This is a genomic window from Micromonospora echinaurantiaca (assembly GCF_900090235.1).
GTDB lineage: Bacteria > Actinomycetota > Actinomycetes > Mycobacteriales > Micromonosporaceae > Micromonospora > Micromonospora echinaurantiaca.
In genome coordinates, this window is record NZ_LT607750.1 from 3,126,337 (window position 1) to 3,357,022 (window position 230,686).

The window sequence follows — 230,686 nt, forward strand, 5'->3', positions numbered from 1 at the left end:
AACAGGTGGTCGTCCTTCGTCGCGTCCAGGGCGGTCACCAGCAGGTAGTTGTTGAGGGCCACGTCGAGCAGATTGGCGTAGGAGTCCAGTTGCGGTTCGTAGTCCCGCAGCACGGACAGGACGAGGTCGCGGCAGTCCCGGTCCTCGGAGGGGACCGCGGTCGGGGCCGCCTGGCGTCGGTACTCGGGGTGGTCGAGATCACCCAGTGGCCTGCTGCGTTCGGTCAGCAGCGCGAGCAGGGCCGCCTGGAGCAGCCACCGAGCCTGTTCCTCGCGCAGCAGCCGGCTGAGGGTGGAGGGTTGCCGCGACTCCGGCCGGCTGGACAGGATCCCTTTCAGCAGTCGGTAGAGACCGGAGGCGAGCAGCCGGGAGGTCTCGTACTGGGTCAGGCGCGGGAGTTTGCTACCGGCCGCGTCGACCACGTCGATCGGCGCGATGCTCAACCGCGAGATGCGGGTCACCGGCACCCAGATGGTGGGGCTGGCCGGCTGCTCCTGCTCTGGTTTCCGCTCGCTGCGGCTGCTCAGCCGCTGGAAGAGCTGGCTGGCCTCGCGCTGGCTGGCGTCCAGCAGGCTCAACCGTACGTCCACCTCGGTGGTCCTGCTCGCCACCCCATGCTCCACGAAGGAGAGTCGTTCGGTGAGGCGGCGGATGTGGTTCTGCCGTAGCGCCATGTCGAGGAAGGCCAGGCCGACGGCGGCCCCCTCGCGCGACAGCGGGGGCGGCGCCCCGGGGATCGGCACCGTCCGGATCGCCTCCTCAAGCGAGCGCATTCGCGACAACCTCCGTGGCTCGGTGTGGGAGTGGTCGGTGGCGCTGCGGGGTTGCGGGATACGAGAGGTCGACCCGGCGGGGACCACCACCTGGAATGCCCTTTTAGGTCGAAATAGATCCATCCTTCCTCCCCTGCTGTTTGTTCGTGAGGTCGGCCTGCCGACAGCTATTCCGGTGCCGCGAGCGTGGGCGATTCGGATCGGTGAACATCAACTCGGATACGGGCGAGGCTGGCTGTTCGGTCAGTCAAAGGTATGTTCCGTGCCACGTCGTAGCGACGCTGTTGCACTGCGCTGTCAGGCGTGCAATAAATGCGCTGTGGGGGGCGAGAATCGAGTCACGGGGCGTCGTGGCCGACCGCCGGCCTCACCCCGCCAGACAACTGGCCGCCCCGGCTGGCCACCCCATCAGGACAGAGCCGCCTGGCTGCTGCGCGTCAACCGGCTTTACGGCAAGCGGAACTGGACGTCGGCCACCGCGTTCGCGCAGGCGTTCCAGGGCGGCTGCTGGCCCGAGCGCACCAGCGTCTACCGCATCTCCCGCTGGGAAACCGCAGCCGTGCGCGTGCCCCACCTGGCGGTGCGGCGATACGAGCAATTGCTCGACCTGCCCGACGGCCATCTCGTCGCACTTCTCGACACCATCTACCGCTATTTCGCGCCGGTTGTCAGCGCCACTCCCCTGCTGACCAGGGACGCCGATACCCGAAACGGCGAGCGGGCCAGCCGAATTGAGCAGCTGCTGGAGATCGTCCTGTCCGACGGCATCGTCACCGGCGCGGAATGGGACGACCTGACCGCACATCTCGCGGTCGCGCCGCGCCAGGTCATCACTCCGCACTCGGCGTGGAACAGAATGGCCGAAAGACTGCTCGCAGAAATGATCATTTCTGACGGTCTGGCGTGGATGCAGCGCCATGAAGCGTTCAACCGGCTGCTCGCCCACCCCGTCGGTCAACAGGCCGCCGTCGCCGCCTGCGCCGCCCTCGCCGCCGACCGGGCCGGTCAGGCCTTCGTCGAGACGGTCTGCGCCCTCGACGGCAGTGCCCACCCGGACGCCAGCCGGCACCTGCTCGCGCAGCTCACCAGCCCCACCAACGACCGAGCCCAGTACGGCGCCCTGCTCGGCTGCATCCGCAAGCTGCGCTACGGGCACTTCACCCGACCGCAGATCCTGAAGCTGGTACCGGTCGTCCACGAACTGATGCTCGACCCGACCACCTACGAGCGCACCCAACCGCTCGCGGCCGAGCTGCTACGACGACTGCCCTCGGACATCTCCGCCCGCTACCGCACCCACCTGCGCCGGGCGGTGACCCGCGATCCGATCGCGCTGCACGGTGGGCACCCGGCACAGGCAGCGGGAGTGCTGGTGGCGCGGATCGCCGGCGCGACGTTGGCGCGCACCCCCGGCGAGGCGCCCACCTTCACCGACCGCCTGCTCCCGGTGCTGCTCGACGAGATGCTCTTCAGCCCGGTCTTCGATGTCCGGCTGTACGCCGCGATGCTGCTCGCCGGCACCCCGTACCGCCAGCCGCTCGCCGCGACACTCGCCGCCGAACTGGCCACCAGCGTCTCCGGTGGCCGCGTCGAGGAAGCCCTGACCCTCATCGAGGCACTGCGGATCGTCGGCACGCCGGAGCAGCGTCCCGTGATCGAGCGACTCACCACGGCAACCGGGCTGGCCCCGGCCATCACCCTCGCCGCCACCCAGGCCATCGGACACATCGGCGGCCGCAGCGGCGACCACTACTGGACTCGGGCGATCGAGCACCACGCCGGCGGCTGGCGGCAGCGCCGAAACAGCACGCACGTGACCGCCCTGCTCGGGCTGGTCTACGCCCTGGGCATCGCCCGCAACGAGCGGATGCTCCACCGCGTACGACACGACGCCACCATCCCACCCGAGCCCCGCGCGGCAGCGTCGTGGTGGCTGAACGTGCCCCGGCGCATCCTCGACAGCGCCCTCTGGTGACCCGGGTGCCGGTTCAGCGCGCTCGGCTGACCGACATCACCCGCGGGTCCGCGGAGTAGCGGCGTACGACGTCGGCGGCGTCGTCGGCGGTGGCACCGGGATCGAACAGCACCTCCAGGCAGGACGCCTGCGGCCCGTCGTGCCCGAAGCCGGCGATGACCCGATCCGGATCGAACCGCTGGCTGTCCCGCACCATGTCCCAGGCGGGCTCCCCCGGCCGCACGCACACCACCGCGTCCGGCTGCCCGCCACCCCACGCCAGCGCCGGAGCCGACACCCCGATGGTGAGCACGAAGGCCAACCCCAGGCCGATCACGGTCGGCCGGCCGAGCGCCGGCCGGCCGGACGGCAGGGCCACCGCCACGAGAGCCGCAACGGCGTACGCCCACAGGGCCCGCTTGTCGGCCGTGTCGTGCAGGGCCAGCGCGATGACGCCGACGCCGATGGTCTGGGTCACCACGGTGGCCAGCCGGAATCTCGGCGAGCCGACGAACGCCGCCGGTATCGCGGCAAGCGCACCGAGCGACAGGACGAGCATGACAAGCCCGATCGCGCTCCACTCCCGGCGCGCGTCCAAGGCGAGCAGCAGCCAGGCGAGCGCCTGCCCGCCCACGACGATCAGGGGACGGAGCCGCGCCAGGAACCGCAGTGCCATCGGGCGACCATACGTCACACGACCGATCTGGCGCAGACCCTCGTTTCTGCACGGCAAGACGGAGACGGCAATAACTCAGTTGCGGGACGACCGGTGGGCGTGAGTAGGGTGTGCGCCATGTCGAGCCCTGAGGCATCCACGGTGGGGGCTTTCGGTCACGCCGTCAGCCCCCAGCACCACTGAGTTCCTCGTTCGCTTCCCAGCAGCCTCCGCTGCATGGGAATACCTGCGTGCACCCTCGGGCGCTGGCCGCGGTGACGAGACGTCTCCTCGTTCTCTCTCACCTCGGAGTCACCGATGCCTCTGCCGCTCTACCTGCTTGCCGTGGCGGTCTTCGCCATGGGCACCTCGGAGTTCATGCTCGCCGGCCTGGTGCCGGACATCGCCACGAGCCTCGACGTGTCGGTCGGCGCCGCCGGGCTCCTGACCTCGGCGTTCGCTGTCGGGATGATCGTCGGCGCGCCACTGATGGCAGCACTGGCACGCTGGTGGCCTGCCCGGGCCAGCCTGCTGGGCTTCGTGCTGGCCTTCGCCGTGGCCCACGTCGTGGGCGCCCTCACGACGAGTTTCGCGGTCCTGCTCGTCACCCGGATGGTCGCCGCCCTGGCCAACGCCGGCTTCCTGGCGGTGGCGCTGAGCACGGCGGCCACGCTCGTCGCCACCGACCAGAAAGGGCGCGCGCTGGCGGTGCTGCTCTCGGGTACGACGGTGGCCACCATCGCAGGAGTTCCCGGCGGTGCGCTGCTCGGCACGGTGCTCAACTGGCGGGCAACCTTCTGGGCTGTCGCACTGCTCTGCCTTCCCGCCGCCATCGGCGTGGTGAGGGGCATCCCGGCACGTGCCCGGCAGACCCCTCGGGACGCTCCGGCCGGTTCGTCTCTCCGGAGCGAGATCGCTCAGCTCGTGATGCCGAGGCTGGCCCTGGTCATGCTGCTCGGCGCCCTCATCAACGCTGCCACCTTCGCCACGTTCACCTACCTGGCACCGATCGTGACCAACACCGCCGGCCTGGCCGAGCTGTGGGTCTCGGTCGCGCTGGTGCTCTTCGGGGCTGGATCCTTCGTCGGCGTCAGCGTCGCGGGACGGCTCTCCGATCAGCGTCCGGACATCGTGATCGCCGTCGGTGGTCCGTCGCTGCTGCTCGGCTGGGTCACGATGGCGACCCTGGCCGCCCAACCGGTGGCGGTTCTGCTCCTCGTCTTCGTGCAGGGCACGCTGTCCTTCGCGGTCGGCAGCACGCTGATCGCCAGGGTGCTCTACGAGGCAGCGGGCGCCCCCACCATGGGTGGGTCGTATGCGACCGCCGCGCTCAACATCGGTGCTGCCGGCGGCCCCGTCCTCGCAGCGGCGACCCTCGCGGCCGGCGCTGGCGATCTCGGCCCGGTGTGGGTCAGCGGCCTCCTGGTCGCGGTGGCCCTGCTCATCGCCCTGCCGCTCCGGCAACTCATCGCACCCCACGCCGGCCAGGCGCTTCGATGACCACGCGGACGTTCCGTCGAGTGACCCCTCGTGCGCTGAGTCGACGTCGAACGCCGACCGGCGGACCAGGCATGGTACCGGGCGCGGCCAGCGGATCGGGATTCGGCGGTTTCGCGCCCACCGCGAATTGTCCATGATCCTAAACGGCCGATCCGGCGGTACGGTCCTTACTACCGCGGCGCGCACGCGCCCGATGCGCGCCGCCACCAGTGGGGGCACTGTGCGGAGGACATCCATGACTCGACCACATCGCACACCAGGCTGGAGACGCCGTACGGTCGGCGCGGCGGCAGTGACCATGCTCCTCATCGCCACGCTGCCGGGCACGGCGGCGGGCCAGGAGCCGGGACCGGATCCACGGATCGATCTCGGCGCAGGCTGGCTGGACGCGCAGAGCGCGAGCAGCAACCTCGAACTGCTGGCGCACCACGACAAACCGGCAGGCTTCGTCAACCCGGCCAACCCCGGTGACTTCGGCTTCGCCGGATCGGATCTCGCCTTCGGCGGCACGCACGCCTTCATGGGCAACTTCAACGGCTTCAACATCTACGACATCTCGCAGCCGGCCAACCCGACCCTGGTCACCAGCGTGGTGTGCCCGGGCGGGCAGGGCGACCTGTCGGTCCACGGCACCCTGCTGTTCATGTCGGTCGAGGAGAGCCGCGGCCGGGTCGACTGCGGCACCAACCCCGCGGCCGGCACCCGCTTCCAAGGCGTACGCGTCTTCGACATCAGCGACGTGGCGAACCCGGTGCAGGTCGCGGCCGTGCAGACCTGCCGGGGCTCGCACACCCACACCCTGGTGACCGACCCGGACGATAGCGCGAACGTCTACGTGTACGTCTCCGGCACCGCCGGGGTCCGCCCGGCGAGCACGATGGCCGGCTGCAACAACGTCCCCGCCTCCGGTGAGGACCCGGCGCGGTGGCGGATCGACGTCATCAAGGTCCCGGTGGCGCACCCGGAGCAGGCCGCGATCGTCAGCGGTCCGCGCCTGTTCGCCGACCCCGACACCGGCGCCGTCGACGGCCTGCAGAACACCCCGCCCGCGCCGCGGCACCCGTCGGGCGGGTCGTGGAGCCCGTCGCCGGTCACCGACGCCTGCCACGACATCACCGCCTACCCCGAGCTCGGGTTGGCCGCGGGCGCCTGCGAGGGCAATGGCATCCTGATCGACATCTCCGACCCGGCGAACCCGGTGCGGATCGACGAGGTCGCCGACCCGAACTTCGCGTACTGGCACTCCGCGACGCTCAGCAACGACGGCAAGAAGGTCATCTTCACCGACGAGTGGGGCGGCGGCACCGGCGCCCGGTGCCGCACGACCGACCAGCCGCAGTGGGGCGCCAACGCGATCTTCGACATCGTCGACGGCAAGATGCGGTTCGCCAGCTACTACAAGCTGCCGGTGCCGCAGACGCTGCAGGAGAACTGCGTCGCCCACAACGGGTCGCTGATCCCGGTGCCCGGGCGGGACATCCTCGCCCAGGCCTGGTACCAGGGCGGCATCTCGCTGCTGGACTTCACCGACTCGGCCAACCCGCGCGAGATCGGCTACTTCGACCGGGGGCCGATCAGCCCCACCGCGCTGATGCTCGGCGGCTTCTGGTCCGCGTACTGGTACAACGGCCAGGTCTACGGCAGCGAGATCGCCCGCGGGTTCGACGTCTTCGGGCTGCGGCCCAGCGAGCACCTGACCGAGGCGGAGATCGCCGCGGCCCGCGAGGTGCAGTTGCCGCAGTTCAACGCCCAGTTGCAGACCAGGATCAGCTGGGCGCCGAGCTTCGCGGTGGCCCGGGCCCACTTCGACCAGTTGCTGCGGACCTGCACCACGACCGTCGCGAACCGGCACAACGGACCGCTGACGGTCACCGGCGTCACCTGCCTGACCGGGGCGACAGTCTCCGGGCCGGTCACCGTCCGCCCGGGTGCCACGCTGCTCGCCATCGACTCGTCGATCGCCGGCCCGGTGTCGGCGTCGAACGCGGCGGCGGTGCACCTCTACCACAGCACCGTGCGGGGGCCGGTGAGCGTCACCGGTACGACGGGCAGCGCCGCCATCGTGGACACCGAGATCCACGGGCCGGCCATGCTGACCGGCGGCACAGCAACGGTCGCGCCGATCATCGCCGACAGCACGGTGCGCGGCCCGCTCGCCTGCACCGGCAACGCGCCGGCGCCGATCAACCTCGGTGCGGCCAACACCGTGCACGGGCCGGCCACCGGCCAGTGCGCCGGTCTCGACTGACGCACTCTGAGGACCGCCAGCCGGGGGCGTGTCCTGCCACAGCTTCGGCAGGACATGCCCCCGGTGCTGGCCGACGGCGCGTGGTGGGCCGGCGCACGGACGTCAGGGCCGGCCCCCGGACGCGGACCGGCCCCGACCGGGCGCCGGTGGCGGCCGGTACCGCCAGCGCGGCCGGAGCACTGGCGTCGGTGGCGCGAGCGGTCGGCCGGCTCCGTGGACCCGGCCCGATCGCCGGGCAACGCCACGCGGACGGGCATGTATAGAGTGCGGTGATCGCAGAGCGCGATGAACGACTCCGGAATGGACGGTCCTTTTGGGAACCCTCACCGATCGACTGCGCCACAAGCTGAACCGGGCCGTCAAGCGCGGCGCGGTCCTGCTCGCGGCCGCCATGGTCGCCGTGTTCGCCCTGCCGTCCGCGGCCATGGCCGAAGACAACTACTACAAGACCTGCGAGTACGACTATGCGAGTTGCCAGACCGGCGTGAAGGTCGGGCTCCCGCAGGGCCAGTGCATGACGACGAGCCTCGCCTACGCGTATACGCAGATCTGCATCGACTACAACGGCGACTACGTCTACGTCAGGGATGGCAAGGCCGACGGCTACGCCGCGATCGGCTACGTCAACTCCACCAACGGCGTCGACAGCCGCTATTGCCGGAACAACCACGGCTACGGCACCTGGGCCAGGTGCAACTTCGACTGGGCCGAGGCGGGCAGGCACGCCGCGTCCGCCGGATACCTGGAACAGTTCTACGTCATGCACCTCGACTACCTCTGGACGTGGTACGACAATTAGCGGCCGGCTAGACCAGCGCCGGATCGGCCCGACGCCGCCGCATCCAGGCGGTGATCCGCGACAAGCAGGAGCAGCGGCACAACGGACGGCCGGGGGCCGCCCGCGCGGGTGGCCCCCGGCGTTCGGCTGGGCGGGCGCCCCACGTCCCGTGGCCACGGCGCTGCGACATGTCGCCCACACCCAGGCCCAGCGAATCCGGAAGCCGATCCCTACGGTCGGGTCATGAGCAGCGACGACGGCGGGTGGGCCCGGCTCCCCGCAGGGCGCTGAGCAGGTCCGCGATACGCAGCGGGCCTTGCGGCCGTGACACCCGAACCGGCGGCGGGGCCACGTTCGACAGCACGCACCCCCGCTCAGCCGGAGAGCTTCGCCAGCAACTCCCGCATGCTCCTGATCTCGATGGCCTGGTCGGCGTTGACCTCGCGGGCGAACCGGTCGCTGGCCGGCTCTAACCCGCCCCCTGCCGCGTAGAGCTGCTCCACCATGGTCAGTGCGCCGTTGTGGTGCCGGATCATCAGGTCGAGGAAGAGCCGGTCGAACTCCGCGCCGCGGGCCCGCCCCAGCTGGCTGAGTTGCTCCGGGGTGAGCATGCCCGGCATCGCCGCGTCGTGCCCGGCGTGGTGCGCGTGCGGGCCGGGGACCTGCTCGCCACGTTCGGTGAGCCACCGCTGCATCTGGGCGATCTCGTCGCGCTGCGACGTCTCGATTCGCCGGGCGAGCAGTGACACCTCCCGGCTGGCCGCGCGGTCCGGGACGAGCGCCGTCATCTCCAGCGCCTGCGCGTGGTGCGCGATCATCCGCTGCATGAACTGGGTGTCGGCGGCGGTGTGCGCCGACGGCGAGGCCAGCTCCGCCTGCTCGGCCGGGGAGAGCGTACGGCCGGCCTGACCCGGCGCGCCCGGCTGGACGACCCGGGTGGCGGCCGGCTCCTCGGGCCGGTCACCGGTGAGCTGGAGGACGGCGACCAGCGCCGCGACGACGGTGACGGCGGCGGCCGCCACGGTGGTCAGGACTCGGCGACGCGACGAGAACACGATGTGATCACCGTACCTAGGTTGTACACCTGCGCCCGGACCGCGGCGAGCCCGGTCAGGTAGGTGGTCAGCGTATCCCGACCCACCGCTGATCCGGAGCGGTGATCGTGGGCGATCCGGCGGGGCTTGCGCCGGCGGCGTCACCAGTGAGGGCGCGTGGGCGACCGGACCGGACGAGCGTCAGCTGTCCCGGTGCGGAGGGGGCGACGCGGAGCCGAACCCGGTGTCCAGGTCCCCCTCCGGGCCGGGCATCGCGGGGCCTTCCCCCCCACCCGTGGCCAGCCGGCTGTGGCGGCGGCTGTAGAGGAAGTAGACGACGAAGCCCAGCGCCATCCAGGCGAGGAACCGCAGCCAGGTCTCGACGGTGAGGAACGCCATCAGCACCACGCAGGCGACGATCGCGAGCACCGGGATCACCGGTCCCCAGGGGACGCGGAAGCCACGCGGCAGGTCCGGCCGGCGGCGGCGCAGCAGGATGACCGCGGCCGCGACGAGGACGAAGGCGAACAGGGTGCCGATGTTGACCAGCTCGGCGAGTTCCTCCAGCGGGATGAACCCGGCGAGCGCGGCCACCAGCAGGCCGATGATGATGGTGATCCGGTGCGGGGTGCCGTACCGCGGATGCACGCGGCTCAACCAGCGCGGCAGCAGCCCGTCGCGGCTCATGGCGAAGGCGACCCGGCTCTGGCCGAGCATCAGGATCATCACCACCGTGGTCAACCCGGCCAGCGCGCCGACGGTGATCAGGTTGGCGAACAGCGGCTGGTCGACGGCTTGGAACGCCGCGGCCAGCGGTGCCTCCGTGTCCAGGTCGGCGTAGTTCTGCATGCCCACCACCACCAGCGAGACGGCGACGTAGAGCGCGGTGCAGACCGCCAGCGAACCGAGGATTCCGCGCGGCACGTCGCGCTGCGGCACCCGGGTCTCCTCGGCCGCGGTGGCCACGATGTCGAAGCCGATGAACGCGAAGAACACCAGCGCCGCGGCGGCGAAGATGCCGCTGATCCCGAAGTTGGCCGGCGCCTGCCCGAAGATGGCCTCCATCAGGGTCGCCTCGGCGCCGGAACCACCGGCCGCGGGCTCGGCCGGCGGGACGAACGGCGTGTAGTTGTCCCGCTTGAGGAAGAACAGGCCGGCGATGATCACGAGGAGCACCACCGCCACCTTGATGGCGACCACCACGGCGTTCACCCGGGACGAGACCTTGATGCCGGCGACCAGGACCGCGGTGAGGATCAGCACGATGAGCGTGGCGGGCAGGTTGAACGCGCTGCCGTCGCCGCCGGTGATGGCGGCCGGCAGCGACACCCCGAGCGTCTCCAGCAGCACCGCCAGGTACTGCGACCACCCGACCGCCACCGTGGCGCCGGCCAGGATGAACTCCAGGATGAGATCCCATCCGATGATCCATGCGACCAGCTCGCCGAGCGCGGCGTACGAGTAGGTGTAGGCGCTGCCGGCGACCGGCACGGTGGAGGCGAACTCGGCGTAGCAGAGCGCGGCGAGCGCGCAGGCGATGCCGGCCACGACGAAGGAGAGCGCCACCGCGGGCCCGGCGGTCTGGTTCGCGGCCACTCCGGTCAGCACGAAGATGCCCGTGCCGATGATGACCCCGATGCCGAACACGGTGAGGTCCAGGCCGGACAGCACCTTGCGGAGCTGGTGCTCGGGTTGCTCCGTGTCGCGGATCGACTGCTCGACCGATTTCCTGCGCAAGAGGCTCACGACCGGATCACCTCACCGTCTCGGACCGCCCGGATAACGCCCATGGCATGACGACTGACCCAGAAACAGCGGCGGTAAACGTCGTCCGATCCGGCGTTGGAGGCACGATGCCGACAGGGAGCGGGAAAGTGGCGGCCGATCCCCGTCGCCGGCGCGGGTTTCCGCGAGCGCCGCCGCCGCGCGCACCGGCCCGGATTCGGCTCCGGTGCACCGGTCGCGGTCCTTCGAGCGGCAGCGGGTCGTTTGTCCGGTCAGCGGCTCGTCACGGGTGGTGGATCGGGGTGTCAAGGTCGGTGAGGGGCCGACCCGAGCCTCCCCACGCCTCGGCGATGATTTCGGCGGCGATCGCCACGGCGGTCTCCTCCGGTGTCCGCGCGCCGAGGTCCAGCCCGACCGGGGAGTGGAGGCGGGCCAGGGCGATAGGGTCCACGCCCTCCTCCCGCAGTCGACGGAGCCGGTCGGCGTGGGTGCGGCGGCTGCCCATCGCGCCGACGTAGCGGGCCGGGGTGCGCAGGGCGACCTTCAGCAGCGGGACGTCGAACTTCGGGTCGTGGGTCAGCACGCAGAGCACCGTGCGCTCGTCGACCGGCGTCGACTCCAGGTAGGTGTGCGGCCACTGGACGACGAGGTCGTCGGCGTCCGGGAAGCGCTTGCGGGTGGCGAACACCGGACGGGCGTCGCAGACCGTGACGTGGTAGCCGAGGAACTGACCGATCCGGGCGACCGCGGCGGCGTAGTCGATCGCCCCGAAGACGATCATCCGGGGCGGGGGCAGGTACGACTGGACGAAGACGCGGACGTCGTCGCGTCGCCGCTCTCCCCGCCTCCCGAGCCGGATCGTGCCGGTGCTGCCGGCCGCGAGCATGCCGGCGGCCTGCTGTGCCGCCGCGCGATCCAGGTCGGGGTCGCCGAGGCTGCCGGCGACCCGGTCGGGCCAGAGCACCAGCTGGGCGTCCTCGACCGAGGCGGTGGCGACCGGCCGGCCGTCCCGGATCGCGGCGAGCACCTCGTCGGGTTCGGTGGTGGCGACGTCCGGTTGGACCAGGACCTCGATGGTGCCGCCGCAGGTCAGACCAATGTCGAACGCGTCGTCGTCGCTGACGCCGTACGTCTGGGTGCGGGCCCGACCGGTCTCGATCGTCTCCAGGCACAGCTCGTAGACCGCGCCCTCGACACAGCCGCCCGAGACGCTGCCCAGCACCTCGCCGTGCGCGGAGACGGCCATGGCGGCGCCCGGCTGCCGGGGCGCCGACCGCCAGGTCCGGACGACGGTCGCCACGGCGTACCCGACGCCGGCGGCGCGCCAGGCCGTCAGCCCGTCGACGATGTCCCGCATGGCGGAACGATCCGTGAGCGGCGCGGCACCGTCAACGGCGACCTAAGGGATCGCTTAGGTCACCGTTGACGGCGCTACGCGGCGGGGCCAGATTGGGCCGGACTGCGGAGGTGCGACATGCAGGTCCCGGCACCGTTCGAGTACGAGCGAGCTACCAGTGTGGACCACGCCATCGGCCTGCTGGAACGGCTGGGCAGCGGGGCGCGGTTGATCGCCGGCGGGCACAGCCTGCTGCCAATGATGAAGCTGCGGCTGGCCAACTTCGACTATCTGATCGACATCAACGATCTGCACACCGAGCTCGGTTACATCCGGCCGGGCCCCGACGAGGTGCGGATCGGCGCGCTGACCCGGCACCGGGAGCTGCTCGAATCGGCCGAGCTGGCCGCCGCGTTCCCGATCTTCACCGACGCCGAGCGGGTGATCGCCGACCCGGTGGTACGCAACCGGGGCACGCTGGGCGGTTCGCTCTGCCAGGCCGACCCGTCGGAGGACCTGTCAGCGGTCTGCACGACGCTGGACGCGAGCTGCGTGATCCGCGGGTCGGGCGGCGCCGAGCGGGTGGTGTCCATGGAGGAGTTCCACGTCGGGCCGTACGAGACGGCGGTCGGTGACGCGGAGATCCTGGTGGAGATCCGGGTGCCGGTGCGGCCGGGCGGCGGCAGCGCGTACGAGAAGGTCGAGCGCCGGGCCGGCGACTGGGCCGTGGTGTCGGCCGGCGCGGCGGTCTGGCTCGACGGCGGCGTTATCGTCGACGCCCGGGTCGGGCTGGCCGCGGTGGGGCCGAACACCACCGGCATCCCGGGGATCTCGGCGCTGCTGCGCGGCCGGCGGCCCACCGCGGAGCTGCTGGAGCAGGCCGGGGCGATCGCGGCGCGCAGCTGCGACCCGGTCACCGACCAGCGCGGCAGCGCGGACTACAAGCGGCGTCTGGCCGCCGAGCTGACCAGACGGGCCCTGCGCCGGGCCGTCGAGCGGGCGAGGAGCTGAGCATGCAGGTCACGATGACCGTCAACGGCGTCGAGGTCACCCGGGAGATCGAGGGTCGGCTGCTGCTGGTGCACTTCCTGCGGGACGTGCTCGGCCTGACCGGTACCCACTGGGGCTGCGACACCAGTAACTGCGGCACCTGCGTGGTGTGGCTGGACGGCGAGCCGGTGAAGTCGTGCACGGTGCTCGCCGCGATGGCCGGCGGTCACCAGGTGCGTACGGTCGAGGACCTGGCCGACGGCGCCGAGCTGGACCCGGTCCAGCAGGGCTTCATGCAGTGTCACGGCCTGCAGTGCGGATTCTGCACGCCGGGGATGATGATGACGGCCCGGGCGTTGCTGGACCGGAACCCCGACCCGACCGAGGCGGAGATCCGCGAGGCGATCTCGGGCCAGATCTGCCGGTGCACAGGCTACGCCACGATCGTCCGGTCGGTGCGGTGGGCGGCCGTGCACGAGGCGGCCGCCGCGGCGCGGGTCACCGAGACCACGGAGTCGCCCGACGCCGGCGAGATCGCCGACGCCGGCCAGCCCGCCGGGAGTGTCGCATGACGAGCGTGCATGAGCGCGTGGACACCTTCCACGACAACGACCAGAAGCCGGTCGGGCACGGCCGGATGCTGCGCAAGGAGGACCCGCGGTTCCTGCGCGGCCGCGGCCGGTACGTCGACGACATCCAACTGCCCGGCATGCTGCACCTGGCCATCCTCCGATCGCCGGTCGCGCACGCCCGGATCGTGGGCATCGACACCAGCGCCGCCGAGGCGTCCCCCGGGGTCGCGGCGGTGGTGACCGGGGCGATGCTGGCCGAGCAGGGCCTGGCCTGGATGCCGACCCTCTCCAACGACGTGCAGGCCGTGCTCGCCACCGACAAGGTGCGCTTCCAGGGCCAGGAGGTGGCGTTCGTCGTCGCCGAGAACCGGTACGCGGCGCGGGACGCGCTCGAACTGATCGACGTCGAGTACGACGTCCTCGACCCGGTGGTCGACGCCCGCCGCGCGCTGGCGCCGGACGCCCCGGTGATCCGCGACGACCTCGAGGGCAAGACGAACAACCACTGCTTCGACTGGGAGACCGGCGACGAGGCGGCCACCGCGGCGGTGTTCGCCCGCGCCGACGTGGTGGTCAGCCAGGACATCGTCTACCCGCGGGTGCACCCGGCGCCGATGGAGACGTGCGGGGCGGTCGCCGACTTCGACCCGGTCGAGGGCAAGCTGCGGCTCTGGTCCACCACCCAGGCGCCGCACGCGCACCGCACGCTGTACGCGCTGGTGGCGGGCATCCCCGAGCACAAGATCCAGGTGATCTCGCCGGACATCGGTGGCGGGTTCGGCAACAAGGTGCCGATCTACCCCGGGTACGTCTGCGCGATCGTCGCCTCGATCGTCACCGGCAAGCCGGTGAAGTGGATGGAGGACCGGTCGGAGAACCTGGTCAGCACGGGCTTCGCCCGCGACTACATCATGCGCGGCGAGATCGCGGCGACCCGCGACGGCCGGATCCTGGCCATCCGCACCAACGTGCTCGCCGACCACGGTGCCTTCAACGGCACCGCCGCGCCGGTGAAGTACCCGGCCGGCTTCTTCGGCGTGTTCACCGGCAGCTACGACCTGGAGGCCGCGTACTGCAAGATGACAGCGGTCTACACCAACAAGGCGCCGGGCGGGGTGGCGTACGCCTGCTCGTTCCGGATCACCGAGGCGGTCTACCTGGTCGAGCGGATCGTCGACTGTCTCGCCGACGAGCTGGGCATGGACCCGGCCGAGCTGCGGCTGAAGAACTTCATCCGACCGGAGCAGTTCCCGTACACCACCAAGACCGGCTGGGTCTACGACTCCGGCAACTACGAGCCCACCATGCGGCTGGCGATGCAGATGGCCGGCTACGACGAGTTGCGCCGCGAACAGGCGGCGAAGCGGGCCCGGGGCGAGCTGATGGGCATCGGCATCGCGTTCTTCACCGAGGCCGTCGGCGCCGGGCCGCGCAAGGACATGGACATCCTCGGCCTCGGCATGGCCGACGGCTGCGAGTTGCGGGTGCACCCGACCGGCAAGGCCGTGGTACGGCTCAGCGTCCAGTCCCAGGGCCAGGGGCACGAGACGACGTTCGCGCAGATCGTCGCCGAGGAGATCGGCATCCCGCCGGCCGACATCGACGTGGTGCACGGCGACACCGACAACACCCCGTTCGGCCTCGGCACCTACGGCAGCCGCTCCACGCCGGTGTCGGGCGCGGCGGCGGCGCTGGTCGCCCGCAAGGTCCGGGACAAGGCGCGGATCATCGCCTCCGGGATGCTGGAGGTCTCCGTCGCCGACCTGGAGTGGGAGAAGGGCGCGTTCCGGGTCAAGGGCGACCCGGGCCGATCCGTCACGATCCAGGACGTCGCCATGCGGGCGCACGGCGCCGGTGACCTGCCCGAGGGTGTCGAGGGCGGGCTGGAGGCGCAGATCTGCTACAACCCGTCGAACCTGACCTACCCGCACGGCGCGTACATCTGCGTGGTGGACGTCGATCCCGGCACCGCGCAGGTGACGGTGCGGCGGTTCGTCGCGGTCGACGACTGCGGCACCCGGATCAACCCGATGATCATCGAGGGGCAGGTGCACGGCGGGCTGACCGACGGGGTCGGCATGGCGCTGATGGAGATGATCGCCTTCGACGAGGACGGCAACTGCCTCGGCGCGTCCCTGATGGACTACCTGATCCCGACGGCGCTCGAGGTGCCCGACTGGGAGACCGGCTTCACCGTCACCCCGTCACCGCACCACCCGATCGGCGCGAAGGGCGTGGGCGAGTCGGCCACCGTCGGCTCACCGCCCGCGATCGTCAACGCGGTCGTGGACGCCCTGAAACCCTTCGGCGTACGGCACGCCGACATGCCGCTGACGCCGTCGCGGGTGTGGGACGCGATGCGCGGCAACCCGCGGCCGCCGATCTGAGAGGAGCGGCCATGACGACCATCGCCGACCGGGTCCGTGAGCTGACCGTCGCCCGGGAGCCGTTCGTGCACGCCACCGTCGTCCGCGCCCAGGAACCGACGTCGGCGCGGCCCGGCGACGCCGCCGTGGTGCTGCCGGACGGCTCCATCGAGGGCTTCGTCGGCGGCGTCTGCGCCGAGAGTTCGGTACGGGCCGCCGCGCTGGACACCCTGCGCGACGGCGCCACGCTGCTGCTGCGGGTGCTGCCGGACGACACGGCCACCTTCCCCGACACCCCGGGCGCGCGGGTCGTGGTCAACCCGTGCCACTCCGGCGGTGCGATCGAGATCTTCCTGCGCCCGGTGCTGCCCGCGCCCGTGCTGGGGCTGGCCGGCGGCACCCCGATCAGCGTCGCGGTGGCCACGCTGGCCGAGTTCCTCGACTTCGAGGTCGCCGCGTCCGGCGACTACGCGGGCGCGACAGCTGTCGTGGTGGCCGGGCTCGGCAAGGGCGAGCAGGACGCGATCCGGGCCGCCCTGGACGCCGGGGTGGGCTTCGTCGCGCTGGTCGCCAGCCGCAAGCGCGGCGCCGCCCTGCTCGACGAGCTGGCGCTGACCGACGCCGAACGGGCCCGCGTGCACACCCCGGCCGGGCTGGAGATCGGGGCGCGCTCGCCGCAGGAGATCGCCCTGTCGATCATGGCCGAGGTGGTGCGGGCGATCCGGGTGGACGGGCTGGCCTCCTCCCCCGGCCCGGCGGCGGCCCGGCCGCAGCAGGCCGTCGACCCGGTGTGCGGGATGACCGTGCTGGTCGGGCCGGAGACCCCGCACGCCCGGGTCGACGGGCGGGACCACTGGTTCTGCTGCGCCGGCTGCCACGCGAGCTTCACGGCGGCCTAGCCGTGTTCGTCACCGGCCTGGTGCTCGCCGCCGGGGCGTCGGTGCGCCTCGGCGAGGCCAAGCAGCTGCTCCCCTACCGCGGGCGGACGCTGCTCGATGCCACCCTGGACCTGGCCCGCTCCTGCGGCTTCGACCAGTTGCTGGTGACGCTCGGCGGCGCGGCCGAGCGGATCCGCGAGCGGGCGGACCTGACCGGCGTCCAGGTCGTCGAGAACGCCGACTTCAGCACCGGCTGCGGGTCGTCGATCAGCACGGCGGTGCGGGTGGTGGACGCCCGCGCCGACGGGCTCGTCCTGCTGCTCGGCGACCAACCCGGCGTCCGCGCCGCCGACGTGCGGCGGGTCGCGGCGGCGACCACCCCGCTGGCGGTGTGCCGGTACGCCGACGGGCTGGGCCACCCGTTCTGGTTCGCCCGCGCGGTCCTTCCGCAGCTGCGCGTCCTGCACGGCGACAAGGCGGTGTGGAAGCTGATGCACTCCGGCCGCCATCCGGTGACCGAGGTGCCCGTGGACGGGCCGGTGCCGATCGACGTGGACACCCGCGCGGACTACCAGCGGCTGCTGGCGGGCGAGGCGCCGTGAAGGATCCCCTCGCCGTCCGGCGCCGTCTCGACGCCGTCGACTACCTGGCCGACGACGGCATGGCGATGGCCCTGTTCCTGGCGTTGAAGCTCGGCAAGCCGCTGCTGCTGGAGGGCGAGCCGGGCGTCGGCAAGACCGCGGCGGCCAAGGCCCTCGCGCGGGCGCTGGACACGACGCTGATCCGGTTGCAGTGCTACGAGGGACTGACCGCCGGCGAGGCGCTCTACGAATGGAACTACCAGCGGCAGCTGCTCGCGATCCGGCTCGCCGAGGCGCAGCACGCCACCCTCACCGACGCCGACCTGTTCCGCGCCGAGTTCCTCCAGGAACGGCCGATCCTGCGGGCCGTACGCCACCCGGGGCCGGTCCCGCCGGTGCTGCTGATCGACGAGATCGACCGCGCCGACGACGAGTTCGAGGCGCTGCTGTTCGAGTTCCTCGGCGAGGCCGGCATCACCGTCCCCGAACTCGGCACGTTCGCCGCGACCACCCCACCGATCGTGGTGCTCACCTCCAACCGCAGCCGGGAACTGCACGACGCGCTGCGCCGCCGCTGCCTGTACCACTGGATCGACTTCCCGGAGCCGGCCCGGGCCGCCGAGATCGTCCGCCGGGCCGTGCCCGGGGCGGCGGAGCCGCTCATCCGTACGGCGACCGAGTTCATCGGCGCCGTCCGCGACCTGGAGCTGGACAAGGCGCCCGGCATGGCCGAAGCCATCGACTGGGTCGCCGCGCTGTCCGTGCTCGGCGCCACCGACCTCGCCGCCGGCGACGTCCTGCGCACCGTCGGCGCCATCGCCAAGACCCCCGACGACCGCGCCGCCGTCGCCGCCGCGCTCGGCGCCCACCAGGAGAGCCAGCCATGAAGATCACCAACGAGTTCGCTGTCAACACGCCGATCGAGCGGGCCTGGGCGGTGCTCACCGACCTGGCAGGGATCGCGCCCTGCCTGCCGGGGGCGCAACTGACCGGCGTCGACGGCGACGTCTACCGCGGCAAGGTGAAGGTCAAGGTCGGGCCGGTCGTCTCCGAGTTCGCGGGCACCGCCCGGTTCGTCGAGAAGGACGAGGCGCGGTACCGGGGCGTGATCGACGCGAAGGGACGCGACGCCCGGTCGGCGGGCAACGCCTCCGCGCTGGTCACCGCGCAACTGCGGCCCGACGGCGGCCGGACGCTGGTCACCGTGGACACCGACCTGACGATCTCGGGAAAGCTCGCCCAGTTCGGCAGCGGCATGATCAAGGAGATCTCCGCCAAGCTGCTGGCCCAGTTCGTCGCCAACCTGGAGGCCATGTTGGCCGCCGAGGAGGCAGGTACCACCGCTCCGGCGGGCGGCCCACCTGCGTCCCCCACGCGAGCCGAACCCGAGTCCGCAGCCGCCGCGACCACCCCCGGCACCTCCCCAGCCACCGCGACCGCGCCCCCGGCCACCGTCGGGGCATCGCCCGGCAGCCCGACGGCCGTCGCGGCCCCGGCCGACACCGCTGCGGCCGTCGCCGCCCCGACCGACACCCCCGTCGCCGTCGCACCTTCACCCGGCACCCTGACGACCGGCGCGCCTACGCCCGACACCCCGACCACCGGCACACCTTCGCCCGACACCCACGCGGCCGCCGCGAGATCGGCCGGCGTCGGATCCACGCCCGCCCAGCGGCCGCCCGCCACCGCCCGTGCCGAGCCGGAGGCGCTCGACCTGCTCAGCATCGCCGGCGGCTCGATCACCAAGCGGCTCGTGCCGGTGCTGGTCGGCCTCGTCGTCGTCGGCGCGGTGATCGCCTGGCTGGTCGCGCGCGGGTGAGCGGCCTGCTGCGCGGGGTCGACCGGGCCGCGTTCGCGGTGGCCTTCGCCGACCGGCTGCGGCGCGCCGGCGTCCCGGCCGGCCTCACCGAGGTCGACGACTTCGTCCGGGCGCTCGCCACCAACCCACCCGCGCAGCTGTCCACGCTCTACTGGACCGCCCGGATCAGCCTGGTCCGGCGGCACACCCACCTCGCCGCGTTCGACCGGGTCTTCACCGCGGTCTTCGCCGACGCGCCGCCGCTGCCGCTGCCCCGGTCCGCGGCCCCGCCCGGTGCCCGCGACGACGTGCACGTGCCGGTGCCCGCGACCACCGACGACGTGGGTCCGGGCGGTGGGCTGCCCTGGGCGACGCTGCCACCGGCCGTCGCCGAGGCGGCGGAGTCCGAGACCGCGACCCGGCTGCCCGAACGGACACCCAGCGCCCTCGCCGGGCTCGCCGACCGACCGTTCGAGGACCTCGACGGCGCGCAGCTCGACCTGCTCGGCGACGCCCTGCGCGCGGCCGTCGCCCGCTGGCCGACCCGACGCACCCGACGCCACGCCGTCGCCCCGAGCGGACGGCGGATCGCGCTGCGGCCGACGATCGCGCGGGCCCGCCGCACCGCGTGGGAACCCGTCGAGGTGGTCCGCGAGCGGCCGGTACGGCGACCTCGCCGGGTGGTGCTGCTCTGCGACGTCAGCGAGTCGATGCGGGCGCAGGCGGCCGCGTACCTGCACCTGATGCGGGCGTTCGCGGTGGCCGCCGACGCCGAGGTGTTCGCGTTCGCGACGACGCTGACCCGGCTCACCGTCGCGCTGCGGCACACCTCGGCGACCGCCGCCGTCGCGCAGGCCAGCGCGGCCGTCACCGACCGGTTCGGCGGCACCCGGATCGCCACCAACCTGCGGACCCTGCTCGCCTCCCACCACGGTGACGCCGTGCGCGGGGCGGTGGTGGTGATCGGCTCGGACGGCTGGGACAGCGATCCGCCCGGCGACCTGGCCGCCGCGATGGCGCGGCTGCGCCGCCGCGCGTACCGGATCGTCTGGTTGAACCCGCGGGCCGGCGCTCCGGGCTTCGCGCCCCGGGTGGCGGGGATGGCCGCCGCGCTGCCCTACTGCGACCGGCTGCTGCCGGCCGGCACGTTCCGGGAGCTGGTGGCGGCCGCCGGTCAGCTCCAGAGCGTCACGTGCACCGACGGCTTGAAGTGGCCCACGCTGACGCCCGCGCCGCGCATCATCGCCTGAATCGCCCGCGGCGTGGACGCGAAGCGGGACAGCTCGGCCGCGGCCGACGGGGCGCCGGGGTTGGCGAGCACCAGCGAGTGCCAGACGGCCTCGACCGTCGCGTGTGGCCCGGCCAGTGGCCGGAGCTGGCCGGTGCGGATGTCCGGCGCGACGGTGAACGCCAGCGCCGGCGCGACGCCCTTGCCGCGCTTCGCCTCGCCGAGCGCGGCCGCGTGGCTCTGGAAGATCCGCTGCCGCTCCTCGGGCACGGCGAGCCGGCGCAGCATGGCCGGGATCGCGCCCAGGTCGCTGGCCGCCGACGGCCCGAGCAGCCAGGTCTGCTCGCGTAGCTGCCCGGGCGACGCCGGCACGCCGGCCAGCGGGTGGTCCGGACCGGCGACGGTCACGAGCCGGTAGTTCATCACCGGCCGGCAGGCGATCGCCGGGTCGACGACCGGCTGCGGGCCGATCGCGATGTCCGCGGCCCGGGTCAGCAGCAGCGACTCGAACGAACCCGGGTTGCACACGCTCAGCTCGACGTCGAGGTCGGCGGCGCGCTTGGCGAACAGCTCGATCAGGCCCGGCGCGGCGAGTTCGGCGAAGAGGCTGGACGCGGCGACCCGCAGCAGCCGGCGACCCCGTGCCGCCGCGCTCACCTCCAGCACCGTACGGTCCTGCAGGCCCAGCAGCTCGGCCGCGCGGCTGGCCAGCCGCAGCCCACCGGGGGTGAAGGCGAGCCCCGCGGCCGTCCGGGTGAACAGCTGGTCGCCGAACTCCTTGCGCAGTTGCCCGATCAGCAGCGAGACGGCCGACTCGGAGACCTCGAGCTGCGCGGCGGCCCGCTTGACCGACCCCAGCCGGACCACGGCGACGTACGCGCGCAGCTGCGTCGGGGTCATCGTCGTCGACCCACTCTCCCGATCGGGTGATCCGGACCGTCTCGTGATCTACCGCGATCATTCCCGGTCAGCCGCCCGGCCGCCAGAGTCACTTCACGTCCCGGCGCCCGGCCCGCCCGGGTCAGCGCCGTCCGGCCCTGGACAGGGCGTCCTCGGCCTGGCTGGCCAGGGCGGCGACGAGGTCGGCTGCGGAGGGGACGTCGGTGATGAGGTCGACGGCCTCGCCGGCCCAGACCGGCAGCCGAGGTATGACGCCGCGCGCCACGTCGTCCTGGTAGTCCTGTCTGGACCGGACGTCGCCGGCGAGCTCGGCCTCGCGGCCGCGCCACCGGTCGAGGTAGGGGTGGCCGAGGGTACGGGCGGTGTACGTCGACGGCCATCGGGAGCCGCGGACGACGTCCAGCATGCTGCTGCGCTCGGTGTCCTCACCCCGTCCCTCGACGATCGCCCTGGTGATCTCGGGATCGACCAGCGCCTCGGCGGTGGCCTGGAAGCGGGTGCCGATCAGGGCTCCGGCCGCGCCCAGGGCGAGGGCCGCGGCGAGGCCGCGGCCGTCGGCGATCCCGCCGGCCGCCAGCACCGGCACCGGCGCCGCGAGGTCCACCACGACGGGTACGAACGGCAGCGTGGACCGCCCGCGCCGGGCGCCATGTCCGCCGGCCTCGGTGCCCTGCGCCACGATGACATCGGCGCCCAGGTCCACGGCCCGCCGGGCCTCGTCCAGATCCGTGACCTGGATGATCAAGGCCGCCCCGGCGCGACGGACCCGGTCCACGAACGGGCCCGGGTCGCCGAAGGAGAACATCACCGCCCGGGGGCCGTAGCTCACCGCATGCTCGACCGCGCCTGCGTCGATCGCCCAGGTCAGGAAGCCGACACCCCACGGCTGGTCGGTGCCCGAAGCGACGATCGGTACCTCACGATCGAGCCACTCCCGCTGCCCGTCGGCTGCGCCGAGCATCCCGAGGCCCCCGCCGCGAGAGACGGCCGCCGCCAACGCGCCACCGGCCGACCCGCCCATCGGCGCCAGCACGATCGGATGCCGCACCCCGAGCAACTCGGTGAACTCCGTCGACAACGCCATCGCTCACCTCACCACGGTGCAGCGCCGTCCCAGCCCGTGCCCGGCCGCCACCAGCGGCCGAGGCGGCCTCACGGGATCGTCCGGTCCGGGCGGGAGGTCGCCACGCGGGCGGCGGCGGCGCGGAGCACCCCGGGTACCAGTCGGCGATGGACGGCGGACGACGGGGGCCACACCCCGCGACCGAGGCGCCGGTCGTAGCGCAGGAAGGTGCCGAGGGAGACCCGCCCGTCGGCGGTCTGCACCAGGAGGTTGGCGGTCAGGAACCAGGAGGCGGTCTGGAGCCGGATCCAGTCGTCGCCACGGCCGTCGATCCGCCATCCGGCCACGGTGTCCGGCGATCGTCCCCGGCTGAGTCGCAGTCCGAGGACACCGCGCCAGATCAGCAGTTCCGCGACGCTGGGGACGTCGCCGAACATCGCCCGGGCCCACTGCTCCGGTGTGGCGGTGGCCTCCGTGCGGAGGGTGAACAGGTCGGCGTAGTCGATGGTGGGCAGCGAGCTGAGCGCGCGGACGGCCGCGGGGATGTGGTGCGTCCCCACAGCACTGTCGACAAGGCCGATGGTCATCTCGCTGCCCCCGATCTGATATACGGTGCCGTATAAAACAAGGCTAACCCCTGTTGTACGGTGGCGTATATAGAAAGGTGGGGTGGGGCGGATCGTGGGCGCGACTCGTACGCCGCGGGACAGGTGGATCGAGGAAGGGCTGCGGGCGCTGGCAACCGGCGGCCCGGATGCCGTCCGCGTCGAGGCGCTGGCGAAGCGGCTCGGCGTCACCAAGGGCGGGTTCTACGGGTCCTTCGCCGACCGGGACGCGCTGCTGACAGCGATGCTGGACACCTGGGAGCGCGAGAGCATCGACGAGGTGATCGACCGCGTCGAGCGCGAGGGCGGTGACCCGAAGACCAGGATTCAACGCGCCGGTGTGCTCACCTTCTCCAGCGAGCGCCTGCTGCCGATCGACCTCGCCATCCGCGACTGGGCCCGGCGCGACGAGACGGTCGCCGAGCGCCTGCGCCGGGTGGACAACCGGCGGATGGCGCTGCTGCGCGAGATGATCGGCACCTTCCGCTCCGATGCCGACGAGATCGAGGCCCGCAGCCTGCTCGCCTTCTGCCTGGCGATCGGTGAGCACTTCCTCGCCGCCGACCACGACGACCGCAGCCGGGCCCAGGTCCTCGCCCGCGCCGCCGACCTGCTGCTCGACCGCCCCACAGAGGCCAGCCACTGACCCGGCCTCGTGCCGGCGGTCGCGGTACCCGCCGGCCGCGTGGACCAGCCGGCCAAGTCGCCGTCAGAAATGGAAGACGCCGACGAGCAGCGCCACCGGGTCGGCGCCGGTGTGCAGTTGGTCGAAGGCCCGGAAGGCCATGGTCAGCGCCGTGCCGCTGGCGGGGTCGACCATCGACACGGTGCTTCCGTCCGGGGTGCCGTCGCCGCGGACACCGGTGAGGATCCGCACGTGCGAGATCTGGTTGTTCTCGATCCCGTCGTCGCCGACGTCGAGCACCGGGCCGGCCGCCTCGATCAGCCGGGCGAGACCCTCCGGCGTGTAGCTCACCGGGCCGTCCTCGGTCAGCCCCACCGCGGTGAGGACGGCCCGCAGGTCGGCGACGCCGACCCCCTGGTTCAGGTCGTACCTGCTGCGCCACGAGCCGCCGAGTCCGTCGAGGACCTGTTCGACGGTCGCCGACCGGCCGGTCTTCCAGTTCGACATCATCGTTGCGCCGGCGGCCCAGCAGACCAGCGACGACTTCTGCGTGATCGGTACGACCGGCGGATCGACCGCGACGTCGAGTGCCGGCCGCCCGGCGGCGGCGCCGGTCTTGACCGACACCGTCCCCTCGGGCCGGGTGACCCGCAGCGAGCCCTGATCGGAGGTGGCCACCCGGTCGATCGCGCGTCGCACCGCGGCCGAGCGGGTCGCGGTCGGGGTCGCCGGCCGTACCTCGCCGATCGCTCCCCGCAGCGTGCTCCGGGTCAGGGTGCGCGCCTCGTCGTCGGTGAGGAGCCCCTTGTCGCGGGCGTCCTTGATGTGCGCGAGGGTGCGGTCGAGTTCCTTGTTCAGGAACCGCTGCTGGGCGAGGGCGCCCGCCTTGGTGGCGAAGCCCTGCGCCGCGGTCATCGACGTCTTGAGCGCCTCGGCGGCGTTCTGCTGGTTGACGGCCAGCCCGGTGAGGTCCTTGAAGATGGTCGCGCTGCCCAGCGCGGTCATCGCCGCCGCCAGGCCGGTCGGGTCGGGGGCGGTCGGCACCTGTTGCAGACCGACGACGGGGGTCGGCAACGCGTCGGGTGTCAGGTTGGGCGGGGTGCTCCGCCGGCTGGCCGTGCTGAGCGGGTCGATGCCCGGTGGGCGGTCCGGGATCGGTGCCTCCTCCCACCGCCAGAACTTCGTGTCGTCGATGACCTCGCAGCTGTTGCACCTGCTGAGCACGGCCTCGGCGAAGACGCCGGAGGTCGGCAGGCTGATCCGCATCGGTGGCGCCGGGTCGGCGGCGTAGAGGTGGCGCAGGTCCGCCGGGGTCGAGCGGCCGAACTCGTACGTCGCGTCGAGCTTCAGCCCGGGCGCGACCGGCATCACCAGGCTGTTGCCGACAACGCCGACGACCCGGTTCTCCACCACGGAGGCGACGCTGCGCCCGCCGGCGTCCGGCGCGACGAACCCGTCCAGCAGCAGGTAGCGGCGGTTCGGATCCATCATGAGCCAGATCGCCCGGTGGTAGTGCTCGACGTGTTCGTCGAGGTGGTCGAGGAGCCGCTCGGCCAGGCGGCGGTCCCGGTCGCGCGGGTTCCGCTTCTCGACAGCGTCCAGCGGCACCGCGATCTCGACGGCGTCGCCGAGGCTCAGGTCGTTGAGGATCCGCCGGTTGAGGAACAGGTGGTGGCTCAGGTGAGCGGTGCGGTAGCGCAGCGACCCCGAGTCGACCACCAGCCGGGCGCCCGGCGGCAGGTTGCTGATCGCCAGCGACAGCCGGACCCGGTCGATCTGGGCGCGCAGCACGGTCGGTAGCGGGATGCCGGCCTGCAACCCGACCAGCATGGGACGGTCCTGCCCGAACAGTCCGACCATCGCCGGGTCGACAGTCACCGTCCGGGTGGCCGCCCCGTCCTCGATCAGCGACATGGTCATGGTTTCGAGCAACCGTTGGGCCACCCCGGGCGCGATCCGGCTGTCCCAGATGGCGTCGCGGGACGCCGGCAGGGCGACTCCCAGATACCGCTGCCAGATGTTGGCCGGCGAGTCCCAGAGCAGGTCGGCGTAGCCGTCCCAGTTCGCCTCGACGAACTCGCCGGACTCGCCGTCCGCCGGCCGCGGCAGGGTGGCCCGCACCAGCAGCTCGCCGTCGAGGTCGACCAGCGCCTCGTCGGCGTACCGGGCGGGCGGCACGTCCGCGCCGGCCCAGTTCGCCCGGACCCGCGCCAGCGCGTCGAACGCGGCCCGCAGGTCGCGGCGGCGCAGCCCGCGTTCCAGTGGTTCCCGCCAGCGCAGCGCCTTGTCGGCGGTGAACGGCGAGATGGCGAACGGGATGAACAGGCACTCCTGCACCGCGGCGAGTTCCTGGCTGACCTGCAGGTGGCGCAGCACCTCGAAGTACTCGACGGTCAGCGCGTGGCAGTGGTTGTAGTTCGCCACCACCTCGGTCTGCGCGCGCACTGACTCACCTTGGCGGGCGGTCTGCACGAGGGTGGAGCGCTGGCCGCGGACGGCGCTGGCGGACTGCAGGGTGCGGTCGCGGACCTGGTTGAGGGCGGTGCCGGTGAGGGCGCGGGCGGAGGTCTGGTTGGCCGTCGAGCCGGCCGACGACACGCCGCCCGCGGCGCCGAAGACCAACGGCCCGATGAACCCGCCGATGGCGGCCGCCACGGACGACACGTCGGCCGAGGAGTTGCCGCGCATCGACTCGGTCAGGGTGGACCGGATGACGTCGCTGATGTCGCTGTCGTGGCTCAGGTCGGCGACGAGTTCCTCGGCCACGGTCCGTTCGGCCCGCCGGCTGGCGACCTCCGACCGGTTCCAGTCGAGCACGGAGACGAGTTTCTGCTGTCCGGGCGCGAGCGGCAGCGAGTAGAGCAGGTCGCCGAGGGAGTAGCCGTCGGCCCGCCACACCTGTTTGATCGTCAGCAGGTGTCCGTGCGCGATGGTGGTCGCCTGGTAGCCGTACGGGATCTGGTCCCAGTCGAGCTGGCGGTGCGGATCGAGGGTGAACCGGCCCGGCTCCGGCTGGGCGAGCAGCCCGACGGCGGCGCGGAAGCGGCGGACGACGCTGGTCTGTTCGGCGGCCACCAGCCGCAGTGGCGTGACGTCGTGCGGGTCCCGGGCCAGGTCCGCCAGCACGCTGGGGTCCAGCCGCAGGGGGTCGCCCGCCAGTGCCCGCTGTTCGAGGACCCGGCTGGCCAGGGTGTCGGGGGCGGTCGACGCCCACCGGCCGTCGAGTTCGATGCCGGGCACGAAGCGCTGCGCCGCGGTGAGGGCGCGCGGCACGACCTCGGGTTGCCGGGCGGCGGCGCGGGCTTCCGGCGCGCCGGACGCGAGGCCGGCGGCGGCGCGGGTGGCCGCGGCGCCGAGGGCGAACGGGCCGGTGCGCGGCAGGTTCGCCACGGGGTCGGCGGTCGGGGCCGGCGCGACCGGCGGGACCGGGTCCAGCACGACCGGGCGTACGCGGGCCAGCCGCACCAGTTCGTCGACCAGCGCGCCGGGGATGGCCGGCCGGCCGGTGGGCGTGACGCCCTTGAGCTGCGGCTGGGTCGTGCGGACGACGGCCTGGTAGGTCACCTCGTCGAGGGTGCGGTTGGGGACGGTGAAGTCGACGCAGCGAACCGCGTCACTCGCGTACGCCTCGACGTTGCCGGCGACGTCCACCTGGTCGGGTGAGCGGGGCGGGGAGGTCGGGTCCGGGCAGTCGCAGTCGTCGGGTTTCGGCGGCGGGGCCGGCAGCGCCGGCGCCTGCAGCACGATCCGCCGGGGCAGCAGCCCGTCCTCCAACGGGATCGGGATGGGCGGGCCGCCGGAGAGCACCGCGTACGCCTCGGCGAACCCGCGGCTCGGCCACGGCCCGGAGAAGTAGCCGCCTACCGCCGTCCGGGTCACCGACACCGGGGCGGCCGCCGGTTCGGCGTCGGCCCGCGCCCAGATCACCAGCAGCAGGTCGGCGGGCACGCCCCGACCGCGCGGGTCGATCGCCAGGCCGGTGTACTTCAGCTGCTGGCCGAGGGCGAGGTCCCCGCTCGGTGGCACCTCGGTGGCCGGCCGCGCCACGACGGTGACCTCGACCGGTTCGGTGGGCAGGTCGGCGGGGACGACCCGGTTTCCGGCCGGCAGCCCGTCGGGGGCGAATGCCGTCAGGGTCACCGGCCCGCGTCGGTCGGCAGGATCGGGCAGCTCCAGCGCGAAGGCGCCGTCGCGCTCGACAACCGCGTCGCGGCGTCCGGCCACGAACACCGCCTCGGCCGCGTCGACGGTGAGCCGCTCCTCGAACCGGGCGCTGACCGCGTAGCCGGTGAAGTCGTGCACGCCGGTCGCGTCGAGCGTGCCGCGCAGCAGGGTTGTCATCTTGTCCTCCTACGCGTCCGGAGCGCTGTATGTGACGCCGGTGGAGGCGAGGTCCTCGCCGTTGGCGTAGCCGATCCGCAGCTCGTCGCCGTCGTCCGGCACGGCGGTCAGGAAACCGAGCACGACCCCCTCCGCCAGGGTCGGCATCAGGCCCTGCACCGCCTGGGACCCCACCCTGGCGAGCATCGGGGTCGCGCCGAAGACGAGGCCGCTGCCGCGGATGACCACCCGCATCACCCAGTCCGTGGGCAGCGGTGTGGCGATGGTTTCGAAGTCGGCGCTGTCGACCTGCATGGCGTGCTCCTAGTGCCGCACGAGCTGAAGGGAGTCGAAGAACAGGTGCCGCAGCATGCCGGGCGCCGCTCTCAGGCCGACCTGCGCGACCCGGGCGGGGTTGATGCCGGTGAGCTTGTCCACCGGAAGGGTCATGGTCTCCAGGCGCAGAACGGTGGAGTTCCCGGTTGTCCAGTGCCAGACGGGCCGTCGGGGAACGAGCGGTCCGCTGAGGGCCGACGCGCTGATCGTCGTGCTAGCCCCGTCCGCGTCGGTGACGACCACGCTGAAGGCCGGTAGTTGGCCGGCGTCGATGGTGTCCTGGCTGGTGAGGTCGTAGTCGGCGCCGACACCGAAGGTCAGCGCGTCGAAGCTCGACCAGTCCGACTCCCCCGGTCGCAGGGCGACGGAGTAGGCCGAACCGCCCGGACCGGGTGGCTCCAGGACGAGGATCGTCGTCACGTGGTTCGTCGCCATGTCCAGTGACCGGGCGCCGATCAGGACGTCCGGGAACGGGTCGATGGAGCCACCGGTGAGAGTGCGGGGCCTGACCGGGTCCTCCATGTCGTCGAGGACCTGGATCTGGCTGCCGAACGACCACTGCAACGACACCCCCGCGCCGAGCGTGTTGGTGGCGGTGCCGTCGAAGAGCCCCTTCGGCTTCGCGTCGCCGAGCAGTCGCCACCGGAACAGCCCGCCGATGTACTCGTCGGCGAGCTTCTCGTGATCCGTGTCGGACAGGAGACGATCCGGGAACAGGCCCGCGTCGTCGGCGGCCTTGAACCATTCGGAGTTGAACCGGTTGTGGTTGCAGTTGTCGATGAAGACCATCGCCTTGTCGCAGGTGGCGCGGTCGTAGTGACGGAACCCGGTCCCCCCGTAGTACCTCGCACCTCGCCCGCCGGCCACGTCGCCGTCGCGCGCGCCGTAGACGACGGCGAAGAAGGGGGTGTCGGCCCTGCCGAGCGCCACCTCCTCCGGCTTGCCGAACGCGAGGTCGGTCGGGGCGAGTGCGCACACTGCCCGGATGCCGTACCGGGTGGCCGGCGGGCGGGCGCTGTTCCTTCGGGCGGCCCGGACCACGGCGTCGCCGCCGCGGGAATGCCCCATCAGCGCTACCCGGTCGAAATCCAACCGTTGGTGCAGCGACGACGACGGGTTCGCGTCCAGGGTCCGCAACGCGTCCAGCGCACCGAGCACCATCTGCGTCCGCATTTCGATCATCGAGTCGAAGAGGTTCGCGACATTGGTGTCGACCGATACCGAGACGATCCCGTGCCGGGCCAACTCCTCCTGCAGCTTCTGGTAGCCGTTGAAACTCGGGATGAGCCTGCCGGGCATCGACTGCCCGTGCAGGATCACCGCCACCGGCAGCCGGCCGGTTCCGGCGACCCGGGTCGGCGTGGCGGCGTCGGCCGGGTGCACGATCCGCAGCCGCCGCTCGACGAGGTACTTCGTCGGATCGAGCGGATCCTGCTCGATGAGCCCGGCCGCTTCCGGCTTCTCGAGGTGGTCGCCGAGGAGTGCCTTCAGGGTGTCGTACGTGTCGATCACGAAGGGGGTCAGGCTCGTCTCCCACAACGGCTCAATGACCACCACTTGCGGGATCTGGTGGAACAGCTCCAGGGGCGGCGACGGGGTGAGCCCGCCGCCGACGACTCCCCGCTCGTCGGCGAAGCTGACCTCGACCGTCTCGCTGGGGCTGCTCACCTTGATGTCGGCCTTCGCGCCCTGCGCCGCCTTGTCGATCACGCCGTCGACGATCGGATCCGTGGTGGGGCTCTGCGATCCCGACCGTGGCTCGCCGACCAGGCCGCGCAATGCGGACGAGGCCAGCTCCTGCGCCTCGCTCTGGGAGAGCAGGCCGTCGCCCCGCGCCTGGTTGATGCGGTCCAGCATCCGCTCGGCGTTGCGACCGAGCTCCTGCTGGCTGGCGAGCTTCGCCGCTTCGTCGCCGAGTGCCGAAGCGGCCGACAGCGACGCCTCGAACGCCGCCGCGGCGTTGCGTTGGGTGCCCTCCAGTCCGGTGACGTCCTGGAACAGGCCCGGCTTGGAGAGCAGCTCGAAGGCGGCCCGGAGGCCGACCGGATCGGGCACCGCGGGTGCGTTCTGGATCTGCACCAGCGGCGCCGGCAGCGGGGTCGGGGTGAGGTCCGGCTCGTCGCCGGCCCGACTCTCGGTGGAGACGGGGGAGATCTCCGGCAGCTCGAGCTGCCCGTCGGTGCTCCACCGCCAGTAGCGGGTGTCGTCGACGCTCTCGCAGGCGTTGCACGAACCGGCGACGGCTTCGGCGAAGACGCCACGGGTCGGCACGCTGACCCGCAGCGGCGGCGCCGGCGGGGCGGCGTACGCGTTGACCAGCGGCACCGGGGCCGCCTCGCCGCCGGCCTCGGTGAGCGTGGGGTCGAGCCGCAGCCCGGGTGCCGCCGGCAGCACCAGGCTGTTCCCGACGATGCCGATGAGCTGGTTGCTGCACAGGCTGGCCACGCTGCGGCCGCCCAGCCCCGGCACCTCGACCGCGTCGAGCAGCATGAACCGGCGCTGCGCGTCCAGGCTCATCCAGATCGCCTGGTGGTAGAACTCGAGGTGGTCGTTGAGGTGGGCGACCAGCAGGTCGGCCAGCTTCACGTCCTCCTGCCGGGGGTTGCGCAGCTCGCGCTGGGACAGCGGCGCGGCGACCACGACCGCGTCGCCGAGCTTGATGTCGTCGATGATCCGGGCGTCGTCGAAGAGCACGGCCGACAGGTGCGGCGTCCGGTAGCGCAACCGGCCGGAGTGCACGATCACCTGGGCGTCCGGCGGCAGCGGCGGGCCGTCGTACCAGATCTTGACGTGCGCGATGTCGTCGCGCGGGACGCCCGGCACCGCCCCGGCCTGGTTGACCGTGACGTACAGCGGCACGCTCTCGGCGTAGCGCGACACCAGGGTGGCGTCGACCGGCACCTCGGACTCGCCACCGTTCGGCCCGACGAACGCCAGCCGCAGCCGCTGCACCAGACGCTCGGCGATGCCGGGCGCGATTTCGGTACGGAAGATCCGGTCCCGCTCGCGCGCGGTCCGCTCGTTCAGCTTGGCGGTGAACAGTTCCAGGGTGTCGACGTTCAGGAACGGCGCCAGCGGCTGCCACATGTCGACCTGGTACTTGCCGTCGGCGGCGTCGCGCGGGCGGGGCAGCAGGAAACTGACCCGCAGCTCGCCCTCGATCGACTCGGGCGCCTCCTCGCTGTAGCGGGCCACCGGAAAGTCCCAGCCCACCCAGTTGTCGGCGATCCGCTCGATGGCGTCGAAGCCGCCGCGCAGCTCACCCCTGCGGAGGAAGCGTCCCAGCACCTCGCGCCAGCGCAGCGCCTTCGCCCGGTCGAAGGGCGCCAGCGGCAGCGGCACGAACAGGCACTCGCGCACGTCCGCCAGCTCATGGGTGACCAGGAAGTGCCGCAGCACCTCGAAGTACTCGACCGTCATCGCGTGGCACCGGTTGTAGTTGGCCACCACCTCGGTCTCGGCCCGCAGCGTCTCCCCCTGGCTGACGCTCTGCACCACCGACGAGCGCTGGCTGCGCAGCGCCGAACTGCGCTGGGCCACCCGGTCCCGCAACTGCTGCATGGAATCGGCGGCGAACGTCCGCGCGGCGTCCTGCCAGGACGAGGAACTGGACCCGCTGGTGCCGCCGGCGACGCCGCCGAAGATGCCGAAACCACTGCCGATGAAGCCCGCACCGAGCCCGCCGGCGACCCCCCAGGTGGTGTTGCGTGAGCCGGACGAGATCTCCTCGTGCAGGTCGGTACCGACCATCTCCAGCACGGCCCGGTCGCGGCTGAGCAGCGCGTCGAGGTGCTCCTCGTACTCCAGCCGCTCCTCCCGCGCCGACGACGTGCGCCGGTCCCAGTCGACCACCGCGACCTGGCGACGCTGCCCGGGCGCGAGCGGCAGCGAGTAGAGCAGGTCGCCGAGGGAGTACCCGTCGGCGCGCCAGACCTCTCGGAACTGCAGCAGGTGACCGTACGCGATGTCCAGCGCCGGGTGGATCCGCGGCGTGTGGTCCCAGTCGATGGCGTCCTCGGCGTCGAGGACCGTCCGATCCCACGCCGTCCGCAGCCCGGCGTCGATCATGTCCGTGGTGGCGGTCACCTCCGACAGCCACGCCGCGCGGGTGATCGCGGCGACGCTCGGCGGCCGGTCGGTACGGACCAGCGAACGCGCCGCGTGCACGTCGAGGGTGAGGTTCGTGGTCTGCAGGGCCACCGACGTCGGCCGGGTCAGGCCGAGTGCCTGCGACGCGATCGACACGCCGAGCAGGTCGGCGAGCAGATCCGACGGTACGGCCCGGCGCGGGTTCAGGGTCAGCCCGGCGACCCGCGGCTCCGAGGTCCGCACCACCTGGAAGTACGCGAACTCCTCGATGGCCCGGTTCGGCATCGTCAGATCGACACAGCCACCGCCCAGGTCCTGCGAGAACGCCTCCGGGCTGCCGGTCAGATCGGCCTGGTCCGGCAACCGGGGCGGCGTCGCGGAGCAGCCGCAATCGTCGTCCGGCAGCTCGTCGTCGTGAAGGTCGACGACCAGCAGGATCGCCCGCGGCAGCCGGCCGTCGGCGGCCAGTGACACGGGCTGCCGCGCTCCCCCGGCCACGCTGCCGGAGGCCGAGGCCAGCACGTCGTCGACCCAGTCCGCGCCGAACCGGCCGTCGGACCGGGTCGCGGTGATGACCAGGGGCCGGGCCGGTCGGCTGTCACCCTCGATGTCGGACCCGTCGGCCTGGTCGACGCCCCAGATCACCACCGGCAGGTCGGGCGGAACCCGCCGGCCCTGCTGGTCGACGACCTGGCCGGTGATCCGGGCACGGGCACCCAGGTTGGGCTCGTCGCTGGGCACGACCTCGACCCGGTCGACCGTCGGGACCCGCAACCGGAGTGGTTTGGTCAGCTGCTCGAGCGAGCGCCGCAGCCGGTGCACCTCGACACCGGTCGCGGCCGCCACGGAGATCTCCACCGGGTCGACCGGGACGCCGTCCGGCGTGACCTCGATCCGGAATTCGCCGTCGGCGGGTAGCCGCGCCGAGCCGACAACGGGAAACCGGAGCACCGCGTCCCCGAGCGTCCGTTCCGCCCGCAGGCTGACCTGCACGCGGTAGCCCTCCACCGACCCTCCGGTCGCCCGGGGCCGGACTGTGCCGTGCACGACGAGTATCTCGGCCATGGTGACCTCCGCGCAGCGTCGGTGGCGATCGCGTCAGGCCGACTCCGGTCGTGGCTCGCCCGCGGAGGTATCTGCCGGCTACCGCCGGCGCCATGCCGGGCAGACGAGGGATGAGCAGCGCATTCACGTCTCGCAAGGCTCATCGTCCGCCGCACCGACGGGTAGGTAAAGCCATCGGTCGAGTCAGATCACGGACCGCTGTCGCGCTTCTGCGCGGGTCCGGCCGGGCACAACGTCCCTCTCGGCCACGCGGCCACCGGCCGATCGCGGGAATGGCTCGGCCATCCGCTCACCGGGTGGCACGTCCCGGACGGTGCGACCCGGACGACGCCCGCCGGCCGTCCCGAATCGACGGCCGGCGGGCGGGCGTAGCTCAGCTGATCTCGGACGTCGTCCACCGGGCGGAGGAGTTGGTGACGGGCACGGTGTCGCCGACCAACGTGGTCAGCCCCTGGGCGTCCCGGCGCGCACTCGTACCGACCCAGACCTCGACGTCACCGGGCTCCACGACCCGGGTGAGCGTGCGGTCGGAGAAGGCCAGCCGCGTCGTGGGCACGGTGAACTCGACAGTGACCGACTGACCGGGCGCCAGGTGGACCCGCCGGTAGCCGAGCAGCTGCGCCACCGGCCGGGTCACCGACGCCACCAGGTCACGGCCGTAGAGCTGGACCACGTCGTCGCCGGCGACCGCGCCGGTGTTCGTCACGCGTACGGTCACCGGCAGCGCCCTGTCGGTCGGCACCGTGGCGGGCACGGTCAGGTCGGTGTACTCGAACGTGGTGTAGGACAGGCCGTGGCCGAACGGCGCCGCGGGCGTGGTGGGCAGGTTGGTCACCTCGCTGCCCTCGCCGAGCGTGGGGTGCAGGTACGAGTACGGCTGCGCCCCGGCCGACCGGGGCAGGCTGACCGGCAGCTTGCCCGACGGGTTGACCCGCCCGGAGAGCACCCCGGTGATCGCCCCGGCGCCCTCCTCGCCAGGAAAGAACGCCTGCACCACCGCCGCGCAGCGGGCCAGCGCCCAGTCGACCGCGTACGGGCGGCCGGTGAGCAGCACGAGGACGACCGGTGTGCCGGTCGCCAGCACCGCCTCGACGAGCTCGCGCTGGACGCCCGGCAGCTCCAGGTCGTCCCGGTCGCAGCCCTCGCCGACCGTGCCGCGCCCGAAGAGGCTGGCGTGGTCGCCGACGACCAGGACGGCGACGTCCGCGGCGGCCGCCGTGGCGACGGCCTCGTCGAAACCGGATCGGTCGTCGTCGTCCACATCGCAGCCGCGGGCGGCGGTGACGAGATCGGCGCCGAACTCGGTTCGCATCGCGTCGAGGACCGTCGGGACCTCGATGCCGGTCTCCACGTCGGAATGCTGGACGAGGACGTGGTTGAGGAAGGAGTAGCACCCGAACAGCGCACCCGGCCGGTCGGCGTTCGGGCCGATGACCGCGACGCGCCGGCCCGCGGGCAGCGGAAGCGCGTCCCGGTTGGCGACCAGGATGATCGACTCCTCGGCGAGGCGGCGGGCGATCGCCCGGTGCTCGGGCGAGTCGAGGTCGACCCCCTGGGGCGGTTCCTCCGTGAAGGTGGCGTCCAGCAGCCCGAGTTCCAGCTTCTGCCGCAGGACCCGCAGCACCGCCCGGTCGACGAGCGCCTCGCTCAGCTTGCCCGCCCGCACCGCCTCCGCCACGGCGAGGTAGGCGTCGCCCGTCGGCAGCTCGACGTCGACCCCGGCGGTCAACGCCTGCACGGCCGCCTCCGCGTGGTCGCCCGCCACGTGGTGCAGCAGGTTCAGGAACGCCACCCCGTAGTAGTCGGCCACCACCGTGCCGTCGAAGCCCCATCTGTCCCGCAGCACGCCGGTGAGCAACGTCGGGTCGGCGGCGACGGGCACGCCGTCGATCTCGGCGTAGGAGTGCATCACGGAGCGCGCGTTGCCGTCGAGAATCGCCATCTCGAACGGCGGCAGCAGCACGTCGGCGACCTCCCGCGGGCCGGCGTGCACCGGGGCGAAGTTGCGCCCGGCGCGCGAGGCGGAGTAGCCGACGAAGTGCTTCAAGGTGGCGTGCACCCCCTGCGACTGCAGGCCGCGCACGTACGACGTGCCGAGGGTGCCGACCAGGTAGGGGTCCTCGGCGATGCACTCGTCGACCCGACCCCAGCGCGGGTCACGGATCACGTCGAGCACCGGGGCGAGTCCCTGGTGGATGCCCAGGGACCGCATGGACGCCCCGATCGCCGCGGCCATCTCGGTGACCAGCTCGGGATCGAAGGCGGCCCCCCAGGCCAGCGGCGTGGGGAAGGTGGCGGCCTTCCACGCCGACAGCCCGGTGAGGCACTCCTCGTGGACGATCGCCGGTATGCCGAGCCGGGTGCCGGTCACCAGGTCCGACTGGAACTTCCACAGCCAGGACGCGCGGGCGGCGGCGTCGACGGGACGCGTGCCGTACGGCCGGGTGAGCTGGCCGAGCCCGTGCCGGGAGAAGTCCTCCAGCTTGCTGCTGTCGCCGAACTCGCCCTGCAGCGGTGCGACGGCCTCGCCGTCCTCCTTCTCCCAGAAGCCAACCAGCTGGGCGACCTTCTCCTCGATCGTCATCCGGCCGAGCAGCTCGCGAAGGCGCGCCTCGCCGTCGCGCCCGTCCCGCAGGTCGTGGTCCGGCTCCGCCTGGACCGGCACCGACACCGACCCACCCACCGCACCCCGAACCTCAGTCATGATGTGCTTCCCCTTCGTTGTGCTGGTACCGCTGTCGCTCATCCCTTGACCGCGCCCTGCAGGCCGCCGACGATCTGCTTCTCGGCCAGCGTGAAGAAGAGCAGGGCCGGCAGCATCGCCAGCGACGTGAAGGCGAGGATTCCCGCGGTGTCCGAGGTGTACTGACTCGAAAAGTTCTGGACACCCAGCGGCAGGGTGTGCAACTCGGCGTCGCCGAGGACGAGCAGCGGCAGGAGGAACGCGTTCCAGCTCGCCACGAACGCGAGGACCCCGACCGTGACCAGCGCCGGCCGCGACAGCGGCAGCATGATGCGCCAGAGGAACCCGAGCCGGCCGGCACCGTCGATCGCGGCGGCGTCCTCCAGCTCGCGGGGTACCGCGGAAAGGAAGGGACGCAGGATCACGATCGTGAGCGGCAACTGGAAGGCGACCTGCGGGAGGATCACCGCGTAATAGGAGTTGATCAGGTTCAGGTCACGCAGCATCAGGTAGAGCGGCAGGATCGCCGCCCCGGCCGGGAAGAGCAGGCCGAGGGTGAAGAAGGTGTAGAGCCCCTCCCGCCCGCGGAAGGTGTACCGGGCGAGCACGAACGCGGCGCAGACGCCGAGCACCACCACGCCGAGCGTCGTACCCAGGGCGATCACCGCGCTGTTGACCACCTGCTGCCAGAAGTCGCTCTGCGTCAGCACCCGGACGTAGTTGTCCGCGACCCACGGATCGGGCAGGCCGGCCGGGTCCGCGATGATCTGCGGGGTGGTGCGGAAGCCGCCGACGATCACGTAGACCACCGGGGTGATCGACACGGCCGCGACCGCGAGCGCCAGCACGTAGGTGAGCGGCGTGCCCCACGCCACCGGGCGGCGGCTCGAGGAGGGAACTGGATTGGCGACCACTGTCAGTTCACCCTCCCGGTGATGGCGCCCTCGATGTCCCGGCGGAGCAGGAAGCGCTGAAACAGCAGCGCCGCCACGAACGAGATGACGAACAGGATCACGGCCACCGCGTTGCCGTAGCCCCACAGCCGGGCGAAGAAGCCGTTGTCCACCATGTACGTGGCCATGGTGGCCGAGGCGCCGAGCGATCGCACCGCGGGCACCGAGGTCACCCAGATCACCTCGAAGGTCTGCAGCGAACCGATCATCGACAGGAACATCCAGATCCGGAACGTCGGGCCCAGCAGCGGGAGCGTGACGTGGCGCTGGGTCTGCCACCAGCTCGCGCCGTCGATCGCTGCGGCCTCGGTCAACTCCGGCGGGACGTTCGACAGGCCGGCGAGCAGCAGGATGATGGCGAAGCCGACGTACTTCCAGGTGAGGACGAACAGCATCGTCCAGATGACGATGTCGAGGTCGGCGAGCCACGCCTGCACCAGGCCGCCCAGCCCCAGTGACCGCAGCAGCGCGTCGACCGTCCCGTTGTCGGTCAGCAGCAGCTTCCACATGATGCCGACGGTGACCTCGGCGAGCACGTACGGCACGAACACCAGCAGGCGGAACACGGTGCGCCCGCGGAAGCGACGGTTGAGCAGCAGGGCGATGCCCAGTGCGAGGGGGCCCTGGACCACGAGCGACCCGATCACGATGATCGCGTTGTTGCGCAGCGCGTCGAGGAAGATCGGGTCCTGGAAGGCGAGGACGTAGTTGTCGTAACCGACGTACTCGGTGGGCGGCCCGACCCCGCGCCAGCGGAAGAGGCTGTAGTAGACCGCGAAGCCCATCGGCACCAGCACGAACATCACGTACACGACGATCGCCGGTGTGGTGAGCCCGATGATCTCGTACCACTTGCGTCTGGTCTCGGCCGCGCGGGACGAGCGTCGGGCGGCCGGGGGGCCCGCCGGCGGCGCGAGCGCGCCGCCGGCGGGGTTGAGGGTCGGGTTGGTGGAGGTCACTTCTTCGCGGCCGCCTTCATCGCCGAGACGACCTGCTCGGGGCTGCCGTTGCCGGCGAAGATGGCGACGATCGCGTCGTTCATCGCGTTGCCGACGGTGCTGCCGAAGGCCGTGTCCAGCCAGAGCTGCACGTAGGTCGCTCCGGAGGTGGCCTCCAGGATGGACTTCAGCGCCGGGTCCGCGATGCCGCCCTCCGCGCCCTTGGTGACGGGCAGGCCGGTGCCGGTCTCGGCGTAGCCCTTCTGCACCTCGGGGCTGACGATGTACTTGAGGAACTCGACGCACTCGGCCGGGGCGTTCTTGGCGCAGGCGAACCCGTCGCCGCCGCCGAGCGCCGCCTTCGGGTCACCGGCGGAACCGGAGATCGCCGGTACCGGGAACCAGCCGAGGAACTTCTTCAGTGCCTCCGGGTCCTCGGCGGCGGTCTCCAGGGTGCCCCGGTTCCAGTCCCCCATCAGCTCCATCGCGGCCTTGCCGTTGGCGAGCAGGCCGTTGGCGCTGGTCGGGTCGTTCTGCCCGGGGGTGGCGATGAAGTTGGCCTGGAACGGCTTGGTGTCGATGAAGGTCTTCAGGTCCTGGCCGGCCTTGACGAAGCACGGGTCGTCGAAGACCAGGTCGATGGACGCCTTCTTCAGCGTGTCGACCGAGCAGGCGCGCAGCGCGAAGTTGTACCACCAGTGCGCGGCGGGCCACTTGTCACCGGCACCCAGGGCGATCGGGACGACGTTGATCGCCTTGAGCTTCGTGACCGCCTCGTTGAGCTCCTCGAAGGTGGTCGGCGGGGCGGTGATGCCCGCCTTGGCGAACATGTCCTTGTTGTACCAGATGCCCTCGATGCCCATCCGGAACGGCAGGCCGTACTGCTTGCCGTCCACCTGCCAGATCTCGGTCGCGCTGCCGATGTTGGCGACCTCCGTCTTGACCTGGTCGGTGATGTCCTTCAGGTAGTCGGCCTCCACCTGCTCACGCATCTCGCCGCCGCCCCACGCGGCGAAGATGTCCGGCGGGTCACTGGTGAGCAGCGCGGCGGGGAGCCGGGTGCGCTGGAGCTGGTTGGTCTCGATCGCCTCGATCTGGATCGTGACGGTCGGGTGCAGGGCGGAGAAGTCCTTGGCGACCTTCTCCCAGTAGGTCTTGCCGGGCCCGTCCTGGGAGGCGTTGTGCCACCAGGTCAGGGTCACCGGGTTCTTGTAGAGCTCGCTCTCGGCGGGCGCTTCGTCGTCGCCGCCGTTGCAGGCGGTGACAAGGAGTGCGCTGGTCAGGAACAGCGCTAGGACGGCGCCCGCACGGCGCTTCATCGCCATCGGTGTCTCCTCGACTAATCAGTCGCGATACTCGGCTGGTGGCCGAGTTTTACAGCCGTGTAACCTCGTGTCAATCGTTATCGATAACGTTTTCGAATCTGCGGTGACGGGCTGCGGAGGGCGCTCGTATCATCGTCGGCGTGGCGTTTCCGCAGCGTGTGAAGATGTCGGACGTGGCCCGTACGGCCGGCGTCTCGGTGGCGACCGTGTCCAAGGTCGTGAACGGTCGGTACGGCGTGGCAGAAGCGACCGTGGAGCGGGTCCAGCAGGTGATCCGCCAGCTCGGCTACGAGGCCAGCCTGGGGGCGCAGAGCCTGCGCAGCCACCGCACGAACGTGCTGGGCATCCTGGTCGCCGAGTTCGAGCCGTTCTCCACCGAACTGCTCAAGGGGGCGTCGCGGGAGGTCGCCGGCACCGGCTACCAGCTGCTGGCCTACTCCGGCGGTGACGGCGGCGGCGCGGCGATCGGCTGGGAGCGCCGGTCGCTGGCCCGCCTGTCCGGCACCCTCATCGACGGGGCCGTGATCGTCACGCCGACCGTGGTCGAGACCAAGCCGGGCTTCCACGTCGTCGCCGTCGACCCGCACACGGGCCCGTCCGGCCTGCCGACGGTCGACTCCGACAACTTCGCCGGCGCCGTGCTCGCGACCGAATACCTCCTGTCGCTCGGCCACCGCCGCATCGGGCACATCAGCGGACGCCCCGACCTCGAGTCGGCGCGCCTGCGCGAGGCGGGCTTCCGCAAGGCCATGGCCGACGCCGGCGTGCCGGTCGACGAGCGGCTCGTACGCGTCGGCGGGTTCCGGATCGAGAGCACCGCCGGCACGGCCGCGGAGCTGCTGGCACTCCCCGACCGGCCGACCGCGATCTTCGCCGGCAACGACCTCTCGGCCATCTCCACGATGGACGTCGCCCGGAGCATGGGCCTCACGGTGCCCGACGACCTGTCGGTGATCGGCTTCGACAACATCCCGGAGTCGGCGCTGGTCGACCCGCCGCTGACGACGATCATGCAACCGCTGCAGCGCATGGGCGCCGAGGCGTTGCGTCTGCTCGTCGACCTGATCGCCGGCGTCGAGCGCGACACGCACATCCGGCTGCCCACCGAACTGGTCGTCCGCGCCTCGTGCGGCCCGTACCGCCCCGGCCCGGGGGTGCCGCTGTCCCGCGCCGCGACGGCGGGCGGCTGACCCGTCGGTCCCGGTCACGACCCGGCACCCCGTCGCCGCCCGCCGAGGTGGTCGAGGTGGCGGCGGGACCGCCCGGCCTGCCGTGCTACGACGAGCAGGATGGCCGTGCGGCCCCGCCTCCGCCAGTGATTCACCGGCGCGGCCTGTGCGGGACGCGCGGCAGTACGTACGGCGGGCCGGCGTAGATCAGGTCGGCCTTCATCTCGTGGTAGGCCCGCTTGGGTAGGTAGTTCTCGTCGTAGATGGTGGCCATGCCCTCCGGCGGGTCGCTGAACCAACCGGGCACCCAGGAGTGCTTGTCGGTGAAGCCCCAGACGGTGAACGACAGGCAGTGCCGGTCGGCCAGGCAGGCGCGCAGCAGCACGCTGAAGTTGGCCGCGGACGCCTGCAGCCGCGGGTTGATCTCGGCGGAGTCACCGGCCTGGACCCCCTCGGTCAGCTGGCTGCGCACGTCGACCTCGGTGAACGCGGTGGCCAGGCCCAGCCCGGAGAACTTCTTCAGCGCCGCCGCCACCTGCAGGGTGTCGTAGTTGCCGTACTGGGTGCCCAGGTGGCCCTGGCTGCCGATGCCGTCGATGGGCACGCCCTCGGCCCGCAGTTGCCGGGCCATGTCGTAGACGAACTGCGTCTTGTCGTTGGCCGGGTCACCCGAGCCGAACGCCTCGATGTTGTAGTCGTTGTAGAACAGCAGCGCCTTCGGGTCGGCGGCCCGCGCCCAGCGGAAGGCGTCGGCGATGTAGCCGGGCCCGAGGTGCTGGGCCCAGAAACCCTTGTAGTGCAGGGTCGGCGGGTTGTCCCACGGGTCGCTGACGGCCTCGTTGACGACGTCCCACTGCCAGATCTTGCCCTTGTACCGGCTCACCACCGTGGTGATGTGCTTCTTCAGCAGGGCGCGCAGCTCCTCCTTGCTGATGGAGCCGTCGGCGACGCCGCTGGTCAGCCAGCCGGGCAGCTGGTTGTGCCAGACCAGCACGTGACCGCGGATGCTCTGGTTGTTCTGGCGGGCGAAGGCCACGAGTTCGTCGGCCGGCCCCCAGTTGTAGCTGCCCCGGGTCGGCTCCAGGCTCTCCCACTTCATGGCGTTCTCGGCCGTCACGGAGGAGAACTCCGACGCAGCGAGCTGGCGGTACCGCGGGTCGGCGGGGTCGTTGAGGACGGCCAGATCGACAGCGGTGCCGATGTGAAGGCCGTGTCGCTGGCCGAGCGTACGCAGGCTCTGCTCGGCGGGGTCGTACTGGCGGCCTGCCGTGGCCGGCAGGGCGTTGAGCGTGGCGACGGTCGCGACCGCGACCACACCGGTGGCTATCCACCGTCTCAGCTTCATCTGCGTTCCTTTCGGGCTGACCATCGACCGCCGCCGACGAGCCGAGGCACGACGTCTGCCGCCGGCACCCGACGTGGCGATCAAGGATTGGTGGTGGCCGTGCGGCCAGGCTTCCGACCGGGGGCGCCGGAAGTTTCGGGGCTCTAACCGGAACTAGCTCGGAACGTTAGGAGTCGATACCTGCCGTGTCAATGGGCGCTTCCGGCAGGCTCAGACGTCGTCATCGAGTCGATGCCGGCCGGCGAGCTGCCGAAACTTTCGGGCCGGCGGGTCCAGGCGTGGGCGCCGGGCCGCACCGGCGGCCGGGCCCGACCAGCGGCCCGGCCTGGTCGGTGACCCGGCGGTTCAGTGTTCGAGGTACGTCGCGTGGTCGAAGTCGGCGGACACCCCGTCGCCGCCGAGGTCCTGCACCCACAGCCCCAGGAGCGCGCCGGTGAAACCCCACGCGGCCGGCTCGCCGTCGACGATCACGGCGGCGTGCTCGTCGGAGAGGATGGTGGCGTCCAACTCGACCGGGAGTTGGCGCCAGCCGTCGCCCAGGTCGTAGCCGAACCGCAACGCCGGCCCGTCGAACTCGACGCGCAACCCGACGCGGGCGGCGGTGCCGACGTCGACGGTGAGCTCCGGGTAGGCGGTCCGTCGGCCGCTGTCCGAGCTGAGCAGCTCCAGCACCACCCGGCCGTCGTCGGCCCGGGTCAGGTAGAGGTAGTACCAGTTCAGCGTGTTGTAGTAGCCGGTGATCCCGGCCAGGTGCCGGTGGTCGACCGGGTCGAACTCGACGACCGTTTCCAGCGAGCAACGCGCCGCCCCGACCCGCCGGGCGACCAGACTCGGCGTTTGCTTGCCGACCGGCGACTGACCACCGTGGACGCGCAGGTGTGAGGGGCGGGACCGCAGGTCGACCCAGTCGGCCGTCGCCGGGCGGCGCAGCGTGGACCACCAGGTGGCCAGCCGCGGCGCGTCGAAGTGGTCGGTCGCGGGCTCGTCGGGCCACGGGTGGGCGGGCAGGTCCGGGGCGGGGATCTCGGTGGCCGGCACGCCGCCGGGAACGCGGGGCCAGCCGCCGCGCGGCCAGTTGACCTCTTGGATGGCGGTCTCCCGCCCCAGCACGCAGTTGCCCAGCGGGGTGTAGGGACGTCCGACGAGGTGGGCGAGGTACCAGTCGCCCCGCTGGGTGCGTACCAGACTGCCGTGACCGGCCTTCTGCAGCGCGAGGTCCGGCCGGCCGACGGAAGTGAGCAGCGGCCCGGCCGGATCGACCTCGTAGGGGCCGAGCAGATCCCGCGAGCGGGCGACGGTGACCTGGTGCTCCCAGCTGGTGCCGCCCTCGGCCGTGACCAGCCAGTACCAGCCGTCGTGGCGGTAGATGTGCGGCGCCTCGGTCAGGCCGACGTCCGTACCGGTGAAGATGATCTTCGCGTCGCCGACCAGTTCCCGCCGGGCGCGGTCGTAACGCTGGATCTCGATGCCACCGAACCGGTCGCGTCCCGGCCGCCAGTCGGCGCTCATGGACAGCAGCCAGGTGGAGCCGTCCTCGTCGTGGAAGAGCGACGCGTCGAAGCCGTGCGCGTGCAGCGCGACCGGATCCGACCAGGGGCCGGTGATGTCGGGCGCGGTGGTGAGGAAGTTCTGGGCGTCCCAGTAGCCGCTGGCGAAGCTGGCCACGTCGCTGTAGACCAGGTGGAACAGGCCGTCGTGATAGGACAGGTCGGGTGCCCACACCCCGTTGGAGTCGCCGCACCCGCGCAGGTCCAGCAGGCGGCGCTCGGTGATGATGCCGCCCAGCGCCCGCCAGTGCACGAGGTCCCTGGAGTGGTGCACGCGCACCCCGGGGTACCACTCGAACGTCGAGGTGGCCAGGTAGTAGTCGTCGCCCACGCGGAGGATCGACGGGTCCGGGTGGAAGCCGGTAAGGACGGGGTTGCGGATCGACCGGGCGGTGGCTAACTCTGCGATCTCGGTCGACATGGTCGACTCCTCCAGATTCTCCTCCCGGCAGGTTTCCGGAAATCGCTGCCGGGTAGCGTCAAGATTTCGCCCACCGTAACGGCTCACGGCCAGCCCCGAACAGCCCCTTACCGCTGATGTCTCACCGGGAAGGCTCCGTCACCATGCCGGCACGGGCGCCGGCCGGAGCCTCGAAACTTTCGGGCCGACGGCTCCGCCAGGCGACCGCCGCAGAGATCAGGCAGATCACCGCCGCCGCGATCAGCGGCGGTCGCCCGCCGAGGTGGACGGCGGCGGAGCCGAGTGGGATCGCCACGGCGATCGGCCCGAACATCGCGGTGTTCGCCGTCCCGGCCACCCGGCCGAGCATCGCCGCCGGGGTGTGCGTCTGCACCGCGGTCACCGCCGCGACCAGCGTCCACGGCAGACCGACACCGGCGACCACCGACGCGACCACCGTGACCGGCCACCACGGCAGGCACCGCGCCAGGCAGCCGACCGCGAAGAGCACGGTGCCGGCGACGGCGACGGCGGCCGGGCCGCGCCGGGCGATGAGCCGGCCGACGATCAGACCGCCCACCAGCGACCCCGCTCCCTGGGCGCTGACCAGCACGCCGAGGAACGTCGCCGGCAGGTCCAGTTCGGTGACGACGATCGCGTACAGCGCCGCGGTGGTGAGGCCGGACATGGCGATCGACACCGCGGCCAGCGCCACCGGGACGCGGGTCGCCCGCTGCCCGGCCAGGACGGCGAGCCCGGCCCGGAGGCCACCCTGCCGTCGGGTCGGCGGGTCGGGTGGGGTGTGGACCAGTCGCACCGCCAGGTACAGGGCGGCGACCAGCACGGGCATGGCGGCGCTGAGTACGGCCACGGCGTGACCGCCGTGCCAGGCGTACAGGCCGGCGCCGGCCGCCGGGGCGACCAACTTCATGCCCTCCTGGGCGCTGGAGCGCCACCCGTTGACGTCGCCGAGTTCGGCGGGCGACAGGGCGGCCGGCAGCAGCGCCGTCTCGCCGGCGTCGATGAGGACGTAGCTGAGGCCGTAGGCGCACGACACGGCGAACAGCAGCCAGGTCTGCCCGGGCCCCCGGACGGCGAGGAGGCTCAGCAGGACGGCGGCCAACGCCAGGTTGACGGCGATGACGAGCGGACGCCGAGGCACCCGGTCGAGCAGGGCGCCCAGCCACGGGCCGGCGAGGACCGGGGCGTACACGCACAGGCCGGCGAGGGCGGCGAGGCTGGTGGAGCCGGTGAGGTCGAGGATCCAGATGCCGACCACCAGGGCCATCGCGGTGCTGCCGAAGCCGGACAACAGCGAGATCGCCACGAACAGGCCAGCGTTGCGGCGCATGAGCCCTCCAGAGTTGAGCCGGGACGACTCACATCCTCAGACTTGCGCGGACAACAGGCAATATGGGCGAGGAGCTGTCAATGCCCTGTTGACAGGGCGGCGTCCAGGATCGCCGCGACGTCCTGGACGGGTGCGGGCAGCCGCTCGGGCCCCGCCTGCGCGAGGTCGGCGGCGATCAGCAGCGCCAGCGCGTACAGCGACCCCGGCGGGGCGTCGAGGGCGGCCTCGGCGGTGCGGCGTACCAGCTCCGCCCGGCGGAACCGGCTGTCCCACCGGCGGTCCGTGTCGATCCATCGCCGCAGGTCCGCCACCGCGTTCCGGATCGCCGCGATGGTCGGCGGGTAGCGCAGGTCAAGGCTGCGCCGGCGCGCCGACCGGGCGGCGGCCAGGCGGTGCCGGCGCTGCTCGGCGGCCTGCCGGCTAATCAGGCCCAGCGCGGCGGCGACCTGCGCCCACGTCGCGCCGCCGTGGCGCGCCCGGTCGATCAGCTCCAGTTCCTGCTCGTCCAGCCGGGCGCGGGCGGCGCGCAGGTCGGCCAACTGGGCCAGCTCCGAGGTCACCCTGTCAACGCTACATTGACAACAGGCCAAGCTGCCGCGCGGTCGCCCCGCACCATCGGCGGTCGTGACCGAGGCCTACGGCGGGTCGGCGCGGAACCCGGCGGCGAGTTCCTCGTCGTACGTGGCGATCGGCTGGCCGTCGGCGGCGTAGGCGACCAGCCGCCCGTGCGCCATGGTCGCCGACCGGAACGAGAACGTCCGGGTTCCTGGGTAGGCGGCCAGCAGCGGGATCTCCCGGGGCGCGCCGCCCGGCGCCGAGTAGTAGGCCAGCCGCGCCACCCGCGGCGCGACCACCCCGTTGACCCGTACCTTCGTCTTCTCGACCCGGGTGCCGAAGGTGACCGGCGCGTCGGTGCCGAAGGCGGCGCACTCGGCCGGCCCGCGGCAGACGAAGAAGTACCGCGGGTTGACCACGTCGTCGAGGTCGTACGCCTTGAAGGTGGGATCGGCGCCGGCCGGTAGCGGCTGCACGGCGAAGAACGCCAGGGTGGCGGCGGCCGCGACGCCGACCCGCAGCCAGGCCCGGCGTGGCGCCGCCGTACGGGCGGTGCGGGTGGCGGCGACCGCCACCCCGCCGAACCCGGCCAGGCAGAGCAGGCACACGCCGAGCGTGCGCGCGTTCTCGAAGAGGAACTGCACGCCCGGCCGGGTCGAGATCGGGCTGAGCACGGCACCGAGCGACACCACCATGGTCGCCAGCAGCGCGACGCCGGCCACCCGGCGGGCGACGCCGGCGAGCCCGATCAGCAGCATGGCGGCGAGCACCGTCCAGATCTGGTGGTGGGTCCAGGACACCGGGGAGGCGGCCACTGTCGCGCAGCCGATGAGCACCGCCGCGTGCCCCGGCCGGCCGTGCGCGGCCAGGTGTCGGGCGCGCAGCAGCGCCACCGCGCAGATCGCGGCCACCAGGGCGGCCCACACCAGCGGCAGGGCGGCCTCGTCGACGCCGACGCGCAGCAGCATCCCGTGCACCGACTGGTTGCCCAGCGAGGCCAGGTTGCCGATCCGGGATGTCTCCAGCACGGTGCCGGCCCAGTAGGTCCAGCTCTCCCCCGGCAGCACGACGGCGGCGATGCCCGCGCAGGCGACGAAGGCGGCCATCGCCCGGGCGGCGTCGCGCCACCGGCCGGTGGCCAGGAAGTAGACCACGAACAGTAGCGGGGTCAGCTTGATCGCCGCGGCCACCCCGACCAGGATCCCGCGCAGCCGGGCCGGCACGACGCCCATCCCGTCGAGCAGCGCCGCCAGCACGATGAAGATGCTGACCTGCCCGAAGCGCAGGTTGCTCTGCACCGGCGCGGAGAGCAGCAGCCCGAGCGCCACCGCCGCGACCACCAGCGCCCGCCGGGACCGGCCGGCGGTCAGGGCGGCGCCGACCGGCACGGCGACGGCGACCACCGCGGCGTACGTGGCCAGCAGCCAGACCACCTGCGCCACGCCCTCTGGCACGACAGTGATCGGCCACAGCGCCAGCGCGGCGAACGGCGGGTAGGTGAACGGGCCGCCGTTCTCCGCCACGTAGCCGTAGAGCGGGCGGCCGGCCCGCAGGTCGGCCAGCGCCCCGTAGTAGATGTGCAGGTCGGAGAGGCGGTCCTCGCGGCGCAGCACGAGCAGCGTGGACACCAGCGCGGTCACCGCGAACCCGGCCCAGAGCAGCAGCACCCGCCGGTCTCGCATGACCCGAGGATAGGTGAGGACGCGACGGTGCGGGTACCACGGTGGACGGTCCGCCGCTGGCCTGGGACCGCGCGGAGCCGCGCCGGATCCGGCTCGACGATCTTCCCGCCGCCGGCTCCCCCTCCTACAGTGATGGCCACCCGTCCCTCGACCCCGGAAGGTGCCATGAGCATCCGCGTGTACCGCAACGCCGCGATCCACACCGGCGACCGCGCCAACCCGTCGGCCCAGGCCATGGCCGTCGACGGCGAGCGGCTGCTGGCCGTCGGCACCGAGGCGGAGGTACGCGCGGCCGCCGGAGCGGGCGCGGAGCTGGTCGACCTGGCCGGCGCCGCGGTGCTCCCCGGCCTCTACGACGCCCACATCCACACCGCGCAGTACGCGCAGAGCCTGGACGCCGTGGACCTGCGGGACGTCCGCTCGCTGGCCGAGGCACTGACCCGGGTGGCCGCGCACGCGGCGCGGCTGCGACCCGGCGGGTGGCTGTTCGGGGGCCGGTGGGACAGCAACACCTGGGATCCGCCGGTCCAGCCGGACCGGTACGCGCTGGACTCGGTCTGCCCCGAACTGCCGGTCGCGCTGCCCAGCGTGGACGGGCACACGGTGTGGGCCAACTCGGCCGCGCTGCGACTGGTCGGCATCGACGCCGACACCCCCGACCCGGTGGGCGGGGAGATCGTCCGGGACGAGCGTGGCGAACCGACCGGGATCCTGCGCGAGTCCGCCTGCCGGCCGCTGCGCGACCTGATGGTCTCCCCCGACCTGCGCGACCAGCTCCGCGCCGCACAGGAGGAGTTGCTGGCGCTCGGCCTGACCAGCGTGCACGACATCGACGGCGAGGACTGCCGGGCGGCCTACCTGGAGCTGCGCGCCGCCGGCGAGCTGAAGCTGCGGGTGCACAAGGCGATCCCGATGAGCCACCTGGACGCCGCGATCGCCGAGGGCCGCCGCACCGGGCAGGGCGACGACTGGTTCCGCACCGGGCCGGTGAAGATCTTCAGCGACGGCGCGCTGGGCTCGCACACCTGCCACATGAGCGAGCCGTTCGCCGGCGAGCACGACAACGTGGGCATCGCGGTCACCCCGTACGAGGATCTGGTCAAGCTCTTCGCCCGGGCCGCGGAAGCCGGCATCGCGGTGGCCACGCACGCCATCGGCGACCAGGCCAACCATCTGGTGATCGACGCCTACCAGGCCATCGGCCGTACGCCCGGGCTGCGGCACCGGATCGAACACGCCCAGCACCTGCGGGCCGCCGACCTGCCCCGGATGGCCCGGCTGGGCATCGTCGCCTCGATGCAGCCGGTGCACTGCACCAGCGACATCGACCTGGTGGACAGCCTGCTCGCCGGACACGACCTGGCCTCGTACGCCTGGCGGGGGATGCTGGACGCCGGCGTGCCGCTCGCCTTCGGCTCCGACGCCCCGGTGGAGCATCCCAACCCGTTCCCCGCGCTCTACGCGGCGGTGACCCGCAGCCGCCCGGACGGGACGCCGGCCGGCGGCTGGCAGCCTGAGCAGCGGCTCAGCATGGCCGAGGCGCTCGCCGCGCACACCCTCGGCGCGGCCCGGGCCGCCGGCGAGGAGGAGCGCAAGGGCGTCCTCGCGCCCGGCATGCTCGCCGACTTCATCGCGGTCGACACCGATCCCCTGCGGGAGTCACCGGAGGCGGTGCTGCGCACCCGGGTGCTGACCACCGTCGTCGGCGGCGAGATCCGCTGGCAGCGCGGCTGACGGACCAGCTAGTCACCCGCCTGGCGCGAGCGGTTCCCGGCGTAGCGCGGCGAGCTGGATCTGCAGCGCCAGCCGGGTACGCGCCGAGCCCAGGTCGACGGGGACGACCTCGGCGAGGCGGCGCATCCGGTACCGCAGCGTGTTGGGGTGCACGTGCAACCGTCGGGCCGCCCTCGTCGGGTCACCCTGCTCCTCGATCCAGGCGGCGACCGTGGCGACGTAGTCGGTGCCGTGCTGCCGGTCGTGCGCGACGAGGGCGGGCAGCGGCCCGCCGACCAGCAGGTCGGCCCGCGGCACCGTACTGACCACCCGGTGCACGACCACGTCCGCCCAGACGTCCTCGAACCGCAGCACCGGGCCGCGCCGGGCCGGCCCGTGCAGGGCGAGCAGTTCCGCCGCCTCGGCGCGGGAGCGCCGCAGGTCCGGCAGGGTGCGGGCGACACCGCCCGAGGCGGCGGACAGCCCCGGGTCGTGCCGGGCGATGTCGTGGATCAACCGCTCCAGCCACAGCCAGGAGCCGGGCGCCTCGCCGTCGGCGGCCACCACGGCGAACAGCACCTCACCGAGGTCCGCGATCAGCGGCTGGCGCCACCCGTGCCGGCGGGTGATCGACTCCCACAGGGCGAGGTTGTGCACCAGCTCCGGCGTACCGCCGTGGGCCCCGAGCGCGACCACCCGCCACGGACCGGCGGGCAGGCCCAGCTCCTCGCGGCCGAGCCGGCCGGGATCGCGCAGCGCGGCGCGTAGCCGGTCGGCCGCCGCGCGGCGGGCGACGTCGGCCTGCACCCGCAGCCGGAGCAGGTGCAGCGCCAGCTGGGACGCGGTGCCCTGGAGGTCGCGCAGCCGCTCGTCCGGCACCGGGCCGTCGACCACCGCCCAGATCGAGCCGAGCAGCTCGCCGCCGGCCCGGATCGGGATCACCAGCCGGGGCAGCGTCCCGTCCGGCCCCTGCGGTACGAAGATCAGGTCGCTGCCGGTGGCGAGCTTGCGGAACACCCCACGCGACCGGAAGTGCGCGATCACCTCGCCGGGCACCCGCCGCCCGACGATGGTCGAGACGCGGGCCGGGTCGGTGCGGTCCTGGCGTGAGGAGTAGGCGAGCACCCGGGACTGGGCGTCCTCGATGGTCACCGGCGCGTCGACGATGGCGGCGGTCGCGTCGGCCAGGGCGAACAGCTCGTCGTACACCCCGGCCTCGCCGGTCTCCGGCGGCCCCGGCGCGACCGCCCGGTCGATCACCCCGCGGAGCAGCCAGACGAGCTGGGCCCACGAGCCGTGGCTCTGCAGCTCGACCAGGGTCAGGTCGCGGCCGGCGGCGGCCGCCGTCACCTCGGGGTGGGTGGCCAGCGGCGGCTTCAGGACGAGGCCGGCCGCGGCCGTCTCCGCGCACCAGGCGACCACGCCGATCGCCTGCTCGGGCGTGGCGATGCCGGCGCCGAGGACGAGGTCGCCCCGCTCGCCGGTGGTCGCGTCGTCGGGGTCGGCGAAGGTGACGTCGCGGACCTCCGCCGTGGCGCCGCTGACGACGACCTGGAGCAGCGCGGCACCGACGGCGTCCACCACGCCACCCACGGTGATCATGATGATGATTATGCCTCGGTGTTGTCCGCTGCGGCCAATGGGCGGGGCGATCGTTGGCCGGGCCGGACAATGACGTTCCGGCCCGGCGCGGCCAGGATTGGGCCCGATCCCCCGCTGATCCGAAGGAGAACCGATGCCTGCCGCCCAGCCCGGGCCCGCTCCCCAGCACGTCGCCGTCATCGGCGCCGGGATGGTCGGGCTGGCCACCGCCTGGTTCCTGCAGGAGCGGGGGGTGCGGGTCACCGTGCTCGACCGCACCGGGGTGGCGGCGGGCGCGTCCTGGGGCAACGCCGGTTGGCTCACCCCCGGCATCACCACTCCCCTGCCCGAGCCCGCGGTGCTCCGCTACGGGCTGCGCGCCGTGCTCAGCCCGTCGTCGCCGGTCTACGTGCCGCCGCGCGCGGACGTCAAGCTGCTGCGCTTCCTGGCCGGCTTCACCCGGCACAGCACCGCCGCCAAGTGGCGCACCGCGATGCGGGCCTACATCCCGATGAACCGCCGCGCGCTGGAGACGTTCGAGGCGCTGGAGGCGGGCGGGGTCACCGCCCGGGCGAACGAGGCGAAGTCGTTCATCGCGGCGTACCGGACCGAGACCGAACGCTCGGTGCTGCTGGACGAGCTGGGGCACATCCACGCCGCCGGCCAGGAGATCGAGTTCGACGTGCTGACCGGGGCCGAGGCGCGCGAGGTGGAGCCCTCCCTCTCCGACCACGTCGGCGCCGCCATCCGCCTGCACGGCCAGCGCTTCGTCAACCCCGGCCAGTACGTGCACGCGCTCGCCGACTCCGTCCGCGCCCGCGGCGCCTCGATCGTGACGGGGGTGGACGTGGTGGACGTCCGCGACGAGGGCGCCGGGGTGCGGGTGGTGACCGCGGCCGGCGCCGACGACCGGTACGACGCGGTGGTGCTGGCCACCGGCACCTGGTTCGGTGAGCTGGCCCGGCGCTTCGGCGTCCGGACCGTCGTGCAGGCCGGCCGCGGCTACAGCTTCAGCGTCCCGATCGAGCACATGCCCGCCGGGCCGGTGTACTTCCCGGCGCAGCGGGTCGCCTGCACGCCGCTCGGCGACCGGCTGCGGGTCGCCGGGATGATGGAGTTCCGCCGCGCCGAGGCGCCGCTGGACCGCCGCCGGATCACCGCCATCGCCGAGGCCGCCCGGCCGCTGCTGCGCGGCGCCGACCTGGACGCCCGCACCGACGAGTGGGTGGGCTCGCGCCCCTGCACCCCGGACGGCCTGCCGCTGATCGGCCGGACCCGGTCGTCGCGGGTCTTCGCGGCCGGCGGCCACGGCATGTGGGGCATCACCCTCGGCCCGCTGACCGGCACGCTGCTCGCCGAGCAGATCACCACCGGCCGGCAGCCGGCGGAGCTGCGCCCCTTCGACCCGCTGCGCTGACCACCACTGAACGAGCGGGCGGAGCGCGGCGGCGCTCCGCCCGCTCTGCCATGTGCCCACCGGAGGGAAACCCGACGTGTACGCCGTGAGCAGGCAGGACGAGCTGGGGGTGCTGCGGATCGTCCTGGAGGAGCAGTACGAGCGGCACACCACCCAGCTCGCGCTGCTGGCCCGGCAGGCGAGTCAGCTGCCCGGCGCCGATCCGGCGGCCGCCGCCGCGTTGACGGCCGCGTCGCGCCGGGCCCTGGGCGACATCGCCCGCGCCCTGCACTACCTGGAACAGGACGGCTACGGCAGCTGCGAGCGGTGCGCCCGCGACATCCCGATCGAACAGCTCGCGCACCGCCCGTCGACCCGCTTCTGCACCGCCTGCCGGCCGCCACGAGGTGGATGAAGGGCCGGCAGGACAGCGCGGACGAGCGGGACGCGGCGACTCGTCAGCGGGCTGAGGGCGACACCACGGCGCGGGAACGCCACAGCAACCAGACGAAGTACGGCGTGCCGATCAACGCGGTGACCAGGCCCGCCGGGATCTGCGCCGGCGCGATGACCGTCCGACCCAGGGTGTCGGCGAGGCTGACCAGCAGCGCCCCGAGCAGCGCGGCGACCGGCAGCACCCGGCTGTGCCGGCCACCGACCAGCACGCGGGCCGCGTGCGGGGCGACCAGCCCGACGAAGCCGATCACGCCGACCGCCGACACGGCGGTGGAGGTGAGCAGCGCCGCCGCGACCAGCGCGACCAAGCGGGCGCGTTCCAACCGCACGCCGAGCACCCGCGGCGTGTCGTCGTCGAGGGCGAGCAGGTCCAGCTCCCGCCGGGCGGCCACGACCGCCGGGGTGAGCAGCACCAGCGCGATCGCCACCGGTAGCACCTGCGTCGCGGTCCGGCCGTAGGTGGAGCCGGAGAGCCAGGTCAACGCCTTGGCGGTGTTCCACGGGTCGAACGCGACGATCAGGAACGTGATCACCGCCATGCCGCCGTACCAGGCGCCGAACCCGATCAGCACCAGCCGGTCGGAACTCAACCCGCCGCGCCAGGCCGCGCCGTAGACCAGCGCGAAGGCGAGGATCGCGCCGAGACCCGCGACCCCGGAGACGGCCCACACCCCAGCCAGCGGCACGAAGGTGAGCAGCGAGACCGCGCCGAGGCCGGCGCCGGCGGTGATGCCGAGGATGCCGGGCTCGGCCAGCGGGTTGCGGCAGACCGCCTGCACGGTGGTGCCGGCGACCGCGAGCGCCGCGCCGGCCAGCACCGCCGCGGCGACCCGCGGCCACCGCTGGTCCAGCACGAAGGTGTACGCCGGCCCGGTGCGCCCCTGCACCCAGTTGACGATGTCGCCGAGCAGCACCCAGGTGTCGCCGGCGAGCATGCCGACGACGACCGCGGTGACGGCGAGCACGGCGCAGCAGGCGACCACGGCGCGGTGGAAGGTCGCCGACCGCACGGCCGCGTGGCCGCCGGGCGGGCGGCGGGTCGGCCCGGCGTCGCGGTGCCGGCGGGCCAGCCAGATCAGGATCGCCGCGCCGAACAGCGTGGTCACCACGCCGGTGGGGATGTCCACGCCGGCCTGCGCGCCCATCACGGCGCGCAGCAGCACGTCGGAGCCGAGCACGATGATGGTGCCGGCGATGCCGGACAGCGGCAGCAGCACGCGGTGCCGGTGCACGCCGGGCACCAGCGGCCCGAGCAGCCGGACGATGACCGGCGCGCAGAGCCCGACGAAGCCGACCGGGCCGGTCAGGGTGACCGCGGCGGCGGAGAGCAGCACGGCCAGCACGGTGACGATCAGCCGGGTACGCCGTACGTCGAGACCGAGCACGGTGGCGGTGTCGTCGCCGAGGGCCAGGATGTCGAGGCGGTGCCCGAGCAGCACCAGGGCGACCACGGCGACGCCGATGACCGGGGCGAGCTGGGTCAGCGCGTTCAGGTCGCTCTGCACGAGCGAGCCGTTGCCCCAGGCGAACAGGCCGATGGTGCCCTGCTCGAACAGGATCAGCAGCAGCATGGTGGCCGAGTTCAACGCCAACGCGGTGGCGGAGCCGGCCAGGATGAGCCGGGTGGTGTTCGACTGGCCGCCGGCGGACAACGCCATCACCAGGGCGGCCGCGGCCAGCCCGCCGAGCAGGGCGAGCCCGCCCGCCGGCAGCACGGGCAGCGAGATGCCGAACGCGGCGACCGTCACGATGGCCAGGTGCGCGCCGGCGTTGACGGCGAGGGTGTCCGGCGAGGCGAGCGGGTTGCGGGCGATGGACTGCAGGGCGGCGCCGGCGCACCCGAGGGCGACGCCGATGGCGAGCCCGGCGAGCAGCCGCGGGATCCGGGAGGCGACCAGGACCCGGGCCGCCTCGTCCTCGCCGCCGGTGACCAGTCGCAGCAGGTCGAGGGCGCCGACGGTCGAGGTGCCCTGGGTCAGGTGCACCGCCGCGACCACGAGCAGCAGCAGGGCCCCGGCGACGAACGCCCCGACCACCCGGGGCGCGGACAGCGGCCCGGCCGGAGCCGGCCGGGTGGCCGGCTCCGGGCGCGGGGGTGCGGTCAGCGTGGTCACACCGTGTAGGTCTTCACGAGCTGGTCGATGTACTGCTTGCCGGAGAGCGGCCCGCCGAAGGTCCAGATGCCGTCCGGCATCCGGTGCAGGTTGCCCTGCTTGACGAAGGGCAACGACTTCCAGATCGCGTTGCTGGCGAGCCCGTCGGCGAAGACGTCGTCGCCGTCGGAGGCGTTGTAGAAGAAGTGCAGGTTCGGGTCCTTGAGCCCGGTCAGGCCCTCGACGTCGGTCTGGCCCAGGCCCCACACCTCGTCGGTCTTGCCGGTCCAGGCGTTGGTCAGACCGAGCTGGATGCCGAGCTGAGAGACGAGCGCGCCCTGGCCGAACATCCGGATGCTGACCGTGCTGCCCTCCTTCCAGCCGTCTGCGATGGCGAACGGCCGGCCGGCGGCCCCGGCGTCGGCGATCTTCTTCTTGCCGTCGGCGATGGCGGCGTCGAAGTCGGCGAGCAGCTTCTCTGCCTCGGTGGTCTTGCCGACCGCCTGGGCGATCAGGTTGAGGTCCGACCGCATCCGGCCGAGGTTGTCCTTGGCGTCGCTGCCCTTGGTGACGATCACCGGGACGTACTTCTCCAGCTGGGTGACCAGGGCACCACCCCGGTCGTCCTCCATCACCACCAGGTCGGGCTGGAGGGCGACGATGGAGTCCACACTGGGCTCCGCCCGGGTGCCGACGTCCTTCACCCCGGCGTCGAGCTTGGCCGCGGTGACCCAGGTGCCGTAGCCCTTGGTGTCGGCGACGCCGACCGGCATCACGCCGAGACTGACGAGCATCTCGACCTCGCCCCACTCCAGGCCGACGACCTTGGTCGCCGGGGCCTTGAGGGTGACCTGCTTGCCCCGGCTGTCGGTGACGGTCACCGGGCCGCTGGCGGAAGAGCTGGACGCCGCCGGGGTGGCGGCGTTCTCGGTGGTGCCGCAGGCGCTGAGCAGCAGCGCGGCCGCCGCAGCGACCAGGGCGGTGACACGGGTACGGGTCATGGTGATCTTTCTCGGGTACGAACGGGAATGATGGGTCAGGCCGGCAGCCGGGTCAGGTGCCGGCCCACCGGGCGGGTCGTGACGATTCCGCTGACCGGATCGGTGGTCACCTCGATCCGGATGCCGTACGTCTCGGTGAGGGCGTCCTCGGTGAGGACGTCGACGGGGGCGCCGGCGGCGCGTACCCGACCGTTGTGCAGCAGGACCACCTCGTCGGCGACGGCGGCGGCCTGGTTGAGGTCGTGCAGGACGACACCCACGGCGACGTGGTGGTCGTCGGCGAGATCCCGCATCAGGTCGAGGATCTCCACCTGGTAGCGCAGGTCGAGGAAGGTGGTCGGCTCGTCCAGGAGCAGGACCGGGGTGTCCTGCGCCAGGCAGGTGGCGAGCCAGACCCGCTGGAGTTCGCCGCCGGAGAGCTCGTCGACCGGGCGGTCGGCCATCGCCGTGACGCCGGTGACCTCCATGGCGCGGCCGACCGCGGCCGGCCCGTCCGGGTCGTCGGCCCGCCAGCGCCCCCGGTACGGGTGTCGGCCGTAGCCGACCACGTCCCGGACGGTGACCCCGCTGGGCACCGGCCGGCTCTGGGCCAGCAGGGTGACCCGCCGGGCGAACTCCCGGGCCGGCAACCCGGCGGCGGCGCTGCCGTCGGCGAGCAGCACCGAGCCGCCGCCGATCGGGTGCAGTCGGGCCAGCGCCCGCAGCAGGGTGGACTTTCCGCTGCCGTTCGGACCGACCAGCGCGGTGACCGCTCCCGGCCGCAGCGCGATGGACGCGCCCCGGACCACGGTGGTGCCGTGGTACCCCAGGTGCAGGTCCACGCCACGCAGGCTCTCGTCACGGAGCAACACTCGGTCGTCGGACACGCGCTTAGGTTAGCCTAACCTTCTAGCGTGTCAAGCAGGCCCCACCGCCGCACTCCGGGCGGGTAATTGATGTGCGGTTGACGGCGCGGGCCTCTTAAGGTGCCGCGGTGACCATCGACATCATGAGCCTGGCAGACCGCCCGGACCTGGCCCCGCTGCTGGACGAGGACTTCCCCGGGGCGTGGCCGCCGTTCATGCTCTGGGACCCGATGGGCGCGGTGTACTACGGCGTCGCCCACCAGCTGTACCCCGAGTTCGTGTTCGCCGCCGTCGACTCGGACGAGCCGGAACGCGCCGTCGCCAAGGCGTACGCCGTGCCGCTGCGCTGGACCGAGGCGGAGCTTCCCGACGGCGGCTGGGACCGGGTGATCCAGCGGGCCACCCTCAACCGGCTCGGCGGCGCCACCCCGAACCTCGTGTCGGCCCTGGAGATCTGCATCCGGCCCGACCGGCGCGGCACCGGCCTGTCCGCGCGGATGCTCGCCGCCATGCGCGACGCGGTGCGGAAGCGGGGCTACGACACGTTGGTCGCGCCGGTCCGCCCGAACGGCAAGCACAGCCAGCCCGACGTGCCGATGACCGAGTACGCCGGACAGGTCCGCGCGGACGGCCTGCCGGTCGACCCGTGGCTGCGGGTGCACGTACGCGCGGGCGGCCGCATCGAGCGGGTGGCGCCCCGGTCGATGGTGATCAGCGGGACGCTGGACGACTGGCGCGGCTGGACCGGACTGCCGTTCGACGCCGACGGGCCGGTGCACGTGCCGGGTGCGCTCGTGCCGGTGCACTGCGACCTGACGCACGACCACGCCGTCTACGTCGAGCCGAACGTCTGGGTACGCCACCGGCTGTGACGCGGGAGGCACCGGCCAGCGGTCCACGCTGACCGCGTCCGGCCGATGCCTCCCCCGTGCCGGGCCGACGCGCTCCCCCGCGCTCGCCCCGGGCTGGCCCGGCGCGCTCCCCCGCGCCGGGCCGGGTGCGGACCCGCGGCGGTCAACCCGCCGGGCGGGCGCTCTCCCGCCGCCGGACCTGCTCGGCCGGAAGCCCCGCCGCGTCCCCGGTCCTCGGCCGCCAGCGGGCGCGTCCGGACCGGGTCAGCGGGCGCGCAGCGGCGCGAGCGCGCCGCTCCAGGCCACCACCTGGTCGAGGGTGGTGTTGAGCGCGCCGCGCTGGAACTCGTTGGGCGTGAAGACGCTGAAGTTCTGGAAGTCGGTGAAGAGCGACAGCGCGACCTGGGCGCGTACGTCGGCCATCTGGAGCTCGCCGGCGATCAGCCGCAGGTGCTCCACTGCCCGGGTGCCGCCGGCCGAGCCGTAGCTGACGAACCCGACCGCCTTGTTGTTCCACTCCGCGTAGAGGAAGTCGATGGCGTTCTTCAGCGCGCCGGAGGTGGAGTGGTTGTACTCGGGCGTGACCATCACGAAGCCGTCGAACGAGGCGATGGTGCTGGCCCAGCGCTGGGTGTGCGGCTGGGTGTACTGGCCCAGCGAGGGCGGGATGCTCTCGTCGAGGTGGGGCAGCTGGTAGTCGAGCAGGTCGACGAGCTCGAACTCGGCGTCGGTGCGCTGCTTGGCGACGTCGAGGACCCAGCGGGCCACGGCTTCGCCGTTACGCCCGGGGCGGGTGCTGCCGAGGATGATGCCGATCCTGGTCATCGTGGTGCCTTTCTGACGGTGGAGGTCGAGCCCTGGCTGGGCCCACGGTACAGAACTTGCTTCGTCAAGCAATATCTTCCCGGCATGGCCCCGGTCACAGACTGGTTGTTCGGTCAAGCAACTATGCTGGTGGCATGGCCGACGAGCGTCCGCAGCCGCTGAACCCCGAGGAGGAGGCGCTGGTCCGCGCCCTGCGCCGGGTGATGTACGTCCTCCCGCGCACCATCGACGCCGACATGGTGGGCGACGGGCAGCTTCCGCTCACCGAGTACACCGCCCTGATGCACCTCTCCGAGGCGCCGGACCGCCAGCTGCGGATGAACGAGCTGGCGACGGCCTGCGAACTCTCGCTCAGCGGGATGACCCGCACCATCAACCGCCTGGAGGGCCAGGGCCTGGTCGAGCGGGTCAAGTGCGCCGACGACGCCCGGGGCTGGAACGCCGTCCTCACCGACGCCGGCCTCGCGCGGCTGGAGCGCGCCTGGCCGAGCCACCTGGCCGCGGTACGACGACGGTTCCTCGACCACTTCCAGGGCTTCGACCTCGCTCGACTGGCCCGCGCGTTCGAGCGGGTCGGCACGGCCGACTGACCTCACGCCGGGCCCGACGGCCGGGAATCGCCCACCGCGGCACCGCGGAGACCTGGTCGGGCCGCCATAGAATCGATGACGATTCATGCCCAGCGGGCCGGGGGTCCCGGGCGGGTACGGCGGAGGGCGGTGCGGGGCATGGGGCCGGACGAACGGAAACGGCTGTTCGAGCAGGCGCGCGAGTACTCCACCCGCCAGCACAGGTGGACGGAGGCGGACCGCCTCTGGGTCAGGGTGATCGACGCCTACCGGGAGGCCACCCGCCGTCCCGGCCCGGTCGACTCGGAGGACCGGCGACAGCTGGCCCGGGCGCTGTGGCGGCGGGCGATGCTGCTGTCGGCGCTGGGCCGCCCCGGCCCCGGGATGGTGCCCGGGCGGGAGGCGGTGGCCATCTTCGAGCAGCTCAACGACGCGGCGCGGGGCACCGGCCAGGACCATGCCACGCCCCGCCGCGACGAGGCGTTGGCCGAGCTGGTCACCGCCGTGGTCGACGTCGCCGAGATCGCCTTCGCGGCCGGGCAACCCGCCGCCCGCGTCCAACTGCTGGAGCGGGCAATCGCCGCGGGACTGCTCACGGTCGGCACCCCGACGACCGCCGGCCCCCGTACCCGGGAGGCGCTCGGCACGGCGTACCACAACCAGGCGACCGCGCTGCTGCACCGCGCCCTGACCGGGTCGACCGGCGACCTGACGGAGGCGGCGCTGGCCGCCTCCCGGGCGTGCGAGCTGCGCCAGGGCCTGCTCGACCCGGCCCGCCCGCTCGCCTTCTGGGAGCTGGCCAACACCTACGGCGTGTACGCGCAGTGCCTGGTGCTGGTCAACGAGTTCGACCGGGCCGGCACCGTGCTGAAGCTGGGCAACAAGCTGGTCGACACGCTCGGGCCGGCCGGCGCCGAACCCGCGCTCAAGCTGCGCGTCGCCGCCGAGATGCTGGCCCAGCAGCGGGGCGGGGTGCCCCGGCCGCGCCGCTGGGGCTGGCGGCGCCGCTGAACCGAGACCTGACGCCCAACCCCGCCGTCCACGTCGAACCCGACGTCCGGGCCGGACGCCGGCTGTAGCCGTCGTCTCGTCGAGCACCAGCCCTTGGCCACCGATCAGCTCCGGCGGGCGTTGACATCGGAGGAAGGCTTCTCCGCCATCCGCGCGGACACGGCGATGACGAACACGAGCGGCACGATCAGCAGTGCCGGCGCCAAGGCCGGCAGGCGGAGGGCGACCAACGCACCGACAGCGGCTCCGCCCATCAGGGCCAGCAACACGTGTGTCTTCGGCCGAAGGCTCGGCCACGGCTTTCGGGCGGCGACGCCGGCGATCAGACTGGTGAGTGTGCCGGTCAGGTAGGTGGAGGAGAGGCCGGGCACGCCGAACCGCTGGACGGCGCTGCTCTGCACCCCCAGCGCCGCTGCCGACAGCATGAGGAGCGCGAGATCGACGTGCTCCGAGCGGTTGGCAAGGTTGACCTCCCAGACGACGAGGAACACGACGAACACCAGGAGCTCCAGCACGAGCGCTCCGGTGACCCGCCGTGGCCACACGGGATCGTCAGGCTGAGCCGCGCCGGCGAGCCGCGCGCCCGCGAGGACACCGGCGATGAAGCTGACGATGGCGCTGCCCGAGGTCAGGGCGAGTTCGGCTTCGCCGCGGCCCGCCGATAGCCCGAGCAGGACCATGTTGCCCGTCATGACGCTCGCGAAGGCCCCACCGAGGGAGAGGAAGCCGAGGGCGTCGGCGCTTCCGGTCAGGAAGGTGAGCACGACGACGAGGGCGTGCCGGCGTCGGAGCAGGTCCGGTTGCCCTCCCGGCATGACTCGTGCACGTATGACTCGTGGCACTGTTCTCAGCACTGTCAGCCATCCCTAGACCGATTGTTCTTCGTATACACTTCGCCATGGACGGTTCACGGAGAGGCGACCGGGTTGACTGAAGACCTGCGGGACAAGCTCGGCGCTCAACACCTGCCGCTACGCGACCAGGTCCTCGCCGCACTACGGACCGCCATCATCAACGGCGACTACCTTCCCGGAGAGCGGCTGACCGAAGACCGGTTGGCCGAGGACTTCGGTGTCTCCCGTAACCCGGTTCGGGAGGCGCTGCGCGTCGCGGAGGCGGAGGGTTTCGTCGTGATCCTGCCCCGCCGCGGGGCGGTCGTCGCCTCGCCGAGCAGCGGCACCATCGCCGACATGTTCGCCGTACGCGAGCGTTTGGAGGCGCTGGCCGCCCGGCTGGCGGCCGAGCGGGCCACCGCGGCGGACGTGGCCGCGCTGCGGAACCTGCTGGACCAGGGCCGCGAGGCGACGCAGCGGCAGGACCTGCGCCGGGTCGCCGAACTGAACAGCGCCCTGCACCTGCGAATCCTCCAGATCAGCGGAAACCCCTGGCTGTCGTCGATAGCCAAGGCGCTGTACCTCCATGTGCAGTGGGTCTTCCGGCTCGGGGCCGCGGAACGGGCGCCGCACTCGTGGGCCGAGCACATCCAGCTGGTCGACGCGATCGAGTCCGGCGACGGCGACCGGGCCGAACGGGCCGCACTCGCCCACCTCGACGCCGCGTCCGCGGCGGCGTACGAGAACGCCGAGGGCGGGTACGGGGCCCGCTGAGGGCTACCGGCCGCAGGCGTAGCCCTGCATGCCGCGGGGGTTCGCTCCGGCTGCGAGTACTCCGCTGGTCGGGTCGCGGGTCACGGCGCAGAGCCGGCCGAGGCTCCACGGGTCGGACAGCCGCACCTCGTGCCCGTATGCCCGCAGGGCCGCCAGCACCTCCGGGTCCAGGCGGTCCTCGATCACCAGGACGCCGGGTTCGAAGTCGCGCGGGTAGAACGACGCCGGCAGGCTGGCGGTGTGCCACATGGGCGCGTCGATGGCCTCCTGCAGGGACTGTCCCCCGGCGAGATGGCGGAGCAGGAACAGCAGCTGCCACTGGTCCTGCTGATCGCCGCCGGGCGTGCCGCACGCCAGTACGGGCTCCCCGTCGCGGTGCACCATCGTCGGGCTCAGGGTGGTACGCGGTCGGCGTCCCGGCGCGAGCGACGACGCGACTCCTTCCTCCAGCCAGAACATCTGCAGCCGGCTGCCGAGCGGGAAGCCGAGATCCGGAATGGTGGGAGAGCTCTGCAGCCAGCCGCCGCTCGGCGTCGCGGAGATCATGTTCCCCCAGCGGTCGACCACGTCGACGTGACAGGTGTCGCCGCGGGTCACGCCGTCCGCCTTCACCGTCGGCTCCCCCGTGGTGGGATCCGCCGGGTCGGCGTGACGTCCCGCACCGCGGCAGACCTGGCGCGGCAGGATGGGATCCGCCCCGTCGGGGCGCCCCGGCCGCAGCTCCGCCGACGCCCGTTCCCCGACCAGGGCTGCCCGCTCCCTGGCGTACTCCCGGGACAGCAGTGCCTTCGCGGGCACGTCACCATCGCCGTACCAGGCCTCGCGGTCGGCGAAGGCAAGTTTGAGCGCTTCGGCCTGGGCGTGGATGCCGGCCGCGGTCGCCGGGTCGTACACCCGGGGGTCGTCGAGCGCGTCGAGAACGGACAGCGTCTCGAGCAGTACCGGGCCCTGGCCCCAGAAGCCGGTCTTTGCCACCGAGTAGCCGTGCCAGTCGAGGGTGACCGGCTCCTCCCAGGTGGCGGAGTAGGCGGCCATGTCCGCGCCGGTGACGAGGCCGGCGTGGGACCGCCCGCTGGAGTCCTGGAACGGCTGCCGACTGAACCGGTCGATCGCCTCGGCGACGAAGCCTTCCCGCCAGGCGCGACGTGCGGCGTCGATCTGTGCCTCGCGGTCGGAGCCGACCGCCCGGCCGGCGTCGATCAGTCTCCGCAGGGTCCGCGCGTAGGCCGGGTTGGCGAACAACTCCCCCGCCGTCGGCGGCTTGCCGTTGCGCAGCCATAGCTGAGCGGAGGTGGGCCAGTGCTCCTCGAACAGCGACCGTACGGCGGCGACCGTGTCGCCGACCCTGCCGACCAGCGGGTGACCGGCGCCGGCGTAACCGATCGCCGGCCCCAGCACCTCCTCCAGGGAGGACGTGCCATGGTCTCGCAGCAGGAGCAACCAGGCGTCCACGGCGCCCGGCACCGCCGCCGCGAGCGGGCCGGCCCCGGGAATGAGCTCCATCCCGAGCGACCGGAAGTGCGCGATGGTGGCGCCGGCGGGCGCCGGCCCCTGCCCGCACAGCACCTTCGGCGCCGGGTCCTGGGCCGTCGCCACGATCGCCGGCACCTCACCGCCGGGCCCGTTGAGATGCGGTTCGACGACGTGCAGGACGAACCCCGCGGTGACGGCCGCGTCGAAGGCATTCCCACCGCGCTCAAGGATGCCCATGGCCGCCTGGCTGGCGAGCCAGTGCGTCGAGGAGACCATCCCGAAGGTTCCTTGCAACGTCGGCCTGGTGGTGAACGTCATGACAACACCTCATTCGGGTCGGCGGCCCGGACATCGGGCCGGCTGCCGTCCGCCTGGACCAGGTGGCAGGCGGCCATGCCGCCACCGACCTCCACCTGCTCCGGCACCTCAGCCGCACACCGTTCGAACGCGAGCGGGCACCGGGTACGGAAGCGGCAGCCGGACGGAGGATCCAGCGCCGACGGCAGGTCGTCGCCGAGCAGGACCGGCTGACGCTGGCGTTGGCGGACCGGATCGGCCACCGGTGCGGCCGCCAGCAGCGCCTGGGTGTAGGGGTGAGCGGGTCGCGTGAAGATCTGCTCGCGGGAACCTTTCTCGACGAGCTGGCCGAGGTACATGACGGCGATGTCGTCGGCCAGGTACTCCACCGCGGACAGGTCGTGGGTGATGAAGAGGCAGGCGAATCCGATGTCCCGCTGCAGGTCGGCGAGGAGGTTGAGCACCGACGCCTGCACGGACACATCGAGCGCGCTGGTGGGTTCGTCCGCGATGAGCAGCATGGGCTCGGAGATCAGTGCCCGGGCGATGCTGACGCGCTGGCGTTGCCCTCCGGAAAGCTCGTGGGGATATCGGCGGGCTACCTCGGCCCGGAGACCGACCCTGCCCAGTTCCGTGGCAACGCGAGCCTCCCGGTCACGTCGCGAGTACCGCCGACCTGACAGGCGTAGCGGCTCCGCCACGATGTCACCCACCAGCATCCGCGGGTCGAGCGAGCCGGCGGGGTCCTGGAAGACGATCGACACGCTGCTCCGGTACGGGCGCAGCTGTCGCCGGGACAGGTGCGTGACGTCCGTCCCGGCTATCCTGACCACGCCCGCGGTGGGCTCCACGAGCCGCACCACGCATCGACCCACGGTCGACTTGCCGGAGCCGCTCTCCCCCACCAACGCGGTGACTCGGCCCTTGGGGATGACGAGCGAGACGCCGTCCACGGCCCGCACCGGCCCGAAGTGCATCACCAGGTCCTCGAGTTCGAGGGCGTTCGGCTGCGGCGTCATGTGTTCCTCTCCTCAGGCTGCGTCCGAGGCGTCGGGCAGGGATGCCAGCAGGCCGCGAGGTGGTCCGTCGCCGCGGGCGTGGTTCCGGTCCGCACGACCTCGAGCGCCGGGGCATTGTTGCGGCACCGCGAGTCCGCGGTCGGGCAACGGTCCGCGAACGTGCAGGCATCGGGCTGGGCCGACAGCACCGGCACGAGACCGGGAATCTCCTGTAGGCGCTCGGTGCCGGCGTGCCTGCCCGGCGTCGGCGAAGCCGACAGGAGCCCGGCCGTGTACCGGTGGAACGGGTGCGCGAACAGGTCGGTGACCTGCGCTCGTTCGACCACCCGCCCGGCGTACATGACGACGACGCGGTCCGCGATGTCGGCGATCACGCCGAGGTCGTGCGTGATGAAGAGGATGGTCGTGCCCAGCCGGTCGCGCAGGTCTCGGAGCACCTGGAGAATGCCGGCCTGGACCGTGACGTCCAGGGCGGTGGTCGGCTCGTCGGCCACCAGCACCTTCGGGCCGCAGGCCACCGCCATCGCGATCATCACCCGCTGGCGCATGCCCCCGGAGAGCTGATGCGGATAGTTGTCGACTCGCGTCGGAGCTGAGGGGATACCGACAAGCGACAGCAGCTCGACGGCCCGGGCCCGGGCGGCCCGCCGGGACATCCGCTCGTGGACCTGGAGCACCTCTGCGATCTGACGCCCGACGGTGAGCACCGGATTCAACGACGTCATCGGTTCCTGGAAGATGTAGGCGATCTCCTTGCCACGCACCCGCCGCAGCACCGACTCCCGACTGCCGACAAGCTCGGTCCCGTTCAGCCGCACAGAGCCGGAGATTCGGGCGCTGTCCGGGAGCAGGCCCGCGATGCTCATCGCCGTGACGCTCTTTCCGCAACCCGACTCGCCCACCATTCCGACGATCTCTCCGGAGGCAAGATCCAGGTCCACCCGGTCCACCGCCGAGACGGTTCCGCCCTCGGTCGTAAACGAGATCGAGAGATCGCGTACCGCCAGCACGGGTGCGCCGACGACGGCGCCGGCACCGGCTCGTTCAACCGTCGTCATCACCGGTCTCCCTTCGGGTCGAGGGCGTCCCGCAGGGCGTCGCCGAAGACGTTGAACGCCAGCGCCAGACCCATGATCACGACACCGGGGAGGACCGCCGCCCACGGGGCGCGAGCCGCGAACTGCTGGGCGGTGGCCAGCATGGTTCCGAGACTGGGGGCCGGGGGTTGGATGCCGAGGCCGAGGAAGGACAGCACCGCCTCGCCCAGGATCGCGGCCGGGATCGCGACCGTGGCCTGCACCAGGATCACCGACGTCGCGTTGGGCATGATGTGCCGGGCGAGCACCCACAGGTCACTCGCGCCGTCCACGACGGCCGCCGCGACGAAGTCCAGCGACTTGAGCCGCAGGGTGTCCGAACGCACCACGCGGATCACACCCGGGATCTGGGCCACCCCGATGGCCACAGCGGCGTTGCCGAGGCTGGCGCCCCGGATGGCGGCCAGCCCCACCGCCATGATCAGAAACGGGAACGCGAGCAGCAGGTCGGTGAAGCGCGAGATCACGGCGTCCCAGACCCGGAAGTAGCCCGCCGCGAGGCCGAGCGGAACCCCGATGGCCAGGGAGGTGGCTACCGCCAGGAGTGCCACCTGCAGGGAGGCCCGAGCTCCGAGCATGATGCGAGACAGGACGTCACGACCCAGGTCGTCGGTCCCCAGCATGTGCCCCGGCGTGCCCGGGGGCGAGAACGTGTGGGCGAAGTCGGTCTGCTCGACCGAGTAGGGGGCGATCCAGGGCGACAGCAGGGCGATGACGGCCGCCACCGCGAGGACGACGAAGCTCACGACGGCGAGCGGGTTCCTTCGCAACCGCCGCAGGACCCGGGTCCGCCGGGTGATGCTGGCGGGGCCGGTCTCCGCCATCGGAACGGTGAGGACGCTCATGCCGGGTCCCCCGTCACCCTGATTCGTGGGTCGATGACCGAGTAGAGCAGATCCACCAGGAAATTGATCACGATGTAGGCCGTCGCGGTGAGCAGGACGACGGCCTGGATCACCGGGTAGTCCCGCTGAAAGACCGCGTCGATGGTCATCTTGCCGAAGCCCGGGAGCCCGAAGATCTGCTCGGTCACGACCGCGCCGGAGATCAGCCCTCCGAGTTGGAGGCCCACGATCGTCACCACCACGATCAGACTGTTCCGTAGGGCATGCCGGGTGATGACGGCCCGTGGTCGAAGCCCCTTCGCCTTCGCCGTACGCACGTAGTCGGAGGAGAGCGAGTCGAGCATCGCCGAGCGCGTCTGTCGCATGATGATGGCGGCGAGGCCCGTGCCGAGGATCACGGCCGGCAGGACGATGTGGTGCAGGTTGTCCAGCGGATCCTCTAGGAACGGCACGAATCCGGAGGCCGGGAAGAGCCCCGTGGCCACGGAGAGGTAGAGGATCGCGAGCAGACCGAGCCAGAAGTGCGGCACCGACAGGCCGACGAGGGCCAGCCCGTTGGCGAGCCACTCCGCCGGGTGCCCGCGGCGCACCGCCGCGAGCACCCCGGCGCCGACGCCCAGCGCCGCGGCGATGAGGATCGCCAGGACGGAGAGTTCGGCCGTGACGGGCAGGGCGGTGGTGAGCATCGACGAGACCGGGATGCCGGTTCGGATCGACTCGCCGAAGTCGCCCTGCGCGACGCGTTCGACGTACTGCGCGAACTGCAGTGGCAGCGGTTGGTCCAGGCCGTAGTGGTGACGGATGGCCGCCAGCGCCTCCGGGGACCGGTCCTCCCCCGCGAGGGCGAGGGCCGGGTCCCCGGGGAGGGCCCGCACACCGAGGAACACCACGACGGTCGACAGCAGCAGGGTCAGCGCTGAGTGCCAGGCGCGCGTGATCAGATACCGGGCCACGAGACCTACTTGGTGAACCCGGCGAAGGCCGCACGGATCACGCCGTCCGGGAAGACCTGCAGGCCCTGGACGGTCTTGGAGACGGCGGTCAGGTTCCGCTGCCGGTAGAGATAGATCAGCGCGTCATCCTGCTGGAGGATCGTCACCGCCTGGCCGTACAGCTTCTTGCGCTCCTCGAGGTCGTTGGACTGACGAGCCTGGGTCAGCACGGCGTCGAGCTGGGGGTTGCTGTAGCCGGAGACGTTCTGGCTCCCGCCGGTGCCCACGAAGTTCGTGATGTTAGCGTCCGGGTCGATCCGCCCGCTCCAGCCCAGTTGCAGCAGCTCGAAGTTGCCACGGTCCTGCTCGTCGAGGAGGGAGGAGTACTCCACCGGGTTTATCTTGAGGTCGAATCCGCCGTCCTTGACCATGGCCTGGAGCGCCTGCGCCAAGCGCAGCGTGTCGGGCGTGTTCGACGCGAGCATCGTCACCGGGTACGGCGTCTGGACGCCCGCTTCGGCGAGCAGTTGCTTGGCCTTCGCCGGGTCGTGCGCCGGGCAGGTCTGCGCCTCCGGTGACGAGAACGGGCTCGCGGGCGAGATCGGTGAGCAGGCGACGGCGGGGATGCCGTTGAAGACCGCCTGGACCAGCGCCTTCCGGTCGATCGCGTGCTCGAAGGCCTGCCGGACCTTGGCGTTCTGGGCGATCGGACGGTTGATGGGCTTCGGCGTCGTACCGACGCCGTCGACGTTGCCGATGTTGAAGGTGAGCCCCTGGTAGCCGAGGGACTGCGACTGCAGGACGGAGATCGAGCTGTCGGACTGCAACGCGGCGACGTCCTGGGTGGAGACGCTGTCGGCGACCTGGGCGTCGCCGGAGCGCAGGTTGGCCGCGCGGATGCTCGCGTCGCTGAGGATGCGCCACGAGATGGCGTCGAGGTGGACCTTGGCGGCGTCGTAGTAGTTCGGGTCCTTCACGACGTCGATGGAGTTCTGCGGCACCCGCTTGGCGAACTTGAAGGGCCCGACGCAGACCGGGGCCGAGGCGAAGTCGTCGCCCAGGCTCTGCAGCGCCTTCGGACTCATGATCATGCCGGCCCGGTCCGCCAGCGCGCCGAGCAACGGCGCGAACGGCTGCTTCAGGCGTACGACGACGGTCTGGGCGTCGGGCGTGTCCACGCTCTCGATCGGGCCGAGTTCGCTCTTGCGCGCCGACCGGGAGTTGGTCAGGTGTCGTTGCAGCGTGGCCTTGACCGCGGCGGAGTCGAACGGCGTGCCGTCCGCGAAACGCGCGCCCTGACGTAGCGGAATCGTCACTGACCGGCCGTCGCTGCTGGTGGTGGGTAGTGCCGTCGCCAGTTGCGGCACGACCTGCGCCCGCTCGTCGACGTCGTAGAGCTTCTGGCACATCGCCTGGAAGACGTAGCGCGAGTAGAGGCTCCGGGAGAGGGTCGGGTCCAGCGCGTCGGGTTCCGCCGAGAGCGCGATGACGAGCTTGCCGCCCTGCTTCACCGCGGCCGGGTCTGCCGGTGTACCGAAGAAGTCCTGGCCGGTCGGCTGACTGTCACCGGACTGCGTGCCACTCCCGCTGTTCGACACCGGCGAGCAGGCCGCGACGACACAGACGACAGCGACCGCCGCCACAGTGGCCCGGAATGGACGGAGCCGACGCGGGCTCGTTTCGCTGACGGAGAGGTTCGTCATTGGGAGCTCCTCGAGTGGGCGATTCGGGGAGCGTATGTTGTATACGAAGCCTGACGCAAGACCTTCGTCGATGGCTGCCGAGCCTCGCGTCCGTAGGGCGATGAGGGACGGGACACGACCGTAGAAGCCGCCGCTCGGCGGCTGCGGCGGCTCCTACGGTGGCTACTCGGCGCCGGACAGCGCGGCGGCGCGGCGTACGTCGTCCAGCAGGACTTCCATGTCGGACCGGGTGGTGCGGTAGTTGAGCACACAACCGCGCAGCGCGAAGCGGCCGTTGACGGTCGCGTTCGACAGGTACGAACTGCCGGCCTGTTGCAGCGACAGCATGATGCGCTCGTTGAGGCGGTCGAGTTCCTCCTCGTCGGCCTCGGATCGGGACCCGGTGCGCGCCGCTGGTGGCAGGTAGCGGAAGCAGAAGATGGAGAGCCCGACCGGGGCGAGCAGTTCGAGGTCGTCGCTCGCCGCGATGAGTTCCGCGACGTGCCGGGCACAGTCGAGGTTGCCCTCGATCGCCTCCCCGATCGCCCGGGAACCGGCGTGCCCCAGCAGCATCCACACCTTGAGGGCCCGGAAGCGCCGGGAGAGCTCCAGGCCGTAGTCCCAGAACGCGAAGGCCTCGGCGGGCTCGGTCTGCGTGACCCGGGTGTAGTCGGCGTCCAGGCTGAAGGCGGCGCGCGCCGCCTCGGGGTCGCGGTAGATCAGACAGCCGCAGTCGGCGGGCAGGTAGAGCCACTTGTGCGGGTCGAGGGCGATCGAGTCGGCCTCCGCCAAGCCGTCGAAGAGTGGGCGGGCCGAGGGGGCCAGTCGGGCGAAGCCGCCGTAGCACGCGTCGACGTGCATCCAGAGCCCGTACCGGCGGGCGACCGCCGCGATCTCCGGCAGCGGGTCGATCGCCCCGGTGACGACAGTGCCCGCGGTCGCCACCACGCAGAAGGGTTCCGCGCCCGCGGCCCGGTCCGCCTCGATGGCGCGGACGAGGTCGTCGACGTCCATCCGGCACCGGGCGTCGACCGCCACCTCTCGGACGTTCGCGCGGCCGATGCCGAGCAGCGCGGCCGCCTTGTGCACCGAGTGGTGAGTCTGCGTGGAGACGTAGACGCGCAGCGGTGCGGGGTGGGCGCTCGCGCCACGGGTGGCGACCTCGTCGCCGCAGTGACGATGCCGGGCGGCGGCGAGCGCAGTGAAGTTGGCCATCGAGCCGCCGCTGGTGAAGAGGCCGCCGGCGCTCGGACGACACCCGAGCGCTTCCTTGATCCAGTCGATCGTGACGTGCTCCAGCTCGGTGGGCGCGGGCGCCGATCGCCAGGCGGGCAGATTCGCGTTCAGCGTCGACGCGAGGAGGTCCGCGACCGACGCGACAGCGGTGCCCGGCGCCGAGACGTAGCCGAAGAAGCGCGGATGACCGTTGTGCCGGCTGCCCGGCACGATCACCTCGCGGAAGACCTCGAGCAGGTCGGCGAAGTCGCGGCCCTCGACGGGCAGCGGCTCGGCGAGGTGCTCCCGCACCGCGGCGGCCGTGGCGCGCGGAGCGATGGGCAGGTCGCGGAGCGAGGCGTGGTAGGCGGCCATCCACTCCACGGCCTGGCCGGCCAGGTCGCTGATCGTTGCCGGTGAGGGGTCCAACGCGGAGTCGACGCCACGCCGCTCGGGAGAGGTGGAACTCATGGCGGGGAGAGTAGTTCGACCAGGCGACATTCCTCCGTGCACGCCGGTGCCTCGACCGCCGTCCGGGCCCGTATCCTCGACGACCATGACGGCCGAACCCGAGGAGCCCGGGCGCTGCGCGCATTCCCTGCTGCGCGAGCGGGTCCGCCGGTTCGCCGAGGAACGCGACTGGCAGCCGTTCCACACGCCGAAGAACCTCGCCATGGCGCTCGCCGGTGAGGTGGGCGAGCTGCTCGCCGAGTTCCAGTGGCTCACCGCCGAACAGTCCGCCGAGGTGCTCGCCGACCCGGCGGCCGGCGCCCGGGTCCGGGCGGAGATCGGCGACGTGATGATCTACCTGACCCGCCTCGCCGACGTGCTCGGCGTCGACCTGGCCGAGACCGCCCTGGCCAAACTGGACGAGGCCGCCGCCCGCTACCCGGTCGAACAGGCGAAGGGTTCCGCCGCGAAACGGTGACTGTGGGCGGCCGGATTGACACCGGGCGCCGTCCGGGATTCCACTGGTGGGAGCGGCACCCGGGCGCCCGGTGCGCACCGGCGCCGCCTGCGACACCTGGGAGGCATCATGGACTCCTCGCCCGTCAGGCCACCGCAGGACGCCCAGACCATCCGCCGGCTACGCCTCGGCATCGGGGTGGTCGGTATCGCGCTGCCGTTCGTGCTGACCGTCGGCCACGCGCTGGTCACCGGCACACCGACCCTGCTCACCTCGATCAGCGCCTACTACTACACCGAGCTGCGGGACGTCTTCGTCGGCAGCATGTGCGCGGTCGGGGTCTTCCTCATCTCCTACCGGCAGCGCAAGGTCGACGACCTGCTCGGCACGATCGCCGGGGTGCTGGCCATCGCGGTCGCGCTGTTCCCGGCCGCGACGCACGACCCGGGCGGCCCGGTCACCGCCACCGACGTGCTGGTCGGTCGGGTGCACCAGGTCTCGGCGGCGGCGCTGTTCGTGATCCTCGCGATCTTCTGCCTCGTCCTGTTCCCGCGGACCGATCCGCGTATCGGTGAGGCGCGGACCCGGGTCCGCGTCGGCCTCTACCGCGCCTGCGGTGGAGTCATCCTGGCCGCCATCGCGCTCGCCGTGGCGAGCAACGCGCTCCCGGAATCCACTCGCGACACGCTGCGGCCACTGTTCTGGTGCGAGGCGGTCGCGGTGCTCGCCTTCGGGACCGCGTGGTTCGTCAAGGGCGAGGCGATGTTCCGGTACGCGCGGGAGGCCCGCCGCCGGGAGCACGACGGCCCGGCACGTGCCGCGGATCCGGCACCGAGCCCGGCACCCGGTGCGCCGTAGCGACGAGCGCGCCGGTCAGTCCGGCCGCGGGGCCGTGATGAGCCGCGCGAACAGGTCGGCGGCCGCGCCCAGCACCTCCCGGTCGCCGGTGACCAGCAGGTCCAGCAGTAGGCCACGGGTGGCGGCGAGGGCGAGCCGGGCCCGCTGGCGGGCCTGCGCCGCGTCGAAGCCGAGGCGCAGGAACAGGTCCTCGACGGGGCCGGCCCAGGCGGCGATGACGGTGGCCCGGAACGACTCGGTCCAGCTACGACCGAACAGTGCCTGGGCGTAGATCTCGAAGAACAGCCGTTCCGCCGGGGCCAGCTCGGGGTCCGCGAGGCGCCGCCAGAACCGCCGGCTCACCTCGACCGGGTCGTCCAGCCCGTCGGCGAGGGCGACGAGCGCCGCCCGCTGCTCGGCCTCGATACGCCGGACGACCTCGGCGAGCAGGCCCTCCCGGCTGCCGAAGTGGTAGATCAGCATGCGATGGCTGGTGCCCGTACCGGCGGCGATCTCGCGCAGACTGAGCTGGCTGAACCCGCCCTCGGTCAGGAAGGCGACGCAGCGGTCGAGCAGCGCCGCGCGGGCGTCACCGGCCACCGGTGGGCGCCGCGCCGTCGCCGGCCGCCGCAGCCGCCGGATCCTCGGCGGCCGCGGCCAGGCCGGCCGCCTCCATCCGCAGGTAGCGTCGGGTCTTCGCCGCGGTCAGCAGCGCGACCAGCCCGGCGAGGACACCGGTCTGCCGGATGCCCACGGTGATCCGGGTGGCTCCGTCCGGCTGGCGTTCGACCCGGTGGTACGCGACGGTGTGCACGCCCGGCGCCGTTGCCTCCCAGGCGAACGACGCGCCCTCGCGGAGGTCGCGGACCCGCCACACCGTGGTCGGGAGGCCGGGCTGCCGGACGCGGAACCGGCTGCCGACCGTGAGCGCCGGCCCGTCGAGCGGCTCCACCGCGGACATCGACGCCGTCCACCGTGGATACGCCGGCACGTTCCGCACCGCCGCCCACGCGCGGGCGGGGTCGGCGGCGGTGGTGGTTGTCTCCTCGTAGTCCATGTACCAAATGGTACATAGACCGGGGGTGGTCATTCGAAGCGGGACGGGTCCCCGGCGCCCCGGCGCAGGATCTCCGGCTCCGGCTGCGACAGGTCGACCACGGTCGTCGGCTCCTTGCCGCAGTCACCGGCGTCGAGCACGGCGTCGACCAGGTGATCGAGCCGTTCCTTGATCTCCCAGCCCTGGGTCAGCGGCTCGTCCTCCCCCGGCAGCACCAGGGTGCTCGACAGCAGCGGCTCACCCAGCTCGGCCAGCAGCGCCTGGGCGACCGTGTGGTCCGGAACCCGTACGCCGACGGTGCGCTTGCGGGGATGCAGCAACCGGCGCGGCACCTCCCGGGTCGCCGGCAGGATGAACGTGTAGCTGCCCGGGGTGCTCGCCTTCACCAGCCGGAAGGCGGCGTTGCTCACCTTGACGAGCTGGCCGAGCTGGGCGAAGTCCCGGCACACCAGCGTGAAGTGGTGCCGGTCGTCCAGGTGTCGGATCTCCCGGATCCGGTCCAGCCCGTCCCGGTTACCGAGCTGGCAGCCCAGCGCGTAGCAGGAGTCCGTGGGGTAGGCGACCAGCCCGCCGTCCCGGATCAGGTCGACGACCTGCCGCAACGCCCGGGGCTGGGGGTTGTCCGGGTGCACGTCGTAGTACCTCGCCATCCACTGAGACTAGGCGCTTCCCCGCGGCCCTGCCCCGGCAGGCTGGTGACCGCCGTGGTCGGCACCGGCACGGTCAGTACCGGCCACCACCGCCGACCCGCGCGGCCACCCGGTCGTGCAGCGCGGCCAGCGCCGGGCTCACCGCGGCGGTGAGCGGCGTTGGGTCGACCAGCCGCCGCGCCGCCTCCGGAAGCCAGGCGAGGTCGGCGTCGAAGCGGGCGCGGGCGGCGCGGACCTCGCCGGCCGGGTCGGCCGGCTCGAGGCGCCGGCCGCCGCGCATCACCGGCACCAGCAGCGGCTCCCGGTCGCCCGGCGGCGGCTCGTCGCGCAGCCCCACCACGTCGCCGCTGGCGCCGGTGGGATCGCGGAAGACCTGCTTCGGTCCGGGCAGGGTGGCCTTGCCCGGGGACAGCTTGAGCACCGGCCGGTCGCCGACCGCCACCAGCTTGTACGCGCTGTCCAGCGACGGCGCGTCGTAGGAGACGCCCATCCGGGTGCCTACGCCGTACCCGTCGATCGGTGCACCGGCGGCGACGAGCGCGGCGATGACGTCCTCGTCGAGGCTGCCACTGGCCACGATCTGCGCCCGGGTCAGCCCGGCGTCGTCCAGGATCGCCCGGGTCTGCTTGGCCAGCGCGGCCAGGTCGCCGGAGTCGAGCCGGACGCCGAGCGGCCCGGTCAGGCCGAGTTCGACGACCACGTCGACGGCCGCCCGCACGCCGGCCGGCGTGTCGTAGGTGTCGACCAGGAAGATCGGGTTGGTCGGGAAGTCGGTGGCGAACGCCCGGAACGCCGCCCGCTCGTCCGGGAACGCCTCGACGTACGAGTGGGCCATCGTGCCGGACGGCTTGAGCCCGTAGCACCGGGCGGCCTCGACGTGGCTGGTGGCGGCGAAGCCGGCGATGGCCGAGGCGCGGGCCACCCCCGCCCCCGCCTCGATGCCGTGGGTACGGCGGAAGGCGAAGTCGATCAGCTGGGCGCCGCCGGCGGCGAGCCGGCAGCGGGCGGCCTTGCTGGCGACGGTGGTCTGGAAGGTGATCAGGTTCAGCACGCCGGTCTCCACGAGCTGCGCCTCGGCAAGCGGCGCGGTGATCTCCAGCAACGGCTCGTCGGCGAAGACCACCCGCCCCTCCGGTACGGCCCGGACGTCGCCGGTGAACCGGATCCCGGCCAGCGCGGTCAGGGTCTGCTCGTCGAAGCCGCCGACGTCGCGCAGGTAGGCCAGGTCGTCGTCGTCGAACGCGAAGTTCTCCAGAAAGGTCAGCGCGTCGGCCAGCCCGGCCGCCACCAGGAAGCCGCGCCGCGCGGGCAGGCGGCGGGCGAACAGGCTGAACGTGGCGGGCTCGACCAGGCCACGGCGCAGGTAGCTGGCCGCCATCCGCAGCTCGTACAGGTCGGTCCGCAACCCGGTCATGCCGTCTCCTCGACCACGCCCCCACTGTGGCCGAGCGGGTGCGGCCACGTACCGCGAACGGAGGAACCGGCGGCCCGGGCGCCGGGCGGGGCGGGGTGGCCCGGCTCAGCGTGCGGCGGGATGGCGCCGCTCGGCGTGGGCGGCCGCGTCCTCGATCAGCCGGGCCAGCCGGACCGGGTCGGCCAGCACCGTGACGTGGCCGGTGCGCGGCAGCCGGATCAGCCGACCGTCGCGGCAGGCGGCCAGGTACTGCCGCTCGTCGGCGCGGAACGGGTCCCGGTCGCCGTTGACCAACCAGACCGGGCCGGGGTAGGCGGCCAGGGCGCCGAGCTGGTCGTGGCCGGCGACCGCCGCGACCACCGCCGGCATCACCTCGCTGGACAGGCCGCCGGCCACGACGGCGTCCGCCGCCGGACGCGGCAGGGCGCGGCGGAAGGCGTACGCGCTGAGCTGGTTGGCCTGCTCCGGGAAGCGCGCGGCGAGCGCGGCCGCCCCGCGGTAGAGCCCGACGAGCCGCGTCGGCCGCGCGGTGCAGCCGATGGCGACCAGCCCGGCCACCCGCTCGGAAAAGCGGCCGGCGGTGGCGATGCCGACGAAGCCGCCGAGCGACAGGCCGGCGACCAGCGCCCGGCCGCCGACGTGGTCGACCGCGGCGGCGACCGCCTCGATGGCGGCGGCCATGGTGAAGGTCTCGCCGCGGCGGGCGCCGTGGCCGGGCAGGTCGACCGCGTGGGCGGGCCGGTCGAGTTGGCTGACCACCGGCTCCCACATGGTGCGGCTGACCCGGATGCCGTGGACGAGGACGACGGGCAGGGCCATCTGCGCTCCTTTCCAACCGCAACGCAACGGTGCGTTGCGATTCCAGTAGAACACAACGCAACGGTGCGTTGCTATCCTGCTCGACGTGGCACCACGCAGACAGCAGGAGATCTTCGACAGCACGCTCACGCTGCTGGCCGAAAAGGGCTACGACGGCCTCACCATCGAGGCGGTGGCCGAGCGCGCCGGGGTGAACAAGACGACGATCTACCGGTGGTGGCCGTCCAAGGCCGCGCTGCTGGCCGACGCGCTCGTCGAAGCGCCGCTGCTCGACCTCCACACCCCGGACACCGGCACCCTGCGCGGTGACCTGACGGCGGTCGTCGGCGCCATCGTCGCGCTCCTCACCACGCCGCCCTCATCGGACGTGGCCGTCGCGGCGCTCGCCGCCTCCGCCCACCGGGCCGAGCTGGCGTCGGCCACCCAGCGGTTCTTCGCCGACCGGCTGGCCCGCGAGCGCCCCATCTTCGAACGGGCCGTCCGCCGGGGCGAGCTGGCCCCCGACGCCGACCCCATGACGATCATGGACGCGCTCGCCGGAGCCGTGTGGTGCCGCGCGGTGTTCCGGGGGCGGCCGGTCGACGACGCCTTCGTCGACCGCACGGTGGCGATGGTCCTGCACGGCGTGGCCGGCTGACCGGCGACACCAGCCTCTGGGCGGCACCCGGTCCGCGCGGCCCGCCCGCGACCGCCGGCCCACTTACACCGAACGGAGCAGCACAAACGGCGACAACCGGGGTAAGCAGCGCCACGCGCGGGGACCCCGCGACGCAGGATCGGTTGCCGGCAGGAGCTGCTTGACGTGCGTACGTCCGAGGGGGCCGCGGTGGCTCCACGGCGCGGGAGGACCCTCCCGCTGCTCACGCTGGCCGCCGTCCCGCCCGCGCTGGAGGCCGCCGTGCTGGCCGCGCTCAGCTTCTACTCCGCGAGCGGGCTCGCGCCGCAGGCCACCGCCGTCTGGCCGTACGACTCCTACCACGACCTACGCTGGCTGCTGGTCTACCACAACTCCTGGTCGATGTTCCTGCTCGGCCTGCTGGCGGTGACCGCGGTGCGCGGTCTGCTGTCGGCGTGGATGACCGGCCTCGCGTGGCCCGCGCACACGCCCCGCCCGTCGTACCGCTGGCTGATCCGGCGCAACATCGAGGTGGCCGCCCTCGCCACGGTGATCATCTCGCCGTGGGCCGCCCTCGCCGTGGCGTACTCGGCGGTCGCGCTGTCGTGGTATCTGCTCGCGTCGCTGCTGCCCATGCTCGTGCTGGCGCCGTTCCTGGCCCGCGGCGGCGTGGTCAGCCGGTGGTGGCGCGGCCTGCCCTCGGCGGCCCTGTTCGGCTGGTCGCTGCTCAACTTCCTGGTCCTCACCGCCGCCGGGGCGATCATGTCGGCCGTGCCGCTGTGGTGGGGCGTCCCGATCGCCGCGGCGGCCGGCACAGCCAACGGGCTGCTCTGGCGAAGCACGGTCGCCGCCGCGGCGTTCCAGGCGCCGGTGCGCCTGCGCCGGGTGCCCGTGGCGCCGCTGGCGATCGTCGTCACCATGGCCGGCTCCGTCTTCGCCGAGGCCGGCGTCGGCATCGCGGCCGGCGGGCCGGGCGACTGGCGGGCTCCGGTGCTCACCGAGCATCTCGAGGAGCGGATCCCGTACGCCGTGATCGCCATCGCCGGACACAACTCCAGCTACGACGGCCGCCCCGCGGTGGACGCTCGGGTGGAACGGTTCTCCTACCGGGGCCTGGACGACCGGGAGCGCCCGCTGCCCTACCAACCGCAGGACACGCACCAGTCGGTGGGCTCCAGCGCCGCGCTGCTCTCCCAGCACATCGACTCGCTGCAACGGCGGACCGGCCGGCCGGTGGCGCTGCTCGGCGAGAGCGAGGGCGCCATGGTGGCCCGGATGTACCTGGAACGGTGGCCGGAGTCACCGGTGGACGCGGTCATCATGTTCAGCCCGCTGACCCGCCCCGGCCGGGTGTACTACCCGCCGGCCGGGTACGACGGCTGGGGCGTGGTCGCCGGATGGGAACTGCGGCTGGTCGCGGCGCTGTCCAACCTCACCAAGGAGGTCGACAGCGACCCGGACGAGCCGTTCGTCCGGTCGGTGCTCGCGGATGCGCCCTTCTACCGCAACCGCACGCTGTGCCCGGTCGCCGGAGTGCGCATGATCGCCTTCCTGCCGACCGTCTCCGCCGTCGAGGCACCGCCGGGCGAGTACTCCCGGATCCCGACCGTCGAGGTGCCCGGGCTGCACGCGTTCCCGCTCGACCAGGCACTGGTGCAGGAGACCGTGATGGCCTTCCTGGCCGACGAGCCGGTCAACCGGCCCCGCCGGGAGTACCGGCTGTTCCAGCACCTCGGCGCCGCCTGGCAGGCGCCGCCCCTCGCCATCGGGCTCAACCCCATCTGGTCGGCGAACCGCGAGGCCGACCCGGCCTTCAGCGGGCGGATCTGCGAAGCCCAGTGACCGAGGGCGGTCAGCCGGGTTCGTGGGTGAGCAGGCTGTCGAGGGCGACGCCGGGGTCGGCCAGCCGGTCGGGGTCGACCGGCTGCCGGGAGCGGATCAGCTCCTTGATCGGGTCGGTCACGTCCCACACGTTGACGTTCATGCCCGCCAGCACCCGCCCCCGCGAGGTCCAGAACGCGATGAACGCGCCGCCGTCGAGGTCACCGCGGACGACCACCCGGTCGTACGAGCCCGGCGGGGCGTGGCCGGTGTACTCCATGCCCAGCTCGTACTGGTCGGTGTAGAAGTAGGGCAGCCGGTCGTAGCTGACCGGCCGGCCGACCATGCCGCGGGCGGCGGCCGGCCCGGAGTGCAGGGCGTTGGCCCAGTGCTCGACGCGGACCCGGGTGCCGAGCAGCGGGTGCTGGGCGTTGGCCAGGTCGCCGGCGGCCCAGACGTGCGGATCGTCGGTGCGCAGGGTGTGGTCGACGAGGACACCGTCGTCGACCGCGAGGCCGGCCCGCTCGGCGAGTTCGGTGGCGGGCCGCACCCCGACGCCGACGACCACGAGGTCGGCCGGGAGGGTGGTGCCGTCGGCCAGCCGGACGGCACTGACCCGACCCGTCCCCTGGAATTCCCGCACCTGCGCCCGGAAGTGGAAGGTGACCCCGTGGTCGCGGTGCAGGTCGGCGAAGACGGTGGCGAGTCGGTCGCCGAGCACCCGGTGCAGGGGCAGGTCGGCGACCTCGACGACGGTGACGGTGGCGCCGCGGGTGCGCGCGGCGGCCGCCACCTCCAGGCCGATCCACCCGGCGCCGACGACGACCACGTTCGCGCCGTCGACCAGCGCCTCGCCGATCCGGTCGCTGTCGGCGAGGGTACGCAGCCGCAGCACCCCGTCGAGGTCCGCGCCGGGTACCGGCAGGGTGCGCGCCCGCGCCCCGGTGGCCAGCAGCAGCCCGCCGTAGCGCAGGCGCTGCCCGTCGGCCGTCTCGACCGCACGCGACACCCGGTCCAGCGCGGTCACCCGGGTGCCGGTGCGCAGGTCGACGTCGTGTTCGGGGTACCAGCCGGCGTCGTGCACGTGGACGCTGTCCCGCTCGGCGGTGCCCAGCAGCAGGCCCTTGGACAGCGCCGGCCGTTCGTACGGGCGCTCGGCCTCCTCGCCGAGCAGGACGACGTCGCCGTCGTACCCCTCCTCGCGCAGCGTCTGGGCGGCCCGGGCGCCGGCCAGGCCGGCGCCCACGATCACGATCGGACCTTGCTCGGTCACTGTTCCTCCTCGTACGGATTCACGGGCGGGCGCCGACGCCGGTCAGCGCGAAGAACTCGGCGCGCGAGCGCGGGTCGTCGCGCAGCGTGCCGAGCAGCGTCGAGGTGACGGTGGTGGCGCCGACCGCGCGCACCCCGCGCAGGCTCATGCAGAGGTGCTCGGCCTCGACGACCACCCCGACCCCCTTCGGCCGCAGCTGCGCGGCGAGCCAGTCGGCGATCTGCCGGGTCAGCCGTTCCTGGACCTGCGGCCCGTGCGCGAAGAGCTCCACCACCCGGGCGAGCTTGGACAGCCCGAGGATCCGCCCGCCGGGCAGGTAGCCGACGTGGGCGACGCCGAGGAACGGCAGGAAGTGGTGCTCGCACACCGAGCGGATCGGGATGGAGCGGGCGACGACGAGCTCGTCGTAGCCCTCGTCGTTGTCGAAGGTGGTGAGCCGGAACTCGCGCGGGGTGAGCAGTTCGGCGTAGGCGCGGGCCATCCGGCCCGGCGTGTCGGCCAACCCGTCGGCGTCGATGTCGACGCCGAGTGCCGCGAGGAAGTCGGCCGCGGCCCGTTCGGCGGCGGCCAGGTCCCGGCCGGGCCGACGCCGCAGCACCCGCAGCGGGCCCGGTCCGGCCTCGTCCTCGGCGACCGACGCACCGTCGGTCGTGGACGCCGGGTCCATCAGGTCCATGTCGGCCACCCATCCGTTTTCGCCAACCACCGTTGTCGTTATTCATGCTGGACCCGGCGCGGCAGAATTTCAATAGCGGACGCTGGTGATAATCTCGGGGGGTGCCGGACCGGTGGACCGCCGTGGCCGCGCTCGCCGATCCGTCCCGGCGGGCGCTGTACGACCACGTCCGTCACCAGGACCACCCGGTCAGCCGCGAGGAGGCCGCCGACGCAACCGGGATCACCCGCGGGCTGGCCGCCTTCCACCTCGACAAGCTCGTCGACGCCGGCCTGCTGCGCGCCCACTACCAGGCGCCGGCGGACCAGCCCCGGGGCCGGGGCCGCAGCCCCAAGGTGTACGAGCCGGCCGGCGACGGGCTCGCCGTGACGATCCCGGAACGCCGCTACGAGCTGATCGCCGAGATCCTCGCCGACGCGGTCGCCGAGGACCCGACCCGCGCCGACGACGCCGCGCGTCGCCTCGCCGGGCAGCGGGGCCGCGACCTCGGTGCCGGCCTGGCCGCGGACGGGTGCGGGATCCTGTCCGCGCTGGACGGGCTCGGCTTCGAACCGCGGCCCGACGCGTCGCGCCGGGTGCTGCTGCACAACTGCCCGTTCCACGCCCTGGCCACCCGGCACACCGCGCTGGTCTGCGGGCTCAACCACGCCTTCCTCACCGGGTTGCTCGACGGGCTCGGCGCGGCGGGCGCCGAGGCCCGGCTGGCGCCCCGCCCCGGCGCCTGCTGCGTGCAGCTGGATCTGCCGTCCTGAGCCCCGGTTTCAGGACGGGGGCAGCGGCGGCAGGACGCTCTCCACGTGGTCCAGCTCGCGTTCCAGCACCCGCATGTCGGCGTCGGCGAGCCGGCCCGCGTCCCGCCAGGCGAGCAGTTCCTCCCGCTCGGCGTCGATCATCTCCCGCCGGGCCCGCAGCGCGGCCAGGTACTCCTCGTCGGTCGGCAGCATCTGGTCCTCGACCGCGGAGAGCAGCTCGACCCGGGTGGTGTAGCGCTGCTGGCGGACCTCGGCCGCGTGACGCAGCGGCGCCGCGATCTTCCCGACGGTGGGGTCGGCCGCGGCGAGCGAGTCCAGCCGCTGCAGGGCGGCCTGCACGGCGGCGGCGCGCGCCTGGTTGCGGGTCAGCGCCCGGCTGACCTCGGTGCCCGGCAGCCGCAGCCGGCGCAGCAGCGGGGCGAAGGTCAGCCCCTGGCCGATCAGGGTCACCAGCACCACCAGGTAGGCGCAGAAGAGCAGCAGGTCCCGGGCGGGGGTGTCGGCGGGCAGGGTGAACGCCGCGGCAAGGGTGATCACCCCACGGGTGCCGGCCCAGCTCAGCGCGAGCAGTTCCCGCCCGGACAGCGGCGGGTTGCCCGGGCGCGGGTCGCCGCCCAGCCGGGCGTGCATCCGCGTGGGCAGGTGCGCCGCCAGCAGCAGCCACAGCGGCCGTACCAGCAGCACCGTGCCGACGGTGACCGCGGCGGCGGTGACGACCGTGCTGACGTCGTAGTCGCGCAGGCCGCGGACGACCGCCGGCAGTTGCTGGCCGATCAGCAGGAACACGTAGCCCTCGAGGAGGAACTCCACCAGGTGCCATACCGCGCGGGTCTGCAGGCGTGCCCGGCTGGACTGCAGCGACGCGCTGCGGTGGCCGAGCCACAGGCCGGCCACGACGACCGCGAGCACCCCGGACACGTGCAGCTTCTCGGCCGCCAGGTAGGCGGCGAACGGGGTGCCCAGTGACAGCGCGTTGTCGATCAGCGGGTCGCTGACCCTCTTCCGGAGCTGGGCGATGGCCGCGGCGAGGACCAGGCCGACCAGCAGCCCGCCGGCGGCCACGACGAGGAAGTCCCCCACCGCGTGGCCGACGGAGAACGCCCCGCCGACCGCCGCCGCGACGGCGACCTGCAGGATCGTCAGGGCGGTGGCGTCGTTGAGCAGCCCCTCCCCCTCGACCAGCGTGATCAGCCGGGGCGGCAGGCCGGCGCGCCGGCCGATCGACAGCGCCGCGACCGGGTCCGGCGGCGAGACCGCCGCGCCCACCGCGATGCCGACGCTCAGCGGCACGGCGGCCACGGTCGCGTTGAGCCCGAACCCGACGGCGAGCGCGGTGACCAGCACCAGGGCCACCGACAGCCCGGCCACCGTACGGGCGTTGGTGCGGAGCGCGGTCAGGCTCGACTGCAACGCGGCGGCGTAGAGCAGCGGCGGGATGACCAGGTAGAGCACGGCCTCGGGGTCGAGGGTGAGGTTCGGGCCGGGCAGGTAGCCGTAGCCGATGCCGGCGAGGACCAGCAGCACCGACGCCGGCAGGCCGCTGCGGTGGGCCACCGCGTTGGCCACCATGACCACCACCAGGCCGCCGAGCACCAGCGCCAACGCGGTCACCATCCGAGCCGATCCCTCCTGTCCGGCGGCCGGAATCCGGCGTTCGCGCCGGCGGCCCGGGTCACCAGCCCACGCTCGCACGGGGGCGGGCCCCGGCCGGGCGGAAACGGCGGCAGGCGGCGCGTCAGGGGCCAGGCAGGTCGGCACCGCACGACGCGGGCCGGCCCCGTTCGGGGCCGACCCGCCTCAGCGTACCGGTCAGGAGGCCTCGGGGCTCCCGGCCGCCTGCCGCTCGGCGGCGAGGGTCAGGGCGCGCAACTCCGGGGCCATCGTCGCGGTGGCGGGTTCCCGACGCAGCTCGCGGAGCAGCCCGACGACCATGCCGACCATCACGAACAGGAACGGCAGGGCGGCGAGGATGGTCAGCGACTGCAACGCGGACAGCCCACCGGCGAGCAGCAGCACCGCGGCCACCAGCCCGGTCAGCACCCCCCACAGGGCGACCAGCCAGCTCTTCGGCTCGATGTCGCCGCGGGAGGAGAGCGTGCCCATCACCACCGAGGCGGCGTCCGCGCCGCTGACGAAGAAGAGCGCCACCAGCACCATCACCACGATCGCGGTGACGGTGAAGAGCGGGAACTCCCGCAGTACCGCGAAGAGCGCCGCCTCCGGGCTCTCCGCCACCGCGGCGGACAGGTCGGTGCCGCCGAGCTGCAGGTTGATGGCGGTGCCACCGAACACCGAGAACCAGACGAAGCTGACCAGGCTCGGGATGGCCACCACGCCGAGGACGAACTGGCGGATCGTGCGGCCCCGGGAGATCCGGGCGATGAACGCGCCGACGAACGGCGTCCAGGAGATCCACCACGCCCAGTAGAAGATGGTCCAGCCGGCCATCCACTCCTCGCCGCCGAAGGCGCCGGTGCGGAAGCTCATCGGGATGAGGTCGTAGAGGTAGCCGCCGGTCGACGCGGTGAGCGTGTTGAAGATGAAGACGGTCGGGCCCACCACGAGCAGGAAGAACAGCAGCGCCACCGCGAGCACCATGTTGGTGTTCGACAGGAACTGGATGCCGCGCTTGACGCCGGTGATGGCGGAGACCACGAACGCCGCGGTGAGCACCGCGATGATGCCGATCGCCAACGGGGTGGAGTTCGGCACGTCCCACAGGTTCGTCAGCCCGCTGTTGATCTGAAGGGCGCCCAGGCCGAGCGAGACCGCGGAGCCGAACAGCGTCGCGAAGATCGCGAAGATGTCGATGGCCTTGCCGGGACCGCGGTTGGCGCGCTCGCCGATGAGCGGGAAGAAGGCGCTGCTGATCAGGCCGCGCCGGCCCTTGCGGAAGGTGAAGTAGGCGATCGCCAGGCCGACCACGGCGTAGATCGCCCACGGGTGCAGCGCCCAGTGGAAGAACGAGTACTCCATGGCCACCCGGGCGGCCTGCTGGGAGTTCGGCTCGGTGAGCCCGCGCGGCGGGGTGCCCAGGTGGGACAGCGGCTCGGCGGCGCCCCAGAACATCAGGCCGATGCCCATGCCGGCGCTGAACATCATCGCCACCCAGGACACGGTGGAGAACTCGGGCTTCTCGTCGTCGCGGCCGAGCTTGATCCGGCCGTACCGGCTGAGCGCCAGCCAGATCGACAGCGCCACGAAGCCCGCGCTGCCCAGTACGAAGACCCAGCCGAACACGCTGACGACCCAGTCGAGCGCCGTCCCGGTGACCGACGCCAGGTTGTCGGTCGCCAGGATGCCCCACAGGACGAAGAGCACCGACGCCGCGGCGGCCACGCCGAGCACGGTCCGGTCGATGCCTCGCTGGCCGCCGTCCGGCCCGATGGGCGGACCGCCTGGCTCGGTGTTGTCCTCGGTTGTCGCCGGTTTGGCAGACACGGTCATGGTCTGTGGACCCTCCGTGGTCTCACGGGACGCGGGCCACCTGCCTGGGCGCGATCGCGCGTCCGTCCCCGCGTCCCTGTCTCGGCCCTGCCGACCGGAGCGGTCCGGGCACTCGGGAAGCAGTCGCGGCGGGCGGCGTTCGCTGGACTGCGACCAGCGCGACGCCGCGACTGTGCGGCCACCACTTTCGGAGCCGATCGTGGAGGCGACCCTGCGGTTCCATGACAGTTGTGTGACAAGATCAGCCGCGAACGACCCAGACGGGGTCAGAGCGACCCTTCGTGGCCGATGCCGGGACGAACAGCGAACCGTGCCGCGGGAAGCCCACGCGCACCGACATCGGCGGTGAACACCGCCCCGGATCCTGGCACGCCGGCGGTCCGGGCCGTGGTGACGAACATGACCCGCAGAGCCGGCCCGCCGAACGCCACGTTGCTGACCAGCGGCGCCGGCACCCGCAGCGCCCGGTCCGGCCGCAGCTCGGCGGTGTAGCGGCGGACCAGGCCGGAGCCCCACAGTGCGACCCAGACCCCGCCGTCGGCGTCGACCGCGATGCCGTCCGGGCGGTCGACGCGTACGGAGGCCACCCGGCGCCGGTCCGGCCCGTACGCGGTAACGGTGCCGGCGAACGTGTCGGCGTGGTACAGGACGGTGCCGTCCGGGCTGGTGTCGAGGCCATTCGAGGCGCCCACCCCGGCGGCGACCACCCGGTGACCCAGGTCCGCGCCGACCACGTGGAGGGCGGCCCGCCCGGCCCGGCCACGGTCGACGGAGCCGGTGTAAAGCATCCCGTCCCGCCCGCACACCGCGTCGTTGAACGCCAGGTCGGCCGGCCCGGGCACGCTGAGCACCGTCCGGAAGGTTCCGTCGTACGGGTCGAAGGCGCCGAGGTCCCGCCCGGCGACTCCCAGCCACCACCCGCCACCGGCCGCGGGCACCAGGGCGGTAAGACGCCGCGCGCAGGTGACGCCGTGCGCCGTCCCGGCGATGGGGTCGAGGGTCCAGACCGTGTGGCCGGTGACGTCGACCAGGTGCAACCGCCCGGCGTCCCAGACCGGGCTCTCCCCCAGCTCGCAGCGCAGCTCGCCCAGCACCGACCAGTCGACGTCCTCGACACTCACAGCCATCGGGCGCGCAGGTCGGGCCGGAGCCAGGCGGCGGGCGAAGAGATGGACAACCCGCCGTCCACCGGGAGCACCGCGCCGGTGACGAAGTCCGCCGCCGGGGAGGCGAGGAACGCCACCGCGGCGGCGACGTCCTCGGGACGACCGACCCGGCGCAGCGGATAGCCCTCGGTGACCGCGGGCAGGTCGGCGCTGCCGATCATGCCGGGAGCGACGGCGTTGACCCGGATCCCGGCCGGCCCGTACTCCAGGGCGAGCTGGCGGACCAACCCTTCGACGCCGGCCTTCGCGGCGGCGTAGCCCGGCAGGCCGGGAGCGGCGAGGGTGGCGTTGACGGAGCTGACCGCGACGATTGCGCCGCCGCGCGGCAGCAACGGCAGGGCAGCCCGGACGACGTAGAACGTCGAGTCGAGGGTGGCGTCGATGGCGATCCGCCACTGCCCGTCGGTGGTCTCGGCCGCCGAGGCGACCGGCATGACGGCGGCGGCCGGCACCACCACGTCGAGCCGGCCGAGCACCCGGTGGGCCGCGGCGACGGTGGCCGCCGCAGCGTCCGGGTCGGCGCAGTCGGCCATCAGTTCGGTGGTGAACGCCGGATCGGCGTGCTCGTCGAGGCTGACGCCGACCACCCGGTCCCCGGCGTCGGCGAACACCCGGGCGATGGCGGTACCGATCGGCGAGGAGGCGCCGACGACGAGGACGCCCCGGCCGCTCACCGCCCCAGTCCCAGGTCGTCGAGGATGGTGGCGAGCGACGCCCGGCCGGCCGCGTCGAGCGGTCGGGCCGGCGAGCGGACGGTGGCGTCGGCGATCAGCCCGCGCCGCACGAGGACCTCCTTGTGCACCGCCCAGGCGATGCCCTGCTGCAGGCCGAACAGGATCAGCGGCAGCAGCCGGGTGAACCCGGCCCGCGCCTCGACGTGCCGGCCGGCCGCCCAGTCGGCGAGGACGGGGCCGAGCAGGTCGGGGAACTCGCAGGCCGGCATGGTGCCGATAGCGCCGCGGCCGTACTCCTCGAGGCAGAACTGGGCGTTCTGGCCGCCGAGGACGGCGAAGCTGTCGTCGGCGCGGGCGGCGACGACGGCCGCGACCTTCGGCGCGGTCGGCGGCGTCTCCACCTTCACCGAGGTGACGCCGTCGAGCTTGCCGAGTTCGGCGATGAGCGCGGGCGCCATGGTGACACCGGTGGCGCCGGGCGCGTCCTGGACCATCACCTCGACGCCGGCGGCCGCCGCCACGTGGCTGTAAAAGGCGAGCAGCTGGTCGGGGGTGGGCTTGACCATGAACGGGGGCAGCACCATCAGCGCCGTGGCACCACCGGCCACCGCGGCGTCGGCCTGTTCGATCGCGGTGACCGTCGAGGTGCCGTTGACGCCCGCGACGACCGGCACCGCGCCGGCCACGACGTCGGTGACCGTAGCCAGGATGCGGGCCCGCTCGTCGGCGGTGAGGGCGAAACCCTCGCTGGCCATGCCGAACACCGCGACGCCGGTGACGCCGCTGGCGAGTTGGAATTCGGTGAGCCGACGCAGGCTGGGCAGGTCCAGGGCGCCGTCGGGCCCGAACGGGGTGGCGAGGATCGGCACGAGGCCGTGCACGGTGTGGGGCACTCAGGACTCCTTGGCCAGGGCGCGAACCGCCTCGACGTCGACGTCGACGCCGAGTCCGGGTCCCGCGGGCAGGTCGAACGCGGCCGGGTGCAGGGGCACCGGCCCGGTGAGGATGCGTGATCCGACCTCGGTGGAGGTCGGCTGGTACTCGAACGCGGCGAGGTCGGCGACCGCCGCCGCGACGTGCAGGCCGGCGGCGAGGGAGACCCCCATGCCGACGGAGTGGTGCGGGGCGACGGGCACGTGCCGGGCGGCGCACAGCTCGGCGATCGCCATCGCCTCGGTGATCCCGGTACGCGCCACGTCCGGCTGGGCGATCCGCAGCGCCCGGGCGTCGAGCCACTGGGCGAACTCGTACCGGTTGCGCAGCGCCTCGCCGACCGCGACCGGGACGGTCGAGCGGGCGGCGAGTTCGGCGTGCCCGACGACGTCCTCCGGCGCCAGGGGCGCCTCCAGGAACCAGGCGCCCCGCTCGGCGAGACCGCGGGCCAACGCGACGGCCTCGTCCACCCCGTAGGCCCAGTGCCCGTCGACGGCGACCCGCAGGCCCGGGGCGGCCGCGCGGACCACGTCGACGGTGGTGAGGTCGGCCGCGACGCCGTGCCCGAGGTGCAGCTTGACCGCGGTCGCGCCCCGGTCGGCCCAGTCCCGGGCCAGCTCGGCCCGCTCCGGGTCAGTGGGGCGGGGCAGGCCGGAGACGTACGTGGGCAGGCGGGTGCGGAACGCCCCGCCGAGCAGTTGGGCGACGCCGAGCCCGGCGAGCCGGCCGGCGAGGTCCCAGAGCGCGATGTCCACGGCGGCGAGCGCGTCGGCCTGGTGGCCGACCAGGTGCCCGCGTTCGCGCATCAGGTCGCGCAGCCGGTACCAGGCGGGGCGGGGAGCGGTGGCGTCCATGCCGACCAACACCGGGGCGAGCAGCAGGTCGACGATGGCGGCGGGCACCTCGGGCGCCACCGGGGCGAGCGCCTCCCCCCAGCCGGTGGTGCCGTCCTCGGCGACCACCTCCACCAGCAGCGTCTCGTAGCGGGACGAGTAGAGGCTGCGCCACGGTTCGCGGACCTCGTAGCCGCCGCCGATGCGGCTGCCGTCCCGTTTCGGCCCCAGGTACGCCTCGTCGGCGTGCACCTTCAGCACGTGGGTGTGTACCTCGCGGATCCGCATCACGCCTCCTGTCCGCAGGCCAGCCGCACCGGCTCCGTGCGCCGGTCGCCGACCTGCACCACGTAGCTGAACGCGGCGGACAGGTCGTCCACCGGCACGGTCCACTCGTTCGGCAGCACCGCGCGGTCGGCCCGCTGCCAGCTGGCGCCGTCGTCGAGCGACCAGTGCAGCGTCGCCGGTTCTCGGGTCGCGGCCTGCACGTAGGCGTGGTAGCGGCTGCCGTCGGGCTTCGGGATCAGGATGCCCCGCACCGCGCCCACCGGGCCGTCGTCGAACCGGTGCGCGCCGACCGGGGCGGCGCCCGCCCGGTGCAGCGGTACGTCGAGCGCGAGGCCGTGCACCACGATGGCGGTGATGCCGTGCCCGGACACCGGCACGGTCAGGCGGTGGTCGACGACCTCGGCCCGCTCCGGCACGCCGCCGTCGCGGATCACCGTGGCCCGGTACGCGACACCGGGGGTCATCGGCACCCACGCCGGGTCCAGCGTCACGGTCACCGTGGTATCGGTGGCGGCGGCGTTGGTGAGGCTGACGCAGAGTCGGTCCCCGCCCTCGGCCGCGATCCAGTTGACCTGCTCGGTGTCCAGCCGCACCAGCCCCTTCGGCAGCCACAACCAGACGCCGTCCTCGCCGTGGAAGCGGCCGGTCGCGTGGCCGCGGACGCGGAAGGCGAACCACACGTAGTTCTGCTCGAACTCCGCCGGGAACGCGATCGCCCCGCCGGAGCGGGTCTCGTGCTCGGTGACCAGGTAGTCGAGCGCCATGCCGAGCTGGGCGGGCGCGTGGTGGTAGTAGACGGTGGTGTTGCCGAACGGCCCGGTCCACGGGAAGTCGGGGCGCAGGTGGTGCACGGTCAGCTGCCGGTAGTAGTAGCCCGGGTAGTTGGTGAACCGGCCGACCAGCGCGTTGTGCGCCACGTCGCGCAGCAGGTCGTCGCCGGTGTGCGCGGCCAGTCGCAGCAGGAACGGGGCCCAGCCGGGGTTGAGGGTGAAGCCGTTGAACCGGTACGTGTTCAGCGCCTCGATGCTCAGCCCGGTGGGTGACACCTGCCAGGCGGGGACCTGCTCGTCGGGCACGTCGGTGGCCGGGTAGTCGTACAGGTCGTCCGGGTTCCACCAGCCGGTCAGCTCGATCTGCCGGTCGACGAAGAGCGGCCGTTCCGGCACGGTCACCGTGGTGTCCGGCACCGGGCGGGCGAAGACCATCGTGACGAAGCGCTTCGCCTCGGCGTACGCGGCGTCGAGGTAGCGGCGTCGACCGGTCTCCTCGAACATCTCCAGCAGTTCGATCCAGGCCCGGCAGTAGTAGAGGGCGAAGTCGTGCGGGTCGGCCTCGCCGCCGTACGGCTGGTCGAGATCCTCGACCACGTACCGCTCGGCGGCCTCCTCGGCCTGGCGCAGCAGCTTCGGGTCGCGGGTCATCCGGTACGCCGCCAGCGGTTCGCTCATCGGGGTGCGCTTGAGCCAGTAGTCCTGCGCGTCCAGGCTGGACAGGGCCAGCTCGCGGGCGGCGGTGAGGGTGCCCCGAGTCAGCGTGTGCAGCGGGGCGAGCGCGGGCGCGCCGAACGGGGTGCCGCACAGGGCGTGCTTCGTCGGGTCGCCGTACACGGTGGCGTCCTCGCGCGGCGTCCAGCCGTAGCCGTTGCGCGACAGGTGGAACTCGACCGTCGGCAGCGCCCGGGTCTCGTAGAGCTCGTCGTCCCCGGTGAGTTGGTACGCGCCGAGCAGCACCGCGGTCGTGGTGGCCCGTACGGCCTGGTTGTTCTCGATGTCGATAAACCCCTTGGCCCGGCTCCACCAGCCGCTCGGCGAGCCCTGGTAGTCGACCGGGTCGTCGGTATCCGGGCCGGCCTTGAGTAGGTCGATCAGGTTGTGCACGGTGTCGGTGAGCGAGCAGCCGGCAACGTTGCGCCGGTAGGCGGTGTAGCCGTACTCGCCGCGCAGCAGGTCGCGGTAGGCGTCGTAGAGCTCGGTGCGGCCGGCGTACACGCCGACGGTGAACCGGTACGTCTCGCCGGCGCGCAGGTCGGCACGACGGCCGTACTGGGGGGCGTAGAGGGTGGGTGCCACCCGGCCGTCGGGGGTGCGCAGGCCCATGCCGAAGGGCTGGTCGTCGTCGCCACGGGCCGACTCGTACTCGAACGGCAGCTCGCCGGCCGGGGCGAACAGGCCCGTGGTGACCGGGCCGCGCTGCACCAGGCACATCGGCGCGAACAGTTCGTCGCGGCCGACGGACGCCGGTCCGCCGATCATCCGGGCGTGCCGCAGGGGCCCGCACAGCACCTCGTCGACCTCGTCCTCGGGCACGGCGGTGAACGCCTGGTAGGCGACCACGAAGCGGCCATCGACCCGCGGGGTGAGCTCGATGTCGGCGTAGGGGTGCGGGCCGTCCAGCCGCCAGGTGACGGTCAGTGCGAACAGTTCCGGATGGCCGCCGCGCAGTCGTACGGAGTCGGCGCCGAGCACCTCGAGCTCGGTGAGGGTGACCGGATACCGGTCCAGGGTGCCCTGCGGGTCGCGCCGGCTGCCAGCGTCGCCGCGCAGCACCAGCCATCGCTCGCCGAACCGCTCGCTCGCCCGTACCCAGCCGTCGCCGGCCCGCACGGTCAGCTCTGCGGCGTACCCGGACCCGCCGGCCCAGCGCAGCGCGGCGACGTCCAGCCGGTAGCCGGGGCCCTCGACCGTCGCCGCCGGCTCGATGGCCGCAGCGGTCAGGTCCGGGCTGGCGGCGTCGACGGTTCTGCCGGCCGGCGGTCTGCGGGGACCGAGAGCGACCACCTCGACCGGGGCGAATTCGGCGGCGGTGGCGGTGGCGGCGAGCCCGACGCCGCCGCCGTCGAGCGGGAGGCGGTCGGTGACGGTGGCCGCGGTACTCCCGTCGACCCCGACGGTGATCCGGCCGTCGACGATGGTCACCTCGACCGGCAGCCACCGGTCGAAGTCGTACGCCAGGATGTCGTCGGCCAGCAGCTCGGCGCGCCCGTCGGCGTGCCGGGTGACGGTCAGGTAGCGCACTCCGGTACGCACCCGCAGCCCGACCGCGTAGCACCGGTCGGTGTTGGCGTTGAGCAGGAGTTCGGCGGCGCTGACACCGGTGCCGTGCCGGGGCTCGGGCACCCGGACGGCAGTGCGGACGGCGACGTTGCCGGCCATCGCCGGCAGGGCAGCGCTGAGCAGCCGCCGCCCCTGCGGGCCAGCGTGACCGTCAATCTTGGTGGGCTGGTCAAAGGGCGGAACTGCACGCTCAGATGTCATGGCTGCGCCCTGCGACCACGATTCTGCAACTCGTATGCAATCGGCGGTTGACACGATGCAACATGAGCGCCACTCTGACACAGCAATGGATGGGACGTCCAGAAGGAGACTTCGTGGCCAGTGATCAGGGCACCAACCAGAGCGTGGAAAAGGCGGCCGCCGTGCTGAACGCCTTTCTCGCCGGCCAGCCCGCGCTGCGCGTGTCCGACGTCGCCCGTCACGCCGGGCTCGGGCAGTCCACCGCCTCCCGGCTACTGGCCACCCTGGAGTCCTGCGACCTCGTGCAGCGCGACCAGGTCAGCGGCCTCTACCAACTCGGGCCGGCGCTGATCACGATGGCCGGCGTCGCGCTCAACAACCATCCGGTGCACCGCGAGGCCCGCCAACGCGCCCAGAACCTCGCCGCGGAACTCGGCCTCGGCGCCAACGTCGCCATCCGCAGCGGAGCGTCGCTGTTCTACCTCTGCAACTTCGAGGGCACCCTCGCCCCCCGGTCGTTCGTGCTGATCGGCCAGCACAACCCGCTGCACGCCACCGGGCTCGGCAAGTGCCTGCTGATCGGCACGGACGCCGAGCAGCGCCGGGCACTGCTGCCGGACCTGCCGGCGTACACCCCGGCCACCATCACCGACCACGCCGCCCTCGACGCCGCCGTCGAACAGGCCGCGCAGCGCCGCTACGCCACCGAGGTCGAGGAACTCGCCCGCGGGCGGGCCTGCGTCGCCTCCCCGATCCTCGACCACACCGGCACCGTCTGCGCCGCGCTGTCGGTCTCCGGCCCGCTGTCCGCTATCGCCCTCGACAGCCGGGAGGCCGAACTGTCCCGCATGGTCATCGAAGCCGCCGACGCGATCAGCACCGGCCTGGGCTACCTGGGTCCCGCCGACCGCATCCCAGCCCGCATGCAGGCCGTCCGGTGACCGAGCGCGGCGACCTCGGCGCGGGGGCGCCCCATGGGTGGCTGCGGCCGGCGTCGTTCAGCAGGGCGGCGCGGCGGGCCAGAACCGGCGGCACCGAGCGAAACGGAGTGCTGGCATGAGCACCGAGACCGCCCGGACCGGGACCACCGGCGGCAAGCCCGCCCCGAAGCCGACCGGGGCCCGCCCACCCCGCGCGCTCGGCGACGGCGCGTTCGCCGCGCTGCTGATGCTGCCCGCGCTGGCGATGCTCGGCGCGATCGTCGTCTACCCGCTGGTCGCCTCGCTGGTCACCGCGTTCTTCGAGCAGAGTCTCGTCGAGCCCGGCCGCAGCTTCGTCGGGCTGACCAACATCACCGAGCTGCTCGGCGGTGACTTCTGGCGGCTGCTGCGCCAGACCCTGGTCTTCACCGTCGGCGCCACCGTCACGCCGTTCCTGGTCGGCCTCGCCCTCGCCCTGGCGCTGAACACCCGGATCCGGGGTCGCGCCACCCTGCGCGGGCTGCTGCTCATCCCCTGGCTGGTGCCCAGCGTCGTCGTGTCGTTCCTCTGGATGTGGATCTTCAACGCGAACTACGGTCTGGCCAACGGCGTGCTGGAGACGCTGAGGTTGATCGACGAGCCACAGGCCTGGCTCGCCGGCTCCGGCACCGCGATGACCGCCGTCATCGTCGCCAAGACCTGGGCGAGCTTCCCCTGGATCATGGTGATGCTGCTGGCCGGCCTGCAGACCGTACCGGTCGAACTACACGAGGCGGCCGAGACCGACGGCGCCGGCCCGGTGCAGCGGTTCTTCGCCGTCACCCTGCCGCACCTGCGCGGCATCATCGGCATCGTCCTGCTGCTGGAACTGATCTGGAACTTCCAGCACTTCGACCTGATCTACGTGATGACCGGCGGCGGCCCGGCCGGCGCCACCGAGACGTTCGCCACCGCCGTCTACGAGACCGCCTTCCAGGGCTTCGACCTCGGCCGCGCCGGGGCACTCGGCCTGCTGTGGATGCTGCTGCTGCTCGGCATGGTCGCCGTCTACGTCCGCCGGTCCGAGCGAGAGGGGCAACTGTGAGCAAGCGCTCCGCGAGGGACAGCCGCGGCTCCCGCGCGTCCGCCTGGATCGCGGTGGCGGTCCTCGGCGGGTTCGGGCTGCTGCCCGTCTACTGGATGCTCGTCACCGCGTTCACCCCGGCACAGCAGACCTTCCGCTACCCGCCGTCGTTCATCCCCACCGAACTGACCCTGGACAATTTCGCCAACCTGGCCGACGAGCCGGCGCTGGCCCGCTACCTGCTCAACAGCATCGTGGTCTCGGTCATCACCGCGGTGCTGAGCGTCATTGTCTCGGCCTACATGGGCTACGCCTTCTCCAAGTTCCGCTTCCGCGGCCGGCGCAGCCTGATGTACTTCGTGCTCTCGTCCCAGATGTTCCCGCAGGCGCTGCTGCTGGTCACCCTCTATGCCCTGTTCAGCGCCTACCACCTGCTCGACACCTACACCGCGCTGGTGCTGTCGTTCACCACCTTCACGCTGCCGCTCTGCGTCTGGATGCTCAAGGGCTTCTTCGACACCATTCCCGACTCCCTCGTCGAGGCCGCCCGCGTCGACGGCGCCTCGCGGCTGCGCACCATCCACTCGGTGATCCTGCCGCTGTCGGCGCCGGGGCTGATCGCCGCCGGACTGTTCGCGTTCGTCCGCGGCTGGAACGACTTCATCTTCGCGCTTACCCTCGCCGGGCGCGAGAAGACCACCCTGCCACCCGGCCTCGTCAACGCGTTCCTCGGCGAGGCCACCGCGCAATGGGCCGAGTTGATGGCCGCGTCACTGCTGGCGTCCCTGCCGGTCGTGGTCGCGTTCATCGCGCTCCAACGATTCCTGGTCGGCGGCATCACCGCCGGCGCCATCAAGGGATAACACCACCCCCCGTCCCGGAGGTCCAACCATGAGTAGCCACCTTTCGCGCAGGGACATGCTCCGCCTCGTCGGGCTCGGCGCCGGCGCCCTCGGCCTGGGCGGCGTCGCCGCCTGCGCGCCGAGCGCCGACGGCCCCGAGGAGGACACCGCCAAGTCCGCCACCAACTTCTCCTTCGCCTCCTGGAGCCTGGCCGACAACGCCTCCAAGGCCAAGATCGAAGAGCTGATGCGCGGCTACGGCAGCAAGGCCGGCATCACCGTCAACGGCGTGCCGCTGGCCTACAACAACTACCTCAACCAGCTCACCCTCCAGGTGCGCGGCGGCCAGTTCACCGGCGCCGCGCAGATGGACATCGCCTGGCTCGCCGGCCTCGCCGCCCTCGGCAAGCTGCGCGACCTCGGGGAGGTCGCCAAGGGCGCCGGCTACACCGAGGCCGCGCTCAGCTCCGGTCAGGTCGACGGCAAGCAGGTCGGCCTGCCCTGGACCACCGCCGCGATCGGGCTGATCGCCAACCGCGACCTGTTGCAGAAGGCCGGCGTCACCACCGCGCCCAGCACCATCACCGACTTCGAGGCCACACTGCGGGCGCTCAAGGGCACCGGAGTCATCCCGTACGCGGCCTCCACCAAGGTCGCCCAGCTCAAGGACATCCTCATCTGGATGCAGACCTTCGGCAGCCCGCTGCTCGACGGCGACAAGGTCACCGTCGGCGACGACGCCAGCATCGAGGCGGTGACCTGGTACAAGAAGCTCTACGACGAGAAGCTCATCGCCCCCGACGTGGAGCGGGTCGACGCCCGGACCCTGTTCGCTCAGGGCAAGGCTGCCATCTACGACGACGCCATCGTCGGGCGGGACTTCGTCGTCAAGGGCTCCCCCGACAAGTCCATCGCCGACAAGCTGGACCCGATCGCCCGCCCGGTGAAGAACGCCGGCGACAAGCCCCGGGCCGTACAGTGGGGCCACGCCGTGGTGGTCGTCGAGGGCGAGGGCGCCAACACCGCCACCGACTTCGCCAAGTGGCTGACCAGTGACGAGCAGACCGTCCTCGGCTACTTCAAGGACCTGTCCCTGCCGCCCACCACCACCACGGCGCTCGCCTCCGAGCAGGTGAAGACCGACGCCTTCACCTCTCAGTTCAGCGAGCGGATCACCGCCACCGCAACCCCGAACCCGTTCTGGAAGTACCCCCAGTACGCCCAGATGGAGACGGTCATCTCCGAGCAGGTGCAGGCGGTGCTGGTCGGCAAGAGCAAGCCGGCGGACGCGATGCGCGAGGCCGGCCGGGCGGTGCAGGCCCTGATCAAGTGACCAGCGTGGACACCCGGTTGGTGGCGGCGGTCGCCCAGGTGACCGCCGCCACCACCCCGCGGATCTGGGGCTTCGGGGTCGGCGGCATCCTCACCGCGCTGCTGCGCGCCGGTGACACGCTGGGCCGTCCCGATCTCACCCAGCGGGTGGTCGACCTCGTCGCGCCGTCGCTCACCGCACCGCCGGATCCCACCGACCACCTCATCGCGGTCGAGGCGCTGCTCGCCCTCGCCGACCACCGACCCGACCTGGACGTGACCGACGCCTGCCGCCGGTGGCTCACCGCGGTGCGCGACGCCCGACCCGCGCACCCCGGAGGACCCCGCCTGCACCGCCCTGACCTACCGCCCTGGTCGGCCACGGTCTGGGTCGACTGCATGCACACCGACGGGCCCGGCCTGGCCGCGCTGGGGCACGCCGACGAGGCCGTCAGCTACGCCACCGAGTACGCGACCGCACTGCAGCTGCCCCACGGCCTGTTCCAGCACGGCTATGACACCCGGGCCGAACACGGCAACGGCGTCGCCTGGGGACGCGGGCAGGCGTGGGCACTGCTCGGCCTCACCGAAACCCTGCTCCACGCTCCCGACGACGGGCTGGCCGAGCGACTCGTCCGTCTGGTCGACGCGCTGGCCGCGCACGAACGCGACGGCGAGTGGTCCACCGTGGTGGACGACCCGCACGCGCCGGTCGAGGCGAGCACCTCCGCGTACCTCGCCTGGATCCTGCCGCACGCGATCGACGCCGGGCTGGTCGACCCGGCCCACGGCGCGATGGCCGACCGGGCGTGGGCGGCCACCCTGCGCCGGCTCGCCCCGAACGGGGCGCTAGCGGTGTCCGAGGCAACGCCGGTCGGCGCCGCCCGCGACTACCGCCATGGCGCGCTCGGCGTCTTCCCGTGGGGACAGGCCCCCGTGCTGCACGCCGCCCTGGATCGCGCCATCGCCGAGGAGGAGAGATGAAGGTCGTCGACGTCCGCAGCTATGCGGTCCGCGCCGAGCCGGCCGAGACGTACTGGGGGGCCCGGGCGTGGAGCGCCGACCACGGCAGCGCGGTGGTGGAGTACCCGCCCATGGAACGCCGCCGCTACGTCTACAGCGACACCATCGACGCCGTCCTGGTCCGCGTCGAGACCAGCGACGGCGTGGTCGGCTGGGGCGAGGCCAAAGCGCCCGTCGGCGCCCGCGCCACCGCCGCCATCATCGACGACCTGATCGCGCCGCTCGCCGTCGGCTCCCGGCTGGACGAGATCGGCCGCACCTGGGACCGGGTATACACCGGCATGCGGGTCCGCGGCCACGACAGCGGCTTCTGGCTGGAGGCCCTCGCCGGCCTCGACATCGCCCTCTGGGACGCCTTCGCCCGCACTCTCGACCAGCCACTGCACGCCCTGCTCGGCGGCCGCTACCGGGACACCCTGCGGCTGTACGCCTCCGGCGTACCGGCCGCGCCCGCCGGCTCCGGAGCAGGGGGCCAGCAGGCGGTGCGCCAGGAAGCCGAACGGCTGCGCGACCTCGGCTACGACGCGGTCAAGGTGGCCATCGGCGCCCGCCCCGAGGACGACATCGCCTCCGTGCAGACCGTCCGGGACGTCTTCGGTGACCAGGCCGCCGTGTACGCCGACGCGGCCGGCCAGTACGAGGTGCCGCAGGCGCTCCGGGTCGGCCGCGCCCTCCAGGAGGCCGGCGTCGGGTTCTTCGAGATGCCGCTACCCCCGGAGGACCTCGACGGGTACGCCACCCTCGCCGCCCGGCTGGACATCCCACTCGCGCTGGACTCGCTGGCGACCCGGCACCGCGCGCTGGAGTTCCTCCGCGCCGGCGCCCTGCGGGTGCTGCAACCGGACGTGTGCCGGGCCGGCGGGATCACCGAGACCATGCGGATCGCCGCCCTCGCCGACGCGTTCGGCGCGCAGGCCACTCCGCACGTGAGCATCGGCTCGGCGGTGCACTGGTACGCCAGCGTCCAGTGCGCGACGGCGATGCCCAACTTCGCGGTGCTCGAACATTGGATCGGCACCAACCCGCTCACCGCGGTCGCCCCGGACGCGACCGCCCCGATCGGCGGACGGTGCGCGGTGCCGCGCGGCGCCGGCCTCGGCATCACCGTGGACGAGGACGTGGTACGGACGCTGACCGGCCGCCGACCGTAACGAGGAACAGGCCGGAGGCGGATGGCAGGACCGGCGCGGGCCGGCCGGTCGCGGCGGGCGGTGCCCGTTGCCCGACACCTGGTTGAAAGCGCCGCGCCGGTGGCGGATGCTGTGCATACATCTACGCTCACCGATATAGGAGGGGTCGGATGCGCCGCCTGCCGATCGTCGCCCTCGTCCTGGCCACCCTGCTGCTCGGCGGGCCCCCCGCCGCCCACGCCGCCGCCCACGCCGCCCCCGCCACCGCTGACGCCGCGGCGGCGCTGGCCACCATCCGCACCCCCGGCACCGCCTGGGGCGTCGACCCGGCCACCGGCCGGCAGACCGTCACCGTCGACGACACCGTCACCGGCGCCGACCTCGCGGCGCTGCGCACGACCGCCGCCCGGGCCGGCGCCGCGCTCCGGCACGAGCCAGGGCGGTTGCGCATCCTCATCGCCGCCGGTCAGGCCGTCTACGGCAGCTCCGGCGGACGCTGCTCGCTCGGCGCGAACGTGCGCAGCGGCAGCACCTACTACTTCGTCACCGCCGGGCACTGCACCACGACGGCCGCGACCTGGTATTCCGACGCCGCGCACAGCACCGCCATCGGCTCCCGGGTTGGCAGCAGCTTCCCGACCAACGACTACGGCCTGATGCGCTACACCGGCCGCATCGCCCACCCCAGCGCCGTCTACACCCACCCCGGCCTGCTCACCGTCTACGGCGCCGGCAACGCGTACGTCGGGCAGGCGGTGTGCCGCAGCGGCGCCACCACCGGCGTACGGTGCGGCCTGGTCACCGCCCTCAACCAGACGGTGAACTACGCGCAGGGCAGCGTGTCCGGTCTGATCCGCACGAACATCTGCGCCGAGCCCGGCGACAGCGGCGGCCCGCTCTACGTGGCCGCCACCGGCACGATCATCGGGATCCTCTCCGGCGGCAGCGGCAACTGCACCAGCGGCGGCACCACCTACTACCAGCCGATCACCGAGGTCCTCGCCGCGTACGGCCTCACCATCCCCTGAGCCGGCATCGACGCCCGCGCCCTCACCCGCTTCCCCGGCCGCACCATCGGTAGTACGGTGACGGTGGTGCGCCGGGAAGCCTGGTCGGCAGTCGTGACACGTCGTCGACCGGAGGCGCCGCATGGCCACCCCTGCCGTCCGCACCGAACACCTGATCAAGCGCTACGGGTCGCTGCTCGCCCTCGACGGGCTGGATCTCACCGTGCCGGCCGGCGAGGTGTTCGGGTTCCTCGGCCCGAACGGCGCCGGGAAGTCCACCACCATCCGGCTGCTGCTCGGCCTGGCGCGGCCCACCGCCGGCCGCGCCTGGATCTTCGACACCGACGCCGGTGACGTCGCCGCCCACCGCCGGTTGGCCTACGTGCCCGCCGACGTCGCGCTGTGGCCCCAGCTCACCGGCGCGGAGACCCTCCAACTGCTCGCCGCCACCGGGGCCGGCGTCGACCGCGCCTACCGCGACGAACTGGTCGACCGGTTCGCCCTCGACCCGTCCAAGCCGGGCCGGACGTACTCGACCGGCAACCGGCAGAAGGTCGCGCTGGTCGCCGCGTTCGCCACCCGCGCGCCGCTGCTGGTCCTCGACGAACCCACCAGTGGCCTCGACCCGCTGATGGAGCGGGAGTTCCGCCGGGCCGTCGCACACGCCCGCGACCGGGGCCAGACCGTCTTCCTCTGCTCCCACCAGCTCGCCGAGGTCGAGGCCGTCTGCGACCGGGTCGCGATCCTGCGCGCCGGCCGGCTGGTCGACGTGGCCGGCGTGCCCGAGCTGCGCCGGCTGCACCGCACCGAGGTGACCGCCCGCTTCACCGGCCCCGCGCCCGACCTGCGCGGCCTCGCCGGCGTCGACATCCTCGCGGAGGGTCCCGAGCTGCTGCGGCTCACCCTGACCGGGCCGCCCGCACCGGCCCTGCGCTCCCTCGCGGCCGCCGAGGTCACCGCCCTCACCGTCCGCGAGCCGAGCCTGGAGGAGATCTTCCTCGACTACTACGGCGAGGCGGACCGGTGACCGCCACCGCGCAACCCGCCACCACCCACCCCGGCCGCACCTCCACCACGGCCAACCCCGCCGTCACCCTGCTCGCGGTACGCCAGGTCCGCCGGGCGGCGCTCGTCGTCCTGACGCTGACCGTCGGCATGTCGACGCTGGTCGCCACCACCTACACCAGCACCGTCGGCGACGGGCTCGACACCGGTTCGCTGGCCGCGCTGGCCCGCAACCCGGCGGTCCGCACCCTGTTCGGCGAACCCGTCGCCCTCGACACCGCCGGCGGCTTCACCGCGTGGCGCACCGGCACCGTGCTGGCCGTCCTGCTGTCGGTGTGGGGCCTGCTCGCCACCACCCGGATCACCCGCGGCGAGGAGGAGGCCGGCCGCTGGGACCTGCTGCTCGCCGGCCGGCTGACCCCGTCCGGGGTGCTCGGCCGGCACCTCGCGGTGCTGGCGGCCGCCCTGGCCGGGACCGGCATCGCGCTCGCCGCGGCGCTCACCGCCGCCGGCACGCCGGCTCCGGGAGCCGCCCTGCACGCCACCGGCCTGGCCCTGGTCGGCGCGTACGCCGTCGCGGCCGCCGCCCTCGCCGCGCAGGTCTTCCCCACCCGGGCCGGCGCCACCGGCGGCACCCTGGCCCTGCTGGGTGTCGCCCTGGTGGCCCGGATGGTGGGCGACGGCGTCACCCCGCTCGGCTGGCTGCGCTGGCTGCCCCCGTACGGTCCGCTCGCGCTGACCCGCCCGTACCAGGACGACCGGTGGGCGCCGCTGGCCGTCGTCGCCGTCACCACCGTCGCACTGGCCGGCGCCGCGCTCGCCCTGGCCGGCCGGCGGGACGTCCGGGACGGGCTGCTCCGCCCTCCCGCGGGTCGGCCGCCCCGCCGGTGGCTGCTCGGCTCGGTCGAGGCGTTCGCCGTCCGGCGGGTACTGCGGCCGCTCGCCGGCTGGTCGGCCGGGATCGGCGCGTACTTCCTGCTGATCGGGCTGCTCGCCGACTCGATGACCACCTTCCTCGCCGAGAACTCCCGCTTCGCCGACCTGGCCGCGCAGGCGGGCTTCGTCGGCCTCGGCACCGTCCGCGGCTACGCCGCCTCCCTGTTCGCCCTGCTCGCCGTCCCGGTCGGCGCGTTCGCCGCGGTCCGGCTCGGCGCGTTCGCCGCCGCCGAGACGGGCGGACGGCTGACCCTGCTCCACGCTGGCCTGAGCGGCCGCACTCGGCTGCTCGCCGCCGAGGCGGTGACCACCGCCGCCGGGGTGGCCGTCCTGGTCACCGTCGCGGCGGTGGCGACCTGGCTCGGCGCGGTCACGGTCGGCGCGGACCTGCCGCTGGCCGCGGCGCTCGCCGGCACCTGGAACGTGGTCCCGCTGGCACTGCTCAGCCTCGGCGCCGCGGTACTCGCCCTCGGCCTGGGCACCCGGGCGGTGGCGGCGCTGGGGATGCTGCCGACGGCCGGCGGCTTCCTGCTCCAGGTGGTGGCGGACAGCGTGGCGGCACCGGGCTGGGTGGGCCGGCTGTCACCGTACGCCCATCTGGCGGCCGTGCCGGAGGTGGCGCCGAACTGGCCGGCGGCGGCCGTCATGCTAGCCCTCGCCGGCGTGGCCTTGGGCGCGGGCGCCTGGGGTTACCGCCGCCGCGACCTGCGTCCGTAGCTGTACTTCTGTCGAGGGGTGACGGGTTGTCTCGGCGTCACGGAGGGCTTGGGTGGTGACCCGGGAGGCGAGCAGGAGCGCGGCGAGCACGAGGCCGAGGGCTGCGGCGATGAAGGGTGCGCGGATCCCCAGGCTGCGTCCGAGCAGGCCGCCGGCGAGGGCTCCGAAGGGGACGACACCCAGGACGACCAGGCGGTAGGCGGCGGTGACGCGGCCGAGGAGTTCGTCGGGAACTGCTGCTTGGCGCAAGGTGCTGACGACGATCTGGTTCAGCGAGGTGGCAATGGCGGCGCAGAACAGGCTGGCGAGGGCGAGGGGTGTGTGGTGCCCCAGGCCGAGGATGGCGTAGCTGGCGGCCGGGGCGAGGGCGGCGAGCCAGGTGATGGGGCCGCCGCCGATGCGAGGCACGACGTGTTCGGCGAGCAGCGAGCCGGCGATCGCACCGGCGGCGGGAACCGCGATGAACAGACCGTAATGCGCCATGGGCAGCTGGTACGGGCCGGTGATCAGCAGAACGAGCAGCCCGCCGGTGGCCGCGCCGAAGAAGTTGATCGCCGCCGAGATGAACGCGACTCGGCGCAGCAGATTGTGGCGCCAGAAGTGGGCCCATCCGGAGCGGATGTCCTGGGTGATGGTGGTTGGGGTCGAGCGGCGGCGCTCGTGTTCCTCGCCGGTGGGGCGCAGCGCGGGCAGCAGCAGAGCTGCCAGGCCGGCGAGGGTGAACGCGGCTGCGCCGGTGTAGAAGGCCGCTGATGCCGCCAGCGCGAACAACGCCGCCCCGGCGGGCGGACCAATGAAGGTGTTGATGACGGACTGGGTCGCGAACAACCGGCCGTTGGCGCGCTCGAGCTGCTCGCGTGGCAGCAGGCGGGGCGGGATGGTCAGGGCGGCGTTGTCGACCATCGTCTCGGCGCAACCGGCCAGGAACACTGCGGCGTACAGCAGTGCGACGTGGCGCCATCCGTTCGCCAGGGCCACGGCGAGCAGCGCGAACCCGGCCGCGCGCAGGCAGTTGCCAGCGGCAAGGATCCGACGTCTGTCCATCCGGTCGGCCAGCGCGCCGGCGGGGAGGGTTGCCACCAGCCAGGGCAGGAACTGCACCACCGTCATGCCCGCCACCAGGAGCGGGTCACGGGTCAGCGTGGCGACGAGCAGCGGCGCCGCGGCCTGCAGCAGCCCGTCGGCGAGATTCGAGGACGCTTGGGACGCCCACAGGACGGTGAACGATCTGCGTGGGGCGGCGGCTGGCACGATCATCTCCCGGCGAGTTCTCATGGGTGATCAGCTATTCGGGCGCGAGTATGGCAGGGCAGTTGTCTCACGTGCAACAATGCTTTTGGCCATGAGAGGAGCTGATGGTGAGGTTCGGTCACATCGCCGGCGACCCCATGCTCGACCTGGTGAACACCGTTGACTGGCGCCTTGGCGGGCACGACTGCACGGAGAACCTGAAGACCTTCTCGGACGTCGTCGACTGGTGCATCGAGTCCGACTTGATCAGCGGAGACGAGGCCGTGGCCCTGCGCGACCTCGCCGGCCAGGACGACGCCCAGGCCGAGCGGGAGCGGCAACAGGTCATCGCGGCGCGCGAGCGGGTCTACGCGGCCCTCTTCGAGGACGACCCCGAAGCCGCCGCGGATCTCGCGGCCATGTACCGGGCGGCGATCGCCGCGGCCGACCTGGTCCGCACGGGCGCCCGCTGGCAATGGCGAGACCGGGAAATCGACCTCCACCTGCCTCGCAATCGCATCGTCCGCGGGCTCGTGGCCCTCACCCAGCGCGCCGACCTCGACCGCCTCCACCAGTGCGAAGACGTCAAGTGCGGCTGGGTCTATCTCGACACGTCACCGCGGCGGAACCGCCGCTGGTGCAACACGAAGGACTGTGGCGACCGCAACCGCGCCCGCGCCTACTACGCCCGACAGAAGGCGAAGGGCCAGCGGCCCTGATTCGGACCGACCCGGGTGGTCGTCCTCGGGGTCGATCCGCACACTGGGTCCGTGGTTGGTCGGCGGGAGCGGCGTCGGCGCCGGTGGGCGTCCGGCAAGCAGCGGGAGATCCTCGGCCGGCCGACGCTGCGCGGGCCGAAGCCGGGACGCCGGACCCGGGGCCTCGGCTTCGACCGGCCGAGTTGGTTCGCGGCCCTGGTCGGGGTTGCCCTGGGCGGCGCGCTGCTCGCCATCGGCATCGACTCCTGGCGCGACCACCAGGTGCTCGACGCCCGCGGCGTGGTGACGGTCGGTCAGATCGTGGAGGTCCGCGGCGGGAAGACCACCTACCTCACGGTGCGCTTCACGACGGCCACCGGCGAGCAGGTCACGGCCGAGGTCACCGACCCCGGCACGGGGACCAGGCAGGAGGTGGGCGCGCCGATCAGGCTGCGCTACGACCCGGACGATCCGGCCGGCCGGGTGGCCGACGCCGACGACGACGCCGCCCTCGGTACGCGCTGGATCCTGGTGATCGGCGGCGCGGCGCTGCTGGCGGCGACCGGGTGGGCGATGTGGCGACGCCCGCACCGCCCCGGTCGGTGACGGCTCCGGGTGACGAGGCGGCCCGGCCCTTCAGCGGATGTCGGGCCGGTCCGGGTCCGGGTCGTAGACGTCCGGCACCCCGTCGTGGTCACGGTCGACCGACTCGGCCTCGCACACCTGCCGGTGCACCCGGCTGCGGGCGCGCAGCACCACCGAGGCGAGCAGGGCCGAGAGCAGGGACCCGGTGAGCACGGCGACCTTGACGTGGTCGTCGCGTTCGCTGCCCGCCCCGAACGCCAACTCGCCGACCAGCAGGGAGACGGTGAAGCCGATGCCGCCGAGCAGCGAGAGCCCCAGCGCGTCGAGCCAGTTGAGGCCCTCCTCCGGGTCGGCGCGGGTGAACCGGGAGACCAGCCAGGTCGCGCCCAGGATGCCGATCGGCTTGCCGATGACCAGCCCGACCACGATGCCGAGCGCGACCCGGTCGGTCAGCGCGGTGGTCAGGCCGGTCAGGCCGCCCACCGCGACCCCGGCGGAGAAGAACGCGAAGACGGGCACCGCGACGCCGGCCGAGATCGGCCGGAACCGGTGCTCGAAGTGCTCGGCCAGCCCGCGCCCGGCGGCCGGTCCGCCGGCGGCCTCGCTGCGGATCACCGGAACGGTGAAGGCCAGCAGCACCCCGGCCACGGTGGCGTGCACGCCGGACTCGTGCATCAGCACCCAGGTGGCCGCCGCCAGCGGCAGCAGCAGCCACCAGGACCGGACCCGCCGCTGGACCAGCAGGGCGAAGACCACCAGTGGCACCAGCGCACCGAGCAACGGCAGGATCGACAGGTCGGTGGTGTAGAAGACGGCGATGATCACGATGGCGATCAGGTCGTCGACCACCGCGAGGGTGAGCAGGAAGGTCCGCAGCGCCGGCGGCAGGAAGCGGCCGACCACGGCCAGCACCGCCAGGGCGAAGGCGATGTCGGTGGCCGTCGGGATCGCCCACCCCCGGCCCGCGCCGGCGCCGGCGATCAGGACGTAGAGCAGGGCCGGCACCAGCACCCCGCCGAAGGCCGCCGCCACCGGCACCGCCGCGCGCCGTGGGTCCCGCAGGTCACCGGCGACGAACTCGCGCTTGAGCTCCAGCCCGGCGACGAAGAAGAAGATCGCCAGCAGACCGTCCGCCGCCCAGGTGCCCAGGCTCAGGTCGAGGTGCAGCGCGGCCGGGCCGAGCCGGAGGTCCCGCAACGCCTGGTACTGCTCCGTCCAGGGCGAGTTCGACCAGATCAGGGCCAGCAGCGCCCCGACGAGCAGGAGCGCGCCGCCCACGGTCTCCCGCCGCAGGATCTCCGAGATGCGGCTGGTCTCGGCCCAGGAACGGCGGGCGAACAGGCTGGTACGGCGCCGAGTGGCGTCGGTCACGGAATCTCCTCGTCGGCAGGGGTCGCGTCATCCATCGCCGACCAGACTTCCCGGCACACCAGAGCCACAACGTTATCCGCTGGCCGGGCGGACGCGTACGGCGGACGCCCGGCGGACCGCTAGTACCCGGCGGCGGCCCGCTGAACCATCCGGCGTGCCGCCTCGCGGGCACCCCGGTGGCGCGCAGCAGGTCGTTGGCGGCGGTCCGCAGCTGGGAGACCACGATGGTGCCGGAGAAACCCAAGCCCTGCCGGCACGCCGCGCCGGCCTGCCGCACCGCCCGCAGCACCCGCTCGCGCGTCCGCACCGGCTCCTCGGCCTCCAGAAACTCGCGGTGCAGCACCCGCACCGCCTCGCCGAACCGCTCGACGGCGGCTGGCAGGTCGGCCGGGACCGGCTCCTCGTCGCGCAGGGCGGTGCCGATCCGGCGCACCATGGCCCGGCTGTTGCGCACGGCCCGGTCCATGTGCACGACACCCCTCCGGTAGGCGGTCAGCGTCCGGCGATGCGGGGGCGTACCCGCCGCCGCCGGGGGTAGACACCGGCATGACCGACCCGCCCGCGCCGCCCGCCCGCCGGAGCGGCCATGGCTGAGCTGGGCTGGGCCCTGTTGGCGCTGGTGGCCTGGCTGGCGACGGGGCTGGTCACCGCTGCGGTCTTCGTCACCCGCGGCGGGCACCGCAACCTGCTCTGGTACCTCGTCGGTGGGCTGCTCGGCCCGCTCTTCGTGCCGATCGCGGTCGAGCGTGGTCGGGCCGCCCCGCAGCGGATCGACGTCCGCTCCCGGGCCCCGGCACCCACCGGGCCCGGCCTGCGCGTCCTGGTCGGCCTGGACGGCTCGCCCGACTCCGACCGGGCGCTGCGCGCCGTCGCGAACGCGCTGACCGGCACCACCAGTGAGCTGGTCCTGGTCACCGTCACCGACCCGGACCTGGTCGACCGCGAGGCGCTCGCGGAGCGCCAGCGGGCCCGCCGGATGCTGGACGAGGCCGCGCGCACTCTGCCGGACGGACTGGCCGACGCGAGCACGGAAATCGTGGCCGGCCACCCGGTCGATGCCATCCTGGCCGTCGCCGACGCCCGTGACGTCGACCTGCTGGTGATCGGTCGGCGGGGGCACGGGCTCGACGAGAAGCTGCTGGGCAACGTGGCGGAGGATCTGGCCCACCGCAGCAGCCGCGCCGTTCTGCTCGGCAGCCTGCCCGGCCGGTGAGAGGCGGGGGTGTGCGGGGTCGGCAACCCCCGCACACCCCCTGTGCGCGATGTTCGACTGTGCGCCCTACGGCAGGACCGCTGTGCCCTTGCGGTAGTTCTGTCCGTTTCCGTCCGGGCGGTAGTTGTTCTCGACGTTGCCCGCCGAGTCCACCGAGAACCAGTGCACCCGGGTGCCGGCCGGGACGGTCAGCGTCTCCCCGCCCTCGCGGATGCCGGCGGAGCCGTACAACGTGGAGGCGTACGTCGGGGCGGCCCGGTCCAGGGTGTAGAAGACCGCTGCCGGTTCACTGGTCTCGAAGGTCACGTTCACCATGCCGGGCGTGGAGCTGGGCGCGACCGTCAAGGTGCTCTCCGGCCGCTGCTTGTCCTTGGCGAAGTCCCGGGCCACCCGCATCAGCTCGACCAGCCCGTTGGCGAACTCCATCGCCTCGGCGTGCGCTTCCTCCCACTCCGGTTGGAAGGACGTGCCGACCTCGAAGTTCCACGCGTAGATGCCGTACTTGTACCAGAGCATGTCTCCGGAGTTGCCGGCCGCCGAGTAGAGCACGTCGGAGATCGGGCCGGTCCGCGCCGGGGTGACCGCCATGTTCCGGTGCCGCTTGATGGCGCTCAGGATCCGGGAGGAGGCGCCCCAGAACGCCGACTCCTCGGCGAGGGTCGGCCGCGGCGCCGACACCCGGTCCGGCAGCGCGTACGCGCCCGGCGACCACATGAAGTAGTTGCCGGAGGAGTGCAGGTTCATCGAGAACCGGATGTTCGGGCGGGCGGCCAGCCAGTCCAGGTTCCGGTTCTCCGGCTCGGACAGCTCGCTCGGGCCGGCGTAGGTGCCGCTGGTGCAGCTCGACGACGCGCCCGAGTAGCCGTCGAAGAGGCTGTACTCGGTGTAGTTGCGGTTGTTGTCCACACCCCACGAGTTGCGGGCCAGGAAGTCCGCCGAGCCGGTCAGCGGGCAGTGGTTGGTCATGTTCTTGCGCTGCGAGTTGAAGTCGTAGAAGGAGTAGTGCCCGCCGTCCGGGTTGACCGACGGGGCGATCCAGATGTCGAGGTTGTTCAACAGCTGCTTGGTCTGCCCGTCGTGGCCGTAGTTGCGCAGCAGCCGCTCGGCGGTCTCGATGGTGACCAGCGGCGGCACCCACTCCCGGGCGTGCTCCTGGGCGTAGGCCAGCACGCCGAGCTTGGATCCGTCGCGGTGCTTGCCGATCCGGATCGCGTACACCGGGTGCGGTTCGCGGGAGACGCTGGCCGGGGCGCTCAGCCCGTCGGTGAGCTGGGTCCGCGCGGCCGGCGCGACCACGCCGGTGCCCGGGCTGCCCCGATAGGTGTACGCCCGCAGCAACGAACCGGCGCCGGCGTTGAGCGCCGCCACCACCTGGGCGGCGGTGCTGGTCACCGTGCCGGCGGAGTCGGTGCTCAGGGTCACCCGCACCGCCGAGCCGGTGACGCTCACCGACAGCGGCGTGTTCGGCGCCCCCGGGTCGGCGAGCTCCACCGAGACGGCGTTGCCGCCCTCGTGGCCCCAGGCCAGCGAGTCGACCGCGACCCGGCTGGCGGTGGCGGTGCCGAGCACCGCCTGCGCGTGCCGCCGGTAGCCGTTGGTCTTGTACGGCAGCTCGACGATCTCGGCCAGGTCCGGGAACTCGGCGGCCAGCTGGTGGATCCGCGCGTACAGCTCGGTGGGGGTCAGGTAGCTGGTGACGAAGTCCTTCTGGTAGCCGGGCCCCTCCGGGCCGTCGCCCGGGGTCGGCAGCCACTCCTTGACGGTGGCGATGGCCACGTCACCGGTCGGGCTGGTGATCCGGATGCGGTCCGGCCGGGTGGTCACCGTCGCGGCGCCGCGGTGGTACAGGTAGACGCCGGCGTCGACGAAGCGGGAGATGGTCTGCGTACCGCCGGAGCCGAACGCGGTGCCCGGGCCGCTGTCGCGCTCGACGGTGAGCGGCGTGCTGGCCGTCTGGCCCTGCGCCCACTTCGCCTCCACGGACAGGATCTGGCTGGTGCCGGAGGTGTAGTAGTCCGCGCGGATGATCTTGACGTCGGAGACGTCCGGCGCGGTCGGGTCGGACGCGGCGGCGGCGAACTGCCGGTTGTCCGCGGCGTGCTCGGCGATGGTCGCCGCCCGCTCGGCCACCCGGGCCTGGGCGTCGGCGGGCCGGTGCAGCACCTCGCCGAGCCGGAACCCGGCGGCGGTCAGCGCCGCGCCCTCGCTGGCCGTGATGACCGCGTGCGCGACGACGCCGTCCTCGGTGCGGGCGACGTGGTGGTCGAGGTCGACGCCGGTCGCGACGAGCGCGTCCAGCTGGGCGGTGTCGGCGAGCAGCACCTCGACGACGTTCGCCTCCTCGTCGCCGACCCGGACCAGGTCGACCGAGGGAGCGGCCGGCGGCGCGGTGGCCGAGGCCGGGCTGACCAGCAGCACCACGGCCATGGCCCCGGCCAGCGCGGCGGGGAGCGGAAGGCGGCGTCGCCACCGGGGACCTAGGGGATCACGCATCTGTCGACCCTTCTGTTTCTCGGCATGGGTGACCGAATGAGCTGGCCGAGGGGCCCCGCCCGGGGTACGCGGCTCCGCCCCGTCGGTCGCGTGCCGCGCCCGCGGCGTCACGACCCGGTGAAAGGAAGGTGATGGTGTCCGGTTGCGGCGGACCGGCGCTGCCCGCGTCGCCGAGTTGCGGAAGCGCCGTCGATCTGGTGGACGAGTGGCTGTTCCGTGGCGGTCGGTGGACTGAGGCAATCCTCAGTGTCGACAAAGTGGTCTGTCAATCCTCCGGTAAGGTCCGGCGCCGGGTACCGGTCAGTTCAGCGCGGACCGTACGCCCAGCCCGACGAGAACGCCGCCGGTGACCCAGTCCAGCGCGCGGCGCACCCGTTCGGTACGCAGCAGCCGCGCGGCCGCGCCGGTGACCGCCGTCCAGCCGGCCAGCCAGCCGGTGTGCAGCACGGCGTGCGCGGTGGCCAGCAGCAGCATCGGCACCAGCACCGGCCGCGACGGGTCGAGGAACTGCGGGGCCAGCGTCAGGTAGACGGCCGCCGCCTTGGGATTCAGCACGTTGCCAAGCAGTCCCTGCAGGTACGGATGGCGGACCCGGCCGGCGAGCCGACGCCAGCCGGCCCGCGTGGTCGGCGGTTCGGGCGCGTCGGGCCGCCGGCGGGCGGCGGAGACGAGCAGCCAGCAGCCCAGCCCGACGAGATAGCCGGCGCCGGCCAGCTTGACGACCCAGAACGCCTGCGACGAGCGCAGCACCAGCGCCGCCAGACCGGCCGCGGCCAGCGCCGCGTGCAGGTAGATCCCGGTCACCGTACCGAGGATCACCCACCAGCCCTGGCGCCGGCCGCCGGCGCCCACCCGCGAGACGACCAGCGCGAAGCTGGTGCCGGGGGTGAGCGTGATCGGCGCGACGGCGAGCGCGAAGCCCAGCATGGCCACCCCCGTCACCGGTCAGACCACCACCCGGTAGTGGGTCGTCAGCAGCCCGGTGTCGTCGTACACGTGGAAGGCGATCCCGGGCGGTTGGAGCTGGTCGGTCAGCGTCCCCTCGCCCTCCCACGGCATCCGCAGGGTGGAGACCACACCGGGCGCGATCCGCAGCGGGCGGCCGGCGAAGGTGCTCGCCGCGGCCGTGTGGAAGTGACCGGTCAGCACGGCGACGATCTGCGGATGGGCGGCCACCAGCTCGGCGAGCGGGTCCACGGGCAGCAGCCGCATGTCGTCGATGACCGGGTGGTGCACCGCGACCGGCGGGTGGTGGAAGGCGATGAAGACCGGGACGTCGGCCGCCACCGAGGCGAGCTGCTCGCGCAGCCAACCCATGGTCTCCTCGTCCAGGTGACCGTCGTCGCGGCCGGGGATGCTGGAGTCGGCGAGCAGGAAGGTGGCGCCGCCGACGTCGTGCCGGCTGTTGATCGGCCCGTCGCCGCCGTCGGCCTCGCCCAGCAGTCCCCTGCGGTACGCGTCGCGCACATCGTGGTTGCCCGGGCAGACCAGCACCGGTCGTGGCGAGGCGAAGAGCTTGGCGGCCAGCTCGTACTCGGCCACCTGTCCGTGGTCGGCGATGTCGCCGGTGATCAGGATGGCGTCCACCGGACGGGCCAGGTTGTGCAGGTGGTCCATGACCCGGGCGGTCCGCTCCGCCGAGCGCGGGTGGTCGTCGAGGTGGGTGTCGCTGAGGTGCGCGATGGTCAGCACGATGCCCCCTAATGGGTTGCGGCGCTTTTGGCGTTAGGGACGCTACACTGGCCCTCTGAAGATCCACAAGACGGCACGCGACGACGGAGGTTCGATGGCTGTCCAACTCACGCTCGCCCTGGCCGGCACCATCCGGCACGACGGCAACGGCGGCGTGACCGACGACCTCGCCGACGCCGCCGGGCTCGCCCGCTGGCTACGCGACCAGGCCGGACCACTGCGCGGCTACGACCACGACCTGGCGCCGCCGGCCGACCTGCCCGACGAGCAGACCCGGCTCGACGTGGTCGCGCTGCGCCGGGCCGTCCGCACGCTGCTCGCCCGGGCGGTCGCGCCGGAACCGCCCAGCCGGGCCGACCGCGCGTCACTGCTCACGCCGGCCGAGGCGGTGCGCCAGCTCAACGCCGCCGCCGGCCGGCTGCCCACCAGCCCCCGGCTGCACTGGCCGGACGACGCGGCGCCGACGCTCACCCGGCACTCGGGCCCGGCCGAGCCACGGCTACGGCTCACCGCGGCACTGGCCCGCGCCGCCGTGGACTTCCTCGCCGGGCCCGAGCGGGCGCAGCTGCGCGCCTGCCCGGCGCCACGCTGCGTGCGGTACTTCGTCAAAGAGCACGCGCGCCAGCAGTGGTGCAAGCCGTCCTGCGGCAACCGCGCCCGGGTCGCCCGCCACTACCAGCGCCAGCAGGCCGGACGGTAGCCGCGGGCCGACCCACCGGAGGTCACCGCGGCGGGGCGCTGACTGACCGCTTACTCCGCGCACCGTACCGGCGAATCCCCTGTCGGGTGCGGGATTCGGCGTATCACTGAGTCCATGGACAGCTGTCCGGGGCGCATCCGTCCACCGTGCGAGGGATTCCCGCCCGCCCGTCGTGACGGGTCCCGACAGCGCTCGTTGCCCCCGGTACCAACCATCCACGTACACGGGGGATCTACATGGGCACGACATCTGCGTCGCGCAGACGGATGGGCATCGGCACGCGACTGGGCGCCGTCGCGGTGCTCGCCGGCGGCCTGCTGCTCACGGCGGGCTCGCCGGCGGTCGCCGGGCCGAAGCCGGAACCGAATCCGAAGCTGGAGTTGACCAAGACCGGAACGCCGGCCAAGGACCTGAAGGCCGGCGACAAGGTCACCTACACCTACACGGTGCGGAACAAGAGCACCGGCACGGACCGCCCGATCACCGGCATCACCGTCGACGACGACACGGTCAGCGGCATCGTCTGCAAGGGCCACTCCGGGCCGGCCGCCCAGCACGTGGAGGGTCTCGACCTCGAGCCGGGCGAGAGCGCCACCTGCACCGGCTGGTACACGGTCACGAAGGAGGACGTCAAGGCCGGCAAGGTGGTCAACACCGCCTGGGCGAAGGGGTGGTTCCACCGGAAGAAGGTGATGTCCAACAAGGCCGAATTCACCGTCAGGACGAAGGACGAGCGGGAGAAGGCCCGCCTGTGGCTGGACAAGAAGGCCCGCGTCGAGTCGGACTGCCGCAGCAAGTGCGAGAAGGACGGCTACGCCGTCAAGGGTGACAAGATCTTCTACAGCTACCGGGTGGCCAACACCGGCACGGTGACCATCAAGGAGATCGCCGTGCACGACAAGAAGGCCGGACCGGTGGTCTGCAAGAAGACCTGGCTGCACCCGGGCGCGAGCACCGACTGCCACGCCGTCGAGCCGCACGTGGTCACCTGGGAGGACGTCAAGGCCGGCAAGATCGTCAACACCGCCTACGCGACCGGCGAGCACGACAAGAAGAAGGTCGTCTCCAACCCGGCGAGCGCCACCGTCTGCATCCGGGGTGGCAAGTTCGACCACCGGCACGACGGCAAGGATGACCAGGAGCTGCCGGTCACCGGCGACGACAGCACCGGCGTCCTGTCCCTGGGCGGCGGTCTGCTGGCCGCCGGCGCTCTCCTGCTCGGGGTGAGCCGGCTGCGCCGCACGGCACGCGGCCAGGCCTGACCGACAGAGCGACGACCTCCGGGCACCCCGTGCGGTGCCCGGAGGTCGTCGTTTCCGGAACGGCGGCTCGCCGCGCGCGCCAATCCGGCTTCTTGATGCAGTCAAGTAGGAAGTCGGGCATACTGCGCACCGTGGCCACCTCGGACGTCGAGCGCGTGCGACGCGGGGCCGCGCTGCGCGGGACCCGTCCGCGGCTGGCCGTGCTGTCAGCGGTGCGCGCGTCCGCACGCCGCCGGCGTATCGATCGTCGTGTCGAGTTCACGGGTCGGCGACGACCACCACCACCACATCGTGTGCCGGTCGCGCGTCGTCATCGCCGACGTCGACTGCGCCGTCGGCGGGGCACCCTGGCCGACCGCGTCCGACCACCAGGGCTGCTCGGCCGACGAGGCCGGGGTCACCGACCGCAAGGTCTGCGCGTCCCGGGTCGCGGCGCCAGCAACCAGTTGACCGAACCGCAACCGACAGGAGAAGGACCGACGTGCCTGAGCGCGGCAGCGAGAGCGAGAACCCGGCAATCCCCTCCCCGACCCCGAAGCCGAGTCGGCCGAGGGCCAACCAGGACTGGTGGCCGAACCAGCTGAACCTGCAGGTTCTCCACCAGCACTCACCCCGGGCCAACCCGCTGGGTGAGTCATTCACCTACGCGGAGGAGTTCAAGACCCTAGACGTCGAGGCGCTCAAGCGGGACGTCTTCGAGGTGATGACCACGTCGCAGGACTGGTGGCCGGCGGACTACGGCCACTACGGGCCGCTGTTCATCCGGATGAGCTGGCACTCCGCCGGCACCTACCGCATCGAGGACGGCCGCGGCGGTGGCGGCGACGGCGCCCAGCGCTTCGCCCCGCTCAACAGCTGGCCGGACAACGCGAACCTCGACAAGGCACGCAGACTGCTCTGGCCGGTCAAGCAGAAGTACGGGCAGAAGATCTCCTGGGCCGACCTGCTCGTCTTCGCCGGCAACTGCGCGCTGGAGTCGATGGGGTTCAAGACGTTCGGATTCGGCTTCGGGCGCGAGGACGTCTGGGAGCCCGAGGAGATCTTCTGGGGGCCCGAGGACACCTGGCTCGGCGACGAGCGCTACAGCGGCGACCGGGAACTCGCGGCTCCGCTGGGCGCCGTCCAGATGGGGCTGATCTACGTCAACCCGGAGGGGCCCAACGGCACCCCGGATCCCCTCGCCGCCGCCCGGGACATCCGGGAGACCTTCCGCCGGATGGCGATGAACGACGAGGAGACCGTCGCACTCATCGCCGGCGGCCACACCTTCGGTAAGACCCACGGCGCCGCCCGCGCCGACCAGTACGTCGGCCCGGAGCCCGAAGCCGCACCGCTGGAGGCGCAGGGCCTGGGCTGGAAGAACAGCTACGGCAGCGGCAAGGGCCCGGACACGATCACCAGCGGCCTCGAAGGCGCCTGGACGCCCACCCCGATCACCTGGGACAACAGCTTCTTCGAGACGCTGTTCGGGTTCGAGTGGGAGGTCTGCGAGAGCCCCGCCGGCGCCAAGCAGTGGCGGCCGAAGGGCGGCGCCGGGTCGGACGCCGTGCCCGCCGCCCACGACCCCTCCGTCCGGTACGCCCCGATGATGGCGACGACCGACATCGCGCTGCGCGTCGACCCGACCTACGAGCCGATTTCGCGGCGTTTCCTGGAGAACCCGGACCAGTTCGCGGACGCGTTCGCTCGGGCCTGGTACAAGCTGTTGCACCGCGACATGGGACCGGTCTCGCGCTACCTCGGCCCCTGGGTGCCGGAGCCGCAGCTGTGGCAGGACCCGGTGCCGGCGGTCGACCACGAGCTGATCGCGGACGCGGACATCGCGGCCCTCAAGAGCACGGTCCTCGCCTCCGGCCTGTCCATCCCCCAGCTCGTCCGGACCGCGTGGGCGTCGGCGGCGAGCTTCCGCGGCACCGACATGCGCGGCGGCGCGAACGGGGCCCGGATCCGCCTCGAGCCGCAGCGGAACTGGGAGGTCAACGATCCGGCCGAGCTGGCCGCGGTGCTGCCGGTCCTGGAGCGGATCCAGCAGGACTTCAACGGCGCCCAGTCCGGCGGGAAGCGGGTCTCCCTCGCCGACCTGATCGTCCTGGCCGGCTGCGCGGCCGTCGAGCAGGCCGCCCGGAACGCCGGGCACGACGTGACGGTGCCGTTCTCGCCCGGGCGTACCGACGCCTCCCAGGAGCAGACCGACGTCGAGTCGTTCACCGTGCTGGAACCGAGGGCGGACGGGTTCCGCAACTACCTGCGCGCCGGGCAGAAGCTGTCGCCGGAGACGCTGCTGCTGGACCGGGCCAACCTACTGACGCTGACCGCGCCCGAGATGACCGTCCTGATCGGCGGCATGCGGGTCCTCAACGCCAACGCGGGACAGGCCCGACACGGCGTCCTCACCGACCGGCCGGAGACGTTGACGACCGACTTCTTCCGTAACCTGCTCGACATCGGCACGGAGTGGAAGGTCTCCACCGAGACCGAGAACGTGTTCGAGGGCCGGGACCGCGCCACCGGCGAGGTCCGGTGGACCGCCACCGCCGTCGACCTCGTCTTCGGCGCGAACTCCCAGCTCCGCGCCATCGCCGAGGTCTACGCCGGCGCGGACGGGCAGGAGAGGTTCCTCCGGGACTTCGTCGCGGCGTGGGTCAAGGTGATGAACCTGGACCGGTTCGACCTCGCCTGATCCGCCACGGGCCCCGGTCTTCGGTGACCGGGGCCCGCCCGTCGCCCCGGGGTGGAGTCAGCCTGGGTGCCCGCGCAGCGCCGGCCGGGTCGACCGCTCGCCCAGCACGTCCCCGACCACCACCGCGGCCAACACCAGCAGAGCGAGGCTGGTGACCAGGACCGGTGGCCAGCCACCCACCCACGGTGCCGCGCCGGCCAGCACCAGCAGCCCGAGCACCCGGTGCCACGGGACCACGCCGACGATCCGGAAGGTGAACACGGTGCGCCCGACCAGGAACAGCGCGGGGCCGCCGAAGATCAGGGCGACCCAGCGCGCCGGCGTCTCGCCGGTGGGCCGGTCGATGACCAGGTCGAAACCGGCCGCGGTGCAGACGATGCCCGCCAACATCATCAGATGGGTGTACGGCGCCAGCCGGGTCGCCCGCCGCAGCAGCCGGGCAGCGAGCGTCCGCAGTATGGCGCCGGACCCCAGAACGTAGATCTGCCAGAGCAGCAGCATGGTGAGGAAGGCGACGAGGAACGCGGCCAGCCGGGCGGAGGTGAACTCCGCGGTGCTGATCTTCAGGGTCGGCGCCAGGATGATGTCGCCGAGCGCCAGGATGACGAACTGCTGGTACCGCTCGCCCAGGTGCGCGGTCGTCTGCTCGTACTGCCCGAGCGGCACCCGGCCGAGCCAGGGTGTGGGGTAACGCGCCGCGGCCGAGACGTAGTCGATCGCCACCGCGATGGTCCAGAGCTCCCAGCGCGGCGCGCCGGGCAGCAGCGCCCCGACGATCCAGCAGACGCCGGAGACCAGAAACCAGAAGAAGAAGCGCGCCGCGCGCCCCTTGGCCTGGTGCCGGTGCCGGTGCCGGCGCTGGTGCTGGTGCAGCACCCCCACCAGCACCAGACCCCGGACCACGTGGGGAGTCACGTATCCGATGGCGAAGACCAACGCGTGCGCGGCGGAGCCGACCGCCGCCGCCGTCACCACGGCACCGAGCGCCGTCACCATGAGGATGGCCTGGATCGGACGCTGGTCCGGGTCGTAGAAGTCGGTGGTGGTCGAGGTGATCGACCATGTCCACCAGATCGCCATCAGCATGAGCACGACCGGCCCGACGCCGGCCCACGAGTCCCGCTCGGCGATCAGCGTCGAGATCAGCGCCAGGGCGGCCACGAAGACCACGTCGAAGAGCAGTTCCAGCAGGGTGGCCCGGTTCGACGCGTTCGGCCGGCGCACCAACTCGGTGCTGCCCCCGGTCGTCATGCCCGGCCTCCCCGCCGCCCGTCCCATCCGGTCGTGGGCGATGCCGGCGCCGCGGTGCGCGCCGGCCGCCGGTCGGAGGTACGGCCAGCCGGGCGCTGCGCCCGGGAGGATTATCGGCGCCGCCGGGGCGGCCCGTCTCAGGAACGGCAATTCCGGACATCAGCCTCGCCCTGCTCAGGCTGTTTGGTCGCGGGCGGGACGGCGGTTAGTCGACCGCAGGCGGGGTACGCGTCGGATCGCGCGGGCAGGCCCGTTGACCCGGCACGTCCTGCCGATGACCGATCCGAGAGGAACGACCGTGTCACAGGATTACCGCAAGAGCGCCGAGGCGATCTCCCGGCTGTCGCCGGACCAGTACCGGGTCACTCAGGAAGGCGGCACGGAGCCGGCCTTCGACAACGCGTACTGGGACAGCAAGGAGCCGGGGATCTACGTCGACGTGGTGTCCGGGGAACCGCTGTTCGCCTCCGTGGACAAGTACGACAGCGGCACCGGCTGGCCGACCTTCAGCAAGCCGATCGATCGGCGGAACGTGGTCGAGGTGCAGGACTCCAGCCTCGGCATGTTCCGCATCGAGGTCCGGTCGGCGCACGGGGACAGTCATCTCGGGCACGTCTTCGACGACGGTCCCGTGGAGACCGGCGGGTTGCGGTACTGCATGAACTCGGCGGCACTCCGGTTCATCCCGCGCGACGACCTGGAGCGCGAGGGCTACGGCGAGTACCGCACGTTGTTCGAGCACCCGGACGGGGAGCGGAAGCGATGACTGAGACCACCGAGAAGGCGATCCTGGCCGGCGGCTGCTTCTGGGGCATGCAGGACCTCATCCGCAAGCGCCCCGGCGTGCTGGACACCAGGGTCGGGTACACCGGCGGGGACGTGCCGAACGCGACCTACCGCAACCACGGGACTCACGCCGAGGCGATCGAGATCGTCTACGACCCGGCGAAGCTCTCCTACCGGGACCTGCTCGAGTTCTTCTTCCAGGTCCACGATCCGACCACGAAGAACCGTCAGGGCAACGACGTGGGCCTCAGCTACCGGTCCGCCATCTTCTACACCGACGAGCAGCAGCGGCGGGTCGCGGAGGACACCATCGCCGACGTCGATGCCTCCGGCCTGTGGCCGGGAAAGGTGGTCACCGAGGTCAGCCCTGCCGGGCCCTTCTGGGAGGCCGAGCCGGAGCACCAGGACTACCTGGAGCGCAATCCCGGCGGATACACCTGTCACTTCGTCCGGCCGGAGTGGAAGCTGCCCCGGCGCGGGGAGAGCGCCGGCTGACGCGGCTGGCCGCGGCCGGTCACCGCCAGCCTCAGGTCAAGCCAGGTGTAGCGGGCACGTCAGGTGGTATCCGGGGGCGCGAGACCAACTTCGCGGCACGGGAAGGGTGGCCCCATGGCGGTCAAGACCGAAGCGCGGGTGGACGCAGCCGGAATACGGCGGTTTACGGTGGAGATCCCCGAGGTGGACCTGCAGGCGCTGCGGACCCGCACCGCGGAGCTGCGCACCGCCTTCCCATCGGTGCGCTGAGCGCGCCCGACTAGTCGCACCGGTCCTCGTACCGATGAACCGTCCCTCGGCGCGTCGGAGCGCCCGGCGTGGGCGCGACCACCGCGCCCCCGCCCGGCGCTCCGGCTCGCCGGCCTGCCCGCCGTACGCTGCACCGCGCCGGTCGCTCTCCACCCGCCTCGCCGCTCCGCGTCCGCCGGGACCGCGTACGGATGCCGCGCGTGTGACGATGCCGGCAGAACGGGCGGGCCGATGACGACGGGCGGGGCCAGGCTGCTGCGAGGGCCCAGGGGGCCGCGCCGGGCGATCTTCCTCGAGCTCTTCTTCGACCTGGTGTTCGTCGCCACGCTCGTGCAGCTCTCGCGGGGCCTGATGCGGGACCTCAGCTGGAGCGGGGCTTTCCAGACGCTGGTGCTGCTGCTGGCCATGTGGTGGACCTGGAGCATCACCACCTGGACGACCAACCTGTACGACCCGCAACGCATGGAGATCCAGTTCCTGGTCACCGCGACCATGCTGGGCAGCCTGCTGATGGTGGCCGCGCTGCCCGACGCGTTCGGGGCCCGCGGGCTGGTCTTCGCCGGGGCGTACGTGGCGATCCACGTCGGCCGCCAGGTCTACTTCGTCCTCGCCCTGCGCGGTCACCAGTTGCAGCGCAGAAGCCTGCGACTGCTGTTCTGGTTCGGTGTGTCGGCGGTGCCGTGGTTCGCCGGCGCGCTCATGGCGGGTCCCGCGCGGCCGGTCCTCTGGACGCTGGCGGTCGCGGTCGACTACACCGGCGGGATCCTCCGCTTCCCCACGCCGGGGCTGGGCCGCTCGCCCGAATCGGACTTCCCGGTCCTGGCCGAGCATCTGGCCGAGCGGTACCGGCAGCTCTTCATCATCGCGCTCGGCGAGTTGATCCTGGTCACCGCGTTGACCCTGGGCGGTACCGGCTTCGCGGCCGAACGGATCGTGGCGTTCGTGGTGGGGTTCGCCGGCACCGTGCTGTTCTGGCGGATCTACGTCTACCGGGCCGGTGACCTGCTGCCCGCCGCCATCGCCGCGGCCCGCAAGCCGGACAGCCTGGCCCGGTGGTCCGCGCTCGCCCACCTGATCATGCTGGCCGGCATCGTGGCCACCGCGGTCGGCGACGAGATCATCATCACCCATCCGCTCGGACATTCGCAGCCGGCCTGGGTCGCCGCCATCCTCGGCGGACCCGCGCTGTTCCTGGCCGGCCGGGCCGGCTTCGAGTACGCCGTCTTCGCCCGGACGCCTTACGCCTGGCTGATCGGCATCCTCGTGCTGGCCGCCCTGGCGCCGCCGCTGCTCCACGCACCGCCGCTGCTGGTCGCCGCGGCGGCCCTCGCGGTCCTCGTCGGGGCCGCCGCCGCCGACGCGGCCCGCGCCCGTCGGCATCCGCCGCCCGCGCTGCCGTCGCCGCCCGAGTAGCCGCCGGCGCCATCCAGTCGGCGGGCCCCGTCAGATGGCGATCAGCCGACGCTGGTTGCGAAGCGGCGGATCGGCTCCGACCACGCCTTCGGGTCCCGCCACGGGAAGGTGTGGGCGCCGGCGACTTCGACGTACTCGCCCGTAGGCGGTAGGGCAGCGAGCCGGCGACCCCACCGGGACGTGCCGATCACGTCGTCGCGGCCCCGGATGACCAGCAGCGGGACCTCGAGACGGGCCACCGGTTCCTCGATCGGGTGGTCGAGGTGCGCGCGTGCCAGGTGCAGCATGCGGCCCAGCCCGGCACGCTTCCATTCGGGGCGGTGCGACTCGGTCAGCCCCGGTGGCTCGCGGCGTCCGTCCAGCCGCCAGCGGACGAACAGCCGCAGCGGGCTGCGAGCGGCGGGGTCCACCGTCGGGCTGGCAAGGACGACGCCGTGCACGTCGGGCCGGCCCACCGCGGCCTGGGCGGCGACCTGGGTGCCGCTGGAATGGTCGGCGAGCACCACCGGGCCGAGTCGTCGGGCGGTGAGCCACTCCCCGACGGCACGACCGAACTCCGGCACGGTGAGTTCGTGCGGCGGCTCGCCGCTGCCGGCAAAGCCGGGCAACTCGACGAGGTGTGCCCGGGTCCACTCGCCGAGGGCGCCAAGGCCCGGCATCAGGTAGTCGGCCACTCCCATGCCCTGCACGAGCACCAGCTCGGGCACGTCGGATCGCGGCTCGCCGACCGCCCGGCTGCGCATCCGACCCAGCGGACCGTCGTGGTACGACGTCGCCACGTCCGTCGGGAACGGTGGCGCGTACGGCTGAGGCTTGCTCCGCATACCCGGGGTTACCCGACAGCTGCGGACGGAATCGGGCGTACCGGGCGACTTTCGGGGTACCCGCCCGCGGGAGGTGAGATGAAACTACCCCGTGAGGTGGCCACCTTCGACTCCGCTTCCGCGATGGTCATGTCGATCGCCCGCTTCCTGCACGATCGCGACACGCCACCGATGGGCCGGCCGACCGGCCGCCTGCTGCGCCCGGTAGCCGCCACCGCGACCCGGCTTCCGGTCCGGCTGCGCGAGACGATCTACAGCCTCGCCAGCGGCGCCGAGGCGCGGCCGGCGGCGCGGACGGCCACCCTCGACATCGAGGACGTCGCCGCCCGGATCGTCGGCCTCTACCCGCAGCGCCGATATCCGGCGGTCGCCGTCGGCTCGTCCAACGGCGCGCTCGTCCACCTCTGCGCGGCTCTCGGTATCGCGTGGTTGCCCCAGACGCTGCTGCTGCCGCTCCGTCAGCGGCAGGTGCCCCCGGATGATCCGATGCGCGCCGTACACGCCTTCGACACCACCGCCCGGGCGCTGTTGGCGCGCAACCCCGACTTCGTCCTGCACCACCTGCATGATCCGAACCAGGACCGGTTGACGTCACGGCGGATGGCCTACTTCCGGGTCAAACGCACCCGGCTCGGACCCGCGTACGAGCGATTCCTGAACCGGACGCTCGATGCCGGCGGTGTGCTGCTGCTCGCCGAGTGCACCCGGCGATGGCCGACGACCCGCGTCGGCGAGCGACACGTCTTCCAGTTCGGTGCCCTCGGCGGGCTGGAGCCCTCGCAATACCACGAAGGCGACCCCCGAACAGCCGCGTACCTGCGCCGCTACAGAGCCGGGCGGACCCGGTGGGAGGCGCCGACGCCCGACGGCGAGAGCCCTGAGGCGGAGTGGGGGTTCGAACCGGCGCTACGGGACGACGCGATCGCGTTCGCGCGCCGGCACGGCTACCAGGTACGGCGACTCGTCTTCGACGAACCCGAGGACCTCAGCCCACTCGTCGCCGACCTGTACCGCTGGTGGTACCGCCAACGCGGCCTGCCGGCCGATCGACTGCTGGTGGAGTCGTTCATCCTGCTCGACCCCTGGTGGGCGCTGCGGACCGGTTGCGTGCCCTACTGGAGCACCTTCCCCGTCCAATCCTCCGCCGACGCCCTCGCCCGCCACCTCGATCAGTCGGACACCTACGACCACCTCCACCTCGCGCTGTTCTGCCACGGGGTGGAATCCGTGGGACTGGCACCCGTCGACCGGTGGCACGAACTGCTGCGACGCGCGCACGTGTCGGGCTCGTTCGCCGGCGTGGATCCTCGTCGCTACCCGAGCGACCTCTCGACCTTCTTCCGCTTCCAGTCGGCCCTACGGTCCATCCCCGCCCGGCACCCGATCCCCGAACCGCTCTCGCTGAGCCAGTTCGACCGATTCTTCGCGCAGCATCGCCATCGCTACCCAGCCGTGCGGCTGGACGGCTGAGCAACGGACGGCCGGGCGATCCCGGGCTCGTACCTGCCGACGCCGCGGCGGCCGGGTCAGGCGGAGCGCAGGTGACTGCGCCGGCCCTTACGCCCCGCCTCGTACGCCGTCCGGGCGGCCCGCCCCTGCTCCGTCGTCGACACCTCGGCGACCGGGACGTCCCACCAGGCGCCGGCGTCCGGACCGGCCTCGAACCGGTCAGTGGTCACGTGCACCACGGTGGTACGCGTCGCCGCCTTCGCCGCGTCCAGGGCGGCGCGCAGCTCCGCCATTGTCGACACCCGGATCAGCTCCGCGCCGAGGCTGGCCGCGTTGGCGCCCAGGTCGACCGGCAGCGGCGCTCCGGCCCGGTCGAGGTACGCGGTGCCGAGCCGGTGCGCGCCGACGCTCTCGGACAGCCGCCCGATGGAGGCGAAGCCGGCGTTGTCGACCAGCACCACGACCAGCTTGACGCCCTCGGCGACCGCAGTGGCCAGCTCGCTCGGCAGCATCAGGTAGGACCCGTCGCCCACCAGCACGAACACCTCGCGCTCCGGCGCCGCAAGCTTCACCCCGATCCCGCCGGGGATCTCGTAGCCCATGCACGAGTAGCCGTACTCGACGTGGTAGCTCTTCGGGTCGGCGCTGCGCCACAGCCGGTGCAAATCGCCGGGCATCGACCCGGCCGCGCAGACCACCACCCCCCGGTCGCCGGCGGCGTCGTTGACCGCGCCGATCACCGCGGTCTGGGTCGGCGCCACGTCCGGCGCGGCGTGCCGAGCGGTGTCCGCCACCGCCGCCCACCGCTCGCGCAGCCGGGTCACCCGCTCCCGGTACTCCGGCGGGGTCTCCCAGCCGGCGCAGGCCGCGTCCAGCGCGGCGAGGCTCTCCCGGGCGTCGCCGACCACCTGCGCGCCGGAGAGCTTCGCCGCATCGAAGCCGGTGACGTTCAGGTTGACAAAGCGCACGTCGGCGCCGAACAGGGTGCCGGAGGCGGTGGTGAAGTCGCTATAGCGGGTGCCCACCCCGAGCACCACGTCCGCGTCGGCCGCGATCTCGTTGGCCGCGGTGGTCCCGGTGACGCCGACCGCGCCGAGGGCCAGCGGGTGGTCGTACGGCATCGCGCCGGTGCCGGCCTGGGTCTCGGCCACCGGCACCCCATGTTCCTCGGCGAACCAGCGCAGCGCCTCGGTCGCCCCGCTGTAAATCACCCCGCCGCCGGCCACCACCAGCGGCCGACGCGCGGCCCGGACGATCCCGGCCGCCCGGGCCAACGCCGCGATGTCCGGCAGCGGCCGGGGCACGTGCCAGACCCGCTCGGCGAACAGCTCGTCGGGCCAGTCGTACGCCTCGGCCTGCACGTCCTGCGGCAGGGCGAGGGTGACCGCACCGGTCTCCGCCGGGTCGGTCAGCACCCGCATCGCGGCCAGCAGCGCCGCCGGCAACTGCTCCGGCCGGTTGATCCGGTCCCAGTAGCGGGAGACCGGCCGCAGCGCATCGGTGACGCTCACGTCGTAGGAGCGCGGATCCTCCAGTTCCTGCAGCACCGGGTTGGCCACCCGGGTGGCGAAGATGTCGCCGGGCAGCAGCAGCACCGGCAGCCGGTTGATGGTGGCCCCCGCCGCACCGGTGACCAGGTTCGTCGCGCCCGGCCCGATCGACGTGGTGCAGGCCAACGTGCTCAACCGGTCGGTCATCCGGGCGTACGCCGCCGCCGTGTGCACCATGCCCTGCTCGGTGCGGCACAGGTGGTACGGCAGGTCGGCCCCGGCGGCGGCCAGCGCCTCGCCGATCCCGGCGACGTTGCCGTGGCCGAAGATGCCGAAGCAGGCCGGAATCAGCCGTTGCCGCCGCCCGTCGCGTTCGGACCACTGTCGGGCGAGGAACGTCACGACCGCCTGCGCCACCGTCAACCTGGGCATCACACCTCTTTCGTTCCGGGCCGGGTCAGCGGCAGCCGCTCGTCGACCTGCTGGTCGGCCCAGCTGCCCCGGATCCAGCCGTGCCGGGGGTCGTCCACACAGGCCATGGTCCGCGCCGCGCCCGGCCCGGCCAGCACGTTGAGGTAGTACAGGTCGTAGCCGGGCGCGGCCATCGACGGCCCGTGGTAGCCGTACGGTACGAGCACCACATCGCCGGTGCGCACCTCGGCCAGCACGTCGATCGGCCGCTCCGCGGTGCCGTAGACCCGCTGGTAGCCGACCGGCCCGTCACCGGGCGCGCCGCCGGCCACCTCGAAGTAGTAGATCTCCTCCAGCGCCGCCTCCACCCGCCCGTCGGCGTGGGTGCGGTCCTCCTCGTGCTTGTGCGGCGGGTACGACGACCAGTTCCCGCCGGGGGTGAGCACCTCGACGGCGACCAGCCGGTCGCAGGCGAAGGCGTCCGGGGCGCAGAAGTTGTTGACCTGCCGGCTGGCCGACCCGGCGCCGCGCAGCTCCACCGGCACGTCCCGGGCCGCGCCGTAGCGGGGCGACAACCGGCGGGTGGCCCGCGCCGAGGGCAGGGCGAAGCGGCCCGCGCCGCGGATCGTCGCGGTGGCGTCGCGGGGCAGGTAGGCGAAGTCGGTGACCGCGGCGAACACCGACTCGCGGCCGGTCAGGTTGAGCCGCAGCCCGTCGCAGTGCACGGTGGCCGCGCCGGCCAGCGGCACGACCAGCATCTCTTCCTCGCCGGTGGCGAAGGTCAGCTCGCCGTCGGTGGGCAGGGTGAGCACCCGCAGGCCCGCGTACCGCCAGCCGGCCCACTCGGGGGTGACCTCCAGCGCCCAGGGCGGGCGGGCGGTGCCGCCCCAGGGCAGGTGGGCGTCGGCGGTCCTCATGCCCGTCCTCGCTTCGCTGCGGGCGGGAATGAGGCTCCACGCCCGCTGTGATGATGATTCGCTCGCTGCCGCTCGCTCATGCGTCCTGGCCGGTGGGCAGCAGCGAGCCGGCCAGGTCCACCGCGGCGGCCACGTCGTCGTCCGGCGGGTAGAGCAGCGCCCGGCCGACCACCAGGCCGCGCACGCCGGGCAGCCGCAGCGCCCGCTGCCAGCGCGCGTACACCACGTCCGGCGCCTCCACCGGGTCGCCGCCGAGCAGCAGGACCGGCAGCGTGGTCGCGGCCATCACCGCCTCCATCTCGTCGATCGCCGGCAGCTTCAACCAGGTGTACGCGCTGGTCGCGCCGAGCGCCTGCCCCACGCTGACGCCCTTGATGACCGCCTCCGGGCGCAGGTCGGCGCTGACCCGGCCGTTGGTGCGGGCCACCCAGAGCGGCTCGACCAGGGCGACGGTGCGGTGGGCCGCCAACGCGGTCACCGCCTGGGCGCAGGACTGCAGGGTGGAGGCGGTGCCCGGGTCGTCCGGGTCGATGCGGCAGAGCATCTTGCCGCCGTCGTAGCGCATCGCGGCGATGCTGTCGGCGTCGTACGCGGTGAACCGGTCGTCGAGTTCGAAGCTGGCGCCGGAGAGGCCGCCGCGGTTCATCGAACCGATGGCCAGCCGGTTCTCCAGCGCCCCGAGCAGCAGCAGGTCCTCCAGGATGTCCGGGGTGCCGAGCACGCCGTCGACGCCGGGCCGGGACAACGCCAGGCGCAGCCGGTCGAGCAGGTCGGCGCGGCCGGCCATGGCCATCGGCCGGTCCCGTACCCCGAGGGCGCCCCGGGCCGGGTGGTCGGCGGCGATGACGAACAGCGGGCGGCCGGGCTCGGGCCAGGGTCGGCGGGTACGGCGGGCGGCGGCTTCGGCGATCGCCTGTGGCCGGTGCGCGCGGGTGCGGGTCAGCGCGGCGTACTCGGTGCTCACCGGTCTTCTCCTGTCAGGACGGCGGTCGACGGCGCGGGCGGCGGCGTGGCGTCCCCGGCCAGCGCCGCGGTCTCGGCGTAGTCGGGCATGGCGGCGGAGCAGGCCAGGCGGGAGGCGACGATGGCGCCGGCCGCGTTGGCGAAACGCAGCGTCCGCTCCAGCGGCCAGCCGTTCAGCAGCCCGAGGCAGAGCGCGCCACCGAACGCGTCGCCGGCGCCGAGCCCGTTGACCACGTCGACCGGCACCGGCGGCACCCGTACGCTCTGCTGCCCGGTGCGGGCGAGCACCCCGGCGGGCCCGAGCTTGACCACCGCGAGCCGGGGCCCGCGGGCCAGCAGCAGGTCCGCGGCCCGGTCCGGGTCGCGGGTGCCGACCGCGACCTCCACCTCGTCGAGGTTGCCGACGGCGACGGTGACCCGGGGCAGCACCTCGGCGACGGCCGCGGTGGCGGTGGCCGGGTCGGGCCAGAACATCGGCCGGTAGTCGAGGTCCAGCACGGTGTGCGGGCGCCCGTCCCGGGCGGCCAGCGCGGCGGCGTGCGCGGCGCGGCTGGGCTGCTGGCACAGGCCGGTGCCGGTGAGCCAGAAGACGCGGGCGGCCACGATCGCGTCGAGGTCCAGCTCGTCAGGGTGGATCTGCAGGTCCGGCGCGGTGGGGGTGCGGTAGAACCAGAGCGGGAAGTGGTCCGGCGGGAAGATCTCGCAGAAGGTGATCGGGGTGGGCAGCCCGTCGACCGGGTGGACCTGGCTGTCGTCCACCCCGTACTCGCGCAGCGCCCGGTGCACGTAGTCGGCGAAGGCGTCGGCGCCGGTGCGGGTGATCACCCCCGCGCGCAACCCCTGCCGGCTGGCCGCGACGGCCACGTTGGTGGGGCTGCCGCCGAGGAACCGGCCGAACCTCTCGACCTCGGCCAGCGGGGTGCCGACCTGCAGCGGATAGATGTCCACCCCGACCCGGCCGATGGTGAGCACATCGAGCATGCGGCGCCCTCCGTCCCGGCCGGCGTCGGCGTACCCGCCGGCTCTTGCCGTCCCTGATTGGTAACAGTGCCGTGCGAGTTGTGTCAATGTGTTGTCATGACATCCGCGCTCTGCGCTCGGTGACCGCTTCGGTACAGTGGCGCCCATCATCACGCCCCGATCCCGCGCAGCCGCAACGAGGAGGCTTCCGTGACCGGCCCCGAGATCGCGGTCGACCGCAGCAGCCCGGTCCCGCTCTACTTCCAGGTCGCCGAGCAGTTCGCCGCGGCGATCCAGCGCGGTGACCTGGCCCCGGGTGACCGCCTGGACAGCGAGTTGCAGCTGGCCGACCGGTTGGGCCTGTCCCGACCCACCGTGCGGCAGGCCATCCAGCACCTGGTCGACAAGGGACTGATCGTCCGCCGCCGCGGCGTGGGCACCCAGGTGGTGCGTGGCGAGGTACGCCGGGCGGTCGAGCTGACCAGCCTGCACGACGACCTGGTCCGGGCCGGCCAGCGTCCGTCCACCTCGGTGCTGGAGCTGGCCGTCGTGCCCTGCCCCCCGGCGGTCGCCACCGCGCTCGGCCTGCCGCCCGGCAGCGAGGTGCAGCACCTGCGCCGGCTGCGCTTCTCCGACGGCGAGCCCCTCGCGGTGATGGAGAACTGGCTCCCGGTCGACGTGCCGCGGCTGACCATGGAGGCGTTGCAGGCCGACGGCCTGTACGCGATCCTGCGCGCCGGCGGCCGGCGGATCCGCGGCGCCCAGCAGCGGATCGGCGCCCGGGCCGCCACCGCCGCCGAGGCGCAGATGCTCGGCGAACGGCGCGGCGCGCCGCTGCTCACCATGACCCGTACCGCGTACGACGACCAGGGTCGCTACGTCGAGCACGGCGCGCACATCTACCGGGCCAGCCGGTACTCGCTGGAGGTGACGGTCGCCGAGCGGTGACGGTCAGTGTTTCGCGCTCATTTCAGTGACAGGTATTTACGTCGTCAAGCTGTCATGACATTGTGGCCGCAAGCACCGCCGGCGCCGGACGTGCGGCCGGCGGGCGACCCGCGAGTCTCTTCGAAGTCTCTCCTTGCGAAGGGAAGCAGCCCATGTCAGCCAAGCCGAGACACGCAGCAGGCGTGCTCGCCGCGCTCACCGCCGTCGCTCTCACCGCCACGGCCTGCGGCGGCTCGGACGAGCCCGCCGGCAAGGACGCCAAGAACATCACCCTCACCATCTCCGCCAACGCGATCGCCGGCGGCAAGAACGCCGCCGGTGCGGAGTGGATCCAGAACTGGGTCATCCCCAAGTTCGTCGAGGCGCAGAAGGCCAAGGGCGTCACCGCCAAGGTGACGTTCGTGCCCAGCGGCGTCGACGACGAGCAGTACAAGACCAAGCTGGCCCTGGACCTGCGCTCCAAGGGCGGCGCCGACGTGATCGCCGTGGACGGCATCTGGGTCGGCGAGTTCGTCCAGGCCGGCTACCTCAAGCCACTGTCCGAGGTGGCCGGTGACCAGGTCGACTCCTGGGAGGGCTGGTCGCAGATCCCGGACACCGTGCAGGGCCTCGGCTCGTTCGAGGACAAGCGCTACGGCATCCCGCTCGGCACCGACGGCCGGGTCCTCTACTACAACAAGAAGCTCTTCGCCCAGGCCGGCCTGCCGGCCGACTGGCAGCCGAAGAGCTGGCAGGAGATCCTCGACGCCGGCGCCAAGCTCAAGGCGCTGCCCGGGGTGACCCCGATCCAGATCAACGCGGGCACCGCGATGGGCGAGGCCACCTCGATGCAGGGCGCGCTGCCGTTGCTGGTCGGCGCCGGCGGCGAGGTCTACAAGGACAACAAGTGGGCCGGCGCCAGCCAGCCGGTCAAGGACATGCTCGACTTCTACGCCAAGGTCTACGGCGGCGGGCTGGGCGACCCGAAGCTGCAGCAGGAGGCGAAGGGCCGGGACAAGTCCTTCGCGGAGTTCGCCGCCGGCAAGATCGGCATCCTGGCCGAGGGCGACTACTTCTGGCGCAGCGTGGTCAACCCCAAGGACGGCATCGCCAAGATGGCCGACCGGGACACCACCGTCGGCTACGCGATGATCCCGGCCAAGCAGCCCGGCGCCGGCATCCGCGGCCAGGACTTCGTCAGCATGTCCGGCGGCGGCGTGCGGGTGCTCAACCCCAACTCGAAGTTCCCGTCCCAGGCGTGGGAGCTGCTGTCGTTCATGCACTCGGCGGAAGCGGTCAAGGCCGAACTGGCCGGCGCCGCCCGGATCACCGCCCGCACCGACGTGAACAAGGAGGTGCTCGCGGCCGACCCGATGCTCAACTTCGTCGCCGAGAAGGTGCTGCCGATCACCGCGTACCGGCCGCCGCTGGCGGTCTACCCGCAGGTCTCGGTGGCGCTGCAGGAGGCGACCGCCGAGGTCACGGCGGGCAAGAGCGTGGACGAGGCGGCCAGCGCGTACCAGAAGAAGGTCGAAGGGTTCGTCGGTGGTCCAGGTAACGTCACCTCCTGACGAGATGGTCGAGGGAGCGCGCCCGGCAACGGGCGCCTCCCCGGCCCCCGACGCCGCCGGGCTGGGCCGGGCCCGGGCCACCGGGTTCCTCGTCCCCGCCATGCTGCTGATCCTGGTCTTCCTGGTGGTGCCGGCGGCGTGGACGATCTACCTGGGCGTCACCAACTACCGGCTGACCGGGCTGGCCGCCGCCAACCCGGAGATCGTCGGCCTGGACAACTACACCCAGGCGCTGGGCGACGAGCGGTTCCGCACCTCGCTGCTGCTGACCCTCCAGTTCGTCCTCGGCTCGGCGGTCATCGGCCAGGCCGGGCTCGGCTTCGCCATCGCGTTCGCGCTGCGCGACCGGCGCGGACCGCTGCGCCGGCTGGTCGAGGGGCTGGTCCTGCTCTCCTGGATCCTGCCCAGCTCGGTGGTCGCCTTCCTGTGGATCGCCCTGCTCGACCGGGACGCCGGCACGCTCAACGCGCTGCTCGGCATCCCCGGGATGGCCTGGCTGCTCGACTACCCGATGCTGTCGATCATCATCTTCAACACCTGGCGCGGCACCGCGTTCTCGATGATGCTCTACGCCGCCGCGCTGGAGAACGTCCCCCGCTCGCACCTGGAGACCGCCCGGCTGGCCGGCGCGTCGACCTGGCAGCAGCTGCGCGACGTGGTCTTCCCCCGCATCCGCGGGCACGTGCTGACCAACCTGCTGCTGATCAGCCTCTGGACGTTCAACGACTTCGCGCCGTTCCTGATCACCGCCGGCGGCCCCGAGCAGCGCTCGGAGATCCTGCCGGTCTACGTGTACAAGGTGGCGCTCTCCGGCGGCGAACTCGGCTTCGGCGCCGCCATCTCGTTCCTCATGCTGCTGATCAACCTGGTCATCGCGCTGGTCTACCTGCGCATGCTGGGCCGGCGGAAGGAGCCGGCGTGACCACCACCACCGCACCGTCCGCACCCACCACCGAGCCGACCGGCGACGGCCCGACCATCGCCGTACGGCACGTGCTCGCCCGGATCGGCCGCTACACGTTCCTCTGCGTCGTGCTCGGGTTCTTCGCGCTGCCGCTGCTCTGGCTGGCCACCGCCCCGTTCGACGACACCCCGACGATCACCGCGTCGCTGCCGCAGTTCACCCTGGACAACTTCCGCGCCCTGCTGGACAACCCGTACGCGCTCAGCTCGCTGCTCAACTCGGTCTACCTGGCCGGCGGCACCGCGGCGCTGGTGGTGGTCTTCGCCGCGCTCGCCGCGTACGCGCTGAGCCGGGTGCGGGTGCCCGGCCGCGACGCGCTGCTCTACGGGCTGCTGCTGCTGTCCTCGATCGTCACCGGCACCGCCACCATGGTGCCGCTGTTCGAGCTGGCCTTCCGGCTCAACCTGATCGACTCCCGGCTCGGCGTCATCCTGATCCTCAGCGGCGGGCTGCTGCCCGCGGCCATCTTCATCCTCAAGGACTTCATGGACTCCACCCCGACGTCCTACGAGGAGTCGGCCCGGGTCTTCGGCGCCAGCCCGTTGCAGATCATGCGGCACATCGTGGTGCCGGTGGTCCGCCCCGGCCTGGCCACCGTCGGGGTGTGGGCGGTGGCCAACGTGTGGGGCAACTTCCTGGTGCCGTTCCTGCTGCTGCGCGGCCCCGACAAGGCCCCCGCCGCGGTGATCATGTACACCCTCTACACCGAGGGCGGCCAGGCCGACCTGCGGCTGCTCTCCACCTTCTCGCTGCTCTACTCGCTGCCGGTGGCGCTCATGTTCGTCTTCGTCAGCAGCCGGTACGGATTCCGCTTCCACGGAGGGATCAAGCGCTGATGTCCGCCATCACCATGCGCGAACTGACCAAGGTCTACCCCGGCGGAGTACGCGCCCTGGACGCCCTCGACCTGGAGATCGCCGACGGCGAGTTCTTCGCCCTGCTCGGCCCGTCCGGCTGCGGCAAGACCACGCTGCTGCGCACCATCGCCGGGTTGGAGATCGCCTCCGGCGGCAGCGTGCACATCGGCGAGCGCAACGTCACCAACCTGCCCCCGGGCAAGCGGGACGTGGCCATGGTCTTCCAGGACTACGCCCTCTTCCCGCACATGACCGTGCAGGAGAACATCGCCTACCCGCTGCGGATCAAGAAGGTCGACCGGCGTTCCCGCGCCGACAAGGCCGCCGAGACCGCCGACGAACTCGGCCTGTCCGGGCTGCTGGCCCGCCGCCCGGGGCAGCTCTCCGGCGGCCAGCAACAGCGGGTCGCGCTGGCCCGGGCGATGGCCTGCCACCCCCAGGTGTTCCTGCTCGACGAGCCGCTGTCCAACCTCGACGCCCGGCTCCGGCTGGAGGCGCGCACCTTCCTCAAGCGGCTGCAACGCGAACTCGGCGTCACCACCGTCTTCGTCACCCACGACCAGGCCGAGGCGCTCGCCCTGGCCGACCGGATCGCGGTCATGGAGGGCGGCCGGATCCGCCAGGTCGGCACCCCCACCGAGGTCTTCCGCCGCCCCGCCAACACCTTCGTCGCCGGCTTCATCGGCTCCACCCCGATGAACCTCGTCGACGCCCAGGTGGACGGCGACGAACTGACCGTGGGGCGGGCCCGGCTGCCGCTGCCCGACGACGCCCGCGGCCAGGTCACCGACGGCGAGCGGCTGGTGTACGGGGTGCGGCCCGAGTACCTCGACTACTCCCCCACCCCGGTCCCCGGCGCGCTGACCGGACAGGTCGTGGTGGTGGAGAACCTGGGCAGCGTCTCCCTGGTCTCGCTGGACGTGCCCGGCGACGACACCGCCGACGCCGCCGACGCCGACGCGACCGGCGACGGCGGCACAGCCGGGGACGGCGGCGGGCGGACCAGCGTGCAGGTGGTGGTCGCCGAGGGCGGCGAACCCGAACCGGGCGACACCGGCTGGGTGGTGCCCCGGCCCGGCCGGTCACTGCTCTACCGCGACGGCGACCTGGTCACCGCCGGCGAGACGGCCAGCGTGCCGGCCCCACGCGCCGGTGCCGGCGTACAGGGCTGAACATGGTCACGCACCGGGGCAGGTGGACCCTCCAGGACCGGGCCGACGACGTGCTGCGGTCCCTGCCGGTCACCGTCGCGCCCGGCACCGCCGCGCTCACCGTCCGGCTGGACTACCCGCGCGCGGCCGGGGTGCTCGACCTCGGCTGCGTCGGGCCGGCCGGCTTCCGCGGCTGGTCCGGCGGCGCCCGCGACGGCTACACGATCACCGCCGACTGGGCCACCCCCGGCTACCTCCCCGGCGAACTGGAACCCGGCGAGTGGCAGGTGCTGCTGCGGCTGCACCGCATCCCGCCCGACGGGCTGGCGTACGAGGTCACCGCCACCACCAGCACCGCCGCGCCACCCGCACCCGAGCCGCCCGCCGCGCCGCCCCGCCCGGACCGGCCGCCCCGCCGGGACCTGCCCGGCGTCGACGGCCGGCACTGGCTCGCCGGCGACCTGCACGCGCACACCGTGCACAGCGACGGCGCGCAGACCATCGACGAACTCGCCGCCCTCGCCGCCTCCCGCGGCCTGGACTTCCTCGCCGTCACCGACCACAACACCGTCAGCCACCACCCGTGGCTGCCGGCCGCCTCCACCCGCTACGGCATCAGCCTGCTGCCCGGCCAGGAGGTGACCACCGACCGGGGGCACGCCAACGTCTTCGGCCCGGTGAGCTGGGTCGACTTCCGCCGGCCACCGGACGAGTGGCTCGCCGCCGCCCGGCGCGACGGCGGGCTGATGTCGGTCAACCACCCGCTCGGCGGCGACTGCGCCTGGCGGCAGCCGCTGGCCGACCGCACCCCGCTGGTTGAGGTCTGGCACTCCGGCTGGTGGGACCGCACCTGGGGCGCCCCGCTGGCCTGGGCGCGGGCGTGGCGGGCGGACGTCGTACCGGTCGGCGGCAGCGACTACCACCGCCCCGGCGCCGACGCGCTGCCCGGCTCCCCCACCACCTGGGTGCTCGCCGACCGCGACGCCGCACCCGAGCACGCCGTGCTGGACGCGCTGCGCGGCGGTCGTACCGCCATCTCCGCCGACCCGGACGGGCCGCTGCTGCTGCGCCTCGGCGACGAGCTGCTGGTGCTCGACGCCGACGGCGCGCTGCTGGCCTACCCGGACGGGCGGCACCGGCTGGTCCGCGGCGACCGGTGCCTGCTGCCGGCCGGCGACGGGCTGCACGTCCTGGAGTCCCACCGCATGGAGGTGATCGCACTGTGCAGCTGACCGGACGCACACGGGTGGCCGGCGCACCCGTCAACTACGGCATCTACCAGCCCACCGGCGCACCCGTCGGCCCCGACGACCTGCTCGCGGCGCTGGCCGACGACGGCTACACCGGGGTGGACTCCGGCCCGATCGGCTACCTCGGCACCGGCGAGGCCCTCGCCCGCCGGCTGGACGCGACCGGCATCGCGCTCGCCGGCGGCTGGGTCGACCTGCGCTTCGCCGACCCGGCCGGCTTCGCCGAGGACCTGGCCCAGCTCGACGCGGCGCTCGACGTGTTCACCGCCGCGCCGGCCGACGACCCCCGGTTCGCGCCCCGGCCGACCCTGGCCTGCCCCGGCAACCCGGCCCGGATGGCCCGCCCCGGCACCCCGACCGACCTGACCTCGGCGCTGCCCGCCGCCGCCTGGCCGGACTTCGCGGCCCGGGTGCAGCAGGCCGCCGACCGGTGCCGCGACCGCGGCCTGGAACCGGTGTTCCACTACCACCTCGGCACCGACGTGGAGACCGAGGCGGAGGCCGACCGGCTGCTCGAACTCACCGACATCGCCATCTGCCTGGACACCGGGCACCTGGCGCTGGCCGGCGGCGACCCGGTGGCCGCGGCACGCCGCTGGGCCGGGCGGATCGGCCAGGTGCACCTGAAGGACGCCGACCTCGCCGCGCACGCCCGGGTCCGGGCCGCCGGCGGCGGGCTGATGGACGTGGTCGCCGCCGGTGGCTTCTGCGCCCTGGGCCGCGGCGACGTCGACCTCGCCGGGGTGCTCGCCGGCCTCGACGCCACCGGCTACACCGGCTGGCTGGTGATCGAGCAGGACGCCCCCGCCGACGGCCGGGACCTCGACCGGATCCGCGCCGACCAGCACGCCAACCTCCGCTGGCTGCAGGAGGCGCTGCGATGACCGAGCCGGGCAAGCGGATCCGGATCGCGGTGGCCGGGCTGGGCATCATCGCCCGCACCGTGCACCTGCCGCTGCTGCAACGCCGGGGCGACCTGTTCGAGACCGTCGCGCTGGCCGACCTGTCCCCGACCCGGGTCGCCGAGCTGGGCGAGCGGTACGGCGTGGAACCGGCCCGCCGGTACACCGACGCGGCCCGGATGGTGACCGACGGCGGTTGCGACGCTGTGCTGCTGGCCACCTCCGGCTCGCACGGCGAGCTGGCCGCGCTGGCGCTGCGCGCCGGGCTGCCGGTGCTCTGCGAGAAGCCGCTGGCGTACACGCTCGCCGAAACCGACCGGCTGACCGACCTGGCCGGCGGTGGCACCGCCCTGATGGTCGGTTACATGAAGCAGTACGACCCGGCGGTGGCCGAGGCGGCACGGCTGCTCGCCGAGCTGGGCGGCGCGGAGCGGGTACACGCGGTGGAGGTGACCGTGCTGCACGCCGGCGGCGACCGGCAGCTGCGCTTCGCCAACCTGCCCCCGGCCCCCAGCGACGTGCCGGCCGAGGAGGCGGCCCGGTTCACCGCCGCCGACCGGGCGCTGCTGGACGCCGCCGTCGGCGCCGACCCGGGCGCCCGCACCCTCTACCAGATCCTGATCAACAGCATCTCGCACGACCTCTCCCTGCTGCGGCTCTTCACCGGCGCGCCGGCCACCGTGGAGCAGGTGGCCACCTGGCCGCTCGCCCCGGCCGGCCCGGCCGAGCCGTCGGTGGAGATCAGCGGGCGACTGCCCGGCGGCGCCCGCTACGGCATCCGCTGGCTCAACCTGCCGGACTACCCGGCCTACCGGGAGACGGTCACCCTGCACCACGCCAGCGGCTCACTGGAGCTGGTGTTCCCCTCGCCGTACCTGCTCAACGCGCCCACCACGCTGACCGTGGTGGACGAGCACGGCGGCGGCGAGCGGCGAGCCACGTTCCGATCGGTGACCGAGGCGTTCGAGCAGGAACTGGTCGCGTTCCACGCGATGGTGACCGGGGGCGCCGCGCCGCTGACCGGCATCGCCGAGGGCGCGGCCGACGTACGGACCAGCCAGCAGGTGGTACGCCGCTACGGGGAGCTGACCGGGGCGGCGATCGGCGGAGAGGCGGCGAGCTGATGGGGCGACCGACCGAGATCATCGTGGTGCCGCACACCCACTGGGACCGGGAGTGGTACGAGCCGTTCCAGCGGTTCCGGCTGCGGCTGGTGGCGCTGCTCGACGAGGTGTTCGACCGGATGGAGCGCGACCCGCGGCAGCGGTTCACCCTGGACGGGCAGCTCGCCGCGGTCGACGACTACCTGGAGGTCCGCCCGGAACGGCGGGAGCAGGTGATCGCCCTGGTCCGCGCCGGGCGGCTGGCGGTGGGCCCGTGGCAGATCCTGCTGGACGAGTTCCTCTGCTCCGGGGAGAACATCGTCCGCAACCTGGAACGCGGGCTGGCCCGCAGCGCGGACCTGGGCGGCGCCATGCCGGTCGGCTACCTGCCCGACATGTTCGGCCACATCGCCCAGATGCCGCAGCTGCTGGCCGGCGCGGGGCTGGCCCACGCCTGCGTGTTCCGCGGCGTGCCGGAGCGGATGCACCGGCACGCGTTCGCCTGGCAGGCGCCCGACGGCACCACCGTGCGCACCGAGTACCTGCCCGGCGGCTACGGCAACGCGGCCGGGCTGATGGAGGACCCGGCGCAGATCACCCGCCGGGCCGCCGACCTGGCCGGCACGCTCGCCGAGTGGCGGTTCGCCGGCGAGGACACCCCGGCGCTGGCGATGTACGGCACCGACCACGCCGCCCCGGCACCGGACGCCCCCGACCTGCTCGCCGCCGCCGACCTCGCCGACACCCGGCTGCGGCTGGGCACCCTCGCCGAGTACTTCGCCACCCAACCGACCACCGTCGACGGTCTGCCCGTCGTCCGGGGCGAGCTGCGCTCGCACGCCCGGGCCAACATCCTGCCCGGCGTGATCTCCGTCCGGGCGCACCTGAAGCGGGCGATGAACCGCGCCGAGCGGCGGGTCGAGCGGTACGCCGAACCGCTCGCCGCGCTCACCCACGACGCCTCGGTGCAGCGCTTCCTCGACATGGCCTGGACCCGGCTGATCGACGCCAGCTGCCATGACTCGGTGACCGGCTGCGGCTGCGACGAGACCGCCGAGCAGGTCGCCGCCCGGCTCGCCGAGGCCGACCAGCTCGGCCGGGCGGTCTGCGACCTGGTCGGCGCGCGGCTGGCCGCGGCCGTGCCCCGGGACGGCTACCTGGTGTTCAACCCCACCCCGGCGGCCCGCACCGCGCTGGTCTTCCTGGACGTGGCGGCACCGGCCGACGCCACCGTGGCGGTGGCCGACGCCGCCGGCCGCGGCGTCGCCGCCCAGGTCCTCGACCGGGGCCGGACGCTGCTCGCCGACGACGTGGTGCCGGCGGCCGACCTGCCGGCCGTACTCACCCGGGTGCACGGCCGGGAACTCTACGGCCAGGAGGTCGCCGCCTGGTCGGTGTCGCCGGACGACGCCACCCTGACCTTCCAGGTGGCCCGGCACGGCGACCCGGCCTTCGACGTGGCGGACGTGCGGCTGGCGCTGGCCGCCGCCGGGCGGCACGACCGGTGGCGGGTACGCATCCTCGCCGCGCCCCGCGCCACCGTCGCCGCCCTGGTCGAGGTGCCGCCGCTCGGGCGCGCCGCCGTGCGGCCGGTGCCCCTGCCGGCGACGGCGGATCCCCGGTTCGCCGCGGTGACGGTGGCCGGCCGCAGCGTCGACAACGGGCTGCTGCGGGTCGACGTCGCCGAGGACGGCACGCTGGCGCTGACCACCCCGGACGGGGTGACGGTGGACGGGGTCGGCCGGGTGGTCGACGGCGGTGACGTGGGCGACAGCTACAACTACGCCCCGCCGGCCGCCGACGAGGTGATCGACAAGCCGCGCGCGGTGCACACGGTGGTCCGCCACGACGGGCCGCTGGTCGCCGTCCTGGACGTGGTGCGGGAGTACCGCTGGCCGGTGGCCGCGGACGTCGACGCCGGTTCCCGCGCGGTCGACCACGAGCCGATCGTCGTCACCACCCGGGTGGAGCTGCGCTGTGGTGAGCCGTTCGCCCGGCTGCGGGTCGAGTTCGACAACCGCTGCGACGACCACCGGGTCCGGCTGCACCTGCCGCTGCCGTCCCCGGCCGACACCTCGTTCGCCGAGGGTCAGTTCGCCGTGGTCGAGCGGGGGCTGACCGCGGAGGGCGGCGGCGGTGAGGTGCCGCTGCCCACCTTCCCGGCCAACGGGTTCGTCGCCGCCGGCGGGCCGGACGGCGCCCTCGCGGTGCTGCTCACCCAGCCCACCGAGTACGAGCTGACCGACTCCGGCCGGGAACTGGCGGTCACCCTGCTGCGGTCGATCGGCATGCTGTCGCGCAACCGGCACGCGCTGCGCGACGAGCCGGCCGGCCCGCAGCTGCCCACGCCCGAGGCGCAGTGCCGGGGCCTGCGTACGGTCGAGCTGGCGGTGCTGCCGTACCGGGGCGGCTGGCACTCCGCCGGGGTGCTGGCGGCCGCCGAGGCGTACCGGCACGAGCTGCTGGCCTTCCCCGGCACGGCCGACGCGGCCATCGACCTGCCGGCGCCGACGGTCGGGCTCGCCGTGGACGGCCCCGGCGTCGCACTGACCAGCGTGCGGGACCGCGCCGGCCGCACCGAGGTGCGGCTGGTGGCGCAGACGCCGGCGGACACCGTCGCGGTGCTCGGCGGCGCCGCCGTCCGCGAGGCGTGTCGGGCCGACCTGCTCGGCCGGCCGGGCGAGCCGCTGGCGGTCGACGGTGACGGGCTGGTCCGGGTGCCGCTGCGGGCCTGGGAGATCGCCACGGTGCAGCTCGACCTGAGCTGATCCGGCGGGGGCCCGGCCGGCCGGGCCCCCGCCGCGGGTCGGTGGCCGAACGGCCGAGCCGGTGTGGTCCGGACGACCCCGGTGCGGCCCGCCGGGCGGACAGCGGCTCCCGCCTGTCCGGATTAGGTTCCCGTCGGACACCGGGATTTTCGGGCGAAAACACCCTCATAACCGGCGCGGCGTAACGGAAGTGGGTTTCACCCGCGCTGAAACTGGTGAAGGTGGGCCCAGCACCTGCGCCCAAGGGGGGATCATTCGTGTCCGAAACCAGTCTCGACCGGCCCGAACAGCAGGCCGACCGGCCCGAAGAGGTGACCGACCCGCTGCTGTGGAAGTTGGCTCTGGAGGTGGCCGACGCCCACGAGCCGGACGGCGACGGCGGCTGCCGCAACCTGCTCTGCGCCGGCCAGCCCTGGCCCTGCGCGGCCTGGAACAACGCCCAGCACGCGCTGAGCGTGGCGCGGGCCGACGCCGCGCCGTCGGCTGCCGCCGACGCCGACGGGAGGGAGCCGGCCACCGGCTGGTCCGCCACCCCGCCGGCTCAGCGCCGGCCGGCCTCCCGGGTCGCCGCCTAACCACGCTCGTCGCACCGATGCCGACCACCTGGAACGGGTGGTCGGCATCGTCGTGTCCGGGCCCTGTGACGGAGCTGACTTTGGGCAAGCTAAGCCAGCTGCGGTAGCGTCGCCGGCATGACCGACGACCTGCTCGCCGACCGGGACTCCTGGCTGACCAGCACCTGCTCGATCGCCCGCGCCCTGGACGTGGTCGGCAACCGCACCACCCTCCTGCTGCTGCGGGAGGCGTCGCTGGGTACCCGCCGCTTCGACGCGTTCGCCCGGCGCGCCGGCGTCAGCGAGCCGGTCGCCGCCGCCCGGCTCAAGCAGCTCGTCGCCGACGGGCTGCTGGAGCGGCACCCCTACCGGGAACCGGGCCAGCGCACCCGCGACGAGTACCACCTCACCCGCAAGGGCGCCGAGCTGCTGCCGGTGCTCACCGCGCTGCGCCAGTGGGGCGACGCCTGGGCCGCCGACGAGGCCGGGCCGTCCATCCGCCTCGAACACCACGACTGCGGCGCCGCCGTGCACGCGCGGCTGCGCTGCGACGCCGGCCACGACGTCGCCGCCGATGAGATCGCCGTACGCCCGGGGCCCGGCCTGCGCCGTAGCGGCCCGGACGCGCCGACGGCGCCCTGAACCCCACCCCCGTCGCGTGAGAGTCACGCGCCGAAACAGCCAGGAGTACGCCCATGAAGATCGCCGGAACCACCGCCCTCGTCACCGGCGCCAACCGGGGCTTCGGTCGGCACCTCGCCGCCGAACTGCTCGCCCGCGGCGCCACCGTGTACGCCGGCGCGCGCAACCCCGACCAGGTCGACCTGCCCGGCGTCACGCCGGTGCGGCTGGACATCACCGACCCCGCCTCGGTGGCCGCCGCGGCCGACCTCGCCCGGGACGTCACGCTGCTGGTCAACAACGCCGGCTCGGGCACCGGAGCGGACCTGCTCGACGCCGACCTCGACCGGATCCGGCTGGAGATGGACACCCACTACTTCGGCACCCTGTCGGTGGTGCGGTCGTTCACCCCGGTGATCGCCGGCAACGGCGGCGGGTCGATCCTCAACGTCCTGTCCGCGCTGTCCTGGCTGAGCTTCCCGCACGTCGGCGCGTACAGCGCGGCGAAGTCCGCCGAGTGGTCGATGACCAACGCGCTGCGCGTCCAGCTCGCCGACCGCGGCATCCGGGTCGCCGGCCTGCACGTCGGGTACATGGACACCGACATGGCCGCCGGCGTCACCGGGCCGAAGTCCGACCCGGCCGACATCGCCCGGATCGCTGTCGACGGCATCGAGGCCGACGCGTACGAGATCCTCGCCGACGACGTCAGCCGGCAGGTCCGGGCCGGGCTCGCCGGCGGCGTCGCCGCGCTCTACCCGCAGCTGCCGTGAGACGGGCCGGGTGGGGTGGCTCAGGCGCCACGCCACCCGGCCGGCTCACCGCACGTGGTTGCACTCCGGCAGGCTGTCCAGGTTGTTCGGCGAGGCGTCGTCGGCCACCGTGCGCAGGTACGGCCGGCCCGTTCGGGGCCGGACCACCCGGATGGCGACCCGCGCCGTGCCCGGCTCCTGCACGAAGAACGCGAACCGGCCGCTGCCGATCAGCTCGATCGCCTCCGGCACCGGGATCAGGAAGTGGCTGCCGTCGCCGTTCAGCCCGCCCAGCCCGACGGTCGTGCCGTTCACCGTCCGCACGCAGCTCACCCGCACCGGCACCGCCGCGTCGTAGTACTCGGTGTCGGCGACCAGCGCCACCTGCAACCAGCCCTCGCTGGTCACCGACGGCTCGTTGGGCAGCAAGGCGTCCGGGGTGGTCGGCACCACCGAGTCGCTGGTCCACTCCCCCGGCGCGTTCCGCCGGTGCCAGTGCCACGAGCCGCGCACGTCCTGCGGCAGCGGAAGCCGGGTCGTCTCCAGGTCCCGCAGCACCGGGCCGTAGCGCAGCGCCGGGGACAGCCGGGACAGCGCCGGCGCGGTCCACTCCCGCAGCAGCCCCACCGCCTTCTGCGGCACCAACCCGGCGGTGACGTGCACGTCCGAGCCGGGCACCATCAGCAGGGTCAGCGGCACCGGCACCCCGGGGTTCACCGTGAAGGTCCCGGAGGTGTCCACGTACGGCGAGGTGATCGGGTCGGCGCCCGGCAACCCGGCCGCCCCGCTCTCGTCCGGCAGGCCCGGGGCGAGCAGCGCCACCGCCGGGTCCACGATGTGCAGCCGGTCCAGGTCGTCGCCCACGCAGTACGCCAGCAGCCCGTCCTGCGACCGGGACAGCGTGCCCAACCGCACCGGTACGCCGGTCCGCGCGTTCTCCGGAGGCTGCCGCGGGTCCTCCACCTCCACCTTCAGGTACGCCCGCACCACCGCGACCGGCCGGCCGAGCAGCAGGGCCAGGTGCTCGTCGCCGGCCCGGCCGGTGACGTCGACCGTCCAGCGGGTGGTGTCCAGCACCCGCAGCAACGACTCCAGCGCGCTCTGCGCCCCGCCGGCCGGATGACCCCCGGCGCGGGCGGTGGCCAGCGCGTGGTCGGCGGCCAGCATCCGGTCGGCGAACCGCCCGAGCAGCGGGTTCGGCAGGAACCGGCTGGGTGGCGCGCCGAGCGTCGCCGGCCGGCCCGGGTCCTCCTCCCAGGCGGTCACCGTCTCCGGATCCGGCCGCAGCCGTCCGTAGCCGCTGCCCTTGTCGTCGAAGAACTCCAGCGTCCGGTCCACCAGCGACGGCACCAGGTACCCGCAGACCGGGCTGATCCCGGCGTCGGCGTCGCGGAGCGCGCCGGTGGCGTCGGCGAAGCGCAGCAGCACCCGGGCCGGCGCTGTGAACCGGGGCCGCAACGCGGCCAGGTCCGGATGCCCCGGCACGGCCAGCGTCGCCCCGTGGGTCACCGGCGCCGGCGTCGCCACCTCCGGGCCGAGCACCTCCACGAACCGGCCGAAGCCGTCCACCAGACGGGCCCGGTCCACCCGCAGGTACCCGGCCCGGAGGGCGACGAAGTCCGGCGCCCGCGGCGGCTGCGGCGGCTGTGCCGTGTCGGTGGCGTTCGGCGCGTCCACCACCAGGCCGGTGGCGTCGCGGCGCAACTGCTCGGCGATGCCCACCAGCTCGCCGGAGAGCAGGTCCCGCTCGGCGTCCTGCGCGTCGATCGTGCCGTCCAGCAGCGCGGCCGCCGACGCGGACAGCATCACCCGCCCGCGCAGCGTACGGCCGGTCTCGGCGGGCGGCTCGGTCACCGCGGCGGGCAGCTCGAAGTCGACCTCGCCCAGCGGCCAGTCGTGCGCCCCGCGCGGGGACGGCAGGTAGCTGCCCGACCACTCCAGCAGCAGCGGGTTCCACGGCCGGCTCGGCGGGGTCACCCCCACCGGGCTGGGCAGCTGTCCCTCCACCACGGCTCCGGGCGGCGCGCTCGTCGGGTCGCCCACGCCCGGGTCGAACGACGCCCACCAGGCGGCCCGGGCGGCGGCCACCGGGGACGGCTGGGTGGCGGTGGAGAGGGCCAGGTCGGGGGCGGAGCCCGGGTCGATGCTGGCCAGCTCGACGAGCAGGTCGGTGGCGACCGCCGGTACGCCGTACTGCGGCAGCAGCCCGGCGAGCGGGGTGGGCGGCAGCACCGCGGCGCCCCGGCCGGCGTCGCCGCCGGCGACCCCGAACCCGCGTACCGTCTGCCCGTCCAGCCGGCACAGCAGGGTGCCCAGCTCGGAGTAGCGGCCGTCCGCGCCGTGCTTCGGGCTGCGCCCGCCGCCGGTCACCACCAGCGTCGGCTCCAGCGCGTGCCACACCCGTGGCCGGGTCCGCTCCACCTGCACGAACGACCCGCCACCGGCGGCCCCGCCGGAGCCGGTCGCCGGCTGCCAGATGTACTCGTTGCCGGCCGCCGCCGGAGCCGAGCCGAACCGGCTCTGGTGCAGCGAGGCGTCCAGCCGGGCGGGACCGTCGGCGCCGGTCACGTCGGCCAGCGCGCCCTGCAGCAGCGCCTCGACCATCCGGGCCGCCTCGCTCGGGTCGTCCGGCTCGGCGGCGACCGCCGCGAGCGCCTCGGCCAGGGTCTCCCCCAGGGCCAGCGCCACCTGGTCCGGCGCCGGGCGGTAGTCGGTCTCCCGGCCGAGCAGCCCGCCGTCGCCGGGCCAGTTCGGCGTCGGCCAGCCGATGGAGACCGCCGCCGCGTGGTAGACCGACCGGTCAGGCACCGGCTGGTCCTCGTCCCCGTCCTCGTCGTCCGGCTCGTGGACCTGCCAGCCGAGGTCCTCCATCCGCTCGGCGTACGCCGTCTCGCCGGTCACGTGCAGCGGGTCCCGGGTCGGGTCGGTGTACCAGCCCACCACCAGGTACGCCACCGGCCCGGTCACCCCGGTCAGCTCGTCGTGCAGCGCGAACCGGTGGGTCACGTTGTCGTAGTAGCCGGCCCAGCCCAGGTCGCCGTGGCCGAGCGCGGTCAGCGGGGAACGCGGCGCGGGGCCGGGCGCGGGCAGGGTCGGGCCGGTCAACACGCGGTCCACCCGCACCGGCTCGATCGCGCCCGCGTACGGCAGCAGCCACGCCTCCACGGCGCGCGGACCGGGCGTCGCCGCGCCGGAGAGCCGCACCACCAGCCACCGGTCGGGCACCGGCGGGAAGGTGGTGGCGCCGGTGTCGTCGGCGACGCCCCGGGTCAGCCCGTCGGGGAGCCCCCAGTGCAGGTGCGCGCCCGCCGGCCGGGCGGTGGACCGGGCGCTGAACGGCTCGGGCAGCAGATCCTGCTGCACCCGGCCGCTGGCCGGCGGGATGGGCCGGGTCAGCGCGGTGTCCGCCCAGTCGGACGCGGCACCGGGTTCCCGGACGACCAGGACGTCGAGCGCGACCGGGACGAGGAGAGTTGTCACGGCAAGGGGCTCCCTTGTTCGGGGCGGGCCGGTGTCGGGCCCGGCGGTGGGATCGGCGGGGCCGGGGTCAGGACGGTGGGGTGGAGGAGCCGAACCGCTGCCGGGACGGCGCCTGCAGCAGGGACAGCGCCAGGGCGGCGCCGCCGCGCGGCTGGGGCAGGCGGTGGGCCTGGTCGAGGGCGGCGGCCAGGCCCTTGACGTCCACCACGCCGGGCACCGGGCCGGAACGCATCGGCACCGCGACGCTGCCCAGGTCGGGTCCCGCGCCGGTGCGGATCGGCGCCCGCCAGCCCGGCCCGTCGGCCTCCAGGCCGAACTGCACGCTCTGCGGCGGCTCCTCCAGCCAGACCAGGCGGGGGGCGCCGCGGAACAACGCGACCAGCACCGACGGCGACAGCCGCTCCAGCCGCAGCAGCTCCACCACCAGGTCGGGTCGGCTGCGGGCCAGCTCGTCCGGGTCCACGCCCGGTCGCACCACGGCCTGGTCGTCGCTGGTCCAGGCCCGCACCTCCATGCCGGGCCAGCCGCTGACCAGCGAGGAGCGCAGCAGGAACCCGGTGACCGGGACCTCCCCGGCCGCCGCGGTGAGCTCACCGGCGGCCCGGGCCTCGGCGAGCAGGTCGGCGGCGACCGGGATCGACATGCGGGTGCGCTGCACCTCCCGGACCAGCGGCAGCTGCTCGGTGACCGCGGCGGTGACCCGCGGCAGCACCGTCCGGGTGCCGGCGCGTTCCCGGCTGCCGTCGCCGCCGACGGCGAGCGCCCCCGCCCGCAGCCGCTCCAGCCAGCCGGTGTCCAGCCGGAAGAACCGGATGGACTCCGGGGGCAGTAGCCGGGCGTCGGGCACCAGGTATCGGAACGGCAGGTCGTGCAGCAGGCTCCAGCGGGCCAGCAGGTGCTCGACGTACGGCGGCAGCGGCGGCGCGCCGGCGGTCGCCGCCGCCGCGGTCGGCTCGGCGATCGTGGCCGTCCGCGCCGCCGGCCGCTCGGCGAGCAGGGCACGCATCTTCGGTGCGGGCTGCCCGGCCGGGTCGGCCAGCGGGCCGACCAGCGCGCCGAGCCGCTCGGCGAGCAGCCGCCCGCCGGTGGACAGGTGGGTGGTCACGAGTCTTCTCCTTCCGGGCGCAGCTGGCGCGGGATGACGCTGTCGCCACCCGGGTGCGCCTGCCAGAGGTCGGCGCGGGTGGTGCGGGACAGCAGCCGCTGCGCGAACGTCGCGCCGAGGCCGGCGAGCGGGTCGGCGGAGGTCGCGGCCGCGCGCAGGTCCGCCCCGGCGACGGCGAGCCGGTCGGCCTCGTCGGCGGATGCCGCGGCGGCGGCGCGGCGCGGCGCGGGGCCGGCGGCGGCGTACGCCTGGGCGCTGTCCGCGCGGAGGGTCGCCGCGCTGTCGGTGCGGGCGGCGTCGTCGGCGGCGCGGTGCCAGGCCACCACCTCGCGGATGAACCGCCCGTCGGCCGCGGCGAGCAGTCGGCCCAGCTCGAACGCGGCGTCGCCGGTCACGTCGTCCGGCCCGGCGGGCAGCGGGTCGGGGGCCGCGCCGAGCAGCGGCGAGCGGTAGCCCACGGTGGTCGGGCTGCCGTCGCGGCGGGTGCCGGCCAGTGCGAGCGCCCCGTCCGCGTCCACCAGCGGGGGTTGCCCGGCCGGCGGGGCGCCGAACGCGCCGAGGTCGAGGTGCGCGGCGACGTGTTCGAAGGTGCCGCCGGCGGAGCTGGTCACGAACGGCCAGGACGCCAGGACGATCAAGGTGGGCGGGCTGGTCAGGTTGCTCGCCCAGGCGTCCTCCCGGCCCTCCAGCGAGACCAGGCAGGCGGTGTACTTCGTGGGCGTGGTCCCGCCCAGCGGCAGCCGGTTGGCGGTGACCACGGCGAACCAGCCGTCGTCGTCGCTGCCGGCCAGCGCGGTGTCGGCGACGTTGACCTGGCGCACGTGGGTGAGCAGCCGGACGTCGTCCCGGCTGGGCAGCAGCGCCCGGAAGGTGGCCAGGTCCTTGGCGCGCAGCCCGACGACGGCCCGGTTGGCGTCGACCGGTTCGATGCCGTTGAGCCGGGTGAAGGCCGTCTCGCCGATGGTCGTCCGCAGCGGGCCGGTGACCAGGCTCGCCTCGTCCGCCCGGACGACCAGCAGCGCCAGCCAGGGGGTGCCGTCGGTGAACCGCCGCTCCCAGGGCAGGGTCCGCCGGCCCAGGACGACGTGCGGCAGCCGGTCGCCGAACGCGCCCACCGCGTCCCGGGGCGGGTGGTGCCCGGTGACCTCGCTGGCGTCGAGGGCGAGCCGCGGCGCGCTGACCTGCACGTGGGTGAGGTGCTCGGGCGGCGAGCCGCCCGCCGTACCCGTGCCGGTCACGTCCAGCTTGCTGCGGAACCGGTAGATGCCGGCGGTGAGCGTCGGCGTCACCTTGTCGTGCAGCCGGATGGAACCCGGCGCCACTGGCGTCTCCGTCATCACGCCTCCGTTTCCTCGTCCTCGAAGGCGACGAACGCCGCCGCTGGTGCCGGAGCCGCCGGCTCGGTGAGCGCCGCCGCCGGGGCGACCGCGGTACGCGCCGCCGACCGGGCGGCGGCACCCGGCCGCGCGGGCACCGTCGCCGGCCTGTAGACCCGCTTCAGTTCCCGTCGGGCGGCGGTCAGCCGGGTGTCGACGGCGTAGTCCGGGGTGCCGATCACCCCGGAGACCCGCCAGCCCTTCCCCGCGACGACCCGCACCGAGATCGTGTCGGCGTCCCGTTCCGCGTCGACGGTGAGCAGGATGCGGTGCGGCTGGTCGTCGTCCGGGGCGTCCTCCCGGCTGCTCACCCGCACCCCGTCCAGGTCGACGCGGACGTCGTCGAGGCGGGCGTCGGCGGACACCGGCTCCAGCGACACCACCACCGCACGGGTGCTGGCGGGCAGGTTGGTGACCAGGCCGTCGACGTCGGCGGCGAGCAGCGCGGCGGGCACCGGAACGTGTGCGCCGGCCTGCCGGTAGCGGGCGGGCGGATACCACGGGTGCGGCAGCAGCACGGTGGCGCCCGGCGCGACCAGCACGCCGTCGGTGACCGGCACCAGCGGCGTGTCGGCGGCCCAGCCGGCGGCGGCGCCGGCCGCCGGGGTCACCACCACGCGGGCGGCGTCGGCGGGCACCCGGGCGCCCGGCCGGGCCGGACCGTCACTGAGCGGCGCGCCGGTGCCGGTGAAGGTGACCAGCCGCAGCGGCGCCGGGCCCTCGTCGAGGCGCAGCCGCAGCCCGCCGGTGTGCGTGGTGTCCCAGACCTGGGTGTTGCCCACCGGCAGCGCGGTCCCGGCGTCCCGTCCGCCCCGGGCGGCGACCGGGCGGGTGGCCCGGGCCACCCCCCGGCGCCGGTCGGCCGAGACGGTCGCCCGCAGCCGCGGCCCGGTCGGCGCGGTCGGGGTGGGCAGGGCCGCGGCCCGGGCGGGCTCGGTGGTGGTGTCGGCGGTACGTCGCAGCCGCAGCACTGACGGCGCCGGCGCCACTACGCCGGGAACCGACAGCGGCAGGTGCCGCTGCGTCTCCTCCTCGATCATCGTGGCCAGGGCCACGTCCGGCAGCACGCCGGTCGCCTCGGCGACGGTGATCGGGGCGGCGAGGTTGACCGAGGACAGCGCCCGGACCATTGTCGACGCCGCGTTCTGCCCGCCGGCGAGGCCGGAGTCCCACAGCGCGGCCGGGAAACCGGTGCTGGCCGTGCCCAGCCGCAGCTGCTGGACCTGCGCGGTGGGCACCGCGATCCAGGTGCTGCCGCTGCGCTGCTCGACCGTGACGACCATGACCGCCTTGGTCTTGCCCATGTGCGAGCCGGCCGGGACAACGTCGACCTGCCGCCCGCCGGTGAGGTCGTCGGGGCGGCCGCTGCCGGTCAGCCGCCAGCCGTACAGCGGCATCAGCGACTCGACCCGGACGGCGAACTCCGGCGCCACCGACCACGGGCGCTCCGCCGTGCCGTCCGGACGGCTGCCCACCACCGGCGGCAGCGTGCCGGCGGTGACCGTGCCGCTGGTCGCCGGCCGGCTCGCGTCGCCGCCGCTGAGGTACTTGACCCAGACCTGGTTCCAGGTGAGGAACGACTGCTCCTGCTTCTTGCCGAACCGGACGGTGACCGAGGCGATGGCCAGGTCGACGGTGACCGTGCCACGCAGCGGCGGACCCTGGAGGGTGACCTTGGCCCCGAGCGAGACGCTGACGTTGATCCGGGCGCAGGCGAAGAAGCACACCTTGATGGTGAACCGGGCGCCGACGCTGACGCTGGCGGTGATGTCGTAGGTCAGCGGGTCCCACCGCAGGTACATGTCGAGGGCGGCGGTGAACCAGACCCGCACCGGTGAGCGGTCGTAGGAGGCCTCCAGGCGACCGCCGAGCATCACCGTCGACGGGGTGAGGGTGAAGTACGCCTGGCCCTTGACCACCACGCCGCCGCCGACCGACCAGTGGAAGCCCACCCGGGGCACGTCCGGGTAGTGCGCGGGCTTGTTGAACCGGGGGTGGTAACCGCCGATGGAGAGCAGCACCTCCGGCCGGTCGAACCAGACCACGAACGCGAACCCGCCGGTGACCTGGCAGTCGCGGCTGAGCAGCCACGAGTTGCGGGTCAGCGCCGCCCGCACGGAGAGCACCTTGTCCACCGTGCTGTACCGGGCGGCCAGCGCGAGTTCGAGGTTCACCACCGCCGACTGCGAGTCGGGCAGCGCCATCCGCATCAGGCCGAGCAGGCCGACCTCGAGTCCCCGGTCGGCGGAGACGTAGGCCAGGGCCGTGGTGTGCAGCAGCTGAAAGGTGGAGAACTTCACCCCGGCGGCGAGCCAGAACGCGCCCCGGGCCGGCGGGATGTCCTTCGACATCCGGGCCAGCGCCCCCATCGGGCCGCCGGAGCCGCCGAACCCGCCGTCGTCGATCGCCTTCACCAGCGGGAACGCCGGCACGCCCTGCGGGTCGCGGGGCACCATCAACCGGCGGTTGTACCCGGCGCCGCCGGCCAGGCCGAGGACGTACAGGTACGGCGGGCCGCCGAGCGGGAAGCCGACCGAGAGGAACACGAAGAGCGAGGTGTACTCGCCCAGGTCGTCCCGCGGCCGGGCGTACGAGCCGACCGCGGTCAGGCCGCGGCCGGCCAGGTCGACCGAGAGCATGCCGTCGTACTGCACGCCGTTGGCGCCGGTGACCTTGACCAGGCCGCCGGCGACCGACACCCCGGGCGAGGTGAACGACACCGACAAGCCGGCCAGGTCCACCTCCCAGGCGCTGAGGTCGGCCGGGTTGCGCAGCGGCACCAGCAGCGACAGGTCGTCGACGTCGACGGTGAGCCCGGCGACCGCCACGCCGCCGTCGACGGCCACCCCGACCTTGCCCGGTCCGGACGTGGCCGCCTTGTACAGCAGCGCCAGCTCGGCGATGTGCAGCGGACCGAAGCTCCGGTTGATCTCGAACCGGGCCTCGGCCTTTCCGCCGAAGAGCACCAGCCACTTGCCGCCGCCCCGCGCCACCAGCACGTCCAGCGGCGGGTTGGCCGGGGCCGTGTCGCCGCCCCCGCCGGTCTGCATCAGCGACGCCGCGACCGGGTTGCCGCCGCCCCCGCCGGGGGCCATCGGGAAGCCCAGCCCGTCGAGCATGACCGCGCCGTCCACCACGGTCGGCCGCTTCAGCGCCGTCGAGCCGGTCAGCGCCAGGTCGGCGCGGACGTGGGCGCTGGCCGCGCCGAGGCGGAACCCGCCGGTCTCCACCAGCGCCTTGCCGGACGCGGCCGCGGCCACCCGGATGCCCAGCCCGCCCAGCCGCAGCACCGGACGCAGCTGCGGCGCGGCGGCGTCGGTGAGATCCAGCAGCAGCAGGCCGACGCCCCGGCCGGCGGCGCCCCATCCGGGGTCGACCGTGTCGGGCAGGCCGAAGCGCAGTTGCACGGCGGTGCTGCCGGCGGGCAGGGTCAGCGCGCCCTTGAGCACGACGCCGTAGCGGGCGCCGTCGGCGGCCACGGCGAGGGCCAGCCCGCCCGGCACCGGCACGTCGACCCCGGCGACCGCGTCGAGCGCCCCGCGCAGCACCCCGATCGGGGTGGGTAGGACGGCCGCCATCCGCATCCCGTCCGGGGTGTCGACGGCGACGTCCGCGGCGACGAGGATCTGCGCCGCGGTACGCCCGCCGGCCCACAGCGGCTTGCGCAGCCACGGCTCGGCCGCGCGCAGCGCCAGGGTGCCGGCCATCGGCACCACCAGCCGCTCGGCGAGCTGGGCCAGCTCGGCCGGGTCGGGCAGCCGCACCACCGGCGCGAGCTGCACGGTCAGCTCGCCGGTGCCGGCGTCGTCGGTGCCGAGCAGTCCGAGTCGTACGGCCAGCCCCTGGGCACTGGCCTGGATCGCCAGGCCGGCGCGCAGGGCGACCCCGAGGCCGGTGTCGACGTGCGCGCGGGCGGTCAGCGACGCGGTGACCGTGGAGTTGGCGTAGCCGACGTCGATGCCGGCGGTGATCGCCCCGGCGCTGACGTCCCGGACGGACAGCGCGAGCGCCGGCCGGGGCGCGGCGAGGTTGGTCCGCAGCTCGACGGTGCCGCCGAGCACCTGGGCGACGACCTTCACCTCCCCCGGCGTGGTCGGTGCCGGCACGTGCGCGGTGCCCAGGACCCGGCCGAGCAGCGCGGCGGCGGCGGACGCGGCGGCGGCGCCGGCCCCGGCGAGCGACCCGTCGGCCAGGTCGTGGGCCAGGTCGGCGAGGGCGCCGCCGCGGGCGGCGAAGCCGTGCGGGGCCTGCGTCGGGTCGTAGACGCCGAGCGCCGCGGCGACGGCGAGCGCGTCGTCGAGGACGGCCGGGCGCGGTTGGCGGGCCCCGAGGCCCTCGACGAGCCCGTCGAGCACCTCCGGCAGCAGCCGTTGCCCGGCCGCGGTGACCAGCGCGTCCAGCCCGGCGACGGCGGGCAGCAGGGTGACCGTGGTGCCCAGCGCGGCCGGGGTGACGGCGACCGACAGGCCGTTGGCGTCGGCGCCCAGCCGCAGGTCGAGCGCGCCCCAGTCGCCGGGCAGCGGCAGGTGCAGGGTCAGTTCGCCGCCCGGCTGGACCTGCCGGTCGCCGTCGACGTCCAGCCGCAGCGCGAGGTCCAGGGTGGCCGGGCCGGCGTCGTCGGTCCAGAGCACGATCGGGGCGTCGGTGCCGACCAACAGCCGCAGGGCCCGGGTGTCGGCGGCGCCCACGTCCAGCAGGTCGACGGTGACGCCGCCGGGCAGGGTGAGGGCGTGCGCCGGATCGGCGGTCAGGCCCAGCGGGGCCGCGGCGAGCCGGAGCAGGTCGGCCAGCGGTGCTGCCTGCGGCGGCGCGCCGGGCGTGCCGGCGAAGGTGCGTCGCAGCCAGTCGGCCGGGTCGGTGAGCAGCCCGTCCAGGGAGGCCACCCGGACGTCCTCGCCGGTGAGCTGTTCCAGCAGGACGCCGAGCGCGCCGCCGACGAGCAGTCGGGGCAGCAGTGGGGCGAGCCGGGCGGGCAGGTCCGGGGCGGCCGGCCAGAGCGCGACCGGCTCGGGCAGCCAGGACGCGCCCAGCGACACCCCGTCCGTGGTCCGGGCGAGGGTGACCCCGCCGACCGCGAGCGCGGCCCGCACCTGCGGCGCGGGGTCGGCCAGCGAGACGGTGGTGGCGCCGGTCAGTGTCACCCCGTGGCCGAGCCGCAGGCCGGTGCCGGTGGTGCGGGCGGTGAGGCGCCACGGCTGGGCCTCCAGCACCAGCTCCACCGGCAGGCCGGCGAGCGGGCGGCGCCAGGGGCCGCCGCCGTCCGGGGCGCCGGGGTCGCGGGCCAGGCCGAGCAGCCCGGCGGTCCGGTCGACCAGCGCCGGCAGTCGCGGGGCCAGCCATCCGGTGGCGTCGGTACGCAGCGCGCCGACCGCGTCGGCGAGCAGCGCGGCCGGCCGCCCCGGGGCCGCGCGGTGCAGGACGCCGAGGGCGGCGAGTTCGTTCAGCAGCCGGGCCAGCCGGCCGTCGGCGGCGGCCATCCGGTCGAGTTCCCGCACCAGGGCGTCGAGCAGTTCCGGCGCCCGCGGGTCGGTCAGGTCGACCGCGGCGGCCGCCTCGCCGCGCAGCGCGGCGTCGTGCAGCACCACGTCGACGTCGGTGACCGGGGCGGCGACCCCGGCCCGCACCGTCGCTCGGACGGTGAGGGCGCGTACCCGGGCGGGCAGCGGACTGCCGGTGCCGGGTCCGCCGAGCAGCCACCCCTCGGGGCGGGCGACCCGGATGCGGATCTGCGCGGACGGGAGTTCGTCGGGCGCCGCCGGGTCCAGCGCCACCGCGCCGAGGCCGAGGCGTACGTCGACGTCGACCTCGGGGTCCCCGGCCGCCGGGCGGCCCAGGTCGAGCGCGAGCCGCACCGCGGCGACCGCGTGGCTGGGCGGTGCGACCGGCCCGGCTTCCTCGACGGTGTGCGTGGTCAGCGCGGCGAGCAGGGCCGCCCGCAGGTCGGGGTTGCCGTCGGCGGCGCCGAGGCTGCCGTGCAGCGCGAGCGCCGGCACGCCGGCCAGGTCCACCGGCGCGCCGAGCCAGCGGGTGAACGCGGCGGCGGGCAGCGGGGCGGGGCGGGCCTGCGCGCCGGGTTCCGCGGCGTACCCGTCGAGCAGCCGGCGGTGCAGGCCCAGCGCGGCGTCGAGCAGCGGCGCGGCCGGCATGCCGGCGGGGGCCAGCACGGTGGCCAGCCGCACCCCGTCGGCCACCTGCGGCGCGTCCAGCGGCAGCAGCGTGCCGTCGAACGCGGTGCCGACGGTGACCAGTCCGAGCACCTGCGCGGGGACCGCCGCGGTGAGCTGCCGGGCGACCAGACCCAGGTACGAGTGCCCGACGAGCAGCGTCCGCACCCCGGGCCGGACGGCCCGCACCGCGTCCTGCACGTGCCGCAGCGCGGCGAGCGCGGTGGCGGCGGGCAGCGTGCCGTCGTCGGCGAGATCCACCACGTACCAGCGGGCGGCCGGCAGGGTGCCGAGGTCGACCAGGTGTGGCGGGGTTCCCGGCACCCGCAGGTCCACGGTGGCGACCTGCTCGGGCGGGACGTCGCCGAGCAGCTCGGCCCAGGGCCGCGAGCCGGCCAGCGGCGGCGCGAGCAGCAGCACCGCCCAGTCGTCGCCGGCGGCCGCGGTGCGGGCGGCGATCTCCGCGCGCAGCTGGCCGACCATCGCCGGCGCGCCGGTGAGGGTGTCGTGGGTGGCGGCGACCGGGGTGCCCGCGCGCCAGCCGGGCTCGGGCGGCAGCGGGGTGCCGGCGGGCACCAGCCCGTCCCCGTCGGCGAGCATCCCGGCCAGCGCGCCGAGCGCCGCCGCGGCGTGGCCGGCGTCCACCCCGTCGAGCAGGTCACCGATCTCCGGCCGGTACGCCCCGACGACCTCGGCCGCGGCGAGCACGTCGGCGCCGGTGACCGGCACCGGTTCGGTGTCCGCGTCGGCGCCGGTGACCGGTTCGGTGTCCGCCTCGTCGGCGGCGTACCGGTCGGCCAGCGGCGCGATCGCCCACTGCGCGGGCGGTCCCTGGGGTTCCAGCCAGGCGAGCACCTCGACCGCGTCCTCGCCGGTGTGCTGGACCGGCACCCGCCAGGGCGCCGACGGGGTGCCGCCGCCGGTGACCGGCAGGTCGACCTGTGGCAGGTCCTGCCCGGGTAGGGCGGGCAGCCGGTCGGTCAGCGCGGCCTGCAGCAGTCGCAGCAGCACGACCAGGTACGGCGTCCCGTCGGCGGTGCGGGCGTCCTCGTCGCGGGCCAGGTCGGCCAGCCACCGGCGGACCGCGGCGGCGGGATCGGCCAGCAGCGACGACAGGTCGGCGGGGTCGGGCGGCAGCAGCGGTGGCAGGTCGGCCAGCGCGCCGGTGGTGCCCGGTCCGGCGATGCCGACCAGCGCCAGCAGGTCGCGGGCGGTCGGACCGGCCCAGGACCCGGCGACCCGGGCGAGCAGGCCGCGGGCGGCACCCCAGAGCGCGGTCGGGTCGACGCCGAGGCCGAGGTCGGGCAGGGTCGGGTCGATCGGGCCGGCCGGCGGCAGGGTGAGGTCACCCAGCACGTGGGCCACCCCGTCGACGGTGACGGCGAGGTCGCCGACGGTCGCGGCGACCCGTACCGGCGACCCGAGCGACCAGGTGACGTCGACCCGGATGCCGTCGGTGGAGACCCGCATCGGCGCGCCGACGGCCAGGGCCGGTGGCTCGAAGGCGGCGGTGGCGGTGACCCCGCCGAGCCAGGCCGGGCCGGTCGCCCCGTCGAGCGGGATGCTGGCCAGCGCGGCGCGGACGTCCACCCGCCACGGCAGGGCGGGGTCGAGGTGGGCGCCGCCGCGCAGGGCGAGGCCGAGCTCGACGACGGGCGCGGCGGCGGTGCCGGAGTCCCACAGGACCAGCTCCAGGGCCACCGGCGCGCCCTCGGCCGCGGCGAGGGCGGCCACCGGGACCCGCCACGGGTCGGCCGGGGTGCCGGTGCCGGTGACCACCGGGGTCGCGGTGCCGGCGAGCCGGGCCACCTCGCGCAGCACGCCGGGCCAGCCGTCGGGGTCCTGGCGCAGCTGCCGGTAGTAGGCGGCCAGCGCGCGGGTCGGCGCGGTGGTCAGCAGCCCGAGGTCGACGCCGGGGGTGGTGCCCAGCCCGAGCAGGTGCCGCAGCGCGGCCACCGGGCCGGCGGCGGGGCCGAGCCCGGTCTCGATCGCCTCCTCCAGCAGCGACTGCGCGGCGGAGGTCAGCGACCGGGCGTCGGTCAGGTCGACGAGGTCCAGGTGGTGCGGCTCGTCGCCGATCGCGACGGCGACGTCGCGCAGCTCCAGCACCGGCGTGATCGCGCCGGTGGCGGCGAGGTAGCGCAGCCCCGCGCGCAGCCCGCCGACCTGGACGGCGCCGGCCGGCTCGCCGGCGGCCGGGTAGAGCCGTCCGCCGTTGGCGGGCGCGGCGACCAGCACGTCGAGGCGTTCGAAGAGGGTGACCGGGGTCGACCCGCTCAGCGGCATCACCAGCAGTACGGCGTCGCCGCGGACGGTCGCGTCGAGTGCGCCACCGGGGTAGCCGACCCGGGCGCCGACCACCAGGGCGGACGCGCCGGTGGCCGGGTCGGTGCGGACCGCCACCGTGAGGTCCACCGACGGCGGGCCGGCGAGCACGGGAATGACCAGCGGGTCGGCCTCGGTGGGCAGGTCGGTGCGCTTGGACGGGTCGGCGCCGAGCAGGCCGGCGATCGAGTCGAGCCAGCCGACCAGGCCGGGCGCGCCGTCCGGGGTGCGGGCGGTGACCAGCGCGGCCAGCCAGGACCGGAACGCGGCAGGGTCGCCGGCGAGGTCGCCCAGCGGCAGCGGCACCAGGCCGGGCGTCAGGCCCAGCAGGCCGGGCAGGTTCGCCGCGACCAGGTGCACCGGCCCGGGTACGCCGTCGCCCACCTCGGCCAGCACGTACCGCAGCAGCGCGGTGACCAGCAGGGCGAGCTGCGAGCTGTCGGCGGCCGGGTCCAGCACCAGCGGCTCGGTGGTGCCGGGCAGGCCGCGCACGGTCACGGTGACTCGGCTCAGCTCCTCGTCCGGCGGGGCGACCAGCAGGACGGCGGCCTCCACGCTGGCCCCGGTGTCGCCGAGCGGCGCCCGGGCCCGCAGCCGGATCGGGTGGTTCCGGCTGGCCGCGACCGGGGTGACCGTGCCGCCGTTGGCCACCAGCAGGTCCAGCCGCGCGGTGACGGCGGGGCCGCCGGCGACCGGCCCGGCCTCGGCCGCGATCGCCAGGGTCAGCGGGGCGGACGCGGCCACCCCGGTGCGTTCGACGACCAGGTAGACCTGCCCCTTGCCGCCCTCCTCCAGCAGCGGCACGTGCCGGGCGACCCGGCCGGGCTGGCCGGCCGGGTCGGCGGGGAAGCGCGGCCGGGCGGCGGGCAGCAGGCCCTCGATCGCGCGGACCAGCGCGGCGCGCTGCATGTCGTTGGCGACCAGCTTGCCGACCCGGGTCCACGGGTCGGCGAAGAACTCCTCGACCAGCCGGACGCCGCCGCCGGACGGGGCCAGCAGGCCCAGTGCGATGCCGAGGTCCTCGACCTCGGCGGGAATGCCGTCAACGTTGATCATGGGCCCACCCACCCCGCGAAGCTTCCGGGCTCGGGATCGAGCCCGACCCATCCATTGGTGTCGTTGAACCGGTCATGCAGACCGGTGATGCGCATGTCCCGGTCGGCCTTGCCGACGAGGTTCCGTTCGGCGAGGTAGTTGATCTGGAACAGCCGCAGCCACGGCGCGCGCAGCGGACCGGAGGTCCCCTCGTCGAACGGGCGCAGCTCGGTGCGCGCCGGCTCGGCCATCCGTTCGATGGCCCGCTCGGTGCGGTTGATCGCCCGGTCGATCGCCTCGGGCACCCAGAACGGCGCGTTGATGTGCTGGTCGATGACGAGCGCCGCGGCGTACTCGGAGGTGACGAAGTCCCGGATCCGGTACTGCCGGCCCCGGACGAGCAGCTTCGCCTTGCCCAGCGGCTGGCGGGCCAGCCGCTCGAACCGCCAGACCGCCGTCCACACCTGGACCACGTTGTACGGCAGCGAGCAGAGCGAGGCCAACCGGATCCGGCCGCACCACTCGGGCGCGACGGTGTACGCCTTGCCCTTCGCGGTCACGCCGAAGAACGCGTGCCGCGGCAGGACCTGGGTGACGCTGTCCGGTGGCTCGGCGAGCCGCTGCCGGCCGCCGCCGGCCGGCACCCGGAACAGCGTGGCGTACCGCAGGGCGTACTCCTTGCCCTCCCGGGGCGCGCCGGTGGCGTCGAAGGCCTCCGGGTTGGCGGCGCGGATTTGCGCCGGGTCCGCGACCTCCACCGCGGCCTCCTTGCCGCCGACCCGCCACCACGGCTCGGTGTCCAACCCGTACATGCCGAAGAAGAGGTCGTAGTGGTCCGGCGCGACCCGCTTGAACCGGGCGAGCAGCACGGGCAGTTCCTCGTTCAGGTGCGCCGACCACTGCTGGATGCCGGTGGAGAGGGTGCCCTTGTCCGCCCCGCGGGCGGCGTCGAGCCGCCCCTCGTTCGGCGCGATCAGCTCGGTGACCCGCAGCCGGGCCCGCTCCTCGGCGGTGGTCAAGCCGATCGCGGCGGCGTTGTCCTGGATGAACCGTGCCGGGTCCAGCCGGCCGGCGTAGGCCGGACCGGTCCAGCTGGTGCCGTTCTTCTGGGTGTAGCTGTCGGTGACGCCGATGCACAGGTCCCGGCCGAGCACCATGGTGTGCCGGCCGCCGGGGTTCTCGGTGGGCTCCTTCCAGGGCGACCGCAGGCCCTGCGGGGCCGGCTTCTTCCCCTTCACCGGCGGCGCCGGTGGGACCGGAGGCAGTTCGTCGGGGAGCACCGTCGGGCCGATCACGTCCGGCGGCTGCCACGTCCCCGAGCCGGTGCGGGTCAGCCCGAGCGCGGGCCCGAGCGCGTCCCGGGCGTCCTCGGCGTCGCCGTCGTCGGCGGGGCCGACGAGCGCCCACAGTCGACGCAGCAGCGCGTGCCCGGCGGTGACGCCGGCCAGGGTCGCCAGTTCCCCGGCGGTCAGCCGGCCGACCAGGGTGGCGGCCAGCTCGACGGCGTCCTCCGGGTCGTCGGCGCGCACCTGGCGGAGGATCTCGACGATCCGGAACACCGCCTCGAACGGGTTGCCGACCAGGTCCCGCTCGACCACGTCGGCCACCTCGTCGAGGTCCCGGACGGCCAGCTCGGCGGCGACCGCGCGGGCCAGCGCGGCGGGGTCGGGCAGCGGCAGGTGCTGGGCGGGCGCGTCCAGCGAGACGCCGAGGCCGGTCGGGAGGCCGTCGGCCCAGCCGGCGACGGTGTCCCAGTCGGTCACCCACTGCGCGCCGTCCGCCGCGACTTCCACCGGCACCGGCAGCCAGAGCCCGGTGCGCCAGGCGGCCGGGCCGCCGAGCGCAGTCAGGTAGTCCCGGTTCCACGCCCACAGCGCCCGGGCCACCCGCATCTCGTCGTACGGCGTGGCGTCCGGCGCTCCGGCCGGCTTGATGGTCCGGCACAGCCAGTACGCGATGCCGCGCAGCGTGGCGCCGGGGCCCAGGAACAGCGAGAGCGTGGGCCGCTGCGTCGGTGTGCGGCGGCCGCCGACGGTGTTCTGCAGGGTGCCGGCCACCGTGGTCGGTGTGCCGGCGGCCGAACCGGCGGGCACCCGCAGCAGCACGTTGTAGGTCATAGGTGGCGTGGCGCCGGGGTGGTCCGTGACCAGTCCGGCAGCGGCCACCGCCTCCGCGACCGCGGTCACGACTCGTCCACCCGGCGGCCGCGCTCGGCCCGCCCTTCACGCGATTCCATTGTCCCCCCTCGGTTTCCCGCCCGTCCCCGACAGGTTCGGCGCGGGAGTTGCCGGGAGGCTACGGACGATCGACCGGGGTTCTCTGTCGCCCTTCGGACGCTACGGTCCGTGCCGGCGGAGGAACGGACCGAAGCGCCAGGTCTCCTCCACCGTTGCGGCGTTCGGGCCGGGCCGACTGGTTGATCCGGTCAACCAGTCACATTGGACAAGTGTTGACTGTTCGATCAATCGAACGCCGGTCCGGATCGGGGAAACGCCCGGCCAGGGGACACCTTCGACGGACACGGCCGTCGATCGGCGACCGGCGCGCGCCGGTCGGGCAGTCCTGCTGCCGAAAGGCGACTCATCCATTGCCGGGGTGCCACCGCCATCGGCGAAGGTTTGCCCACGACGCCAGTCACCCGACGGCCGTCCGCCGTGCCCGGGCCGAACCGGGCCCGGCCGGCCGCGCGGGTCGGCCGGCGACGACCGGAAGGGGGGACCACTGATGGAGACCGCCAGCATCGACGCCGAGTACCTGGTGGCCACGCTGGAAGAGGACGACGACCCGGAGGGCCTGATCGGCGACGAGGTCGACGTCGACCTCCTGGCCGCGCTGGAAGAGGAGGAGTGACGATGGGTGTGCACCTGGCCCCGACGCTCCGCGTACTGCGGGAGGAGATCAACACCCGCTGGCCGCACCGGGACAAGGCCTCCGACGGGTGGATCGGCGACGCGGCGCACCAGGCCCGCAAGTCCGACCACAACCCGGACGGCGACGACCGCTCGGTCAACGCGGCCGACTTCGACATCGACGGGATCGACCCGCTGCTGGTGGTCCGGCAGTGCATCGCGCACCCGTCCACCCAGTACGTCATCTTCAACCGGACCATCTGGAGCCGCACCCGCGGCTTCCGGGCCGCCCGCTACACCGGGTCGAACCCGCACACCAAGCACCTGCACGTCAGCGTGAGCCACTCCCGCGCCCTGGAGGACAGCCTCCGGCCGTGGGGCATCGCCACCGCCCGGGTGTCCAAGCTGGGCGACCGTACGCTGAAGGCCGGCTGCAAGGGCAGCGACGTGCGGGAGCTGCAGACCCTCGCCAACCGGCTGGGTGCCGGGCTGGCCGCCGACGGGGTGTTCGGGCCCAGGACCACGGCCTGGGTCCGGTCCTTCCAGAAGTCGCGCAAGCTGGCCGTGGACGCGGTGGTCGGGCCGAAGACGCTCGCCGCGCTGCGCGCCGCCACCAAGCCGCCGCCCCCCAAGCCGGGACCCGGCCGGGCGCCCGGCTCGCGCACCATCCGCGCCGGCAGCACCGGCGAGGACGTCGCGTACGTCAAGCGGTTCATCGGCACCCGCCGCTGCGGCCCGCCGGGCGACCGGTTCGACACGACGACCGAGTCGGGGGTCCGCTGGTACCAGCAGATGCGGGGGCTCACCGCCGACGGCATCGTCGGCCGGCTCACCTGGGCCGAAATGGGCGTCCGGGTCACCTACTGACCCAGCCGGGCGGGTGACCGGCGACCCGGTCACCCGTCCGCGCCAACCCGGCCGGTACGCCGACGACCGCCGGGAGCACACCGAACGATCGGACATGTCCGGACGCGGCCCGCCGCGCCGGCGGGGGCGGGAGCAGATGACCCAGACCGTGAGCGAACCGGGCGTGCGGGAAGCCGTCCTCGACAGCGTGGGAACACGACGGCCCGAACAGGTGGCGACCAGCCAGCCCGTGACCACCCGGGTGCCGCACGACCTGCTCCGCACCGAGCTGTACGCCGCCGTGGACGAGCTGGTGCCGGACGCGCTGGAGCTGCGCCCGGTGCGCGGGCGGCTGTACGCCTGGGCGAACCCGCCCGCCGACGCGCCGGCACCGTCGGCCGCCACGATGGCCCGGCGGGTACGCGGCGTCGAACTGGCCTGGGTGATGGTGGTGACGCTCGGGCCGACCCTGCGCCAGCTGGCCGACCTGAACCGGCCCACCCGTTACCTGCCCCCGTTCGCGCCGGAGCTGTGCGGGCTGCTGACGCAGGCCCGGCGGGCGTACTGCGCCGCCATCGCCGCGGCGCTGGACGCGGCGCCGGCGTACCGGATCGAGGCCCAGCAGAACGAGGGCGACCGGCTGATGAACGCCTTCTCGACCCGGATGCCGTTGCTCTACCTGCACAGCTACATGGGCCTGGAGGCCACCATCCGGCAGCTGGCCGACCAGGTCGCCGACCTGGTCGCGCTGCGGGCCGAGCGGGAGTCTGACGCGCTGCCCGAACGGGCCGCCGACTCCGAGACCGGCGTCGCCATGACCGACCCGGGCCAGGACTGGTTCCTGCGCAAGCGGCTGTTGGCCGACCTCCAGAGCGTGCGCAACTACCCGTTCCACGACTACATGCAGCCGTACCTGCGGTTCAGCCAGCGGCTGAGCGCGATCAGCCTGGCGGTGCAGCTCCTGGTCGTCCGCGAGCAGCTGTCCTGGCTCGCCGACCAACCGCTGCTGCCCAGCGACGCCGCCGACCGGGCGGACGGCTACGTGGTCGAACTCGCCGTGGCGCTCACCCACGTCGAGCAGAGCATCCTCCTGCACAAGCAGGGCAAGTACGTCGAGGCGGCGGACGCGGAGCGGCTGGCCCGCGCCGTACTGGCCACGGTCACCGGACGGCCGCAGTACCGGGAGGACTTCAAGGAGCTCACCGACACCGTCGAGCTGCACCGCACGGCCAAGGCGGTCGCCGCCGCCGTGGCGATCGGCGTCGCCACCGCCATCACCGCCGGCGCGGTGGGCGCCGCCGCCGGCGTGGCGCTGGCCGCCGTCGTCGACACCACCACCGTCTTCGGCACCCTCGTCGTCTCGGCCGGCGTGGTCACCACCCGGCTGATGTGGGAGACGCTCGTCGCACGCAGCGGGTCGGAGCTGCTGCTCGGGCCGCAGTCCATCACCGGATCGTCGTTCCAGGAGGACCTCGCCTGGCAGGCGTTGCAGACCGCGGTCGTCCGCGTCGTGCTCTTCGGCTCCGGCGACATCTTCAAGGCCATCGCCCGCTCCGGCGACCGGGCCGAGCAGGCCGCCCGGCTGGCCGTCGAGCAGATCACCACCTTCGGCTTCGGCGAGGTGCAGCACCTGGTCAAGACCGGCGAGCTGCGCGGCCTGCGGGACAGCGTGGTGGCCGCTGTGACGCAGGCGGCCACCACCGGCACGATCATGGTCGGTGGCCTGCTCGCGACGAGGTTCGTCGACCGGCTCGGCGACGCCCGGGGCGGGCTCAGCGCGGACGGTGAGCTGCGGCTGCAGGCACTGGAGGCCGAACGCGCTCAGGTCGCCGCGGACTTCGCTGCCGTCCGCGACGGCACCGCAACCCCGGAGCAGTTCCAGGCCTGGGCCGGTCGCGCCGCCGAGGCCTGGAACGGGCTGGTCAAGCTCGTCGACGAGATGGCCGCGGGGCCGCAACGCGACGCCGCCCAGCGCCGGCTCGCCGCGGCCAAGGGCGAGATCGAGCTACGGCTGGCCGAGGCGGGCATCAGCGCGACGCTGACCTGGCCGGACGCCGTACCGACCTTCGAGGGCCTGCTGCCCGGCCTGGTGGCCTACAGCGAGGACGGCCGGGCGGTGCTCGACACCGCCTACCCACCCGCCACCCGCAAGCCCACCGAGACCCCGGACGCCGTGCTGGTCCAGGGCACCGGCGGGCGGCGGCTGCTCCTGCTGCCCGAGGGTGCCCTGCCGGCGCGACCGGCGCCGGCGGAGCGGCTGGCCCACGTGCCCGAGCTGGGCCAGCGTCCCGGGTCACCGCCCGAGCCGGTGGTGCTGCCCGGCGCCGCCACCGTCGGGCTGGACCTGCTCCGGGCCGCCTACAGCCCGGAGAAGGCGGCGACCATGCTCGCCCAGGCGGTCAAGGGCCGGGAGGCCTTCCTGAGCCTGCTCGCGCACCCGGAGCTGGGCAGCGTCGGAAAGATCCAGTCCCGGACCCCGCACCTGTACGGCCTGGCGTCGCATCCGGCATCGATCGCCTTCGGCCGCCGGTGGGGCCCGCGGCTCGTGCTGCGGCTGCGCGGCCTGGGCACCGTCGGGATCGACGACGTCCTGCTGCGGGCCGAGGCGCTGCTGGAGCAGACCCCGGAGGCGGACCGGCCGGCACTGATCGAGCGGCTGATCGACCGGACCGGCGACAAGCTGCGCCGGGAGCTGGAGTTGATTCCGCCGCTGCGAAGGCACGGCCGCATCATCACGCCGGGCAACCTCGGCATCGACCGCAGCCATCCCAGCTGGCACGCGCTCGCCGCCGAGGTCGCCCGGCACCACCCCGACCTGACCCCGGAACAGCGCGCCGTGATGACCGACTGCCGGCAGATCATCGAGGTGGCCGAGTCCGGCGCGTTCGACCGGTACGTGCCGTCGACCCGGCTCGGCATCATCGACACGTTCGAGCGCCTGATGGGCGACGGGCAGATCCGCATCCCGGAGCTGACCGCGTTGGCGAACCGGATGCGGGGCCGCCTCGCCGAGCACGTCTTCCTCGGCCCGCTACCCATCCAGCAGCAGACCATGTGGTTCCTCGGCGCCCGGACCAACACCTGGCTGACCGGGCGATCCAACCTCGACGGCCACTGGAGGATCGGCGACGTACCGGGCTTCCTGGAGTTGAAGTCCGACGAGATCCACCTGCAGACCGCCGCCCAGCAGCAGGCCACCGCCCGGTTGTACCTGCAGCACGCACTCGGCGACTTCGAGAACATCCCGGCGAACTCGCACTACCACCTGTGGTTCATCCGGGATCCGGGGCTGGAGGCGCGGCAGCGGATGCTGTCCATCCTCCTGCCGAGCGGCGGGAAGATCACCGGCGTGCACTTCGGCCCGCAGCCACCGGCACCGGTACCGCAACGCTGACCGTCGGGCGCCTCGCCGTCGCGGCGCCGCCCACTGCCGGGCGGCGCCGCGGCGAGCGGGCCGCCCGGTCCGCTCGATCACCGGCGGCCCCGGTCGCGCGGCGTCACCGGTCGCGCGGCGTCACCGGTCCGCCCGACCGGACGAGCCACCCGGCCAACGCGCGGCCATCGGGCCGCCCGGGCCCGGACGAGCCGCTTGGTCAGCGCCCCGTCACCCGTCCAGCCCGCTCAGGCGAAGCTCCCCGCCAGCGCGGCGTCACCGGTCCGCCGGGGTGGGTCGGGACACCTGCGCGGCCAGCTTCTTCGGGGCAAGCCGGCAGTAGCTCTCGGTGAGCAGCTCGCCGACCTCGGCCCAGTCGACGCCGTCGTCGAGGACCATGCCGAGCACGTCCGCGCCCCAGTCGGGCTTGTAGAACGGGTAGCCGCCGGCGACCAGGGCGTGCACCTCGTCAACCGGCGCCCGGAACGTCAGCACGCAGGTCGGCTCGTCGGTGGCGGCGGCCCGCGCGTACGCCATCTGATGGTCCGGGTCGACGATGAGCACGTGGGCGAAGGTGCGCTTGCGGACCCGCCACCGGATGCCCACCCAGGCCGGTTCCTCGTAGGCATCGGGCAGGCCGCGGCAGATCGGTCGCAGCCGGTCGAGGAACTCGGGCGGGACGTCGGCGGGAGCACTCACCCCGGCACGCTAACCCGACCCCCCGACACTCCCCCGTGGCGCGCCCCAGGTTCCGGCGAACAAGGCACCGCTGGCCGGCACCCACGATCGGATTCCAGCCCAAAACCCGGCACCCCGCAGGGCCGGCACCGGTGTTGGATGCCGGCCCGGGACGGGATACTCCGCAGGGCCGGCACCCGTGGGTGGATGCCGGCCCGGGACCGGGTACGCCGCAGGGCCGGCACCCGTGGTGGGTGCCGGCCCTGCGGTCGGTGGATGTGCTGCTGGCCGGCACCCGGTGTGGGTGTCGGCCAGCAGTCCCCCCATGAGGAAAGTCGGTCCTGCGAGTGTTCGGTTGGTTGTCAGCTGTTCCAGTGCTCGGCGACGAGGTCGGCGGCCTGCTGCTCCCACTGGGCGTAGTGGAACGGGTAAGCCGACACCTGCACCGTCTGGGCGGCCTTGGTCAGCGGCATGTCCTGCCAACCGTCGACCTGCTTGAGGCCCTTCAGGAACGCCATGGTCGAGTACTCGGGGTCGGTGATCTGCTCCACCGTGCCCCAACCGCTCGACGGACGCTGCTGGAACAGACCCTGCGAGTCATGGTCATTCCGGTCACCCAGGTGACCCAGGTTCTCCAGCTTCGACTCCTGCAGCGCGGTAGCGATCGCCACCACCGCCGCGCGCTCGTCCATGTCGGACTTCTTCGTCGCCGCGATGATCGCCTTCACGTTCTCCACCTGCTCACCGTCGAGCTCGATGCGCGACTGCTCACCCTGCACACCATGCGGGATCAGCTTCGCCTTGTCGACACCCGGCTTGTCAGCCTGCACCACGGCAACCGGCTTCACGGCCTCGACCGACGCGGCCTCGGCGTTCGTGGCGGGGCCGGCGAAGATGCCACCGGCGAAAGCCAGACCAGCAATACCCAGAACGCTCTTACGCATGATCGTGTTCATCACAAAGCTCCTTCGGGGATGACGCCACCAGCCCAAGGGGGACGGGCACAGCAGCGCAAGCACCATCAGGCGCTCAAAAGACTCGGGGCACATTCACGGGGCGGGGGATGCCCTGGTGCCAGATGCCCGGCCGAACCTGCGGGGCGGGGGTGCCCTGCGCGGTGCCGGACTGTGTGTAACGACCGCCAGCCCACCATCATTCCGGGGCCACGACCCTCATCCGGCGGATGCCGGCGGGACCGTTGCTGCGATCGCCGGGGGATGTAACGACCGGCCGCCCGCCATCATTCCGCCAGGCCCACGGGCCTCGCGGCCGGCCGGGCCGGCGGCGTGCCCTTGCTCGATCGTCCGCATGATGTAACGCCCCCGACCCGGCCCCGATTCCACCACCCGGATGCCACCGGTCACACCCCCAAACCGGACATTCGCTACAGCCGGCGACATCGAGCACCCGCATCCCCCGAGGGCGGATGGGATGATCGACGCCGTGTCGCCGATATGGGGCCATCCCGCACGGGTGGATACCGCCACATCGGCGAAACGGCGGGGCCCCCGAACACCCTGCGGCCCCGATGCGCGCAATGCCCGGATGGCTCGACCCGCTGAGGTTCCATCCACCCACCGGCGCAGAGCGCCCCGATGAGATCCCGACCGGTTGGATGGGTCACCCAGGAACGAGCGTGATACCTCAGCGGCATATTGATGACTGGGAGGTATCAACCTCTCGGACAACATGCCCAGGCCCCGGCGACACGCCCGAACCGATCAGCCGCCTGCCCCGCCGGTCGGGACGAGCGAACCGGCGCCGGCGTCGGCAGTCACGAACGGATCCGGACCACAACAACCTGGCGCCCACCGTGACCGCGCGGACGGAGCTGGACCCTCACCGGGTCGGTGGCGGGCGTTCCCCGGCGAACAGGCAGCGACGACGAGCCCCGACCCCGCCAGCGAGGAACGGACCCGACAGCTCAGCCCTTGCGGGCGACCGCGCTGTACTCCGAGGTGGGCGTGGTGTCGTTGCCGTCCGGGCGCCACCGCGAACAGGTGACCAGCCCCGGTTCGAGCACGTCCAGCCCGTCGAAGAACCGGAGGATCTGCTCCGGGGTACGGACGCACATCGGCGCGGCGCCGCCGGTGTTCCACATCTGAACCGCCCGGTCCACGGCCTCCGGGCTGACCTCCCGGGTCGGGTGGGAGATGACCAGGTAGCTGCCGGCGGGCACCGCGTCCACCAGGCGGCGTACGACCGCGGTAGCCTCGGCGTCGTCGACCACGAAGTTCAGGATGCCCAGCAGCATGATGGCCACCGGCTGGGTGAAGTCGAGGGTGCGCCGGGCCTGCTCGAGGATGGTCTCCGGGTCGCGCAGGTCGGCCTCGATGTAGTCGGTAGCACCCTCGGGGCTGCTGGTCAGCAGCGCGCGGGCGTGCACCAGCACCATCGGGTCGTTGTCGACGTAGACGACCCGGGAAGCCGGGGCGACGGCCTGGGCGACCTGGTGGGTGTTGTTCGCCGTGGGCAGGCCGGTGCCGATGTCGAGGAACTGCCGGACGCCGGCCTCGCCGGCGAGGTGACGCACCGCCCGGCCGAGGAACTCCCGGTTGAAGCGGGCGGACTGCACCAGCTCCGGCAGGAAGGCGAGCACCTGCTCGGCGGCCTCCCGGTCGGCGGCGAAGTTGTCCTTGCCGCCGAGCAGGTAGTTCCACAGTCGGGCCGAGTGCGGGACGCTGGTGTCCAGGGCGCTGGCCGCACCGCCGCTGGGGCTCGACACGTCGGTCACCGGGGCTCCTCGAAGTCGTCACTGCCGGGTCGGCACAGCCTAGGTCCGTCCACGCAGGACTTCAACGCCGGGCTGCGGCACGTCGTCAAACCCCGGCCCCGTCGTCCCGCAGGTTGGACCGGGCGTAACGCGATCGACGCCCGGGCGCGCTCATCGGACAGGGGGCATGATCAGCTTTTGGTCACCGTCCGAGCGGGGGAAGAATCCGAGACAGCAGGCAGGACGCACGACCCGGCCACCCGCCCGTCCGGGAAGCCGGCGGCGCGGTCCGGGCGACCGGAGGAGCACATGCAGGGTGAGCTGCAACGCATCGTCGACGCACTCGCCGCCCACGCCGGCCGCCCGGCGTTGATCGAGGACCGGCGGCAGCGGGTCGTGGTCTACAGCGAGCACACCGGCGTGATGGACGACGTGCGCAAGGCGTCCATCCTGCGCCGGCAGACCACGCCCGAGGTGATGGCCTGGTTCCGTGACGTCGGCATCATGGAGGCCCGGGAGCCGGTGCGCACCCCGGCGTCGGCGGAACTCGACCTGCTGCCCCGGGTGTGCGTGCCCATCCGCCACCAGGACCTGCTGCTCGGCTTCGTCTGGTTCATCGACCCGGACGGCACCATGGCCGACACCGACCTCGAGGCGACCGGCCTGGTCAGCGAGCTGTCCCTGGCGCTGTACCGGGAGAACCTGCTCGGCGAGCTGGCCTCGCAGCGGGAGACCGAGGTGGCGCGTACGCTGCTCGCCGACAGCGCGGCGACCCGCGACCGGTCCGTGCGGGCGCTGCGGGAGGCCGGCCTGATCGCCGGCGACGGCCCGGCCACCGCGCTCGTCGCGCAGCTGGTGACCTCCGGCCAGCCGCCCGACGAGGTGGCCCGGCTGGCGTTGGAGCAGGCGCTGGTGACCACCCGCCGCTGGATCGGCACCCGGGAGGCGCTGCACGTGGTCCGCGACGACCACGGCGTGCTGCTGCTCTGCGGCGGCCGGTTCGCCGGGCGCCCCTCCCCCGAGGCCGCCGCGAAGCTCCTCGACGACAACCTGCGGCAGGCCACCCGCGGGCTGAGCGCCGTCGAGCGCACGGTGGTGGGGATCGGCCAGGCCCGCGCCGGGCTGGCCGATGCCGTCGGGTCGTACGGGGAGGCGCTGCGCTCGGCCCGGGTGGGCGTACGGCTGCCCGCGCTGGGCCGGGTGGTCTCCTGGTCCGGGCTGGGCATCTACCGGGTGCTGTCCCGGCTGGACGGCCAGCAGCCGGACATCTCCGACGTGCACCCAGGGCTGGAGCGGCTGCTGCGTGAGCAGTCGAACCCGGTGCTGCTGGAGACCCTGGAGCGCTACCTGGACCTGGCCGGCAACGCGCACGCCACCGCCGAGCAGTTGCGGCTGCACCGCACCACCCTCTACTACCGCTTGCAGCGGATCGAGGAGCTCGCCGAGACCGACCTGAAGGACGGCAACGAGCGGCTCTGCCTGCACCTGGCGCTGAAGCTGGGCCGGCTCACCGGCCGCTACCGGCCCGAGGGCTGACCGGTCCCGGTCACCGACCGCGATCGCCGCCAGCGACCGCCGACCGCCGACCGCGACCGCCGACGAGACCATCGAGCTGATCGAGCTGCGGGCCGACGCCCCGATCGCACCGGCCGTCGAGCGCGGCGCGGGCGGGGCGCCGGCGCCGGCGCCCCGCCCGTGGATCAGCTACAGGCCGGCGGCGACCGCGGCGTTGCGACCGCCGACCACCGGCAGCTCGATCCGGCTGCGGTCGAAGTGCACGGTGATCTCGGCCTGGTTCTGCTTGGCCCGGCTGCTGTAGCCGGAGTACGAGCCGAGCAGCACCACGCCGATCTGGTGGCCGGCCTCGAAGACGTAGTCCTCGGGCAGCAGCCGCACGTCGACGGCGTTCTTCTCCCCCGGCACCAGCGGCGTCGACACGCTCAGCGAGTCGAGGTTGAGCCCGTCGAGGATGCCCTTGGTGACCAGTTCCTGCGGGTTGCTGGCCACCGTCTTCTCGGTCTGCCGGTAGCAGGCCTCCTCGGCGTGCCCGCCCCAGGTGGCCGTGCCGCCCCAGCAGTCCTCCCCGGCCAGGGTGCGGATGCCGTCGCCGGAGGTGCTGAACCGGGGTCGGGTGCCGTAGTCGACGAGCAGCCCGGCGAAGCTGGTGTCCACGTCGTCGACCGATGCGTTGATCTTGACGATCGGCGAGCCGGAGACGTGCAGCGGCGCCAGCAGCGGCCGGGACAGGAACACCAGCCGGCTCTCGGTGTTCGCCTGCGGGTCCGACGGGTGGCGAATGGCGTTGGTCTGGCTCATCGACGGGGTGTCCTGGAAGCTGACCCGTGCGTTGCCGGGGTGCGGACGCACCGACAGCCCGCCGGCCGCCCCGTCCGCGCCGGGCTGAAGGAACACCTGGGTCGGCTGGGCGGCCGGCAGCGGCCAGTCGGAGTGCGTCTCCCAGACGTCCGGTGCCCGCTCGATGTCGACCATCGGCTCGGCCATGATGCCGTTGTCGATGCCGTGCAGCCAGTGGTCGAACCACTGGTGCAGGGTGTCCACCCACTCGCCCCGACGGAAGTCGAACGGGTCGACGTGCCCGGTGCCGGTCAGCCACAGCTTGCGCGGCACGTTCCGCTCGGCCAGTGCGTTCCACCAGGTGCTGAAGTGGTCCGGCCGGACGTTGTTGTCGTTGATGCCGTGCACCACGAAGACGCTGGCGCGCACCTGGCCGGCGTGCGGGACGTAGTCCCGCTCGGCCCAGAAGTCGTTGTAGTCGCCGGTGGCGTCGTCGACCTGCTCGCCGAGGCGCTCCCGCACCGGCGCGCAGTACGCCCGCCGGGCCGGGTTGGTGACCGTGTTGGCCAGGCTGCCGGAGTAGTTGTTGGCCCGGGTGACCAGGCCGCCGCTGCGCGAGTAGTCGTACCAGCTGGAGATGGCGGAGATCGGCACGATGGTGCTCAGCCCGGCCACGCCGCTGGCGGCGGCCGCGTTCGCGAGCGTGCCGTCGTACGACTTGCCGATCATGCCGGTGCGGCCGTTGTGCCAGTCGGCGACGACCTCGCGCCCGGCGGCGTCCCGGCCCGGCCGGCGGCCGTTGAGCCAGTCGATCGCGGTCGGCGCGCTGACGTTGTCGGCGTGCCCGCCGGTGACCGGGCAGCCGGTCGAGTTGTTGGTGCCGATCATGTCCAGCAGCACCACCGCGTACCCGCGCGGCACGAAGTAGTTGTCGTAGAAGAGCGGCCACTGGTCGTTGAGGCCGTCCCCGTCCAGGTCGCCCTTGCACTCCCCCTCGTTGCCCCGGCAGACCGTGGAGTAGTACGGGCTGGCGTCCATCACCACCGGGACGCGCAGGCCGTCGTCGCTGGCCCGGGGCCGGATGATGTCCATCGCCACCACGTCGGCCGCACCGTCGGCGTCGGTGTCCACGTCGGAGGTGACGAAGACCCGCTCGCGGATCGCGTCGTCGTACCCGAACACCGGCTGGGTCACCCCGTCCTCGACGACCGGCCCGAGGCGCTCGGCCACCGGCTGGGCCGTCGCGGTGGCCGCGGGCAGACCGACGGCGGTGGTCGCCACGACCACCACCGCCGCCCGCCACCAGGTTCTCCTGCTTCGCATCGTGCTCCTCCCTGTCGGCACCGGCCGTGGCCGCCACGCCCGGTCCGGACGCGGTCACCGTGAGCACGGCGCTGTGATCGAACCCTACGAATGGGCGCGACGCCGGTCATCGGACACGTGTGGGAGGTGCCGGCCGGCGACTCCTACGTCTGTCGCAGACGTCGCCGTCCCGGCACGCAGCTCGGCGGCCGGTCGCACCCGCGTCGCCGACGTCCGCGCCGCTGCGGCCGGTACGACAGGCGTAGGAGACGGCGGGGCGCGATTCCAACAGGTGCCCGATGATTCGCCGGCCCGGCCGCCATAGGTTCGGCGACGTGCGGTTGTCGGGTCGCGCCACGATCCCGCGGATCATCGGGCGTTTCGTGGTGCCGGCCCTGTTCGCGGCGCTGTTCGCCGCCCCGCTGTGGTTCATGGTGGTCGGCTCGCTGCGCCCCGCCGGCCTGCCCCCGCCCCGTACGCTCGAGGTCCTCCCGCCCGAGCCGACGCTCGCCGCGTACGCCCGGCTGCCCGAGCTGATCCCGCTGTTCCGCTACCTGGCGAACTCGGCGCTGGTGGTGGCGCTGGCCGTGCCGCTGACCGTGGCCGTCGCCTCGCTCACCGGCTTCGGGCTGCGGCTGCTCACCCCGACCGCCCGTCGGCGGGTGGTGCTCGGCCTGCTCGCGGTGCTGCTGGTGCCGGTCACCGCGGTGTGGGCCACCCGCTTCGAGCTGTTCCGGCTGGCCGGCGTGGTCGACACGTACCTGCCGCTGCTGGCCCCGGCGGCGCTGGCCGGCAGCCCGTTCCTGGTGCTGCTCTACGCCTGGAGCTTCGGCGGGGTGCCGGACAGCCAACTGTGGGCGGCCCGGCTGGAGGGGGCGGGCTGGCTGACGGTGTGGCGGCGGGTGGCGCTGCCCCAGGTCCGCCCGGCCACCCTGGCGGTGGCGGTGCTCGCCTTCACCTTCCACTGGGCCAGCTTCATCGACCCGCTGCTGTACCTGCAGAGCGGCGACCGGTACACCTACCCGCTCGGCCTGCAGTTCCTGCGCCTGCTCAACCCCACCGACTGGCCGCTGCTGATGGCCGGCTGCGTGGTGGCCACGGTGCCGTGCGTGCTGGTGTTCCTGCTGGCGCAGCGGGTGCTGTTGAACGACGATCCACTGGCCGCACTGAGATCTGGAGGACGCAGGTGACGAACACCGGGGCACGACGGTGGCTGGGCCTGGTCATGGCCGCCCTGCTGCTCGGCTACGCCGCCGCCGGCTGCGGCGACGGTGACCGCGCGGAGGACGCGTCGGGCATCACGGTGGTGCTCTTCGGCGACGCCGAGGAGATCGCCGGCTACCGCACCATGGTCACCGCCTTCGAGCAGGCCAACCGCGACGTCGACGTCAACCTCTCCCCGGTGGCCGGCCAGGACGAGCTGATGGCCCGGCTGACCACCGCGTTCGCCGGCGGCAAGCCGCCGGACGTGTTCCTGCTCAACTACCGCCGCTACGGCCAGTTCGCCGCCCAGGGGGCGATCGAGCCGGCGCAGTCCTACCTGGAGCGCAGCACCGTGCTCAAGGAGAGCGACTTCAGCCCGCGGGCGCTGGACGCCTTCCGGTACGACGGCAAGGCGCTGACCTGCCTGCCGCAGAACCTCTCCTCGCTGGTCGTCTACTACAACGCCGACCTGTTCGCCGCCGCCGGCGTACCGCTGCCCAAGGCCGGCTGGACCTGGGACGACTTCCTCGCCACCGCCCGCGCGCTGACCCGGGACGGCCGCTACGGGCTGGGCGTGGAACCGTCGGTGCCCCGGCTCGCGCCGTTCGTCTGGTCCAACCGCGGCGAGCTCGTCGACGACCCGGCCCGCCCGACCGCGCTGACGCTGCGCGGCGACCCGGCCACCCGGGCGGCCGTCGACTGGTTCCTCGACCTGCAACTGAAGCACCGGGTGGTGCCCCCGGACGCCGAGGAGCAGAGCGAGTCCAGCGAGGCCCGGTTCCTGCGCGGCACGCTCGGCATGTACCTCAACAGCCGGGTGGCCGTGCCGACGCTGCGTACCATCGAGGGCTTCACCTGGGACGTGGCGCCGCTGCCGGTCGCCCCGGGCGGCGTGCCGGCGTCGATCCTGCACAGCGACGCGTACTGCATGAGCGCCGGGCTGCCGGAGCACGGCGACGCCTGGCGGTTCATCGAGTTCGCGATGGGCCCGCAGGGGCAGCGGATCCTCGCCGAGTCCGGCCGGACCGTCCCGTCCCGGCTCGACGTGGCCAACTCCCCCGTCTTCCTGGACCCGGCCGCGCCGCCGAAGTCGGCGCGGGTCTACCTCGACGCCGAGCCGCACCTGCGGGCCACCCCGCGCACCGCCACCTGGTCGCGGGTGGAGAAGGAGACCGGCACCCTGCTGGAGGAGCTGTTCTACGGCCGGATCGACCGGGAGGAGGGGCTGCGCCGGCTGGAGGAGCAGAGCCGGCAACTGTTCGCCCTGCCGGTCGGAGGGGGCTGATGGGCGGCCGCGGCGCGATCCGGCTGGAGGAACTGACCAGGTCGTACGGGCGGACCAGGGCCCTCGACAGCATCGACCTGGAGGTACGCGCCGGTGAGCTGCTCACCCTGGTCGGGCCGTCCGGCTCGGGGAAGTCGACGGTGCTGCGGCTGATCGCCGGCCTGGACCGGCCGGACGGCGGCCGGGTCCTGGTCGACGGCCAGGACGTGGCCCGGGTGCCACCGCACCGGCGGGCCGTGGCGATGGTCTTCCAGGACTACGCGCTCTACCCGCACCTGACCGTGCTCGGCAACCTGACCTTCGGGCTGCGGGTGCGCCGGGTCCCGCGGGCCGAGGCCGACCGGCGGGCCCGGGAGGCGGCCGACCGGCTCGGCATCGCCGATCTGCTCGACCGCCACCCGGACGAGATGTCCGGCGGGCAGCGGCAGCGGGTCGCGCTGGCCCGCGCCCTGCTCCGCGAGCCCAGCGTCTACCTGCTCGACGAGCCGCTGGCCAGCCTGGACGCGCCGCTGCGCTTCGCCACCCGCGCCGACCTGCTCGCCCTGCACCGCGACCTGGGCACCACCACCATCCACGTCACCCACGACCAGGCCGAGGCGATGACCCTCGGCGACCGGGTGGCGGTGCTGGACCGGGGCCGGGTCCGCCAGGTCGGGCCACCGCAGCAGGTCTACGACGAACCGGCGGACACCTTCGTCGCCGCCTTCCTGGGCAGCCCGCCGATGAACCTGGTGCCCGGCGGCGGGCTGCTCGGCGGCGCCGCCGGGCTGACCCTCGGCGTACGGCCGGAGAACCTGGCGCTCGACCCGGACGGGCCAATCGAGGCCACCGTCGACGCGGTGGAGGCGCTCGGCAGCGAGGCGGTGCTGCTGACCCGATGCGCCGACGGCACCCGGTTGACCGTCCGCACCGGACCGCGTTCCGGTGTACGCGCGGGCGACCGGGTCCGGCTGCGCCCCGACCCGGACCGGATCCACCGGTTCGACGCCGACACGGGCCGGCGCCGGTGACCGGCGGCCGGAACCGCCGACCGCTGACCGGCTGGGCGTTCCTCGCCCCGTACGCGGTGGCGGTCGCGCTGCTGGTCGCGCTGCCCGCCCTGCTCAACGCCGGTTACGCCGTCACCGACCACACCGGGCTCACCCGGGATCCGCGGTTCGTCGGCCTGGCCAACGTGCGCCGACTGCTCGACGACCCGTTCCTGCTGGACAGCCTGCGGGCCTCGCTGCTGCACGTGGCGCTGGCGGTGCCGGTGCGGCTGGTCGCCGCGGTGGGGCTGGCGCTGCTGCTCGCCGCGCCCCGCCCGGGCGGGCGCTGGTTCCGGGTCGCTGTCTACCTGCCGACGGTGGTGCCCGACGTGGCGCTGGCGGTGCTCTTCCTCTGGGTGCTCAACCCGCTGTACGGCCCGCTGAACCAGCTGCTGGGCCTGTTCGGCCATCCCGGCTTCACCTGGCTCGCCGAACCGGGCACCGCCCGGCTGGCGGTGGTGCTGATGCTGGCCTTCCCGATCGGTGAGGGCTTCATCGTCGTGCTGGCCGCCCGCCGACTGCTCGACGGCCGGCTCTACGAGGCGGCGGCGCTGGAGGGCTGCGGGCCGTTCGGGCAGCTGCGCCGGCTCACCCTGCCGATGCTGGCCCCGGTGCTGGTGCTGCTGGCGGTGCGGGACACCATCCTCACCCTCCAGGTGAACTTCGTCCCCGCGTACGTGCTGACCGACGGGCGGCCCGCCAACGCCACGCTCTACCTGCCGGTCTACATCTTCGACCAGGCCTTCGAGTTCTCCGGCTTCGCCTACGGCGCGCTCATCTCGATGGTGCTGATGGCGGTCACCGGCGTCATCATCACCGCCCTGCTGCTGATGGTCCGGCGCTGGCGGGTGCTGCGGTGAGGTGGCATCCTGCTGCGGTGAGACTCCGGGTCCTCGCGGTCGCCGCCACGGTTCCGCTGCTCGTCGCCTGCGGCGGGACGGACACCCCGCCGGCGACCGGGCGGGGCCCCGGGATGCTGGCGAACCTGCCCAGCTGCGACCGGGTGCCGCTGGACACCGAGCCGGAGGTCGACGCTCGGGTCACCGGCCTGGTGCTGCCCGACGACGCGCGCGTCACCTCGGTGGTGGAGCAGGGGGCCCTGACGACGGTGGAGGCCACCATCCGGATGACCCCGCTGGACGTCCGCGCCCACTACGAGGGCCGCGCCGACATCGAACTCCTGCGCGTGGAGGACGAGGTCTTCGAGACCGAGGTGCTGACCCGGGCGCAGCAGCGGCGGATGTACCTGCGGGCCGCCGCGCTCTGCGCCGACGGCACCACGCTGACCGCGGTGGTGGGGCCGGACTCGGAGGAGGCGGGGCTGCCGGAGTTCCAGAGCGGGTAGGTAGCCTCGGCTGCCATGACCTGGCTGCCCGACGACTTCGTCCATCCCCTCCGCGTACCCGTGCCCGACACCGCGCTTCACCTGCGGCCGATTCGGGAGGCGGACGCCGCGCTCGACTACCCGGCCGTGATGGGCTCCCGGGAGCGCCTGTGGGAGATCTTCGGTCCGGCCTGGGGTTGGCCCGCGGAGACGATGACCTACGACGAGAACCGCATCGACCTGTTGCGGCACGAGCAGGAGATCGCCGCGCACCAGTCGTTCAACAATGCGCTGCTGGACGAGGAGGAGACGGCCATCCTCGGCTGCGTCTACATCGACCCGCCGGAGCGCACCGGCTCCGACGGCGAAATCTCCTGGTGGGTGGTCGACGACCTGGTCGGCGGCGAGGTGGAGCACGCGCTCGACGCCCTGGTACCGCGGTGGATCGCTGCCGACTGGCCGTTCCGGCAGCCCCGTTACCTGGGCCGCGACATCACCTGGCAGGACTGGCTCGCGCTGCCGCCCGCCTCCTGACGAGCGCCGTGGCACGGCCACGGGCATGGCGGCCCGGCTCGACAGGTGTCCTAAGCCGACGGCTGGAATCCCAACAGTTGCCTGGTGACGTGGCTCACCGCGCCCTCTAGCGTGCGACAGACGACTGATACCGGTCGTACCCGCACGTGGACAGGGAGATGCCGTATGAGTCCCAGCCTCGTCCGAGGTAGACGCGTCCTGCCGGTGGCGGCGGTCCTCGCACTGCTGACCGCGGCCGCCTTGACCACCTCCGTACCGTCGGCGAGCGGCGAGCGGGCGCTGGCCACCAGCACCCCCACCGGCCCGATGGAGCTGCCCGCCGAGTGGATGACCGCGCAGCGGCTCAGCGACGGCAGCACCAACCTGTCCGCCGCCAAGTACGCCCGGGCGCGGGGCGAGGCGAACCAGCTCGCCGCACACACCCGCAACGTCTACCGGCACCTCGCCGAGCAGGAGTGGAACTTCTTCGGCCCGAGCAACATCGGCGGCCGGGTGGTGGACATCGCCGTCGACCCGCAGGTGCCCGACCAGGTCTTCATCGCCGCCGCGTCCGGTGGTGTCTGGCGCTCCGGCGACGCGGGGGCCACCTTCGAGCCCGCCTGGCCGGACACCTGGCAGCAGAGTATGGGCGCGGTCGCGATGACCACCGACGGGGTGCTCTTCGCCGGGACCGGCGAGGCCCAGCCCGGCGGCGGCTCGATCACCTTCGGCGGCGACGGGATCTACCGCTCCCGCGACCGCGGCAAGACCTGGCAGCACGTCGGCCTGGCGGACAGCCACGCCATCGCCCGGTTCGCCATCGACCCGAGCGACCAGGACCGGATCTTCGCCGCGGCCGCCGGCAACCTCTTCGTCCCCGGCGGCGAGCGGGGCGTCTACCTCTCCGACGACGGCGGCGACAGCTGGCGGCAGGTGCTCGCCCCGCCGAACCCGACCACCGGCGCCACCGAGGTGCTGATCGACCCGAGCAACCCGGCCCGGGTGTACGCGGCGATGTGGGACCACCTGCGCGAGCCGCACCAGCGCACCTACGGCGGCCCCGGCTCCAGCCTGTGGCGCTCCGACGACGGCGGCCAGAGCTGGCAGCGGCTGACCAACGACCTGCCCACCGACGCCGACCAGGGCCGCTGGGGCATCGCCCTGGCGCCCAGCGACCCCGACCGGCTGTACGCGTACGTCGGCACCGCGCTCGGCCCGTTCCGCGCCTTCTACCGCTCCGACGACGGCGGCGACTCCTGGACGCAGACCCCGGTCAACGCCAACCAGGCGTCCCAGTCCACCTTCAGCTGGTGGTTCGGCAAGCTGTGGGTCGACCCGGCCAACGCCGAGCACGTCTTCCTCGCCGGGGTGAACCTGCGCCGCTCCACCGACGGCGGGCAGAGCTTCGGCAACGTCGGCGGTGTGCACGCCGACCAGCACGTGATGCGCTGGGACCCGAAGGTGCCGGGCCGGGCCTACCTGGGCAACGACGGCGGCTTCTACCGCTCGGAGAGCAACGGGGTGAGCAACTGGGTCAAGTCGACCTACGAGCCGTACACCCAGTTCTACACGGTCGACGTGGCGCAGACCGACCCGGCGCTCAAGGTCGGCGGCGCCCAGGACAACGGCTGCAACCGCGGCTACAACGGCCCGGGCGGCCCGTGGAACGCCATCGGCTGCGGCGACGGCCTCCAGGTGATCATCCACCCGGAGAACCCGAACATCGTCTTCGGCTGCAGCCAGTACGGCTCCTGCTACCGCTCGGAGACCGCCGGCGGCAGCCCGCGCCAGTCCATCGGCGCGGGGCAGACCACCTCCGACCGGCGCAACTGGCTCACCCCGCTGCAGTTCGACCCGAGCGACCCGGACGTCATGTACTACGCCGGGAACATCGTCAACCGGTCCACCGACAACGGCCGCACCTGGACGGCGATCAGCCCGGACCTCACCGGTGGCGGTCCGAACGACCCGTCCGGCTACCCGTGGGGCACCATCACCACGATCGCGGCGGCGCCCACCGACGGCGACAAGCTGTACGTCGGCACCGACGACGGCAAGCTGTGGTGGACCGACAACCTCGGGCAGTCCTGGAACGAGGTCGACCCGGGTCAGCTGCCCGGCACCTGGGTGACCCGGGTGGCGGTGCACCCGAAGGACGCGAACATCGCGTACGCGACGTTCTCGGCGTTCCGCTCTGGCAGCGACCGCCCGCACGTGATGGTGACCCGCGACGGCGGCCGCACCTGGACCGACATCGGTCGGGGGCTGCCCGACGCGCCGGTCAACTCGGTGGTGCCGACCTCCGATGGGCTGCTGCTGGTCGGCACGGACGTCGGGGTGTTCGTCTCGGCGTGGAACGGCGGTGGGTGGGCCGCGCTCGGCGCGGACCTGCCGGAGGCGGCCGTGATGTACCTGCGCTACCACGAGCCGACCCGGCAGCTGACCGCGGCGACGTTCGGCCGGGGCATCTACGACCTCACCGTGCCGCGCTGCCCGGCGGCGTCGACCAAGCTGCCGCTGCGGGACCCGGGCGTCGGCGTGGTCGGCGCGCTGGCCTCGTGCCGGGCGGGGTGATCCGCTAGCCGGGAGCGGGGGTGTGGACAACGTCGTCCACACCCCCGCTCGCGTCTGGGCGCCGGTTGTCGTGCGCCGGGCTACCGGGTGGCGCCGGGCGGGCGGTGCGGCCCCCACCGGCCGCGCACGATGGTGACCAGCACGCCCAGCGCCACCAGCTGGAGGGCGCCCGTCACGGCCACCAGCAGCGGCACCGACGTCTCGTACAGCCCGCCGGCCAGCGCGCCGCCGGCCGCGGCGGCGACCCCGACGACGGCACCGAACACGCCGTACGCGGTGGCGCGCCGGCCCGGCCCGACCAGGTCCGCCACGGTCGCCTTGAGCGTCGACTCCTGCACGCCCAGCAGCGCGCCCCAGAGCACCACACCCGCCACCGCCATCCCGACGGTGGCCGAGAAGGCCAGCGCGGGCACGAGCGCGGCCACGACCGGCAGGACGACCAGCACGACCGCGCCGTACCGGTCGTACGCCCAGCCGGTGGCCACCGCGGCCAGCGCGTCGACGACCATCGCCGCGGCGTACAGCACGGGCACCGCCGCGGCGGGGAGCAGTCCCGCCGAGACGAGGTGGAAGGAAAGCACGCCGAACGTGGCGAACCCGGTCATGGTGAGCCCCGCGAACCCGGCGTACGCCCAGAACCGGACCGGCAGCCGGGCGACCTCGGTGGCGCCCGGCACCCGCCGCGACGTCCGCTCTCCCGGCTCGGCGGGCGTGGCGCGTTCGTAGCGGACCGGCCGGGGGACCTGGACCCGCAGCCACACCACCAGCGCCAGGGCGAGCGCCCCCGGCACGGCGAGGACGAGCAGCGCGGGGCCGTAGTCGTCCCCGGTGGCCGCCAGCACACCGGCCACCGCGAGCGGCCCCACCAGCGCGCCGGCCTGGTCCAGCGCCTCGTGCACGGCGAACCCGCGACCGCGCCCGGTCACCGCCGCGGCGTGCGACAGCAGGGTGTCCTTCGCGGGCTGCCGGACGGCCTTGCCGACCCGCTCGGCGACGATCAGGGCGCACGCCACCCAGAGCACCGAGGTCAGCCCGAGCAGCGGCACGCTGACGACGGTGAGCCCGTACCCGGCGATGGCCCACGCCCAGAACCGCCCGGTCCGGTCCGCCAGCGGCCCGGACACCAGCCGGAGCACCAGCGCGGCCGCCTCGCCGGCGCCGGTGACCACGCCCACCACGAGGGCGCTGGCGCCCAGGTGGGCGAGGAACGGCCCGGTGATGGAGCGGGCGCCCTCGTAGACGACGTCGGCCAGCATCGCCACCGCACCGAACCAGACCACGAACCGCCACGCCGACAACCGCCCGGCGGGCCCGGCGCCGGCCGGGCGTCCCGGACCCTGTGCCATGCCTCCGAGTCTCCGGCCTGCCGACCGCCGCCACGGGGCCTTCGCCCAGCGCCGGCCGCCGGGTCGCACAAATCGGTGTTACCGGACGACGACCCGCGTTCTTGACTACCGTAGGTGCCGAGCCGATCAGCGGAGAGCTGCCCAGCCGTGTGGCCGGACGGCCCAGGCGTGCTGGGCCGGCGCGGACACCCGAGGGCTGGAGGCGGTACCGATGACCATGGAAGCGGAGCGCGTGCTGCGCGAGGAGGAGGTCGGCCAGCTGGCCGAGCTCGCCGCCCAGCTGCGGGTGGACGCGATCAGGTGCAGTACGAAGGCCGGGTCCGGGCACCCGACGTCGAGCTTGTCCGCCGCGGACCTGCTCGCCGTGCTGATCTCCCGGCACCTGCGCTACGACTGGGCGGATCCGGGCAACCGCGGCAACGACCACCTGATCTTCTCCAAGGGTCACGCCTCGCCGCTGCTGTACGCGGTCTTCAAGGCCGTCGGCGCGATCACCGACCAGGAGCTGGTCGACACCTACCGGCGGTTCGGCTCGCGGCTGGAGGGCCACCCCACGCCGGCGCTGCCCTGGGTCGACGTCGCCACCGGTTCGCTCGGCCAGGGGCTGCCGGTCGGGGTCGGTATCGCGCTGGCCGGCCAGCACCTCGATCGGCTGCCGGTGCACGTCTGGGTGCTCTGCGGGGACAGCGAGACGGCCGAGGGCTCGATCTGGGAGGCGCTGGACAAGGCCGGCCACTACGGGCTGCGCAACCTGACCGCGATCGTCGACGTGAACCGGTTCGGGCAGCGCGGTGAGACCGAGCTGGAGTGGGACCTGGACACCTACCGGCGCCGGGTCGAGGCGTTCGGCTGCCGGGCGATCGTCATCGACGGGCACGACCTGGTCGCCATCGACGACGCGCTGGGCCGGGCCCGGCAGGCGACCGGCCCCACCGTGGTGCTCGCCCGCACGCTCAAGGGCAAGGGGGTGGCCGACATCGAGGACCAGCCGGGTTGGCACGGCAAGCCGATCAAGCCGGAGCAGGCCGAGCAGGCGGTCGAGGCCCTCGGCGGGGTACGCCAGATCCGGGTCACCGGGCCGCGACCCGAACCGGTCGCCCCCGCTCCCGCCCCCGACCGCCGGCCGCCCGAGCTGCCGCGGTACGACAAGGGGGCGAAGGTCGCCACTCGCAACGCCTACGGGGACGCGCTGCGCGCGCTGGGCTCCCGGGCGGACGTGGTCGCCCTGGACGGCGAGGTCAGCGACTCCACCCGGTCCGACCGGTTCGCCGAGGCCCACCCCGACCGGTTCTTCGAGATGTTCATCTCCGAACAGCAGATGGTCGCGGCGGCGGTCGGGCTCCAGGTGCGCGGCTACCGGCCCTTCGCCTCGACCTTCGCGGCGTTCCTCTCCCGCGCGTACGACTTCATCCGGATGGCCGCCATCTCCCGCGCCGACATCGCGCTGTGCGGCTCGCACGCCGGGGTGGAGATCGGGGCGGACGGTCCCTCGCAGATGGGGCTGGAGGACCTGGCCGCCATGCGCGCCATCCACGGTTCGACAGTGCTCTACCCGAGCGACGCCGTGTCCTGCGCCGCCCTCGTCGCGCAGATGGTCGACTGCACGGGGATCACCTACCTGCGCACCACCCGGGGTGGGCACCCGGTGCTCTACGACAACGACGAGACCTTCCCGATCGGCGGCAGCAAGCTGCTGCGCGGCGGCGGGCACGACCACGTCGCGCTGATCGGCGCCGGGGTGACCGCGCACAACTGCCTCGCCGCCGCGGAGCAGCTGGCCGGCGAGGGGATCGAGGCCCGGGTCATCGACCTGTACTCGGTCAAGCCGCTGGACTCCGAGCGGCTGCTCGACGCCGCCCGGGACACCGGCGGCCGGCTGGTGGTCGTCGAGGACCACTACCCGGAGGGTGGCCTCGGCTCGGCCGTGCTGGAGGCGCTGGCGGACCTGGCCGTACCGGCGCAGGTGTGCCGGCTGGCGGTCCGCGGGCTGCCCACCTCCGGGACTCCCACCGAGCTGATGGACCAGGCCGGTATCGGCGTGAGCGCCATCGTCACCGCCACCCGCGCCCTGCTCGCCCGGACCAGCTGACCCTCCCCCACCGGACCGACGGCCGGTGGATTCCTGGTCGGCCGGCGGGCAGCGGTAGCGTGACGGGGGACACGATCACCACCCGCCGCCGACGCGGTGTCGGCGGCAGGTGATGTGGTGACGCTGGCGACGTAGACGGCGGACCGGGGGGGAATGAGTCATGCAGACCCGCACTGATCTCATCGAGGATCTGATGGGGCGGTTCCCGCACGTGCCGCGGGAAGCGGTGATCAAGGAAGACCTGCTGCGCGGGGGCATGGCGTTCGACGACTCGGCGCTGACCGACAACGAGGGCGGCGAGGTCAAGCCGAAGTCGTACTTCATCTTCTCCTTCGATCACCGGACCCTGCCCGAGCTGGGCACCGCGGCGCTGCGCCGGCCGCCGGAGGAGATCGTGCTCAGCGGCGGCCCGTACGGGCTGCGCCGCACGGTCGTCTCGGTGCGGGTCAACCCCGACTCGCCGTACCGGGTCAAGGACAGCGGTGACGGGGTGCTGCGGCTGTTCCTGGACGACCGCCCGATCGCCGACGTCGGCCTGCCGCCGATGCCGGAGTACTACCGCCACACGCTGGCCAACGGCAAGTCGGTGATGGAGGTGGCCCCGACCATCCAGTGGGGCTACCTGATCTACCTGACCGTGTTCCGGGTCTGCCAGTACTTTGGCGCCAAGGAGGAGTGCCAGTACTGCGACATCAACCACAACTGGCGCCAGCACAAGGCGGCCAAGCGCCCGTACACCGGGGTGAAGCCGGTCGCCGAGGTGCTGGAGGCGATGGAGATCATCGACCGGTACGACACGCTCGGCGCCTCGCGGGCGTACACGCTGACCGGCGGCAGCGTCACCTCCACCGTCGAGGGGCTCGGCGAGGCCGACTTCTACGGCCGGTACGCCAAGGCGATCGAGGAGCGGTTCCCCGGCCGGTGGATCGGCAAGGTGGTCGCCCAGGCGCTGCCGAAGGCCGACGTGCAGCGCTTCCACGACTACGGCATCCGCATCTACCACCCCAACTACGAGGTCTGGGACAAGCGGCTGTTCGAGCTGTACTGCCCCGGCAAGGAGCGGTACGTCGGCCGCGAGGAGTGGCACCGCCGGATCCTCGACTCGGCCGAGATCTTCGGCCCCCGCAACGTGATCCCCAACTTCGTCGCGGGCGTCGAGATGGCGGCGCCGTTCGGCTTCACCACCGTCGACGAGGCGATCGCCTCGACCGCCGAGGGGCTGGAGTTCTTCATGTCCCGCGGCATCACGCCGCGGTTCACCACCTGGTGCCCGGAGCCGACCACCCCGCTGGGCCGCACCAACCCGCAGGGCGCCCCGCTGGAGTACCACATCCGGCTGCTGGAGGTGTACCGGGCGACGATGGAGGCGCACGGCCTGTCCAGCCCGCCCGGGTACGGCCCGGCCGGCCCCGGCAACGCGGTCTTCTCGGTCAGTTCGTTCATGGACAGCCTGCCCGCCGAGCCCGACCAGGCCGCCCAGCCGGCGTAGGCCGGCCGGCCGGTCCCCGGGTGGGCGGGTAGCTTCGCGGCGACCCGGCGGCCGGCGCGGTCCGGCGCCGCCGCGACCCGGGCGGGTGACGGTGACCGCCGCCCGCCCGGGCCACGATGCTCAGCGGGTGAGCTTGTACAGCTCGCCGCCCCGGGCGTAGTACATGACGCCGGCGGCGTCCATGGTCCACACGTCGGTGATGCCGGTGGCCAGCTTCTCCACCGCCAGCGTCGTCGGGTCCACGCAGGCGACGGTGGTCGAGAAGTTGCCGCAGACCGCGCCGTCCGGCGCGACCGCCAGGTGGTCGCTGCGCCAGACGTGGTCGATGTTCCAGTCGAAGGGCTCCACCTCGACGGTGTTGACCACCGTCCGGCTCGCCGGGTCGAACTCGAAGAGCGTCCCGACGGTCGACCCCCATACCCGGCCGTCCGGCGCGACGATCAGTCGGGTGATCGCCTTGGCCCCCGGGATCGCCGGGCCCTCCCAGACCTTCGTCGCGGTCGCCGGGTCCCAGAGGAAGAGCTTCGCCTCGGTCTGGGTCGGCGCGATGCCCAGGCCGCCCCAGATCCCGGTGCCGCCGAGCACCAGGTTCCCGACCGTGGCCAGCGCGGTCACGCTCTGCTGCGGTACGACGTCGCGGTGCACCTCCTTGGCCCCGGTGACCGGGTCGACCAGGGCGAGCGCCCCGCCGAGCTGGCCGTACTCGGGGATGGTGCCGAACGCGATCCGATCGCCGACGCCGGTGATGGCGAACGGCCGGTCCTGGTGGTCGGTGCGCAGCGAGGCGAACTGGCGCGGGTTGGTGCCGCGCACGATCGGCTTGGTCGGGTCGAGCTCGAACAGGTTCGCCCCGGGGTAGACGCCGGCGTAGATCTTGCCCTGGTAGGAGAGCAGCCCTTCGGCCTGGCCCAGCGCGTTGGCGTTCTCGGCGAAGGCGCCGGTCGCCGGGTCGTAGGAGGTGATCCCACCGCTGGGGTAGGCGCTGGACCAGATCCTGCCGTCCGGGCCGGCCTCGAGCGTCTGCAACTGGGCGGGCAGGCCCGGGACCGGCACGGTCACCACCTTCTTCGCCCCGGTCATCGGGTTGAAGTAGTACATCTTGCCGCTGAGGTCGATGGTGACGAGGGTCCGGCCGCGCCACTCGGGTCCACCGAGGTGGGTCCAGCCGAACCCGCGGGACGTGCCGTACCCGGTGAAGGCGGTCGGGGTGAGCGTCCGGGTCTTCAGGTTGTACGCCATCAGCCGAGCCGAGGTCGAGGCGAAGTAGACGTTGCCGTCGTCGTCCGGGGTGGAGAAGTCCAGCCCGCGGCCGTTGCCCAGCTCGGCGATCCACTCGCCGGTGGTCAGGTCGTGCACGAGCACCCGGTTGCTGTTGGTCACCCGGGCGAAGAGCGTCTTGTGGTGGACGTCGAGGTCGTAGACGAACTGCTCGGCGCGGTACTGCTCGGGCAGCGGGATCTCCCGCCGGTCGCCGGACTCGACGTCGATCTCGACCACCCGGGCGACCGTGCCCAGACCGGTGTAGATCTTGCCGTTCGCCACGCTGATGCTGCGCACGTACTGCTCGCCGGGCCAGACCTGCCCGTAGTCGCGGACCGCTCCGGTGCGGTGGTCGACGGAGTAGACCTTGCCGGTGGGGAAGGTGCCGACGAAGACCCGCTTCCCGTCGTTCGCCAGGCGCCAGGTCGCCGTCTCCCCCGGCGCCGGCGACCCCAGGTCCTCCACGTGGTCGGCGCCGGGGCGGTAGCGGAACAGCTTGCTGTCGGCCCCGATGTACGCGGTGCCGTCCGGGGTGACGGTGCCGCCCCACGAGCCGCCCGCGCCCGGCAGCGGCAGGGTCCGGACCACCGTCGCGGTGCGGGTGTCGATGACGTTGAGCGCGCCGGTGGTGCCGCGCGCCACGGCGTACGCGTAGTCGCCGGTCGGGGTGGAGCCGAAGGTGGCTCCGTAGATGGCCAGGTTGTGGTGGGGTACGCCGACCAGGGTCTCGGTCGCCGCGGCGGCGAGCGCGGGGGTGGCGGGTACGGCTGTGGCGGCGACCAGCGTCGCCAGGATCGCGATCGGCGCCAGGCGGCGCCGTCCAGTGAACGGCATAGGCATCCCTTCTCCGATTACGGTCGCCACCGTAAATCTCGATACATCGAAGGTCAACCGTGTACGGCGTGCCGATGCCTCGCTTGGCTCCCTGGTCATGGGTTGCCTGACTGCGGTCGCAGGCGGTTACGGCCGCAGCCCTTATCCGGCGAACGATTCCTCGCGGAGCCAGCGGCGCGATGGCGGATGGTCAGCGGGTGGGCTGCCGACCCTGGTCCCGGCCAGGTGCCCGGCGCTTCTCCGGGTCGGCCGGGGTGCGGCGCAGGCGGAGCAGAGCGGCGCCGGCGGACAGGGCGAGCAGCACCAGAGCGACCGCCGCGACCGTCCCCGGACCAATCTCGGCCAGCCAACCGCTGATCGTGGTCTGGATCGCGCCGGCCGCGTCGATGACCGGGTCGTCCACACCGCCGGCGCCGGCGAAGAGTCGGATCTCGTACCAGCCGTACCACGCCACGTAGCAGCCGGTGAGCACGAGGAGCAGACCTGCGAGGCGGCCGAGCAGCGGTGCGGCGCGACGGGTGCGGCGGACCAGGGACTCCCGGGCCAGCGCGACGGCCAGCGCGGCGATCCCGACCGCGAGTCCCATGCCCAGCGCGTACGCCAGGAACAGGCCGACGCCGGAGAGGGCGGACCCGGCACGGAAGCCCGCGACCACGACGGCCAGGAACGGGCCGATGGTGCAGCCGAGCGAGGCGATGGCGTAGGCCGCGCCGAACAGCACCATCGAGGTGAACCGCCGTCGGACCGCCGGCCCGGTGGCCAGTCGGGGCGCGAAGGTGGGCAACTGCCGGCCGGCCAGCAGCCAGCCCCCGGCGGCCACCAGGGCGAGCCCGATCAGTATCGACACCCACGGCACCCGCCGGGCCACGGCGTCCGCCGCCGGCGCGGCGAGCAGCCCGAACGTGCCGAACACCGCGACGAAACCGACGGTCATCGCGCCGGTGAGCGCGAGCGCCCGGCCGATCGGGGCGAACGGTGCCCGGGCCGCCGCCGGACCGTCGCCCAGGACCAGCACCGACAGGTACGCGGGCAGGAGCGCGAACCCGCACGGGTTCACCGCGGCCAGCAGGCCGGCACCCAGCGCGAGACCGTACGGGGCGTCGGGCATGCTCAGCTCAGCCCGCTGACCCGGTTGCGCAGTTCCGGCTGCGACAGTGGACCCGAGTACACGACGGTGCCGGCGGAGTCCAGCAGCACGTAGTGTTCCTGGCTGGTGACCTTGAACCGGCGCCACACCTGGCCGTCGTCGTCGGAAAGATTGGGAAAGCCGTCGATGCCGGTGTCCCGGGCGAACCGCCGCATCGCCTCGTCGCCACTACCCAGCCCGGCGACACCGATCAGGTTGACCCGCGCCGCATTGTCCCGCTGCACGGCGGCCACCTCGCCGGCCACCCCTCGGCACCGGCTGCACCACGCGGCCCAGAACCACAGCACCGCCGGCTTGCCGGCGAGGCTGCTGCCCGCGAACGTCCCACCGTCGATCGTCCGTGCGCTGAACGAGATCGTCTCCGGAAGCGCACCCGCGGTCGCGCCGGGGCTCGGCGCCGCCGCGGTCGACGGTGCCGCGTCGACCGACGTGGCGGTCGCGCCGCTCGGGGCGGCGGGCCGCTCCTCGGCACCGCCGCAGGCTGTGAGAGCGAGGACGGCGGCGGTGAGCAGCGTCGCGATCGGGACAGTGGCGGCACGGGCACCGGGCATGATCGGATGGTAGTCGGCCCATCCGCTCCACCGTCCTTACCGACCGGTTACGGAACGGAGCCGGACGCGCGGCCGGGCCGGGCGCGGAGCAGGTCGCCTCCGCACCCGGCCCGGAGTTCGCTACAGCTCCCTGACCCGGACGTTGCGGATCTCGATCAGGTCGTTCGTGCCGTGGTTCTGCAACCCGACGAACCCGCTGAGGAACTGGCGCAGGTCGGTCGGCGGGTCGCCCTGGCGGGACGACGCCTTGCCCGGCGTGTTGTCGAACTCGTTGATCACGACCCCGTTGCGGGTGATCGTGTAGTGCTGCCCGACCACCCGGATCTCGTAGTCGTTCCACTGGCCCTTCGGCGTCACGCCGGCCTGGTCCAGCCCGATCGGGTCGAAGTTGTAGACCGACCCGGTCTTCTGCGGCTCACCGGTGGGCCCGTCGTAGATCTGGATCTCGTGACCGCAGTAGATCGCCACCCAGGCCTGGGAACTGCGGGCCGAGCCGACCGTGCCGCAACTGTCGGCCGGCCGTTCCTCCAGCGGCGTGCGCGGGTCCGGGAACCGGACGAACGCGCCGCTGTTGGCGTACGTGTTGCCGGTGGACACGTCCCGGAACTGCAACCGCAGCGAGAAGTCGGCGAACTCCTGCTTGGCGTACCAGAGCATGCCGAGCCCACCGGAGCTGCGGATCGAGCCGTCCGGCTGGAGCGTGAACGATCCGCCGGGCGCCTGCCGCCAGTCGGCCAGCGACTGCGCGCTGCCGTCGAAGATCGGCTGGTAGCCGGGGACCTTGCCGATCGCCGACTGGGCAGCGGCCTTCTGCAACGCGGACGCCTCGCGGTTGTCGAGGACGCCGGCCTTGCGCAGGTCGCCCACCACGCTGGCGACGTGGCTGACGAACTGACCGTGGTCGGTCCACATGCGCTCGTCGTCGATCAGGTCGTTGACCGTGCAGTCGCCGCCCACCTCGTGGTTGGTCACCCCGGTGTCGGTGTCGAGCATCCGCACCGTCGTGCGGGTGTCCGGCGCGGCACACCCGACCACCACCTGGACCTTGCCGGTGGCCACCTCTCCGTCGGCGTAGGTCACCTTGACCGTCGCCTGGTAGGTGCCGAACTTCGCGTAGGTGTGGGTCGGGTTGGCCTCGCGCGACGGCGCGCTGCCGTCACCGAAGTTCCACTCCCAGGCCACGCCGCCGGCCTTCGCGCTGGAGAAGGCGATGGTCTTCGGGTTGCTCTGCGCGACGGCCCGCGCGGTGGCGTGGTTCGGGTTCGGCGTCGCCGGCCCGCCCTGGTAGGCGACCCGGATCAGCTTCTGGTTGGCGTGCAGGCTGAAGAAGCCGCCGGCGTAGTCCAGCATGTACAACGCGCCGTCCGGGCCGAACTTGGCGTCCATCCAGGACTGCAGCTGGGTGCCGCCGCTGCCGGAGCGGATGATGCTGCGCAGGTCCTCGGCGAACGCCGGCGGCCCGTGGCTGTCGACCTTGCTCTTGTCGACGGTCACCGCGACCCGGTTGTTGGCGTTGGACTGGTCACCGATGAACCACTTGTCGTCCCAGTACTCCGGCCACGCGACGCCGCTGTCGACGTCGACGTTCTCCCGCTGGTACGTCGGGCCGTCCATGATGGCCTGGCCGCCGCCCTTGAGGTACGGCTGGGTGAAGGTCTCGTCGCCGACCTGGTACGTCGGCAGCCCGCTGCCGTCGGCGCGCTTCGGGAAGACCGGGCCACCGCCCTGGGGCGAGTACCAGATCATGTTGTCCCGTGCCGGCGGGATGTTCACCAGGCCGGTGTTACGCGGGGAGGTGTTCTTCAGGTTGTCGCAGTCGTACCAGCCGGTGAGCACGTTGGCGTCGGTGTTGCTGCGGTCCCGGTAGGGCTGCCGGTTGCCCATGCAGTACGGCCAGCCCTGGTTGCCGGCGGAGGTGATGATGGTGGCCGTCTCGTACTTCGCCGGTCCGAGCTCGGGGCTCGGGGCGCCGGCGTCCGGGCCGACCCAGGCGGCGGTCAGCCAGTCGTTGACCGGGTCCCAGGCGATCCGGGCGATGTTCCGCACGCCCATCACGTAGATCTCCGGGCGGGTCTTGCCGCCACCCTCCTCGTTGCCGGTGAACAGGTTGCCCGGCGGGATGGTGTACGTGCCGTCGGACTCCGGGTGGATCCGAAGGATCTTGCCGTTCAGGTCGTTGGTGTTGCCGGAGGTACGGCGGGCGTCCTGGAACGACACGCCCTGGTACTCCTGCGTCCAGTTGTTGCCGGAGTAGCCGTTCGAGCCACCGGAGGAATTGCTGTCACCGGTGCCGATGTAGAGGTTGCCGGACTCGTCGAAGGTCATGCCGCCACCGGCGTGGCAGCAGCTGTGGATCTGCGTGTCCCAGTGCAGCAGGTCCTTACGGGTGCTCTGGTCGATGGTCTGCTTGGCGGCGTCGTAGGTGAACCGGGACACCGTCCGCTGACCGATCCGCTTGACCCGGTCGATCGACTCGTGCGGCATCCAGTAGACGTACACCCAGCCGTTCTGCGCGAACTTCGGGTCCAGCGTGATGCCGACCAGGCCCTCCTCGTTCTTGACCAGTTCGCTGCCGCTGCCCCGGTTGCCCATCACGGCCAGCGTGGTGAGCAGCTTGACCTGCTTGGTCTTCGGGTCCCACCGGTGGATGGTGCCGCAGCCGAGGCCGACCCTCGGGTCGTCCCAGCTGACCACCGGCCCGGACGGGCAGGCCGCCTTGCCGATGTAGAACACCGTGCCGTCCGGCGCGATGGTCAGGCCGTGCGGCTCGCCGATCTGGTCGAGCTGTCCGGGCTGGTTGGTGGTGGTCAGCCGCTCGATCCGGTAGTTCGACGCGACGGTGGCCTGGCAGTCGCCGCGGACCAGGCCGGCGGTCCACCGGATCGCGCCGAGCAGGTGGCTGCGGAACTGCTTGTCGGTGGTGTAGCTGGCCTCGGTGCGGCCCATGCCGGTGTAGAAGGACCGGCCGCCGTCGTAGTCCTGGCACCAGGAGATCGGGTGGAAGGCGCCGTTGCCGCTCAGGCCCGGGTTGTAGGTGCCCTCCTCGACCTGGGCGACGGTGTGCACCCGGCCGACCGGGCTCGGGTCCCAGTTGATCCACTGGTCGGACCGCTTCATGGTCAGCGGCAGGCCCTCGTTGGCCGGGTGCTGCCGGTCGGTTAGGTCGACCACCGCCTCCTGCACCGTGCTGTCCGGCGGCGGGCCGGCGTCCGGGCCGATCAGCCACAGCTCGGCCAGTTGCACCAGCGGCTCCCCGCTGTTCGCGGTGACGTTGAGTCGGTAGTGCTGGTACGCCTTGTCGTTGGTGAAGCTGAACTGCCGGGTCTGGAACCGCTGCGGGAAGGTCTCGTTGCTGCGGGTGTCCAGGTCGGTCCAGGAGTTGCCGTCCGCGGAGCCCTGCAGGGTCCAGTTCTTCGGGTCCCGGCCGGGGAAGTCGTTGGCCGAGGTGAGCGCGTACCGGCTGACCACCACCGGCTTGGCCAGCTTGACCGCGAGCCAGCCGGTCGGGTTGAAGGTCAGCCACTTGGTGCCGGTCGAGCCGTCGATCGCCTTCGCCGCCGTCTCGTTCGGCGGGTTCTCGGCGCTCGCCGTGGCGGAAACGGGCTTCTCGGCGTTCGGCAGGCCGGCCGCCGGTCGGGTGCCGATCAGCCCGGTGAACCAGGCGGAGCTGGGCTGGGCGCGGGCCGCGTCGTGTACGCCGAGGAAGCCGCCGCCGCCCTTGATGTACGCCTGGAACGCCGCCTCCTGGGCGTCGTTCAGGGCGACCCCGTTGGCGGACAGGAACACCACGGCCCGGTACCGGGCCAGGTTGCCGACGGTGAACACGCCCGGGTCGGCGGAGGCGTCGACGGCGAAGCCGTGCTCGCCGCCCAGGCTCCGGATCGCGTCGACGGCCTTGCCGACCGGGTCGTCCTGCTGGTCGACCGGGCCGTGGAAGACCAGCAGCTTCACCGCCGCCGCGGCCTCGGCGGCGGCGGCCTGCACGGGTGCCGGGGCGGCGGCCTGCGCGGGCAGGGCCAGCAGCCCGAGCGCCAGCACGGCGCTCGCGGCGAGCGCGCCGCTGCGTCGTACGACCCGTCGGGTGGGTGGTGGGGAGGCTGTGACGTCGACGGGTGGGCGTCCGACCCATCTGGACAGCCGGGAGCGGTGCTGAGCCATCTCGACTCCTTCACAGGTGAGGTGTGGCGGAGGTGCGTTGTCCGAGCGGTTCGAGCAGAAGGCGGTGCGGTCGGGGTTGGCGGGCGCGGACCACGGCGGTGGCCCGCGCCGGTGGCGGCTGCCGGTCCGTTCAGCTCCGGACGGACCGGCAGCCACCGGCCCTCGTCGGCGGCGCGGCGGCCGCCGGCGTCACTTGTGCTGGTGCTGCCCGGCGGCGGTGTCCGCGCCGGTGGTGGCGCCGGCCGCGGTGCCGCCGGCCGGGTGGGCGTGGGAGTGGTCGTGGCCGGGCGGCATGTTCCCGTTCTCGTCCAGGACGTGCAGCATCGTCGACATGCCGCCGTCGGAGTGGAACTGCATGTGGCAGTGCAGCATCCAGTGGCCCGGGCCCACCGAGGCGCCGGCGGTCACCGTGACGCCGAACGAGTCGCCGGGGCCGAGCGGCTTGTTGTCGATGGTCTGGACGAGGTCGGCGAAGGGTTCCCCGTTGGGCAGCACCCCGGTGCGGTTGTCCGCCCAGGCGTGCCCGTGCAGGTGGAAGGTGTGCATGTCGTTGCCGATGCCGACGACGATGAACTCCACCTTCTCGCCCTTGCGGGCGACCAGGCAGGTCGGTCCCGGCTGCGGTTGCTGCGCGTCGCAGGTGTCGGCGGCAGCGCCCCGGCGCAGGTTGATGCTTTGCCGGTCACCGAAGACCACGGTGTAGGTGCGGTCGGGCTTCGGGTCACCGGGGCGGCGGACCACCAGCCCGCCGAAGAGCCCCGCGCCGAGGCCCTGGGTGCCGTGCGGGCCACCCACCACGTGGTCGTGGTACCACCAGTGGCCGGCCGTGCCCGGCGCGCCGGTCTTCTTGTTGCGCTGCTGGGCGAACCAGGTGTATGTGCGCGACTCGCCGGGCGGCACGAACGAGCCGGACTGCACCGTGCCGTCGGAGAGCTGGGTGTACTTCACCCCGTGCACGTGCAGCGAGACGCCGAGCGGGTGCGCCGGGTCGGTGCGCAGCTGCTCCAGGGTGGCCGCGGGCACCTGGTTGTGCACCGTGATGGCCAGGCACTCGCCCTCGGTCATCTCGATGGTGGGGCCCGGGTAGGAGGCGGTCTGCGGGGTGAGGCCGTAGCCGAGCCGGACCTGCGTGCCGTCCTTGGTCAGCTCCACCGCGTACAGCTGCATGGTGCGGTCCGGCTTGGCGCAGCCCTCCGGCCGCTCGGCGAAGAACGATCCGGTGCGGGCGGTCGCCAGGCCGCCGGCGCCGACCACGGTGAGCAGCACGGTGGCCGCCACCACCAGCAGCCGGCGGGCGCTGGAGCGGGGCCGACGCGGCTCGCCCCGGTCGTCGCCGGTCGCGCCGCCGTCGACCGACGGTGGCGGGTCCTCGACCAGCCGCCAGGCGCTCACCGTTCACCCCGCAGGTCGACGATCCGCTGGTAGCTGCGCTCGGCGGCGCCCAGCGAGCCGGGCGGGTTCGGCTGGGCGTTCGGTGCGGTGTCCTGCTCCCAGAGGTAGGTGAACCGGCCACCGCCGTCGAGTTCGGTGAAGAACTCGGCGAACGGGATGGTGCCGGCGCCGAACTCCACGTCCAGGTAGGAGTTGCCCTGCTGCGGGTCGGGCAGCGGGACGCCGTCCTTGACGTGGAACAGCGGGAACCGGTGCGGCTGGGCCTTGACGTAGTCCACCGGGCGGAACCCCGGGTACTTGCGGGCGCCGCCGTACGCCCACAGGATGTCCAGCTCCAGGAACACGTACCGGGGGTCGGTGAGTTCCAGGAACAGGTCGTACAGCCGCACGTCGGGCCGGTCGAGCGCGAAGCTGAACTCGATGGTGTGGTTGTGCTGGTAGAGCTTGATCCCGCGGGCCGCGGCGGCGGCGCCCCAGGTGTTGAACTCGGCGGCGGCGGCCTGGTAACCGGCGATGGTGCGGTTGCCGGTGGGCGCCGAGGCGGTGCCGATGGCCGGCATGCCGAGCGTCTCGGCGACGTCCAGTTCCCACTCCAGGTTGTTGCGGAAGTCACCGAGCCCGCGGTGGCTGCCGGCCGCCTTCAGCCCGTTGTCGTCGAGCAGCTGGCGGATCTGCGCCGGCGTGATCGGGCCGACCGCGCCCTGGGTGTAGCCGGCGAACTCCACCTCCCGGTAGCCGATCCGGGACAGCTCCTCGAACACGGCCGCGAAGCCGAACTGCGCGATCTTGTCGCGGACGCTGTAGAGCTGGATGCCCAGGTGCCCGCGCGGCACCAGGTGCCCGTTCGAGGCGCCGCCGGATGCCGCGGCGGGCAGCGCGCCGGCGAGGCTGGCGGCGCCGACCGCGACGGTGGAGCCGGCGAGGCCGCGCAGCAGCGCCCGGCGGTCGATCCTGTGTTTCGCCATGGTTGGTTCCCTTCGCTCGTCAGCAGCAGCTGGTCGAGGTGGCAGAGGACGGCGCGCCGCCGGGGCAGCACGGGGACAGCGGCGCGATCCGTACGTCGCGGAAGCTCACGACGTCGCCGGTGCCGTGGTTCTGCAGGCCGATGTGGCCGCTGGCGTGCTGACGCCCGGCGCCGCCGGGGTCGTCGGCCCGGGGCGGGCTGAACACCGCGTCCGGCGCGTTGACGTACTCGTTGATCAGCTCGCCGTTGCGGAACACGGAGTAGTGCTGGCCCACCACCCGGATCTCGTAGTCGTTCCAGGTGCCCTTCGGGGTGACCCGCGCGCCGTCGAGGTCGACCCGGTCGAAGCCGTACACCGAGCCGCTCTTGTACTGGTCACCGTCGGGCCGGTCGTAGATCTGCAGCTCGTGGCCGTACTTGATGGCCACCCACTCGGGCCGCGACTCGGCGGGGTGCCCGTGCACGTTCGGGAAGCGGACGAAGACCCCGCTGTTGGCCCGGCCGGTGCCCGGCGCGTCGTCCCGCCACCGCAGCTTCAGCGAGAAGTCGCCGTACTCGGCGGTGCGCAGCCAGAGCATGCCCAGGCCGGGCACGGCGCGGCTGGTGATCGACCCGTCGGCGTTGCGGGTGAAGCCGCCCGCCCCGACGTGCTCCCACCGGTTGAACGAGGCCGCCGAGGAGTCCAGCAGCGGGCGGTAGCCGCTCTTCTGGTCCGGCTTGCCGACGCCGGAGCGGGCGGCGGCGCTGACCAGGCGGCCGTGCTCCTTGTGGTCGATGACGCCCAGGTGGTGCAGGTGCTCGGCGATCTCGGTGACGTGCTTGACGAACTGGCCGTGGTTCGGCCACTCGCGCTCGTCCTCGATGGCGTTGTTGATCGTGCAGGCGCCCTCGACGACCCGGTTGGGCACGCCGCTGTCGATGGTGCCGAGCCACACCGTTGGCCGGGTGTCCGGCACCGGGCAGCCCGGCTCGCCGCTGGCCACGACGGTGAAGGTCACCGACGCGGTGCCCGAGGTGTTGCCGGCCTTGTCGGTGGCCCGGTAGCTGACCGTGTGCGCGCCGGGCCGGTTCACCGTGATCGGCGCGGTGTAGGCGGCGTACGGCTGCCCGTCGAGGGAGTACTCGATCCGGTCGACGCCCGAGCCGGCGTCGGCGGCGGTGAGGATCACCGTGGCGCTGCCGAGGTAGGCGCCGTCGTCGTCGAGCTGGCCGGCGAGCGCGGCCGTGACGGTCGGCGGGGTGGTGTCCGGCGCGGGCGGGTCGACCACGGTGAAGGACACCGACTGGGCGGCGGAGGTGTTGCCGGCCTTGTCGGTGGCCCGGTAGCTGACCGTGTGCGCGCCGACCTGGTTGACCGTCACCGGCGCGGTGTAGACGGCGTACGGCTGCCCGTCGAGGGAGTACTCGATCCGGTCGACGCCGGTGCCGGCGTCGGTGGCCGAGACGGTGACCGTGGCGGAGCCGACGTACGCCCCGGCGTCGTCCCGCTGGCCGCTCACCGTGGCGGTCGCCGTGGGTGGCGTGGTGTCCGGGGCCGGCGGCCGCACCACCGTGAACGACACCGACTGCGGCGTCGAGGTGTTGCCCGCCTTGTCGGTGGCCCGGTAGCTGACCGTGTGCTGCCCCGGCTCGCTGACCGTGACCGGCGCGGAGTACGCGGCGTAGGCGTCCCCGTCGAGCGAGTACTCGATCCGGTCGACGCCCGACTCGGTGTCGGTGGCCGACAGGGTCACCGTCGCCGACCCCACGTACGCTCCGGCGTCGTCCCGCTGCCCGGTCACCGCCGCGGTCACCGTCGGCGGCGTGGTGTCCGGCGCCGGCGGCCGCACCACGGTGAACGACACCGACTGTGCCGCCGAGGTGTTGCCCGCCTTGTCGGTGGCCCGGTAGCTCAGCGTGTGCTGGCCGAGCTGGTCGACCGTCACCGGCGCCGAGTAGGCGGCGTACGGCTGCCCGTCGAGGGAGTACTCGATCCGGTCGACGCCGGAGTCCTCGTCGGTGGCGGACAGGGTGACCGTCGCCGACTCCAGGTACGCCCCGGTGTCGTCCCGCTCCCCCGCCACCGCGGCGGTGACGGTCGGCGGGGTGGTGTCCGGTGTCGGCGGCTCGACCACGGTGAACGACACCGACTGCGCCGCCGAGGTGTTCCCCGATTTGTCGGTCGCCCGGTAGCTCACCGTGTGCTGGCCGACCTGGTCGACCGTCACCGGCGCCGAGTACGTCGCGTACGCCCCGCCGTCCAGCGAGTACTCCACCCGGGCGACGCCCGACTCGGTGTCGCTGGCCGACAACGTCACCGTCGCCGCGCCCACGTACGCCCCGGCGTCGTCCCGCTGCCCGGTCACCGCGGCCGTCACGGTCGGCGGCGTGGTGTCCGGCGCGGGCGGCTCCACCACGGTGAACGACACCGACTGCGGCGTCGAGGTGTTCCCCGCCTGGTCGGTGGCCCGGTAGCTGAGCGTGTGCTGGCCCGGCTGGTTGACCGTCACCGGCGCGGTGTAGGTGCCGTAGGTGCCGCCGTCGAGGGAGTACTCGACCCGGTCGACGCCGGAGCCTTCATCGGTGGCGGAGAGCGTCACGGTCGCCGCCCCCAGGTAGGCGCCGTTGTCGTCCCGCTCGCCCGACACGGTCGCGGACGCGGTCGGCGGTGTGGTGTCCGAACTGCCGCCGGTGACCACCAGGAGGCCGGCCATCCCGCCGTGGCCCGGGATCGCGCAGAAGTACCGGTAGGTGCCGGGCGAGAGCACCACGTCGACGGTCCACCGGCCACCGTTGGCGTCCGTCGGGTCGGCCAGGATGTTCACGTCGACGTCGCTGTTGTACGCCGGGTTGGTGGTGTCGAAGGTCAGGGTGTGCTGCATGCCGGTGGTGTTGCCGGTCGCGGCACTGTTCTCGAACACCAGCGTCGCCGGCCCGGCCACGGCGGTGGTCGGAGCCGACAGGTACGACAGGAAGTTGTCGCCGGCGGTCCAGGTGAGCACCTGGGCCTGCAGCTGGCGCGGCGCCTCGCTGCCGGCGGTCGACCGTCCCGCGTCCAGCGGGCGCGCGGTCGCCGGCGCGGCGGCCAGCCCGGCGGTCAGCGTCAGCAGGACCGCCGTGGCGACCGCGGTGATCGATCTGCGGAGCCGGCCCCGGGGGCGCCGGCCGGGCGGTGAGTACCCGTTCATGGATGCCTCTCTCACGGTCCAAGAACTCATCTGATCGACGTACGTCGTTTCGCTGCCGGCCCGCGCGCCCCCTCCCCGGCCGCACGAGATCCCCGGCCGTGACCCGGATGTCACGGTCGTCCTGAGTTGTGTGGGGGTCTGCCTGGGTCAGCGGGCGAGCCGGATCGCCCGCGGCGCCAGACACGGTTCCGCGTCGGAGCTGACGGGGTGTGGGTTGAGAAGGGACGGGCATCGGTCAAGCCACGGCGCTCGCGCGCCGGGGCGCCTGCGTGGGGCGCCGACCCGGGGTGCCATCCCTGGTCCTAGCCGTGGCCGCCGGACGTGTTGCGCCGCCCTCGGCCTCGATCGAGAGTCACCGTGCCGTCGGTTCGTCTCGCTGGAACATATCGATGTGTCCCGACACTACTAACTTGCCATCGACGTGTCCAGACCTTTCGCTGACGCCGTCGGTACTTTTCTCCAGACAGACGAAAGTGCGTAGCGTGTCAACCCACGACGGCGTTACACGCCTCGTCCCATCCATTGCGGACGGCACACGGGGCGGCCGGCGAGGCGGGGCGACCGGCGCGGCGGCGACCGGCGCGGCGAAGGCGGAACGACGGCGGCCGGCGGCACCGGAGGTGCCGCCGGCCGCTCGGGAAACAGCTGTGGTGGTGCGCGCTCAGGACCGGGCGGGACGGGCCCCGACGCCATGGCCGAGCCGGCAGCCGGCGTCGGGCTCGGCTCAGCACCAGCCGTTGACCGGGCCGTTCACGCCGGTCCACAGGTACGCGTCGGAGACCCAACTGCCGTCGGTGAGCCGATCCCAGAGCGCGGTGGCGCCGTACCGGCCGGTGTGCGTGGTGCCGTTCGCCGAGCAGGAGATGCTCACGGTGGCGCCGTCAGCGACCGACCCCAGCACGGCGTAGCCGGTGCCCGGGCCGGCCCGGCGGGTCAACGTGCCGCCGCCGTTGGCGTCCACGACCGCCTGGGTGAGGCCCAGGGCACCGTAGTTGTGGACCGCGCCACCGGCGCCGACCCACGCCGAGCCGTGCCGCGCCCCGCCCTGGTAGGCCGCCGCACCGTTGCCGAACACCCACTTGCCGATGTCGTGCCCGGCGATCGGCACGTACGCGCCGTTCTGCCGCAGTCCGAGGTGGACGTGCCGACCGTAGGCGGCCCCGCCACAGGTGACGTCTGTGCCGGTGTAGCCGAGGTACGCGCCCTGACCGACCGCCGCCCCGTTGACCGAGATGCTGCTCCACAGGTGGTAGTAATCGGTCGAGTAACCCCGGTCGTGGATCACCCGGATCCAGCCCTGGCACATGGTGTACGCGGTGCCGGCCCGCGCGGCCCGGACCACCTGGTCACCTCCGGCGAGGTCGACCGAGCTGTACGGCGTCTCGCTGCCGCCCCAGCCGTGCGGGCCGCCGCTCAGCGTCCAGGTCTGCCCGACGGCGAACGGCAGGGCCATCCCGGTGCGGTAGTCGCCACCGGCGTACATCGGGCTCGGCGCGGTGCTGAAGACGGCCTTCTCCGCGGGGCTGACCAGCGGCGACTCGGCGGCCAACGCGGCGAAGCCGGACTCGCCGTCGAACGCCACCCGCCAGGCGCCGGCCCGGCCGTGGGCCAAGAAGACCGCGCCGACCGGGTGCGCGTCCTCGGTCCGCGGCGCGACCGCGACGGCCGTGCCGAACGCCCAGCGGCCGCCCTGCCGGGTGACCGCGATCCGGGTGTCGGGTCGGTCGGCGGCCACCGACCCGGCGAGCCGGCCCTGCTCCAGCAGCTTCGCGGTCACCGCGGCCTCGACCGTGCCGCCGGCCGGCGCCGCCACGGCGGTGTGCACCGTGGCGGCCAGGACCAGGCCCGCCGTGGCCAGCGTCGCGGTGGCGAAGCCAGCCCATCGTCGTGGGTACATCATTGCCAACCTCTTTTCATAGAAGGTTGTCGCTGCACGATGTGCCGACGATAGGTAACGGATAGAAGGATGTCTACGTATCTCGCCGGGTGCGGTGAAGGTATGTTTCGGCTACCGGCCGGCTCACCGTCCCGCCGGGCGCCGGCCCCTGGTCGAGACGAACTGGTAGGACATCACCGCGAACGCCGGGTCGCGCAGGAGCTTGCGGAACGCCTCCAGCTGGCCCGGCGACAGCCCCGTGTCGAGCAGCTCCGGCTCCAGCTGCCGGGAGTTCGTCGCGTACAGGGAGGCGCCGACCGAACCGCCGGGCCAGCTCTGCGAGTGGGTCACCGTGTCCACCTCCAGCAGGCCCGCCGCCGCCAGCTCGGCGTGCACGTCCTGCGCCCAGGCCAGATCGGCGCCGTGGCTCTGCAGGATGCCGAGCATCGCGTCGGTCACCTGGGTGAAGAGCTTCGCCGCGTCGTCGGTCGGCGCGGTCAGCACCCGCAGCGGCGCGGAGCAGTCGAACTCCTCCACCACCAGCCACCCGCCGGGAGCCAGCGCGCCGGCCAGCGTGCCCAGCACCCGCCGCCGGTCCGGCAGGTGCAGCAGCACCAACCGGGCGTGGATCAGGTCGAAGGCGTCGCCGGGCGCCGGGTCGGTGCGCACGTCGTGCCGGCGTACCTCGAGGTTGGCCGCCGGGGCGAGGTGCCCGGTGTCGATGTCGGTCGCCAGCACCCGACCGGCCGGGCCGACCGCCCGTGCCATGGCCCGGGCCACCGAACCGCCGCCGGCGCCGATCTCCCAGCACACGCCGCCCGGGGCGAGCAGCGGCGGGGCGATCCGGCCGGCCGTGATCGGGTCCAGGAACGACTCCAGCGCCCGCAACTGGGGCACCGCCTCCGGGGAGCCGTTGTCGAAGGTGTACTCGGTGTCACGGATGTCTGTCGGCATCGTCGCTCATCCCTGTCGCGAATGGTCGGGTCGGTTGCCCGGGGTCGGCCCAGAGTCCGGGCACCGGTCGGGGAGCCGGCGGCTCCGCGACCGCGGCGACGCTGAGCATCGCCGCCAGCGCGCCCGGGTCGGCCCGGGCCTCGTCCGCGGGGCGGTCGTAGACCACCCGGCCGTACTCGAGCACCGCGATCCGGTCCGCGACCGCGATGGCGTGGTGCAGCTGCTGCTCGACCAGCAGCACGGTGAGCCCGGTCCGGGCGAGGGCGCCGACGAGGTCGCGGACCCGGGCCGCCAGCTCCGGGGCGAGGCCCTCGCACGGCTCGTCGAGCAGCAGCACCCGAGGCTGGCCGAGCAGCGCCCGGGCGATCGCCAGCATCTGCTGCTCGCCGCCGGACAGCTGGTCGCCGCGGTGGCGTAGCCGGACCGCCAACCGGGGCAGCAGCTCCAGGATCCGGGCGACCGTCCAGCCCTCGCCGCCGGGCGTCGCGGCCCGCCACGGCGCGGCGGCCAGGGCGAGGTGCTCGGCCACTGTCAACCGGGAGAAGACCCGCCGGCCCTGCGGCACGAGACCGACCCCGGACCGGGCGATCCGGTGTGGCTGCCGGCCGGCGACCTGCGTCCCGCCGATCTCGATCCGCCCGCCGTACGGGCGCACCAACCCGGCGACGGTGTGCACGAGCGTGGTCTTGCCGGCGCCGTTGCGGCCCACCACCGCCTGCACGGTGCCGGGCGCCACGTCGAGGCTCACCTCGTGCAGCACGATCCCGCCGGCGTAGCCCACGCAGAGCCGCTCCGTGCGCAGCATTCAGGTCACCCCTTCCGCGTACGCCTGCCGGACCGGGCCGGAGGCGCGGATCTCGGCCGGTGTCCCGGTGGCCAGCGTCCGACCGTCGCGCAGCACGGTCACCGCGTCGCAGAGCGCGTACACCAGGTCCAGCCGGTGCTCGACCAGCAGCACGGCGACGGCGCGCGGCAGTTCCCGGAGGAACTCCACCAGCCGCTCGACCTCCACGGCGGACAGCCCGGCGGCCGGCTCGTCGAGCAGCAGCAGCCGGGGACGGCCGGCCAGCGCCACGGCGATCTCCAACTGGCGGCGCTGGCCGTGGGCGAGCCGGCCGGCGGGGACATCGGCGAGTTCGGGCAGCCCCACCCGGGCCAGCAGGGTGGCCGCGGCGCGTTCGGCGGCGCGCCGCTTCCCGCCCGGACGCCAGCGGCCGGGCCGCACCGCGTGCGGCAGCGCGGCGACCACGACGTTCTCGGCCGCGGTCAGCGTCGACCAGACGGCCGGGCGTTGGTGGATCCGGCCGACGCCGCGGCGGGCCCGGGCGGCCGGGCCGAGCCGGGTGACGTCCCGGCCGGCGAGCAGCACCCGGCCGCCGCCCGCCGGGATCGACCCGCCGAGCACGCCGAGCAGGGTGGTCTTGCCGGCCCCGTTCGGCCCGATCAGCGCGTGCCGCTGGCCGTGGTCGATCCGCAGGTCCACCCCGTCCAGCGCGGCCAGCGACCCGTAGCGCACGGTGACGCCGCGGGCGGCGAGCAGCGGCGTCACGCGCGTGCTCCCGTCGGCGTGGGCCGCTCCCGGGCGGTGCGGCCGGCCCCGACCTCCGGCAGCAGCCGGCCCCGCACGGCCGGCGGCCGGTGCGCGCCACCGGGCAGCAGGTAGACGGTGACCACGAAGGCCAGCCCCAGCACCAGCGGCGCCTGCCCGGGAAGCGCGCCGAACAGCCAGTCCCGCCCGGCGATGACGAGCACCGCGCCGACCAGGGCGCCGCCGACCGACGCGGCGCCGCCGATCACCACCCCGAGCAGCAGCAGGGCGGACGTCTCGAAGCCGAAGTCGGCGGGCGAGAGGTACTGCTGGGCGACCATCAGCAGGGAGCCCGCGGCGCCCGCGACCGCCCCCGCGGCGACGTGGACGCCGGCCACCTGGAACGACACCCGGTGCCCGCTGGCCCGCAGCCGCGCCTCGTCGTCGCGCCCGGCGCGCAGCAGCAGCCCGACCCGGGTACGCAGGACCAGCAGCACCAGCCCGACCAGCGCGACGACGACCACCAGCGTGTACCCGTAGCGCGCCCGGTCGGTGGCCAGCACCGGCATCCCCCACAGTGGACGCAGCGCCGGGACGCCGGCCAGCCCGTCGGTGCCGCCGGTGACCGAGCGCCACCGGCCGACCAGGATCACCACGAGTTCGCCCACCGCCAGGGTGATCATCAGGACGATCACGCCCCGGGCGTGCACCACCAGCGGGATGGTCGCCGCGGCCAGCGCCGCCCCGGCCACCGCCGCGACGGCCAGGTGCACCACCCCGACGTCGGAGACCTGCCCGCCGAGCACCGCGCTGGCGTAGGCGCCGGCCGCGTACGGGGCGGTCTGGCCGAGGGTGGGCAGCCCGGCGACGCCGGTGAGCAGGGCGACGCTCACCGCCACCAGACCGAGCGCCAGGGTGCGGGCGAGCAGCGCCGCGGTGTAGTCGTCGACCGCCCACGGCGCCAGCACCAGGCCGGCCAGCACGGCGGCGGCCACCCCGCGCCGCAGCGTACGGAGCGCTTCCTCCCTCACGTCGCCCTCCCGGCCAGGCTCCGCGCCCGTACCGCGAGCACGGCCGCCATCGCGGCGAAGAGCAGGAACGGGGCGGCCGACGGCGCGAGCGCGACGCCGAGCGTCTGGATCTGCCCGACGGCCAGCGCGGCGAGCAGCGTGCCGGTCATCGACCCGAGACCGCCGAGGACGACGACCACCAGGGAGAGCAGCAGCACCACGTCGGCGGTGTCCGGACCGGGGCCGATGATCGGTGCGCCGAGCACCCCGGCGGCCCCGGCCAGCGCCCCGGCGGCGGCGAGCACGCCGACCCGGATCCAGGCCGGACTCACCCCGAGGACGGCCACCATCTCGGCGTCGTCGACCGCCGCGCGGACCAGCATGCCCGCCCGGGTGCGCCGCACCGCGAGGTGGAGCAGGCCGGCGAGCAGCGCGGCGACGACGATGAAGACCAGCCGGTACGCGGCGTAGCGGTGGCCGGCGACGACCACCGACCCGTCCAGCGCGGCCGGGACCCGCACCGGCTGGTCGTCCGGCCCGAACGCCCGCACCAGCAGACTGCCGCCGACCAGTGCCAGCCCGAAGGTGAGCAGCGCCTGGGTGAGGTGGGTGCGCGCGGCGACCCGGGTGAGCAGCCCGGCGACCAGCGCGCCGGCCGCGGTGGCGGCGACCACCCCGACCGCCAGCGCCAGCAGCAGGCTGGGCCAGCCACCGTCGAGCAGCGCGGCGGCGGTGTAGCCGCCGATCGCGTAGAGGGTGCCGTGCGCCAGGTTCAGGATGCCGGCGACGCCGAAGCAGAGCACCAGCCCCGCCGCGGCGACGAACACCAGCAGCCCGTAGGCCACCCCGTCCAGGGCCGGTACCACGTACGGGTCGATCGAGATGTCGACCGGCACGGCACTCACCCGCCGACGGTGGCGAGGTCACCCACGACGGTGTTGGACAGCGCCCGGCCGTCCTGGCGCACCTGGCGCAGGTACCACTTCTGCACCGGGGCGTGGGTGGTCGGCGAGAACTGCCAGGTGCCGCGCGGGCTGGCGATCTGGCCGAGCTGACCGATGGCCGCGTTGACGCTCTCCGGGGTCGGGTCCTCCCCGGCCGCCGCGATGGCCCGGTCCAGCACCGCCGCGGCGTCGTAGGAGGCCATCGCGTACGTCGTCGGGGAGCCGTCGTACCTGGCCTTCCAGGCGGCGACGAAGGCCCGGTTCTCCGCGTTGTCCAGGTCGGGCGAGTAGTTGAGCACCGAGTAGATGTCCCGGGCGGCCTCGCCCTGGGCGTCGAGCACCCCACCCTCGGTCAGGAAGCCGGCGGCGTACAGCGGCAGGTCCCGGATCTCGGACTGGGCGTACTGCTTGACGAAGTCGACGGCCGCGCTGCCGGCGTAGAACGTGTAGACGGCGTCCGCGCCGGAGGCCTTGATCCGGGCGAAGTACGGGGTGAAGTTGGTGGTGGCCGGGAACGGGGTGAAGGTGGTCTTGCCGTCCGGGTTTGCCAGCGTGCCGCCGACCTTGGCGAAGGTGTCGGTGAAGCCGCGCAGCTCGTCCCAGCCGCCCTGGTAGTCCGGGCCGATGGCGTAGACGCTGCCCTTGACGTTGTCCCGCACGTGCTGGGCGATCGCCTCGCCCGGCTCGTCGGAGAGGTAGGAGGTGTGCCAGATCCGGGACACGTCCTTCAGCTCCGGCCGCCCGTTCGAGCCCACGAACGGCACCTTGGTCTCGTTGAGCAGCGGGTAGACCGCGGCCACCGAGCCGCCGCCGACGATGCCGGTGAGCGCGAGGACGCGATCCTGCTTGAGCAGCTTGGTGGCGGCGGGCACCGCCGTCGGCGCCCCGTTGCCCTCGTCGGCGACGACCAGGTCCACCTGCCGGCCGCCGAGCTTGCCGTCGTGGGTGGACAGGTAGAGCTCGAAGCCGTCGCGGATCTCCTTGCCGACCGCCTGGTACGTGCCGGACAGCGACGCCAGCAGACCGATCTTGATCGACCCGCCCGGGCCGGCGCCGGGTCCGTCGTCGGCACAGCCGGTCGCGGCGAGCAGGACGAGGGCGAGCAGCGCCGCGGTGCGGGCACGGCGACGCCGCGGGATGGTCAGGGACATGTCTTCTCCTATGGGGGGATGGAAGCGCCGGCGTGGGGGCGCCGGTGGGTCAGCGGCTGCGGGCCAGGGCCGCGCGAGCCGCCGGGGTCAACGCGTCGCCGATCCGGTTCGCCAGCTCGGTCATCTCGTAGGAGACCTTGCCGACGTCGCACTGCGGATCGGCGAGCACGAGCAGGGAGGCGCCGTCGTTGAAGGCCATGGAGAACATGAAGCCGCCCTCCAGCTGGGTGACGTTGGAGATCACCGCGCCGGCGTCGAAGAAGGCGGCCGCGCCGCGGAGCAGGCTCACCAGCCCGCTGCCGGTGGCCGCGAGCTGGTCGGCCCGGTCCGGCGGCAGGCCCCGGGTGGCGGCCACCATCAGGCCGTCGGCGGAGATGGCGATGGCATGGCTGACCTCGGTGGCGCGCTCGGCGAAGGCGTCCAGCAACCAGCCGAGATCCTGTTGGTCGGTCACGTGCTCTCCCTGTCGGATCAGTTGTTGATCAGGTTGGGCCGGCGGGCCGCCACCCCGCGCGCGTACGCGGCCATCGCGGTGGCCACCTGGGCCGGGTCGCGGTACTCGGACCGCTGCCGCGGCACCGTGACGCCGCCGGGCACCAGGTGCCGTTGCGGCTGCCGGCGCGGCAGGCCGGACGTGGTGGTGGCGACGACCTCGGGCTCGGTCGCCCGGGCGGCCGTACGCCAGGCGTCGTCGGCGGGGCCGGCCCAGGACGTACCGTTGCCGTGGTCGGCCTGGAACCAGTGGTTGACCTGTTGGAAGATGACGAGTTCCTCGGTGGGCGGGTCGTCCCGCGCCGGCGGTGCGGGCCGGAACACCGGCGCCGCCGGCAGCACCCGGTCGGTCGCCGGCGCTCCGGCCCGCGGCTGCGGGACCGCCCCGTACCCCGGTGCCGCCACGCTGGTGCGCGCCGCGCGCCGGGACGGTCGGGTGGGCGTGAGCAGGAACTCCTCCGGCGGCAGCGGCCGGATCATGGTGGCCGGTAGCGCCGCCTCGGCGATCGTGCCGCGGCGCGGGCCGGGGCGGAGCTGGACGACCACGCCCAGCCGGGCGGCGAGCTGCCCCACCACCACCAGCCCCATCGCCCGCACCGCGGCGACGTCGATCGCGGGCGGGCGGGCCAGCAGGTCATTCAGCTGCTGGCGCCGTTGCGGGGAGAGCCCCACGCCCTCGTCGCTGACCTGGACGATCACCCGGTCGCCGAGGCTGCGCCCGGTGACCCACGCCTCGGTCTCCGGCGGGGCGTAGCCGGTGGCGTTGTCCATCAGCTCGGCCAGCAGGTGCACCACCTCGTCGACCGCCTCGGCCGCCACGGCCACGTCGCCGTCGACCATGCCGAGCCGGATCCGGGCGTAGTGCTCGATCTGGCTCTGCGCGGCCTGGAGCACCTGTTGCAGCGGCACGTCGTGCTGGCGTACCCGCCCGACGCCCACCCCGCCGAGCACCAGCAGGCTGGCGTTGATCCGCCCCATCCGGGTGGCCAGGTTGTCCAGCGTGTACAGCTGGTGCAGCCGCTCCGGGTCGGTCTCGTCCTGCTCGACCTTGTCGACCTGGGCCAGCACCGCGTCCACCAGCCGCTGCTCCCGCCGGCTCAGGTGGATGAAGATGTCGGCGGTGTTGGCCCGCATCACCGCCTGCTCCGCCGCGGTACGCACGGCGGCCCGGTGCACGGCGCTGAACGCCTGCCCCAACTCGCCGATCTCGTCGTCGCTGGACGGCTCCAGGGCGTCCGCGGCCTGGCGGCGGGCCAGTTCGTCCGGGTCGACCGAGGAGCTGTCCGGGTGCTGGAGCCGGGCCACCACCTCGGGCAGCCGCTCGAACGCGACCGCGTTCGCCGCGTCCCGCAGCCGGTGCAGCCGGCGGGTGATCTGCCGGGCCACCGCCCAGGTGACCAGGGCGGTGAGCAGCAGGGCCAGCACCGCGGCGGCCGCCTCGACCACCGTGCGCCGTCGCTGGTCCGCGTGCGCCGCCCGGATGTCGTCGAGCACCGCCGCGTCGACCCGTTGCCGCAGCTCGGCCAGGCGGACCGACCACTGGTGGGTGGCGGTCACCCAGGCGCCGAGGTCCAGCCGCAGCCGGTCGCCCGACGGGGTACGCGACACCTCGTCCTGCATCCGTTGCAGCACCAGGGCGTCCTCGCCGCTGCCGGCGCGCTCCCACCAGCCGCGCCAGGCGGGCCGGGCGAGCGCCAGGAAGTCCAGGCTCGCCTCGGTGAAACCGGTGCGGGCGACGGTGACGTCCTGCTGCATGGCGGGCGTCAACTCCTCGGCCGCCACCGCGCGTAGCACGGCGACCTGCTGCTGGCCGACCGCCTCGGCCACCTTGGACAGGGCCGCGCTGGCCCGGATGCCGTCCGCGATCCGGGCGTTGACCACCCCGAGGGTGACGCTCTCGCGGAGGCCGAGCAGGTCGGCGATGGCGATCCGGTAGCTGAAGGTCATCGCCGACACCGAGGCGTGTGCCGCCGTGCGGACCTGGGCGCGCAGCGGCGGCAGGCCGTCCAGCGCCGCGTCGATCCGGGGCAGGACGGCCTGGTCGGCGGCGGGCCCGGCGGGCACCCGGTCGCGCTGCCGGCGGTAGCGGGCCACCGCCGCGTCGGTGGCGGCGGTGGCGTCGGCGAAGGCCTCCTGCTGCTCCGGCGCGCCGCGGGTGAGCAGGTCGGCGGCGACGATGCGCTCGTGTTGCAGCCGGTGGGCGAGGTCCCCCGCCTCGGCGCCGAGTTGCGCGAGGTGCCCGAGGTCGCTCGCCCGGGCCGTCTGGCGGGCGCTCTCGGTCAGGGCCAGCCCGGCGAAGCCCATCACGGCGACCAGGGGGGCCGCGACGATGAGGCGCATCCGGCCGGCGATCTTCCAACCACGACGGCGGGTCGGGTAGGGTCGGGCCGCGTGGGACCTCGTGCTCGACGCCAAGACTGACTCCCGCGCTCATCTATGACGGCCTATGTGCACCTTGCCGATTGCACGTTTCATTGCGCCGGAACTGGCGCGTCCAGACCAGACCTGACGGTGGTACAAACAGCCCGTACCAGCATCTGTACCCACAGTCAGCAGCGCAGGTGGATCGGCCGGCCCGGCCGGGGGCGTCGGCGCCGCCGAGGTCAGCGCTGACCGGCCCGGCCGCCCGACGGGTGCGGCGGGACGTCCGACTCCGGCTGGCCGCCGAGCACCTGCCCGATCAGCTCCCGCAGCTCGTCGATCGCCGCCACCACCGCCTCCGGGTCGCGCGCGTCGCGTCGCGTCGCCGGCGGCACGTCGGCCGGGTCGAGCCGGGCGACCTCGCCGAGCCGGGGGCCGCGCCGGCCGTCCGCCGCCAGTTGTTCCGCCGCGACCTGGGGCCACAGGGCGGCCAGCCGACCACCGGTGCCGAGCACCTCGTCACAGCGGACGGCGAACTCGTGGCTGCCGAACCGACGACCGGACTCGACCGCGGCGACCGTCTCGCGACTGAACCGCACCCGCTCCGCCAACGCCCGCTGGGTGAGCCCCTGCCGGGTACGCCAGCTGCGCAGTTCGGAGCGAAACCGGCGGCTGGCACCGCGGTGCGCGGCGCTCGACGGGGGCGTGCGATCCATGTGCTCACCTTCACGACGCCGGCGTTGCGGTGCCGACGTCAGATCGAGGTTGGGCGATGAGTGGCCGTTCGCAGGGGACATTCTTAACCCATCGGGCGACGAGTGTGAAGACGTGACCCCGCAGAGTGACCACCGGCGTCGGTCGACGGTCCGGGCCGGACGGACCGCCGCGCCCGGGACGCGACCGGCCGCCGCCCGCCGCCGGCACCGCACCGCCACCGACGCCCCGCACGGCTCCTCCCGCTGGTCAGCGTCGACCTGCCGGCCCGGTCAGGCCGCCGGCCGCTCGGCGGCGGGCACCGGCCGGCCGCCGGCCGGCAGCGCCGGGTCGAGGATCACCGGCAGTTCCCGGTGCGCGCGGAACGCGACGTTGGGTTTGTACGAGCGGCGGTGGTCGGGGGTGAGGCGCAGGCCGGGCAGGGTCGCGCCGAGCCGGGCCAGGGCGATCTCGCCCTCCAGCCGGGCCAGTGCCGCGCCGATGCAGAAGTGCGGTCCGTGCCCGAAGGACAGGTGGTCCCGGCGGTCGGGCCGGTGTGGATCGAACCGGTCCGCGACGGTGAACACCGCCGGGTCCCGGTTGGCGGCGCCGATCAGCAGCAGGCAGCGCGCCCCGGCCGGGATGGTGACGCCGTTCAGGGTCACGGGCCGGTTGGTCACCCGCAGCCACCCGTCGATGGCGGGCGCGTAGCGCAGCGTTTCGGTCAGGAACGCCGGGATCCGCCGCGGCTCCTCGACGATGGCCCGCCACCGGTCCGGGTTGGACAGCGCCTGGTCGAGCGCGTGCGCGAGCAGCCCGGCCGTGGTCTCGTGCCCGGCGACCAGCAGGTTGAACATGATGCTCGACACCTCGGCCACCGTGAGCACCTCGTCGTCGCCGTCGCGGTAGGTCAGCACCTGGCTGACGTAGTCCTCGCCGCACCGGCCACTGTCGAGCCGGGCCCGCACGAGATCCTGGCAGTAGTGCCAGAACTCCAGCAGCCCCTGCGCGAGCCGGACCTGTTCGGCCGGCTCCGGGCACCCCCAGATCAGCGCGATCTGGCCATCCGCCCAGGCCCGGACCCGTCCGATGTCCTCCTCTGGGACGCCGAGGAGGTCGAGCAGGACCAGCAGGGGCAGTTCGGCGGTGAACTCCGGCACCAGGTCCGCCCGGCCGCCGGGACGGGCGGCCAGGCGGGACACCAGCTCGTCGACCCGGCGGCGGACGATCGGACCGTACCGCTGCTCGACCCGGTCGGCGGTGTTGGCGAACGTCGCCCGCAGCGCCCGGCGGATCCGCGGGTGCACCGGCGGATCCGCGGCGGCGGTCGTGGGCGGCGCGTCGATCCGGACGATGATGTCCATCGCCTCCGGGCAGACCTGGTAGACCGGGGCGAGGGTGAGCGCGTTGCCGAAAGTTTCCGCGTCGCCGAGCGCCCGGCGCACGTCGGCGTGCCGAGTGATCAGCCACAGCCCGAGTTCCGGGTCGTGGTGCACCCCGCCGGGGGTGTCGAGGATCCGCCGCCACACCTGCGCCGGATCGGCGAGATACGCCCCGGCGAACGGATTCAACCGCATGACCGCCTCCTGGAGTGCCGTGGCGGCGCGCGAATTCGTAACCGTCGACGACCGCCGGAGACCTTCACGGTGCGCCAATTCCGTGGGCAAGTCAAGATTTGTGTTCGTCAATGCAAAAGACGATGGGAATTGCGCCGTACCGCTATTGCCCAATCCTTGCCCTTATGCAAGTTGCGTCCTGACGCTTGCCTGTCGCGACCCCGATGACCAGCACAGCCACTGATCAGTGACGGCGCGCCACCGCTTTCGCTGCGACCCGGCGGCAATGGCGGTCCGGCTCGCCGTAACCGCAGCACGACCACTGACCGACGTCAACGGAGTCGCATTTCCCGTTCCGCGACCGGACCCGCGTCCATAGACAACGCGACGGACTACTGCGCCCACGGGTCCGACGTAATTCGGGTTCGCCCGAACCGGTCGAGACCCCCGACGGTGGACGCCGTCCTCGGCGCCGTACCGCTGGTGCCGCTGCCGCACCGGGCCGGCTGAACCCGGCCCTCCCGGCGGAGGGTCAGCCGGGCGGGCGACCGGCTCGGACCGTCGGCGAGCGGCGGTCGACCCGGCCGGCGCGCAGCAGCCAGCGCCAGCGCGGAAGCTCCGCGGCCACCGTCGCCAGGGCCAGCGCCGCCACGGCGATCGCGACGCCGCGCGGCCACGCGACCCACGCCGACCAGACGGCCGCGACCAGTTGCAGCAGCACCAGGGCGATGGTGACCACGCCGGGCACCGGAACCAGCACGTGGGGCTTGTCGCCACGGGTCGCGAAGACGGTCGGCAGCCCCACGAGCACCACCACCGCAGCGATCGCCAGCGGCACCGAATGCCCGGCGAGCGCCCACGGCGTCGCCACCCAGGCGATCAGCTCGGTGCCGAACCGCAACGCGGAGGCCAGCCCGGGACGGTTCGGCGAGCTCAACTCGGTCACTCGGCGAGTATGGCCACCGCCCGCCACCGGAATCCACCCGACCGCCGGGACGCCCGCTCGGCTAGCGGTCACGCCGCCCGGTCGCCCGATCCGCTCCGGCCGCGGGCACGCGCCCGCGGCCGGAGCGAGCGGTGTCAGATGGTACGGGCGAGCCGGTCGGCGAGGATCCGGGTGAACCGCGATGGGTCGGCCAGTTCCCCACCCTCGGCGAGCAGCGCGATGCCGTAAAGCAGTTCGGCGGTCTCCTTCAGCGACTCCTCGGTGCCGCCCTGCTCGTGCGCCTTGCGCAGGCCGGCGACCAGCGGGTGCCCCGGGTTGAGTTCGAGGATCCGCTTCACCGTCGGCACCTCGTGCCCCATCGCCCGGTACATCTTCTCCAGGGTCGGCGTGATGTCGTGGGCGTCGCCGACCACGCAGGCCGGCGAGGTGGTCAGCCGGGACGACAGGCGTACCTCCTTGACGCTGTCGGCCAGCGCCTCGCCCATCCAGGTGAGCAGGTCGGCGTAGTCCTGACGCTGCCGCTCCCGCTCCGCCTCGGCCTCCTTCTTCTCCTCCTCGGTGTCCAGGTCCACCTGGCCCTTGGCGATGGAGCGCAGGGCGCGGCCGTCGTACTGGCCGACCCGCTCGACCCAGACCTCGTCTACCGGGTCGGTGAGCAGCAGCACCTCGTAGCCCTTGGCGCGGAACGCCTCCATGTGCGGCGAGTTCTCGATCATGCTGCGCGACTCGCCGGTGGCGTAGTAGATGTCGCTCTGGCCGTCCTTCATCCGGGCGACGTAGCCGGCGAGGTCGGTCAGCTCGGCCGGGTCGTTGGTGGAGGCGACCGACAGGATCTCCAGGAGGGTTTCCTGGTTCTCCAGGTCGTCGATCAGGCCCTCCTTGACCACGGCGCCGAACTCGCTCCAGAAGGTCCGGTAGCGCTCGGCGTGGTTGGCCTTGAGGTCCTTGACCGTGGCGAGGATCTTCCGCACCAGCCGGCGCCGGACGACCTGGATCTGCCGGTCCTGCTGGAGGATCTCCCGGGAGATGTTCAGCGACAGGTCGTGCGCGTCCACCACGCCCTTGACGAAGCGCAGGTAGTTCGGGGTGAGCGCCTCGCAGTCGTCCATGATGAAGACGCGCTTGACGTAGAGCTGCACGCCGCGGCGGCCCTGCGGGGAGAACAGGTCCAGCGGCGCGTGGGAGGGGATGAAGAGCAGGGCTTCGTACTCGAAGGTCCCCTCGCCCTTCATGTGCACGATCTCCAGCGGGTCGGCCCAGTCGTGGCTGACGTGCTTGTAGAACTCGTGGTACTCGGCGTCGTCGACCTCGTCGCGGGACCGCGCCCAGAGCGCCTTCATCGAGTTGAGCGTCTGCACCTCGGTGGTGGTGTCGCCCTCGGCGCCGGTCCGCTCCACGGTCATCCGGATCGGCCAGGCGATGAAGTCCGAGTACCGCTTGACGATCTCCCGGATCGTCCACTCGGCGGTGTAGTCGTGCAGGTTGTCGTCGGCGTCGGCGGGCTTGAGGTGCAGGGTGACCGAGGTGCCCTGCGGCGCGGAGTCCACCGGCTCCACGGTGTAGGTGCCCTCGCCGGTGGACTCCCAGCGGGTGCCCCCGGCCTCGCCCGCCTTGCGGCTGGTGAGCAGCACCCGGTCGGCGACCATGAAGGCGGCGTAGAAGCCGACCCCGAACTGCCCGATCAATTCCTGCTTGGCGCCCGCGTCCGCCGACTCGCGCAGCTTGCGCAGCAGCTCCGCGGTGCCGGACTTGGCGATCGTGCCGATCACCTCGATCACCTCGTCGCGGGACATGCCGATGCCGTTGTCCCGGACGGTCAGCGTCCGCGCCGCCTTGTCGACCTCGATCTCGATGTGCAGGTCGTCGGTGTCGACGACGAGGTCCTTGTCGACCAGCGACGCCAGGCGCAGCTTGTCCAGCGCGTCGGAGGCGTTCGAGATCAGCTCCCGCAGGAAGACGTCCTTGTTCGAGTAGATCGAGTGGACCATCAGCTGGAGCAGCTGACGCGCCTCGGCCTGGAACTCCAACGTTTCGGCCCGGTCGGTCACACCGTGTCCTTTCTTCTCGCGCCCATGGGGGTTCGCGGAAAGGATACGAGCCGTCGCCGATCGCACCCGCCGGGTAGTCCGGGGACCGACACCCGCACCGGGGTACGGGCCCGCGGCAGGACACGTATTGACAACCGTCGACGTTAGCGCGACCCTGGCGAGAGAGCGCTCTCTCACTCGCCCCGGGCACAGCACATCACCACCACCACTTCTGGCCAGGGAGCTCCGATGCCTTTTCGGCGGCGGCGGAGGGGTCCCTGACCCGTACCCCGACAGGAGTCACGAGATGGACAGGGCCGCACCCCTCTCCGGTACCCGCCGCCGGTTGCGCCTCACGACAGCGATCGGCGCCCTGCTGGCACTCCTCGGCACGTACGCCGTGCTCACCGCCGCGCGGGCCGACGCCGCCCCGGTCGCCAACGTCATCCGGGTCGCCGAGTTCCCCGCCGACTGCCCGTACAGCCACCGGCTGCCGGACGACCCGATCATCTTCCCCGGGCTGCCCGGCGCCTCGCACATGCACAGTTTCTTCGGCAGCAGGGTGACCAACGCGCACACCGACCTGGCCGACCTGCTGGCCTCGACCAGCACCTGCAACCCCAGGGTGGACGTCTCGTCGTACTGGGTGCCGACGCTGTACCGGGACAACGTGCCGGTCGAGCCGACCATCGTCACGTTCTACTACCTGGGCGAGGGCGTCCGCAGCGACATCGTCGCCCGCACCGAGCCGATCCCGCAGGGGTTGCGGATCGTCGCCGGCAACGCCCGGGCCACCGGACCGAACGACAGCATCGCCCGCTGGTCCTGCCTGCACGCCGGGCACGTGCCGCCGTCGAAGAACTTCGTCACCTGCCCGGCCGGCACCATGCTGGAGTCGTACCTGGACTTCCCACAGTGCTGGAACGGCCGCGACCTGGACTCCCCCGACCACAAGAGCCACCTGGCGTACCCGGTGAACCAGGCCTGCCCGGCGACCCACCCGGTGCCGCTGCCGAAGCTGCGGCAGGTGCTGCGCTACCCGGTCAACGGTGATCCGGCGCGGCTCCGGCTCGCCTCCGGACCGGGCTACACCATGCACGGCGACTTCTTCAACGCATGGCCGGTCGAGGAGATGGCCCGCCGGGTCCGCGACTGCATCCGCCCGGTGATCAAGTGCGGGGCGGACGGCCGACCACTCTGAACCCACCGTCCAGCCCCGTGGGGAGCGGGCCCGACGGCACCCCGGGTCCGCTCCCCGCCCTGCGGAGAGGAGGCCGGATGCGCCCGGCCGTACCGCCCCTCCTCGTCGCTGTGGCGCTGCTCGTCGCGGGCTGCGCCGGCGACGCCGGACCATCCGCGGCATCACCGCACCCGGCCGCGCCCGGCGGTGGCGCCCCGACGTCCTCCGACGCCGCCGCGCCAGCCGGCACCGCGTCGGGCGGCACCGCCTCGGGCGGCGGCGCGTCCGGCGGCGCGGCGGGTGCGTTCAACCCAACCGACGTCGCCTGGCTCCAGCTGCACGTGGCGATGACCGACCGGATGCTCCCGGTGCTCGACGTGGTGCCGGCCGGGACCGGCGACCCGGCCTGGCGACTGCTGGCCGCCCGGCTCGGCACCGCCCACCGCGCCGACCTGGCCCGGTCCCGCCAACTGCTGGCCGGCTCGGGCGCACCGACGACCAACCCGCACGAGGGCCACGACATGCCCGGCATGGTCACCGCCGACGAACTCGCGACGCTCCGGGCCGCCACCGGTGTGCCGTTGCACCGGCTGCTCGCCCGCCACCTGCGCGCGTACCTGACGCAGCTGGCCCGGCTCGCCGCCGCCGAGCAACGCGCGGGCAGCCACCCGGCGACCACCGCCCTCGCCGCCGCGATCGCCCGCCAGAGCCGCTCCGAGCTCGCTCACCTCGACCGGCTCGACCACCCGGCCAGCCCGGCCCCGGCAGGCGCTGGGCACGCCGGGCGCGACCAGCCCTGATGGTCGAGTAGGCGGGTCGAGCACCGCCGCCGGCGCCAGCCGGCCGGCGGTGCTCAGGCGGCGAAACGGGCGGCCAGGTCCACGGTACGGCGAGCCGCCGCCACCATCGCCCGGTCGGCGAACCGCCCGTCCGGCAGCACCACCGTTCCGGAATCCCGGGTCTGCGCCTCGGCCACCGCGGCGAGCAGTTCCTCGGCCCGGGCCACCTCCCGCTCCGCCGGCCGGAACGCCTCGGCGATCACCGGGAGCTGACGCGGGTGGATGGCCGCCCGACCGAGGAAGCCGAGCCGCCGGCCCCGGGCGCAGGAGGCGGCCAGGCCGTCGGCGTCGGTCACGTTCGGGTACACCGACATCGCCGGCGGCGGCAGGCCGGCCGCGCGGGCCGCCACCACGATCCGGCCGCGCGCCCAGGTCAGCCCGTCCTCGTCGGTGACGCCCAGGTCGGAGCGGAGGTCGGCCTCGCCGAGCCCGATCGAGGCCACCGCGGGATGGGCCGTGGCGATGGCGTACGCGGACTCCACCCCGGCGGCCGACTCGACCAGCGGGTGCAGCGGCACGGCCACCCGGGCCGCGAGCGCGGTCACCGTCGCGACCGACTCCACCTTGGGCAGCCGCAGCCCGGCCACCCCCGGCCGCCCCGCGACGGCGGCCAGGTCGGCGTCGACGTCCGGACCGGTCAGCTCGTTGACCCGGACCTGCACCGGCACCGGGTGCTCCTCGGCGAGGAACTCCGCCACTGCGTCCCGGGCGTACGCCTTGCGGCCGGCGACCACCGCGTCCTCCAGGTCGAGGATGACTGCGTCGGCGCCCGAGGCGACCGCCTTGGCGAACCGGTCCGGCCGGTCGCCGGGCACGTAGAGCCAGGTGAGCAGCATCAGATCACCCCCTGCGCGCGCAGCTCGGCCAGCTCGGCGTCGGCCAGGCCGAGGGCCCGCAGCACCGCGTCGGTGTCCTGGCCGTGCCGGCGCCCGGCGTGCCGGATCTCCCCCGGCGTGCCGGAGAGCCGGAACGGCACGTTCTGCATCCGCACCTCGCCCAGCTCCTCGTCGGGCACCGTGCGGACCGTGCCCAGCGCCGCGTACTGCGGGTCGGCGAGGATGTCCCGCACGTCGTAGACCGGGGCCACCGCGGCCTGCGCCGCCTCGAACGCGGCCACCACCTCGTCCCGGTCCCGCTTCGCGACCCAGGCGCCCACCGCGGCGTCCAGTTCGTCGGCGTGCGCGGCCCGGCCGCTGCCGGTGGCGAACCACGGCTCGTCCACCAGCTCGGGGCGGCCGACCAGGCGCAGCACCCGCTCGGCGATGCTCTGCGCGCTGGTGGAGACGGCCACCCAGCGCCCGTCGGCGCAGCGGTACGTGTTGCGCGGGGCGTTGTTGTTGGACCGGTTGCCCAGCCGCGGCTGGACGTAGCCGAGCTGGTCGTACCAGGTGATCTGCGGGCCGAGCATCGCCATGATCGGCTCGATGATGGCCAGGTCGACCACCTGGCCGGCGCCGGTGAGGTCCCGGCCGCGCAGCGCCAGCATGACCGCGTACGCGGCGGCCAGCGCGGTCACCGAGTCGGCCAGTCCGAACGGCGGCAGGGTCGGCGGCCCGTCCGGTTCCCCGGTGGCGGCGGCGAAGCCGCTCATCGCCTCGGCCAGGGTGCCGAAGCCGGGCCGCCGGGCGTACGGGCCGACCTGGCCGAAGCCGCTGATCCGGGCGATCACCAGCCGCGGGTTGACCGCGTGCAGCTCGGCCGGGCCGAGACCCCACCGTTCCAGGGTGCCGGGGCGGAAGTTCTCCACCAGCACGTCGGCGTCGGCGAGCAGCCGGCGCAGCAGTTCGGCGCCCTTCGGGTCGGACAGGTTCACAGTGATCGTGCGCTTGTTGCGCCCGAGCACCTTCCACCACAGCCCGACGCCGTCCTTGGCCGGGCCGTGCCCGCGCGACGGGTCCGGCTTGGCCGGGTGCTCCACCTTGATCACGTCGGCGCCGAAGTCGCCGAGGAACGCCGCGGCGAGCGGCCCGGCGAAGAGGGTGGCCAGGTCGACCACCTTCACCCCGGCGAGCGGCCCGGTCCGGTCCGGTTCGGCGGCGCTGGTCACGGCGTTCCCTTCGTCGGGTCGACGGTGGCCAGGAAGACGTCCCCGTTGCCGAGCGCCCCGCCCGGCACCGCCCCGGCGGTGAGCCCGCTGACCAGCAGCCGGCCGTCGGCGCCGAGGGTGGCGTAGACGTTCTCCTCGCCGAAGGCGTCGGCGGCGTCGTCGCGGGCCGTGCCGTACTGGGCGGCGCCGAGCTGCCGGCCGCGCGAGTCCAGCCGCAGGGTCAGCACGTCCGCGCCGCCGACCGGCACGCCGAGGCCGCTGCCGGTGAAGCCGACCACGGCCACCGCCCCGCCGGGCAGCGCCACCACGTCGGCGCCACCGTCGGCGCCGGGGCCGCCGGTCACCGTCCGCCACCGCTGCCGGCCGGCCGCCGTGTACGCCACGGTCAGCACGTCGGTGCCGCCGGCGGTGGCCTCGCCGCCGACCGAGCCGGTGGCCACCACCGTGCCGGTCGAGCTGACCGCGACCCCGCCGAGCAGGTCGTCGCCCGCCCCGCCGACCGACGTCACCCAGCTGCGCGTGCCGCTGTGATCGAACCGGGCCAGCCAGCCGTCGGTGCCGCCGAGCGCGGTGGTGCCGGGCAGGCCGGCCGTGGTGCTTCCGGCCACGTACACGCCGTCGGCGTCGACCGCCACCGCGTACGCCTTGTCCTCGCCGGCGCCGCCGAACTGCCGGCTCCAGGCGACCGACCCGTCCGGGGCGATCCGGGCCAGCACCGCGTCCTTGTCGCCGGCCGAAGCCGACCCGTCGAACGAGCCGCTGGTGTAGCCGGCGGCGTAGGCGCCGCCGTCCGGGGCGGCGGCGACGGCGTAGAACCGGTCCGCCTTGGCCGGGTCGCCGGCCTGGGTCAGCCAGGCCCGCTGCCCGGTGGCGGTCAGCCGGGTCACGAACCCGTCGTCGGCGGGGCTGCCGGGGTGCCGGCCGTCGAGGTCGCCGCGGGTGTAGCCGGCCGCGACCACACCGCCGTCGGCGAGCGGCACCACCCCGTAGAGCCGGTCGTTGGCCGGGGTGCCGAACTGGGTCGTCCACCGGGTGCCGGTGCCGTCGAGCCGGCTCACCACGGCGTCCAGCCCGCCCGCGTACGGCTGGCCGGCGACCGGGCCGGAGGCCGCGTACCCGAGGGTGGTGGCGCCGTCCGGGTGGGCGGCGACGCCGCCGGCCCAGTCGGTGCCCGCGCTGCCGTACGCCGGGCCGGGCAGCCCGGCCGGCGGGGTGACGCTCAGCGTGCCGGCGAGGTGCTTCAGCCCGGCCACGAAGGCCGGCCGCCAGACGTCCCAGTCGTGCCCCCCGTCGAGCACCCGGAACTCGGCGGCCACCCCGTCGGCGCGGCGCACCGTGTTGTAGAGCGTGGCCGCCTCGTAGTCCAGGTCGTGCACCGCGTCCGCCGGGTCCGGGTTCGCCCACTCGTCGTCGCCGACCGCGACGTACATCCGCACCGGGGACTCCGGGTCCAGCCCGGGCAGCAGCGCCGGGTAGTTCAGCCGCTGGTAGACCTCGTCGGAGAAGCGCTGCTCGCCGGAGCCGAAGGCGCCGAACTCGCGGGCCGACGAGTCGGCCGGCGGCAGCGGCCGGTACACCGCCGGGCTGAGCACCAGCGCGTTGGCGAACAGGTCCTGATGAGCCAGCGCGTAGCGCAGCGCGCCCGCGCCGCCCATCGAGTAGCCGCCGACCAGCCGGGCGCCCCGGTGGGCGGCGGTGCGGTAGGTGGCGTCGACGTGCACCACCAGGTCCCGGGTGAGCGCGGTCTCCACCGGCCGGCCCGGGTCGTCCGCGCCGGTGTATGCGGAGTCGACGAACCAGTTGCCCCGGCTGCTCCACGGCGCGTCGGGCAGCACGGCGATCACCGGCGGCACCTCCCCGTCGGCGATCAGCCGGTCCAGGTCGGCCTTCACCCGGGTCCACGCCGCCATGGTGTCGCCCCGGCCGTGCAGCAGGTACAGCACCGGGTAGCGGGTGTCGCCGGCGGCGTCGTAGCCGTGCGGGAGGTAGACGGTGTAGTCGATGTCGCCGCCCAGCGCCGGTGACGGCGCCGTGGCGGTGGTCAGCGTGCCCGCGCGGAGCCGCTCCGCGGCGGCCGGCGCCGCGCCGGCCAGCCCGAGCGCGAGGAGCATGGCGGCCACGCCGCCGCCGATCCGCCAGCGTCTGCTCATCAGGTCACTCCTGTCCGGTCGAGAGGTCCGCGGCGCAGCGGAAGCCGACCTGCTCGGAGCGGGTCAGCCCGGCGCCGGTCAGCAGCAGCTTCACCGACACGTCCGGCGGCTGCGGGCCGCCGTCGAAGTACCAGTCCGAGCCCTCCGCGCGGTACGCGGCGCCGCCCTTGACGATGACGAACCGGGTCCGCCCGTCGGAGTGCTCGCTCTCGGTCAGGTTCCACACCAGCGGCTCCCGACGGTTCAGCAGTCCCGCCTCGGCGGCCACCTGCCACTCGTCCTCGGTCGGCAGCCGCAGCCCGGCCCAGGCCGCGTACGCCCGGGCGTCGGCCAGGTCGACCCCGGTGACCGGGGCGTCGGCCGGCCCCTGCCCCGCGGTGAACCGCTCGGGGCGCACCGGCCGGTAGCCGGAGGCGCGCAGGAACTCGGCGTACTGGCCGTGGGTGACCTCGTCGGTGGCGATGGCGAACCGGCCGAGCTGGACGTTGCGGCGCAGCGTGCCGGTGTGGTGCAGCCGCGGCGGCAGCGGCTTCCACTCGTCCACGTACGGGGTCTCCCCGTACAGCCCGGTCTCCCGCACCCGGTAGCGCACCAGCAGCTCCCACCGGCCGCCGTCGACGGCGACCATGCCCTCGGGCAGCTCGGCGCGTGGCGCCCACGGCGTGCGGGTCCGCACCGCGGCCCGGGCCGGGAAGGACGGGTCGCCGGCCGGGGCGGGGTGCGCCGGCACGGGCGCGTCGGTGGCGACCACCGCGGCGATCGCCCCGCCCGGCAGCGGGCCGCCCACCGCCACCCGACCGTCCGGGGTCGGGGTGGCGGTCAGGTCGGCGCCGGTGACCAGGTCGACGAAGCGCCGGCCGGGACGCGGCTCGGTGACCAGCCACGGCCCGTCGTGGTCGCCGCCGCGGTTGGCCACCGTCCACAGCGGTACGCCCTGGTGCGTCCAGCGGGACGCGTACACCTGGCCGGTGCCCGGGTGGTCGGCGAGCGGGACCCAGTCCTCGGCGCGCAACCACGCGGCGTGGCTCGCCTGCACCCGGCGCATCGCCCGCAGCACCGCCCGGTCGCGGTCGTTCCAGCCAACCCAGACGCCGAAGACGCTCTCCCACACCAGCACCCCGACGCCGTTGAGCCAGGCGGAGTGCAGCTCATCGAGGTGGTCGCGGTGCCAGCGGCGGGTGTGGTGCAGCACGTGCCGCCGCTCGAACCACTTGGCCCGCAGCACCCCGGGCACCGGCGAGTCGGCGAACCACTGCGCCCAGGACATCGCGTGGTCGGCGATCCGGGCCAGCGGCACCCGGCTCTCCCCCTCCAGCACCATCCCGGGCCGGACGGCGTCCAGCTCACGGCGCAGCTCGTCGGCGCCCTCCTTGAGGGTGTCCAGGAAGATCCCGTCGACGCCGAGCTTGCCGGCCAGCGCCGCGACCTCCTGCGCGTCGGTGCCGCTCTCCGGCCGGGTGCCGGTGTCCCAGGGGTTGTAGTCGACGAACACCCGCACCCCGCGGGCCTGGAAGGCACGCACCACCTCGGGCAGCTCGGGCACGTCGCGGTACCAGTCGAACTGGTTGCGCTCGTCCAGCCCGATCACCGGGTACGCGTGCCAGAGCACCACCCCGTCGAAGCCGCCGAAGTCCCGGTCGGCCGCGTTGAGGAAGTCCTCGACGGTGAACACGCCGCGCTCGTGGTCGTAGAGCGTCTCGTCCCAGAGCCAGGCCAGGCAGACGCTGAAGCAGTCGAGCGGGATCTCGTCGTAGTGCGCGCCGGTGTAGCCGAGCCGCGCCCGCGCGTCGGTGCGCCAGCGGGTGAGCTGGTCACGCCAGGTCGGCCAGTCCGCCGGGTCGTCCGGGGCGGCGAAGATCTTCGCCTCGTCCAGCGTGGTCAGGTCGGCGTCCCCGGCGAGCGGCACCTCGGTGGGCCGGTCGATCGGGCGCGGCACGTACGGGTTGAAACTCACAGCGTCACCTCGGTTCGCGACTGCGGGGCTCGCAACACCGGCTCACTCCTCGCGCTCACGGCGTCCCCCGGTATGTCGCGGCGTACAGAGCTTCGATGGCGGCCCGCTCGGGCAGCGCGGTCGACGCGCCGGGGCGCTGGGCGCAGGCGGCCCCGGCGGCGCACGCCCAGCGCAGGATCGCGGTGACCGCGTCGGCGTCGACCGCGCCGCCGCGTTCGGCCCAGCCGACGGCCAGCGCCCCGGTGAACGCGTCACCGGCGGCGGTGGTGTCCACCGCGTCGATCCGCGGCGCCGGGATCTCCAGCCGCAGGCCACTCCGGTCGGCGTACGCGGCGCCCCGCGCGCCGAGGGTCAGCACCACCCGCGGCACCAGCTCCAGCAGGGCGTCCACCAGCACCGGCGGCTCGTCGGCGAAGACCCCGGCGACGACCGCCGCCTCGTGCTCGTTGACCACCAGCACGTCGACCAGGTCGAGCAGCTCCGCCGGCAGCGGCGCGGCCGGCGCGGCGTTGAGCACCACGGTGGTGCCCTCGGCGCGGGCCAGCCCGGCGGCCGCGACCACGGTCGGCAGCGGCACCTCCAGCTGCAGCAGCAGCACGTCGGCGGCGGCGATGGCGGCCCGGTCGTCGACGCCCAGGTCGGTCAGTTCGCCGTTGGCGCCGGGGGCGACCACGATGAAGTTCTCCGCGTCCCGGTCGACCGCGATCAGCGCGACCCCGGACGGGCCGGGGACGGTGCGCAGGCCGCGCACGTCCACGCCCGCCGCCACCAGGCTCGCCCGCAGCTGCGCGCCGAACTCGTCGTCGCCGACCGCGCCGACGAAGCCGCAGGCCGCGCCGGCCCGGGCGGCGGCGACCGCCTGGTTGGCGCCCTTGCCGCCGGGCACGGTGCGGAAGTTCTCGCCGAGCACCGTCTCGCCGGGGCGGGGCAGCTGCGGCGCGGTCACCACCAGGTCGAGATTGGTGCTGCCCACCACGACCACCTCGGCGGTCATCGCACACCTCCCGCTGCCTCCGAAGCCGAGCCGACGCCCGAACCCGGACCGACGCCCGAACCCGGGCCAGCGGCCGGATGCGGATCGGCGGGCGCGGCCGGGGGCGGTTCGGCGAGCGCGGCGGTCCGGGTGGCCAGCTCGTCGAAGCCGATCCCGTCGAAGCCGGCGATGCTGCTGGCCAGCCGGTTGCGCAGCGGGGCAACCCAGCGCTCCGGCAGCCCGGACGCTCCGGCGAGCGCACCGGTGACCGCGCCGACAGTGGCGCCGGTCGAGTCGGTGTCCCAGCCCCCGCTGACCACCGCGCAGATGGACCGTTCCAGGTCCCCCCGCCCGTACGCCAGCGCCGCCGCGACCAGCGCGGCGTTGTTGCGGACGTGCACCCAGTGCAGGTGGCCGTGCCGGGCGTACAACTCGTCCAGCACCGTCTCCCAGTCGTCGGTGGACGCCCCCAGCGCCCGTGCCTCGCGCACGGTGGCGGCGAACCGGCTGGCCGGCGGCAGCACCGCCTCGCCGGCGTCGAGCACCTCGTCCACGCCGGTGGCGACGGTCGCGGCGGCCGCCATCGCCGCCACCCAGACCGCCCCGTACGCACCGGCGCGGACGTGGCTGACCGTGGCGTCGCGCCAGGCCAGCTCGGCGGCCCGGTCGGGGCGGCCCGGGTTGACCCAGCCGTAGACGTCGGTGCGGATCTGCGCGCCGATCCACTCCCGGAACGGGTTGTGCCGCCGCGCGGTCGCCGGCGGCGCCAGCCCGAGCAGCAGGTTGCGGTAGGCGACCCGCTCGGCGGTGAAGACCCGCCCCCCGGGCAGCCAGTCCAGCCACGCCTGCGCCACGTCGGCGCTGGTGAAGTCCCGCCCGTGGGTCTCCAGCACGCGCAGCGCCAGCAGCGCGAAGTTCAGGTCGTCGTCCTCGGGCATGCCGTCGATGTTCTCGGCCAGGCTGGTCGGCGCGCTGCGCCGGTTCCACGGCCAGCGGGCGGCCACCTCGGCGGGCAGCCCGCGCGCGGTGAACCAGTCGCGCAGTGGCCACCGGCCGGTGGCGACGAGGATCTCCCGGATCCCGTGGCGAGGGATCTTCTCCACCGGCTTGCCGAGCAGGCAGCCCGCCGCCCGGCCCAACCAGGCGCCGTGCAGCCGGTCGTACGCCACGGTGGTCGGCAGCGACCAGGTCGCCGGCCAGGTCGCGCGCAGGGCCGCCAGGTCGTCCGGCTCGCCGGCGGCGGCCGGGGCGGGCAGCGCGTCGGCGGCGTCCAGCAGCTCGACGGCGAGCGCCCGCAGCGCCGGTGACGCCGGGGCCGGCGAGGCCCCGCTGACCGGCGGGGTGAGGTCCCCGCCGGCCGCCGCCCACCGCTCGGCGAGCGGGCCGACGTCGCGGCCCTCGTCCCGGCTGGCCGCCAGTTCGTGCGGCAGCAGGTCCTCCGGCTGCACCCAGGTGATCCTCACCGGGTCGGCTCCCCACCCCGCGCCACCTCGCCGGTCAGGCCGGCGAACCGCTCCGCCCGCTGGGTGAACCGGGCCCGGTCGCGCTCGAAGACCTCGGTGGCCACCGCCGCGAGGACGCGGGCCGGCTCCACCAGGTCGGTCCGGGAGGCGGTGCCGACCGCGTCGGACCACTCCGCCGGCACCGCCGCCGCGCCGCCCAGCGCGCCGGCGATCGCGCCGGCCATGGTGGCGGTGGAGTCGGCGTCCCGGCCGTAGTTCACCGCACCGAGCACCGCCGGGCGGAACTCGCCGCCGGCCACCACCAGCATGCCGATGGCCACCGGAAGTTCCTCGATGGCGTGCAGCCGGCTGGGCCGGCGGGCGCCGAGCCCCGGGCTGCGGTACTCCTCCCCCACCGTGTCGTAGGGCGCCACCGCGGCCCGCAGCGCGGGGATCGCGGCCTTCCAGTCGTGGTGGCCCCGGGCCTCCTTGACGACCGCGTCGATCGCCGACCGGGTGCCGTCGCGGGCCAGGTCCAGGGCCGCGGCGACCACGTCCTCGACGCCCGCGCCGGGGGCCGCGGCGGCGGCGACCGCGGCGGCGAAGACCGCCGCGGCCTCCCGCCCGTAGCTGTGCTGGTGCGCCCCGGCGATCTCCACCGCCTCGGCGTACGCCCCGGCCGGGTCGCCCGCGTTGACGATCCCGACCGGGGCCATGTACATGGCCGCGCCGCAGTTGACGATGTTGCCGACGCCCGCCTCGCGCGGATCGGCGTGCGCGTGGTGCAGGCGGGTGACCAACCACCGCTCGGCGGCCGCGAGCCGGTGGAAGGTCACCCCCTCGCGCTCCAGGTCCGGGATGTACACCACCCGCTCGATCAGGTCGGGGACGAGCAGCTCCACCACGTCGTACGCGTCGAGGTGGTCCCGCTTGGCCGCGTACGCCCGCACCAGCGCGTGGGTCATCAACGTGTCGTCGGTGATGTGCCCGTCGCCCTTGTGGTACGGCGCGAGTGGCCGCGCGGTGGCCCAGTCGGCGTGGTACGGGGGCACGATGCCCTCCACCCAGCCGCCGAAGCGGGCCCGGATCTGCTCCGGTAGTGCCGTTTCGGTGGCCCCGCCGAGGGCATCGCCCACGGCGGCGCCGACCAGACATCCGACCGACTTGTCGAGCAAGAGTGCCATCGTTACCTCAGAACCTGCTTGCCCCCGTCGACCAGCTGCGTGCCGAGCTGGTCCAGGGTGATCTTGTTGGCGAAGTACTGCTGCAGGGCCGGGGTGGCGTACTTGGTCTTCCACTCCGGGTACCCGTCGGCCATCTGGAACGGCGCGACGGTCAGGTCGGCCGCGCTGTCCGCGGCGACGTCCCAGCCCTGCTTGCCGCCGGTCAGCTTGACCAGCTCCTCGTTGGCCTGCTTGCCGGTGGGCACCAGCCAGTCACCCTTGGCCAGCGCGGCCATGTTGGCCGGGTTGAGGAAGTAATCCAGGAACTGCGCGGCCTGCTTCTTGGCCTTCGAGTCCTCGGCGATGGACAGCGTCTGCGGGTTCGCGGCCTGCTTGCTGGACAGCCCCTTGACTGGTGGCAGGGTCACCCACTCGAAGCCGGCCGGCGCCTGCTCGACCATCTGCTGACGCAGCGACACCGAGCCGGGCAGCATCGCGTACTTGCCGCCGAAGAAGCCGGGCAGGGTGTCCGCGCCGCTCATCCCGAGCGCCTCCGGGGAGGCCGACTTGGTCGTGTAGATCATGTCGTGGATCCGCTTCGGGACCTCCTTCTCCGCGTCGCCGACCTTGACCTCGGTCTTGCCACCGTCGGTGTAGAAGAACTTCCCGTCGAAGTTGAGCGCCAGGTTCAGCACCCGGTTGGTCGGCGACTTCAGCGCCCACGCCACGCCGTACTGGCCGGGCTTGGTGAGCTTCTGCGCGTTGGCCTGGAACTCGTCCCAGCTCCAGCCGCCGTCGGCCGGCGGCACCGCGACGCCGGCGGCGTCGAGCAGCTTCTTGTTGGCGATGACGACCTGCGACTCCAGCAGGAACGGCACGCCGGTGACCTTGCCGTCGTAGGTGACGGTGTCCCAGACGCCCTGGTCGATCTGGCCCTTCAGGTCGTCGGAGATCAGGCCGGACAGGTCGGTCAGGTAGCCCTGCTTGCTGAACTCACCGATCGCCGACGCCTCGTAGTGCACGATGTCCGGCGCGTCGCCGCCCTCGAACGAGGTGACCAGCTGGTCGTGGACGGAGTTCCAGTCACCCTGGACGTACTCGACCTGGATGTCCGGGTGCTCGGCGTTCCACTTGGCGACCAGGTCCTTGTTGGCCTGCAGCGACTCCTTCTGCCAGGCCAGGCTGAGGAAGCGCAGCTTGACCGGGCCGGATGTGGTCTCGTCGTCGCCGCCGTCGCCGCACGCGGCGAGCGCGCCGACGCCGACGACCGCGACCGCGGCGGCCGCGGCGAGTCGACGGAATCTGCTACGGAGCATGGGGGAATACCTCCTCGGTGGTGGATGGGGGTGTGTCAGCCCTTGACCGCGCCGGCGAGCGACCCGGACGAGAGCCGGCGTTGCATGAACGCGAAGAAGATCAGGCTGGGCAGGGTGGCCAGCAGCGAACCGGCCGCCAGCGGACCCAGACGGGCGGTGCCCTCGATGCCGACGAACCGGGCCAGCGCCACCGGCAGGGTCGCCAGCTCGGGCGTCTTGACCAGCACCAGAGCGAAGAAGAACTCGTTCCAGGCCGAGATGAACGAGAACAGCGCGGTGGCCACCACGCCGGGGGCGAGCAGCGGGAAGACCACCCGGCGCAACACCTGCAGCCGGCTGGCCCCGTCCACGCTGGCCGCCTCCTCCAGCTCGCGCGGGATGTTGCGGACGAATCCCTGCAGCATCCAGAGCGCGAACGGCAGCGCCCACACCACGTAGATCAGCACCAGCCCGGCGTGCGTGTTGGCCAGCCCGACCTGCCGCAGCACCAGGAAGATCGGGATGATCAGCAGCACGAACGGGAAGAGCTGGGAGAGCAGCACCCAGCCCAGGGCCACGGTGCCGAGCTTGGAGCGGAACCGGGCCAGGGCGTACGAGGCGGGCAGCGCGACCAGCACGGTGAGCACCGACGAGGCCAGCGAGACCTGGAGGCTGTTCAGCGCCGCCCGACCCAGCTCCTGCTCGGTGAAGGCCTGCACGAAGTTCTGCACCGTCGGGTTGTTCGGGATCAGCGTCGGGTGCAGCTGCACCAGTTCCCGGGGCGGCTTGAACGCCGTCGAGACCAGCCAGACCAGCGGGAACCCGAGGAAGATCAGGTAACCGGCCAGCGCCAGGTACTGCAACGTCCGCCCGGTACGGCTCGACTTTCCGATCACGTCAGTTCGCCTCCCTCAGCCGGCGACGCAGGTAGACGGCGAGCAGCGCCACGATGATCACGACCATCACGTTGCCGAGCGCGGCGGCGTAGCCGTAGTTGCCGTAGCGGAACGCCTCCTCGTACGCGAAGAGCATCGGCAGCATCGTCTTGCCGCCCGGCCCGCCCGCGGTGAGCACGTAGACCAGCCCGAACGAGTTGAAGTTCCAGATGAAATCCAGCGAGGTGATCGCCACGATCACCGGGGTCAGCGCGGGCAGCGTGACGTGCCGGAACCGGTGCCAGGCGCTGGCCCCGTCCACCGCCGCCGCCTCGTGCAGCTCGCGGGCCACCCCCTGCAGGCCGGCCAGCAGCACCACGGTGGTCTGCGGCATGCCCGCCCAGACGCCGACCAGGATCACGGCGGGCAGCGCGGTGCTGAAGTCGCCGAGCCAGTTGGTGCGCAGGCCGTCCGCGCCGACCCGGTGGAAGAACTCGTTCAGCAGGCCGGCGTCCGGGTGGTAGACCAGCTTCCACAGGATGCCGACCACGACCGGGGGCATCGCCCACGGCACCACGGCCAGCACCCGGGCCACGCCCCGGAAGCGCAACTGCTGGTTCAGCAGCAGCGCCAGGCCGAGGGCGAGCAGGAACTGCAGCACGGTCACCCCGAACGCCCAGAGCAGACCGATCTTGAACGAGTTCCAGAACAGCTCGTCGCCGAGCAACTCGCGGTAGTTCGCCAGCCCGGTGAAGCTGACCTCGACGTTGCGCCCGGCCCGGGCGTCGGTGAAGCCCAGGTACATGCCGCGCAGCAGGGGGAAGACCGACAGCACCAGGATCGGCAGCAGCGACGGGAGCAGCAGCAGGTAGATCATGGTGCGGTCGGAGCGGGACCGGCCGCCCCGACCGGGCTTTCCGGCCCGGTCGACGTGCGGCCGCTCGGCCAACGTGGTCACCGGTTCACCTCCTCGTTCGCTACCGCGGCACTGGCTCGCTCACTGCCCGCCGGCACCGCCGCACCGGCGGCCCGTGGGCCCGGCACGGCGGCCCGGCTGGAGGCGCGGACCGCGAGGCTGGGCGGCACCTGCTCGCGGCGGGGCGGCAGCGCCGGGTCGGCGATCCGGGAGAGCAGCAGTTCGGCGGCCCGGCGACCGCGTTCGGCCGAGCCGAGCGAGACGCTGGACAGCTGCGGAAACATCATCTGGGCCAGCTCCGTGTCGTCCATGCCGACCACTGCCACGTCCTCGGGCACCCGGTGCCCGGCGGCCAGCAGCGCGTGCAGCGCGCCGACCGCGATCAGGTCGTTGGCGCAGATCAGCGCGTCCGGGCGGGCCCGGGCGAGCAGCCGCTCGGCGGCGGCGCGGCCGGCCGCGTACTGGAAGTCGCCGACCTCGACCAGGCGCTCGTCGAGGTCGATGCCGTGCTCGGTCAGGGCGGCCCGGAAGCCCGCGTCGCGGGCGGCGCCCGGGACGGTGTCCAGCGGGCCGTTGACGAAGCCGATCCGGCGGCGGCCGGTGGCGACCAGGTGCTCCACCGCCAGCGCGACGCCCCGCCGCGAGTCGGTACGCACGTTGTCCACCGGCGCGTCGGCGCCGAGCTGGCCGATCACCACCACCGGCACCGGGCTGTCCACCAGGGCCGCGAGATGGTCGTCGGTGACCCGGATCGGCGAGAGGATCATGCCGTCGACGTAGCGGTTGGCCAGCCGCCGCAGCAGCGCGGTCTCGTTGTCGATCCGCCCGCCGGTGGCGTGCACCAGCAGTTGCCGCCCGGACGCGGCGACCACCGCCTCGATGGCCCGCATCATCGCCACGTACACCGGGTTGCCGATGTCCTCGACGGCGAGCGCCAGCAGGCCGGTGCGCTGGGACTGCAGGGAGCGGGCGATGGCGTTGGGCACGTAGCCGACCTCGGCGGCCGCGGCGCGCACCTTGCGGATGGTCTCCGGGCTGCCGCCAATGCCGTTGAGTACCCGCGAGGCGGAGGCGATGGAGACGCCGGCGCGGGCGGCGACCGTGTGGACGGTGGGCCGGCCGTCGGTCGACTCCTGTAAACGTTTACGACCCACGCCCGGCACCTCCACCTGATTGCTGTAAACGTTTCCGGGAGTCTGCGCCGCCCTACGTGCCAAGGTCAAGGGCTCGTTACGAAAACGTTTCCAACGCGGTCGCCGGTCTCAGTGCGGGTGCCGGTCACCGGGACGGATGCCGCGCCGGTGCCAACCCGGGTCAGCGAGTGCTCGGACGGCCGGTGCCGGATCGGCGCCTGGACTCAGGAGCCCCGCTTGCGCTCCTGGGCGAGCCGCTCGTCGAGCCGGCCCAACTCGTAGATGGCGTTCAAATTGGTGGGCAGCCGGGTCACGTTGTCGTCGACCGACCCGGGCTCAGGCTCCGGTCCACCGGTCGGCGCGGCCGGCGCGGCGGCCGCGGCGGGGGCGACCCGGGGTCGACCGCGACGCAGCAGCAGCACCACCGGCACCGCCAGGGCACCGATCGCCATGCCGAGCACCATCCACTGGAGCCGGTCGCCGTCGGCCGGCGCAGCGGGGCCCGCCAACGGCGCCGGATCGTCGACCGTGGCGCTGCCCCCGGCCGGCCCGGGCAGCACGCCCTCCCGGCCACCCGGCCCATGGCCGGCCCGCCCGGGCACCGGCACGCCCGGCACCCCGGGCGCCGGGGCGGAGGCCGACGACGACGGGACGGCCGGCGCGGGCGTCGGCACCGAGGGGGCGGAGCCGCCCGGGGCGGGCGAGCCGCTCGGCGGCGGTGTGGTGCCGCCGTCACCGCCGCCCAGCAGGCCGTCGACGACGTCACCGACGCCGCCGAGCAGCCCACCGACCAACCCGCCGGAACTCGACGACGAGGGTGCGGGCGTCGGCGCGGGGGCCAGGGCGAGGGTCAGGGCGAGCGCGGCGACGGCGGGCATGGTTCACCTCGGAAGGGGTCGATATGTGAGCACCGTACCGCACTCCGCGTGTCCGTCGAGTGACGCCCCACAGCCGCCCGCCGGCGTGCGCGGTCACGGGGGACGCCGCCGGGCGGCGTCCCCCGTGGCGGGCGGAGCGATCAGACCGGCAGGCCGCCGACCTGGGTGTTGATCCAGGACCGGATGGACGGCAGGTCGCCGTAGATCGAGGGGCCGGTGGCGCAGACCGAGTTGTTGTTGCCGGACCGGCTGGTGGCGCCGATCAGGTTCCACACCCCGTTGATCCGGCGCACCTGCGGGCCGCCCGAGTCGCCGTAGCAGGCGCCGGAGTTGCCGTTGGTGTTGTTCGTGCAGATCTCGTACGGGCCGTTGATGCCGATGCAACGGCTGTCCGACACGATCGAGGTGTCCAGCTCGTTCGCCACCGTCGGGGCGCCGCCGCAGCCGCGGGTCGGGCAGGTCTGGCCCCAGCCGATGATCCGGGTCGCCGTGCCGACCGCCCCCGAGGTGGTCGGGATGGGTGCCGGCGCGTAGCTGACCGAGCTGGCCAGTTGCAGCAGCTTGACGTCGATCGTCGGGTGGTTGACCGCCCGGGTCACCCGGACCACCGTCCCGCCGCTGGAGCGGTTGACGCTGCCCACCCGCACCGAGGAGGGCGTCGAGCAGTGCCGGGCGGTGACCGCCCAGTTGGCCTTGATCAGGGTGCCGGTGCAGCCGGAGACGTAGACCATCCACGGGTAGTTCTCGGTGGCCGGCCGGCCGCCGACTACCAGCGGCGCCACGTCACCCTCGGCGTCCGCGCCGTCGGTCCAGGTGTACGTCCCGGCGACGGTGGCCGTCGACGCGGCCAGGCCGCCGGCGAAGAGCTGGTTGACCCGGCTGGCCTCGGCAGAGCTGGGGTAGGCGTTGCGGCAGGAGACCGGGGCGCTGCTGCCGGACATCAGGTCGGAGCAGAGGCCGGTACGCCGGTCCGGCAGGCCGAGGATGTGGCCCAGCTCGTGGCTGGCGATGCGGGTGCGGTCGTAGCCCTGGTTGACCGCCGTCCAGCCCATCCAGATCCGGCCCGAGCCCAGGCCGGTGACCTGCGCCCGGGGCCAGCCGCTGTCCACGTAGATGGTGACGTTGCCGGGCGTACGGGGCACCAGCTGGACGTTGCTGACCCGGCTGTTCCAGATCTGCGCGGCCTGGTCGAAGTTGGTGCGGAACTCACCGGCCCGGCTCGCGTCGTAGTAGACGGTGCGGGCCGCGGCGGACGCGGTCGTGCCGCTGGCCACCTGGACCCCGGCCGCGGCCAGCACGGCCGTCAGCAGGGCGCCCGCGGCGCGCAGCAGTTGTCGTCGGAACATCACGCACTCCCCTGTGTTCACGGCGGCAGGACCGCCGAACATCGATGTACGTGAATGTTAGATGGACTGCCGTCGATGTCCGCCATAGCGGAACCGTCATACCGAGCGGCGTGCGACCCCCGGCCCGGGCGGCCCGGCCGACCCGGTCAGGGCAGCGGATCGGGCAGCATCGCCAGGGTCGCCGGCAGCTGCGAGTGCAGCGGCGCGGGCAGCGCGTCTCGGGTGAACCAGCCCAGCCGGTCGAACTTGTGCGGCTCGCCGATCGCCACCGTCGCCGGGTCGACCCGGACCGCGAAGACCACCGCCACCCAGTGCGACGGCGGGTCGGCCCGCAGCACGTTACGCACCCCGAGCAGGCTGACCGCCAACGGTGTCGTCGAATACTCCTCGGCGACCTCCCGGCCGACCGCCGCCTCGAACGTCTCGCCGAACTCCAGCGCGCCCGCGCCGGTGTCCCAGGTGCCCGGCTCGTCGCGCGCCCCGGACGCGCGCCGGGCCAGCAGCAGCCGGCCCGCGCCGTCGTAACAGACGAACACGCAGGAGACCTGCGGCGTACGCCCGGTCATCGTCGTCCTCCCGTCCGAGGTCACGGTGCGGCGGCGACCAGCGCCTCCGCCGCGGTCGTCCGGGCGTAGAGCACGAACCGGCCGGCGCGGTGGGCACCCACCAGACCCGCCGCGCGCAGCGCACCGAGGTGTGCCGACACCGTACCCGGGGTCAACCCGCACCGGTCGGCCAGTTCCGTGGTCGAGGTCGGCACCGCCAACTCGTGCAGCAGCGCGGCCCGGGTCCGGCCGAGCACCCGGGCCAGCCCGCGACCGTGCGGACCCGCGTCCCGCTCCCAGAGCGTGGCGACCGCGCGGGCCGGGTAGCGCAGCACCGGCTGGCCCGGCGAACCGAAGTTGGACCAGACCCGGGGACCGCAGAAGACCGACGGCACCAGCAGCAGCCCCCGCCCGTCGAGCCGCACCGCGCCGGAGACCACCAGGTGGTCGACGTGCAGGGTGTCGCCCTCCAGCCGGACGTACGGGTCGAGGTGGTTGAGCAGGCCGGCCACCCCGTCGCCGGCCATCCGCCGCGCGCCGAGCAGCACCTCCCGCTCCAGCAGCGTGCGCATCCGCGGCCAGTACGGCCCGATCGCCGCGTCCGCGTACGCCCGCACCACCTCGGCCAGCCGGGCCAGCCCGGCGGGCGGGTCGTCGGACAGCTCCGCCAGCCGCGCCGATCGCGGCCCGGCGCCCAGCTCGGCCCGGACGGCCTCGGCCGGGGTGGCGGCGAGGGTGGCCAGCTCCACGTCGAGCGTCGGCTGGGAGAT

The 230,686-nt window shown here is 73.5% G+C and carries 176 protein-coding genes and 1 pseudogene (2 of these 177 running past the window's edge); 74 read left to right on the top strand and 103 right to left on the bottom strand.

Going from position 1 to position 230,686, the window contains the following annotated elements:
* Positions 1-773, bottom strand: partial view of a hypothetical protein gene (locus tag GA0070609_RS14290; protein ID WP_088994262.1) — the 5' portion only. The gene continues 1,186 nt to the left of window position 1, outside the view; 773 of the gene's 1,959 nt are visible here — the first part of the coding sequence; the start codon lies at positions 771-773; its stop codon lies beyond the left edge, outside the window.
* Between the two features lie 319 nt (positions 774-1,092).
* Between GA0070609_RS14290 and GA0070609_RS14295 the strand changes: the two genes are divergently transcribed.
* A complete protein-coding gene (locus tag GA0070609_RS14295; RefSeq protein WP_157748165.1) occupies positions 1,093-2,748 on the top strand; it encodes an XRE family transcriptional regulator in 1,656 nt (551 codons plus the stop codon).
* A gap of 13 nt (positions 2,749-2,761) precedes the next feature.
* On the opposite strand, the gene GA0070609_RS14300 is transcribed toward GA0070609_RS14295, so the two are convergent.
* The gene (locus tag GA0070609_RS14300; RefSeq protein ID WP_088994264.1) at positions 2,762-3,403 is read right to left on the bottom strand and encodes a hypothetical protein; all 642 of its coding nucleotides are present in this window, start codon (positions 3,401-3,403) and stop codon (positions 2,762-2,764) included.
* Between the two features lie 297 nt (positions 3,404-3,700).
* Here GA0070609_RS14300 and GA0070609_RS14305 point away from each other — a divergent pair, with 297 nt between their 5' ends.
* From GA0070609_RS14305 to GA0070609_RS14315, 3 genes are all read left to right on the top strand, one after another.
* Complete coding sequence (locus tag GA0070609_RS14305; RefSeq protein ID WP_088994265.1) at positions 3,701-4,882, top strand: Cmx/CmrA family chloramphenicol efflux MFS transporter; 1,182 nt, start codon at positions 3,701-3,703, stop codon at positions 4,880-4,882.
* Between the two features lie 298 nt (positions 4,883-5,180).
* Entirely contained in the window at positions 5,181-7,130 is a 1,950-nt protein-coding gene (locus GA0070609_RS14310) for an LVIVD repeat-containing protein (RefSeq protein ID WP_197700356.1), read from the top strand.
* 313 nt (positions 7,131-7,443) lie between these two features.
* Positions 7,444-7,929, top strand: coding sequence for a hypothetical protein (locus GA0070609_RS14315; protein WP_088994266.1), 486 nt, complete (start codon positions 7,444-7,446; stop codon positions 7,927-7,929).
* Positions 7,930-8,282: 353 nt separating this feature from the next.
* Here GA0070609_RS14315 and GA0070609_RS14320 read toward each other — a convergent pair whose 3' ends face one another.
* From GA0070609_RS14320 to GA0070609_RS14330, 3 genes are all read right to left on the bottom strand, one after another.
* Positions 8,283-8,963: a DUF305 domain-containing protein gene (locus tag GA0070609_RS14320; protein WP_088994267.1), complete on the bottom strand. Its 681-nt coding sequence runs from the start codon at positions 8,961-8,963 to the stop codon at positions 8,283-8,285.
* A gap of 180 nt (positions 8,964-9,143) precedes the next feature.
* Entirely contained in the window at positions 9,144-10,688 is a 1,545-nt protein-coding gene (locus GA0070609_RS14325) for an amino acid permease (RefSeq protein WP_088994268.1), read from the bottom strand.
* A 262-nt stretch (positions 10,689-10,950) separates the two neighbouring features.
* Positions 10,951-12,024: an XdhC family protein gene (locus tag GA0070609_RS14330; RefSeq protein ID WP_088994269.1), complete on the bottom strand. Its 1,074-nt coding sequence runs from the start codon at positions 12,022-12,024 to the stop codon at positions 10,951-10,953.
* A gap of 117 nt (positions 12,025-12,141) precedes the next feature.
* On the opposite strand from GA0070609_RS14330, the gene GA0070609_RS14335 reads away from it, so the two are divergent.
* From GA0070609_RS14335 to GA0070609_RS14370, 8 genes are read left to right on the top strand one after another with little or no spacing between them, the layout of a single operon-like run.
* Positions 12,142-13,014, top strand: a complete 873-nt coding sequence (locus GA0070609_RS14335; protein WP_088994270.1) for an FAD binding domain-containing protein — start codon at positions 12,142-12,144, stop codon at positions 13,012-13,014.
* Between the two features lie 2 nt (positions 13,015-13,016).
* Positions 13,017-13,565 (top strand): (2Fe-2S)-binding protein, encoded by a 549-nt coding sequence (locus GA0070609_RS14340; RefSeq protein ID WP_088994271.1) that lies wholly within the window; start codon positions 13,017-13,019, stop codon positions 13,563-13,565.
* Entirely contained in the window at positions 13,562-15,952 is a 2,391-nt protein-coding gene (locus GA0070609_RS14345; RefSeq protein ID WP_088994272.1) for an aerobic carbon-monoxide dehydrogenase large subunit, read from the top strand. Before GA0070609_RS14340 ends, GA0070609_RS14345 begins: the two co-directional genes overlap by 4 nt.
* An 11-nt stretch (positions 15,953-15,963) precedes the next feature.
* Positions 15,964-16,830 (top strand): XdhC family protein, encoded by an 867-nt coding sequence (locus GA0070609_RS14350; RefSeq protein ID WP_088994273.1) that lies wholly within the window; start codon positions 15,964-15,966, stop codon positions 16,828-16,830.
* Between the two features lie 2 nt (positions 16,831-16,832).
* Positions 16,833-17,411, top strand: coding sequence for a nucleotidyltransferase family protein (locus tag GA0070609_RS14355; RefSeq protein ID WP_088994274.1), 579 nt, complete (start codon positions 16,833-16,835; stop codon positions 17,409-17,411).
* Positions 17,408-18,277 carry an AAA family ATPase gene (locus GA0070609_RS14360; RefSeq protein ID WP_088994275.1) on the top strand — a complete coding sequence of 290 codons (870 nt, stop codon included), beginning with the start codon at positions 17,408-17,410 and terminating at the stop codon, positions 18,275-18,277. The genes GA0070609_RS14355 and GA0070609_RS14360 overlap by 4 nt, the downstream gene beginning before the upstream one ends.
* The gene (locus GA0070609_RS34880) at positions 18,274-19,209 is read left to right on the top strand and encodes an SRPBCC family protein (RefSeq protein ID WP_088994276.1); all 936 of its coding nucleotides are present in this window, start codon (positions 18,274-18,276) and stop codon (positions 19,207-19,209) included. The genes GA0070609_RS14360 and GA0070609_RS34880 overlap by 4 nt, the downstream gene beginning before the upstream one ends.
* A complete protein-coding gene (locus tag GA0070609_RS14370; protein ID WP_088994277.1) occupies positions 19,206-20,438 on the top strand; it encodes a vWA domain-containing protein in 1,233 nt (410 codons plus the stop codon). The genes GA0070609_RS34880 and GA0070609_RS14370 overlap by 4 nt, the downstream gene beginning before the upstream one ends.
* Here the strand turns inward: GA0070609_RS14370 and GA0070609_RS14375 are convergent.
* The 3 genes from GA0070609_RS14375 to GA0070609_RS14385 form a co-directional block, all read right to left on the bottom strand.
* Positions 20,363-21,316 (bottom strand): LysR family transcriptional regulator, encoded by a 954-nt coding sequence (locus tag GA0070609_RS14375; protein ID WP_088994278.1) that lies wholly within the window; start codon positions 21,314-21,316, stop codon positions 20,363-20,365. The two genes, GA0070609_RS14370 and GA0070609_RS14375, sit on opposite strands and share 76 nt — an antisense overlap.
* Positions 21,317-21,437: 121 nt before the next feature.
* The gene (locus GA0070609_RS14380; protein ID WP_088994279.1) at positions 21,438-22,400 is read right to left on the bottom strand and encodes an NAD(P)H-dependent flavin oxidoreductase; all 963 of its coding nucleotides are present in this window, start codon (positions 22,398-22,400) and stop codon (positions 21,438-21,440) included.
* A 68-nt stretch (positions 22,401-22,468) separates the two neighbouring features.
* Complete coding sequence (locus GA0070609_RS14385) at positions 22,469-22,966, bottom strand: hypothetical protein (RefSeq protein ID WP_088994280.1); 498 nt, start codon at positions 22,964-22,966, stop codon at positions 22,469-22,471.
* Between the two features lie 82 nt (positions 22,967-23,048).
* Between GA0070609_RS14385 and GA0070609_RS14390 the strand changes: the two genes are divergently transcribed.
* Positions 23,049-23,630 carry a TetR/AcrR family transcriptional regulator gene (locus GA0070609_RS14390; RefSeq protein WP_088994281.1) on the top strand — a complete coding sequence of 194 codons (582 nt, stop codon included), beginning with the start codon at positions 23,049-23,051 and terminating at the stop codon, positions 23,628-23,630.
* 63 nt (positions 23,631-23,693) lie between these two features.
* On the opposite strand, the gene GA0070609_RS14395 is transcribed toward GA0070609_RS14390, so the two are convergent.
* From GA0070609_RS14395 to GA0070609_RS14425, 7 genes are all read right to left on the bottom strand, one after another.
* Positions 23,694-27,950, bottom strand: coding sequence for a papain-like cysteine protease family protein (locus tag GA0070609_RS14395; RefSeq protein WP_088994282.1), 4,257 nt, complete (start codon positions 27,948-27,950; stop codon positions 23,694-23,696).
* Positions 27,951-27,959: 9 nt separating this feature from the next.
* Positions 27,960-28,244, bottom strand: coding sequence for a hypothetical protein (locus GA0070609_RS14400; protein ID WP_088994283.1), 285 nt, complete (start codon positions 28,242-28,244; stop codon positions 27,960-27,962).
* Positions 28,245-28,253: 9 nt separating this feature from the next.
* Positions 28,254-33,419, bottom strand: coding sequence for a poly(ethylene terephthalate) hydrolase family protein (locus tag GA0070609_RS14405; RefSeq protein ID WP_088994284.1), 5,166 nt, complete (start codon positions 33,417-33,419; stop codon positions 28,254-28,256).
* A 373-nt stretch (positions 33,420-33,792) separates the two neighbouring features.
* Complete coding sequence (locus GA0070609_RS14410; RefSeq protein WP_088994285.1) at positions 33,793-36,123, bottom strand: beta-xylosidase/alpha-l-arabinosidase; 2,331 nt, start codon at positions 36,121-36,123, stop codon at positions 33,793-33,795.
* A 38-nt stretch (positions 36,124-36,161) separates the two neighbouring features.
* A complete protein-coding gene (locus GA0070609_RS14415; RefSeq protein ID WP_408630647.1) occupies positions 36,162-36,977 on the bottom strand; it encodes a carbohydrate ABC transporter permease in 816 nt (271 codons plus the stop codon).
* A gap of 41 nt (positions 36,978-37,018) precedes the next feature.
* Positions 37,019-38,014, bottom strand: a complete 996-nt coding sequence (locus tag GA0070609_RS14420; protein ID WP_088994286.1) for a carbohydrate ABC transporter permease — start codon at positions 38,012-38,014, stop codon at positions 37,019-37,021.
* Entirely contained in the window at positions 38,011-39,318 is a 1,308-nt protein-coding gene (locus tag GA0070609_RS14425) for an ABC transporter substrate-binding protein (RefSeq protein WP_088994287.1), read from the bottom strand. The genes GA0070609_RS14420 and GA0070609_RS14425 overlap by 4 nt, the downstream gene beginning before the upstream one ends.
* Positions 39,319-39,482: 164 nt before the next feature.
* On the opposite strand from GA0070609_RS14425, the gene GA0070609_RS14430 reads away from it, so the two are divergent.
* On the top strand, positions 39,483-40,508 hold the full coding sequence (locus tag GA0070609_RS14430; protein ID WP_172899514.1) for a LacI family DNA-binding transcriptional regulator: 1,026 nt from the start codon (positions 39,483-39,485) through the stop codon (positions 40,506-40,508).
* 130 nt (positions 40,509-40,638) lie between these two features.
* On the opposite strand, the gene GA0070609_RS14435 is transcribed toward GA0070609_RS14430, so the two are convergent.
* From GA0070609_RS14435 to GA0070609_RS14455, 5 genes are all read right to left on the bottom strand, one after another.
* Positions 40,639-41,832, bottom strand: coding sequence for an endo-1,4-beta-xylanase (locus GA0070609_RS14435; RefSeq protein ID WP_088994289.1), 1,194 nt, complete (start codon positions 41,830-41,832; stop codon positions 40,639-40,641).
* A gap of 345 nt (positions 41,833-42,177) precedes the next feature.
* Complete coding sequence (locus GA0070609_RS14440; protein ID WP_088994290.1) at positions 42,178-43,800, bottom strand: glycoside hydrolase family 43 protein; 1,623 nt, start codon at positions 43,798-43,800, stop codon at positions 42,178-42,180.
* Positions 43,801-43,921: 121 nt separating this feature from the next.
* Positions 43,922-45,130 carry an MFS transporter gene (locus GA0070609_RS14445; protein WP_088994291.1) on the bottom strand — a complete coding sequence of 403 codons (1,209 nt, stop codon included), beginning with the start codon at positions 45,128-45,130 and terminating at the stop codon, positions 43,922-43,924.
* A 77-nt stretch (positions 45,131-45,207) separates the two neighbouring features.
* Entirely contained in the window at positions 45,208-45,690 is a 483-nt protein-coding gene (locus GA0070609_RS14450) for a hypothetical protein (protein ID WP_088994292.1), read from the bottom strand.
* Positions 45,691-45,765: 75 nt separating this feature from the next.
* Complete coding sequence (locus tag GA0070609_RS14455; protein WP_088994293.1) at positions 45,766-47,367, bottom strand: glycosyltransferase 87 family protein; 1,602 nt, start codon at positions 47,365-47,367, stop codon at positions 45,766-45,768.
* A 165-nt stretch (positions 47,368-47,532) separates the two neighbouring features.
* Here GA0070609_RS14455 and GA0070609_RS14460 point away from each other — a divergent pair, with 165 nt between their 5' ends.
* On the top strand, positions 47,533-49,101 hold the full coding sequence (locus GA0070609_RS14460; RefSeq protein WP_088994294.1) for an amidohydrolase: 1,569 nt from the start codon (positions 47,533-47,535) through the stop codon (positions 49,099-49,101).
* A gap of 12 nt (positions 49,102-49,113) precedes the next feature.
* On the opposite strand, the gene GA0070609_RS14465 is transcribed toward GA0070609_RS14460, so the two are convergent.
* Entirely contained in the window at positions 49,114-50,682 is a 1,569-nt protein-coding gene (locus GA0070609_RS14465) for a helix-turn-helix domain-containing protein (protein WP_088994295.1), read from the bottom strand.
* Positions 50,683-50,815: 133 nt separating this feature from the next.
* On the opposite strand from GA0070609_RS14465, the gene GA0070609_RS14470 reads away from it, so the two are divergent.
* Positions 50,816-52,078 (top strand): NAD(P)/FAD-dependent oxidoreductase, encoded by a 1,263-nt coding sequence (locus tag GA0070609_RS14470; RefSeq protein WP_088994296.1) that lies wholly within the window; start codon positions 50,816-50,818, stop codon positions 52,076-52,078.
* Positions 52,079-52,163: 85 nt separating this feature from the next.
* Positions 52,164-52,472, top strand: coding sequence for a TraR/DksA C4-type zinc finger protein (locus tag GA0070609_RS14475; RefSeq protein ID WP_157748166.1), 309 nt, complete (start codon positions 52,164-52,166; stop codon positions 52,470-52,472).
* A gap of 43 nt (positions 52,473-52,515) precedes the next feature.
* Here GA0070609_RS14475 and GA0070609_RS14480 read toward each other — a convergent pair whose 3' ends face one another.
* Genes GA0070609_RS14480 through GA0070609_RS14490 form a run of 3 tightly spaced genes read right to left on the bottom strand, consistent with a single transcriptional unit; the run spans position 52,516 to position 56,473 of the window.
* Positions 52,516-54,618: an iron ABC transporter permease gene (locus GA0070609_RS14480; RefSeq protein WP_088997732.1), complete on the bottom strand. Its 2,103-nt coding sequence runs from the start codon at positions 54,616-54,618 to the stop codon at positions 52,516-52,518.
* 5 nt (positions 54,619-54,623) lie between these two features.
* Positions 54,624-55,607: an ABC transporter substrate-binding protein gene (locus GA0070609_RS14485; RefSeq protein ID WP_088994298.1), complete on the bottom strand. Its 984-nt coding sequence runs from the start codon at positions 55,605-55,607 to the stop codon at positions 54,624-54,626.
* A 35-nt stretch (positions 55,608-55,642) separates the two neighbouring features.
* A complete protein-coding gene (locus GA0070609_RS14490) occupies positions 55,643-56,473 on the bottom strand; it encodes an ABC transporter ATP-binding protein (RefSeq protein WP_197700290.1) in 831 nt (276 codons plus the stop codon).
* Positions 56,474-56,580: 107 nt separating this feature from the next.
* On the opposite strand from GA0070609_RS14490, the gene GA0070609_RS14495 reads away from it, so the two are divergent.
* Positions 56,581-57,324 carry an N-acetyltransferase gene (locus GA0070609_RS14495; RefSeq protein WP_231928767.1) on the top strand — a complete coding sequence of 248 codons (744 nt, stop codon included), beginning with the start codon at positions 56,581-56,583 and terminating at the stop codon, positions 57,322-57,324.
* Between the two features lie 243 nt (positions 57,325-57,567).
* Here the strand turns inward: GA0070609_RS14495 and GA0070609_RS14500 are convergent, their stop codons facing one another.
* The gene (locus tag GA0070609_RS14500) at positions 57,568-58,128 is read right to left on the bottom strand and encodes an NADPH-dependent FMN reductase (protein WP_088994299.1); all 561 of its coding nucleotides are present in this window, start codon (positions 58,126-58,128) and stop codon (positions 57,568-57,570) included.
* Between the two features lie 134 nt (positions 58,129-58,262).
* On the opposite strand from GA0070609_RS14500, the gene GA0070609_RS14505 reads away from it, so the two are divergent.
* Together GA0070609_RS14505 and GA0070609_RS14510 are read left to right on the top strand one after the other, a co-directional pair.
* Positions 58,263-58,718, top strand: coding sequence for a MarR family winged helix-turn-helix transcriptional regulator (locus GA0070609_RS14505; RefSeq protein WP_088994300.1), 456 nt, complete (start codon positions 58,263-58,265; stop codon positions 58,716-58,718).
* Positions 58,719-58,856: 138 nt separating this feature from the next.
* The gene (locus tag GA0070609_RS14510) at positions 58,857-59,708 is read left to right on the top strand and encodes a hypothetical protein (RefSeq protein WP_088994301.1); all 852 of its coding nucleotides are present in this window, start codon (positions 58,857-58,859) and stop codon (positions 59,706-59,708) included.
* Between the two features lie 104 nt (positions 59,709-59,812).
* On the opposite strand, the gene GA0070609_RS14515 is transcribed toward GA0070609_RS14510, so the two are convergent.
* Positions 59,813-60,472 carry a YoaK family protein gene (locus tag GA0070609_RS14515; RefSeq protein ID WP_157748167.1) on the bottom strand — a complete coding sequence of 220 codons (660 nt, stop codon included), beginning with the start codon at positions 60,470-60,472 and terminating at the stop codon, positions 59,813-59,815.
* Positions 60,473-60,634: 162 nt separating this feature from the next.
* On the opposite strand from GA0070609_RS14515, the gene GA0070609_RS14520 reads away from it, so the two are divergent.
* Positions 60,635-61,315 carry a GntR family transcriptional regulator gene (locus GA0070609_RS14520; protein ID WP_158289793.1) on the top strand — a complete coding sequence of 227 codons (681 nt, stop codon included), beginning with the start codon at positions 60,635-60,637 and terminating at the stop codon, positions 61,313-61,315.
* 3 nt (positions 61,316-61,318) lie between these two features.
* Here GA0070609_RS14520 and GA0070609_RS14525 read toward each other — a convergent pair whose 3' ends face one another.
* The 7 genes from GA0070609_RS14525 to GA0070609_RS14555 all read right to left on the bottom strand — a co-directional run bounded on the left by GA0070609_RS14525 (position 61,319) and on the right by GA0070609_RS14555 (position 70,346).
* Positions 61,319-63,106: a gamma-glutamyltransferase family protein gene (locus tag GA0070609_RS14525; protein WP_088994304.1), complete on the bottom strand. Its 1,788-nt coding sequence runs from the start codon at positions 63,104-63,106 to the stop codon at positions 61,319-61,321.
* Positions 63,103-64,104 (bottom strand): ABC transporter ATP-binding protein, encoded by a 1,002-nt coding sequence (locus GA0070609_RS14530; protein ID WP_088994305.1) that lies wholly within the window; start codon positions 64,102-64,104, stop codon positions 63,103-63,105. The genes GA0070609_RS14525 and GA0070609_RS14530 overlap by 4 nt, the downstream gene beginning before the upstream one ends.
* Positions 64,101-65,162, bottom strand: coding sequence for an ABC transporter ATP-binding protein (locus GA0070609_RS14535; RefSeq protein ID WP_088997735.1), 1,062 nt, complete (start codon positions 65,160-65,162; stop codon positions 64,101-64,103). The genes GA0070609_RS14530 and GA0070609_RS14535 overlap by 4 nt, the downstream gene beginning before the upstream one ends.
* A complete protein-coding gene (locus GA0070609_RS14540; RefSeq protein ID WP_088994306.1) occupies positions 65,162-66,046 on the bottom strand; it encodes an ABC transporter permease in 885 nt (294 codons plus the stop codon). The genes GA0070609_RS14535 and GA0070609_RS14540 overlap by 1 nt, the downstream gene beginning before the upstream one ends.
* Positions 66,043-66,999 carry an ABC transporter permease gene (locus GA0070609_RS14545; RefSeq protein ID WP_088994307.1) on the bottom strand — a complete coding sequence of 319 codons (957 nt, stop codon included), beginning with the start codon at positions 66,997-66,999 and terminating at the stop codon, positions 66,043-66,045. The genes GA0070609_RS14540 and GA0070609_RS14545 overlap by 4 nt, the downstream gene beginning before the upstream one ends.
* Positions 67,000-67,004: 5 nt before the next feature.
* A complete protein-coding gene (locus GA0070609_RS14550; protein WP_088994308.1) occupies positions 67,005-68,681 on the bottom strand; it encodes an ABC transporter substrate-binding protein in 1,677 nt (558 codons plus the stop codon).
* A gap of 162 nt (positions 68,682-68,843) precedes the next feature.
* Positions 68,844-70,346 (bottom strand): pyridoxal phosphate-dependent decarboxylase family protein, encoded by a 1,503-nt coding sequence (locus tag GA0070609_RS14555; protein ID WP_157748168.1) that lies wholly within the window; start codon positions 70,344-70,346, stop codon positions 68,844-68,846.
* An 85-nt stretch (positions 70,347-70,431) separates the two neighbouring features.
* Here GA0070609_RS14555 and GA0070609_RS14560 point away from each other — a divergent pair, with 85 nt between their 5' ends.
* Positions 70,432-70,803 (top strand): nucleotide pyrophosphohydrolase, encoded by a 372-nt coding sequence (locus GA0070609_RS14560; RefSeq protein WP_088997736.1) that lies wholly within the window; start codon positions 70,432-70,434, stop codon positions 70,801-70,803.
* Between the two features lie 108 nt (positions 70,804-70,911).
* Positions 70,912-71,640 (top strand): DUF998 domain-containing protein, encoded by a 729-nt coding sequence (locus GA0070609_RS14565; RefSeq protein WP_197700291.1) that lies wholly within the window; start codon positions 70,912-70,914, stop codon positions 71,638-71,640.
* 15 nt (positions 71,641-71,655) lie between these two features.
* Here GA0070609_RS14565 and GA0070609_RS14570 read toward each other — a convergent pair whose 3' ends face one another.
* The 5 genes from GA0070609_RS14570 to GA0070609_RS14590 all read right to left on the bottom strand — a co-directional run bounded on the left by GA0070609_RS14570 (position 71,656) and on the right by GA0070609_RS14590 (position 75,559).
* Complete coding sequence (locus GA0070609_RS14570) at positions 71,656-72,219, bottom strand: TetR/AcrR family transcriptional regulator (RefSeq protein ID WP_088994310.1); 564 nt, start codon at positions 72,217-72,219, stop codon at positions 71,656-71,658.
* Positions 72,209-72,676, bottom strand: coding sequence for an SRPBCC family protein (locus tag GA0070609_RS14575; protein ID WP_088994311.1), 468 nt, complete (start codon positions 72,674-72,676; stop codon positions 72,209-72,211). The genes GA0070609_RS14570 and GA0070609_RS14575 overlap by 11 nt, the downstream gene beginning before the upstream one ends.
* Positions 72,677-72,705: 29 nt before the next feature.
* The gene (locus GA0070609_RS14580; protein ID WP_088994312.1) at positions 72,706-73,326 is read right to left on the bottom strand and encodes an L-threonylcarbamoyladenylate synthase; all 621 of its coding nucleotides are present in this window, start codon (positions 73,324-73,326) and stop codon (positions 72,706-72,708) included.
* 73 nt (positions 73,327-73,399) lie between these two features.
* Positions 73,400-74,740, bottom strand: coding sequence for a nicotinate phosphoribosyltransferase (locus tag GA0070609_RS14585; RefSeq protein WP_088994313.1), 1,341 nt, complete (start codon positions 74,738-74,740; stop codon positions 73,400-73,402).
* Between the two features lie 105 nt (positions 74,741-74,845).
* A complete protein-coding gene (locus GA0070609_RS14590) occupies positions 74,846-75,559 on the bottom strand; it encodes an alpha/beta fold hydrolase (RefSeq protein ID WP_088994314.1) in 714 nt (237 codons plus the stop codon).
* Between the two features lie 85 nt (positions 75,560-75,644).
* Between GA0070609_RS14590 and GA0070609_RS14595 the strand changes: the two genes are divergently transcribed.
* Together GA0070609_RS14595 and GA0070609_RS14600 are read left to right on the top strand one after the other, a co-directional pair.
* Positions 75,645-76,196: a TetR/AcrR family transcriptional regulator gene (locus tag GA0070609_RS14595; RefSeq protein ID WP_088994315.1), complete on the top strand. Its 552-nt coding sequence runs from the start codon at positions 75,645-75,647 to the stop codon at positions 76,194-76,196.
* 165 nt (positions 76,197-76,361) lie between these two features.
* Positions 76,362-78,017 carry an alpha/beta fold hydrolase domain-containing protein gene (locus GA0070609_RS14600; protein ID WP_231928775.1) on the top strand — a complete coding sequence of 552 codons (1,656 nt, stop codon included), beginning with the start codon at positions 76,362-76,364 and terminating at the stop codon, positions 78,015-78,017.
* A gap of 10 nt (positions 78,018-78,027) precedes the next feature.
* Here the strand turns inward: GA0070609_RS14600 and GA0070609_RS14605 are convergent, their stop codons facing one another.
* Entirely contained in the window at positions 78,028-79,269 is a 1,242-nt protein-coding gene (locus GA0070609_RS14605) for an NAD(P)/FAD-dependent oxidoreductase (RefSeq protein WP_088994317.1), read from the bottom strand.
* 19 nt (positions 79,270-79,288) lie between these two features.
* A complete protein-coding gene (gene folE / locus GA0070609_RS14610) occupies positions 79,289-79,945 on the bottom strand; it encodes a GTP cyclohydrolase I FolE (protein WP_456299186.1) in 657 nt (218 codons plus the stop codon).
* Positions 79,946-80,046: 101 nt separating this feature from the next.
* Here folE and GA0070609_RS14615 point away from each other — a divergent pair, with 101 nt between their 5' ends.
* Positions 80,047-80,697: a helix-turn-helix transcriptional regulator gene (locus GA0070609_RS14615; protein ID WP_088994318.1), complete on the top strand. Its 651-nt coding sequence runs from the start codon at positions 80,047-80,049 to the stop codon at positions 80,695-80,697.
* 9 nt (positions 80,698-80,706) lie between these two features.
* Here GA0070609_RS14615 and GA0070609_RS14620 read toward each other — a convergent pair whose 3' ends face one another.
* The 7 genes from GA0070609_RS14620 to GA0070609_RS14650 all read right to left on the bottom strand — a co-directional run bounded on the left by GA0070609_RS14620 (position 80,707) and on the right by GA0070609_RS14650 (position 91,292).
* Positions 80,707-82,311: a Na+/H+ antiporter gene (locus GA0070609_RS14620; RefSeq protein ID WP_088994319.1), complete on the bottom strand. Its 1,605-nt coding sequence runs from the start codon at positions 82,309-82,311 to the stop codon at positions 80,707-80,709.
* 195 nt (positions 82,312-82,506) lie between these two features.
* The gene (locus GA0070609_RS14625) at positions 82,507-84,144 is read right to left on the bottom strand and encodes a BCCT family transporter (RefSeq protein WP_088994320.1); all 1,638 of its coding nucleotides are present in this window, start codon (positions 84,142-84,144) and stop codon (positions 82,507-82,509) included.
* A gap of 266 nt (positions 84,145-84,410) precedes the next feature.
* A complete protein-coding gene (locus GA0070609_RS14630; protein WP_088994321.1) occupies positions 84,411-85,271 on the bottom strand; it encodes an SMP-30/gluconolactonase/LRE family protein in 861 nt (286 codons plus the stop codon).
* A complete protein-coding gene (locus GA0070609_RS14635; protein WP_088994322.1) occupies positions 85,262-85,984 on the bottom strand; it encodes an SDR family NAD(P)-dependent oxidoreductase in 723 nt (240 codons plus the stop codon). Before GA0070609_RS14635 ends, GA0070609_RS14630 begins: the two co-directional genes overlap by 10 nt.
* Positions 85,981-86,877, bottom strand: a complete 897-nt coding sequence (locus tag GA0070609_RS14640; protein ID WP_088994323.1) for a dihydrodipicolinate synthase family protein — start codon at positions 86,875-86,877, stop codon at positions 85,981-85,983. The genes GA0070609_RS14635 and GA0070609_RS14640 overlap by 4 nt, the downstream gene beginning before the upstream one ends.
* On the bottom strand, positions 86,878-88,038 hold the full coding sequence (locus GA0070609_RS14645; protein ID WP_088994324.1) for a mandelate racemase/muconate lactonizing enzyme family protein: 1,161 nt from the start codon (positions 88,036-88,038) through the stop codon (positions 86,878-86,880).
* Positions 88,038-91,292 carry a hypothetical protein gene (locus GA0070609_RS14650; RefSeq protein ID WP_157748169.1) on the bottom strand — a complete coding sequence of 1,085 codons (3,255 nt, stop codon included), beginning with the start codon at positions 91,290-91,292 and terminating at the stop codon, positions 88,038-88,040. Before GA0070609_RS14650 ends, GA0070609_RS14645 begins: the two co-directional genes overlap by 1 nt.
* A 113-nt stretch (positions 91,293-91,405) precedes the next feature.
* Here GA0070609_RS14650 and GA0070609_RS14655 point away from each other — a divergent pair, with 113 nt between their 5' ends.
* The 9 genes from GA0070609_RS14655 (at position 91,406) to GA0070609_RS14695 (ending at position 101,225) form a co-directional block, all read left to right on the top strand.
* Entirely contained in the window at positions 91,406-92,212 is an 807-nt protein-coding gene (locus tag GA0070609_RS14655) for an IclR family transcriptional regulator (protein ID WP_088994326.1), read from the top strand.
* 115 nt (positions 92,213-92,327) lie between these two features.
* Positions 92,328-93,275, top strand: coding sequence for a carbohydrate ABC transporter permease (locus tag GA0070609_RS14660; RefSeq protein ID WP_088994327.1), 948 nt, complete (start codon positions 92,328-92,330; stop codon positions 93,273-93,275).
* Positions 93,272-94,117, top strand: a complete 846-nt coding sequence (locus GA0070609_RS14665; RefSeq protein ID WP_231928777.1) for a carbohydrate ABC transporter permease — start codon at positions 93,272-93,274, stop codon at positions 94,115-94,117. The genes GA0070609_RS14660 and GA0070609_RS14665 overlap by 4 nt, the downstream gene beginning before the upstream one ends.
* A gap of 28 nt (positions 94,118-94,145) precedes the next feature.
* Complete coding sequence (locus GA0070609_RS14670; RefSeq protein WP_088994328.1) at positions 94,146-95,429, top strand: extracellular solute-binding protein; 1,284 nt, start codon at positions 94,146-94,148, stop codon at positions 95,427-95,429.
* Positions 95,426-96,391, top strand: a complete 966-nt coding sequence (locus GA0070609_RS14675) for a glycoside hydrolase family 88 protein (RefSeq protein ID WP_088994329.1) — start codon at positions 95,426-95,428, stop codon at positions 96,389-96,391. The genes GA0070609_RS14670 and GA0070609_RS14675 overlap by 4 nt, the downstream gene beginning before the upstream one ends.
* A complete protein-coding gene (locus tag GA0070609_RS14680; RefSeq protein WP_088994330.1) occupies positions 96,388-97,581 on the top strand; it encodes a mandelate racemase/muconate lactonizing enzyme family protein in 1,194 nt (397 codons plus the stop codon). The genes GA0070609_RS14675 and GA0070609_RS14680 overlap by 4 nt, the downstream gene beginning before the upstream one ends.
* 149 nt (positions 97,582-97,730) lie before the next feature.
* Positions 97,731-98,588: a S1 family peptidase gene (locus GA0070609_RS14685; RefSeq protein ID WP_088994331.1), complete on the top strand. Its 858-nt coding sequence runs from the start codon at positions 97,731-97,733 to the stop codon at positions 98,586-98,588.
* A gap of 121 nt (positions 98,589-98,709) precedes the next feature.
* Entirely contained in the window at positions 98,710-99,594 is an 885-nt protein-coding gene (locus GA0070609_RS14690; RefSeq protein WP_088994332.1) for an ABC transporter ATP-binding protein, read from the top strand.
* Complete coding sequence (locus tag GA0070609_RS14695; RefSeq protein WP_088994333.1) at positions 99,591-101,225, top strand: polyketide antibiotic transporter; 1,635 nt, start codon at positions 99,591-99,593, stop codon at positions 101,223-101,225. The genes GA0070609_RS14690 and GA0070609_RS14695 overlap by 4 nt, the downstream gene beginning before the upstream one ends.
* Here the strand turns inward: GA0070609_RS14695 and GA0070609_RS14700 are convergent.
* Positions 101,157-102,500, bottom strand: coding sequence for an MFS transporter (locus GA0070609_RS14700; RefSeq protein ID WP_231928779.1), 1,344 nt, complete (start codon positions 102,498-102,500; stop codon positions 101,157-101,159). The genes GA0070609_RS14695 and GA0070609_RS14700 overlap by 69 nt on opposite strands.
* 80 nt (positions 102,501-102,580) lie before the next feature.
* Between GA0070609_RS14700 and GA0070609_RS14705 the strand changes: the two genes are divergently transcribed.
* Both GA0070609_RS14705 and GA0070609_RS14710 read left to right on the top strand, forming a co-directional pair.
* On the top strand, positions 102,581-103,174 hold the full coding sequence (locus GA0070609_RS14705; protein WP_088994334.1) for a CGNR zinc finger domain-containing protein: 594 nt from the start codon (positions 102,581-102,583) through the stop codon (positions 103,172-103,174).
* A gap of 51 nt (positions 103,175-103,225) precedes the next feature.
* Positions 103,226-103,759: a DUF3592 domain-containing protein gene (locus GA0070609_RS14710; protein WP_157748171.1), complete on the top strand. Its 534-nt coding sequence runs from the start codon at positions 103,226-103,228 to the stop codon at positions 103,757-103,759.
* 30 nt (positions 103,760-103,789) lie between these two features.
* Here GA0070609_RS14710 and nhaA read toward each other — a convergent pair whose 3' ends face one another.
* On the bottom strand, positions 103,790-105,109 hold the full coding sequence (gene nhaA, locus GA0070609_RS14715) for a Na+/H+ antiporter NhaA (RefSeq protein WP_088994336.1): 1,320 nt from the start codon (positions 105,107-105,109) through the stop codon (positions 103,790-103,792).
* Positions 105,110-105,695: 586 nt separating this feature from the next.
* On the opposite strand from nhaA, the gene GA0070609_RS14725 reads away from it, so the two are divergent.
* Positions 105,696-106,322 (top strand): universal stress protein, encoded by a 627-nt coding sequence (locus GA0070609_RS14725; RefSeq protein WP_088994337.1) that lies wholly within the window; start codon positions 105,696-105,698, stop codon positions 106,320-106,322.
* 66 nt (positions 106,323-106,388) lie between these two features.
* Here the strand turns inward: GA0070609_RS14725 and GA0070609_RS14730 are convergent, their stop codons facing one another.
* From GA0070609_RS14730 to GA0070609_RS14740, 3 genes are all read right to left on the bottom strand, one after another.
* Positions 106,389-108,815, bottom strand: a complete 2,427-nt coding sequence (locus tag GA0070609_RS14730; RefSeq protein ID WP_197700293.1) for a M14 family metallopeptidase — start codon at positions 108,813-108,815, stop codon at positions 106,389-106,391.
* Between the two features lie 300 nt (positions 108,816-109,115).
* Complete coding sequence (locus GA0070609_RS14735) at positions 109,116-109,757, bottom strand: LysE family translocator (protein ID WP_088994339.1); 642 nt, start codon at positions 109,755-109,757, stop codon at positions 109,116-109,118.
* A 3-nt stretch (positions 109,758-109,760) separates the two neighbouring features.
* The gene (locus GA0070609_RS14740) at positions 109,761-110,507 is read right to left on the bottom strand and encodes a metallophosphoesterase (protein WP_088994340.1); all 747 of its coding nucleotides are present in this window, start codon (positions 110,505-110,507) and stop codon (positions 109,761-109,763) included.
* Positions 110,508-110,601: 94 nt separating this feature from the next.
* Here GA0070609_RS14740 and GA0070609_RS14745 point away from each other — a divergent pair, with 94 nt between their 5' ends.
* The 4 genes and pseudogenes from GA0070609_RS14745 (at position 110,602) to katG (ending at position 115,149) form a co-directional block, all read left to right on the top strand.
* On the top strand, positions 110,602-111,207 hold the full coding sequence (locus tag GA0070609_RS14745) for a CGNR zinc finger domain-containing protein (RefSeq protein ID WP_088994341.1): 606 nt from the start codon (positions 110,602-110,604) through the stop codon (positions 111,205-111,207).
* Positions 111,208-111,443: 236 nt separating this feature from the next.
* Positions 111,444-112,469 (top strand): DUF7507 domain-containing protein, encoded by a 1,026-nt coding sequence (locus GA0070609_RS14750; RefSeq protein ID WP_088994342.1) that lies wholly within the window; start codon positions 111,444-111,446, stop codon positions 112,467-112,469.
* Between the two features lie 95 nt (positions 112,470-112,564).
* Positions 112,565-112,919: pseudogene (locus GA0070609_RS14755) on the top strand (hypothetical protein).
* Positions 112,920-112,950: 31 nt separating this feature from the next.
* Complete coding sequence (gene katG / locus GA0070609_RS14760) at positions 112,951-115,149, top strand: catalase/peroxidase HPI (protein ID WP_088994343.1); 2,199 nt, start codon at positions 112,951-112,953, stop codon at positions 115,147-115,149.
* Positions 115,150-115,206: 57 nt separating this feature from the next.
* Here the strand turns inward: katG and GA0070609_RS14765 are convergent, their stop codons facing one another.
* Positions 115,207-116,400, bottom strand: coding sequence for a low temperature requirement protein A (locus GA0070609_RS14765; RefSeq protein WP_157748172.1), 1,194 nt, complete (start codon positions 116,398-116,400; stop codon positions 115,207-115,209).
* A gap of 298 nt (positions 116,401-116,698) precedes the next feature.
* Here GA0070609_RS14765 and msrB point away from each other — a divergent pair, with 298 nt between their 5' ends.
* From msrB to GA0070609_RS14780, 4 genes are all read left to right on the top strand, one after another.
* On the top strand, positions 116,699-117,166 hold the full coding sequence (gene msrB / locus GA0070609_RS14770; RefSeq protein WP_088994345.1) for a peptide-methionine (R)-S-oxide reductase MsrB: 468 nt from the start codon (positions 116,699-116,701) through the stop codon (positions 117,164-117,166).
* Complete coding sequence (gene msrA / locus GA0070609_RS14775; RefSeq protein ID WP_088994346.1) at positions 117,163-117,681, top strand: peptide-methionine (S)-S-oxide reductase MsrA; 519 nt, start codon at positions 117,163-117,165, stop codon at positions 117,679-117,681. The genes msrB and msrA overlap by 4 nt, the downstream gene beginning before the upstream one ends.
* A 114-nt stretch (positions 117,682-117,795) precedes the next feature.
* A complete protein-coding gene (locus tag GA0070609_RS34885) occupies positions 117,796-117,930 on the top strand; it encodes a hypothetical protein (RefSeq protein ID WP_269459285.1) in 135 nt (44 codons plus the stop codon).
* A gap of 231 nt (positions 117,931-118,161) precedes the next feature.
* Positions 118,162-119,343: a low temperature requirement protein A gene (locus tag GA0070609_RS14780; protein WP_088994347.1), complete on the top strand. Its 1,182-nt coding sequence runs from the start codon at positions 118,162-118,164 to the stop codon at positions 119,341-119,343.
* A 41-nt stretch (positions 119,344-119,384) separates the two neighbouring features.
* Here the strand turns inward: GA0070609_RS14780 and GA0070609_RS14785 are convergent, their stop codons facing one another.
* The gene (locus tag GA0070609_RS14785; RefSeq protein ID WP_088994348.1) at positions 119,385-120,167 is read right to left on the bottom strand and encodes an alpha/beta fold hydrolase; all 783 of its coding nucleotides are present in this window, start codon (positions 120,165-120,167) and stop codon (positions 119,385-119,387) included.
* 78 nt (positions 120,168-120,245) lie between these two features.
* Here GA0070609_RS14785 and GA0070609_RS14790 point away from each other — a divergent pair, with 78 nt between their 5' ends.
* A complete protein-coding gene (locus GA0070609_RS14790; RefSeq protein ID WP_088994349.1) occupies positions 120,246-121,637 on the top strand; it encodes a hypothetical protein in 1,392 nt (463 codons plus the stop codon).
* 56 nt (positions 121,638-121,693) lie between these two features.
* Here GA0070609_RS14790 and iolD read toward each other — a convergent pair whose 3' ends face one another.
* The 4 genes from iolD to iolC form a co-directional block, all read right to left on the bottom strand.
* Positions 121,694-123,538, bottom strand: a complete 1,845-nt coding sequence (iolD, locus tag GA0070609_RS14795; RefSeq protein ID WP_088997739.1) for a 3D-(3,5/4)-trihydroxycyclohexane-1,2-dione acylhydrolase (decyclizing) — start codon at positions 123,536-123,538, stop codon at positions 121,694-121,696.
* Complete coding sequence (gene iolB / locus GA0070609_RS14800) at positions 123,538-124,434, bottom strand: 5-deoxy-glucuronate isomerase (protein WP_088994350.1); 897 nt, start codon at positions 124,432-124,434, stop codon at positions 123,538-123,540. The genes iolD and iolB overlap by 1 nt, the downstream gene beginning before the upstream one ends.
* Before the next feature lie 76 nt (positions 124,435-124,510).
* Positions 124,511-125,398 carry a Cgl0159 family (beta/alpha)8-fold protein gene (locus tag GA0070609_RS14805; RefSeq protein WP_088994351.1) on the bottom strand — a complete coding sequence of 296 codons (888 nt, stop codon included), beginning with the start codon at positions 125,396-125,398 and terminating at the stop codon, positions 124,511-124,513.
* Positions 125,395-126,378 (bottom strand): 5-dehydro-2-deoxygluconokinase, encoded by a 984-nt coding sequence (gene iolC / locus GA0070609_RS14810; protein WP_088994352.1) that lies wholly within the window; start codon positions 126,376-126,378, stop codon positions 125,395-125,397. Before iolC ends, GA0070609_RS14805 begins: the two co-directional genes overlap by 4 nt.
* Before the next feature lie 189 nt (positions 126,379-126,567).
* On the opposite strand from iolC, the gene GA0070609_RS14815 reads away from it, so the two are divergent.
* The 12 genes from GA0070609_RS14815 to GA0070609_RS14870 all read left to right on the top strand — a co-directional run bounded on the left by GA0070609_RS14815 (position 126,568) and on the right by GA0070609_RS14870 (position 139,798).
* Positions 126,568-127,305: a GntR family transcriptional regulator gene (locus GA0070609_RS14815; RefSeq protein ID WP_088994353.1), complete on the top strand. Its 738-nt coding sequence runs from the start codon at positions 126,568-126,570 to the stop codon at positions 127,303-127,305.
* 152 nt (positions 127,306-127,457) lie between these two features.
* Positions 127,458-128,855 carry an extracellular solute-binding protein gene (locus GA0070609_RS14820; RefSeq protein ID WP_088994354.1) on the top strand — a complete coding sequence of 466 codons (1,398 nt, stop codon included), beginning with the start codon at positions 127,458-127,460 and terminating at the stop codon, positions 128,853-128,855.
* Positions 128,856-128,859: 4 nt separating this feature from the next.
* A complete protein-coding gene (locus tag GA0070609_RS14825) occupies positions 128,860-129,777 on the top strand; it encodes a carbohydrate ABC transporter permease (protein WP_088994355.1) in 918 nt (305 codons plus the stop codon).
* Positions 129,774-130,655 carry a carbohydrate ABC transporter permease gene (locus GA0070609_RS14830; RefSeq protein ID WP_197700294.1) on the top strand — a complete coding sequence of 294 codons (882 nt, stop codon included), beginning with the start codon at positions 129,774-129,776 and terminating at the stop codon, positions 130,653-130,655. The genes GA0070609_RS14825 and GA0070609_RS14830 overlap by 4 nt, the downstream gene beginning before the upstream one ends.
* Positions 130,655-131,848 carry an ABC transporter ATP-binding protein gene (locus GA0070609_RS14835; RefSeq protein WP_088994356.1) on the top strand — a complete coding sequence of 398 codons (1,194 nt, stop codon included), beginning with the start codon at positions 130,655-130,657 and terminating at the stop codon, positions 131,846-131,848. Before GA0070609_RS14830 ends, GA0070609_RS14835 begins: the two co-directional genes overlap by 1 nt.
* Positions 131,849-131,850: 2 nt before the next feature.
* Positions 131,851-133,059 carry a CehA/McbA family metallohydrolase gene (locus tag GA0070609_RS14840; protein WP_088994357.1) on the top strand — a complete coding sequence of 403 codons (1,209 nt, stop codon included), beginning with the start codon at positions 131,851-131,853 and terminating at the stop codon, positions 133,057-133,059.
* Positions 133,050-133,961 (top strand): sugar phosphate isomerase/epimerase family protein, encoded by a 912-nt coding sequence (locus tag GA0070609_RS14845; RefSeq protein ID WP_197700295.1) that lies wholly within the window; start codon positions 133,050-133,052, stop codon positions 133,959-133,961. Before GA0070609_RS14840 ends, GA0070609_RS14845 begins: the two co-directional genes overlap by 10 nt.
* Positions 133,958-135,103 carry a Gfo/Idh/MocA family protein gene (locus tag GA0070609_RS14850; protein WP_088994358.1) on the top strand — a complete coding sequence of 382 codons (1,146 nt, stop codon included), beginning with the start codon at positions 133,958-133,960 and terminating at the stop codon, positions 135,101-135,103. The genes GA0070609_RS14845 and GA0070609_RS14850 overlap by 4 nt, the downstream gene beginning before the upstream one ends.
* Positions 135,103-137,850, top strand: coding sequence for a glycoside hydrolase family 38 N-terminal domain-containing protein (locus GA0070609_RS14855; RefSeq protein ID WP_088994359.1), 2,748 nt, complete (start codon positions 135,103-135,105; stop codon positions 137,848-137,850). The genes GA0070609_RS14850 and GA0070609_RS14855 overlap by 1 nt, the downstream gene beginning before the upstream one ends.
* Positions 137,851-138,107: 257 nt before the next feature.
* Positions 138,108-138,425 carry a hypothetical protein gene (locus GA0070609_RS14860; protein WP_088994360.1) on the top strand — a complete coding sequence of 106 codons (318 nt, stop codon included), beginning with the start codon at positions 138,108-138,110 and terminating at the stop codon, positions 138,423-138,425.
* Between the two features lie 117 nt (positions 138,426-138,542).
* The gene (locus GA0070609_RS14865) at positions 138,543-139,046 is read left to right on the top strand and encodes a winged helix-turn-helix transcriptional regulator (protein ID WP_088994361.1); all 504 of its coding nucleotides are present in this window, start codon (positions 138,543-138,545) and stop codon (positions 139,044-139,046) included.
* Positions 139,047-139,099: 53 nt separating this feature from the next.
* Complete coding sequence (locus GA0070609_RS14870; RefSeq protein ID WP_088994362.1) at positions 139,100-139,798, top strand: SDR family oxidoreductase; 699 nt, start codon at positions 139,100-139,102, stop codon at positions 139,796-139,798.
* A gap of 45 nt (positions 139,799-139,843) precedes the next feature.
* On the opposite strand, the gene GA0070609_RS34890 is transcribed toward GA0070609_RS14870, so the two are convergent.
* The 5 genes from GA0070609_RS34890 to GA0070609_RS14895 all read right to left on the bottom strand — a co-directional run bounded on the left by GA0070609_RS34890 (position 139,844) and on the right by GA0070609_RS14895 (position 157,448).
* Complete coding sequence (locus tag GA0070609_RS34890; RefSeq protein ID WP_088994363.1) at positions 139,844-143,257, bottom strand: DUF3892 domain-containing protein; 3,414 nt, start codon at positions 143,255-143,257, stop codon at positions 139,844-139,846.
* 67 nt (positions 143,258-143,324) lie between these two features.
* The gene (locus tag GA0070609_RS14880; protein ID WP_088994364.1) at positions 143,325-144,362 is read right to left on the bottom strand and encodes a hypothetical protein; all 1,038 of its coding nucleotides are present in this window, start codon (positions 144,360-144,362) and stop codon (positions 143,325-143,327) included.
* Positions 144,359-145,699 (bottom strand): hypothetical protein, encoded by a 1,341-nt coding sequence (locus tag GA0070609_RS14885; protein ID WP_157748173.1) that lies wholly within the window; start codon positions 145,697-145,699, stop codon positions 144,359-144,361. Before GA0070609_RS14885 ends, GA0070609_RS14880 begins: the two co-directional genes overlap by 4 nt.
* A complete protein-coding gene (locus GA0070609_RS14890; protein WP_157748174.1) occupies positions 145,699-155,283 on the bottom strand; it encodes a DUF6603 domain-containing protein in 9,585 nt (3,194 codons plus the stop codon). Before GA0070609_RS14890 ends, GA0070609_RS14885 begins: the two co-directional genes overlap by 1 nt.
* Entirely contained in the window at positions 155,280-157,448 is a 2,169-nt protein-coding gene (locus GA0070609_RS14895) for a hypothetical protein (RefSeq protein ID WP_088994367.1), read from the bottom strand. The genes GA0070609_RS14890 and GA0070609_RS14895 overlap by 4 nt, the downstream gene beginning before the upstream one ends.
* Positions 157,449-157,986: 538 nt before the next feature.
* On the opposite strand from GA0070609_RS14895, the gene GA0070609_RS34895 reads away from it, so the two are divergent.
* The 3 genes from GA0070609_RS34895 (at position 157,987) to GA0070609_RS14905 (ending at position 162,351) form a co-directional block, all read left to right on the top strand.
* A complete protein-coding gene (locus GA0070609_RS34895) occupies positions 157,987-158,112 on the top strand; it encodes a hypothetical protein (RefSeq protein ID WP_269459286.1) in 126 nt (41 codons plus the stop codon).
* Between the two features lie 2 nt (positions 158,113-158,114).
* Entirely contained in the window at positions 158,115-158,978 is an 864-nt protein-coding gene (locus GA0070609_RS14900; protein ID WP_088994368.1) for a peptidoglycan-binding domain-containing protein, read from the top strand.
* Positions 158,979-159,114: 136 nt separating this feature from the next.
* Complete coding sequence (locus tag GA0070609_RS14905; RefSeq protein ID WP_157748175.1) at positions 159,115-162,351, top strand: hypothetical protein; 3,237 nt, start codon at positions 159,115-159,117, stop codon at positions 162,349-162,351.
* A 255-nt stretch (positions 162,352-162,606) separates the two neighbouring features.
* On the opposite strand, the gene GA0070609_RS14910 is transcribed toward GA0070609_RS14905, so the two are convergent.
* The 3 genes from GA0070609_RS14910 to GA0070609_RS14920 form a co-directional block, all read right to left on the bottom strand.
* Complete coding sequence (locus GA0070609_RS14910) at positions 162,607-163,029, bottom strand: MmcQ/YjbR family DNA-binding protein (protein ID WP_088994370.1); 423 nt, start codon at positions 163,027-163,029, stop codon at positions 162,607-162,609.
* A gap of 341 nt (positions 163,030-163,370) precedes the next feature.
* A complete protein-coding gene (locus GA0070609_RS14915) occupies positions 163,371-163,964 on the bottom strand; it encodes a hypothetical protein (RefSeq protein ID WP_088994371.1) in 594 nt (197 codons plus the stop codon).
* Between the two features lie 968 nt (positions 163,965-164,932).
* Positions 164,933-165,742 (bottom strand): SAM-dependent methyltransferase, encoded by an 810-nt coding sequence (locus GA0070609_RS14920; protein WP_088994372.1) that lies wholly within the window; start codon positions 165,740-165,742, stop codon positions 164,933-164,935.
* A gap of 288 nt (positions 165,743-166,030) precedes the next feature.
* Here GA0070609_RS14920 and GA0070609_RS14925 point away from each other — a divergent pair, with 288 nt between their 5' ends.
* Positions 166,031-167,257, top strand: coding sequence for a PucR family transcriptional regulator (locus tag GA0070609_RS14925; protein WP_088994373.1), 1,227 nt, complete (start codon positions 166,031-166,033; stop codon positions 167,255-167,257).
* A 168-nt stretch (positions 167,258-167,425) separates the two neighbouring features.
* Here GA0070609_RS14925 and GA0070609_RS14930 read toward each other — a convergent pair whose 3' ends face one another.
* Complete coding sequence (locus GA0070609_RS14930) at positions 167,426-169,339, bottom strand: Xaa-Pro dipeptidyl-peptidase (RefSeq protein ID WP_088994374.1); 1,914 nt, start codon at positions 169,337-169,339, stop codon at positions 167,426-167,428.
* A 314-nt stretch (positions 169,340-169,653) separates the two neighbouring features.
* On the opposite strand from GA0070609_RS14930, the gene GA0070609_RS14935 reads away from it, so the two are divergent.
* From GA0070609_RS14935 to GA0070609_RS14965, 7 genes are all read left to right on the top strand, one after another.
* Entirely contained in the window at positions 169,654-170,508 is an 855-nt protein-coding gene (locus GA0070609_RS14935) for a carbohydrate ABC transporter permease (protein WP_088994375.1), read from the top strand.
* The gene (locus GA0070609_RS14940) at positions 170,505-171,806 is read left to right on the top strand and encodes an ABC transporter substrate-binding protein (RefSeq protein ID WP_231928781.1); all 1,302 of its coding nucleotides are present in this window, start codon (positions 170,505-170,507) and stop codon (positions 171,804-171,806) included. The genes GA0070609_RS14935 and GA0070609_RS14940 overlap by 4 nt, the downstream gene beginning before the upstream one ends.
* On the top strand, positions 171,806-172,816 hold the full coding sequence (locus GA0070609_RS14945; RefSeq protein WP_088994376.1) for an ABC transporter ATP-binding protein: 1,011 nt from the start codon (positions 171,806-171,808) through the stop codon (positions 172,814-172,816). Before GA0070609_RS14940 ends, GA0070609_RS14945 begins: the two co-directional genes overlap by 1 nt.
* Positions 172,813-173,694: a carbohydrate ABC transporter permease gene (locus GA0070609_RS14950; protein ID WP_088994377.1), complete on the top strand. Its 882-nt coding sequence runs from the start codon at positions 172,813-172,815 to the stop codon at positions 173,692-173,694. The genes GA0070609_RS14945 and GA0070609_RS14950 overlap by 4 nt, the downstream gene beginning before the upstream one ends.
* A 17-nt stretch (positions 173,695-173,711) precedes the next feature.
* A complete protein-coding gene (locus GA0070609_RS14955; RefSeq protein WP_088994378.1) occupies positions 173,712-174,179 on the top strand; it encodes a hypothetical protein in 468 nt (155 codons plus the stop codon).
* A gap of 15 nt (positions 174,180-174,194) precedes the next feature.
* A complete protein-coding gene (locus tag GA0070609_RS14960) occupies positions 174,195-174,692 on the top strand; it encodes a GNAT family N-acetyltransferase (protein WP_088994379.1) in 498 nt (165 codons plus the stop codon).
* Between the two features lie 165 nt (positions 174,693-174,857).
* Positions 174,858-177,245, top strand: a complete 2,388-nt coding sequence (locus GA0070609_RS14965; RefSeq protein WP_088994380.1) for a WD40/YVTN/BNR-like repeat-containing protein — start codon at positions 174,858-174,860, stop codon at positions 177,243-177,245.
* Positions 177,246-177,325: 80 nt separating this feature from the next.
* On the opposite strand, the gene GA0070609_RS14970 is transcribed toward GA0070609_RS14965, so the two are convergent.
* The gene (locus GA0070609_RS14970; protein ID WP_088994381.1) at positions 177,326-178,591 is read right to left on the bottom strand and encodes an MFS transporter; all 1,266 of its coding nucleotides are present in this window, start codon (positions 178,589-178,591) and stop codon (positions 177,326-177,328) included.
* Between the two features lie 211 nt (positions 178,592-178,802).
* Between GA0070609_RS14970 and GA0070609_RS14975 the strand changes: the two genes are divergently transcribed.
* Together GA0070609_RS14975 and GA0070609_RS14980 are read left to right on the top strand one after the other, a co-directional pair.
* The gene (locus tag GA0070609_RS14975; RefSeq protein ID WP_088994382.1) at positions 178,803-180,680 is read left to right on the top strand and encodes a transketolase; all 1,878 of its coding nucleotides are present in this window, start codon (positions 178,803-178,805) and stop codon (positions 180,678-180,680) included.
* Between the two features lie 160 nt (positions 180,681-180,840).
* The gene (locus GA0070609_RS14980) at positions 180,841-182,169 is read left to right on the top strand and encodes a radical SAM protein (protein WP_088994383.1); all 1,329 of its coding nucleotides are present in this window, start codon (positions 180,841-180,843) and stop codon (positions 182,167-182,169) included.
* A gap of 120 nt (positions 182,170-182,289) precedes the next feature.
* On the opposite strand, the gene GA0070609_RS14985 is transcribed toward GA0070609_RS14980, so the two are convergent.
* From GA0070609_RS14985 to htpG, 20 genes are all read right to left on the bottom strand, one after another.
* Positions 182,290-184,263: a hypothetical protein gene (locus tag GA0070609_RS14985; protein WP_088994384.1), complete on the bottom strand. Its 1,974-nt coding sequence runs from the start codon at positions 184,261-184,263 to the stop codon at positions 182,290-182,292.
* Between the two features lie 190 nt (positions 184,264-184,453).
* Positions 184,454-185,371: a cytochrome c biogenesis CcdA family protein gene (locus tag GA0070609_RS14990; RefSeq protein WP_088994385.1), complete on the bottom strand. Its 918-nt coding sequence runs from the start codon at positions 185,369-185,371 to the stop codon at positions 184,454-184,456.
* A 2-nt stretch (positions 185,372-185,373) separates the two neighbouring features.
* The gene (locus tag GA0070609_RS14995) at positions 185,374-185,961 is read right to left on the bottom strand and encodes a redoxin domain-containing protein (protein ID WP_088994386.1); all 588 of its coding nucleotides are present in this window, start codon (positions 185,959-185,961) and stop codon (positions 185,374-185,376) included.
* Positions 185,962-186,081: 120 nt separating this feature from the next.
* Positions 186,082-190,119 carry a ThuA domain-containing protein gene (locus GA0070609_RS15000; RefSeq protein WP_088994387.1) on the bottom strand — a complete coding sequence of 1,346 codons (4,038 nt, stop codon included), beginning with the start codon at positions 190,117-190,119 and terminating at the stop codon, positions 186,082-186,084.
* A 189-nt stretch (positions 190,120-190,308) separates the two neighbouring features.
* Positions 190,309-191,511, bottom strand: a complete 1,203-nt coding sequence (locus GA0070609_RS15005) for a multicopper oxidase domain-containing protein (RefSeq protein ID WP_197700296.1) — start codon at positions 191,509-191,511, stop codon at positions 190,309-190,311.
* The gene (locus tag GA0070609_RS15010; protein WP_088994388.1) at positions 191,508-192,476 is read right to left on the bottom strand and encodes a sugar phosphate isomerase/epimerase family protein; all 969 of its coding nucleotides are present in this window, start codon (positions 192,474-192,476) and stop codon (positions 191,508-191,510) included. Before GA0070609_RS15010 ends, GA0070609_RS15005 begins: the two co-directional genes overlap by 4 nt.
* Positions 192,477-192,495: 19 nt before the next feature.
* Entirely contained in the window at positions 192,496-195,642 is a 3,147-nt protein-coding gene (locus tag GA0070609_RS15015) for an OmpL47-type beta-barrel domain-containing protein (RefSeq protein WP_157748176.1), read from the bottom strand.
* A 724-nt stretch (positions 195,643-196,366) separates the two neighbouring features.
* Complete coding sequence (locus GA0070609_RS15020; protein ID WP_088994389.1) at positions 196,367-197,539, bottom strand: peptidoglycan DD-metalloendopeptidase family protein; 1,173 nt, start codon at positions 197,537-197,539, stop codon at positions 196,367-196,369.
* A 123-nt stretch (positions 197,540-197,662) separates the two neighbouring features.
* Positions 197,663-198,472 carry a class I SAM-dependent methyltransferase gene (locus GA0070609_RS15025; protein WP_088994390.1) on the bottom strand — a complete coding sequence of 270 codons (810 nt, stop codon included), beginning with the start codon at positions 198,470-198,472 and terminating at the stop codon, positions 197,663-197,665.
* A complete protein-coding gene (locus tag GA0070609_RS15030) occupies positions 198,453-199,277 on the bottom strand; it encodes an ABC transporter ATP-binding protein (protein ID WP_088994391.1) in 825 nt (274 codons plus the stop codon). The genes GA0070609_RS15025 and GA0070609_RS15030 overlap by 20 nt, the downstream gene beginning before the upstream one ends.
* On the bottom strand, positions 199,278-200,021 hold the full coding sequence (locus GA0070609_RS15035; protein ID WP_088994392.1) for an ABC transporter ATP-binding protein: 744 nt from the start codon (positions 200,019-200,021) through the stop codon (positions 199,278-199,280).
* On the bottom strand, positions 200,018-201,031 hold the full coding sequence (locus GA0070609_RS15040; RefSeq protein WP_088994393.1) for a branched-chain amino acid ABC transporter permease: 1,014 nt from the start codon (positions 201,029-201,031) through the stop codon (positions 200,018-200,020). The genes GA0070609_RS15035 and GA0070609_RS15040 overlap by 4 nt, the downstream gene beginning before the upstream one ends.
* Positions 201,028-201,915: a branched-chain amino acid ABC transporter permease gene (locus GA0070609_RS15045; RefSeq protein WP_088994394.1), complete on the bottom strand. Its 888-nt coding sequence runs from the start codon at positions 201,913-201,915 to the stop codon at positions 201,028-201,030. The genes GA0070609_RS15040 and GA0070609_RS15045 overlap by 4 nt, the downstream gene beginning before the upstream one ends.
* A complete protein-coding gene (locus GA0070609_RS15050; RefSeq protein WP_088994395.1) occupies positions 201,912-203,105 on the bottom strand; it encodes an ABC transporter substrate-binding protein in 1,194 nt (397 codons plus the stop codon). Before GA0070609_RS15050 ends, GA0070609_RS15045 begins: the two co-directional genes overlap by 4 nt.
* A 49-nt stretch (positions 203,106-203,154) precedes the next feature.
* Positions 203,155-203,559: a roadblock/LC7 domain-containing protein gene (locus tag GA0070609_RS15055; RefSeq protein ID WP_088994396.1), complete on the bottom strand. Its 405-nt coding sequence runs from the start codon at positions 203,557-203,559 to the stop codon at positions 203,155-203,157.
* Between the two features lie 17 nt (positions 203,560-203,576).
* Complete coding sequence (locus GA0070609_RS15060) at positions 203,577-205,937, bottom strand: sensor histidine kinase (RefSeq protein ID WP_088994397.1); 2,361 nt, start codon at positions 205,935-205,937, stop codon at positions 203,577-203,579.
* 263 nt (positions 205,938-206,200) lie between these two features.
* Complete coding sequence (locus GA0070609_RS15065) at positions 206,201-206,674, bottom strand: helix-turn-helix transcriptional regulator (RefSeq protein ID WP_088994398.1); 474 nt, start codon at positions 206,672-206,674, stop codon at positions 206,201-206,203.
* A 270-nt stretch (positions 206,675-206,944) separates the two neighbouring features.
* The gene (locus tag GA0070609_RS15070; protein WP_088994399.1) at positions 206,945-208,228 is read right to left on the bottom strand and encodes a cytochrome P450; all 1,284 of its coding nucleotides are present in this window, start codon (positions 208,226-208,228) and stop codon (positions 206,945-206,947) included.
* Positions 208,229-208,739: 511 nt separating this feature from the next.
* On the bottom strand, positions 208,740-209,153 hold the full coding sequence (locus GA0070609_RS15075; RefSeq protein WP_088994400.1) for a hypothetical protein: 414 nt from the start codon (positions 209,151-209,153) through the stop codon (positions 208,740-208,742).
* Between the two features lie 134 nt (positions 209,154-209,287).
* Positions 209,288-211,201, bottom strand: coding sequence for a molecular chaperone HtpG (htpG, locus tag GA0070609_RS15080; RefSeq protein ID WP_088994401.1), 1,914 nt, complete (start codon positions 211,199-211,201; stop codon positions 209,288-209,290).
* Positions 211,202-211,487: 286 nt separating this feature from the next.
* Between htpG and GA0070609_RS15085 the strand changes: the two genes are divergently transcribed.
* Together GA0070609_RS15085 and GA0070609_RS15090 are read left to right on the top strand one after the other, a co-directional pair.
* On the top strand, positions 211,488-212,381 hold the full coding sequence (locus GA0070609_RS15085; protein ID WP_088994402.1) for a DUF1996 domain-containing protein: 894 nt from the start codon (positions 211,488-211,490) through the stop codon (positions 212,379-212,381).
* Between the two features lie 77 nt (positions 212,382-212,458).
* Positions 212,459-213,160 (top strand): DUF305 domain-containing protein, encoded by a 702-nt coding sequence (locus GA0070609_RS15090; RefSeq protein WP_088994403.1) that lies wholly within the window; start codon positions 212,459-212,461, stop codon positions 213,158-213,160.
* 53 nt (positions 213,161-213,213) lie between these two features.
* On the opposite strand, the gene GA0070609_RS15095 is transcribed toward GA0070609_RS15090, so the two are convergent.
* The 15 genes from GA0070609_RS15095 to GA0070609_RS15165 all read right to left on the bottom strand — a co-directional run.
* A complete protein-coding gene (locus GA0070609_RS15095) occupies positions 213,214-214,035 on the bottom strand; it encodes an HpcH/HpaI aldolase/citrate lyase family protein (RefSeq protein ID WP_088994404.1) in 822 nt (273 codons plus the stop codon).
* Positions 214,035-215,246: a CaiB/BaiF CoA transferase family protein gene (locus GA0070609_RS15100; protein ID WP_088994405.1), complete on the bottom strand. Its 1,212-nt coding sequence runs from the start codon at positions 215,244-215,246 to the stop codon at positions 214,035-214,037. Before GA0070609_RS15100 ends, GA0070609_RS15095 begins: the two co-directional genes overlap by 1 nt.
* Positions 215,243-217,396, bottom strand: a complete 2,154-nt coding sequence (locus tag GA0070609_RS15105; RefSeq protein WP_088994406.1) for an alpha/beta hydrolase-fold protein — start codon at positions 217,394-217,396, stop codon at positions 215,243-215,245. Before GA0070609_RS15105 ends, GA0070609_RS15100 begins: the two co-directional genes overlap by 4 nt.
* A gap of 4 nt (positions 217,397-217,400) precedes the next feature.
* Positions 217,401-219,350 carry an SUMF1/EgtB/PvdO family nonheme iron enzyme gene (locus GA0070609_RS34335; RefSeq protein ID WP_088994407.1) on the bottom strand — a complete coding sequence of 650 codons (1,950 nt, stop codon included), beginning with the start codon at positions 219,348-219,350 and terminating at the stop codon, positions 217,401-217,403.
* A gap of 55 nt (positions 219,351-219,405) precedes the next feature.
* Positions 219,406-220,344, bottom strand: coding sequence for a ribokinase (locus GA0070609_RS15115; protein ID WP_088994408.1), 939 nt, complete (start codon positions 220,342-220,344; stop codon positions 219,406-219,408).
* Complete coding sequence (locus GA0070609_RS15120; RefSeq protein WP_088994409.1) at positions 220,341-221,786, bottom strand: ADP-ribosylglycohydrolase family protein; 1,446 nt, start codon at positions 221,784-221,786, stop codon at positions 220,341-220,343. The genes GA0070609_RS15115 and GA0070609_RS15120 overlap by 4 nt, the downstream gene beginning before the upstream one ends.
* Positions 221,783-222,949 (bottom strand): ADP-ribosylglycohydrolase family protein, encoded by a 1,167-nt coding sequence (locus GA0070609_RS15125; RefSeq protein ID WP_088994410.1) that lies wholly within the window; start codon positions 222,947-222,949, stop codon positions 221,783-221,785. Before GA0070609_RS15125 ends, GA0070609_RS15120 begins: the two co-directional genes overlap by 4 nt.
* Positions 222,950-222,951: 2 nt before the next feature.
* A complete protein-coding gene (locus GA0070609_RS15130) occupies positions 222,952-224,244 on the bottom strand; it encodes an ABC transporter substrate-binding protein (RefSeq protein WP_088994411.1) in 1,293 nt (430 codons plus the stop codon).
* A gap of 35 nt (positions 224,245-224,279) precedes the next feature.
* Positions 224,280-225,119: a carbohydrate ABC transporter permease gene (locus tag GA0070609_RS15135; RefSeq protein WP_197700297.1), complete on the bottom strand. Its 840-nt coding sequence runs from the start codon at positions 225,117-225,119 to the stop codon at positions 224,280-224,282.
* Position 225,120: 1 nt separating this feature from the next.
* Positions 225,121-226,056, bottom strand: coding sequence for a carbohydrate ABC transporter permease (locus GA0070609_RS15140; RefSeq protein WP_231928783.1), 936 nt, complete (start codon positions 226,054-226,056; stop codon positions 225,121-225,123).
* Positions 226,053-227,168 carry a LacI family DNA-binding transcriptional regulator gene (locus GA0070609_RS15145; RefSeq protein ID WP_088997747.1) on the bottom strand — a complete coding sequence of 372 codons (1,116 nt, stop codon included), beginning with the start codon at positions 227,166-227,168 and terminating at the stop codon, positions 226,053-226,055. The genes GA0070609_RS15140 and GA0070609_RS15145 overlap by 4 nt, the downstream gene beginning before the upstream one ends.
* A gap of 203 nt (positions 227,169-227,371) precedes the next feature.
* Entirely contained in the window at positions 227,372-228,025 is a 654-nt protein-coding gene (locus GA0070609_RS15150; protein ID WP_088994412.1) for a hypothetical protein, read from the bottom strand.
* A gap of 140 nt (positions 228,026-228,165) precedes the next feature.
* A complete protein-coding gene (locus tag GA0070609_RS15155; protein WP_408630648.1) occupies positions 228,166-229,413 on the bottom strand; it encodes a snapalysin family zinc-dependent metalloprotease in 1,248 nt (415 codons plus the stop codon).
* A gap of 104 nt (positions 229,414-229,517) precedes the next feature.
* Complete coding sequence (locus GA0070609_RS15160; RefSeq protein ID WP_088994414.1) at positions 229,518-229,937, bottom strand: NUDIX domain-containing protein; 420 nt, start codon at positions 229,935-229,937, stop codon at positions 229,518-229,520.
* Positions 229,938-229,957: 20 nt separating this feature from the next.
* On the bottom strand, positions 229,958-230,686 hold the 3' portion of the coding sequence (locus GA0070609_RS15165; protein ID WP_088994415.1) for an ArsR/SmtB family transcription factor. It continues 237 nt past the right edge of the window; only the last 729 of its 966 coding nucleotides appear in the window; its start codon lies off the right edge, out of view; it ends in the stop codon at positions 229,958-229,960.

What these genes read in the sequence shown, in the direction of transcription:
- GA0070609_RS14300 (WP_088994264.1), bottom strand. Translation starts at nt 3,403, where the DNA reads ATGGCACTGCGGTTCCTGGCGCGGCTCCGTCCCCTGATCGTCGTGGGC.
- GA0070609_RS14305 (WP_088994265.1), top strand. Translation starts at nt 3,701, where the DNA reads ATGCCTCTGCCGCTCTACCTGCTTGCCGTGGCGGTCTTCGCCATGGGC.
- GA0070609_RS14310 (WP_197700356.1), top strand. Translation starts at nt 5,181, where the DNA reads ATGCTCCTCATCGCCACGCTGCCGGGCACGGCGGCGGGCCAGGAGCCG.
- GA0070609_RS14330 (WP_088994269.1), bottom strand. Translation starts at nt 12,024, where the DNA reads ATGCGGGACATCGTCGACGGGCTGACGGCCTGGCGCGCCGCCGGCGTC.
- GA0070609_RS14335 (WP_088994270.1), top strand. Translation starts at nt 12,142, where the DNA reads ATGCAGGTCCCGGCACCGTTCGAGTACGAGCGAGCTACCAGTGTGGAC.
- GA0070609_RS14340 (WP_088994271.1), top strand. Translation starts at nt 13,017, where the DNA reads ATGCAGGTCACGATGACCGTCAACGGCGTCGAGGTCACCCGGGAGATC.
- GA0070609_RS14345 (WP_088994272.1), top strand. Translation starts at nt 13,562, where the DNA reads ATGACGAGCGTGCATGAGCGCGTGGACACCTTCCACGACAACGACCAG.
- GA0070609_RS14350 (WP_088994273.1), top strand. Translation starts at nt 15,964, where the DNA reads ATGACGACCATCGCCGACCGGGTCCGTGAGCTGACCGTCGCCCGGGAG.
- GA0070609_RS34880 (WP_088994276.1), top strand. Translation starts at nt 18,274, where the DNA reads ATGAAGATCACCAACGAGTTCGCTGTCAACACGCCGATCGAGCGGGCC.
- GA0070609_RS14375 (WP_088994278.1), bottom strand. Translation starts at nt 21,316, where the DNA reads ATGACCCCGACGCAGCTGCGCGCGTACGTCGCCGTGGTCCGGCTGGGG.
- GA0070609_RS14380 (WP_088994279.1), bottom strand. Translation starts at nt 22,400, where the DNA reads ATGGCGTTGTCGACGGAGTTCACCGAGTTGCTCGGGGTGCGGCATCCG.
- GA0070609_RS14385 (WP_088994280.1), bottom strand. Translation starts at nt 22,966, where the DNA reads ATGACCATCGGCCTTGTCGACAGTGCTGTGGGGACGCACCACATCCCC.
- GA0070609_RS14395 (WP_088994282.1), bottom strand. Translation starts at nt 27,950, where the DNA reads ATGACAACCCTGCTGCGCGGCACGCTCGACGCGACCGGCGTGCACGAC.
- GA0070609_RS14400 (WP_088994283.1), bottom strand. Translation starts at nt 28,244, where the DNA reads ATGCAGGTCGACAGCGCCGACTTCGAAACCATCGCCACACCGCTGCCC.
- GA0070609_RS14405 (WP_088994284.1), bottom strand. Translation starts at nt 33,419, where the DNA reads ATGGCCGAGATACTCGTCGTGCACGGCACAGTCCGGCCCCGGGCGACC.
- GA0070609_RS14410 (WP_088994285.1), bottom strand. Translation starts at nt 36,123, where the DNA reads ATGACTGAGGTTCGGGGTGCGGTGGGTGGGTCGGTGTCGGTGCCGGTC.
- GA0070609_RS14425 (WP_088994287.1), bottom strand. Translation starts at nt 39,318, where the DNA reads ATGGCGATGAAGCGCCGTGCGGGCGCCGTCCTAGCGCTGTTCCTGACC.
- GA0070609_RS14430 (WP_172899514.1), top strand. Translation starts at nt 39,483, where the DNA reads ATGTCGGACGTGGCCCGTACGGCCGGCGTCTCGGTGGCGACCGTGTCC.
- GA0070609_RS14435 (WP_088994289.1), bottom strand. Translation starts at nt 41,832, where the DNA reads ATGAAGCTGAGACGGTGGATAGCCACCGGTGTGGTCGCGGTCGCGACC.
- GA0070609_RS14440 (WP_088994290.1), bottom strand. Translation starts at nt 43,800, where the DNA reads ATGTCGACCGAGATCGCAGAGTTAGCCACCGCCCGGTCGATCCGCAAC.
- GA0070609_RS14445 (WP_088994291.1), bottom strand. Translation starts at nt 45,130, where the DNA reads ATGCGCCGCAACGCTGGCCTGTTCGTGGCGATCTCGCTGTTGTCCGGC.
- GA0070609_RS14455 (WP_088994293.1), bottom strand. Translation starts at nt 47,367, where the DNA reads ATGCGAGACCGGCGGGTGCTGCTGCTCTGGGCCGGGTTCGCGGTGACC.
- GA0070609_RS14460 (WP_088994294.1), top strand. Translation starts at nt 47,533, where the DNA reads ATGAGCATCCGCGTGTACCGCAACGCCGCGATCCACACCGGCGACCGC.
- GA0070609_RS14465 (WP_088994295.1), bottom strand. Translation starts at nt 50,682, where the DNA reads ATGATCACCGTGGGTGGCGTGGTGGACGCCGTCGGTGCCGCGCTGCTC.
- GA0070609_RS14470 (WP_088994296.1), top strand. Translation starts at nt 50,816, where the DNA reads ATGCCTGCCGCCCAGCCCGGGCCCGCTCCCCAGCACGTCGCCGTCATC.
- GA0070609_RS14485 (WP_088994298.1), bottom strand. Translation starts at nt 55,607, where the DNA reads ATGACCCGTACCCGTGTCACCGCCCTGGTCGCTGCGGCGGCCGCGCTG.
- GA0070609_RS14500 (WP_088994299.1), bottom strand. Translation starts at nt 58,128, where the DNA reads ATGACCAGGATCGGCATCATCCTCGGCAGCACCCGCCCCGGGCGTAAC.
- GA0070609_RS14505 (WP_088994300.1), top strand. Translation starts at nt 58,263, where the DNA reads ATGGCCGACGAGCGTCCGCAGCCGCTGAACCCCGAGGAGGAGGCGCTG.
- GA0070609_RS14510 (WP_088994301.1), top strand. Translation starts at nt 58,857, where the DNA reads ATGGGGCCGGACGAACGGAAACGGCTGTTCGAGCAGGCGCGCGAGTAC.
- GA0070609_RS14525 (WP_088994304.1), bottom strand. Translation starts at nt 63,106, where the DNA reads ATGACGTTCACCACCAGGCCGACGTTGCAAGGAACCTTCGGGATGGTC.
- GA0070609_RS14530 (WP_088994305.1), bottom strand. Translation starts at nt 64,104, where the DNA reads ATGACGCCGCAGCCGAACGCCCTCGAACTCGAGGACCTGGTGATGCAC.
- GA0070609_RS14535 (WP_088997735.1), bottom strand. Translation starts at nt 65,162, where the DNA reads ATGACGACGGTTGAACGAGCCGGTGCCGGCGCCGTCGTCGGCGCACCC.
- GA0070609_RS14540 (WP_088994306.1), bottom strand. Translation starts at nt 66,046, where the DNA reads ATGAGCGTCCTCACCGTTCCGATGGCGGAGACCGGCCCCGCCAGCATC.
- GA0070609_RS14550 (WP_088994308.1), bottom strand. Translation starts at nt 68,681, where the DNA reads ATGACGAACCTCTCCGTCAGCGAAACGAGCCCGCGTCGGCTCCGTCCA.
- GA0070609_RS14555 (WP_157748168.1), bottom strand. Translation starts at nt 70,346, where the DNA reads ATGAGTTCCACCTCTCCCGAGCGGCGTGGCGTCGACTCCGCGTTGGAC.
- GA0070609_RS14560 (WP_088997736.1), top strand. Translation starts at nt 70,432, where the DNA reads ATGACGGCCGAACCCGAGGAGCCCGGGCGCTGCGCGCATTCCCTGCTG.
- GA0070609_RS14565 (WP_197700291.1), top strand. Translation starts at nt 70,912, where the DNA reads ATGGACTCCTCGCCCGTCAGGCCACCGCAGGACGCCCAGACCATCCGC.
- GA0070609_RS14575 (WP_088994311.1), bottom strand. Translation starts at nt 72,676, where the DNA reads ATGGACTACGAGGAGACAACCACCACCGCCGCCGACCCCGCCCGCGCG.
- GA0070609_RS14580 (WP_088994312.1), bottom strand. Translation starts at nt 73,326, where the DNA reads ATGGCGAGGTACTACGACGTGCACCCGGACAACCCCCAGCCCCGGGCG.
- GA0070609_RS14585 (WP_088994313.1), bottom strand. Translation starts at nt 74,740, where the DNA reads ATGACCGGGTTGCGGACCGACCTGTACGAGCTGCGGATGGCGGCCAGC.
- GA0070609_RS14590 (WP_088994314.1), bottom strand. Translation starts at nt 75,559, where the DNA reads ATGGCCCTGCCCGTCGTCCTCGTCCACGGCATCCGGGTCAGCCGCACC.
- folE (WP_456299186.1), bottom strand. Translation starts at nt 79,945, where the DNA reads ATGGACCTGATGGACCCGGCGTCCACGACCGACGGTGCGTCGGTCGCC.
- GA0070609_RS14620 (WP_088994319.1), bottom strand. Translation starts at nt 82,311, where the DNA reads ATGGTGACCGCGTTGGCGCTGGTGCTCGGCGGCCTGGTGGTGGTCATG.
- GA0070609_RS14625 (WP_088994320.1), bottom strand. Translation starts at nt 84,144, where the DNA reads ATGACCGTGTCTGCCAAACCGGCGACAACCGAGGACAACACCGAGCCA.
- GA0070609_RS14630 (WP_088994321.1), bottom strand. Translation starts at nt 85,271, where the DNA reads ATGGCTGTGAGTGTCGAGGACGTCGACTGGTCGGTGCTGGGCGAGCTG.
- GA0070609_RS14645 (WP_088994324.1), bottom strand. Translation starts at nt 88,038, where the DNA reads ATGCGGATCCGCGAGGTACACACCCACGTGCTGAAGGTGCACGCCGAC.
- GA0070609_RS14650 (WP_157748169.1), bottom strand. Translation starts at nt 91,292, where the DNA reads ATGACATCTGAGCGTGCAGTTCCGCCCTTTGACCAGCCCACCAAGATT.
- GA0070609_RS14660 (WP_088994327.1), top strand. Translation starts at nt 92,328, where the DNA reads ATGAGCACCGAGACCGCCCGGACCGGGACCACCGGCGGCAAGCCCGCC.
- GA0070609_RS14670 (WP_088994328.1), top strand. Translation starts at nt 94,146, where the DNA reads ATGAGTAGCCACCTTTCGCGCAGGGACATGCTCCGCCTCGTCGGGCTC.
- GA0070609_RS14680 (WP_088994330.1), top strand. Translation starts at nt 96,388, where the DNA reads ATGAAGGTCGTCGACGTCCGCAGCTATGCGGTCCGCGCCGAGCCGGCC.
- GA0070609_RS14685 (WP_088994331.1), top strand. Translation starts at nt 97,731, where the DNA reads ATGCGCCGCCTGCCGATCGTCGCCCTCGTCCTGGCCACCCTGCTGCTC.
- GA0070609_RS14690 (WP_088994332.1), top strand. Translation starts at nt 98,710, where the DNA reads ATGGCCACCCCTGCCGTCCGCACCGAACACCTGATCAAGCGCTACGGG.
- GA0070609_RS14700 (WP_231928779.1), bottom strand. Translation starts at nt 102,500, where the DNA reads ATGAGAACTCGCCGGGAGATGATCGTGCCAGCCGCCGCCCCACGCAGA.
- GA0070609_RS14705 (WP_088994334.1), top strand. Translation starts at nt 102,581, where the DNA reads ATGGTGAGGTTCGGTCACATCGCCGGCGACCCCATGCTCGACCTGGTG.
- GA0070609_RS14725 (WP_088994337.1), top strand. Translation starts at nt 105,696, where the DNA reads ATGGCTGAGCTGGGCTGGGCCCTGTTGGCGCTGGTGGCCTGGCTGGCG.
- GA0070609_RS14730 (WP_197700293.1), bottom strand. Translation starts at nt 108,815, where the DNA reads ATGCGTGATCCCCTAGGTCCCCGGTGGCGACGCCGCCTTCCGCTCCCC.
- GA0070609_RS14745 (WP_088994341.1), top strand. Translation starts at nt 110,602, where the DNA reads ATGGCTGTCCAACTCACGCTCGCCCTGGCCGGCACCATCCGGCACGAC.
- GA0070609_RS14750 (WP_088994342.1), top strand. Translation starts at nt 111,444, where the DNA reads ATGGGCACGACATCTGCGTCGCGCAGACGGATGGGCATCGGCACGCGA.
- GA0070609_RS14765 (WP_157748172.1), bottom strand. Translation starts at nt 116,400, where the DNA reads ATGACGACCGGGGGCAGCACCGAGTTGGTGCGCCGGCCGAACGCGTCG.
- msrA (WP_088994346.1), top strand. Translation starts at nt 117,163, where the DNA reads ATGACTGAGACCACCGAGAAGGCGATCCTGGCCGGCGGCTGCTTCTGG.
- GA0070609_RS34885 (WP_269459285.1), top strand. Translation starts at nt 117,796, where the DNA reads ATGGCGGTCAAGACCGAAGCGCGGGTGGACGCAGCCGGAATACGGCGG.
- GA0070609_RS14780 (WP_088994347.1), top strand. Translation starts at nt 118,162, where the DNA reads ATGACGACGGGCGGGGCCAGGCTGCTGCGAGGGCCCAGGGGGCCGCGC.
- GA0070609_RS14785 (WP_088994348.1), bottom strand. Translation starts at nt 120,167, where the DNA reads ATGCGGAGCAAGCCTCAGCCGTACGCGCCACCGTTCCCGACGGACGTG.
- GA0070609_RS14790 (WP_088994349.1), top strand. Translation starts at nt 120,246, where the DNA reads ATGAAACTACCCCGTGAGGTGGCCACCTTCGACTCCGCTTCCGCGATG.
- iolD (WP_088997739.1), bottom strand. Translation starts at nt 123,538, where the DNA reads ATGCCCAGGTTGACGGTGGCGCAGGCGGTCGTGACGTTCCTCGCCCGA.
- iolB (WP_088994350.1), bottom strand. Translation starts at nt 124,434, where the DNA reads ATGAGGACCGCCGACGCCCACCTGCCCTGGGGCGGCACCGCCCGCCCG.
- iolC (WP_088994352.1), bottom strand. Translation starts at nt 126,378, where the DNA reads ATGCTCGATGTGCTCACCATCGGCCGGGTCGGGGTGGACATCTATCCG.
- GA0070609_RS14820 (WP_088994354.1), top strand. Translation starts at nt 127,458, where the DNA reads ATGTCAGCCAAGCCGAGACACGCAGCAGGCGTGCTCGCCGCGCTCACC.
- GA0070609_RS14825 (WP_088994355.1), top strand. Translation starts at nt 128,860, where the DNA reads ATGGTCGAGGGAGCGCGCCCGGCAACGGGCGCCTCCCCGGCCCCCGAC.
- GA0070609_RS14835 (WP_088994356.1), top strand. Translation starts at nt 130,655, where the DNA reads ATGTCCGCCATCACCATGCGCGAACTGACCAAGGTCTACCCCGGCGGA.
- GA0070609_RS14840 (WP_088994357.1), top strand. Translation starts at nt 131,851, where the DNA reads ATGGTCACGCACCGGGGCAGGTGGACCCTCCAGGACCGGGCCGACGAC.
- GA0070609_RS14850 (WP_088994358.1), top strand. Translation starts at nt 133,958, where the DNA reads ATGACCGAGCCGGGCAAGCGGATCCGGATCGCGGTGGCCGGGCTGGGC.
- GA0070609_RS14855 (WP_088994359.1), top strand. Translation starts at nt 135,103, where the DNA reads ATGGGGCGACCGACCGAGATCATCGTGGTGCCGCACACCCACTGGGAC.
- GA0070609_RS14865 (WP_088994361.1), top strand. Translation starts at nt 138,543, where the DNA reads ATGACCGACGACCTGCTCGCCGACCGGGACTCCTGGCTGACCAGCACC.
- GA0070609_RS14870 (WP_088994362.1), top strand. Translation starts at nt 139,100, where the DNA reads ATGAAGATCGCCGGAACCACCGCCCTCGTCACCGGCGCCAACCGGGGC.
- GA0070609_RS14885 (WP_157748173.1), bottom strand. Translation starts at nt 145,699, where the DNA reads ATGACGGAGACGCCAGTGGCGCCGGGTTCCATCCGGCTGCACGACAAG.
- GA0070609_RS14890 (WP_157748174.1), bottom strand. Translation starts at nt 155,283, where the DNA reads ATGATCAACGTTGACGGCATTCCCGCCGAGGTCGAGGACCTCGGCATC.
- GA0070609_RS34895 (WP_269459286.1), top strand. Translation starts at nt 157,987, where the DNA reads ATGGAGACCGCCAGCATCGACGCCGAGTACCTGGTGGCCACGCTGGAA.
- GA0070609_RS14900 (WP_088994368.1), top strand. Translation starts at nt 158,115, where the DNA reads ATGGGTGTGCACCTGGCCCCGACGCTCCGCGTACTGCGGGAGGAGATC.
- GA0070609_RS14905 (WP_157748175.1), top strand. Translation starts at nt 159,115, where the DNA reads ATGACCCAGACCGTGAGCGAACCGGGCGTGCGGGAAGCCGTCCTCGAC.
- GA0070609_RS14915 (WP_088994371.1), bottom strand. Translation starts at nt 163,964, where the DNA reads ATGAACACGATCATGCGTAAGAGCGTTCTGGGTATTGCTGGTCTGGCT.
- GA0070609_RS14925 (WP_088994373.1), top strand. Translation starts at nt 166,031, where the DNA reads ATGCAGGGTGAGCTGCAACGCATCGTCGACGCACTCGCCGCCCACGCC.
- GA0070609_RS14930 (WP_088994374.1), bottom strand. Translation starts at nt 169,339, where the DNA reads ATGCGAAGCAGGAGAACCTGGTGGCGGGCGGCGGTGGTGGTCGTGGCG.
- GA0070609_RS14945 (WP_088994376.1), top strand. Translation starts at nt 171,806, where the DNA reads ATGGGCGGCCGCGGCGCGATCCGGCTGGAGGAACTGACCAGGTCGTAC.
- GA0070609_RS14960 (WP_088994379.1), top strand. Translation starts at nt 174,195, where the DNA reads ATGACCTGGCTGCCCGACGACTTCGTCCATCCCCTCCGCGTACCCGTG.
- GA0070609_RS14965 (WP_088994380.1), top strand. Translation starts at nt 174,858, where the DNA reads ATGAGTCCCAGCCTCGTCCGAGGTAGACGCGTCCTGCCGGTGGCGGCG.
- GA0070609_RS14970 (WP_088994381.1), bottom strand. Translation starts at nt 178,591, where the DNA reads ATGGCACAGGGTCCGGGACGCCCGGCCGGCGCCGGGCCCGCCGGGCGG.
- GA0070609_RS14975 (WP_088994382.1), top strand. Translation starts at nt 178,803, where the DNA reads ATGACCATGGAAGCGGAGCGCGTGCTGCGCGAGGAGGAGGTCGGCCAG.
- GA0070609_RS14980 (WP_088994383.1), top strand. Translation starts at nt 180,841, where the DNA reads ATGCAGACCCGCACTGATCTCATCGAGGATCTGATGGGGCGGTTCCCG.
- GA0070609_RS14985 (WP_088994384.1), bottom strand. Translation starts at nt 184,263, where the DNA reads ATGCCGTTCACTGGACGGCGCCGCCTGGCGCCGATCGCGATCCTGGCG.
- GA0070609_RS14990 (WP_088994385.1), bottom strand. Translation starts at nt 185,371, where the DNA reads ATGCCCGACGCCCCGTACGGTCTCGCGCTGGGTGCCGGCCTGCTGGCC.
- GA0070609_RS14995 (WP_088994386.1), bottom strand. Translation starts at nt 185,961, where the DNA reads ATGCCCGGTGCCCGTGCCGCCACTGTCCCGATCGCGACGCTGCTCACC.
- GA0070609_RS15000 (WP_088994387.1), bottom strand. Translation starts at nt 190,119, where the DNA reads ATGGCTCAGCACCGCTCCCGGCTGTCCAGATGGGTCGGACGCCCACCC.
- GA0070609_RS15010 (WP_088994388.1), bottom strand. Translation starts at nt 192,476, where the DNA reads ATGGCGAAACACAGGATCGACCGCCGGGCGCTGCTGCGCGGCCTCGCC.
- GA0070609_RS15015 (WP_157748176.1), bottom strand. Translation starts at nt 195,642, where the DNA reads ATGAACGGGTACTCACCGCCCGGCCGGCGCCCCCGGGGCCGGCTCCGC.
- GA0070609_RS15020 (WP_088994389.1), bottom strand. Translation starts at nt 197,539, where the DNA reads ATGTACCCACGACGATGGGCTGGCTTCGCCACCGCGACGCTGGCCACG.
- GA0070609_RS15025 (WP_088994390.1), bottom strand. Translation starts at nt 198,472, where the DNA reads ATGCCGACAGACATCCGTGACACCGAGTACACCTTCGACAACGGCTCC.
- GA0070609_RS15030 (WP_088994391.1), bottom strand. Translation starts at nt 199,277, where the DNA reads ATGCTGCGCACGGAGCGGCTCTGCGTGGGCTACGCCGGCGGGATCGTG.
- GA0070609_RS15050 (WP_088994395.1), bottom strand. Translation starts at nt 203,105, where the DNA reads ATGTCCCTGACCATCCCGCGGCGTCGCCGTGCCCGCACCGCGGCGCTG.
- GA0070609_RS15060 (WP_088994397.1), bottom strand. Translation starts at nt 205,937, where the DNA reads ATGCGCCTCATCGTCGCGGCCCCCCTGGTCGCCGTGATGGGCTTCGCC.
- GA0070609_RS15065 (WP_088994398.1), bottom strand. Translation starts at nt 206,674, where the DNA reads ATGGATCGCACGCCCCCGTCGAGCGCCGCGCACCGCGGTGCCAGCCGC.
- GA0070609_RS15070 (WP_088994399.1), bottom strand. Translation starts at nt 208,228, where the DNA reads ATGCGGTTGAATCCGTTCGCCGGGGCGTATCTCGCCGATCCGGCGCAG.
- GA0070609_RS15085 (WP_088994402.1), top strand. Translation starts at nt 211,488, where the DNA reads ATGGACAGGGCCGCACCCCTCTCCGGTACCCGCCGCCGGTTGCGCCTC.
- GA0070609_RS15090 (WP_088994403.1), top strand. Translation starts at nt 212,459, where the DNA reads ATGCGCCCGGCCGTACCGCCCCTCCTCGTCGCTGTGGCGCTGCTCGTC.
- GA0070609_RS15095 (WP_088994404.1), bottom strand. Translation starts at nt 214,035, where the DNA reads ATGCTGCTCACCTGGCTCTACGTGCCCGGCGACCGGCCGGACCGGTTC.
- GA0070609_RS15105 (WP_088994406.1), bottom strand. Translation starts at nt 217,396, where the DNA reads ATGAGCAGACGCTGGCGGATCGGCGGCGGCGTGGCCGCCATGCTCCTC.
- GA0070609_RS15115 (WP_088994408.1), bottom strand. Translation starts at nt 220,344, where the DNA reads ATGACCGCCGAGGTGGTCGTGGTGGGCAGCACCAATCTCGACCTGGTG.
- GA0070609_RS15125 (WP_088994410.1), bottom strand. Translation starts at nt 222,949, where the DNA reads ATGGCACTCTTGCTCGACAAGTCGGTCGGATGTCTGGTCGGCGCCGCC.
- GA0070609_RS15130 (WP_088994411.1), bottom strand. Translation starts at nt 224,244, where the DNA reads ATGCTCCGTAGCAGATTCCGTCGACTCGCCGCGGCCGCCGCGGTCGCG.
- GA0070609_RS15150 (WP_088994412.1), bottom strand. Translation starts at nt 228,025, where the DNA reads ATGCCCGCCGTCGCCGCGCTCGCCCTGACCCTCGCCCTGGCCCCCGCG.
- GA0070609_RS15155 (WP_408630648.1), bottom strand. Translation starts at nt 229,413, where the DNA reads ATGTTCGGCGGTCCTGCCGCCGTGAACACAGGGGAGTGCGTGATGTTC.
- GA0070609_RS15160 (WP_088994414.1), bottom strand. Translation starts at nt 229,937, where the DNA reads ATGACCGGGCGTACGCCGCAGGTCTCCTGCGTGTTCGTCTGTTACGAC.